208 protein-coding genes, 3 tRNA genes, 1 other RNA gene and 3 pseudogenes (2 of these 215 cut by a window edge) are annotated in these 227266 nt (G+C 60.9%); 123 read left to right on the top strand and 92 right to left on the bottom strand.

The features are described from left to right. Positions 1-451, bottom strand: the 5' portion of a protein-coding gene (locus AC0IW7_RS02060) for an Lrp/AsnC family transcriptional regulator (protein WP_471815518.1). The gene continues 29 nt to the left of window position 1, outside the view; 451 of the gene's 480 nt are visible here — the first part of the coding sequence; its start codon is at positions 449-451; its stop codon lies beyond the left edge, outside the window. Between the two features lie 593 nt (positions 452-1044). Here AC0IW7_RS02060 and AC0IW7_RS02055 point away from each other — a divergent pair. Next, entirely contained in the window at positions 1045-2136 is a 1092-nt protein-coding gene (locus AC0IW7_RS02055) for a DUF6515 family protein (RefSeq protein ID WP_471815517.1), read from the top strand. Between the two features lie 60 nt (positions 2137-2196). On the opposite strand, the gene AC0IW7_RS02050 is transcribed toward AC0IW7_RS02055, so the two are convergent. Both AC0IW7_RS02050 and AC0IW7_RS02045 read right to left on the bottom strand, forming a co-directional pair. Then, positions 2197-2529 carry a PilZ domain-containing protein gene (locus tag AC0IW7_RS02050; protein WP_122452344.1) on the bottom strand — a complete coding sequence of 111 codons (333 nt, stop codon included), beginning with the start codon at positions 2527-2529 and terminating at the stop codon, positions 2197-2199. Positions 2530-2538: 9 nt separating this feature from the next. Then, a complete protein-coding gene (locus tag AC0IW7_RS02045; RefSeq protein ID WP_471815516.1) occupies positions 2539-4908 on the bottom strand; it encodes a DUF1631 domain-containing protein in 2370 nt (789 codons plus the stop codon). 205 nt (positions 4909-5113) lie between these two features. Here AC0IW7_RS02045 and AC0IW7_RS02040 point away from each other — a divergent pair. The 3 genes from AC0IW7_RS02040 to AC0IW7_RS02030 all read left to right on the top strand — a co-directional run bounded on the left by AC0IW7_RS02040 (position 5114) and on the right by AC0IW7_RS02030 (position 5357). Further along, positions 5114-5189, top strand: a tRNA-Asn gene (locus AC0IW7_RS02040). 10 nt (positions 5190-5199) lie between these two features. Then, a tRNA-Pro gene (locus AC0IW7_RS02035) sits at positions 5200-5276 on the top strand. 5 nt (positions 5277-5281) lie between these two features. Then, positions 5282-5357, top strand: a tRNA-Lys gene (locus AC0IW7_RS02030). Between the two features lie 177 nt (positions 5358-5534). Here AC0IW7_RS02030 and AC0IW7_RS02025 read toward each other — a convergent pair. From AC0IW7_RS02025 to AC0IW7_RS02010, 4 genes are all read right to left on the bottom strand, one after another. Then, on the bottom strand, positions 5535-6833 hold the full coding sequence (locus AC0IW7_RS02025) for an NAD(P)/FAD-dependent oxidoreductase (protein ID WP_471815515.1): 1299 nt from the start codon (positions 6831-6833) through the stop codon (positions 5535-5537). Between the two features lie 63 nt (positions 6834-6896). Then, positions 6897-7070 (bottom strand): DUF3094 family protein, encoded by a 174-nt coding sequence (locus tag AC0IW7_RS02020; RefSeq protein ID WP_122494453.1) that lies wholly within the window; start codon positions 7068-7070, stop codon positions 6897-6899. Positions 7071-7111: 41 nt separating this feature from the next. Next, entirely contained in the window at positions 7112-7606 is a 495-nt protein-coding gene (locus AC0IW7_RS02015; protein WP_471815514.1) for an MOSC domain-containing protein, read from the bottom strand. Continuing rightward, positions 7603-8232, bottom strand: a complete 630-nt coding sequence (locus tag AC0IW7_RS02010; protein WP_463560295.1) for a DUF1780 domain-containing protein — start codon at positions 8230-8232, stop codon at positions 7603-7605. The genes AC0IW7_RS02015 and AC0IW7_RS02010 overlap by 4 nt, the downstream gene beginning before the upstream one ends. A 152-nt stretch (positions 8233-8384) precedes the next feature. Between AC0IW7_RS02010 and AC0IW7_RS02005 the strand changes: the two genes are divergently transcribed. Both AC0IW7_RS02005 and AC0IW7_RS02000 read left to right on the top strand, forming a co-directional pair. Continuing rightward, a complete protein-coding gene (locus AC0IW7_RS02005; protein ID WP_471815513.1) occupies positions 8385-9065 on the top strand; it encodes an energy-coupling factor ABC transporter permease in 681 nt (226 codons plus the stop codon). 109 nt (positions 9066-9174) lie between these two features. Continuing rightward, on the top strand, positions 9175-9390 hold the full coding sequence (locus AC0IW7_RS02000; protein ID WP_471815512.1) for a hypothetical protein: 216 nt from the start codon (positions 9175-9177) through the stop codon (positions 9388-9390). Positions 9391-9393: 3 nt separating this feature from the next. Here AC0IW7_RS02000 and yacG read toward each other — a convergent pair whose 3' ends face one another. The 6 genes from yacG to AC0IW7_RS01970 form a co-directional block, all read right to left on the bottom strand. Next, positions 9394-9600, bottom strand: coding sequence for a DNA gyrase inhibitor YacG (yacG, locus tag AC0IW7_RS01995; RefSeq protein WP_463550505.1), 207 nt, complete (start codon positions 9598-9600; stop codon positions 9394-9396). Continuing rightward, positions 9597-10208, bottom strand: a complete 612-nt coding sequence (gene coaE / locus AC0IW7_RS01990; protein ID WP_463383759.1) for a dephospho-CoA kinase — start codon at positions 10206-10208, stop codon at positions 9597-9599. Before coaE ends, yacG begins: the two co-directional genes overlap by 4 nt. Continuing rightward, the gene (locus tag AC0IW7_RS01985) at positions 10205-11077 is read right to left on the bottom strand and encodes a prepilin peptidase (RefSeq protein WP_471815511.1); all 873 of its coding nucleotides are present in this window, start codon (positions 11075-11077) and stop codon (positions 10205-10207) included. The genes coaE and AC0IW7_RS01985 overlap by 4 nt, the downstream gene beginning before the upstream one ends. A gap of 4 nt (positions 11078-11081) precedes the next feature. Next, positions 11082-12299, bottom strand: coding sequence for a type II secretion system F family protein (locus AC0IW7_RS01980; protein WP_471815510.1), 1218 nt, complete (start codon positions 12297-12299; stop codon positions 11082-11084). 3 nt (positions 12300-12302) lie between these two features. Then, positions 12303-13997, bottom strand: coding sequence for a type IV-A pilus assembly ATPase PilB (pilB, locus tag AC0IW7_RS01975; RefSeq protein ID WP_471815509.1), 1695 nt, complete (start codon positions 13995-13997; stop codon positions 12303-12305). 171 nt (positions 13998-14168) lie between these two features. Further along, positions 14169-14636 (bottom strand): pilin, encoded by a 468-nt coding sequence (locus AC0IW7_RS01970; RefSeq protein WP_471815508.1) that lies wholly within the window; start codon positions 14634-14636, stop codon positions 14169-14171. Between the two features lie 349 nt (positions 14637-14985). Between AC0IW7_RS01970 and tfpZ the strand changes: the two genes are divergently transcribed. Next, positions 14986-15720, top strand: a complete 735-nt coding sequence (tfpZ, locus tag AC0IW7_RS01965) for a TfpX/TfpZ family type IV pilin accessory protein (RefSeq protein WP_471815507.1) — start codon at positions 14986-14988, stop codon at positions 15718-15720. Positions 15721-15750: 30 nt separating this feature from the next. Here the strand turns inward: tfpZ and nadC are convergent, their stop codons facing one another. Then, positions 15751-16599 carry a carboxylating nicotinate-nucleotide diphosphorylase gene (nadC, locus tag AC0IW7_RS01960; protein WP_122494430.1) on the bottom strand — a complete coding sequence of 283 codons (849 nt, stop codon included), beginning with the start codon at positions 16597-16599 and terminating at the stop codon, positions 15751-15753. Positions 16600-16909: 310 nt separating this feature from the next. On the opposite strand from nadC, the gene AC0IW7_RS01955 reads away from it, so the two are divergent. The 5 genes and pseudogenes from AC0IW7_RS01955 to AC0IW7_RS01935 all read left to right on the top strand — a co-directional run bounded on the left by AC0IW7_RS01955 (position 16910) and on the right by AC0IW7_RS01935 (position 23123). After that, a complete protein-coding gene (locus AC0IW7_RS01955) occupies positions 16910-19207 on the top strand; it encodes a DUF1631 domain-containing protein (protein ID WP_471815506.1) in 2298 nt (765 codons plus the stop codon). Between the two features lie 134 nt (positions 19208-19341). Further along, complete coding sequence (gene ampD / locus AC0IW7_RS01950; protein ID WP_471815505.1) at positions 19342-19935, top strand: 1,6-anhydro-N-acetylmuramyl-L-alanine amidase AmpD; 594 nt, start codon at positions 19342-19344, stop codon at positions 19933-19935. Next, positions 19932-20768 (top strand): regulatory signaling modulator protein AmpE, encoded by an 837-nt coding sequence (gene ampE / locus AC0IW7_RS01945; RefSeq protein ID WP_122494424.1) that lies wholly within the window; start codon positions 19932-19934, stop codon positions 20766-20768. Before ampD ends, ampE begins: the two co-directional genes overlap by 4 nt. Positions 20769-21125: 357 nt before the next feature. Continuing rightward, positions 21126-22265, top strand: a pseudogene (locus AC0IW7_RS01940) (HAMP domain-containing protein); the annotation flags it as partial. Positions 22266-22409: 144 nt separating this feature from the next. Continuing rightward, complete coding sequence (locus AC0IW7_RS01935) at positions 22410-23123, top strand: methyl-accepting chemotaxis protein (protein ID WP_463384752.1); 714 nt, start codon at positions 22410-22412, stop codon at positions 23121-23123. A gap of 69 nt (positions 23124-23192) precedes the next feature. On the opposite strand, the gene AC0IW7_RS01930 is transcribed toward AC0IW7_RS01935, so the two are convergent. Continuing rightward, the gene (locus AC0IW7_RS01930) at positions 23193-23969 is read right to left on the bottom strand and encodes a TatD family hydrolase (RefSeq protein ID WP_471815504.1); all 777 of its coding nucleotides are present in this window, start codon (positions 23967-23969) and stop codon (positions 23193-23195) included. Between the two features lie 13 nt (positions 23970-23982). Here AC0IW7_RS01930 and AC0IW7_RS01925 point away from each other — a divergent pair, with 13 nt between their 5' ends. Then, the gene (locus AC0IW7_RS01925; RefSeq protein WP_471815503.1) at positions 23983-24372 is read left to right on the top strand and encodes an endonuclease domain-containing protein; all 390 of its coding nucleotides are present in this window, start codon (positions 23983-23985) and stop codon (positions 24370-24372) included. 90 nt (positions 24373-24462) lie between these two features. On the opposite strand, the gene AC0IW7_RS01920 is transcribed toward AC0IW7_RS01925, so the two are convergent. Next, entirely contained in the window at positions 24463-26046 is a 1584-nt protein-coding gene (locus AC0IW7_RS01920) for a peptide chain release factor 3 (protein ID WP_471815502.1), read from the bottom strand. Positions 26047-26553: 507 nt separating this feature from the next. On the opposite strand from AC0IW7_RS01920, the gene AC0IW7_RS01915 reads away from it, so the two are divergent. Continuing rightward, entirely contained in the window at positions 26554-27717 is a 1164-nt protein-coding gene (locus AC0IW7_RS01915) for a type III PLP-dependent enzyme (RefSeq protein WP_122494413.1), read from the top strand. A 201-nt stretch (positions 27718-27918) separates the two neighbouring features. On the opposite strand, the gene AC0IW7_RS01910 is transcribed toward AC0IW7_RS01915, so the two are convergent. Then, positions 27919-28704, bottom strand: a complete 786-nt coding sequence (locus tag AC0IW7_RS01910; RefSeq protein ID WP_471815501.1) for a tetratricopeptide repeat protein — start codon at positions 28702-28704, stop codon at positions 27919-27921. A 4-nt stretch (positions 28705-28708) separates the two neighbouring features. Continuing rightward, positions 28709-29389: a Fe2+-dependent dioxygenase gene (locus AC0IW7_RS01905; RefSeq protein WP_463550492.1), complete on the bottom strand. Its 681-nt coding sequence runs from the start codon at positions 29387-29389 to the stop codon at positions 28709-28711. Between the two features lie 217 nt (positions 29390-29606). On the opposite strand from AC0IW7_RS01905, the gene AC0IW7_RS01900 reads away from it, so the two are divergent. Beyond that, positions 29607-31856 (top strand): TonB-dependent receptor, encoded by a 2250-nt coding sequence (locus AC0IW7_RS01900; RefSeq protein ID WP_471815500.1) that lies wholly within the window; start codon positions 29607-29609, stop codon positions 31854-31856. Positions 31857-32226: 370 nt separating this feature from the next. Continuing rightward, positions 32227-34782 (top strand): PepSY domain-containing protein, encoded by a 2556-nt coding sequence (locus AC0IW7_RS01895; RefSeq protein ID WP_471815499.1) that lies wholly within the window; start codon positions 32227-32229, stop codon positions 34780-34782. Between the two features lie 111 nt (positions 34783-34893). On the opposite strand, the gene AC0IW7_RS01890 is transcribed toward AC0IW7_RS01895, so the two are convergent. The 7 genes from AC0IW7_RS01890 to AC0IW7_RS01860 form a co-directional block, all read right to left on the bottom strand. Beyond that, positions 34894-35868, bottom strand: a complete 975-nt coding sequence (locus AC0IW7_RS01890; RefSeq protein ID WP_463550489.1) for a peptide ABC transporter ATP-binding protein — start codon at positions 35866-35868, stop codon at positions 34894-34896. Further along, positions 35865-36866, bottom strand: coding sequence for an ABC transporter ATP-binding protein (locus tag AC0IW7_RS01885; protein WP_471815498.1), 1002 nt, complete (start codon positions 36864-36866; stop codon positions 35865-35867). Before AC0IW7_RS01885 ends, AC0IW7_RS01890 begins: the two co-directional genes overlap by 4 nt. A gap of 10 nt (positions 36867-36876) precedes the next feature. After that, positions 36877-37797 (bottom strand): ABC transporter permease subunit, encoded by a 921-nt coding sequence (locus AC0IW7_RS01880; protein ID WP_471815497.1) that lies wholly within the window; start codon positions 37795-37797, stop codon positions 36877-36879. 13 nt (positions 37798-37810) lie between these two features. Beyond that, on the bottom strand, positions 37811-38821 hold the full coding sequence (locus AC0IW7_RS01875; RefSeq protein WP_122494397.1) for an ABC transporter permease subunit: 1011 nt from the start codon (positions 38819-38821) through the stop codon (positions 37811-37813). Positions 38822-39359: 538 nt separating this feature from the next. Further along, a complete protein-coding gene (locus tag AC0IW7_RS01870; RefSeq protein WP_471815496.1) occupies positions 39360-40928 on the bottom strand; it encodes an ABC transporter substrate-binding protein in 1569 nt (522 codons plus the stop codon). A 114-nt stretch (positions 40929-41042) separates the two neighbouring features. Beyond that, positions 41043-42644, bottom strand: a complete 1602-nt coding sequence (locus tag AC0IW7_RS01865) for an ABC transporter substrate-binding protein (RefSeq protein ID WP_471815495.1) — start codon at positions 42642-42644, stop codon at positions 41043-41045. Positions 42645-42987: 343 nt separating this feature from the next. Beyond that, the gene (locus tag AC0IW7_RS01860; protein WP_122494393.1) at positions 42988-43695 is read right to left on the bottom strand and encodes an SIMPL domain-containing protein; all 708 of its coding nucleotides are present in this window, start codon (positions 43693-43695) and stop codon (positions 42988-42990) included. A 268-nt stretch (positions 43696-43963) separates the two neighbouring features. Between AC0IW7_RS01860 and AC0IW7_RS01855 the strand changes: the two genes are divergently transcribed. The 3 genes from AC0IW7_RS01855 to AC0IW7_RS01845 all read left to right on the top strand — a co-directional run bounded on the left by AC0IW7_RS01855 (position 43964) and on the right by AC0IW7_RS01845 (position 47632). Beyond that, on the top strand, positions 43964-45223 hold the full coding sequence (locus AC0IW7_RS01855; protein ID WP_122494391.1) for an ATP-binding protein: 1260 nt from the start codon (positions 43964-43966) through the stop codon (positions 45221-45223). Between the two features lie 13 nt (positions 45224-45236). Continuing rightward, a complete protein-coding gene (locus AC0IW7_RS01850) occupies positions 45237-45797 on the top strand; it encodes a response regulator transcription factor (RefSeq protein WP_471815494.1) in 561 nt (186 codons plus the stop codon). A gap of 116 nt (positions 45798-45913) precedes the next feature. After that, positions 45914-47632 carry an ABC transporter ATP-binding protein/permease gene (locus tag AC0IW7_RS01845; RefSeq protein ID WP_471815493.1) on the top strand — a complete coding sequence of 573 codons (1719 nt, stop codon included), beginning with the start codon at positions 45914-45916 and terminating at the stop codon, positions 47630-47632. A 45-nt stretch (positions 47633-47677) separates the two neighbouring features. On the opposite strand, the gene AC0IW7_RS01840 is transcribed toward AC0IW7_RS01845, so the two are convergent. The 5 genes from AC0IW7_RS01840 to gatC form a co-directional block, all read right to left on the bottom strand. Continuing rightward, complete coding sequence (locus AC0IW7_RS01840; protein ID WP_471815492.1) at positions 47678-48067, bottom strand: carboxymuconolactone decarboxylase family protein; 390 nt, start codon at positions 48065-48067, stop codon at positions 47678-47680. Between the two features lie 17 nt (positions 48068-48084). After that, complete coding sequence (locus AC0IW7_RS01835) at positions 48085-48489, bottom strand: septal ring lytic transglycosylase RlpA family protein (RefSeq protein WP_471815491.1); 405 nt, start codon at positions 48487-48489, stop codon at positions 48085-48087. Between the two features lie 147 nt (positions 48490-48636). Further along, positions 48637-50082 (bottom strand): Asp-tRNA(Asn)/Glu-tRNA(Gln) amidotransferase subunit GatB, encoded by a 1446-nt coding sequence (gene gatB / locus AC0IW7_RS01830; protein WP_471815490.1) that lies wholly within the window; start codon positions 50080-50082, stop codon positions 48637-48639. A gap of 11 nt (positions 50083-50093) precedes the next feature. Further along, positions 50094-51545, bottom strand: coding sequence for an Asp-tRNA(Asn)/Glu-tRNA(Gln) amidotransferase subunit GatA (gene gatA / locus AC0IW7_RS01825; RefSeq protein ID WP_471815489.1), 1452 nt, complete (start codon positions 51543-51545; stop codon positions 50094-50096). A gap of 28 nt (positions 51546-51573) precedes the next feature. Continuing rightward, positions 51574-51861, bottom strand: coding sequence for an Asp-tRNA(Asn)/Glu-tRNA(Gln) amidotransferase subunit GatC (gene gatC, locus AC0IW7_RS01820; protein WP_471815488.1), 288 nt, complete (start codon positions 51859-51861; stop codon positions 51574-51576). A gap of 225 nt (positions 51862-52086) precedes the next feature. On the opposite strand from gatC, the gene mreB reads away from it, so the two are divergent. The 9 genes from mreB (at position 52087) to AC0IW7_RS01775 (ending at position 63558) form a co-directional block, all read left to right on the top strand. Further along, positions 52087-53124, top strand: a complete 1038-nt coding sequence (gene mreB / locus AC0IW7_RS01815) for a rod shape-determining protein MreB (RefSeq protein ID WP_108096189.1) — start codon at positions 52087-52089, stop codon at positions 53122-53124. Positions 53125-53468: 344 nt separating this feature from the next. Further along, positions 53469-54503 (top strand): rod shape-determining protein MreC, encoded by a 1035-nt coding sequence (gene mreC, locus AC0IW7_RS01810; protein ID WP_471815605.1) that lies wholly within the window; start codon positions 53469-53471, stop codon positions 54501-54503. Further along, positions 54500-54988: a rod shape-determining protein MreD gene (gene mreD, locus AC0IW7_RS01805; RefSeq protein ID WP_122494374.1), complete on the top strand. Its 489-nt coding sequence runs from the start codon at positions 54500-54502 to the stop codon at positions 54986-54988. Before mreC ends, mreD begins: the two co-directional genes overlap by 4 nt. A gap of 52 nt (positions 54989-55040) precedes the next feature. Then, the gene (locus AC0IW7_RS01800; RefSeq protein WP_471815487.1) at positions 55041-55646 is read left to right on the top strand and encodes a Maf family protein; all 606 of its coding nucleotides are present in this window, start codon (positions 55041-55043) and stop codon (positions 55644-55646) included. Further along, positions 55639-57096, top strand: coding sequence for a ribonuclease G (gene rng, locus AC0IW7_RS01795; protein ID WP_122494371.1), 1458 nt, complete (start codon positions 55639-55641; stop codon positions 57094-57096). Before AC0IW7_RS01800 ends, rng begins: the two co-directional genes overlap by 8 nt. Before the next feature lie 88 nt (positions 57097-57184). Next, positions 57185-61030, top strand: coding sequence for a YhdP family protein (locus tag AC0IW7_RS01790; protein ID WP_471815486.1), 3846 nt, complete (start codon positions 57185-57187; stop codon positions 61028-61030). 16 nt (positions 61031-61046) lie between these two features. Further along, positions 61047-61886, top strand: a complete 840-nt coding sequence (locus AC0IW7_RS01785; RefSeq protein WP_122494366.1) for a carbon-nitrogen hydrolase family protein — start codon at positions 61047-61049, stop codon at positions 61884-61886. A gap of 29 nt (positions 61887-61915) precedes the next feature. Continuing rightward, a complete protein-coding gene (gene tldD, locus AC0IW7_RS01780) occupies positions 61916-63358 on the top strand; it encodes a metalloprotease TldD (RefSeq protein WP_471815485.1) in 1443 nt (480 codons plus the stop codon). Next, positions 63358-63558, top strand: a complete 201-nt coding sequence (locus AC0IW7_RS01775) for a hypothetical protein (protein ID WP_471815484.1) — start codon at positions 63358-63360, stop codon at positions 63556-63558. Before tldD ends, AC0IW7_RS01775 begins: the two co-directional genes overlap by 1 nt. Before the next feature lie 112 nt (positions 63559-63670). On the opposite strand, the gene yjgA is transcribed toward AC0IW7_RS01775, so the two are convergent. After that, complete coding sequence (yjgA, locus tag AC0IW7_RS01770) at positions 63671-64189, bottom strand: ribosome biogenesis factor YjgA (RefSeq protein WP_463539990.1); 519 nt, start codon at positions 64187-64189, stop codon at positions 63671-63673. Positions 64190-64286: 97 nt separating this feature from the next. Here yjgA and pmbA point away from each other — a divergent pair, with 97 nt between their 5' ends. Continuing rightward, positions 64287-65633 carry a metalloprotease PmbA gene (pmbA, locus tag AC0IW7_RS01765; protein WP_471815483.1) on the top strand — a complete coding sequence of 449 codons (1347 nt, stop codon included), beginning with the start codon at positions 64287-64289 and terminating at the stop codon, positions 65631-65633. Between the two features lie 51 nt (positions 65634-65684). On the opposite strand, the gene AC0IW7_RS01760 is transcribed toward pmbA, so the two are convergent. The 10 genes from AC0IW7_RS01760 to AC0IW7_RS01715 form a co-directional block, all read right to left on the bottom strand. Continuing rightward, a complete protein-coding gene (locus tag AC0IW7_RS01760) occupies positions 65685-65957 on the bottom strand; it encodes an HPr family phosphocarrier protein (protein WP_122494356.1) in 273 nt (90 codons plus the stop codon). Positions 65958-65991: 34 nt separating this feature from the next. Continuing rightward, a complete protein-coding gene (gene rapZ, locus AC0IW7_RS01755) occupies positions 65992-66846 on the bottom strand; it encodes an RNase adapter RapZ (protein ID WP_471815482.1) in 855 nt (284 codons plus the stop codon). An 18-nt stretch (positions 66847-66864) separates the two neighbouring features. Further along, a complete protein-coding gene (gene ptsN / locus AC0IW7_RS01750) occupies positions 66865-67329 on the bottom strand; it encodes a PTS IIA-like nitrogen regulatory protein PtsN (protein WP_122494352.1) in 465 nt (154 codons plus the stop codon). Positions 67330-67343: 14 nt separating this feature from the next. Then, on the bottom strand, positions 67344-67652 hold the full coding sequence (gene hpf, locus AC0IW7_RS01745) for a ribosome hibernation-promoting factor, HPF/YfiA family (RefSeq protein WP_108096173.1): 309 nt from the start codon (positions 67650-67652) through the stop codon (positions 67344-67346). A 125-nt stretch (positions 67653-67777) separates the two neighbouring features. Beyond that, entirely contained in the window at positions 67778-69289 is a 1512-nt protein-coding gene (locus AC0IW7_RS01740) for an RNA polymerase factor sigma-54 (protein ID WP_122494350.1), read from the bottom strand. Positions 69290-69448: 159 nt separating this feature from the next. Beyond that, on the bottom strand, positions 69449-70174 hold the full coding sequence (gene lptB, locus AC0IW7_RS01735; protein ID WP_471815481.1) for an LPS export ABC transporter ATP-binding protein: 726 nt from the start codon (positions 70172-70174) through the stop codon (positions 69449-69451). Further along, on the bottom strand, positions 70174-70746 hold the full coding sequence (lptA, locus tag AC0IW7_RS01730) for a lipopolysaccharide transport periplasmic protein LptA (RefSeq protein WP_471815480.1): 573 nt from the start codon (positions 70744-70746) through the stop codon (positions 70174-70176). The genes lptB and lptA overlap by 1 nt, the downstream gene beginning before the upstream one ends. Further along, positions 70733-71302, bottom strand: coding sequence for an LPS export ABC transporter periplasmic protein LptC (lptC, locus tag AC0IW7_RS01725; protein WP_122494344.1), 570 nt, complete (start codon positions 71300-71302; stop codon positions 70733-70735). The genes lptA and lptC overlap by 14 nt, the downstream gene beginning before the upstream one ends. 8 nt (positions 71303-71310) lie before the next feature. Continuing rightward, on the bottom strand, positions 71311-71835 hold the full coding sequence (locus tag AC0IW7_RS01720) for a KdsC family phosphatase (protein ID WP_471815479.1): 525 nt from the start codon (positions 71833-71835) through the stop codon (positions 71311-71313). Further along, the gene (locus tag AC0IW7_RS01715; RefSeq protein WP_471815478.1) at positions 71835-72809 is read right to left on the bottom strand and encodes a KpsF/GutQ family sugar-phosphate isomerase; all 975 of its coding nucleotides are present in this window, start codon (positions 72807-72809) and stop codon (positions 71835-71837) included. The genes AC0IW7_RS01720 and AC0IW7_RS01715 overlap by 1 nt, the downstream gene beginning before the upstream one ends. 266 nt (positions 72810-73075) lie before the next feature. Here AC0IW7_RS01715 and AC0IW7_RS01710 point away from each other — a divergent pair, with 266 nt between their 5' ends. The 10 genes from AC0IW7_RS01710 (at position 73076) to hisC (ending at position 81092) form a co-directional block, all read left to right on the top strand. Beyond that, a complete protein-coding gene (locus AC0IW7_RS01710; protein ID WP_471815477.1) occupies positions 73076-73885 on the top strand; it encodes an ATP-binding cassette domain-containing protein in 810 nt (269 codons plus the stop codon). Further along, the gene (gene mlaE, locus AC0IW7_RS01705; protein WP_122494335.1) at positions 73885-74685 is read left to right on the top strand and encodes a lipid asymmetry maintenance ABC transporter permease subunit MlaE; all 801 of its coding nucleotides are present in this window, start codon (positions 73885-73887) and stop codon (positions 74683-74685) included. Before AC0IW7_RS01710 ends, mlaE begins: the two co-directional genes overlap by 1 nt. After that, entirely contained in the window at positions 74685-75152 is a 468-nt protein-coding gene (gene mlaD, locus AC0IW7_RS01700; protein ID WP_122494334.1) for an outer membrane lipid asymmetry maintenance protein MlaD, read from the top strand. Before mlaE ends, mlaD begins: the two co-directional genes overlap by 1 nt. Before the next feature lie 11 nt (positions 75153-75163). Then, complete coding sequence (locus tag AC0IW7_RS01695) at positions 75164-75820, top strand: ABC transporter substrate-binding protein (protein ID WP_122494332.1); 657 nt, start codon at positions 75164-75166, stop codon at positions 75818-75820. Continuing rightward, complete coding sequence (locus AC0IW7_RS01690) at positions 75810-76121, top strand: STAS domain-containing protein (protein ID WP_471815476.1); 312 nt, start codon at positions 75810-75812, stop codon at positions 76119-76121. The genes AC0IW7_RS01695 and AC0IW7_RS01690 overlap by 11 nt, the downstream gene beginning before the upstream one ends. Positions 76122-76263: 142 nt before the next feature. Next, positions 76264-76503, top strand: coding sequence for a BolA family protein (locus AC0IW7_RS01685; RefSeq protein ID WP_122452416.1), 240 nt, complete (start codon positions 76264-76266; stop codon positions 76501-76503). A gap of 22 nt (positions 76504-76525) precedes the next feature. Next, positions 76526-77791, top strand: a complete 1266-nt coding sequence (murA, locus tag AC0IW7_RS01680) for a UDP-N-acetylglucosamine 1-carboxyvinyltransferase (RefSeq protein ID WP_122494328.1) — start codon at positions 76526-76528, stop codon at positions 77789-77791. 81 nt (positions 77792-77872) lie between these two features. Further along, positions 77873-78508: an ATP phosphoribosyltransferase gene (gene hisG, locus AC0IW7_RS01675; RefSeq protein ID WP_122494326.1), complete on the top strand. Its 636-nt coding sequence runs from the start codon at positions 77873-77875 to the stop codon at positions 78506-78508. A 164-nt stretch (positions 78509-78672) separates the two neighbouring features. Then, positions 78673-79983, top strand: a complete 1311-nt coding sequence (gene hisD / locus AC0IW7_RS01670) for a histidinol dehydrogenase (RefSeq protein ID WP_471815475.1) — start codon at positions 78673-78675, stop codon at positions 79981-79983. A 56-nt stretch (positions 79984-80039) separates the two neighbouring features. Further along, positions 80040-81092, top strand: coding sequence for a histidinol-phosphate transaminase (hisC, locus tag AC0IW7_RS01665; RefSeq protein WP_471815474.1), 1053 nt, complete (start codon positions 80040-80042; stop codon positions 81090-81092). A 545-nt stretch (positions 81093-81637) separates the two neighbouring features. Here the strand turns inward: hisC and AC0IW7_RS01660 are convergent. The 3 genes from AC0IW7_RS01660 to algW all read right to left on the bottom strand — a co-directional run bounded on the left by AC0IW7_RS01660 (position 81638) and on the right by algW (position 85767). Continuing rightward, the gene (locus tag AC0IW7_RS01660; protein ID WP_471815473.1) at positions 81638-82354 is read right to left on the bottom strand and encodes a DUF4198 domain-containing protein; all 717 of its coding nucleotides are present in this window, start codon (positions 82352-82354) and stop codon (positions 81638-81640) included. A gap of 24 nt (positions 82355-82378) precedes the next feature. Beyond that, complete coding sequence (locus tag AC0IW7_RS01655) at positions 82379-84472, bottom strand: TonB-dependent siderophore receptor (RefSeq protein ID WP_471815472.1); 2094 nt, start codon at positions 84470-84472, stop codon at positions 82379-82381. Between the two features lie 140 nt (positions 84473-84612). Beyond that, complete coding sequence (gene algW, locus AC0IW7_RS01650; protein WP_471815471.1) at positions 84613-85767, bottom strand: Do family serine endopeptidase AlgW; 1155 nt, start codon at positions 85765-85767, stop codon at positions 84613-84615. 111 nt (positions 85768-85878) lie between these two features. Here algW and AC0IW7_RS01645 point away from each other — a divergent pair, with 111 nt between their 5' ends. The 3 genes from AC0IW7_RS01645 to cysN all read left to right on the top strand — a co-directional run bounded on the left by AC0IW7_RS01645 (position 85879) and on the right by cysN (position 89589). Further along, positions 85879-86637, top strand: coding sequence for a Nif3-like dinuclear metal center hexameric protein (locus AC0IW7_RS01645; RefSeq protein ID WP_471815470.1), 759 nt, complete (start codon positions 85879-85881; stop codon positions 86635-86637). 134 nt (positions 86638-86771) lie between these two features. Beyond that, positions 86772-87689: a sulfate adenylyltransferase subunit CysD gene (cysD, locus tag AC0IW7_RS01640; RefSeq protein ID WP_463536758.1), complete on the top strand. Its 918-nt coding sequence runs from the start codon at positions 86772-86774 to the stop codon at positions 87687-87689. Position 87690: 1 nt separating this feature from the next. After that, on the top strand, positions 87691-89589 hold the full coding sequence (gene cysN / locus AC0IW7_RS01635) for a sulfate adenylyltransferase subunit CysN (protein WP_471815469.1): 1899 nt from the start codon (positions 87691-87693) through the stop codon (positions 89587-89589). Between the two features lie 89 nt (positions 89590-89678). On the opposite strand, the gene AC0IW7_RS01630 is transcribed toward cysN, so the two are convergent. After that, positions 89679-90137: a ZapG family protein gene (locus tag AC0IW7_RS01630; RefSeq protein WP_122494309.1), complete on the bottom strand. Its 459-nt coding sequence runs from the start codon at positions 90135-90137 to the stop codon at positions 89679-89681. A 186-nt stretch (positions 90138-90323) separates the two neighbouring features. Here AC0IW7_RS01630 and AC0IW7_RS01625 point away from each other — a divergent pair, with 186 nt between their 5' ends. The 3 genes from AC0IW7_RS01625 to zapE all read left to right on the top strand — a co-directional run bounded on the left by AC0IW7_RS01625 (position 90324) and on the right by zapE (position 93652). Further along, positions 90324-90959, top strand: a complete 636-nt coding sequence (locus AC0IW7_RS01625) for an alpha/beta hydrolase (protein WP_471815468.1) — start codon at positions 90324-90326, stop codon at positions 90957-90959. Between the two features lie 17 nt (positions 90960-90976). Next, the gene (locus AC0IW7_RS01620; RefSeq protein WP_471815467.1) at positions 90977-92326 is read left to right on the top strand and encodes a tryptophan--tRNA ligase; all 1350 of its coding nucleotides are present in this window, start codon (positions 90977-90979) and stop codon (positions 92324-92326) included. A 231-nt stretch (positions 92327-92557) separates the two neighbouring features. After that, a complete protein-coding gene (gene zapE / locus AC0IW7_RS01615; protein ID WP_122452430.1) occupies positions 92558-93652 on the top strand; it encodes a cell division protein ZapE in 1095 nt (364 codons plus the stop codon). A gap of 209 nt (positions 93653-93861) precedes the next feature. Here zapE and AC0IW7_RS01610 read toward each other — a convergent pair whose 3' ends face one another. Beyond that, positions 93862-94827: a hypothetical protein gene (locus AC0IW7_RS01610; protein ID WP_471815466.1), complete on the bottom strand. Its 966-nt coding sequence runs from the start codon at positions 94825-94827 to the stop codon at positions 93862-93864. Positions 94828-94900: 73 nt separating this feature from the next. Then, positions 94901-95806, bottom strand: a complete 906-nt coding sequence (locus tag AC0IW7_RS01605; protein ID WP_471815604.1) for a GlxA family transcriptional regulator — start codon at positions 95804-95806, stop codon at positions 94901-94903. Between the two features lie 250 nt (positions 95807-96056). Between AC0IW7_RS01605 and AC0IW7_RS01600 the strand changes: the two genes are divergently transcribed. Continuing rightward, complete coding sequence (locus AC0IW7_RS01600; protein WP_122494297.1) at positions 96057-97193, top strand: acyl-CoA dehydrogenase family protein; 1137 nt, start codon at positions 96057-96059, stop codon at positions 97191-97193. 60 nt (positions 97194-97253) lie between these two features. Here the strand turns inward: AC0IW7_RS01600 and AC0IW7_RS01595 are convergent, their stop codons facing one another. Beyond that, positions 97254-98291 (bottom strand): NADP(H)-dependent aldo-keto reductase, encoded by a 1038-nt coding sequence (locus AC0IW7_RS01595; RefSeq protein WP_471815465.1) that lies wholly within the window; start codon positions 98289-98291, stop codon positions 97254-97256. Positions 98292-98528: 237 nt separating this feature from the next. On the opposite strand from AC0IW7_RS01595, the gene rplM reads away from it, so the two are divergent. The 7 genes from rplM (at position 98529) to AC0IW7_RS01560 (ending at position 103344) form a co-directional block, all read left to right on the top strand. Continuing rightward, positions 98529-98957 (top strand): 50S ribosomal protein L13, encoded by a 429-nt coding sequence (gene rplM / locus AC0IW7_RS01590; protein ID WP_110616662.1) that lies wholly within the window; start codon positions 98529-98531, stop codon positions 98955-98957. 14 nt (positions 98958-98971) lie between these two features. Next, on the top strand, positions 98972-99364 hold the full coding sequence (rpsI, locus tag AC0IW7_RS01585) for a 30S ribosomal protein S9 (protein ID WP_122452435.1): 393 nt from the start codon (positions 98972-98974) through the stop codon (positions 99362-99364). Positions 99365-99616: 252 nt separating this feature from the next. Continuing rightward, positions 99617-100210 (top strand): ubiquinol-cytochrome c reductase iron-sulfur subunit, encoded by a 594-nt coding sequence (petA, locus tag AC0IW7_RS01580; protein WP_122494293.1) that lies wholly within the window; start codon positions 99617-99619, stop codon positions 100208-100210. Next, complete coding sequence (locus AC0IW7_RS01575) at positions 100210-101421, top strand: cytochrome b (RefSeq protein WP_122494291.1); 1212 nt, start codon at positions 100210-100212, stop codon at positions 101419-101421. The genes petA and AC0IW7_RS01575 overlap by 1 nt, the downstream gene beginning before the upstream one ends. Further along, a complete protein-coding gene (locus AC0IW7_RS01570) occupies positions 101421-102203 on the top strand; it encodes a cytochrome c1 (protein WP_122494290.1) in 783 nt (260 codons plus the stop codon). Before AC0IW7_RS01575 ends, AC0IW7_RS01570 begins: the two co-directional genes overlap by 1 nt. 92 nt (positions 102204-102295) lie before the next feature. Further along, positions 102296-102913: a glutathione S-transferase N-terminal domain-containing protein gene (locus AC0IW7_RS01565; protein ID WP_122452440.1), complete on the top strand. Its 618-nt coding sequence runs from the start codon at positions 102296-102298 to the stop codon at positions 102911-102913. A gap of 17 nt (positions 102914-102930) precedes the next feature. Beyond that, positions 102931-103344 carry a ClpXP protease specificity-enhancing factor gene (locus tag AC0IW7_RS01560; protein ID WP_122494287.1) on the top strand — a complete coding sequence of 138 codons (414 nt, stop codon included), beginning with the start codon at positions 102931-102933 and terminating at the stop codon, positions 103342-103344. Between the two features lie 87 nt (positions 103345-103431). On the opposite strand, the gene AC0IW7_RS01555 is transcribed toward AC0IW7_RS01560, so the two are convergent. From AC0IW7_RS01555 to AC0IW7_RS01540, 4 genes are all read right to left on the bottom strand, one after another. Beyond that, positions 103432-103962: a BON domain-containing protein gene (locus tag AC0IW7_RS01555; protein WP_122494286.1), complete on the bottom strand. Its 531-nt coding sequence runs from the start codon at positions 103960-103962 to the stop codon at positions 103432-103434. Next, complete coding sequence (locus AC0IW7_RS01550; protein WP_122452443.1) at positions 103959-104552, bottom strand: phosphoheptose isomerase; 594 nt, start codon at positions 104550-104552, stop codon at positions 103959-103961. The genes AC0IW7_RS01555 and AC0IW7_RS01550 overlap by 4 nt, the downstream gene beginning before the upstream one ends. Before the next feature lie 185 nt (positions 104553-104737). After that, entirely contained in the window at positions 104738-105109 is a 372-nt protein-coding gene (locus AC0IW7_RS01545) for a YraN family protein (protein WP_122494284.1), read from the bottom strand. Then, on the bottom strand, positions 105110-106921 hold the full coding sequence (locus AC0IW7_RS01540; protein ID WP_471815603.1) for a penicillin-binding protein activator: 1812 nt from the start codon (positions 106919-106921) through the stop codon (positions 105110-105112). It lies immediately after the preceding gene. A 134-nt stretch (positions 106922-107055) separates the two neighbouring features. Here AC0IW7_RS01540 and rsmI point away from each other — a divergent pair, with 134 nt between their 5' ends. From rsmI to lpxC, 18 genes are all read left to right on the top strand, one after another. Then, a complete protein-coding gene (gene rsmI, locus AC0IW7_RS01535; RefSeq protein WP_122494282.1) occupies positions 107056-107919 on the top strand; it encodes a 16S rRNA (cytidine(1402)-2'-O)-methyltransferase in 864 nt (287 codons plus the stop codon). 49 nt (positions 107920-107968) lie between these two features. Further along, positions 107969-108326, top strand: an RNA gene (rnpB, locus tag AC0IW7_RS01530) — RNase P RNA component class A. 313 nt (positions 108327-108639) lie between these two features. Next, complete coding sequence (mraZ, locus tag AC0IW7_RS01525) at positions 108640-109095, top strand: division/cell wall cluster transcriptional repressor MraZ (RefSeq protein ID WP_122452446.1); 456 nt, start codon at positions 108640-108642, stop codon at positions 109093-109095. After that, complete coding sequence (gene rsmH, locus AC0IW7_RS01520; RefSeq protein WP_471815464.1) at positions 109092-110045, top strand: 16S rRNA (cytosine(1402)-N(4))-methyltransferase RsmH; 954 nt, start codon at positions 109092-109094, stop codon at positions 110043-110045. The genes mraZ and rsmH overlap by 4 nt, the downstream gene beginning before the upstream one ends. Then, complete coding sequence (gene ftsL / locus AC0IW7_RS01515; protein WP_122494278.1) at positions 110042-110335, top strand: cell division protein FtsL; 294 nt, start codon at positions 110042-110044, stop codon at positions 110333-110335. The genes rsmH and ftsL overlap by 4 nt, the downstream gene beginning before the upstream one ends. Beyond that, complete coding sequence (locus tag AC0IW7_RS01510) at positions 110332-112068, top strand: peptidoglycan D,D-transpeptidase FtsI family protein (protein WP_463383705.1); 1737 nt, start codon at positions 110332-110334, stop codon at positions 112066-112068. Before ftsL ends, AC0IW7_RS01510 begins: the two co-directional genes overlap by 4 nt. Further along, on the top strand, positions 112068-113531 hold the full coding sequence (locus AC0IW7_RS01505) for a UDP-N-acetylmuramoyl-L-alanyl-D-glutamate--2,6-diaminopimelate ligase (protein ID WP_471815463.1): 1464 nt from the start codon (positions 112068-112070) through the stop codon (positions 113529-113531). Before AC0IW7_RS01510 ends, AC0IW7_RS01505 begins: the two co-directional genes overlap by 1 nt. Continuing rightward, entirely contained in the window at positions 113524-114891 is a 1368-nt protein-coding gene (locus AC0IW7_RS01500) for a UDP-N-acetylmuramoyl-tripeptide--D-alanyl-D-alanine ligase (RefSeq protein WP_471815462.1), read from the top strand. Before AC0IW7_RS01505 ends, AC0IW7_RS01500 begins: the two co-directional genes overlap by 8 nt. Continuing rightward, positions 114892-115974, top strand: coding sequence for a phospho-N-acetylmuramoyl-pentapeptide-transferase (gene mraY, locus AC0IW7_RS01495; protein WP_122494271.1), 1083 nt, complete (start codon positions 114892-114894; stop codon positions 115972-115974). It begins immediately after the preceding gene. A gap of 14 nt (positions 115975-115988) precedes the next feature. Then, the gene (gene murD, locus AC0IW7_RS01490; RefSeq protein WP_471815461.1) at positions 115989-117338 is read left to right on the top strand and encodes a UDP-N-acetylmuramoyl-L-alanine--D-glutamate ligase; all 1350 of its coding nucleotides are present in this window, start codon (positions 115989-115991) and stop codon (positions 117336-117338) included. Between the two features lie 11 nt (positions 117339-117349). Then, positions 117350-118588, top strand: a complete 1239-nt coding sequence (gene ftsW, locus AC0IW7_RS01485; protein WP_463542240.1) for a putative lipid II flippase FtsW — start codon at positions 117350-117352, stop codon at positions 118586-118588. After that, positions 118578-119648, top strand: a complete 1071-nt coding sequence (gene murG / locus AC0IW7_RS01480) for an undecaprenyldiphospho-muramoylpentapeptide beta-N-acetylglucosaminyltransferase (RefSeq protein WP_471815460.1) — start codon at positions 118578-118580, stop codon at positions 119646-119648. Before ftsW ends, murG begins: the two co-directional genes overlap by 11 nt. A gap of 28 nt (positions 119649-119676) precedes the next feature. Beyond that, complete coding sequence (murC, locus tag AC0IW7_RS01475) at positions 119677-121095, top strand: UDP-N-acetylmuramate--L-alanine ligase (protein ID WP_471815602.1); 1419 nt, start codon at positions 119677-119679, stop codon at positions 121093-121095. Next, entirely contained in the window at positions 121092-122039 is a 948-nt protein-coding gene (locus tag AC0IW7_RS01470; protein WP_471815459.1) for a D-alanine--D-alanine ligase, read from the top strand. Before murC ends, AC0IW7_RS01470 begins: the two co-directional genes overlap by 4 nt. Before the next feature lie 4 nt (positions 122040-122043). Then, entirely contained in the window at positions 122044-122922 is an 879-nt protein-coding gene (locus AC0IW7_RS01465; RefSeq protein WP_463550462.1) for a cell division protein FtsQ/DivIB, read from the top strand. 19 nt (positions 122923-122941) lie between these two features. Next, positions 122942-124189, top strand: coding sequence for a cell division protein FtsA (ftsA, locus tag AC0IW7_RS01460; RefSeq protein WP_122494257.1), 1248 nt, complete (start codon positions 122942-122944; stop codon positions 124187-124189). A gap of 56 nt (positions 124190-124245) precedes the next feature. Then, positions 124246-125430 (top strand): cell division protein FtsZ, encoded by a 1185-nt coding sequence (gene ftsZ / locus AC0IW7_RS01455; RefSeq protein WP_122452459.1) that lies wholly within the window; start codon positions 124246-124248, stop codon positions 125428-125430. Positions 125431-125541: 111 nt separating this feature from the next. Continuing rightward, positions 125542-126453 (top strand): UDP-3-O-acyl-N-acetylglucosamine deacetylase, encoded by a 912-nt coding sequence (lpxC, locus tag AC0IW7_RS01450; RefSeq protein WP_122452460.1) that lies wholly within the window; start codon positions 125542-125544, stop codon positions 126451-126453. A gap of 193 nt (positions 126454-126646) precedes the next feature. On the opposite strand, the gene AC0IW7_RS01445 is transcribed toward lpxC, so the two are convergent. Next, complete coding sequence (locus AC0IW7_RS01445; RefSeq protein WP_471815458.1) at positions 126647-127096, bottom strand: DUF721 domain-containing protein; 450 nt, start codon at positions 127094-127096, stop codon at positions 126647-126649. Positions 127097-127422: 326 nt separating this feature from the next. On the opposite strand from AC0IW7_RS01445, the gene secA reads away from it, so the two are divergent. The 4 genes from secA to AC0IW7_RS01425 all read left to right on the top strand — a co-directional run bounded on the left by secA (position 127423) and on the right by AC0IW7_RS01425 (position 133349). Beyond that, a complete protein-coding gene (secA, locus tag AC0IW7_RS01440) occupies positions 127423-130158 on the top strand; it encodes a preprotein translocase subunit SecA (protein WP_471815457.1) in 2736 nt (911 codons plus the stop codon). A gap of 259 nt (positions 130159-130417) precedes the next feature. Further along, a complete protein-coding gene (gene argJ / locus AC0IW7_RS01435; protein WP_122452463.1) occupies positions 130418-131635 on the top strand; it encodes a bifunctional glutamate N-acetyltransferase/amino-acid acetyltransferase ArgJ in 1218 nt (405 codons plus the stop codon). A gap of 134 nt (positions 131636-131769) precedes the next feature. Continuing rightward, a complete protein-coding gene (locus AC0IW7_RS01430; RefSeq protein WP_471815456.1) occupies positions 131770-132402 on the top strand; it encodes a glutathione S-transferase family protein in 633 nt (210 codons plus the stop codon). Beyond that, positions 132399-133349: a Nudix family hydrolase gene (locus AC0IW7_RS01425; RefSeq protein WP_471815455.1), complete on the top strand. Its 951-nt coding sequence runs from the start codon at positions 132399-132401 to the stop codon at positions 133347-133349. Before AC0IW7_RS01430 ends, AC0IW7_RS01425 begins: the two co-directional genes overlap by 4 nt. An 89-nt stretch (positions 133350-133438) precedes the next feature. On the opposite strand, the gene AC0IW7_RS01420 is transcribed toward AC0IW7_RS01425, so the two are convergent. The 4 genes and pseudogenes from AC0IW7_RS01420 to AC0IW7_RS01405 form a co-directional block, all read right to left on the bottom strand. After that, a complete protein-coding gene (locus AC0IW7_RS01420) occupies positions 133439-134017 on the bottom strand; it encodes a cob(I)yrinic acid a,c-diamide adenosyltransferase (protein ID WP_471815454.1) in 579 nt (192 codons plus the stop codon). A 3-nt stretch (positions 134018-134020) separates the two neighbouring features. Next, a complete protein-coding gene (locus AC0IW7_RS01415; protein ID WP_463550458.1) occupies positions 134021-136054 on the bottom strand; it encodes a sensor histidine kinase in 2034 nt (677 codons plus the stop codon). A 162-nt stretch (positions 136055-136216) separates the two neighbouring features. Further along, a complete protein-coding gene (locus AC0IW7_RS01410; RefSeq protein WP_471815453.1) occupies positions 136217-137128 on the bottom strand; it encodes a putative 2-dehydropantoate 2-reductase in 912 nt (303 codons plus the stop codon). Beyond that, a pseudogene (locus AC0IW7_RS01405) lies at positions 137129-138136 on the bottom strand (GGDEF domain-containing response regulator); the annotation flags it as partial. A 106-nt stretch (positions 138137-138242) separates the two neighbouring features. Between AC0IW7_RS01405 and AC0IW7_RS01400 the strand changes: the two are divergent. Then, complete coding sequence (locus AC0IW7_RS01400; protein ID WP_463539958.1) at positions 138243-138722, top strand: YajQ family cyclic di-GMP-binding protein; 480 nt, start codon at positions 138243-138245, stop codon at positions 138720-138722. A gap of 249 nt (positions 138723-138971) precedes the next feature. Then, positions 138972-139808: a mechanosensitive ion channel family protein gene (locus AC0IW7_RS01395; protein ID WP_463383694.1), complete on the top strand. Its 837-nt coding sequence runs from the start codon at positions 138972-138974 to the stop codon at positions 139806-139808. Positions 139809-139980: 172 nt separating this feature from the next. Here AC0IW7_RS01395 and AC0IW7_RS01390 read toward each other — a convergent pair whose 3' ends face one another. Both AC0IW7_RS01390 and AC0IW7_RS01385 read right to left on the bottom strand, forming a co-directional pair. Beyond that, positions 139981-141726: an AmpG family muropeptide MFS transporter gene (locus AC0IW7_RS01390; RefSeq protein WP_471815452.1), complete on the bottom strand. Its 1746-nt coding sequence runs from the start codon at positions 141724-141726 to the stop codon at positions 139981-139983. An 83-nt stretch (positions 141727-141809) separates the two neighbouring features. Further along, positions 141810-142187 (bottom strand): MGMT family protein, encoded by a 378-nt coding sequence (locus AC0IW7_RS01385; RefSeq protein ID WP_463383692.1) that lies wholly within the window; start codon positions 142185-142187, stop codon positions 141810-141812. A 254-nt stretch (positions 142188-142441) separates the two neighbouring features. Between AC0IW7_RS01385 and AC0IW7_RS01380 the strand changes: the two genes are divergently transcribed. After that, positions 142442-143464: a DUF481 domain-containing protein gene (locus tag AC0IW7_RS01380; RefSeq protein WP_463383691.1), complete on the top strand. Its 1023-nt coding sequence runs from the start codon at positions 142442-142444 to the stop codon at positions 143462-143464. Positions 143465-143765: 301 nt separating this feature from the next. On the opposite strand, the gene AC0IW7_RS01375 is transcribed toward AC0IW7_RS01380, so the two are convergent. Further along, the gene (locus tag AC0IW7_RS01375; RefSeq protein ID WP_122494230.1) at positions 143766-144524 is read right to left on the bottom strand and encodes an SDR family oxidoreductase; all 759 of its coding nucleotides are present in this window, start codon (positions 144522-144524) and stop codon (positions 143766-143768) included. 145 nt (positions 144525-144669) lie between these two features. Here AC0IW7_RS01375 and AC0IW7_RS01370 point away from each other — a divergent pair, with 145 nt between their 5' ends. From AC0IW7_RS01370 to groL, 4 genes are all read left to right on the top strand, one after another. Further along, entirely contained in the window at positions 144670-145401 is a 732-nt protein-coding gene (locus tag AC0IW7_RS01370) for a HugZ family pyridoxamine 5'-phosphate oxidase (protein ID WP_471815451.1), read from the top strand. Positions 145402-145495: 94 nt separating this feature from the next. Next, positions 145496-145951, top strand: a complete 456-nt coding sequence (locus AC0IW7_RS01365) for an FxsA family protein (RefSeq protein ID WP_122452476.1) — start codon at positions 145496-145498, stop codon at positions 145949-145951. A gap of 252 nt (positions 145952-146203) precedes the next feature. Further along, entirely contained in the window at positions 146204-146497 is a 294-nt protein-coding gene (locus AC0IW7_RS01360; RefSeq protein ID WP_108098537.1) for a co-chaperone GroES, read from the top strand. 57 nt (positions 146498-146554) lie between these two features. Next, positions 146555-148198: a chaperonin GroEL gene (gene groL, locus AC0IW7_RS01355; RefSeq protein ID WP_122452478.1), complete on the top strand. Its 1644-nt coding sequence runs from the start codon at positions 146555-146557 to the stop codon at positions 148196-148198. 280 nt (positions 148199-148478) lie between these two features. On the opposite strand, the gene AC0IW7_RS01350 is transcribed toward groL, so the two are convergent. Continuing rightward, entirely contained in the window at positions 148479-149216 is a 738-nt protein-coding gene (locus AC0IW7_RS01350; RefSeq protein ID WP_471815450.1) for a phosphatase PAP2 family protein, read from the bottom strand. Positions 149217-149380: 164 nt separating this feature from the next. Between AC0IW7_RS01350 and AC0IW7_RS01345 the strand changes: the two genes are divergently transcribed. From AC0IW7_RS01345 to AC0IW7_RS01295, 11 genes are all read left to right on the top strand, one after another. Further along, the gene (locus tag AC0IW7_RS01345; protein WP_122494224.1) at positions 149381-150064 is read left to right on the top strand and encodes a response regulator transcription factor; all 684 of its coding nucleotides are present in this window, start codon (positions 149381-149383) and stop codon (positions 150062-150064) included. Beyond that, the gene (locus tag AC0IW7_RS01340) at positions 150054-151334 is read left to right on the top strand and encodes a sensor histidine kinase (protein ID WP_471815449.1); all 1281 of its coding nucleotides are present in this window, start codon (positions 150054-150056) and stop codon (positions 151332-151334) included. The genes AC0IW7_RS01345 and AC0IW7_RS01340 overlap by 11 nt, the downstream gene beginning before the upstream one ends. Before the next feature lie 208 nt (positions 151335-151542). Continuing rightward, positions 151543-152244: a lipopolysaccharide kinase InaA family protein gene (locus AC0IW7_RS01335; protein ID WP_463550449.1), complete on the top strand. Its 702-nt coding sequence runs from the start codon at positions 151543-151545 to the stop codon at positions 152242-152244. A 1-nt stretch (position 152245) separates the two neighbouring features. Next, entirely contained in the window at positions 152246-152467 is a 222-nt protein-coding gene (locus AC0IW7_RS01330; protein ID WP_471815448.1) for a hypothetical protein, read from the top strand. Between the two features lie 184 nt (positions 152468-152651). Then, positions 152652-153593 carry an AEC family transporter gene (locus AC0IW7_RS01325; RefSeq protein ID WP_471815447.1) on the top strand — a complete coding sequence of 314 codons (942 nt, stop codon included), beginning with the start codon at positions 152652-152654 and terminating at the stop codon, positions 153591-153593. 120 nt (positions 153594-153713) lie between these two features. After that, on the top strand, positions 153714-154502 hold the full coding sequence (locus AC0IW7_RS01320; protein ID WP_122494214.1) for a DUF2135 domain-containing protein: 789 nt from the start codon (positions 153714-153716) through the stop codon (positions 154500-154502). A gap of 61 nt (positions 154503-154563) precedes the next feature. After that, a complete protein-coding gene (locus AC0IW7_RS01315) occupies positions 154564-156288 on the top strand; it encodes a DUF2138 domain-containing protein (RefSeq protein WP_471815446.1) in 1725 nt (574 codons plus the stop codon). A gap of 26 nt (positions 156289-156314) precedes the next feature. Beyond that, positions 156315-156935, top strand: coding sequence for a DUF1175 family protein (locus tag AC0IW7_RS01310; RefSeq protein ID WP_241000584.1), 621 nt, complete (start codon positions 156315-156317; stop codon positions 156933-156935). Next, positions 156932-161647: an alpha-2-macroglobulin family protein gene (locus AC0IW7_RS01305; RefSeq protein ID WP_471815445.1), complete on the top strand. Its 4716-nt coding sequence runs from the start codon at positions 156932-156934 to the stop codon at positions 161645-161647. Before AC0IW7_RS01310 ends, AC0IW7_RS01305 begins: the two co-directional genes overlap by 4 nt. Positions 161648-161650: 3 nt before the next feature. Further along, positions 161651-163285 carry a DUF2300 domain-containing protein gene (locus AC0IW7_RS01300; protein WP_471815444.1) on the top strand — a complete coding sequence of 545 codons (1635 nt, stop codon included), beginning with the start codon at positions 161651-161653 and terminating at the stop codon, positions 163283-163285. Positions 163286-163289: 4 nt separating this feature from the next. After that, positions 163290-164093, top strand: a complete 804-nt coding sequence (locus AC0IW7_RS01295; protein ID WP_471815443.1) for a YfaP family protein — start codon at positions 163290-163292, stop codon at positions 164091-164093. A 27-nt stretch (positions 164094-164120) separates the two neighbouring features. On the opposite strand, the gene AC0IW7_RS01290 is transcribed toward AC0IW7_RS01295, so the two are convergent. Then, the gene (locus AC0IW7_RS01290) at positions 164121-164924 is read right to left on the bottom strand and encodes a SirB1 family protein (RefSeq protein WP_471815442.1); all 804 of its coding nucleotides are present in this window, start codon (positions 164922-164924) and stop codon (positions 164121-164123) included. 166 nt (positions 164925-165090) lie between these two features. On the opposite strand from AC0IW7_RS01290, the gene AC0IW7_RS01285 reads away from it, so the two are divergent. Beyond that, entirely contained in the window at positions 165091-166116 is a 1026-nt protein-coding gene (locus AC0IW7_RS01285) for a Leu/Phe/Val dehydrogenase (RefSeq protein ID WP_471815441.1), read from the top strand. 153 nt (positions 166117-166269) lie between these two features. Continuing rightward, positions 166270-167526, top strand: a complete 1257-nt coding sequence (locus AC0IW7_RS01280; RefSeq protein ID WP_471815440.1) for a hypothetical protein — start codon at positions 166270-166272, stop codon at positions 167524-167526. Between the two features lie 53 nt (positions 167527-167579). On the opposite strand, the gene AC0IW7_RS01275 is transcribed toward AC0IW7_RS01280, so the two are convergent. Together AC0IW7_RS01275 and upp are read right to left on the bottom strand one after the other, a co-directional pair. Further along, a complete protein-coding gene (locus AC0IW7_RS01275) occupies positions 167580-168854 on the bottom strand; it encodes a uracil-xanthine permease family protein (protein WP_471815439.1) in 1275 nt (424 codons plus the stop codon). A 3-nt stretch (positions 168855-168857) separates the two neighbouring features. Then, complete coding sequence (upp, locus tag AC0IW7_RS01270) at positions 168858-169496, bottom strand: uracil phosphoribosyltransferase (RefSeq protein WP_122452495.1); 639 nt, start codon at positions 169494-169496, stop codon at positions 168858-168860. 262 nt (positions 169497-169758) lie between these two features. Here upp and AC0IW7_RS01265 point away from each other — a divergent pair, with 262 nt between their 5' ends. Further along, complete coding sequence (locus tag AC0IW7_RS01265) at positions 169759-170316, top strand: hypoxanthine-guanine phosphoribosyltransferase (RefSeq protein ID WP_463383680.1); 558 nt, start codon at positions 169759-169761, stop codon at positions 170314-170316. 251 nt (positions 170317-170567) lie between these two features. Here AC0IW7_RS01265 and AC0IW7_RS01260 read toward each other — a convergent pair whose 3' ends face one another. The 6 genes from AC0IW7_RS01260 to AC0IW7_RS01235 form a co-directional block, all read right to left on the bottom strand. Continuing rightward, positions 170568-171485: a dihydrodipicolinate synthase family protein gene (locus AC0IW7_RS01260; protein WP_471815438.1), complete on the bottom strand. Its 918-nt coding sequence runs from the start codon at positions 171483-171485 to the stop codon at positions 170568-170570. Positions 171486-171588: 103 nt separating this feature from the next. Further along, positions 171589-172335 (bottom strand): PAS domain-containing protein, encoded by a 747-nt coding sequence (locus tag AC0IW7_RS01255; RefSeq protein WP_471815437.1) that lies wholly within the window; start codon positions 172333-172335, stop codon positions 171589-171591. A 33-nt stretch (positions 172336-172368) separates the two neighbouring features. After that, positions 172369-173628 carry an FAD-dependent oxidoreductase gene (locus tag AC0IW7_RS01250; protein WP_471815436.1) on the bottom strand — a complete coding sequence of 420 codons (1260 nt, stop codon included), beginning with the start codon at positions 173626-173628 and terminating at the stop codon, positions 172369-172371. Continuing rightward, a complete protein-coding gene (locus AC0IW7_RS01245) occupies positions 173625-173870 on the bottom strand; it encodes a (2Fe-2S)-binding protein (protein ID WP_471815435.1) in 246 nt (81 codons plus the stop codon). Before AC0IW7_RS01245 ends, AC0IW7_RS01250 begins: the two co-directional genes overlap by 4 nt. Continuing rightward, positions 173867-174973: an NAD(P)/FAD-dependent oxidoreductase gene (locus AC0IW7_RS01240; protein ID WP_471815434.1), complete on the bottom strand. Its 1107-nt coding sequence runs from the start codon at positions 174971-174973 to the stop codon at positions 173867-173869. Before AC0IW7_RS01240 ends, AC0IW7_RS01245 begins: the two co-directional genes overlap by 4 nt. Continuing rightward, positions 174970-175914 (bottom strand): 4-hydroxyproline epimerase, encoded by a 945-nt coding sequence (locus AC0IW7_RS01235; RefSeq protein WP_471815433.1) that lies wholly within the window; start codon positions 175912-175914, stop codon positions 174970-174972. Before AC0IW7_RS01235 ends, AC0IW7_RS01240 begins: the two co-directional genes overlap by 4 nt. A gap of 170 nt (positions 175915-176084) precedes the next feature. Between AC0IW7_RS01235 and AC0IW7_RS01230 the strand changes: the two genes are divergently transcribed. Next, a complete protein-coding gene (locus tag AC0IW7_RS01230; RefSeq protein ID WP_471815601.1) occupies positions 176085-176555 on the top strand; it encodes a hypothetical protein in 471 nt (156 codons plus the stop codon). A 62-nt stretch (positions 176556-176617) separates the two neighbouring features. Then, positions 176618-176905, top strand: a complete 288-nt coding sequence (locus AC0IW7_RS01225) for a PA4642 family protein (RefSeq protein WP_122494189.1) — start codon at positions 176618-176620, stop codon at positions 176903-176905. Positions 176906-176958: 53 nt separating this feature from the next. Here the strand turns inward: AC0IW7_RS01225 and AC0IW7_RS01220 are convergent, their stop codons facing one another. Continuing rightward, positions 176959-178128, bottom strand: a complete 1170-nt coding sequence (locus tag AC0IW7_RS01220) for a glycosyltransferase family 4 protein (RefSeq protein ID WP_471815432.1) — start codon at positions 178126-178128, stop codon at positions 176959-176961. A 39-nt stretch (positions 178129-178167) separates the two neighbouring features. Beyond that, positions 178168-178923 (bottom strand): sulfate transporter CysZ, encoded by a 756-nt coding sequence (gene cysZ, locus AC0IW7_RS01215; RefSeq protein WP_471815431.1) that lies wholly within the window; start codon positions 178921-178923, stop codon positions 178168-178170. 270 nt (positions 178924-179193) lie between these two features. Between cysZ and trxB the strand changes: the two genes are divergently transcribed. Continuing rightward, positions 179194-180135, top strand: coding sequence for a thioredoxin-disulfide reductase (gene trxB / locus AC0IW7_RS01210; protein ID WP_471815430.1), 942 nt, complete (start codon positions 179194-179196; stop codon positions 180133-180135). Positions 180136-180282: 147 nt separating this feature from the next. Here trxB and AC0IW7_RS01205 read toward each other — a convergent pair whose 3' ends face one another. Continuing rightward, a complete protein-coding gene (locus tag AC0IW7_RS01205; RefSeq protein WP_122452509.1) occupies positions 180283-180540 on the bottom strand; it encodes a YebG family protein in 258 nt (85 codons plus the stop codon). Between the two features lie 94 nt (positions 180541-180634). Beyond that, positions 180635-181576 carry an MBL fold metallo-hydrolase gene (locus AC0IW7_RS01200; protein WP_471815600.1) on the bottom strand — a complete coding sequence of 314 codons (942 nt, stop codon included), beginning with the start codon at positions 181574-181576 and terminating at the stop codon, positions 180635-180637. Positions 181577-181838: 262 nt separating this feature from the next. Between AC0IW7_RS01200 and AC0IW7_RS01195 the strand changes: the two genes are divergently transcribed. Further along, a complete protein-coding gene (locus AC0IW7_RS01195; protein WP_122494179.1) occupies positions 181839-182336 on the top strand; it encodes a phosphate-starvation-inducible PsiE family protein in 498 nt (165 codons plus the stop codon). Positions 182337-182377: 41 nt separating this feature from the next. Here AC0IW7_RS01195 and AC0IW7_RS01190 read toward each other — a convergent pair. Then, positions 182378-182599 (bottom strand): annotated as a pseudogene (locus tag AC0IW7_RS01190) (DUF3509 domain-containing protein); the annotation flags it as partial. Between the two features lie 491 nt (positions 182600-183090). Between AC0IW7_RS01190 and AC0IW7_RS01185 the strand changes: the two are divergent. From AC0IW7_RS01185 to AC0IW7_RS01155, 7 genes are all read left to right on the top strand, one after another. Next, positions 183091-183363: a DUF3509 domain-containing protein gene (locus tag AC0IW7_RS01185; RefSeq protein ID WP_163016616.1), complete on the top strand. Its 273-nt coding sequence runs from the start codon at positions 183091-183093 to the stop codon at positions 183361-183363. Positions 183364-183440: 77 nt separating this feature from the next. Further along, complete coding sequence (locus AC0IW7_RS01180) at positions 183441-183947, top strand: sigma-70 family RNA polymerase sigma factor (protein WP_471815429.1); 507 nt, start codon at positions 183441-183443, stop codon at positions 183945-183947. Then, positions 183944-184894, top strand: coding sequence for a FecR domain-containing protein (locus tag AC0IW7_RS01175; protein WP_471815428.1), 951 nt, complete (start codon positions 183944-183946; stop codon positions 184892-184894). The genes AC0IW7_RS01180 and AC0IW7_RS01175 overlap by 4 nt, the downstream gene beginning before the upstream one ends. 163 nt (positions 184895-185057) lie before the next feature. Beyond that, entirely contained in the window at positions 185058-187490 is a 2433-nt protein-coding gene (locus AC0IW7_RS01170; protein ID WP_471815427.1) for a TonB-dependent siderophore receptor, read from the top strand. A gap of 76 nt (positions 187491-187566) precedes the next feature. Beyond that, the gene (locus tag AC0IW7_RS01165; protein WP_471815599.1) at positions 187567-187839 is read left to right on the top strand and encodes a DUF3649 domain-containing protein; all 273 of its coding nucleotides are present in this window, start codon (positions 187567-187569) and stop codon (positions 187837-187839) included. Next, a complete protein-coding gene (locus AC0IW7_RS01160) occupies positions 187836-189422 on the top strand; it encodes a PepSY-associated TM helix domain-containing protein (RefSeq protein WP_471815426.1) in 1587 nt (528 codons plus the stop codon). Before AC0IW7_RS01165 ends, AC0IW7_RS01160 begins: the two co-directional genes overlap by 4 nt. After that, entirely contained in the window at positions 189422-189745 is a 324-nt protein-coding gene (locus AC0IW7_RS01155; protein WP_471815425.1) for a DUF3325 domain-containing protein, read from the top strand. The genes AC0IW7_RS01160 and AC0IW7_RS01155 overlap by 1 nt, the downstream gene beginning before the upstream one ends. A gap of 125 nt (positions 189746-189870) precedes the next feature. Here AC0IW7_RS01155 and AC0IW7_RS01150 read toward each other — a convergent pair whose 3' ends face one another. Beyond that, positions 189871-190746 (bottom strand): helix-turn-helix domain-containing protein, encoded by an 876-nt coding sequence (locus tag AC0IW7_RS01150; RefSeq protein ID WP_471815424.1) that lies wholly within the window; start codon positions 190744-190746, stop codon positions 189871-189873. A 147-nt stretch (positions 190747-190893) separates the two neighbouring features. Between AC0IW7_RS01150 and AC0IW7_RS01145 the strand changes: the two genes are divergently transcribed. The 4 genes from AC0IW7_RS01145 (at position 190894) to moaE (ending at position 193130) form a co-directional block, all read left to right on the top strand. Beyond that, on the top strand, positions 190894-191790 hold the full coding sequence (locus AC0IW7_RS01145; RefSeq protein WP_471815423.1) for a DMT family transporter: 897 nt from the start codon (positions 190894-190896) through the stop codon (positions 191788-191790). Between the two features lie 161 nt (positions 191791-191951). Next, positions 191952-192428 (top strand): cyclic pyranopterin monophosphate synthase MoaC, encoded by a 477-nt coding sequence (gene moaC, locus AC0IW7_RS01140; protein WP_122452520.1) that lies wholly within the window; start codon positions 191952-191954, stop codon positions 192426-192428. After that, a complete protein-coding gene (locus AC0IW7_RS01135; RefSeq protein ID WP_471815422.1) occupies positions 192428-192676 on the top strand; it encodes a MoaD/ThiS family protein in 249 nt (82 codons plus the stop codon). The genes moaC and AC0IW7_RS01135 overlap by 1 nt, the downstream gene beginning before the upstream one ends. A gap of 1 nt (position 192677) precedes the next feature. Continuing rightward, positions 192678-193130: a molybdopterin synthase catalytic subunit MoaE gene (moaE, locus tag AC0IW7_RS01130; protein ID WP_471815421.1), complete on the top strand. Its 453-nt coding sequence runs from the start codon at positions 192678-192680 to the stop codon at positions 193128-193130. Positions 193131-193211: 81 nt separating this feature from the next. Here moaE and rhlB read toward each other — a convergent pair whose 3' ends face one another. Both rhlB and AC0IW7_RS01120 read right to left on the bottom strand, forming a co-directional pair. Beyond that, positions 193212-194666 (bottom strand): ATP-dependent RNA helicase RhlB, encoded by a 1455-nt coding sequence (rhlB, locus tag AC0IW7_RS01125; protein ID WP_471815420.1) that lies wholly within the window; start codon positions 194664-194666, stop codon positions 193212-193214. A 123-nt stretch (positions 194667-194789) separates the two neighbouring features. Then, a complete protein-coding gene (locus AC0IW7_RS01120; RefSeq protein WP_471815419.1) occupies positions 194790-195953 on the bottom strand; it encodes a dipeptidase in 1164 nt (387 codons plus the stop codon). A gap of 308 nt (positions 195954-196261) precedes the next feature. Here AC0IW7_RS01120 and AC0IW7_RS01115 point away from each other — a divergent pair, with 308 nt between their 5' ends. Next, positions 196262-196546 carry a hypothetical protein gene (locus tag AC0IW7_RS01115; protein ID WP_471815418.1) on the top strand — a complete coding sequence of 95 codons (285 nt, stop codon included), beginning with the start codon at positions 196262-196264 and terminating at the stop codon, positions 196544-196546. Positions 196547-196627: 81 nt separating this feature from the next. On the opposite strand, the gene AC0IW7_RS01110 is transcribed toward AC0IW7_RS01115, so the two are convergent. After that, positions 196628-197791 (bottom strand): 1-acyl-sn-glycerol-3-phosphate acyltransferase, encoded by a 1164-nt coding sequence (locus AC0IW7_RS01110; RefSeq protein WP_471815417.1) that lies wholly within the window; start codon positions 197789-197791, stop codon positions 196628-196630. A 162-nt stretch (positions 197792-197953) separates the two neighbouring features. Here AC0IW7_RS01110 and AC0IW7_RS01105 point away from each other — a divergent pair, with 162 nt between their 5' ends. From AC0IW7_RS01105 to AC0IW7_RS01095, 3 genes are read left to right on the top strand one after another with little or no spacing between them, the layout of a single operon-like run. Beyond that, on the top strand, positions 197954-198136 hold the full coding sequence (locus AC0IW7_RS01105; protein WP_122452527.1) for a CPXCG motif-containing cysteine-rich protein: 183 nt from the start codon (positions 197954-197956) through the stop codon (positions 198134-198136). Next, a complete protein-coding gene (locus AC0IW7_RS01100) occupies positions 198136-198399 on the top strand; it encodes a putative signal transducing protein (RefSeq protein ID WP_471815416.1) in 264 nt (87 codons plus the stop codon). The genes AC0IW7_RS01105 and AC0IW7_RS01100 overlap by 1 nt, the downstream gene beginning before the upstream one ends. A gap of 28 nt (positions 198400-198427) precedes the next feature. Then, positions 198428-199045, top strand: a complete 618-nt coding sequence (locus tag AC0IW7_RS01095; protein ID WP_471815415.1) for an SOS response-associated peptidase — start codon at positions 198428-198430, stop codon at positions 199043-199045. Here the strand turns inward: AC0IW7_RS01095 and AC0IW7_RS01090 are convergent. Continuing rightward, positions 199042-199956: a LysR family transcriptional regulator gene (locus AC0IW7_RS01090; protein WP_471815414.1), complete on the bottom strand. Its 915-nt coding sequence runs from the start codon at positions 199954-199956 to the stop codon at positions 199042-199044. The two genes, AC0IW7_RS01095 and AC0IW7_RS01090, sit on opposite strands and share 4 nt — an antisense overlap. 138 nt (positions 199957-200094) lie before the next feature. Here AC0IW7_RS01090 and AC0IW7_RS01085 point away from each other — a divergent pair, with 138 nt between their 5' ends. Further along, positions 200095-200838, top strand: coding sequence for an SDR family oxidoreductase (locus tag AC0IW7_RS01085; protein WP_471815413.1), 744 nt, complete (start codon positions 200095-200097; stop codon positions 200836-200838). A gap of 142 nt (positions 200839-200980) precedes the next feature. Here AC0IW7_RS01085 and yejK read toward each other — a convergent pair whose 3' ends face one another. Continuing rightward, positions 200981-201988 carry a nucleoid-associated protein YejK gene (gene yejK, locus AC0IW7_RS01080; RefSeq protein ID WP_471815412.1) on the bottom strand — a complete coding sequence of 336 codons (1008 nt, stop codon included), beginning with the start codon at positions 201986-201988 and terminating at the stop codon, positions 200981-200983. Positions 201989-202174: 186 nt separating this feature from the next. Here yejK and AC0IW7_RS01075 point away from each other — a divergent pair, with 186 nt between their 5' ends. Then, the gene (locus tag AC0IW7_RS01075) at positions 202175-207139 is read left to right on the top strand and encodes a tetratricopeptide repeat protein (RefSeq protein WP_471815411.1); all 4965 of its coding nucleotides are present in this window, start codon (positions 202175-202177) and stop codon (positions 207137-207139) included. Here AC0IW7_RS01075 and AC0IW7_RS01070 read toward each other — a convergent pair. Both AC0IW7_RS01070 and yjeH read right to left on the bottom strand, forming a co-directional pair. Continuing rightward, positions 207136-208485 carry a TAXI family TRAP transporter solute-binding subunit gene (locus tag AC0IW7_RS01070; protein WP_471815410.1) on the bottom strand — a complete coding sequence of 450 codons (1350 nt, stop codon included), beginning with the start codon at positions 208483-208485 and terminating at the stop codon, positions 207136-207138. The two genes, AC0IW7_RS01075 and AC0IW7_RS01070, sit on opposite strands and share 4 nt — an antisense overlap. 131 nt (positions 208486-208616) lie before the next feature. Next, the gene (yjeH, locus tag AC0IW7_RS01065) at positions 208617-209876 is read right to left on the bottom strand and encodes an L-methionine/branched-chain amino acid transporter (RefSeq protein ID WP_471815409.1); all 1260 of its coding nucleotides are present in this window, start codon (positions 209874-209876) and stop codon (positions 208617-208619) included. A gap of 130 nt (positions 209877-210006) precedes the next feature. On the opposite strand from yjeH, the gene AC0IW7_RS01060 reads away from it, so the two are divergent. Further along, positions 210007-210423: an Lrp/AsnC family transcriptional regulator gene (locus AC0IW7_RS01060; protein WP_122494141.1), complete on the top strand. Its 417-nt coding sequence runs from the start codon at positions 210007-210009 to the stop codon at positions 210421-210423. A gap of 69 nt (positions 210424-210492) precedes the next feature. Here AC0IW7_RS01060 and AC0IW7_RS01055 read toward each other — a convergent pair whose 3' ends face one another. Beyond that, positions 210493-211194 (bottom strand): HAD family hydrolase, encoded by a 702-nt coding sequence (locus AC0IW7_RS01055; RefSeq protein WP_471815408.1) that lies wholly within the window; start codon positions 211192-211194, stop codon positions 210493-210495. 105 nt (positions 211195-211299) lie between these two features. Between AC0IW7_RS01055 and sbcD the strand changes: the two genes are divergently transcribed. Next, entirely contained in the window at positions 211300-212520 is a 1221-nt protein-coding gene (gene sbcD / locus AC0IW7_RS01050) for an exonuclease subunit SbcD (RefSeq protein ID WP_471815598.1), read from the top strand. Continuing rightward, entirely contained in the window at positions 212517-215960 is a 3444-nt protein-coding gene (locus tag AC0IW7_RS01045) for an AAA family ATPase (protein WP_471815407.1), read from the top strand. The genes sbcD and AC0IW7_RS01045 overlap by 4 nt, the downstream gene beginning before the upstream one ends. Before the next feature lie 92 nt (positions 215961-216052). On the opposite strand, the gene AC0IW7_RS01040 is transcribed toward AC0IW7_RS01045, so the two are convergent. Beyond that, positions 216053-216877 carry a substrate-binding periplasmic protein gene (locus AC0IW7_RS01040; RefSeq protein WP_471815406.1) on the bottom strand — a complete coding sequence of 275 codons (825 nt, stop codon included), beginning with the start codon at positions 216875-216877 and terminating at the stop codon, positions 216053-216055. An 82-nt stretch (positions 216878-216959) separates the two neighbouring features. Then, the gene (locus AC0IW7_RS01035; RefSeq protein ID WP_471815405.1) at positions 216960-217868 is read right to left on the bottom strand and encodes a LysR family transcriptional regulator; all 909 of its coding nucleotides are present in this window, start codon (positions 217866-217868) and stop codon (positions 216960-216962) included. 88 nt (positions 217869-217956) lie between these two features. On the opposite strand from AC0IW7_RS01035, the gene AC0IW7_RS01030 reads away from it, so the two are divergent. Next, the gene (locus tag AC0IW7_RS01030; RefSeq protein WP_471815404.1) at positions 217957-218385 is read left to right on the top strand and encodes a PACE efflux transporter; all 429 of its coding nucleotides are present in this window, start codon (positions 217957-217959) and stop codon (positions 218383-218385) included. 128 nt (positions 218386-218513) lie between these two features. Here the strand turns inward: AC0IW7_RS01030 and rlmF are convergent, their stop codons facing one another. From rlmF to AC0IW7_RS01000, 6 genes are all read right to left on the bottom strand, one after another. Beyond that, positions 218514-219485, bottom strand: coding sequence for a 23S rRNA (adenine(1618)-N(6))-methyltransferase RlmF (gene rlmF / locus AC0IW7_RS01025; protein ID WP_471815403.1), 972 nt, complete (start codon positions 219483-219485; stop codon positions 218514-218516). Continuing rightward, a complete protein-coding gene (locus AC0IW7_RS01020) occupies positions 219485-219781 on the bottom strand; it encodes a winged helix-turn-helix domain-containing protein (protein WP_122494126.1) in 297 nt (98 codons plus the stop codon). The genes rlmF and AC0IW7_RS01020 overlap by 1 nt, the downstream gene beginning before the upstream one ends. Before the next feature lie 55 nt (positions 219782-219836). Next, complete coding sequence (locus AC0IW7_RS01015) at positions 219837-222668, bottom strand: valine--tRNA ligase (RefSeq protein ID WP_471815402.1); 2832 nt, start codon at positions 222666-222668, stop codon at positions 219837-219839. A 267-nt stretch (positions 222669-222935) separates the two neighbouring features. Beyond that, positions 222936-223523 (bottom strand): DNA polymerase III subunit chi, encoded by a 588-nt coding sequence (locus AC0IW7_RS01010; protein WP_471815401.1) that lies wholly within the window; start codon positions 223521-223523, stop codon positions 222936-222938. 7 nt (positions 223524-223530) lie between these two features. After that, on the bottom strand, positions 223531-223950 hold the full coding sequence (locus AC0IW7_RS01005) for a DNA polymerase III subunit chi (RefSeq protein WP_471815400.1): 420 nt from the start codon (positions 223948-223950) through the stop codon (positions 223531-223533). Positions 223951-224061: 111 nt separating this feature from the next. After that, a complete protein-coding gene (locus tag AC0IW7_RS01000) occupies positions 224062-225552 on the bottom strand; it encodes a leucyl aminopeptidase (protein WP_471815399.1) in 1491 nt (496 codons plus the stop codon). A 279-nt stretch (positions 225553-225831) separates the two neighbouring features. On the opposite strand from AC0IW7_RS01000, the gene lptF reads away from it, so the two are divergent. Next, positions 225832-226953 carry an LPS export ABC transporter permease LptF gene (gene lptF, locus AC0IW7_RS00995; protein WP_463383642.1) on the top strand — a complete coding sequence of 374 codons (1122 nt, stop codon included), beginning with the start codon at positions 225832-225834 and terminating at the stop codon, positions 226951-226953. Beyond that, positions 226946-227266, top strand: partial view of an LPS export ABC transporter permease LptG gene (gene lptG / locus AC0IW7_RS00990; RefSeq protein WP_463539893.1) — the start only. It continues 741 nt past the right edge of the window; 321 of the gene's 1062 nt are visible here — the first part of the coding sequence; the start codon lies at positions 226946-226948; its stop codon lies off the right edge, out of view. The genes lptF and lptG overlap by 8 nt, the downstream gene beginning before the upstream one ends.

Raw genomic sequence — 227266 nt, 5'->3', positions numbered from 1 at the left:
GGGTGCTGGAGATTACCTGGTTGAGCACGAAGCTCGAGCGCACGCTGGTCACGCCCTCGATGCGCGTGAGTTGGCCCAGCAGGAATTTCTGGTAATGGTCCATATCCGGCACCACGACCTTCAGTTGGTAGTCGGCGTCCATCCCGGTCACCAGGCAGCACTCCAGCACTTCCGGGCATTGGGTGATCACCGCTTCGAAGTGCTCGAAACGCTCGGGCGTGTGACGGTCCATGCCGATGTTCACGTACGCCGTCAGGCTTAGCCCCAGCTTCTTGCGATCCAGCAGCGCCACTTGGCGAAGAATGTAGCCGTCATCTTCCAATTGCTTGACCCGGCGCGAGCAGGGCGAGGGCGATAGGCCGATGCGTTCGGCCAGCTCCTGATTGGAGATGCGCGCGTCGCGCTGCAATTCGGCCAGTATGTTCAGGTCGTAGCGGTCGAGGTTGTTCAAGATGGCGCTCCAGTCGGTGCTAATTGCGCAACATGGTGCGTTATGAGCTAAAGATTGCGCAAGTGGCCTATCGATCAGCAATATTCGCAATCCTGTGTCGCGCGGCCAAGCCTACACTTTCCCTCAAGTTAAACGACCCGGACGCAAGTCCAACTGGCCCGCTCAATCAGGCGCGCCAGAGCCGCCGATCCTACCGGGTCGCCTCGGCAACCGGGTCCGCACTGCCCAACCAGGCGGTCGAGACAGGCGGCGACACAATCGCCAGCAGAGGACAAACGGGCCCCCCTAGTGGGCCCTTTTTTTTGGGTGTTAGAAAGCGATCGGCTGCGCGTCGGCCTGGCTGCGTTGGAAACCAATTTCCAATGCTCATGGGCTACAGCCCACTGCGCTTGTAAATTGATTTCCGCCTTGCCAGACCTAGCTCGCTCGATCTGGAGCGGCGGAGCGGCGGTTATTTTTTTGGTTGTGCTTTCTGTTCTGCAACTCCGCTAACGGCTGTTGTCGAAGTGGTTACCGATCGGCTACAAGTGCCCGCCGCTCGGCAATACGGGTGGGCAGGTGTGTCGCGGTCTTTCCTCTCTGGAGTAACAGTCATGAAGTCGCAGTTGTGGCGTCTGGCAGGTGTAGGCGTTCTTTCCCTGGCGATGGGCGCCAATGCGCTCGCCGATGACGGGCCGGATGTGCGTTCGGTGATAAGTGGCAGTTCGCAGCGTGATCAGGGGCGCGGCAACGGCGGCGGCAATCAGGGCGGGCAGCAGCAAGCGCGTCCGCAGCAACAACAAGGGCCGCAAGGCGCTGCCCGCACGTTGGGGGCCAGCAGCCCGTCGCAGCGTGATCGTGATGATCGCGGTGGCAATGGGCACAACGGCGGCTACAACGGCGGCGGCTATAACCAGGGTGGCCATAACCAAGGCGGCTACGGCAATCAAGGCGGTTACAACGGCGGCGGATACAACCAGGGCGCCGGCCAAAACCATAACGGCAATGGCTACAACGGTGGTTATAACGGCGGCCACACCGGTGGCGGGCGCGATGACGACCGCGACCGTCCGAGCAATAACGAGCAACGAGGTCCGCAGGGTCCGGCCCGGCAACTGGGCGCTAAATCACCGCCGCCGCCGGGCAATCAGTGGCATGGCGGGCGTCCGGGCGGCGGCTGGGGCTCTGGGCCGCGCTGGCAGCCGGGCTACCGGGTAAACACCATTCCATCAGGCCGTTGGCGCGTGCCGCACGGCGGTGTCGACTATTACTACGCCGACGGTTACTGGTATCGCCCGTACGGCCCGAGCTACATCGTCGTCACGCCGCCTTACGGCGTTCGGGTGCGCACGCTGCCCTCGTATGCCGAGCAGCTGTGGATTGGCAGCGCGCTGTATTTCATCGCTGCCGGCACCTATTACCTGTACCAGGCCGACCGCCAGGAATATGTGGTCACCAGTCCACCCGTTCAGGTGACGAGCAATAACGGCTGGCAGGGCAACGGCTACGACGTGGTGGCGTATCCGGCGCGCGGGCAGAGCGAGGCGCAGTTGGCGCAGGACCGCTACGACTGCCATCGCTGGGCGGTGAATCAAAGCGGCTTCGATCCCTCCCAAGCCACCTATGCGCCGGCGCAAAACGTGGCGGACATTTACCGCCGCTCGCTGGGTGCATGCATGGCTGGGCGCGGTTACAGCGTGAATTAAGACGTTCAGTGCGCACAAAAAAGCCCCGCAGTTGCCGGGGCTTTTTTATCGGCTGACCGTTTACAGGCGCTTGAGCAACCCTTCGAGCAGCACGGCTTGGTCTTCGGCCAAATCGATGATGTGAAAGCCCGACCAGCAATGCTGACCGTCGGCGCCCGGGCGGCTCCACAGGCAATCCGCACCCAGGCGAACTTCGGTCAGGCCTTCGACCGGCGGGTAGGAAACGAGGCGGCATTCCAGTAGCGCATCGGCTTCTTGGGGGCAGTCACCGAACAGCATGAAGCCCTCGGCGGAGAGATCCACTACGCGGCCCAAGTGGCGCTCGGTGTGCAAGTCGTACACTTCCAGATGCAGCTCTGCGGCGTGTCGGCTGTGCTGGCGACGATCGTCCATTACGGCTCCTTAACTGTTGTCGGCGCGACCGGTGAAGCGTTGCAACACCCGGTAGATGGCGGTCAGGGCGCGGTCCACCAGCGGGGCCTCGCGTTCGGTTTGGAGGATGCGAACCAGACCTTGTTCCATCTCATTGGCTAAAATCGTCAGCGGTTTAATCGCCACGCGCTGGCCGCTGTGGTCGACGAACATGTAGTTGTGCGTGGTCGGGCTGAACCATGACAGCTTGAGGTTACGTACCTGCGCGCCGTCGATAAATTCAAACCAAGTACCAAACTCGATACGGCCCAGTTCCTTGGCAATCAGCTGCGCCTGGTGCGACAGGCCCGAGGCTTGCGGGGCGGTCGTCGCTAACGCAGCGTCCTCGCCAAGCATGGCGCCGAGCGGGCTTTCTGGCAGCACCGGATTGAGCTTGGCGGCCACTTGCGGCTGCTTGGCCTGCACCGCGTGCTGGCAGGCGACGATGTCTTGAAGTAAGCGGCGGATGCCGTCTTCGTGATAGCCGCCGAGAATCTCCAGGCCTTTGCGCAGGTCTTCCAGCAGTTGCACACGAATCGACTGCAAGCGCTCCTGACCGGCTGCGTTCAGCGGCGTGCTACTCCATGCAAGCTGCTCGGCCACATCGCTGTAGCGTTGCCACTCGGGGCTGCGTTCGCCGTGGCGCAACAACACGAATACCAGCGCGTCGGTCCAGGTGAGTTCGAGAAAATTGCGAATCAGCGGCGGCGGCTGACGGTTGGCCAGCGCGCGGGCAATGATGTCCACCGCTTGCTGGCGCGCGCCGAGCAATTTGTCGCGACCTTTGGCGGCTTCCACCGCACGCCGCTCCCGCAGCGCCACCTTGTGTTGCAGGTTGGTGGTGAACTCGTTGAATTCTTCCAGCAGGCTATCGAACAGTTTCAGTTCGCCGTCGAAGCCCTGGATGACGCGTTCGACCACCCAGTGAATTTTCGCCAACAGGCCACGGTCGTCTTCTTCGCCGCCATACAGCACGCCGGCCTGGGCCATGGCGTTGAGCAAGCGTCGCGCCGGGTGATGGTATTGGGTGAACAGCGCCTTATCCAGCAGCGCCACTTTCAGGTAAGGCGTGTGCAGGTGGGAGAGGGCGGTTTTGCAATTGTCTGGCAGGTTTTCGTCATCAAGGATGAAGTCGAACAGCATGCCCACCAGGTCGATTACATCCGCTTCCTGGTCCGACAGTTTTTGCTGGCCGGGTTCGCTGCTGTGAGTTTCCAACTGCTGCTGCAGATCGACTTTGAAATCTTCGACTTGCTGCGGACGTTGCAAACGCTGTGAGAAATCCAGCGCCGACTGTTGCTGCAAACGGTTCAGTGCGTCGAGCAGGTCGCTGGCCGCGTAGGTGCGTGTCGCGCCGCTGGGGGCGAAACTGGCGATACTGCGCGTGCCGCCCAGAAGCGGCGCATCGACGTTGTAATGCCGGCGCTCGCCGAGCAAGGCAGCCAGGCTGCTGAACAATGCGGTTGGGTCGGTCGGCTCCGGGCCAGACGCGTCGTACGGCACACGCGCGGCTTCGGCGCTTGGTGCGGCGGCCGAGGCGGCGGGCGCTGTGCCGGCGGGTGCCGGTTGCGCATTTCGCACGGGCTCGTTGGTCGCTGCGGGCGCTGCACTGGCCGGCTCACGCGGCGCCGTTGGAGCGCGTCGGGCATCGGGGGTGCGTTGCGGCGCGTACTTGAGGTTGGGCAAAACCCCGGCATCAATCAGGCGCTGATTCATCGCTTCATACAGGCGGTCGAGGCTCTGCATGACGTGGCGATCAAACAACATATAGAGGATGGTTTTGATCTGCGGCGGAAACGGCGTGGGCGCCAGCGCTTCGCGAAACGCCTGGGCAATCGCGCGCGGCCCGAACGGGTTGTTGTCTTCGCCTAGCTTCTGACCGTTGTTCAACACCGCCAGCCGTTGCTCGAGTGCGAACAGCGGCTCGGCGCAGCGGGCTTTGACCCGGCTGACCATGTTGGTGACTTGCAGACTCTCTTCGTAATCTTCGTTTTGAATCAACGACAGATCTTCAGCGCGCAGCCCTGTCGCGTTCGCTTCGGGCTCGAGCGTGCCTTCAAGAAAATTAGAAAAATTTTGCGCCACGCGCTGGTGATAGCTGCGCTCGATTTGCGGTCGCTGCCGACGAATTTCGCGCATGTTGTCGAAAAACAACGACTGCACTTTATTGTTCTCGGCTTTCTCGGCGCATTCAAACAACGTGTCATCAACCTGCCCGAATACCCCGGTGAGGTGTTCGGCCAAACGATTCATCGCGAGCTTGCGGCAACCCTGCACCAGGTCCCCAAAACGCGGTTGAATTCCGCGGCTGGCAAGCGTCTGGTGGGTTCTCGATGGTGGGGGTACGTCCTGCGTGCTCATGGACTGTCCTGTTCAAGCCAAGCGGCTTATGCATCCTGCGGCGATCATATCTCACGCAAACATAGAGTGGCGATCACGTCGCTGCAAATCATTGTCTTAAAAGCTATTTAGGGGGTTGACAGGGTCGCGGATATCCTTAAAATGCAGCGCCTCGATACGGCAAATGGCTAACGCCAAATGACGTAAAGAGATGGAAGCAAGTAGTTCCGCGATAGCTCAGTCGGTAGAGCAAATGACTGTTAATCATTGGGTCCCAGGTTCGAGTCCTGGTCGCGGAGCCAATCTTTCAACCGGGGTATAGCGCAGTCCGGTAGCGCGCCTGCTTTGGGAGCAGGATGTCAGGAGTTCGAATCCCCTTACCCCGACCATTTTTGGGTCGTTAGCTCAGTTGGTAGAGCAGTTGGCTTTTAACCAATTGGTCGTAGGTTCGAGTCCCACACGACCCACCATTTTTGGCTCTTGATGTTTGAAGAGTTAAATCTTAGGTAAAGCGCTTAGCGGCGTGGAACCAACAAAAAAGGCGTCCTTCGGGACGCCTTTTTTGTTGGCGCTTTTTAAAGCCGCCGCACTCGACGGCGGCGCTTGGGAGGCGTGGGCTGAGCTTCGCCCACGCTTGCATCTCGTTGTCAGTGCAGCTTCAAACGCGGCTCCGTCCCACGCCCGATTCGGTCGCTGAGCATCAGCATCATGGTGCGAAACACGCCATACAGCGCCATCTGGTGCATACGGTAGAGCGACACGTAAAACATCCGTGCCAGCCAACCTTCCAGCATCACGCTGCCGGTGAGGTTACCCATCAGATTGCCCACCGCCGAAAAACTCGCCAGCGAAATCAGTGAGCCGTAGTCACGATAGCGGTAGACCGGCAGCGCTTTGGCCTCAATACGCAGCTTCAGCGATTTTGCCAACAGCGACGCCTGCTGATGCGCCGCCTGCGCGCGAGGCGGTACGTTGCGGCCGTCTTCACCTTGCGGGCACGCGGCGCAATCGCCGAAGGCAAAAATATTGTCGTCACGTGTGGTTTGCAGAGTAGGGCGCACTTGCAACTGGTTGATGCGATTGCTCTCCAGCCCATCAAGGTCTTTCAAGAATTCGGGGGCGCGAATCCCCGCCGCCCACACCTTCAAGCTGGCCGGAATCTCTTGGCCTTGCACGGTCTTCAAATTATCGCGCGTCACCTCGCTGACCGCTGCGTTGGTCAGCACCGTTACGCCGAGTTTTTCCAGGGTTCTATGCACCGGCTGGCCGATGCGCTCCGGTAGCGCGGGCAATACGCGCGGTCCTGCTTCGATCACGGTGATGCGCATGTTTTCCGGCTTGATTCTGTCCAGGCCGTACGCCGCCAACTCATGGGCGGCGTGGTGCAACTCGGCCGCCAGTTCAACGCCCGTGGCCCCGGCCCCGACGATGGCCACGCTGATTTGTCCTGTGCTGTCCGCCTGATTGGCGTGGGCGCGCATGTAGTGATTCAGCAATTGCCGGTGGAAGCGTTCGGCCTGCACGCGGGTGTCCAAGAACAGGCAATGTTCCGCTGCGCCTGGCGTGCCGAAGTCGTTGGTGGTGCTGCCGACCGCAATTACCAGCGTGTCGTAATCCAGCGTGCGCACCGGTACGAGCTCTTCGCCCTGTTCATCAACGGTGGCGGCCAATTGAATTTTTTTCGCCGCGCGGTCCAGCCCCTGCATCCGGCCTAGCTGAAACTCGAAGTGGTTCCACTTGGCTTGGGCGACATAGTTGAGCTCATCTTCGGACGAGTTCAACGAGCCGGCCGCGACTTCGTGCAGCAGCGGTTTCCAGATGTGGGTGAGGTTGGCGTCAACCAGGGTTACGCGCGCGATGTCGCGTTTACCCAAGGTTTTACCCAGGCGGGTGGCAAGCTCCAGGCCGCCGGCGCCGCCGCCGACAATAACAATGCGATGGGACATGGTGAGTTCTCACAAGGCTTTTAAGGATTCGGGGAAAAACCGGCGAGGCGAGCGCGAGGCAGCTCATAGCACTAACCGGCTGAGTAAACGGCTGAGAAGGCCCAGACCAATAACCGAGACCAACACGATTGAGAGCAAAAACCACGGACGGAACGGCCGGCGCTCGACTTGGTGATGCGGCGCGCTGAGGTGCTGGTCGACGCGTTGCTGGTCGTCTGGGCTGAGTCGGCTGGTCATGGCAGGCCTCGTTTGGGATAAATCCATTCTAGTCGTGGGATTTAATCTGGCTCAACGTAAAGCGTGTCCTGCAAACGAATAATCCCACCCTCCAGCACGCGGGCCGTAATTCCACCGTGTCCCCGCGCTGCCTGAAAGGTGCCTCGCCCCAAGCGTTGTTCGAGGCGGGCACAGGGCTGGCACCAACCGGTGGTTTCCAGCAGTGCCTGGCCCAAGCGGAAGCGCCGATTCTTCAGGCTGAACAGATTGATGCCGCTCACCGCGATATTGCGGCGCATATCAGCCGGCGTGATCGCTTGCTCGGCGGGCCGACCTAACAGCGCGCTGATTACCGCCAGGTGCTCCCATTGAATCAGCGTCACTTGCCGCGCATTGCGCGGTCCGGGCCGGCTGTGGTCGCCGGTCAAGCCGGCTTCTCGCCGTGCTTCCACAGCATCCAATTCGAGCATCGGCTCGCGCGAAACCGGTCGCACACCAATCCAGCGAACCTCGCCGTGTTGCGGTACGTCGGCGATCAGGTCCAACAGCTGACTCATAGGCTGATTCCAATATCCAGCAGCACCGTTCGGCCAAGGTTGATGCGCAGAAAATCTGGCGCGCCGGGATGGGCGAACAACACCCGGGCGAAGTTTGGTCCTAACACAGACAGCGACCGCCAGCCCTGGTGCAGAAATTCGGTGGGAGGCGGGAAGGCGCTGTTGAAGTTGGTGATTTCGCGCTTGAGGTTCACGTAGGCGAGCATGTCGAGAGTGCCCACGTCGATACCGCGCTCGCGGTAGCTGGCGGTCTTTTTGCGCAGCGTCGGCGCCAACCGATTATGCAGTTCGGCGGCGGTTATTTTTTTCGGCCGGGGCTCGTGCTCGACCAGTTGGCTGAGGGAATACGCGTTGCGACGTCGCTCCAACTCCTGCCGCCATTCATCGTTAAGGCGGCGGCCTTCATCGAGCACGAAAAACACCTCGAAATGGGCATCGTGAAACAACACATCTGGCGGGTCTTTTTCCGCGGCGCTGAATTCTTCCAAGCGATGCGGCACATTCAGCGCCTGCAAAAAACGCCGGCATACCCAGCGCTCCCGCTCCCATTTCTGGGCGTTGGAAAGCAGGGCGTTGGCCTGTTCGGCTTGGTCGGTCAGTAGACGCAGGTAGTCGGAGTCATCCATGCCCGCCAGTTTAGACGTCGGACGAGGCCGGTGTAGACTGCGATTTCGCCTAGGCAGGAGTCCTCTATGTCGATTCGCCCCGCGCTGCTCACTCGCCATACCGCATTACGCGGGCTGGGGAGCGTTCGCGAGCTCGCAGAGGACGCGCCGTCGTGATCGCCGCCGAGTTGCTATCCACCACCACGTTGACGGCCGGCTGGCTGATCTACCTTCCCGTGCTGGCGTGGGCCGTATTTCGTTCGCCCTGGCTGGAGCTATTCAGCGACACACGCCGCCAGCACTTGCTGTTCGGCACCGTGCTGGGCTTGTTTGTGCTGTGGTTGGTCAGGCGCGATTTCGACGTGGGCGTGTCATTCCATTTTATCGGCATGACAGTCGTGACCCTGTTGCTCGACTGGCCGCTGGCAATCGTCGGCGGCCTAGTCGCCCAGCTCGGTTTGCTCGCCATTGGCCGGCAAGACCTAGCGGCCATGGGCGTAAACGGTGTGTTGCTGGCGCTGGTGCCGGTATTGGTCACCGAGGTGTGCGCGCTGTGGGTAGAACGCCGGCAATCGCAGAATCTGTTCGTCTACATCTTCTGTTCCGGCTTTTTTCCGGCCGCGTTGGCCGCACTGCTTTGCGTGCTGTTGGGGCTGTGGGTGCTGTGGCTGGACGGGCGCTTTCCGATGCCGTTCTGGCTGGAAGACTTTATCGGCTACCTGTGGCTGGTGATGTTTCCGGAGGCCTTTATCAATGGCACGCTGATCACTGCCTTGGTGGTGTTTAAGCCCGAATGGCTCGAGACGTTCAACCGCGACCGTTACCTGCAAGCGCCGTGGAACGATGACGAGTGATTCGCCGTTTTTATAGCGCTGCGCTGCTTGATCTCGATCAGTTTTCGCGCCGAGCACGATTGCCACGCTGCAGCCCAGCCGCACCGGCATACACCGAGGAGATCGCGAGATGAGTGCATACGCATGGGCCACACAGCAGGTGCAGCGCAGCCTGGAAGACGCTGGCGCTCAAGGGCTTGAAACAAGCTTGGCGTTGAGAGCACTACTCAGCGCGGTGATCGAACAGAGCAAACATCACCGCAGCCCTGCGGACTTGGCGCAGGAGCTGCAGTTTCTCGCCGACAACCTGGACGACGACCGCGACTACAGCTTTATGCGGCCCTGAAACTCAGTGGCGCTGCGGCGGAACGTCGAAATCGCTGGAGAAGACGTCGTCCTCCACCGGGTCGCCCGGAATCGCATGTTCCCCGGACGCCCAGGCGCCTAGGTCAATCAGCTTGCAGCGTTCGCTGCAAAACGGGCGCGTGACATTCTTCGGCGTCCACTCGACGGGGGCTCCGCAGGTAGGGCATTTAACGATGGGAGCAGGGCTCATGGCTGGCCTCCATGAAGAGTGAGATAGAAGCGGTGCAAGCGTTCAACTTCGGCTTGCAGCCAGGGTAAGTCGCGGTCATTGAGCAATACGTCATCCGCATGTTTCAAACGGTCCTCGCGCAAGGCCTGGGCCTTGAGAATCGCATGGACCTGCTCCTGCGAGGCGCTATCGCGCAGCATCGTGCGCTCCAGTTGCAGGCTTTCCGGGGCGTCGACCACCAGCACTCGTTGCGTCAGCTTGTACTGACCCGACTCGATCAACAGCGGCGAAACCAGGATGGCGTACGGCGATGTGGCGCTCGCCAAACTGGCCATGATTTCTTCGCCAATCAGCGGATGCAACAGCGTTTCGAGCCAGCGGCGTTCTTCCGGCGCTTGAAAGATAAGGCCGCGTAACGCCGTGCGGTCGAGCTCTCCACTGGCCTGCAAGACCTGCGGGCCGAAGTGCTCGACGATGGCAGCCAAGGCCGGTTTGCCCGGCTCAACCACCCAGCGCGCGGCGTGGTCGGCATCGACGCAGTGGACGCCTAAATCGATGAAGTGCTGCGCAACCGCGCTTTTGCCACTGCCGATGCCGCCAGTGAGCCCAAGAATCCAGGGTGTAGTCATTTAAATCCGGCGATTTGCAGATAGGTGCCGGTTATTTGATCACCCCAGAGCAGCGCAATCCAGCCGGCAATTGCCAGGTAAGGGCCAAACGGAATCGGCGTGCTGGTCTCAGCGTTGCGCAAACGCAGCATGATCACCCCCAACACCGCGCCCACCAGCGAGGACAGCAGAATCGTCAGCGGCAACACCTGCCACCCACCCCACGCCCCGAGCATGGCCAGCAACTTGAAGTCGCCATAGCCCATGCCTTCCTTGCCCGTCACCAGCTTGAACAGCCAATACACCGACCACAAACTCAGGTAGCCGGCGACTACGCCGAACAATGCGTCCTGCGCAGTGGCGAACAAGCCAAACTGATTAACGATCAAGCCGACCCACAACAGCGGCAACACCAATGCATCCGGCAGCAACTGGTGATCGGCATCAATCAGGCTCATCGCCAACAAACCCCACGTCAGCAACAACATCGCGCCGGCTTGCCAAGTGAAACCGAAATGCCAAGCGACATACGCCGAGAGCAGGCCGCAGGTGAGCTCGACCAATGGGTAGCGTTTGCTGATCGGGGCTTTGCAGGAAGAGCATTTGCCGCGCAGGGCTAGCCAACTGACGACCGGAATGTTTTCCCAGGCTTTGATTTCGTGGTTGCAGTGCGGGCAGCTGGAGTTGGGAAGTATCAGATTAAACGTCTTTCCCTTCGGCTCTGGCGGCAGCTCCAGAATTTCCCGCGCCTGGTTCTGCCAATCGCGCTTCATCATTACCGGCAGGCGGTAGACCACCACGTTGAGGAAGCTGCCGACCAGCAGGCCGAGGATTAGGGCGCAAAAAACAAAGGCCAGCGAATCGCTGGCCAAGAGTTGGAATAGAGACATGTTTTTAAACTACGGCACCCAACTGGAAGATAGGGAGATACATCGCAACGACCAAGCCGCCAACCAAGACGCCGAGAATCGACATGATCAGGGGCTCCATCAGCGCGGTCAGACCGTCCACCGCATTGTCCACTTCCGCTTCGTAATACAGCGCGACTTTGTCGAGCATCATGTCAAGGGAACCGGACTCTTCGCCGATGGCGGTCATCTGGATGGCCATGGATGGGAAGACACCCGTGGACTTCATCGAGAAGTTGAGCTGCATGCCCGAGGTGACGTCCTGCTTGACCTTGTTGACCGCGTTTTTGAAAACAATGTTGCCGGTGGCGCCGGCGACTGAGTCAAGGGCTTCAACAAGCGGGACACCGGCGGCGAACGTGGTTGCCAAAGTGCGGGCATAACGGGCTACTGAGGATTTGTAGATGATGTCGCCGACGATGGGTGCTTTAAGAAGTGCTCGGTCCAGTCCGTTGCGAAATTTTTCCGAACGCTTGTTTATCTGAATGAAGCCGAAAACAACGGCGACGATACCAACCAAGAAAAAATACCAAGACTCTGAAAGCCCTCGCGACAAGTTCACCACCATCTGAGTAAACGCTGGGAGTTCTGCACCGAAGTTCTTGAATACCGACTCAAACTGCGGCACCACTTTGAGCAGCAGAATCGCAGTCACGATCACCGCAACGCAAACCACCGCGATCGGGTAGTTCATAGCCTTCTTGATTTTGGCCTTAAGCGCCTCGGTTTTTTCTTTGTAAGTAGCCACTCGATCAAGCAGGTTTTCCAAGGCGCCAGCCTGCTCGCCTGCGTCTACAAGGTTACAGAACAAGTCATCGAAATACATTGGACGAGTGCGCAGCGCGGCCGCAAAGCTATTACCAGCAGCCACGTGCTGTTTGATTTCATCAACAAGCTTGCGCATGTTTGGGTTGTCGAGTCCTTCGCTGATGATGTCGAAGGACTGCAGCAACGGTACGCCCGCCTTCATCATCGTGGCCATTTGCCGGGCGAAAAGGGCAATGTCCATGGGCTTGATCTTTTTGCCCGCGCTCAGCAACGACATGGACTTCTTGCGCACTTTGGTAGGGTTGATGCCCTGTTTGCGCAGTTGCGCTTTTACCAAAGCAGGATTCTGGCCGCTTGTTTCGCCCTTCAGCTTGGAGCCTTTACGATCAGTGCCTTCCCAGGTGAAGGTGCTGGTTTTTAATGCTTTAGCGGCCATGACTTAATCCTTAGTGACGCGGTTCACTTCTTCGAGGCTGGTGACTCCCTGCATGGCCTTCAGCAGTGCCGAGGTGCGTAGGTCGTTAAAGCCATCTTTGCGCATCTGCACCGAAATATCGATGGAGTTGCCTTCCTCCATGATAATGCGTTGCAGCGCTGGCGTGTTTTTAACCACTTCATATATTCCGACTCGGCCTTTGTAACCGCCGTTGCAGTTATCGCAGCCAACCGGGCCGTAAATCTTGAAGGTGCCGACTTTGTCAGCTGGGAATCCTTCTTCGATTAGCGTCTCTGGCGGAATCGGCACTTCTTTTTTACACACGCTGCAAAGCTTGCGTGCCAGGCGCTGGGCAATGATCAGGTTGACCGATGTAGCGATGTTAAAAGAGGGAACACCCATGTTGCGCAAACGGGTGAGCGTTTCCGCAGCGCTGTTGGTGTGCAGCGTCGACATCACCATGTGGCCCGTCTGCGCGGCCTTAATTGCAATGGATGCGGTATCCAGGTCCCGGATCTCGCCGACCATGATGATATCCGGATCCTGACGCAGGAAAGATTTCAACGCAGCGGTGAAGTCCATCCCCTGTTTCGGGTTGACGTTGACCTGGTTAATACCTTCCAGGTTGATTTCCACCGGGTCTTCTGCGGTGGAAATATTCACGTCCACGGTGTTGAGAATATTCAGGCCGGTGTACAGCGAAACGGTTTTGCCGGAGCCAGTCGGGCCGGTTACCAGAATCATCCCCTGCGGCTGCTTGAGCGCCGACATGTAGAGGTCTTTCTGCGATTCCTCGTAGCCGAGGGCGTCGATGCCCATCTGCGCGCTGGAGGAGTCGAGAATCCGCATCACGATCTTCTCGCCCCAGAGGGTTGGGCAGGTGCTTACGCGAAAGTCGATGGATTTGGTTTTCGAAATTCGCATCTTGATGCGGCCGTCTTGCGGCTTGCGGCGCTCGGAAATATCCAGGCTGGCCATCACCTTCAAACGGGCGGAAATTCGGGGTGCCAACTGGATTGGCGGACGGGCGATTTCGTGAAGAATGCCGTCGGTACGGAAGCGGACGCGGTAGCTCTTCTCATAGGGTTCAAAGTGCAGGTCGGACGAACCCATTTTGATAGCGTCGAGCAGCATTTTGTTTACGAAGCGTACAACCGGGGCGTCGTCGGCCTCCTGGTTTTCTTCTTTGCCTGGGCCGTTTTCATCCACCGTCTCGATATCGAGGTCGAGGTCGCCGAGGTCGTCCATGGCGGTATTGGCGCTGTCGAAAAATTTATCGATAGCATCGCCCAGTTTGTCGTCTTCAACCAGAATGGCTTCGGTGTTGAGGCCGGTGCTGAACTGAACGTCGGTAATGGCTTGGTGGTTGGTTGGATCAGATATACCAAGGAAAAGCTTGTTGCCTCGGCGCCATAATGGAAGCACTCGATGTTGACGCACCAGCTTTTCTGCGATGAGATCTTTGGGCTGGCTTTCCTTGTCTAGACTGCTTAGATCTAAAAATGCTACTCCAAACTGATCCGCCGCCAACTCAGCCAGTTGGCGGCTTTTGACTAGTTTGTTCTGTACGAGATAGGTAACAAGCGACGTTTTATTGCGCTGAGCTTGAGCGTAGGCCTGCTTTGCCAGCTTCTCATCCAGAAGTTCTGCTAGGACTAATTGTTTGGCTAAACCAGTCAGATTCACGATGTCGTTCATAGTGATAACTCAAGAGGATTTCTACGTCTGCAGTCTAGCCTTCGGGACTCTTGATAAACAGCGAGTATTTGGAACGCCGGATTGAATCGTCTCCCAGTCCATTATAACGGCGGCTATTTCTTCAGACAAAAAAGAGGCCGCATTAGCGGCCCCTCTTTTGCAACATCTGTATTAACGGACTTTGCGGCAGTTAGCTGGGAGGAACTTGTCAACGATAGTGGTAGTAGCCTCGAAGCATCTCCACTCGATGCTGCCGGTAGCGTTGGCGTTGCTAATTGCAGCGTTATTGATGTACGGCACGAACGACAGTACGTTGTTTCCGGCTAGCTGAGGGATGCCGCCGAGAGTCAATGCGATTGCGCCAGCGTTAGAAATGTTTACAGCAGTGATGATCGGTGTAAGTACCGCTGGGTCGGCGTTAACCACGCCAGCATAGTTCGTCACGCCGGCGATGCCGCGGTCAGCAAACGCATCAGTAACACCAACTTTCAGGCCGCTACCAGCGATCATGCCTTCCGAAACCTTGGCACGAACGGTGTAGTCCTGGTAAGCCGGCAGAGCTACTGCGGCCAAGATACCGATGATCGCAACTACGATCATCAATTCGATAAGGGTAAAGCCTTTCTGCATAGTCTTCATGTAATGCTCTCCGGGGTTGTAAGTAGCAACGTCTTAGTTGCGTTGCAGGAGATATTGCAGCTTGCGTGCCAGGTTTTGGGCGTCCCTTATTTGGCGCTTCTTTTGGGCTTTTTGCGTTGGATCTGGGTGCCTGTGGTTTCACGCGGTGGCGGTAACTGACAAAAAGCGTCATCTGACATTGCCGTGGGATGTCGCCTACGGCTATTGGCCACCATTGCAAGCTGCCAACCCCCGATTTACTACGATTCGTCTCGCTTGCGTGATCGGGTAACCATTGCGCTTACGGTCTTTGAATGCCGCCTGATTTCCCTGCTAGATTGCCGACCACATCTGTTTACAGGAGGTTGCTGTGCCCATTCGCATCAAGGCTTTCGCGCTGCATCTGTTGATTTCTGCGGCTATTGGCGTGCTGTCGCTGTTGCTGATTTTCATGGTTTGGTATCCCGCGCCGCTTTATACGGCGTTGGGCGTGACCCACGTGTTTTTGATGTTGTTGGCGATCGACGTGTGCCTGGGTCCGGCGCTTACGTTGCTTATCTATAAGGAAGGTAAGAAGAGCCTCAAATTCGATCTGGCGGTAATTGCCGCGCTTCAGCTGTCGGCGTTGGTTTACGGGCTCTGGTCTGTGGCGGAAGGGCGGCCAGCTTGGCTGGTGTTCAACGCTGACCGATTCGATGCGGTGCGGGTGTTGGATATTGATACTCGGGACATCGGCAATGCCCCAGCGGCTTATCAGTCGGCGCCGCTGTTTGGTCCCAAATGGGTAGGCGCAGAAAACCCAGCCGACGTGCAAGAGCGCAACAACATTACCTTTGAAGCGACCGCAGGCGGCCCCGACCTGGCCCAGCGACCAAAGCTCTATAAGCCCTTGGAGGACATGGCCGCAGCGGTACGTCTGCAAGCCAAGCCCCTCGATGAGCTGAAGCGCTTCAATAAGGAAGACTCGGTCGCCGCCGCGTTGAGCGAGTACCCGGAGGCAGACGGTTGGCTGCCGCTTATGGCTAGCGTCAAACCTATGGTGGTCCTGGTTGACCGTAAAGCGGGCCAGGTCGTGGCTATTGTCGATCTGAATCCCTGGAACTGACGCAAGCGGCCTGCCTGTGGTGCGGTTGAGTCAAATGCTCAACCGCATCGACAAATCCACCGCCTTAACATCCTTAGTCAACGTGCCAATCGACACGTAATCCACGCCAGTCTCAGCAATCACCCGCAGCGTCGTCTCATTAATCCCACCCGACGCTTCTAGTTTCGCCTTGCTCGCGGTCATCGCCACCGCCGTGCGCATTTCATCAAGGCTCAGTTCGTCGAGCATGATGATGTCGGCGCCGGCATCCAGCGCTTCCTTTAGTTCTGCCAAGCTCTCTACTTCAACCTCGACCGGCTTGCCGGGCGCAATGCCGTGGGCGGCTTTAATGGCTTGGGCGATCCCGCCGCACGCGGCGATGTGGTTTTCTTTTATCAAGAAAGCGTCGTACAGGCCGATGCGGTGGTTATGGCAACCGCCTTGGGTGACGGCGTATTTCTGTGCCAGGCGCAGGCCGGGCAGGGTTTTGCGGGTGTCGAGCAGTTTCACCCCGGTGCCTTCGACGAGGTCGGCGTAGTGGCGGCAGCGGGTGGCAACGGCGGAGAGGGTTTGCAGGAAGTTGAGGGCGCTGCGCTCGCCCGTGAGCAGGGCGCGGGCGGGGCCTTCGAGGTGAAACAAAGGTTGGTTAGGCTGCACGCGATCGCCGTCCTGAACTTGCCAATGAACAGCGACGCGCGGATCTATTTGGGCGAATACGTTGTCAACCCAAGCGCTGCCGGCTATGACGGCAGCGTCGCGGGTGATGATGGTGGCGTGAGCAAGGCGTTCGGCGGGGATCAGTTGGGCGGTGATGTCGCCGCTGCCGACGTCTTCACGAAGAGCACGGCGTACGTTGGCTTGAATTTCTGCGCCAAGGTCGGCGAGGGCAAGGTTCGGCATTGGGAGCTCCCGTTTCGGATGGGGGCAATTATAAGGAGGCGAAGGTCTCTGTGCAGCGCCATTTATTTAGGCGGATCTGTGCGGAGTTTCGCGCGTTGGTCGTCCGTTAGTAGCCGTTTGGAATCAGATGCGGTACATGTGTGATGTAGGTCATATCTGGGCAAGAAGTAGGGTTTCATCTTGCTCCGGCTCTCTATAATCGCTTTTACTGCTTATTATTGACGCCATGCCCTTGACGTAAAACGGATGACGCTCAGTTGATCGTTATGCAGATGTGAGAGCCAGATGGCCGGTCTGCGGGAGAGTTGCAATGACTGATGCGAAAGTGGTGCACCTTAACAAGGTTGCCCCCGAGCACTCGCCAACATCACCGGCGGGGAGGCTGCCCGTGGCACTCATTCACGTGCGCGACAAAGCTGCTCAGCAGCTGAAACAAGCCTTGCAGGCGTTGTTCGACAACGCGGACGACACCCTCTTTGAGATGGCCGACCGCGCGACCAGTAACGCCGAGCAGAACGCCTTTTTCGAGGCCATGCGTGACCTGCGTCTGAAGCGCAAGGGCATTGAGCGCGGCTTCCTGCAGAAAGTCTTCGAAACCTTCGCCAACCTCAACCAGTACGAAATTGGCCGCGCGCCGCAGTTGGACGCCGTGTCGTTCGACACCCTGGCGTTGGTGCAAAACGATGAACTGGAAGAGACCGTAGCGCTGGATTCCATGGTCGCCAAGGTGATGAGCCGTGATTCGGTTGCCCTCGGCCACCTGACCACGCGCATCAACGCGATGGTCAGCAAGAAAATCGACGACAAAACCAACCCGCTCGGTCCGACCGTTCTCTGTGAATTTTTCCTGGAGGCCTGCAGCCGTCTGGGCGTTGAGATCAAGGTCAAGCTGATCATTCTCAAGCTGTTTGAGAAATATGTACTGGCTGATCTCGACCAACTCTATTCCGACACCAACGAACAGCTGATTCAGGCCGGCGTATTGCCAGAGCTGAAGACGGCGCCGGTGCGTCGTAAAGCCGGCCCGGCCAGCAGTGGTATGCGCAGTTCTTCAACCGCCGCTGCGCCTGGCGAAGTCAGCCACGGTGGTGGTTACGCCGATGAAGGCGTGCAGGAAGTGTTTGGCGTGCTGCAAGAGCTATTGTCGCAGGTGCGTGGCAGCGGTTTGCCGCGTCGCGAAATGCCCGCCGACGCCTTGCCGATTTCCAGTAATGACTTGATGCGCCTGCTCTCCCATATGCAGCAGCGCCCGGCGTTCACTACCGCCGTGCAAGACGACTTCGACCTGCGCAACCAGCTGGAACAACTGCTGGTGCGCGCTAGCGCCAAGAGCGGCAAGTCGCGCGTGGTTGGGGAGGTTGATGAAGACGTCATCAACCTGGTGTCGATGTTGTTCGAGTTCATCCTCGACGACCGCACCCTGTCCGACTCGCTGAAAGCGCTGATTGGCCGTCTGCAAATTCCGATGTTGAAGGTCGCGGTTCTGGATAAAACCTTCTTCAGCCGTGGCAGCCATCCGGCGCGTCGTCTGCTCAACGAAATTGCTGCCGCCGCCTTGGGCTGGGCAGAGCAGGACGACGCCCAGCGCGACAGCCTGTATCAGAAGATCGAAAGCATCGTGCAGCGCCTGCTTAACGATTTCGTTGACGATCCGGCGATTTTCTCCGAGCTGTTGGCCGATTTCCTCGCCTTTACCGGCGATGAGCGTCGCCGCAGCGAGTTGCTCGAACAACGTACCCGTGATGCCGAAGAGGGCAGCGCCAAGGCCGAACTGGCCCGTCGCGAAGTCGAACATGCGTTGAATGAACGTCTGCTCGGTAAAACGCTGCCCGAAGTGGTGGTGCGCTTGCTTCAGGAAGCCTGGAGCAAGGTGATGATGCTCACCTGCCTCAAACACGGCGTGAATTCGCCGGAGTGGGACGCGGCCCTGAGCACCATGGACGATTTGGTCTGGAGCGTGGCCCCGCATGAAGATCCGGAAGCGCGTCTGCGTTTGCTGGAACTGGTGCCCGGCCTGCTGAAAGCCCTGCGCGAAGGCATGGCCAGCGCGGCGTTCGACCCGTTCTCCACCAGCGAATTTTTCAGTCAGCTGGAAAACCTGCATGTACAGGCGTTCCAGCGCTTCAAGCGGCCAATGCCTGAAACGGTTGAGCCTGGCACCGATGCCTCCGCTGTAGAGGGCGACGCACCACTGCTGGAGCTGCCGCCTGAAGACGAAGTCGAGGCGATTGCCGTGCCGGCGATGGTCGAGGTCGTTGAAGAAATCGTGCTGCTGGCGCCGGGTGAAAACCGCCTGCCGGAACCAGAAATGGTGCTGCCGGATGACGACGAAGGCCTGGCCCGTGTCGACAGCCTTGTGGTCGGTAGCTGGGTCGAGTTTCAGGAAGACGAAGAGCACAAAGTGCGTTGCAAGTTGGCGGCGATCATCAAGCCGACTGGCAAGTACATCTTCGTTAACCGCACGGGCATGAAGGTGCTGGAGAAAACCCGCATGGGGCTCGCGGTGGAGTTCCGCCGCAACGCGATTCGTCTGCTTGACGATGCGCTGTTGTTTGACCGTGCGCTGGAGTCGGTAATCGGCAACTTGCGCCGGTTGAAAAACGCCTAATCGCAGCCTGCTTTTACAACGACGCCCGGCCTTTGCCGGGCGTTGTCGTTTTCAGGGTTGGCCGCAGCGGTGGGCTGCTCTAGAGTGGTCGGCAGTTTGCGGGCCGGTTGCAGCGGGCCTGCCAAGGAGAATGTATGCAGTTGGACCCCACCACCGGCTGGTGCGACGGTATCCGCCATTGCCCGTCGCCAAATTTCAACGAGCGGCCCAATGGGGAAATTTCGCTGCTGGTAATTCACAACATCAGCCTCCCGCCGGGGCAATTCGGTACGGGAAAGGTGGTTGAGCTGTTTCAGAATTGCCTGTGTGCTGACGAGCATCCGTACTTTGCCGGCATCGCCGAGCTGCGTGTCTCGGCGCATTTTTTAATTCAGCGCGACGGCAGCGTCATCCAGTTCGTGTCTTGCCTGGACCGTGCCTGGCACGCCGGGCTGTCGTTGTTTGAAGGACGCGACAACTGCAATGATTTTTCTATAGGCATTGAGCTGGAAGGCACCGACGACCAGCCGTTTACCGCTATTCAATATGCCGTGCTCGCGCAACTCAGCGCGCAGTTGTGCGCGGCATACCCTGCTATCAGTCCTGAGCGGATCTGTGGCCACAGCGATATCGCGCCGGGCCGTAAGACCGATCCGGGTGCATGTTTCGAGTGGCCGCGTTTTTTTTCCGGCCTGGCAGATCAAGGAAAGGCGGGCGAACGCCCGTCGTCAGAGGGAGGCGTGTCATGAGTTTTCTAGTGCTGCTCTTGGTGTTGTGGGTCGAGAAATTCTCGTCCTGGCGCGCCAGAATCCAGCAAGACGGTGCCTGGTTGCGCCTGTTGGCGTGGGCCGAGCGGCAAGCCGCGTTTCGTCATAATCCATGGCTGCAACTGGCGATGTTAGTGCTGGTGCCCGTCGCGGCGCTGGCCGTATTGCTCGCAGTGCTCGGCGTGCCGCTGCACGGTTGGCTGACGCTGCCGGTGCATTTGTGGGTGCTGGTTTACAGCCTGGGGCGCGGCGATCCACTGGTGGCGCTGGGGCCGTTTCGCGACGCCTGGCGCCGGGAAGATGTGGAAGGGGCGTACCTAGTGGCGCAACGTGATCTGAACGTCGAAGCGCCCGACCCCGACAGCCTGTTGCAGCAAGCGCAGGGTTTTCTTCTGTGGCAGGGCTATCAAAGCTTTTTCGCGGTGATCTTTTGGTACGCGTTGCTGGGGCCGTTGGCGGCGATTGCCTATCGGCTGTTGGCGTTGACCGTTGAACACGCTGAAGACCCCGCCTTGCGCGCCCGTGCGGGGCAATGGCGACATGCGTTCGACTGGTTGCCGGTGCGCCTGCTGGCCGGGAGCTTTGCGCTGGTCGGCAGCTTTGTGGCGGTGAGCCGCGTGCTGCTCAACGAGTTGCTGAACTGGAATATTTCGGCCGCTCAATTAATCGCCAACAGCGGTCGGGCGGCTGAAGATTTTGGCGCGCCGACCTTGGGCGAAAGCGGCGTATCGAGCCTCGACGGCTTGTGGCAACTGCTGGTGCGCGCCGGGGTGTTTTGGTACGCCGGTTTTGCCGTCTGGACATTATTGTTTTAGCCCCGTCACGGCACCGCCGGTCGGGCTGAAACGCCCGGACTGGCTAGCGTCCCGCCGTCATTGGGTGTGAAGTGCCATCACTCAGATCAATGGCCCTTCCTGGCGATGGACGCTCACTTAACCTTAAGTTACAAAGGTGCGTGCCGATATCGGGTATACAGAATGCCGCGCCCGGCAGTTTGTGACTCGTGTCACGCTCGACTGCACGGTGAACGCGCACTGCGACGCGCATGGGTCGACAGAGACGAAAGCGATTGACCTCCGCTGCGTCCCCGCTCTGCCCTGTGACGATCCAATAACAATAATGTGATCAGGAGACGTCTTGTGAAGACCGTGCTGTATCCGGCCATCGCGCTGATGAATCGCCTCAGTTTTGGTATGAAATTCAGCTTGATCAGCGTCCTGTTCTTTCTGCCGATGCTGGTTACCAACTTCTATCTCGTGCAGGACTCGTACAACGAGTTCATCGGCACGCGCGCCGAGCTGCAAAGCCTCGACTTGATGAGCGCCAGCCTCAAGTTGCGCGGCGACCTGGAAAACCTCAACGACATGGTCGAGATCAACGCTGCCGTCGGCCAATCCGGCAAGGCGGGCGATCTCGAAGTGCGCATTGGCGCGCTGAGCAAACGCATCGAAGCCGATCTGCTCAAGCTTGAACCGGTGGTTACCGATCCCGACCAGATCGAGCTGTTCGTCACCAAGCGTGACGAAATGGAGAAAGCCCTGCAGGCCGCTGACGCGGAAACGTCGTTGCAGAGCAAAGCGCCAATGATCGAGAAGCTGCAGGGCAACATGCAGGTGCTGATCAAGATCATCGCCAACCAGGCCGGCCTCAGCCAAGACAACCAGACCACCGTGCGCCAGATGATCGAGCTGGTCACCAACGGCACCACGTCGGTCACTTCCGCGCTGAGCACCGGTCGCTCGCTGGGTGCCGCCTCCCTGGCGCAAGGCTTCCTCAACTCCTCCGCCAGCGGCAAGTTCGATGAATTGCTGTTGCTGCTGGAAAAACTCCACGCCGAATACGGCCTGACCATCAACGACGCGCTCGATGGCAGCCCGGCTGCGCAAGACGCTTTGAAAAGCCTGGCCGAAGCCAGCCGCGCCACCCTGAAAGAAAGCAGCACGTTCTTCGAAGACCAAGTGGTGATGGCCGACTCCCTGGACGAGCCGTGGCAGGGCTTCTACGACAAAGTGTCGGCGTCCATGGAAAAAACCTACCAACTGAACGACGCCGCCTTGGTGTTCCTCAAGCAACAACTGCAAAAACGTCTGGAGCGTAAACAAACCCAGATGGTGCTGTTGGTGGTGGCGCTGTTGGTGGTGTTCATCCTCATCGGCTATCTCTACGGCGCGTTTTATGTGTCCACCCGCACCACGCTGAAAAGCCTCGGCAAGGTGATGGACCAAGTCGCGGCTGGCGACATGACAGTCAGCTTCCGCGCCCAGAGTCGTGACGAACTGGGCGAATTGGGTGAAGTGTTCAACGGCACCGTGCAGAAGATTCACCACCTCATTGAGCGCGTCGGCCACACGGTTAGCGCCGTAGGCGTGCAGGCCGATCGGGTGGAAGACGTGTCCGCGCAGAGCAACCAGGCCGTCGCTGGACAGCGTAGCCAGATCGAACAAGTGGCCACGGCGATGAACCAGATGTCCGCCACCGCGCAGGAAGTTGCCCGTAGCGCCGCCGCCGCCGTAGACAGCGCGCAGAGCGTTAACCACGAAACCGTCAGCGGTCGCGCGCTGGTGGAGTTGCAGGTTGGCAGCATCCAACGGCTGGCCGATGAGATTGACCAGTCGGTAACCGTCATTAATCAACTGGCCAGCGACAGCGCCTCGATCAGCCAAGTGCTCGACGTGATCAAAGGCATCGCTGAACAAACCAACCTCTTGGCCCTAAACGCGGCCATCGAGGCAGCACGTGCTGGCGAGCAGGGTCGTGGGTTTGCCGTGGTGGCCGACGAGGTCCGCAACCTGGCCAAGCGCACCCAGCAGTCCACTGAAGAAATCGAAAAGATGATTGCCAAGCTGCAAGGCGGCGTCGGTGCAGCGGTCAAAACCATGCACAGCAGTCACAGCATGGCCGACAACACCGTGGCCGAGTCCGGCAAGGTTCAGGTGGCGCTGGAAAATATTCTTGGTGCGGTGGGCATGATCGTCGACCAAAACCAGCAGATCGCGGCGGCAGCTGAGCAGCAAACAGCTGTGGCGCACGACATCGACCAGAACATCGTCGAAATCAACCTGGCCGGCGAGCGTACGGCTGAAGGCGCAAGCCAGACCGAGCAGGCGAGCCGTGAACTGTCGGGCGAAGTGGCTCATCTCAAGCAACTGATCAGCGCGTTCCGCGTCTGATCGGAGCTGTTGAATGACAAAGCCGCCTTATTGGCGGCTTTGTTGTTTCTGCGCCGCGTTGGAAGGGGCTTACCAGCCGAATACAGCCCTGGCGTTATCGGTGGTGACGCGTGCGAAATCTTCCGTTGTCTCGCCGCGTATTTCGGCCAGGGCTGCACAGATGTCCGGCAGATACGCGGGGCTGTTGCGTTGTTCGGGATGCATGGCAGGCGCCATGTCCGGGGCGTCGGTTTCCAGCACCACGGCCTCGGCGGGTAATTGCGCCACCACTTTGCGCAGGCGCAACGCCTGCGGCCAAGTGGGCGCGCCGCCCAGCCCTAATTTAAAGCCCAAGTTGATGTACTCCCGCGCCTCCTCATAGCTGCCAGCGAATGCATGAATAATGCCCGGACGTTTCAGCTTGAAACGCTTGAGCGTGGCGATCACCTGCGCATGGCTGCGGCGCACGTGCAGCAGCGGCGGCAGTTCGAACTCGGCGGCCAGCGTCAGTTGCGCTTCGAACAAGGCTTGTTGGCGCTCGCGGTCCAGCTCCGGCAGGTAATAGTCCAAACCGAACTCGCCCACGGCGCAGAGCTTTTTGTCGCCGGCCAAGCGTTCCAGCCAGGTGCGCAATTCGTTTAGGTGGTCGGGGTGGTGCTGCTCCAGGTAAACGGGATGCAGGCCAAGGGCCGCATAGAGGCCGTCGTTTTCCTGGGCCAAGTCCCATACGCGCTGCCAGTTGCTCTGATAGACGCCGAGCACTACTAAACGCTCCACTCCTTTGTCTCGGGCATTCGCCAAGAGCTGGCTGCGATCGGCATCGAAGTCGGGGAAGTCGAGGTGGGTGTGGGTGTCTATAAGGTGCATGGGGGTAGGGTAAATGGATTTGCGCCGGCGTGCCAAAGGGTTGCGAGGAGCGGCGACGGAGGCGGAGCGGGTGATGTGGTTTAGGTTGAGGGCGAAGCTATTTGTGGGCTTGAAATTCAAGCGGCAGGTGCCGCTGGGCAATTTCATCGTTGATTTCGTTTGTATGGAGCTCGGCTTGATCGTTGAGCTGGATGGAGGGCAGCACGGCGAACAGCTGAATTACGACCGGCAACGAACGGGTTGGCTTGAAATGCAGGGATTTACTGTGTTGCGGTATTGGAATAATCAGGTGATGGCTGAATTGGAAGCGGTTCTCGAGAATTTGCGACTTTGGGTCGAAGCGCAAGAGCTGGCCCTCTCCCCCAGCCCCTCTCCCGCAAGCGGGCGAGGGGAGACAAGCTGATCGCGGTTGCGGGGGAGAGGCAATTGGAACCCCTCTCCCGCACGCGGGAGAGGGGCAGGGGAGAGGGGCCGTTATGGCGCCGACGCTAAATCAATGATGCTCCCGCGTAGCCCTGAACTTCACCTCAGGCCAGCGCTCTTCCATCAAGCTCAAATTCACCCGCGTCGGGGCCAGGTAGGTCAGGTGGCCGCCGCCGTCGATGGCCAGGTTTTCCACAGCCTTGACCTTGAATTCTTCAAGCTTCTTCTTATCACTGCTGTCGATCCAACGGGCCGACCACACGGTGATCGGCTCGTACTGACACTCGACCTTGTATTCCTCTTTCAACCGGCTGGCGACCACGTCGAACTGCAGCACGCCCACGGCGCCGAGGATGATGTCGTTGCTGCGTTCGGGAAAGAACACCTGCGTAGCGCCTTCTTCGGCCAGCTCTTGCAAGCCTTGGCGCAGTTGCTTGGATTTCAGCGGGTCCTTCAGGCGCACGCGGCGGAACAGTTCCGGGGCGAAGTGCGGGATGCCGGTGAACCCGAGGTTTTCGCCTTCGGTAAAGGTGTCGCCGATCTGGATGGTGCCGTGGTTGTGCAAGCCGATGATGTCGCCGGCAAACGCTTCTTCCAATTGCTCACGTTCGGAGGAGAAGAAGGTCAGGGCGTCGCCGATGCGCACCTCTTTGCCCAGGCGTACGTGGCGCATTTTCATGCCTTTATCGTATTTGCCGGAGCAGATGCGCATAAAGGCAATGCGGTCGCGGTGTTTGGGGTCCATGTTCGCTTGAATCTTGAACACGAAGCCGCTGAATTTCTCTTCTTCTGGCTCTACCGTGCGCTCGTTGGCGACGCGGGCCAGCGGCTGCGGTGCCCAATCGACCACGGCGTCGAGTACGTGGTCGACGCCGAAGTTGCCCAGCGCCGTACCGAAAAATACCGGGGTCAGTTTGCCGTCGAGAAATTCCTGCCGGTTGAATTCATGGCAGGCGCCCTGGACCAGTTCCAGCTGTTCGATAAAGCGCTCGTACTCGTCGCCCAGGTGCGCGCGGGCTTCGTCGGAGTCGAGTTTTTCGATGATTTTGGTTTCGGTGCGTTCGTGGCCGTGGCCCGGGGTGTAGACGATGATGTAGTCGTCAGCCAGGTGGTACACGCCTTTGAAGTCGCGGTAGCAGCCAATCGGCCAGGTCACCGGCGCTGCTTTAATTTTCAGAACGGCTTCGATCTCGTCGAGCAGTTCGATGGGGTCGCGAATGTCGCGGTCCAGTTTGTTGATAAAGCTGACGATGGGCGTGTCGCGCAGGCGGCACACGTCCATCAGGGCGATGGTGCGCGGCTCAACGCCTTTACCGCCGTCGAGCACCATCAGGGCCGAGTCCACCGCCGTCAGGGTGCGGTAGGTGTCTTCCGAGAAGTCTTCGTGGCCGGGGGTGTCGAGCAGGTTGATCATGTGCTCGCGGTAGGGGAACTGCATGACCGACGTGGTGATGGAGATGCCGCGCTGCTTCTCCATTTCCATCCAGTCAGACGTCGCATGGCGGTCGGATTTACGCGATTTCACCGTACCCGCCACGGCAATGGCTTTACCCATAAGCAGAAGCTTCTCGGTAATGGTGGTTTTACCGGCGTCGGGGTGGGAGATGATGGCGAACGTACGGCGTTTCGCGACTTCGGCGGCCTGAATGGACATGCGAGAACCTGGTCGTGGAGCTGGAAATTGGGCGCGAAGTATACAGGATGCCCCGCCTGGATTGTTGGCCGCGGGGCCGGGTGACGGTCGCTCCGTTGGGTCGATCCAAATGAACCCTGCCGGCGATACCCGGTCTGTCAAAAACGGACTGGATACTTCCCCTCGGCACCTGCGCTGGAAGCCAAGCCCCGCAACGGTTTGTGCAGCATTTCGGACGTTTTGTTTGGAATCCAAAACGGTCAATCGGTAAGGCGACAATCAGGTGCAAAACAGCGGCATTTTTTGATTGATCTTGCCCCCACATGCTCCTAAAGTTCGCGCCCGAACGTCCATGCTGGAAACGATCCATGCGGCTCAAGTACTGACGACGAGAGATCGGTTTCGATACTCGGCGACAAGCCTTGGGAAGTAGGCGAACCAAAGTGGGGAAACGGATTAGACGTTCGCGGCTTTGTCACAAAGCCACCCCTTACTACCTTTGTTTGTTTTGCCCATGGAGTCCCCCGCATGTCGATTAAGGTCGAAGACTACTACCCGCGCGAAACCTTCCAGAAAATGAAGGCGTTCGCCGACCAGCAAGAAACCCCGTTCGTGGTGATCGACACCAATATCATCAGCCAGGCTTACGATGATCTGCGCGCCGGTTTCGAGTTCGCCAAGGTCTATTACGCCGTCAAGGCCAACCCCGCTATCGAAATCATCGAGCTGCTGCGCGACAAGGGCTCGAACTTCGACATCGCCTCGATCTATGAGCTGGACAAAGTCATGTCCGCCGGTGTCGGCCCGGAGCGCATCAGCTACGGCAACACCATCAAGAAGTCTCGCGACATCCGTTACTTCTATGACAAAGGCGTGCGCCTCTACGCCACCGACTCCGAAGCCGACCTGCGCAACATCGCCAAGGCCGCGCCGGGTTCGAAAGTGTATGTGCGCATCCTCACCGAAGGCTCGACCACCGCTGACTGGCCGCTGTCGCGCAAGTTCGGCTGCCAGACCGACATGGCCATGGACCTGCTGATTCTGGCTCGAGACCTGGGCCTGGTGCCTTACGGCCTGTCGTTCCACGTCGGTTCGCAGCAGCGCGACATCTCGGTGTGGGACGCGGCAATCGCCAAGGTGAAAGTGATTTTCGAGCGCCTGAAAGAAGAAGACGGCATCGAGCTGAAACTGATCAACATGGGTGGCGGCTTCCCGGCCAACTACATCACCCGCACCAACAGCCTGGAAACCTACGCTGAAGAGATCATTCGCTTCCTTAAGGAAGACTTCGGTGACGACCTGCCGGAAATCATTCTGGAGCCGGGCCGTTCGCTGATCGCCAACGCTGGCATCCTGGTCAGCGAAGTCGTGTTGGTGGCGCGTAAGTCGCGTACAGCGGTCGAGCGTTGGGTGTATGTGGACGTGGGCAAGTTCTCTGGTCTGATCGAAACCATGGACGAGTCCATCAAGTTCCCGATCTGGACCGAGAAGAAAGGCGAGATGGAAGAAGTGGTCATCGCCGGCCCGACCTGCGACAGCGCCGACATCATGTACGAGAACTACAAGTACGGCCTGCCGCTGAACCTGTCGATTGGTGATCGCCTGTACTGGCTGTCCACCGGTGCCTACACCACCAGCTACAGCGCAGTGGAATTCAACGGCTTCCCGCCGCTGAAAGCGTTCTACCTGTAAGCGTTAGCTGAACGGAAAAGCCCCGCCTGGTGCGGGGCTTTTTATTGCGCTGACTTAGCCAACAACCCGCGCCCAATTTGCCGACAACGCCCGTCGTTCCCGCGCAGGCGGGAACCCAGAATCGTTCGTCGAACGAGGTTTCCTGAACCACTCTGGATTCCTGCCTGCGCAGGAATGACGTAGACGGGGCGCTGGCGTGAGTTAGCAAAACGCAGCGTACGCCTGTCGATCGCTCTCATCCCCCAACTCGGCCGCACGGCGAAAGTAATCCGCCGCCAACGCGCGAATTCCCGGCTGCTCGGCCTCTTGCAGCGAATGCCTCGCCACCCGCAGAAAATTCAGATTGCCGTGCTCCAGCGCCAACTCCAGCCAAGCCGCCGCCGCGCGCACATCGCCTTTTTCCGCCAGCACGGCGGCGTAGCTGAATTGACCCCGGAAATCGCCGGCCTCGGCGGAGCGGCGGTACCAGTCGTGGGCCAGCGCGACGTCGCGCATCACCACCTGGCCTTCCTCGAAATAACGCCCCACCAGGTTCATAGACTTGGCGTGCCCTTGCACGGCCGCACGCTTGTACAGGGCGAACGCCTGCGGCGGGTCGCGCAGCACGCCTCGGCCGGTGGCGAGCAGGTTGGCGAGGTTGTATTGGCCCCAGTCCAGCCCGGCGTCTGCCGCGCGGCGGTAGTGTTCGGCGGCTTCGGTGAGATTCGCCTGTGTGCCCCAGCCATGCTCCAAACAGCGGCCGAGCATGTTGTCAGCCATGGCGTGGCCGTTGCGCGCAGCGATGCGGAACCAAGTGACGGCCAGCGCCGGGTCGCGCTGAATGCCTCGGCCTTCCAGCAACAGTTGGCCGAGCATGGTTTGCGCATCCAGCGAGCCCTGCCTGGCGGCGGTTAATACGGCATTGGCGGCGCGGCCGGGATCACTCGCCAGCAGTGCCGCCAAGTCGTCGGTGTCGAGGTGTTCTTCGCGGCGCAGGAGGGCGGTCAACGGTTTACACCTCGGCCCAGCGGCGCAGCAGGTTGTGGTAGTTGCCGGTCAGTTGCAGCAGGGCAGGGTGGTCGGGCACGGCCTGGGTCAGTTGTTGAATGGCTTGGTCCATTTCAAACAGCAAGGCGCGCTGGCTGTCTTCGCGTACCAGGCTTTGCGTCCAGAAGAACGAGGCGAAGCGCGCCCCCCGGGTTACGGCTTCGACCTTATGCAAGCTGGTGCCGGGGTACAGCACCATGTCGCCGGCCGGCAACTTGACGCGCTGGTTGCCGTAGGTGTCCTGGATGATCAGCTCGCCGCCGTCGTAGTCGTCCGGGTCGCTGAAAAAAACCGTGGCGGAAAGGTCGGTGCGTACCCGCTCCACGCTGTTTTTTACCTGGCGAATGGCGTTGTCGATGTGGAAGTCGAACGAGCCGCCGCCGGTGTAGCAGTTGAACAGCGGCGGGAAGACTTTGTGCGGCAACGCGGCGGACATGAACAACGGGTTTTGCCACAACCGGGTGAGCATTTCGCTGCTGATTTCGCGGACCAACGGATGGTCGTCGGGCAGTTGCAAATTATGTTTGGCCTTGGCCGATTGGAAGCCTGCCGTCACCTTGCCATCGGCCCATTCGGCCTGTTCCAACGCGCTGCGAATCTGCCGGACTTCATCGCTGCTGAAAACGCCGGGAATGTGCAAAAGCATGGCGGAACCGTTTGTATTTGAAAGTAAGTCGCAAATGATAATTCGCCGCCTGGCTCGCTGGCAACTGGATTAAACCCACGCGCCATGCGGCCTTCAGCGTATTTTAAAAGTGTAAACATTATGTAAAGATTGTTACATGCGAATTATTACCAATTGCTAACCTTTAACTGTTGCTCTACATTCCGCGGCCTTTGCCATTCCTGGGGAGGGAAACCGCATGTCCGCCACGTCCACAGAATCGACTGTATTTTCGCCACGTTTGCTCGCCACCGCTGTTGGCATGGCGATGTCCGCTTCGCCCCTCGCGCATGCTGCCGAGCCGGTTGCATTGGAAGCCACCAGCGTGGTCGGTGAGCAAGATCAGGCCGAGAACTACAAGGTCGACGAATCGGCTTCGAAGAAGTACACCGCGCCGCTGCGTGAAACGCCGAAAAGCATCACCGTTATCAGCGAGCAAGTGATCAAGGACACCGGTTCCCTCTCCCTGGCCGACGCGCTGCGCACCACCTCCGGCATCACCTTTGGTGCCGGCGAGGGCGGCAACCCGGCGGGCGACCGCCCGATCATTCGCGGCTTCAACGCCGAGAGCGACATGTTTATCGACGGCCTGCGGGATGTTGCGTCGCAAACCCGCGAAGTGTTCAACATCGAGCAAGTGGAAGTGAGCAAGGGCCCAGGCTCGGCCTTCACCGGCGCCGGTTCCACCGGTGGCAGCCTCAACCTGATCAGCAAGACTGCCAAGCAGCAGGACTTTGCCGACGCCGGTTTCACCTTCGGCTCCGACCAGACCCGCCGCTATACCCTCGACGTTAACCGCGTGCTCAACGAGAACATCGCCGCGCGCATCAACCTGATGCAGCACGACGCCAATGTCGCCGGCCGCGCCGGTGTCGACGTCAGCCGCTGGGGCGTGGCACCGACCGTTACGTTTGGCCTGAACACGCCGACCCGCGCCACCGTGTCGTACTACCACGTCGAAGGCGAAGACACGCCCGACCTCGGCAACCCGCTGCAAAGCACCGTTGGTGCCGACGGCGTGCGCACCCCCACCGGCAACAAAGACAAGTTCTACGGCTTCGCCTCGCGCGACTACCGCGACAGCACCACTGACACCGGCACCATCAAGCTCGAGCACGACCTGAACGAAAACGTCACCGTGTCGAACACCTCGCGCATCGTGCGCACGACTCTCGACTACATCGCCACCAACCCGGATGACTCGCGCAACAACGTCGCCAACGGTTACGTGTCGCGTTCGGCAAAAAGCCGTAATTCAACTTCCGAAGGCTTGGTCAACCAGACCGACCTGAGCGCGCGTTTCAACACCGGGTTTATCGAACACTCGGTGAACACCGGCGTCGAGTTCAGCAAGGAAGGCGTGCATAACCGCGCGTATTTCATCGCAACGCCAGGCAGCGGCAACACGTGCAATGCGGCGGCGATCGCCTCGAACAACTGCACCACCTTGGCCAACCCGAACTACAACGACACCTTCCACGGCACTATCACCGACAGCAACGCCTACACCGACACCGACAGCGAAACCCTCTCGGCGTATGTGTTCGACACCTTGAAGTTCAACGATCAATGGTCGATTAACGCCGGCCTGCGTTACGACGATTACGAGACCAAGGTCCAAGGTCCGAGCGTGACGCGTGGCACCAACACCATCAGCGGCGCCACCGACCTGGAAAACAAGGCGCACTTCTGGAACTACCAGCTCGGCGTTGTCTTTAACCCATTGCCCAACGGCAGCATTTACGCGGCCTGGTCCACCTCCAGCAACCCGGTGGGCGAAACCAGTGGCGAAGGCGCCGATGGCCTGGCAGCGGCGAACCAGGAGCTTGAGCCGGAACGCAACCGCAACTACGAAGTGGGCACCAAGTGGGACTTCTTCGACGAGCGTCTGGGCCTGAACGCTGCCGTGTTCCGCACCGAGAAAACCAACGCCCGCACCCTCGATGAGTTCGGCTTCACGCAAAACATCGGGGAAACCCGTGTCGACGGCTTCGAGCTGGGCGCCAGCGGCAAAATCACCAGCAAGTGGCAAGTGTTCGCCAACTACACCTACCTGGACGGCGAGCTGACCAAGGGCGGTGCGGTGAACGTCGGCACCACGGCGGCGCCGCGTTATGTCGAAGGTGCTTACGACGGCAACGACATCCCGAGCACCCCGCAAAACAGCGCCAGCTTCTGGACCACCTACCAACTGCTGCCAAAGCTGTCCCTGGGTGCCGGCGCTTACTACGTGGATTCGCGCTTCGGTAACACCGCCAACACCGTGCAGGTGCCGGACTACTGGCGCTACGACGCCATGGCCAAGTACGTGGTGAACAAGAATTTGGACCTGCAACTTAACGTGCAGAACCTGACCGACGAGCGTTATTACGATCAGGTTTACTCGACGCACATGGCCCACGTGGCGGCGGGCCGGACCGCTTTAATCTCCACTAATTTCCACTTCTAACGGTCGGCGGGCGGGCTGAGGGTGGCGCCCCTGCACGGCGCCCCGCAGCCTTCCAGCGCTGCGTGCTGGAGTACGCAAGTACCCAAACCTGCGTCACCCTCGCGCACGCGGGGGGCCAGAGTTTCGGATTGGACGATTAGCTGTGCAGGTCCAAAGATTCCGGACTCCTGGTCGTCGCACCGCCGCCTTCGCAGGGGCGACGACCCTCAGCCCGGCGCCAAACAAAACCCTGAGCGATCCATCGCTCGGGGTTTTTGTTTGCTAGGTAAACGATCAGTAAAGGTTGCGCGGTTGCTATAAATTCTCAAATAGAATTCGCCGCTATTAACGGTTGGTCGCGCTGAGAAGCGCCGGTTCAGGTGAGGTTGTCGTGTTCAAGAACGTGTTGTTCCAGTTGCATTGGCTGTTCGGCATCACGGCCGGTTTGGTGCTTGCCCTCATGGGCATCACCGGGGCGCTGTATTCCTTTCAGGAGGAAATCTCCACGGCATTGAATCCGGACGTGCTGCAGATTCAGGTGCGCGAAAGTGGTGTGTTGCCGCCCGGCCAGTTGGTGGAAAAACTGGAAAGCGCGGCCGGCATGAGAATCGCCGGCATGCGCGTGCACACGCTGGAGAACAAAGCGTCGCAAGTGTTCTTTGCGCCCAAGCCGGGCGAGCGTCGCGGGCCGATGCGTTATTTCGACCCCTACACCGGCGAGCTGCGCGGTGAGCCTGCCGGCAAGGCGTTTTTCGACCTGATGTTCCAACTGCATCGCTTCCTGGCCATGGGCGAATTCGGCAAGCAAATCACCGGTGCCTGTACGTTGATGCTGCTGTTTTTTTGCCTGTCTGGGCTGTACCTGCGTTGGCCGCGCAATGCGCTGAGCTGGCGCACATGGCTGACGTTTGATTGGGCGAAAAAAGGCCGCGCCTTCAATTGGGATTTGCACGCCGTAGCCGGCACCTGGTGCCTGGTGTTCTATTTGCTCGCGGCGGTTACCGGGCTCACTTGGTCGTACCAGTGGTTCAACAACGGCGCCACGGCGTTGCTTGGCGGCGCGCCGGCGGGTCAGCAGGGCGGCAAGCCGGGCGGTGGCCGGGGTGAGCGCAGGGGCCCGTCTCCGCAGGCTGCCGAACCGGTGCCGGTGAACTATGACGCACTGTGGTCGACCGTCACGAGCATCGCCGGCCCACAGCTGGCGACCTACAACCTGCGTCTGCCGCAAGCGTCCAAGCAGCCGGTCACCGTGCTGTACCTGCTCGACGATTCTCCGCACGAGCGGGCAATGAACGAAATTCAGCTCGATGCCTCCACCGGCGCGGTGCGCAGCCAGAAACGCTATGCCGATCAGCGTCTAGGCCAGCAATTGCTGACCAGCATTTACAGCCTGCACGTGGGCAGTTATTTCGGCCTGACCGGCCGCATTCTGATGACCGCCGCCAGCGTGACCATGCCGCTGTTCTTTATCACGGGCTGGCTGCTCTACCTCGACCGTCGGCGCAAGAAACGCCAGGTAATCGCGGCTCGGAGCGGCGTCGGTACGGGCGCCGGCGACGGCGACAACTGGCTGATCGGCTTCGCCAGCCAGAGCGGTTTTGCCGAGCAACTGGCCTGGCAAAGCGCCGGGCAACTGCAAGCCGCCGGCCATGCCGTCAACGTGCAACCGCTGGCCAGCCTGAGTTCAAATCACCTGCGCGAGGCGCGCCATGCGCTGTTCGTGGTTAGCACGTTTGGCGACGGCGAAGCGCCGGACAGCGCCCGCGGCTTCGAGCGCAAACTGCTTGGGCAGAATCTGGGGCTGGGTGAGCTGAAATACGCGGTGTTGGCCCTGGGTGATCGCCAATACGCGCACTTCTGCGGTTTCGCCCATCGGTTGCAGCAGTGGCTCAGCCACGAAGGTGGTGAGCAGCAATTCCCCACGGTCGAGGTCGACAACGGCGATGCCGCCGCGCTGCATCAGTGGCAACAGCAGCTTGCACAGTTGTCGGGCGGTTCGCTCGCCGCACCGTGGCAGTCGCCGACCTACGGCAACTGGACCCTCAGCGCCCGCGAATTGCTCAACCCCGGCAGTGCGGGCGCGCCGACTTACCTGCTGAGCCTGACGCCGCCCGATAGCCAGTTGGTGTGGCAAGCCGGCGACTTGGTCGAAGTCATGCCGCGCAATAGCGCCGCCGCTGTCGAGGCCTTCATCGCCGGGCTGGGCATTGCCGCGACCACGCCTGTGCAGGTTGGCGGTTTGCAGGAAACGCTGGCCCAGGCGCTGGCCAATCGGCAACTGCCGGCAAGCCGTGGGCATCTCGTTGGTTTGCATGCCCAAGCACTGGTGGACGCCCTGGTGCCGATCACCGCGCGGGAATACTCCATTGCCTCGGTGGTTGAAGACGGCGTGCTGCAATTGCTGGTGCGGGTTGAAACCCATGTCGACGGCACCGTCGGCCTTGGCTCGGGCTGGCTGTGCGTGCATGCCCAAGTGGGCGACGGCATCAACCTGCGCCTGCGCCGCAACAGTGGTTTCCACCTGCCGAGCGAGCCGCGTCCGCTCATTTTGCTGGGCAACGGCACCGGTCTGGCCGGGCTGCGCAGCCTGTTGAGAGCGCGCGTGGCCGAAGGTTTGACGCGCAATTGGCTGCTTTTTGGTGAGCGCAATGAGGCTCACGACTTCTTCTGCCGCGACGAATTGCAGGGCTGGCTGGCGACGGGCGAGCTGGCGCGGTTGGACTTGGCGTTTTCGCGGGACCAGGCAGAGAAAATCTACGTGCAGCATCGCTTGCTGGAAGCTGCCGACGAGCTTGAAACGTGGCTCGAAGACGGCGCCGCGATATACGTGTGCGGCAGTTTGCTGGGCATGGCCGAAGGCGTGGACCAGGCGTTGCGCCAGGTACTCGGCGATGAGCGGGTTGTGCAACTGACCGAAGAAGGGCGTTACCGGCGCGACGTTTATTGATCGGCTAAAAAAGCATCGCGGCTAAAGCGGATCGCCGCCCGGCCGTTCCCACAGGTCTGCACCGTCCTGTGGGAGCGGCTTTAGCCTCGATGGGCTAGGCCGCGCTTCACCTCACAACCCGTTAATCACCTCGGCGTGGTGACACGCCACTTGCCGCGCATCGAGCAGGCGCAGTTGCGGCTCTTCGTTGATGCAACGTTCGGTGGCGTGTGGGCAGCGTTTGTGGAAGGCGCAGCCGCTCGGCGGGTTCAGCGGGTTGGGCAGTTCGCCGACGATTTTGATTTTCGGCTTGTCCGGATCCGGGTGAATGGTCGGGGTCGCCGACAGCAGCGCCTGGGTGTAGGGGTGCAGAGGCTTGGCGTAAATCTTCTCTTTCGGGCCCATTTCCGCCGGCCGGCCGAGGTACATCACCAGCACGTCATCGGCCACGTGCTGAACCACGGCAAGGTTGTGCGAGATGAACACATACGCGGTGTTGAACTCGGCTTGCAGGTCCATAAACAGGTTGAGCACCTGCGCCTGAATCGACACGTCCAGCGCCGAGGTCGGTTCATCGGCCACCAGCACTTTCGGGTTGAGCATCATGGCGCGGGCCAGGGCAATGCGTTGGCGCTGGCCGCCAGAAAACATGTGCGGGTAACGCTGGTAATGCTCAGGACGTAAACCGACCTGCTGCATCATGGCCTGCACTTTTTCGCGGCGTTCGCTGCGCGACAGATTGGTGTTGATCAACAGCGGCTCGGCCAACTGATCACCAATTTTTTGCCGCGGATTAAGCGAGGCGTAGGGGCTTTGGAAAACCATCTGCACGTCGCGGCGCAGTTGTTTGCGTTCGGCCTTGCTGGCGCCGTTCACTTCTTGTCCGCCGATTTGCAGCGAGCCGGAAGACGGCTCTTCGATCAGCGTCAGGGCGCGGGCCAGGGTCGATTTACCGCACCCGGATTCGCCGACCACGGCCAAGGTTTTGCCCGCTTCCAGTTCGAACGACACCCCGTTCAAGGCGCGCACGGTGGCGTGCGGTTGGAACAACCCACGGGAGACGTCGTAGTGGCGAGTAAGGTCGCGAGCCGTCAGTACTACGCTCATCGTGCGGGCTCCTGATTCTCTGGGTGGCTGGGTGCGGTGTTCTGGTTACGCGGGAAAAAGCAGCGCACTTCGCCAAGCTCGCTGGGGTCCAGCGCGGGGCGCAGGTCGCGGCATTTCTGTTGTACATACGGGCAGCGCGGGGACAGCAGGCAGCCCACCGGCCGGTCGTAACGGCCCGGCACGATGCCGGGCAGTGTGGCCAGGCGTTTGGCGCCCTGGCTGTGTTCCGGAATCGCGGCCAGCAGCGCTTCGGTGTAAGGGTGTGCCGGCGCGTCGAACAAGGCGGGCACTTGGCCGACCTCCACCGCTTGCCCGGCGTACATCACGCACACGCGGTTGGCGGTTTCTGCCACCACGGCCAGGTCGTGGGTAATCAGCACCAGTGCCATGTCTTTGTCCCGTTGCAGGTCGAGCAACAGGTCCATGATTTGCGCCTGAATGGTCACGTCCAGCGCGGTAGTCGGTTCATCGGCGATCAGCAGTTTCGGCTCGCCAGCAATCGCCATGGCAATCGCCACGCGCTGGCTCATGCCGCCCGAAAGTTGGTGCGGGTAAGCATTCAGGCGGCTGGCGGCGCCCGGAATTTCCACCCGTTCGAGCAGTTCCAGGGCGCGTTGGCGTGCGGCTTTGCCAGACAGGCCCAGGTGCTGACGAACCACTTCTTCAATCTGAAAGCCCACGGTGTAGCTGGGGTTCAGGGCAGTCATGGGGTCCTGGAAGACCATGGCCAGGTCTTTGCCGATGATCTTGCGGCGCTGGCGGCCTTTGAGCTTGAGCATGTCGTTGCCATCGAAGCTCAGGGCGTCGGCCTTGATGATGCCGGGGGCGTCGATCAGCCCCATCAGGGCCATCATGGTCACGGATTTACCGGAACCCGACTCGCCGACAATCGCCAGCACTTCGCCTTTTTCCACGCTCAGGTCGAGGCCGTCGACCACCGGTACCGCGTTGGCGTCGCCGAAGCGCACGCTCAGGTTTTTGATATTCAGCAGGCTCATTACGGGCTCCTCAAATGGCGTTCTTGAGTTTCGGGTCGAGCGCATCGCGCAACCCATCGCCCATCAAGTTGATTGCCAGCACGCTGAGCAAAATGGTCAGGCCCGGCAGGCTCACCACCCACCACGCGCGTTCGATGTAGTCGCGCGCCGAGGCCAGCATGGTGCCCCACTCAGGCGTCGGCGGTTGCACGCCCAAGCCGAGGAAGCCCAAGGCGGCGGCGTCGAGAATTGCCGACGAGAAACTCAGGGTCGCCTGCACAATCAGCGGCGCCATGCAGTTGGGCAGGACGGTGACAAACATCAGGCGGAACAGCCCGGCACCAGCCAGGCGCGCGGCCGTCACATAGTCACGGTTCAGCTCGCCCATCACCGCCGCGCGGGTCAGGCGCACATAGGAGGGCAGCGACACCACGGCAATGGCGATCACGGTGTTGATCAGGCCAGGGCCGAGAATGGCGACAATCGCCACGGCCAACAGCAGCGAGGGCAGGGCGAGCATCACGTCCATCACACGCATGATGGTCGGGCCGAGAATGCGCGGGAAGAAACCGCCCACCAGGCCGAGGAAAATGCCCGGAATCAGCGACATCAGTACCGAGGCCAAGCCGATCAGCAGCGACAGGCGGGCGCCGTGAATCAACCGCGACAGCAGATCGCGCCCCAGTTCATCGGTGCCCAGCAGGAATTGGCTATGGCCTTCGGCCACCCAGGCCGGCGGCGTGAGCAGGAAGTCACGGTATTGCTCACTCGGGTCGTGGGGCGCCACCCACGGCGCAAACAGCGCGCAAAACACAATCAGCAGCATAAACAGCAGGCCCGCCACGGCGCCTTTGTTGCGGGCGAAGTGCTGCCAGAATTCTTTCATTGGCGAGGGGTACAGGGTGCTCGGGTCGGCCAGTGCCGGCGCATTAGACGGTGCATTGGTAGTCATGGTCAGGCCTCCCTTAACGTTGATGGCGAATGCGTGGGTTGGCCAAGCCGTAGAGGATGTCCACTACGAAGTTGACCAAAATCACCAGGCAGGCGATCAGCAAAATGCCGTTCTGCACCACCGGGTAGTCACGCGCGCCAATCGACTCGATCAGCCACTTGCCGATGCCCGGCCAGGAGAAAATGGTTTCGGTCAGCACAGCGCCGGCCAACAGCGCGCCGATTTGCAGGCCGAATACGGTGAGTACCGGAATCAAGGCATTGCGCAGGCCATGGACAAAAATCACTCGGGTCGGCGACAAGCCTTTGGCCCGCGCGGTGCGCACGTAGTCTTCGCGCAGCACTTCGAGCATGGCCGAGCGGGTCATGCGCGCAATCACTGCCAGGGGAATGGTGCCCAGCACAATGGCGGGCAGAATCAGGTGGCGCAGGGCGTCGACAAACGCGCCTTCTTCATCGCTGAGCAGGGTGTCGATCAGCATGAAGCCGGTGACGGGTTCGATGTCGTACAGCAGGTCGATACGCCCCGACACGGGCGTCCAGCCCAGCCACACGGAGAAGAACATGATCAGCAGCAGGCCCCACCAGAAAATCGGCATGGAATAACCCGCCAGCGAAATGCCCATCACCCCATGGTCAAACAGCGAGCCGCGCTTGAGCGCCGCGATAACGCCAGCCAGCAAGCCCAAGGTGCCGGCGAACAGCAAGGCCGCCAGCGACAACTCCAACGTGGCCGGGAACAGGGTGAGGAATTCGTGCCACACGCTTTCACGCGTGCGCAACGACTCGCCCAGATTGCCTTGCGCCAGGTCGCCGATGTAATTCAGGTATTGCTCGTACAGCGGCTTGTTCAGGCCCAGACGCTCCAAGGCTTCGGCGTGCATCTGTGGGTCTACGCGGCGTTCACCCATCATCACTTCCACGGGGTCGCCGGGAATCAGGCGAATCAGGGAGAATGTCAGCAAGGTGATGCCAAAGAACGTGGGGATCAGTAACCCCAATCGTCGGGCAATGAAAGTGAACATCGCGGGGCGGTACTCCTGGTCTGGTGCAACTCATCAGCCGGTTAGGCATACCTGGCAGCGCAATGGGTCAGCGGCGCCGGGCGTTTTTTATGGCTTCGCGTGGGTGTGCGCGAGGCTGTTATGGGTCAGCGGGTGGGTAGTGGTGCCCGTGACGGTGGTGTTCGTTTTTACTCGTTTCGTTTTCGCTCCCCGCTAATGCTTGCGGGAGAAGTTTAGGTAGAGGGCAGGAAATCGCCGTTCACGCTGTGCACTGGGCTGATATCCAGCCCCCTCTCCCCAGCCCTCTCCCCGCTGGGGCGAGGGGGTTAACTGCGTTGCTACGTCTTCCTCGTTCGGTCCCCTCGCCCGCCTGCGGGAGAGGGTTAGGGAGAGGGCAGGCGTCTCGCGAACTATTGAGCCCAGCCTCGTACGCAGGTTCAGTCTCTGCGCGAGCCCTGGCGAAAAGGGCGCGTATTTTTCTCGCATTCGCCAACCCGTGCAACACAGCATAGGCACTGGCTGACGGCCGGCCTCGACGGCGGCGCGCAGGCTTGTAGGCTCATTCGGCAGAAGCACGGCGCTGCACCTTGGCGAAGTTGTTCGAGCCCATGGGGCTTAGCACAAAGCCCTGCACGTCACGGCGGATTACGCTGAATTGCTTCGGATGGGCCAGCGAAATCCACGGCGCCTGCTGATGAAAAATCCCAAGCGCCTGACGGTACAGTTCGGCACGCTGCGCCTGGTCACTGTTGAGTCGAGCCTGGGTAATCAGCGCGTCGAATTCGGCGTTGCACCAACCGGCCTGGTTCTCGCCAGAACGGGCGGCGGCGCAGGAGAGGTTGGGCGTCAGGAAGTTGTCCGGGTCGCCGTTGTCGCCGGCCCAGCCCATGAAAATCAGGTCGTGCTCGCCATTCTTGGCGCGCTTGAGCAGCTCGCCCCATTCGTACACGCGAATGGTGGCCTTGATGCCGAGTTGCGCCAGGTCGTTTTGCAGTAACTGAGCGCCGATACCGGGGTTGGGGTTGGTCGGGCCGCCGCCAGGACGGGTCCAGATCGTCAGTGCAAAACCGTCGCCATGCCCGGCTTCTTTCAATAGCTGCTTGGCTCGCTGCACGTCGTGCGGCCAGTCTTTGATAGTCGGGTCGCTGCCCCACAGCGTCGGCGGATAGGGCGCTACAGCCGGGGAGGCGCCGCCTTCGCCGAATTGCGCGCGCACATAGACGGCTTTGTCGAACGCCAGGTTGATGGCTTGGCGCACACGCACATCATCCAGCGGCGGGTGTCGGGTGTTGATACCGACATAGGCGGTGAGCAGCGAATCAAGCTCCAGCACCTTCAGGTCGGGTTCGGCACGCAGGGCGGGAATGTCGGTAGGGCGTGGATACACCGCCACCTGGCAATCATTGGCCTTCAGCCGTTGCAGGCGCACGTTCGGGTCGGGAGTGATGGCGAAAATCAGCCGCGTCAGCGTCGGGGCTCCATCCCAATAGTCGGGGTTGCTGCGAAAGCGGATCTGCGCGTCTTTGCTGTAGCGCTCGAACACAAACGGGCCGGTGCCGATGGGCTGTTGGTTCAGCTGTTCCGTGTTGCCGCTGGCCAGCAATTGCCCGGCGTATTCAGCGCTGTAAATGGACGCGAAACCCATGGCCAGGTTTGCCAAAAAGGGCGCTTGGGGGTGGTTGAGGGTAAACACTACCGTGCGCGCATCCGGTGCTTCGATGCGCGCGATCAGCGCGGCCATGCCCATGGCTTCGGCATAGGGAAAGCCGCGGGTGGCCAGCTTGTGCCACGGGTGCGTCGGGTCCAGCTGACGCTGAAAGCTCCAGAGCACATCCTCGGCATTAAATTCTCGGGTCGGCGTGAACGCCTTGTTGCGATGAAACTTCACCCCGGCCCGCAGGTGAAAGGTGTAGGTCAAACCGTCTTGGGAAATCTCCCAGCTTTCTGCCAGACCGGGGACGAGTTCAGTGCTGCCCGGTTTGAAATTGACCAAGCGATTGAACACCGTTTCTGACGATGCATCGGCCGTGGTCGCGGCGGTGTACTGCACGATGTCGAACCCTTCCGGGCTGGCTTCGGTGCAAACCACCAACGATTGTTCAGGCGCGGCAAAAACCGCAGGTGCCAAAAGACCGGCCGCTAGCAGCAGCGCCCTGAAAAAATGGGTATTTTTCGGAGTCTTCAAACAAGCGCCTCTGCAATCGAGACCGTCCGGCGAGATGCCGGACGGTCGACGCGATAGCTATTTCTCTACGCTGACGCCGTAGAAGGAGTTAAGCGCGAACGGGCTGATCTTGAAGTCCTTCACGCTTTTGCGCATCGGCTGGTAAACCGTGGAGTGGGCGATGGGAGTGATCGGCACCTGTGCTTTCAGCACCTGCTGAGCTTGCTTGTACAGCTCGGTGCGTTTGGCTTGGTCGGTGGTGCGTTTGGCGGCTACAACCAGCTTGTCGTAGTCCTGGTCACACCATTTGGAGAAGTTGTTGCCTTCTACCGCGTCGCAGCTGTAGAGGGTGCCCATCCAGTTATCGGGGTCACCGTTGTCGCCGCTCCAGCCGATCAACATGATGTCGTGCTCGCCGCCTTTGGCGCGCTTCATGTACTCGCCCCATTCGTAGCTGACGATCTTGGCCTTGATGCCAATTTTGGCCCAGTCAGCCTGCAGCATTTCAGCCATCAGCTTGGCGTTGGGGTTGTACGGACGCTGCACCGGCATGGCCCACAGGGTGAACTCGGTGCCCTCGGCAACGCCGGCTTCTTTAAGCAGCGCCTTGGCTTTTTCCGGATCGAAGGCCGGGTCTTTGATGCTGTTGTCGTAAGACCATTGGGTCGGCGGCATGCCGTTGGTGGCGAGCTGGCCGGCGCTTTGGTACACGGCGTCGATGATGCCTTTCTTGTTCACCGCCATGTCCAGCGCCTGACGCACTTTCAATTGCTCGAACGGTTTGTGCGTGACGTTATAAGCGATGTAGCCGAGGTTAAAGCCCGCTTGTTCTGGCAGCACCAGGTTGGGGTCTTTCTTCAACGATTCGAGGTCAGCCGGACGCGGGTTCAGGGTGATCTGGCACTCGTTGGCCTTGAGCTTTTGCATACGCACCGAGGCGTCGGTGACGATGGAGAAGATCAGGTTGTCGATCTTCACGTCTTCCGGCTTCCAGTAATCCTTGTTGGCCGTGTAACGAATCTGCGCGTCTTTCTGATAACGCTTGAACACGAACGGACCGGTGCCTACAGGCTTCTGGTTGATGTCCGAGGCTTTGCCGTCTTTGAGCAACTTGTCGGCGTATTCGGCCGAGAGGATGTCGGCGAAGCTCATGGCCAGGTTTTGAATGAACGCTGCATCGACCGCCGCGAGGGTGAACTTCACGGTTTTGGCGTCGATTTTCTCGACTTTGGTGATGTTGGTGTCCATGCCCATATCGGTGAAATACGGGAACTCGGTTGGGTAGGCCTTACGGAATGGATGTTCCTTGTTGAGCATGCGCTCGAAGGTGAACAGCACGTCGTCGGCGTTGAATTCGCGGGTCGGTTTGAAGTACTCGGTGGTGTGGAACTTCACGCCGTCGCGCAGGTGAAAGGTGTACGTGAGGCCGTCCGGAGACACTTCCCAACTGGTAGCCAGGCCTGGCTCAACAGCGGTGCCGCCGCGCTCGAACTGCGTCAGACGGTTGAACATGGTTTCGGCCGCCGCATCGAATTCGGTGCCGGTGGTGTACTGCGCGGCATCGAAGCCAGCGGGGCTGCCTTCAGAACAAAACACCAGGGTGCTGGCGGCGTGGGCGAAAGGAGCGCTGGTCAGCAATCCGCTTGCAAGTAACAAAGGAAGGGCAACTTTCTTTTGCATGGTGGCCTCAGGTTGTTGTCGTTTTTTGCGAGTTCGGCCTTCAGATCGTGAGCGACCGAGTGGCTGGAAAGTATGCAGGGCACATGCCCACTGCAAGCTGCATAGGTCAAAGAGTGTAGAACCTGTGGCGGGATCGTCTGAGGATGTCGCGTTTTTATAAGTGTTAGGAAGGTGACCGAGCGGTCGGGGGAGGGGGCGGCATCTGCCGGCGCGGCGAGTGCTTCGAAAAGGAGCACGGGGGTGTGGCGAAGAGCATCGCGGCTAAAGCCGCTCCTACACCTGTAAGAGCGGGCGGGCGGCGATCCGCATTAGCCGCGATTGGATCGTTCAGGCAACGCCGAACTTACTGCATCTGCACTTCAATCACGCCATCAGCCGCCACCGTCACTTCACTGGTGCCCGCTTCAATTTCCTGCGGCGCCGCTGATTTGCTCATGCTGGACATGGCCTCCATGCGCATCGGGCGGATCGGTTGGAAGCCGGCGCTGTTGAGGTTCAGGCTCACCAGTTTGTAGCTCTTGCCGCCCACGGCTGCGGTGGCGATGTCGGCGCGTGCTTTGAAGGCGGCAACGGCTTCTTTGAGCAGTTCGTCTTCGCTCTTTTTGCGGGTGGCGTTGGAGATAGCGAAGTCCATGCTGGCGACTTTCAGGTCTTTCAGCAGGTCGGCGGTGAGGGTGGACAGGGCGGCGAAGTCGCTGCTTTCCAGGCGAATTTCGCCGCGCTCGCGCCAGCCGGTGATTTTCTGGCCGTCGTTATCGTAGATCGGGTAGCTGTTGCGGCTGCCGAGTTTCACCGTCACGCCTTTGGCTTGGCGGGCGCGTTCCACGGCGATGTTGAGGGTTTCACTGGTGGCAGCGGCGAGCTTGGCCGGGTCACTGTTTTGCGCTTCGGTGTAGAGCGTGACGTTCATCAGGTCGTGCGGCACGTCCTGATTGACTTCGGCGCGCAGGGAAACCTGGTTGTAACGCGCCTCATCGGCATGGCTGGGCAGCGCCGTGAGGGTGGCGGCACTGAGGGCGATGGCAGCGGTAAGGCGGCTGAGCGAAGACATGCAAACTCCTTATGGGCACAGGGCAGGGTTACGCGGTTCAGACTGTAGCGGCAGGGGCGGGTTCCGTCACGGTGCCGCTCGCGCAGGAGCGACCTCTGTCGCGAATTCTGCGTGCAACGCTGGAAATCACGTTTGCAGGGTTCGCCAGCAAGCTGGCTCCTACGGGGGCTGTATTGAATGGCGTTGCGACGGGTTGCCGCACTTGGCGCGGTTTGTCGCACTGCTGGTTATACTCGCCCGTCGTTTGTGGCTCTCATCAGGAGCGCTCATGCTCGCCCCCGTGTTGTTGCTTTCCGCCAGCCGCCAGAATCTATGGCGCTTGAGCCTGATCCGCGTGCTGGTGCTGGCCGCGCAGGCCACCTCGGTGGGCGTCGCCTACCTGCTCGACCTCTTGCCACTGCCGTGGCTGCCGCTGTGTTTGACCCTCGTCTGTTCAGCCGTGCTGTGTTGCCTCACCGCCTTACGGTTGCGTGGGCCATGGCCGGTGACCGAGCTGGAATATGCCGGGCAACTGGCGTGCGACCTGCTGATTCACAGCGTATTGCTGTACTACTCCGGCGGCTCGACCAACCCCTTCGTTTCCTATTACCTGGTGCCGCTGACCATCGCCGCCGCTACCTTGCCGTGGCTGTATTCCATGGTGCTCAGCGGCCTGGCATTGAGCGGCTACACCGCGTTGCTGATTTGGTATCACCCGCTGCACCTGCATGGCGTGCAGCACGAGGCGATGTTGATCAGCCTGCACCTGTTTGGCATGTGGCTGAACTTCGCGCTGTCGGCGGCGTTCATTACCTTCTTCGTGGTGAAAATGGCCGGCGCGGTGCGGCGTCAGGTGCAGTTGCAGGCCGAGCGTCGTGAGGAAAGCATGCGCGACCAACAACTGCTCGCGGTGGCCACGCAAGCAGCCGGCGCCGCGCACGAGCTGGGCACGCCGCTGGCGACCATGAGTGTGTTGATCAAAGAGCTGCGCCGCGAGCATCCTGATCCGCTGCTGCAAGAAGACCTGGCCGTGCTGCAAGAACAGGTGAGCCTGTGCAAAGACACCTTGCAGCAACTGGTGCGCGCCGCCGAGGCCGACCGCCGCCTGACCGTGGAAGAACAGTCGGTGGCCAGTTGGCTGGAAACCACGCTTAACCGCTGGCACCTGATGCGCCCCGAAGCCACCTACCGTTATCAAATTCTCGGCATCGGCGCGGTACCGCGTTTGGCGCCGCCGCCAGACCTCACCCAAGCCCTGCTCAACTTGCTGAACAACGCCGCCGACGCCTGCGCCGACAAGCTCGACATTCGCGTGGATTGGAACGTGCTGGAAATGTGCATCAGCATTCGCGACCACGGCGCCGGCGTGCCGCTGGCCATTGCCGAGCAACTCGGCAAACCCTTTATCACCACCAAAGGCAAAGGCTTTGGCCTGGGTCTGTTCTTGAGCCAGGCCAGCGTCACGCGGGCTGGCGGTTCGGTGAAACTCTACAATCATGAAGACGGCGGCACGCTTACCGAGCTGCGCCTGCCTCGTCAGCCAAGCTGAACCGGAGAAGCCAATGAGCGAAGAAACCCCCATCGAAGGCGAAGAGCAACCGCACCTGCTGCTGGTCGATGACGACGAAACCTTCACCCGCGTAATGGCCCGCGCCATGAGTCGCCGCGGCTTGCGCGTGTCGATTGCCGGCTCCGCCGAAGCTGGCCTGGCGTTGGCCGAGCAGGATATTCCCGATTACGCCGTGCTCGATCTGAAAATGGAAGGCGACTCCGGGCTGGTGCTGCTGCCGAAATTGCTCGCATTAGATGCAGAAATGCGCGTGGTGATTCTCACCGGTTATTCCAGCATCGCCACCGCCGTGGAGGCGATCAAGCGCGGCGCCTGCAACTACCTGTGCAAGCCCGCCGACGCCGATGACGTGCTGACGGCGCTGGTGTCTGAACATGCCGACCTTTCCACTCTGGTGCCGGAAAACCCGATGTCGGTGGACCGCCTGCAGTGGGAGCACATCCAGCGCGTATTGGGCGAACACGACGGCAATATCTCGGCCACCGCGCGTGCGTTGGGCATGCACCGTCGGACGCTACAGCGCAAATTGCAGAAGCGTCCGGTACGGCGCTGAACTGGCCGCGAGACATGCTATCCAAGGGGGCTGGAAACTGTCTTAATCAGCGCCCCCCTATGCAGTAAAGCGCCTGGTTAGGCGCTTTTTTTTCATCCCTGTCTTGAGTGCCATCCATGAGTAAGAACGCCGAATATTCAGCGGTCAATGATGCGCTGCCCAGCCACTTTTTCTCCCGCGTCTGGCACCTCGCCAGCGCCTACTGGCGCAGCGAAGAAAAAGGCATGGCCTGGTTGTTGTTGATTGCAGTGATCGCCATGTCGCTGGTGGGCGTGGCGATTTCGGTGTGGTTCAACAGTTGGTACCGCGACTTCTACAACGCCCTGCAGAACAAAGACCTTGAAGCTTTTACCCGGCTGATTCTGTACTTCTGCGGCATTGCGGCGGTGGCGATTCTGATCGCGGTGTACAAGCTGTACCTCACGCAGATGCTGACCATCCGCTGGCGTCGCTGGCTCACGGAAAAACACTTTGCCGCCTGGTTGGCGCACAAGAACTACTACCGCCTCGAGCAAGCTGGCTACACCGATAACCCGGACCAACGTCTGGCTGAAGACCTCAACAGCTTTACCGACAGCACGCTGAGCCTTGGCCTGGGGCTGATTCGCAACGTGGTCAGTCTGGTGTCGTTCTCGGTGATTCTGTGGGGCGTGTCCGGCAGCATGGAAATCTTTGGCATCGACGTGCCGGGCTATATGTTCTGGGCGGCGCTGCTGTATGCGCTGGTCGGCAGTTGGCTGGTGCACTTGGTGGCGCGGCGTTTGATCGTGCTCAACAACAACCAGCAACGCTACGAAGCCGACCTGCGTTTTGGCCTGGTGCGTATTCGCGAAAACGCTGAAAGCATTGCCCTGTACAACGGCGAGCAAAACGAACAGCAGCGGCTGATGGGGCGTTTCACCAAAGTGTGGAGCAACTTTTGGGAGCTGATGAAGGTGCAGAAGCGCCTGACATTCTTCAGTTCGGGCTATGGCCAGATCGCCATTATCTTTCCCATGATCGTCGCAGCCCCGCGCTATTTCGCCGGCAAGATTCAGCTTGGCGACCTTATGCAAATCAATTCGGCGTTCAGCAACGTGCAGGAAAGCATGAGTTGGTTTATCGACGCCTACGCCAGCCTCGCGGCATGGCGCGCCACCTGCGACCGGATTCTGAGCTTCCGTCAGGCGCTGGCCGAGGGCGAGCATCTGGACGCCAATCCGGCGATTACCCGCAGTCGCAACGTCGAGCAACTGAGCCTGAACCAAGTGCAGCTGAGCCTCGCCGATGGCCGCGTATTGCTGAACCCCACGTCGCTGAATATTGCACCGGGCGAACACGTGTTAATCAGCGGCGCCTCCGGCAGCGGCAAGAGCACCTTGCTGCGTGCGCTTAGCGGCTTGTGGCCATTCGGCAAGGGCGCCTTGAACGTGCCGGACAGCAGCCTGTTTTTGCCGCAAAAACCGTATCTGCCGATTGGCAGCCTGCGCGCGGCGCTGAGTTATCCGCAGGCCGAAAACACCTATTCCACTGAACGCCTGCACGAGGTGTTGCAAGCCTGCAACCTGGCGCACCTCACTGGTCGCCTAGAAGAAGAAAATCACTGGGAGCGCGTGCTCTCGCCGGGCGAACAACAGCGCGTCGCCATTGCCCGTGCGTTGCTGGTGGAGCCGCGTTGGTTGTTCCTCGACGAAGCCACGTCGGCCATGGACGAGGCCAATGAGACGGCGGTGTACCGCCTGCTGACTGACAAGTTGCCCGGCAGCAGCCTGATCAGCATTGGCCACCGGGGCAGCCTCAAGCAATTCCATGGGCGCCAGTTGCGTCTGGAAGAGCAGGGGCTTGTGGAGGCTTAGTGGTTTGGTCGTGAGTGTTGGGCTTCGCCTTTGGCTGAGCCCAACCTACGGTTTTGGTGGGGCCGGTTCGTAGCTTTCGATAACTTCCTGCGCGGCACGGAAGGCGTCGATGGTGGCCGGCACGCCGGCGTAGACGGCGCAGTGCAGCAGCGCTTCGCGAATTTCTTCGACCGTGCAGCCATTGTTCAGCGCGCCGCGCACATGGCCCTTCAGCTCTTGCGGGCATTTCAGGGCGGTAAGGGCGGCGAGGGTAATCAGACTGCGGGTTTTTAGCGGCAAGCCTTCACGGCTCCAGACTGAACCCCAGGCGTGCTCGTTGACGAAGTCTTGCAGCGGCTGGGTGAAGTCGGTGGCGTTGTTCAAGGCGCGGTCGACGAAGGCATCGCCCATCACCTGGCGGCGCATCTGCTCGCCGCTTTTAGGTTGTTCGCTCATAGCGTTTCCTCACGAAATCAGTCGAGACTCTGCACACGCACCGTGGCTACGCCGCTGCGCACCATGCCCAGTTGTTCGGCGGCGGCATGGGATACGTCGATCAAGCGTTTGCGGCTGTAAGGGCCGCGGTCGTTGACGCGCAGAATTACGGATTTGTTGTTGTCCAGATTGGTCACCCGAACCTGCGTGCCGAAGGGCAGGGTGCGGTGGGCGGCGGTCAGTTGCGTCTGATCGAAGCGCTCGCCGCTGGCGGTTTTCTTGCCGTGGTGACGGGCGCCGTAATACGAGGCTTCGCCGCGTTCATCGTAATGACCGCTATAAGCCGGGGTGTTATCGCTGGGGCTCGGGCTGCCGCGAAAGGAGGGGGTGGTACAGGCGCTCAACAGCGCGAGAAAGCTTCCTGCTACTAGAACGCGCCACATACCTGTGTCTCCGTGTTGGGGTGGGAACAAAGCCTAAAACCCTCTCCCCCGACCCCTCTCCCGCGAGCGGGCAGAGGGGAGCTACGGCAACTCGGTCTGGTTCCCTCCGCCCGCTTGCGGGAGAGTGCTAGGGAGAGGGTTTTGCCGTTAACCTTCCAGCTTCTGCTTCAACAGCTCATTAACCTGCTGCGGGTTGGCCTTGCCTTTAGAAGCTTTCATCGCCTGGCCCACAAAGAAGCCGAACATCTTGCCGCGCTTGGCTTCATCGGCGGCGCGGTACTGTTCAACCTGCTCGGCGTTGGCCGCCAGCATTTCATCGAGCACGGCGGAAATGGCGCCGCTGTCGGTGACTTGCTTGAGACCCTTGGCTTCGATGATTTGATCTGCACTGCCTTCGCCATTGGCCATGGCTTCAAAGACCATCTTGGCGATCTTGCCGGAGATGGTGTTGTCTTTGATGCGCAGCAACATGCCGCCCAGTTGCTCGGCGCTCACCGGCGAGGCGTCGATTTCCACGCCTTGTTTGTTGAGCAGGCTGCCCAGCTCCACCATCACCCAGTTGGCCGCCAGCTTGGCGTCACCGCTGATGCTGACCACTTGCTCGAAGTAATCGGCTTGCTCGCGGCTGGAAGCCAGCACGCTGGCGTCGTAGGCCGACAAACCGAACTGCGCCTGGAAGCGCTCGCGTTTTTGCGGCGGCAGCTCCGGCAGGGTGGCGCGGGTGGTGTCGAGGAAGGCGTTGTCGATGATCACCGGCAGCAAGTCAGGGTCGGGGAAGTAACGGTAGTCGTTGGCTTCTTCCTTGCTGCGCATGGCGCGGGTTTCGTCTTTGTTCGGGTCGTACAGACGGGTTTGCTGAATGACCTTGCCGCCGTCTTCGATCAGCTCGATCTGGCGCTGCACTTCGCTGTTGATCGCCTTCTCGATAAAGCGGAACGAGTTGACGTTCTTGATCTCGCAACGCGTGCCGAATTCGACCTGGCCTTTGGGGCGAACCGACACGTTGCAGTCGCAACGCAGCGAACCTTCGGCCATGTTGCCGTCGCAAATGGCCAGATAACGCACCAGCGCGTGAATGGCTTTCACATAGGCCACCGCCTCTTTGGCGCTGCGCATGTCTGGCTCGGAAACAATCTCCAGCAGCGGCGTGCCCGCGCGGTTGAGGTCGATGCCGCTCATGCCGCTGAAGTCTTCGTGCAGGCTTTTACCGGCGTCTTCTTCCAGGTGCGCGCGGGTGATGCCGACGCGTTTGACGGTGCCGTCTTCCAGGGTGATATCCAGGTGGCCCTTGCCGACGATGGGCAATTCCATCTGGCTGATCTGGTAGCCCTTGGGCAGGTCAGGGTAGAAGTAGTTTTTGCGGGCAAACACGTTGTGTTGGCCGATCTCGGCATCAATGGCCAGACCGAATTTCACGGCCATGCGCACGGCTTCTTCGTTGAGCACCGGCAGCACGCCGGGCATGCCCAGGTCGATCAGGCTGGCCTGGGTGTTCGGCGCTTGACCAAAGGTGGTGGCGCTGCCGGAAAAAATCTTCGATTGGGTGGCGAGCTGGGTGTGAATCTCCAGCCCGATAACAACTTCCCATTGCATGGTGTTTCTCCTCAGAAGCCTGTCGGTGTGCGCGTGTGCCAGTCAGTGTTGAGCTGATACTGGTGAGCGACGTTGAGCAGGCGACCTTCCTGGAAGTAGGGCGCGAGCAGTTGTACGCCAACCGGCAAACCGTCGACGAAACCCGCCGGCATGGAAATGCCCGGCAAGCCCGCAAGGTTGGCGGTGATGGTGTAGACGTCTTCGAGGTAGGCGGCGACCGGGTCGTTGTTCTTCGCGCCGATTTTCCAGGCCGGGTTGGGCGTGGTTGGGCCGAGGATCACGTCCACATCCTGGAACGCGGCCATAAAGTCGTTCTTGATCAGGCGACGAATTTTCTGCGCTTGCAGGTAATAGGCGTCGTAGTACCCGGCAGACAATGCGTACGCGCCGACCATGATGCGCCGCTGCACTTCGGCACCGAAGCCTTCGGCGCGCGAGCGCTTGTAGAGGTCGGTGAGGTCTTTGGGGTCTTCGCAGCGGTAGCCGAAACGCACGCCGTCAAAACGCGAAAGGTTGGAAGACGCTTCTGCCGGAGCGATGACGTAGTACGCCGGAATCGCGTGCTGCATGTTTGGCAGGCTGATTTCCTTAACCACGGCACCAAGTGCTTCCAGTTGTTTGACGCTGGCGTGAATCAGCTCGGCAATGCGCGGATCCAGGCCTTCGCCGAAGTATTCCTTGGGCAGACCGATGCGCAGGCCTTTGAGCGAGTCGTTGAGGGTGGCGGCGTAATCCGGCACGGGCTCGTCGACGCTGGTGGAATCTTTCGCGTCGAAACCGGCCATGCCTTGCAGCAGCAGGGCGCAGTCTTCAGCGGTGCGGGCCAATGGGCCGCCTTGGTCGAGGCTCGATGCGTAGGCAATCATGCCCCAGCGCGAAACACGGCCGTAGGTGGGCTTGAGGCCGGTGAGGTTGGTCAGTGCGGCGGGCTGGCGGATCGAGCCGCCGGTGTCGGTGCCGGTTGCGGCTGGCAGCAGGCGCGCGGCGACGGCAGCCGCCGAACCACCGGACGAGCCGCCCGGTACGTGCTCAAGATTCCACGGGTTTTTCACCGCGCCGTAATGGCTCGACTCGTTGGCCGAGCCCATGGCGAATTCGTCCATGTTGGTTTTGCCCAGGCTCACGGCGCCGGCGGCGGCGAGCTTGGCGACCACGGTGGCATCGTACGGGGCAGTGAAGTTGTCGAGCATTTTCGAGCCGCAGCTGGTGCGAATGCCCTGGGTGCAGAACAAATCTTTATGCGCCAGGGGCGCGCCGAGCAGGGCGCCGGTTTCGCCGCCGGCACGACGGGCGTCAGCGGCTTTGGCCTGCTGCAACGCGCTGTCTTGGGTCACGGTAATAAAGCTGTTGAGCTGTGGGTCGAGTGCGGCGATACGCGCCAGCAAACTGCGGGTCAGCTCTTCGGAAGAGAATTTCTTGGCTTCGAGGCCACGGGCAATCTCGGCCAGGGTCAGTTGGTGCATGTCCACGTCCTTACTCACTCGATAACCCTCACTCGATTACTTTCGGAACCAGATACAGGCCGTCTTGCACGGCCGGGGCGATGGCTTGGTAAGCGTCGCGCTGATTCTGTTCGGTGACGGTGTCTTCACGCAGGGGCTGGGTTGCTTCCAGCGGGTGGGCCAGCGGCTCGATGCCGGTGGTATCGACCGCTTGCATGCGGTCGATGAGGCCCAGAATGTTATTCAGTGTTTCGGTGGTGCGAGGGATATCGGCTTCGTTCAGACCCAGTCGGGCCAGATGAGCGATTTTCTCCACCTCGGAGCGTTCGAGCGCCATCGGGTGTTCTCCAATTAAATAGAACGGCCTGCGAGAGGCGAGTAGAAGTCCGTAGGGAATGTCGTACGGAACGGATAAGATCAGCGCGCGGTCATAAGCCGCTAACTGGGCGCTAATGCCGGGAAAAGGCGGCAATTTAACATATTGGCGCCTTGCCCAAAATCCCCGTCGTTGTTAGAGTTTGCCGCACTTTTTTACCCACGCGTTGCCTAGGGTCCCTATCCCATGTTTAAGAAACTGCGTGGCATGTTTTCCAGTGATCTTTCGATCGACCTGGGCACTGCCAATACCCTGATTTATGTTCGCGAACGCGGCATCGTGCTGAACGAGCCATCCGTGGTCGCCATCCGTACCCACGGCAACCAGAAGAGTGTCGTGGCAGTCGGAACCGAGGCCAAGCGCATGCTCGGCCGTACCCCCGGCAACATCGCAGCCATTCGCCCCATGAAAGACGGCGTGATCGCCGACTTCAGCGTCTGCGAAAAAATGCTGCAGTACTTCATCAATAAAGTGCACGAAAACAGCTTCCTGCAGCCCAGCCCTCGCGTGCTGATCTGCGTACCGTGCAAATCCACCCAAGTTGAACGTCGCGCCATTCGCGAATCGGCCCTCGGTGCCGGTGCCCGTGAAGTGTTTCTGATTGAAGAGCCGATGGCCGCTGCCATTGGTGCCGGCCTGCCGGTAGAAGAAGCACGCGGTTCCATGGTGGTCGACATCGGTGGTGGTACCACTGAAATCGCCCTCATCTCCCTCAACGGTGTGGTGTATGCCGAATCCGTGCGTGTGGGCGGCGACCGTTTCGACGAAGCGATCATCACCTACGTGCGCCGTAACTACGGCAGCCTCATCGGTGAATCCACCGCTGAGCGCATCAAGCAGGAAATCGGTACCGCCTACGCTGGCGGCGAATTGCGCGAAGTTGACGTACGTGGCCGCAACCTGGCCGAAGGCGTACCGCGCAGCTTCACCCTGAACTCCAACGAAGTGCTCGAAGCGTTGCAAGAGTCGCTGGCCACCATCGTGCAAGCGGTGAAAAGCGCCCTCGAACAATCGCCGCCGGAACTGGCTTCCGACATCGCCGAGCGCGGTCTGGTGCTGACCGGTGGTGGCGCCTTGCTGCGTGACCTCGACAAACTGCTGGCTCAGGAAACTGGCCTGCCGGTGATCGTTGCTGAAGACCCGCTGACGTGCGTAGCACGCGGTGGCGGCAAGGCCCTCGAGATGATGGATCGTCATACGATGGATCTGCTTTCCAGCGAATGAGTCCCAGGCCTTGAGAAAACTACTGCGCTCGGTTACGCCGCGTTAAAAACAGTTTCACAATGCTCATTGGCTACAGCCAACTCCGCTTGTTCATCTGTTTTCGCCTCGCGTACCCTTCGCTCGCTACGTTTTCACAAGACCTGAACATTAAAAAAGCATGGCTGTTGGGCCCACTCCGGTGGGCTCATTGCATTTAAGTCGGTCACTGCCGTTACACTTCGCGCTTCAGAATCCACGCCCACCAGCCAGCGATGCGGACCGTATGAATATTCACTTCAGCGTCGGAGCAATCAGCCATTAAGCCGCTCTTTGCCAAAGGACCGTCATTGGGTGTGCGCCTGCTGGTGCTGGTTGTGCTGTCGGCCACGCTGATGGTGGTCGACGCCCGTTTCGAATCCCTCAAGCCCATGCGCAGCCAGCTCGGTCTGGTGCTGACGCCGTTCTATTGGCTGGCGGATTTCCCCGTGCGTATGTGGGATGGCGCCACCGCGCAATTCACCAGCCGTAGCGAGTTGCTCGGCGAAAACGAAAAACTCAAAGCCGAAGCGCTGTTGATGCAGCGTCGCCTGCAAAAGCTGGCCGCGCTCACCGAACAGAACGTGCGCCTGCGCGAATTGCTCAATTCGTCGTCCCTGGTGGATGAGAAAGTTTTGGTGGGCGAGCTGATTGGCGTCGACCCCCACCCCTTCACCCATCGCATCTTGATTGATAAAGGCGGCAAAGATGGCGTGTTCCTCGGCCAGCCGGTGCTCGATGCGCGGGGCCTGATGGGCCAGGTGGTTGAAGTGATGCCGTACACCTCCCGCGTGTTGCTGCTCACCGACATCACCCACAGCATTCCCGTGCAGGTGAACCGCAATGGCCTGCGCGCCATTGCCAGTGGCACCGGCAACCCGGAACGCCTGGAGCTGCGCCATGTCGCCGACACGGCAGACATTAAGGAAGGCGATCTGCTGGTGAGTTCCGGTCTGGGCCAGCGCTTCCCAGCCGGCTACCCAGTGGCCGTGGTCAAAGAAGTGGTGCACGACTCTGGCCAGCCCTTCGCCATCGTTCGTGCTGTTCCCACTGCCGCGCTGAACCGCAGCCGTTATGTGCTGCTGGTGTTTACCGACACCCGCACGCCGGAACAGCGCGCGACGGATTCGGCCGAAGCGCAAGAAAAGGTTGATCGCCAGGCTGAACAGAAAGCCGCTGAGGCCCTGCAAAATGAAGGCGCCGGCTCCCCGCCAGCGCCGTCACCCGCGCCCGCTGCCACGCCTGCCCCCGCTGGCGCAGCTGCTCCAAGCCCGGCGCCGACGGCGCCTGCCAAGCCGGCGACTACGCCGGCCAAACCTGCCGCCACACCGGCCAAACCCGCCACTCAGGGAGAGCGTCGATGATTGGTCTGCGTCCACGTAATGGCTGGGTGATCTGGTTTAGCCTCGGTCTGGCGCTGCTGCTCAGCGTCGCGCCATTGCCAGATTTTATGGAAGTGGGCCGTCCGCTGTGGCCCGCCTTGATCCTCACGTATTGGGTGTTGGCCCTGCCGCACCGCGTGGGCATGACCACCGCTTGGTTGCTCGGGCTAGGCGTCGACGTGTTGTATGGCACATTGCTCGGCCAGAACGCGCTGATCCTCACCCTAGTGACCTTCCTTGTGCTCAACCTGCATCAGCGCCTGCGCATGTTCCCCATGTGGCAACAAAGCCTGGTGCTGCTGGTGGTGTTTGGCTTGGCCCAACTGGTGCAGTTGTGGCTCAATGCGTTGACTGGCAACCGGCCGCCCACCTTGGCTTTTGTGCTGCCCGCGCTGGTCAGCGCGCTGCTCTGGCCGTGGGTGTCGGTGGCCTTGCGCGGTGTGCATCAGCGTTTGAACGTCAACTAAGCGGGGCAAGGCCTAGGCCTGCCTCTGTACTGCTCGACAGGGAGAGGTCTGCATGGCCACGCTTTACCTGGCCTCCGGGTCTCCACGCCGGCGCGAACTGCTGACGCAGATCGGCGTAGGCTTTTCCATTCTTGCTGCCCCCATCGACGAAAGCGTCCAGCCTGGCGAGTCGGCCGAGCACTATGTGCAGCGTCTGGCGCTGGCCAAGGCGGCTTCCGGCTTGGCGACATTGCCCGCCACCTCCGAGGCCGTCGTGCTCGGTGCCGACACCGCTGTCGTCGTCGATGGCCACATTCTCGGCAAGCCTGCCGACCAGGCCGACGCCTTGGCCATGCTGCAATTGCTGTCCGGTCGCGAACATCAGGTGATGACCGCCGTCGCCCTGGCGAATGGCCAGCGCAGCGAAGTGCGGTTGGTCAGCAGCGACGTCAGTTTCCGTTCCATTTCCACCGCTGAAGCAACCACCTATTGGGCCAGCGGCGAGCCGCAGGACAAAGCGGGCGGCTACGCTATTCAAGGCCTGGCCGCCGTGTTTGTCAGCGGCATGCGTGGCAGCTATTCGGCCGTGGTCGGCCTGCCACTGTGTGAAACCGCCGCCTTACTCGCCGAATTCGGTATTCCCTGTTGGCAGGCCATGAGCGAGAGCCGTCATGAGTGAAGAAATTCTGATCAACATCACGCCCATGGAATCCCGTGTGGCGGTGGTGGAAAACGGTGTGTTGCAGGAAGTGCATGTCGAGCGCACCCAGCGCCGTGGCATCGTCGGCAACATCTATAAAGGCAAAGTGGTGCGCGTGTTGCCGGGCATGCAGGCGGCGTTTGTCGACATCGGCCTGGAGCGCGCGGCGTTTATTCACGCCTCGGAAATCTCCACCCGCGAAGGTGCGGCCGTGGAAAGCATCAGTGCCTTGGTACATGAAGGCCAGAGCCTCACCGTGCAGGTGACCAAAGACCCCATCGGCAGCAAAGGCGCGCGCCTGACCACGCAGCTGTCGATTCCTTCGCGCTACCTGGTGTACATGCCGCGCACCAGCCATGTCGGCATTTCGCTGCGTATCGAAGATGAAGTGGAGCGCGAACGCCTGAAGAAAGTCGTGGCCGACTGCATCGCCGCCGAGGGCATCGAAGAGGCTGGCGGCTTCATCTTGCGCACCGCCGCCGACGGCGCGGGGGCTGATGAAATCGTTGCCGACATCCGCTACCTGCGCCGCCTCTGGAGCCAGATCGCCACACAAATGAAAACCGCGCCTACGCCTTCGGTGATTTACGAAGACCTCAGCCTGGCGCTGCGCACCCTGCGCGACTTGGTCAGTTTGCGTACCGAGAAATTGCGCGTCGATTCGCGAGAAACCTTCCAGAAAGTTACCCAGTTCGTTGACGAACTGATGCCCGAAGTGGCCGACCGCATCGAGCATTACCCCGGCGAGCGGCCGATCTTCGACTTGTACGGCGTCGAAGACGAAATTCAGAAAGCGCTGGAGCGCAAAGTGCCGTTGAAGTCCGGCGGCTACCTGATCATCGACCCCGCCGAGGCGATGAGCACTATCGACGTCAACACCGGTGCCTTTGTTGGCCATCGCACGCTGGAAGAGACCATCTTCAAAACCAACCTGGAAGCGGCCACCGCCATCGCCCGGCAACTGCGGCTGCGCAACCTGGGCGGCATCATCATCATCGACTTCATCGACATGGAAGACGAAGAACACCAGCGCCAGGTACTGCGCACGCTAGAAAAGCAGCTGGAACGCGACCACGCGAAAACCAACATCATCGGCATCACCGAGCTGGGCCTGGTGCAGATGACCCGCAAGCGCACCCGTGAAAGCCTCGAACAGATTTTGTGCGAGCCGTGCGTCAGCTGTCAGGGGCGCGGCAAACTGAAAACGCCGGAAACCATCTGCTACGAGATCTTCCGCGAGATTCTGCGTGAAGCGCGCGCCTACCAGGCCGAAAGCTATCGCGTGCTGGCCAACCAGAAAGTGGTCGACCGCCTGTTGGACGAGGAATCGGGTAATGTGGCCGACCTCGAGAGCTTTATCGGCCGCACCATCAAATTTCAGGTCGAGAGCATGTATTCGCAGGAACAATACGACGTGGTTCTACTCTGACACCTCTCCCGACCTTAACCGGCGCCGCGTTTAGCCACGCGCCGGCAGCGTCGACCCGGCCTAACAATAAAAGGAAAGCCGCCTGATCATGCAGCGCCTCGCCCGCCTGATTGCCACCCTGACGCGCTGGGGCCTGTACCTCTGCGCCACGGGCCTGATCGTGGCAGCGCTGTATGTGAGCATCGGCCGCATGCTGGTGCCGATGGTTGCCGACTACCGCCTGCAAGCCGAAGACCGGCTGCGCGAAGCCGTCGGCCTGCCGGTCACCATTGGCAGCCTGGAAGGCAGTTGGCGCGGTTTGGCGCCGCTGCTGGTGGCGCATGACGTGCAGGTGGGCGAGGGCGCCAGCGCGCTGCGCCTCGATCAGGTTCGTGTGGTGCCCGCGCTGTGGGCCAGCGTTCAGGCTCAGCAGGTGCGCGTCGGCAGTCTGGAAGTCGATGGCTTGCAACTCAGTGCCGTGCAGGATGCCGACGGCAAATGGACGATGGAAGGGCTGCCCAAGCGCGAGAACGATCCGCCATTGGACCCTGAACAACTGCTGCGCAACCTCAAACGGGTGCAACAGTTTTCCCTCTTCAATAGCCAGCTCGCGCTGGAACCGCACGACAGCACGCCGCTGACCTTTACCTACATCAACCTCGACCTGATCACCGGCGCCAGCCGCCAGCGCCTCGATGGCCGCGTTACGTTGCCCGACGGCCAGCCGCTGAGCCTGAGCATCGATGCCCGCGTGAAGCCGAAAACCTGGCGCGAGGCGCAGGCGCAGGTTTACTTGAGCTTGCCGCAGAGCGATTGGGCGCGTTGGCTGCCGGCCGGCGTAACGCGCGACTGGCAGGTGGAGCGCTTTCAGGCGGGTGGCGAGTTCTGGCTGTCCTGGGCCGACGGTGCGGTGCAACGCGCCGTGGCCCGCCTGAATGCCCCAGAGCTGCGCGCCGCCTATGCCGAACGCAAGGCCGTGCAGATCAATGACTTGGCGGTTATGGCCTACATGAACCGCACCGAGCAGGGCTACAACGTGCTGCTCAACTCACTGGCCGCCACACTCGGCGAAACCCGCTGGGGCGAAGTGCAGGTGGGTTTGGTCTATCAAAGCGCCGCTGAAAACCGGCCGCAGCGCTGGCAGGTCAGCGCCGACCGGCTCGACCTGGCGCCGTTGACGCCCACCATCGAAGCCCTGGCGCCGCTGCCGGCAAAAGCCGCCGAGGTGCTGCACGGCCTGAAGCCGCAAGGTGCGTTGCGCAACCTGCAGTTGAGCATTACGCCCGAGGCGCCCAACCGCGACCAGCGCGTTGAGTTCGCCGCCAACCTTCAGCAAATCACCTTCAGTGCTTACGGCGGCGCGCCGGCCGCAGAGAACGTCACCGGCAGCATCAGCGGTGACCTCGGCCATGGCGAGCTGCGCATGGACACCGAGAATTTCGCCCTGCACCTGGATCACCTGTTTCCCAAACCCTGGCGTTACCAGAAAGCCAACGCGCGCCTGACCTGGACGCTCAACGCCGACGCCTTCACCCTGATTGCCCCGTACATGAAGCTGGTCGGCGACGAAGGCAAGTTGGCGGGCGACTTCCTGATTCGCCTGACCCTGGCGCCCGACACCGAAGACTACATGGACCTGCGCGTCGGGCTGCAGGAAGGCAACGCCCAATACGTCGAGAAATACCTGCCGACTCTGGTGCCCAGTTTCAGCCAGGACCTGGCCAAGTGGCTGACCACGGCCATCCACCGTGGCGCCATTGATGAAGGTTATTTCCAGTACCAGGGCTCGCTTAACAAAGGCGCCGACCCGACAGCCACCAGCATCAGTCTGTTCTTTAAGGTGCATGACACCGAACTGGCGTTTCAACCGGGTTGGCCCGTACTGCAAAATATCACCGGCGATGTGCTGATCGAAGACACCGGCGTTCGCGTTCGCGCGCCCAGCGGACAGATGCTCAACAGCACGGTTAGCAATGTGAACGTCGACGTGCCGCACGTTGCCAAGGGCCAGCCGTCGCGCTTGCTGGTCACGGGTGATGTCGCCAGCAGCATGACCGACGCGCTGAAAATTCTTCAGGAAGCGCCCATCGGCACGGCTTCGATATTTGCAGGCTGGGGCGGTGAAGGCGATTTAAAAGCCAAGCTCAACCTCGATATTCCGCTGGGCCAGGGCCCGACCACGCGCGCGATTGTCGACTTCAGTGCCGACGGCGCCACGCTGAATATGGCAACGCCGAAGCTGGCGCTGAGTCAGGTGAAAGGCGATTTCCGCTACGACACGGCCACCGGCCTGAGCGCACCGGACATTCGCGCCCAGGTGTTCGGTCGGCCGGTTCGCGGCAAGGCCGTGGCGAGCAAAACAGTCGGCAAACCGTCGAGCCGCATCGAAGTGGCCGGGCAGGTGCCGGTGAAAACCCTCACCGATTGGTCGGGCATCACCCGGCCGCTGCCGGTCTCCGGCGAATTGCCGTTGCAGCTGGCGGTGGTGTTGGACGGCGACAACAGCTTATTGCAGGTGAACTCGACGCTTAAAGGCGTGGCCATTGATTTGCCGGCGCCCTTGGGCAAAGCGGCGACGGATGAACGCCCGAGCCAATGGCGCATGAGCTTGCAGGGTGCCGAGCGCGGCTATGCGCTGACGTACGCCAACCTCGCCAGTCTCGCTGCCAGCGCACCGGCCAGCGGCTTCAGCGACGGTCGCGCCGAGTTGCGCCTGGGCAGCGAGCCGGCTCGTGTGCCCAACGCCAAAGGTTTGCAGGTTAACGGCGAGATCAGCGAACTGGACGCCACCGCCTGGCAAGACGTCGCCAAGCGCTACGCCGGTGACCAGGCCGCCAGCGCCAAGCAATTCTTCAGCAGTGCCGACCTGCACATCGGCGCCTTTCATGGCCTGGGCGCAGACATCGACAACCTCAACGTCAAGATGACCCGTATCGCCAGTGGCTGGAACGTGGGCTTGAGCAGCGACCGCGTCAGTGGCGTGGTGGGCTTGCCCGACGCCGACGGTGCGCCTATCGATATACAGCTCAAGCACCTGCGCTTCCCCGCGGCGCAACCGCCGCAGCCCGCCGACCCAGCCGCGCCCGAGGTGGAAGAACCGGACGCGCTGGCTGACGTCGACCCTCGGCAGATTCCGGCACTGAACTTGAACATCGAGCGCGTTTATCAAGGCGATGCGCTGCTCGGCGCGTGGTCGCTGAAAGCACGGCCGAATGCCAACGGCGTGGTGTTCAGCGACGTCAACATGGGCCTTAAAGGCTTGCAGCTGGAAGGCGACGTGGGCTGGGAAGGCGCGCCGGGCGCGACCAGCAGTTGGTTCAAAGGCCGAATTGGCGGCGGCAACCTGTCGGATGTGCTGTTGGCCTGGAACTTCGCACCTACCGCCACCAGCCAGGATTTCCACATGGACATCGACGGCCGCTGGCCGGGATCGCCCGCCTGGATCAGCCTCAAACGATTTAGCGGCACGCTCGACCCCACGCTGCGCAAAGGCCAGTTCGTCGAAGCCCAAGGTTCGACGGCGGCGCTGCGGGTGTTTGGTCTGCTTAACTTCAACTCCATTGGCCGCCGCCTGCGCCTGGATTTCTCCGACCTGCTGGACAAAGGCCTGAGCTACGACCGGGTGAAAGGCTTGCTGGTCGCTACTAACGGCGTGTACGTGACCAAAGAGCCGATCACCCTCACCGGGCCGTCGAGCAACCTGGAAATGAATGGCACGCTGGACATGGCCAGCAACCAGGTGGATGCCAAACTGTTGGTGACCTTGCCGCTGACCAACAACCTGCCGCTGGCCGCGCTGATTGTCGGTGCGCCGGCCATTGGTGGTGCGCTGTTCGTGGCCGACAAGCTGCTGGGCAAACAAGTCGCCCGCTTCGCCAGCGTGCAGTACAGCGTGAAGGGCTCTTGGCAGGATCCGAAAATTGCCTTCGACAAGCCCTTCGAAAAACCTCGCTAACCTTAAGGGAGCGCCTATGTCCCTCGCGGTGATTCAAATGGTCAGCCAGGACGACGTGCTGGCCAACCTCGCCCAAGCCCGCCTGCTCTTGCAACAAGCCGCCGAGCAGGGCGCGCAACTGGCGGTGCTGCCGGAAAACTTTGCCGCCATGGGCCGCAGCGACCTCGCCACACTGGGGCGCGCTGAAGCCCTTGGCGACGGGCCGATACTGCCGTGGTTGAAACAGACCGCTCGCGACCTCAAGTTATGGATAGTGGCGGGCACCATGCCTTTGCCGCCGCAGGATCAGCCGGACGCCAAGTCCCACGCGTGCTCGTTGTTGATCAATGCGCACGGCGAGCAAGTCGCGCGATACGACAAGCTGCACCTGTTCGATGTGGACGTGGCTGACAGCCGTGGTCGTTACCGCGAGTCGGATGACTACGCGTTTGGCGGCAATGTGGTGGTCGCCGATACGCCCGTAGGACGCTTGGGCCTGACGGTCTGTTACGACCTGCGCTTCCCCGAGTTGTATGGCGCCTTGCGTGAAGCGGGTGCCGAGCTGATTACCGCGCCAGCCGCGTTCACGGCAGTAACTGGCGCGGCGCATTGGCAAGTGCTGCTCAGGGCGCGGGCGATTGAAACGCAGTGCTACATCCTGGCCGCCGCGCAGGGCGGTCTGCACCCGAAGGGGCGCGAGACATTCGGCCATGCGGCAATCATCGACCCCTGGGGTCGGGTGCTTGCCGAGCAGGCCCAAGGTGCGGCTGTGTTGCTGGCCGACCGCGATGCGGTTGAGCAGGCAGACATCCGTCAACGTATGCCGGTGCACACGCACCGCCGTTTTGCAGTGTCGTCGCTAAAGGCGCCGACCTAGAGGCTCACCAGAGCCTATGGAGTAACTAAATGAGCGACATGTTGCTGTCCGTGAGCGAGCATCTGCTGGGCCCTGGCGGTTTGAGCATTGAGCAGCTGCCGGGCGTGCTCGGCGAGCTGGCTGGGCCGGGTATCGATGCGGCTGACCTGTACTTTCACGGTCAGGTTTCGGAAACCTGGGTGCTGGAAGACGGCATCGTCAAAGAAGGCAGTTTCAACCTCGACCAGGGCGTGGGCGTGCGCGCCCAATCCGGCGAGAAAACCGGCTTCGCCTACAGCAACGCCATCACGCCCGTCGCATTGAGCGAAGCGGCCCGCGCGGCCCGTTCAATTGCCCGGGCTGGCCAGAATGGTCGAGTGCAGGCGTTTGTCAGTCCCGAAGTGGCGCGTTTGTATGCGCCGGAAAACCCGCTGGAAGTGCTGACCCGTGCGGAAAAGGTCGAGCTGCTCAAGCGCGTCGACGTCGCCACGCGTGCGCTTGATCCGCGCATCAAACAAGTGACCGTCAGCCTTGCCGGCGTGTGGGAACGCATTCTGGTCGCTGCCGCCGATGGCAGCCTGGGCGCCGATATTCGTCCGCTGGTGCGCTTCAACGTCAGCGTTATCGTCGAGCAGAACGGCCGTCGCGAGCGCGGTGGACAGGGCGGTGGTGGCCGCTCCGACTACTTGTATTTCCTCACCGAGGACCGCGCCATGGGCTATGCACGCGAAGCGCTGCGCCAGGCACTGGTGAACCTCGAAGCCATTCCCGCGCCGGCCGGCTCCATGCCAGTGGTGATGGGCGCGGGCTGGTCTGGCGTGCTGCTGCACGAAGCGGTTGGCCATGGCCTGGAAGGCGACTTCAACCGCAAAGGCAGCTCGGCCTACAGCGGCCGCATCGGTGAAAAAGTGGCGTCCAGCCTGTGCACCATCGTTGACGACGGCACCCTGTTCGGCCGCCGTGGTTCGTTGAGCATGGACGACGAAGGCACACCGACCCAATGCACCACCCTGATCGAAAACGGCGTGTTGAAGGGCTATATGCAAGACAAGCTCAACGCCCGCCTGATGGGCGTGGCCGCCACCGGTAACGGCCGCCGCGAAAGCTACGCGCACCTGCCGATGCCGCGCATGACCAACACCTACATGCTGGCCGGCGAAAGCGACCCGGAAGAAATTATTCGCTCGGTGAAGAAGGGCATCTACTGCGCCAACCTCGGCGGCGGCCAGGTCGACATCACCAGCGGCAAGTTCGTGTTCTCCACCAGCGAGGCCTACCTGATCGAAGACGGCAAAATCACCGCCCCGGTCAAAGGCGCGACGCTAATCGGCAACGGCCCGGAAGCCATGAGCAAGGTGTCGATGGTCGGCAACGACCTGGCACTGGACAGCGGCGTGGGCACCTGCGGTAAAGACGGGCAGTCGGTGCCGGTCGGCGTGGGGCAGCCGACGTTGAAGATTGATTTGATTACGGTGGGCGGGACTGGGAGCTGATGCTCGACGGAGTTCTCAGCGTTATTGTCGACTTGCTGGCGTACCAGTTGGGGCGCGGTTTGCTGCTTCTACTGACCTGGGGCCGCTACGACGCTACCAAACGCAATGCCAATATCTGGCTGGTGGGTGGGTTTGGTGTGATGGTGTGTTTGGTTGTGGTGGTGGGCGTAGCCGGTTGGATAAATAACGGCTGGTCGTAAGCAAATCGAGATCCTTGTGGGAGAGGCTTCAGCCTCGATGCTTTCAAGATCAAAAGATCGAGGCTGAAGCCTCTCCCACAAAAGTTCATCACCCGAGAAAACGGGGTAGGGACTAGCGCAATCCGCGTTTGGTTTCGTCCAGGTCGCGGATGTATTTGAAGATTTTGCGCGTGGCGGCCGGGGCTTTGTTTTGTGCCGCTTCGTGTTGGGCCTGGCGGATCAGCTGACGCAGATGGGTGCGGTCGGCGTCCGGGTACTCGGCGACGAAGGCTTCGAGCACATCGTCGGTGCCGGTGGCCAAGCGATCACGCCAGCGTTCCAGGTTGTGGAAGCGTTCGTTGTACTGCCGGGTCGAGGCATCGAGCTGGTCCAGCAGTACCAGAATTTCATCGACGTTCTGATCACGCATCAGCTTGCCGATGAATTGGATATGCCGTTTACGAGCGATGTTCGCCGTGTGTTTCGGCGCATCGGCCAGGGCGCGACGCAGGGCGTCGGTCAGTGGCAGTTTTTCGATAAGGGCGGGTTTGAGCGTGGTCAGGCGCTCGCCAAGGTCAACCAGCGCGTGCAGCTCGCGCTTTACTTGGCTTTTGCTCTTCTCTTCGGAGAAGTCGTCGGAATAGTCAGACATGGGGTCGATCCAGTTGGAAACGCCGCCATGATAACGAGTCGAAGGCCGCTTGTCCGGCCTGGCCAGGTGACTGGTCTCTGAACTGGAGTTGTAGGTTATGAGTGCAGCAGACGTAGTTGGGCCACAGGCCCTGCCGCAATTGCAGGAGCAAGTGGCGCGAATTATCGCCGAGGCCAAAGCCCAGGGCGCCAGCGCCTGCGAAGTGGCCGTTTCGGTGGAGCAGGGCTTGTCGACTTCGGTGCGCCAGGGCGAGGTGGAAACCGTTGAGTTCAACCGCGACCAGGGCTTTGGCATCACCCTTTATCTAGGTCAGCGCAAAGGCTCGGCCAGCACCTCGGCCAGCGGCGACGCCGCCATTCGCGAAACCGTGGCGGCGGCGCTGGCCATCGCCAAACATGCCTCCGAAGATGACTGCTCCGGACTGGCCGATGCTGAGCTGATGGCGCGCGACTTGCCGGACCTCGACCTGTTTCATGCCTGGGACATTACCCCGGAACAAGCCATCGAGCGCGCCCTGGAATGTGAAGCGGCGGCGTTCGCCACCGATGCACGGATCAAAAACGCTGACGGCACCAGTTTGAACACCCACCGTGGCTGCCGCGTCTACGGCAACAGCCACGGCTTTGTTGGCGGCTATGCCAGCACGCGGCAGAGCCTGAGTTGCGTGATGATCGCCGAGGCCGATGGCCTGATGCAGCGCGATTATTGGTATGACGTGAGCCGGCGCGGCGAAGACTTGGCCGACGCAGCCAGCATTGGCCGTCGTGCCGCCGAGCGTGCGGTCAGCCGTCTGGGCGCCCGTCCGGTGCCGACGTGCGAAGTGCCGGTGCTGTTCGCGGCGGAGCTGGCCACCGGGTTATTCGGGCATTTTCTGTCGGCCGTGTCCGGCGGCAATCTTTACCGCAAGTCCTCGTTTCTTGAAGGCAGCCTGGGGCAGGTGCTGTTTCCAAAATGGTTGAGTCTTGAAGAGCGCCCGCATATTCGTGGCGCGTTGGGCAGCGCCTCGTTTGATGGTGACGGGCTGGCGACCTACGCGAAGTCGTTCGTCGAAAACGGTGAGTTGCGTTCCTACATTCTCGGCACGTACTCAGGGCGCAAATTGGGCATGCCGAGCACGGCCAACTCCGGCGGCGTGCATAACCTGTTTGTCAGCCATGGCGATGAAAACCAGCAGGCGCTGATCAAGCGTATGGGACGCGGCTTGTTGGTCACCGAACTCATGGGCCAAGGGCTGAACATGGTGACCGGCGATTATTCGCGCGGCGCCGGTGGCTACTGGGTGGAGAACGGGGAAATTCAGTTCCCGGTGCAGGAGGTGACCATCGCGGGCAACCTGCGCGACATGTTCAAGCAGATCGTCGCGGTGGGTAACGATCTGGAGCTGCGCAGCAATGTGCGAACCGGTTCGGTATTGATCGAGAAAATGACGGTAGCCGGTAGCTGATTCCGGCAGGCGCACGTTTGACGTGCGCCGCGCTTGCTCTAGCGCTTGGCGTTATTCGCCTTCGTCGAAGCGGTTGTTGATCAGCTCCACCAAGGCCGCTAAGGCTTCATCGCCTTGCTCACCGTCGGTGCTCAGGTGAATGTCGGTGCCTTTGCCGGCGGCCAGCATCATGACGGCCATGATGCTCTTGCCGTCCACACAGCTTTCCGGGCTGCGACCAATGCGAATCTGGCAGGGGAAACGTCCCGCCACGCCGACGAATTTGGCAGCGGCGCGTGCATGCAGGCCGAGCTTGTTGATGATGGTGATTTCACAGGCAGGCATCGCTGCTTAAGTCCTTCTATAGAGTCCCGCGGTTCTAGAGATCGCGGTGACGAACCTGGATGTTTTTCAGGGTTTTCTTCAGTTCTTTCCCCAGCCGGTCCGCCAGGTATACCGAGCGATGATGACCGCCTGTGCAGCCAATGGCCACGGTGACGTACGAGCGGTTGCTGGCGGCAATGCGCGGCAGCCATTTATGCAAGTACGCGTAAATGTCGTCGTACATTTCCTGTACGTCCGGTTGTTCCTGCAAATAGTCCGACACCACCGAATCCAGGCCCGAATGCTCACGCAGTTCGGGTTTCCAGTACGGGTTGGGCAGGCAGCGCACGTCGAATACCAGGTCGGCATCGACCGGCATGCCACGCTTGAAGCCAAACGACTCGACCAAAAACGCAGTACCCGGCTCCGGCTTGTTCAGCAGGCGCAGCTTGAGGGTGTCACGAAGTTGGTAAAGGTTGAGGTGCGTAGTGTCGACCTTGAGGTCGGCCAGGTCGGTGATCGGGCTCAGCAGTATGCTTTCATCGCGAATCGCTTCGGCCAGCGAACGCTCGTCGGTGGTCAACGGGTGGCGGCGGCGGGTTTCGGAGAAGCGCTTGAGCAGGGTTTCGTCGTCGGCGTCCAGGTACAGCACATCGCACTGAATGTGACGGGCGCGCACTTCGGCAAGCAGTTCGGGGAAGCGTTTAAGCTGGCTGGGCAGGTTGCGCGCGTCGATGGACACGGCCACCAGCGGTTGAACCAATTCGGTGTGCAGCAGGGAGCGTTCGGCCAGCTCGGGCAAGAGCCCGGCGGGCAGGTTATCGATGCAGTAGAAACCGTTGTCTTCAAGCACATCCAGCGCTGTGCTCTTACCTGAACCGGACCGGCCACTGACGATGATCAAACGCATGCACAGTCACCTGTTCGTCTAGCGGCCGTTTTGTACGTCGACGACGACCTGGTAAAGACTTTCGCTGGTTGAGGCGTGGCGCAACTGGTCACGAACCTCGCTGCGATCAAGCATGCTGGCGATCTGGCGAAGCAATTCCAAGTGCTCATCGGTCGCCGCTTCCGGCACCAGCAGCACAAACAGCAAGTCGACCGGCGCGCCATCAATGGCGTCGAAATCGACCGCGGAATCGAGACGCAGCAGGGCGCTAATGGGAGCGGTACAGCCGGGCAGGCGGCAATGGGGAATGGCGATGCCATTGCCGAAGCCGGTGGAGCCGAGCTTTTCACGCGCCACCAGGCTTTCGAATATGTCTTGGCCATCGAGGTCGGGCAACTCGCGGGCGACCAGGTTGGCGATTTGTTCGAGTACGCGCTTTTTGCTGCCGCCCGGCACGCCCACGAGGGAGCGGCCGGGGGTCAGGATATTTTCAAGTCGAATCATGGGTTGGGATGGTGTCAGCGAGCTGTGGCGCCTTGCAGGCGACCCAGTTGCTTTTCCTTATGTTTGATAAGTTGGCGGTCGAGTTTGTCGGTGAGTAGATCGATGGCTGCGTACATGTCGTCATGTTCGGCGTTGGCGACCACTTCGCCCCCGGCGATGTGCAAAGTCGCTTCGATTTTCTGCTTGAGCTTCTCGACCTCCATGGTCACTTGCACGTTGGTGATCTTGTCGAAGTGGCGTTCCAATCGACTGAGCTTCTCGTCGATGTAGTCGCGTAGGGCGTCGGTCACATCCAGCTGATGTCCACTGATGTTGACTTGCATACCGCTTTCTCCTTATTGCCGTGTGTAAGAGACAAGCTAACGGGCTTGTCGCCGGAACACTTTGGCCTTGGATCAGTGTAGCCGTCTTGCCAGAGCGAGGTTCGCAGGCGAACCGGGTCAGGCGTTTACATCAGTCGCTTACGTTCACTGGAAGGCGCTATCCCGAGGGATTCGCGGTATTTGGCGACTGTGCGACGGGCTACCTGAATGCCCTGTGCCTCCAGTAAACCAGCGATCTTGCTGTCACTCAACGGCTTTTTCGCATTTTCCGCAGCAACCAGTTTTTTGATGATTGCGCGTATCGCCGTTGACGAGCATTCGCCGCCTTCGGAGGTGCTGACGTGGCTGGAGAAGAAGTACTTCAGCTCATAAATGCCACGCGGGGTGTGCATGAATTTTTGCGTGGTAACGCGCGAGATCGTTGATTCGTGCATGCCCACTGCTTCGGCGATGTCATGCAGAACCAGCGGCTTCATGGCCTCGTCGCCGTAGTCGAGGAAGCCGCGTTGGTGCTCGACGATCTGGCTGGCCACTTTCATCAGTGTTTCGTTGCGGCTTTGCAGACTTTTGATAAACCAACGCGCCTCTTGCAGCTGATTGCGCATAAAGGTGTTGTCGGCGCTGGAGTCGGCGCGGCGAACGAAGCCGGCGTATTGCGGATTAACCCGCAGCTTGGGCATCGCTTCCTGATTCAGCTCCACCAGCCAGCGGTCGTTGTGCTTGCGCACGATCACGTCGGGCACCACGTATTCCGGCTCGCTCGCTTCAATCTGCGAACCCGGGCGCGGGTTAAGGCTTTGAATCAGTTCGATGACCTGACGCAGCTCGTCTTCCTTGAGCTTCATGCGGCGCATCAGTTGGCTGTAATCGCGGTTGCCGAGCAGGTCGAGGTAATCGCCGGCCAGGCGCTGCGCTTCGGGCAGCCACGGCGTTTTCGCTGGCAGCTGACGCAGTTGCAGCAACAGGCACTCACGCAGGTCGCGCGCGCCGATGCCTGAGGGTTCGAATTGCTGGATGCGGTGCAGCACGGCTTCGACTTCGTCGAGCTCGATATCCAACTCGGGATCGAACGCCTCCAGCACTTCTTCGAGGGTTTCTTCCAGGTAGCCTTGGTCGTTAATGCAGTCGATCAGGGTGACCGCAATCAGGCGGTCCTTGTCGGACATCGGCGCCAGGTTGAGCTGCCAGAGCATATGGCTTTGCAAGCTTTCGCCAGCCGAGGTGCGGGTGGTGAAATCCCACTCGTCATCGTCGTTGGATGGCAGGCTGCTGGCACTGGTTTGGTAGATGTCTTCCCACGCCGTGTCGACGGGAAGCTCATTGGGAATGCGTTCGCCCCATTCGCCGTCTTCCAGATTGTCGACGGTAGGTGCCGAGGTTTCCTGGTAGCTGGTGTCTTGGTAGGACTCTTCGTTGTTCGGCGCGGGCGGCGCGCTTTCGGCGCCATCGGCCAGCGGATCGCTGTTATCGAAGTCCTCGCCTTCTTCTTGGCGTTCGAGCATGGGATTGGACTCCAGCGCCTCCTGAATCTCTTGTTGAAGATCCAGTGTGGACAGTTGGAGTAAGCGGATGGCTTGTTGCAGCTGCGGTGTCATCGTCAGCTGCTGGCCCATTTTTAGGACGAGCGATGGTTTCATGGAGGGGGCTTAAGACCTTATTCGCCGGCGCATACGCGCTTCCACAACGAGGGCGCCGAAGCGCCACCAGGAAGCAAATTATATGCCTAAGTCTGAGGCGTTTGCCTAGTCCTCAATCGAAGTCTGTAGTGCGCATCTGATTGCGGCTACAGAACGCTCTTAGAGGCGGAATTCGTGACCCAGGTAAACCTCTTTCACCAACTGGTTGGCGAGGATGGTTTCAGCGTCGCCTTCGGCAATCAATTGGCCGTCGTTGACGATGTACGCGGTCTCGCAGATATCGAGGGTTTCACGCACGTTGTGGTCCGTAATCAGCACGCCAATGCCTTTGGCTTTGAGGTGATGAATGATCTGCTTGATGTCGCCAACCGAGATGGGGTCCACGCCTGCGAAGGGTTCATCGAGCAGGATGAACTTCGGTGCAGTGGCCAGCGCACGGGCGATTTCCACACGGCGGCGTTCACCACCGGACAAGCTCATGCCGAGGCTGTCGCGAATGTGGGTGATGTGGAATTCCTGCAACAGGCTTTCCAGCTCTTTGCGGCGGCTAGCGCTGTCGAGCTCTTTGCGAGTTTCCAGAATGGCCATGATGTTATCGGCCACCGACAGCTTGCGGAAAATCGACGCTTCCTGCGGCAGGTAGCCGATGCCGGCACGTGCGCGGCCGTGCATGGGCAGGCTGGTGACGTCGTCCTGGTCGATCAGTACGCGCCCCTGATCGGCATTGACCAGGCCTACGATCATGTAGAAGCACGTGGTTTTGCCGGCGCCGTTAGGACCCAGCAAGCCAACGATCTGGCCGCTTTCGATCGACAGGCTGACATCACGAACCACCTGGCGGCCTTTGTAGGCTTTGGCCAGGTGTTGGGCTTTGAGAGTCGCCATTACTGCGCCTGTTTGTCGGCTGGTTGAGCGCCAGCGGGTTTGTTCTTGGGCTGAATGACCATGTCGATGCGTGGGCGCGGGGTGGTCACGTTGGTGCCATTGGCGCGGCCGGCGTTGACGATTTGGCGCTGGGTGTCATAGACGATTTTCTCGCCTTCGAAGGTGTTGCCTTCCTGAATCACCTTGGCCTGGTCGATCAGCACGATGCGGTCTTTAGCAGCGAAGTACTGGATGGTCAGGCCGTAGGCCTTGACGATTTGCTTATCTACCGCTGGCTTCTGCTCGTAGTAGGCGGGGGTGCCCACGGCGGTGAACACTTCGATGTCGCCGCTGGCGTTTTGCGTGATAGTCACCGTGTGGCCGGTGATTTTCATGCTGCCTTGGGTGATCACTACGTCGCCGCGGTATACGGCTACGCCTTGTTTGTCGTCGAGTTCAGCACTGTCGGCCTGCACACGAATGGGTTGCTCGCGGTCCGTTGGCAACGCCCAGGCGCTGGAGCTGGCAATCGCCGCACCCAGACTCATGAGCAAGGACAGGGTGTGAAGGGAGAATTTATTAACGAACCTCATGCTGGCCTCTTACGTTGGACAGCAGGAGCACCCGGCTGTCTTTCAAATACGCTTTCATTCCGTTAGCCGTGGTCACTCCATTGGCGGCCTCGATTCTAACGGCTTGCTGGGTCTGCGCAAATTCCTTGTCCGGGAACACGGTCATGCGACTGCTGGTAATGATGGTGGGGCGATTTTTTTCGTCGGTGCGGGCGATGCGCACATTGTCGATCAGCTCGACCTCGGTGCCGCCTGGCGCCACTTCGCCACGCTCGCTTTGAACGTGCCACGGCTCGGCGGCGCCGCGATACAGCAGCAGGTCCGGCTTGGTCACCAGGCTCTTGTCGCTGTCTTTCAAGTGCTCGACTTTATCGCTGGTCATTTCGTAGTGCAGCTTGCCGTCGGCTTGGAATTCGACGCTTTTGGCGTTGATCACATAGAAGTCCACGGCATTGTCGGTGCTGGCCTGTGGTTTCTGCTCCAGCAAACTTTCCGGGTTCAGATTCCAATAGCCGAGCGCCGCTACCAACAGCGCCGCGAGGCCAAACGATAAGGTAAGAAGCAGTTTGCGCAACATGGTCGGCTCTATAGATAGGCGGCTTGCGCCGCTTCAAGGTTGTCCTGCGCCTGCAGGATGAGCTCGCAGAATTCCCGCGCAGCGCCTTCACCACCGCGGGCTTGGGTGACACCGTGGGCATGTTGGCGAACAAAGTCATTGGCATTGGCGACGGCCATGCCCAAACCAACGCGGCGAATGACCGGCAGGTCTGGCAGGTCATCGCCAAGGTAGGCAACTTGCTCGTAACTCAGGCCCAGTTCGCCTAGAAGCTCATCGAGCACGACCATTTTGTCTTCGCGGCCCTGGTACAGATGCTGAATGCCCAGCCCCTGCGCGCGACGCTCAACCACCGGGGTTTTCCGGCCGCTGATAATAGCGGTGCGCACACCGGAATTGATCAGCATCTTGATGCCTTGACCGTCCAGCGTATTGAAGGTTTTGAATTCGCTGCCGTCGACCAGGAAGTACAGCTTGCCGTCAGTCAGCACGCCGTCGACGTCGAAGACGGCGAGTTTGATGGCCTTGCCGCGTTGCAATAAATCAGCACTCATCACATCACTCCAGCGCGTAGCAGGTCGCCCAGGTTGAAGGCCCCAATCGGGTGGTCCTGGTCATCGACGACAATCAGTGCGCCGATTTTGTGGTCTTCCATGATCTTCAAGGCTTCGGCAGCTAGCATCTCTGGCCGTGCTGTTTTGCCGTGTGCGGTCATCACGTCGTCGATGGTGGCCTGGCGGATATCCAAGTCGCGATCCAGCGTGCGGCGCAAATCGCCATCGGTGAAAATTCCGGCCAGTGTGCCGTCGGCCTCGAGCACGGCAGTCATGCCCAGTCCCTTGCGGGTCATTTCCATCAACGCGTCGCGCAACAACGTGCCGCGTTGCACTTTCGGCAATTGCTCGCCGGTGTGCATGACATTTTCTACTTTCAGCAGAAGACGTCGGCCAAGCGCGCCGCCTGGGTGGGAAAAGGCGAAATCTTCGGCGGTAAACCCGCGTGCTTCCAGCAAGGCAATAGCCAGGGCATCGCCCAGTACCAACGATGCGGTGGTGGAGGAAGTGGGCGCCAAATTCAGTGGGCAGGCTTCTTGTGCCACGCGTGCATCCAGGTTGACCTCGGCGGCTTTGGCCAGCGGCGAGTCTGGGTTGCCGGTCATGCTGATCAGGGTGATGCCCAGGCGCTTGATCAACGGGAGCAGGGTCACGATCTCGGCGGTTGAGCCGGAATTGGACAGGGCCAGCACCACGTCGTCACGGGTAATCATGCCCATGTCGCCATGGCTGGCTTCGGCCGGGTGTACGAAAAATGAGGTGGTGCCGGTGCTCGCGAGGGTCGCGGCGATCTTGTTGCCGATGTGGCCAGACTTGCCCATGCCGACCACAACTACGCGGCCTTTACTGGCCAGAATCAGTTCGCAGGCCTTGACGAAAGCCGCGTCAATACGGGGGAGCAGGCCTTCCACCGCTTCGATTTCAAGGCGCACGGTGCGCAGTGCCGATTGGATCAGGTCGTGGGTCTGGTTCATATCGTAAAGACAATGGCCGCGGGAAAAGGCCGGGATTATAACGATAAAACCCCGTTCGGCTCATCCTCGAATGTGCTCGCATTGATGCAGCGATCACTGCGTCGCACTTCGCCGGTCACGCGCCGGGTTTGCCGCTGGCGGGTTTTCCACCTTGGGCGCGGCTGGATGCCGGTGATATAGTTGCCGCCCTATCCGGCATGTTCACTCCCGTGGTGTCCCCACCGTGAGACATGGCGTCCGATAGGCGGCTGCACCAAGGAGTTCAGATGAGTGCCGATCACGCCTACGCGGTCGAGCTGAAGGGCGTGTCCTTCATGCGCGGTTCGCGCAGCATTTTCAAGAATGTCGATATTTCCATTCCGCGCGGCAAGGTCACCGGCATCATGGGGCCTTCCGGGAGTGGTAAAACTACCTTGCTCCGTTTAATGGGCGCCCAGCTGCGGCCCAGTAGCGGCCAAGTGTTGGTCAACGGCCAGAACTTGCCGGACCTGTCGCGCAGCGACCTCTTCGACATGCGCAAACAAATGGGTGTGCTGTTTCAAAGCGGCGCGTTGTTTACCGATCTCGATGTGTTCGAGAACGTGGCCTTTCCCCTGCGCGTGCACACCGAATTACCCGAAGACATGATTCGCGACATCGTCTTGATGAAGCTGCAAGCCGTTGGCCTGCGCGGTGCCATTGAGCTGATGCCGGACGAGCTGTCGGGCGGCATGAAGCGCCGCGTCGCCCTGGCCCGCGCCATCGCGCTGGACCCGCAAATTCTCATGTACGACGAACCTTTCGTTGGCCAGGACCCGGTTGCCATGGGCATTCTGGTGCGCCTGATCCGCCTGCTCAACGATGCGCTGGGGATCACCAGCATCGTGGTGTCCCACGACCTTGCCGAAACCGCCAGCATCGCCGACTACCTTTATGTGGTGGGCGATACTCAGGTACTCGGCCACGGCACGCCGAAAGAATTGATGGCCTCGGATAACCCGCGCATCCGTCAATTCATGCAAGGCGTTGCCGATGGTCCGGTGCCGTTCCATTTCCCGGCTGCGGACTACCGCGACGACCTGTTGGGGACGCGTTGATGCGCAGAAAATCCATTGGCGAACGTATTCGCCTGCTTGGCCGTGCCGGCATCGACGTGGTCGGTTCGCTCGGCAGCTCCACTCTGTTTCTGCTGCGCGCGCTGTTCGGTCGAGGCAACGTCGGCAATGGCTTTGGTCATTTATTGATCAAGCAATTGTTCTCGGTTGGCGTGATGTCGCTGGTGATCATCGTCGTGTCGGGCTTGTTTATCGGCATGGTGCTGGCGCTGCAGGGCTTCAATATTTTGTCCAGCTATGGGTCCGAGCAGGCGGTGGGGCAGATGGTAGCGCTCACGCTGCTGCGCGAGCTCGGGCCGGTGGTGACCGCCTTGCTGTTCGCCGGTCGTGCAGGTTCGGCGCTGACCGCTGAAATCGGCAACATGAAATCCACCGAGCAGCTGTCGAGCCTGGAAATGATTGGCGTCGACCCGCTCAAGTACATCATCGCGCCGCGCCTGTGGGCCGGGTTTATCTCGCTGCCGCTGCTGACCATGATTTTCTGCGTGGTCGGCATCTGGGGCGGCGCCATGGTTGCCGTGGACTGGCTGGGCGTGTTCGAAGGTTCTTTCTGGGCCAATATGCAAAACAGCGTGTCGTTCGAGAAGGATGTGCTCAACGGCCTGATCAAAAGTATCGTGTTTGCCTTTGTAGTGACCTGGATCGCCGTGTTCCAGGGTTATGACTGTGAACCCACGTCTGAAGGGATCAGTCGCGCTACCACCAAAACAGTGGTTTATGCCTCGCTTGCCGTGCTGGGCCTGGACTTCATCTTGACCGCCTTGATGTTTGGAGACTTCTGATGCAAAACCGCACCCTGGAAATCGGTGTCGGCCTGTTCCTCTTGGCCGGTCTGTTGGCCTTGCTGCTCCTGGCATTGCGCGTGAGCGGCCTGACCGTCGGCGCAGGACAAGACACCTACAAGCTGTACGCCAACTTTGAAAACCTGGCCGGGCTCACCGTGCGCGCTAAGGTGACGATGGCCGGCGTCGGCATCGGCAAAGTCACCGCCATTGACCTGGACCGCGACACCTTCACCGGGCGCGTGACCATGGAATTGGAAAAGCGTGTGGATAACCTGCCGGAAGACTCCACTGCGTCTATCCTCACCGCCGGTTTGCTGGGCGAGAAGTACATCGGCATCAGCGTGGGCGGCGACGAAGCGCTGCTCAAGGATGGCGGAACCATTCACGACACCCAGTCGTCGTTAGTACTGGAAGACTTGATCGGTAAGTTCTTGATCAACTCGGTTAATAAAGAATCCAAGTGAGGAATACAGGCATGGTTAGCGCTCTGCGTCGCGGTTTGCTGGTGCTGTTGGCAATGGTTCCATTGGTTGCCATGGCCGGCCCAGCCCCTCAGGAAATCGTACAGAACACCACAAACGAGCTGTTGAACGACCTCAAGGCCAACAAAGACCAATACAAGGCTAACCCGCAGAAGTTTTATGACTCGCTGAACCGCATCATTGGCCCGGTTGTGGATGCCGACGGCATTTCACGCAGCATCATGACGGTCAAGTATTCCCGTAACGCCACCCCGGCGCAGATGAAGCGATTCCAGGAAAACTTCAAACGCAGCCTGATGGAGTTCTACGGCAACGCCTTGCTCGAATACAACAATCAGGACATCCGCGTACTGCCCAGCAGCGCCAAGCAGTCCGACCCGGATCGCACTAGCGTGAACATGGAAGTGCGCGACACCAAGGGCACCGTGTACCCGGTCAACTACACCATGACCAAAGTGAACGGCGAGTGGATGCTGCGTAACGTGACCATCAACGGCATCAACATCGGCAAGCTGTTCCGCGATCAATTTGCCGACGCCATGCAGAAAAACGGCAACGACCTGGACAAAACCATCGACGGTTGGGCGCAAGTTGTAGCCAACGCCAAGAACACCGAAGAAGGGCAGAAGGCTGCGGGTCATGACGACTGATAGCGTTATTCGCCAGCAAGCGGACGGCGTGTTGCAACTGGTCGGCGTGCTCGATTTCCGTACCGGGGCGACGCTACGAAGCGAAGGCGAAAAGCTGATTCGTGCGACGCCGACTGCCACCGTGGTGGTCGACTGCGCGCAGGTCGAGCATTCGAGCAGCGTGGGCTTGTCGCTGCTGCTCGCGTACATGCGGGTCGCGCAGCAGGCAGGCAAGCAGCTGTCAGTGCGTGGCTTGCCGAACGACATGAAAAAAATTGCCGAGGTTTCCGGCCTGCTCGACATTTTGCCGTTGCAGGCATAACGCCGTTGCGTTGCGCATTGCTGCGCCAGGTAGCAAAAAACCAAAGCCCTCCGTCAGTGTTCCGTTTTCCGGGGTTCGCAGGCGGGGGGCTTTTTTGTATCATGGCCGACCCGCGCGCGTAGGGCGCCGATCGAGGTTTAGCATGCAGGCCATAGAAGTAAAAAGCCTCCTTGAGGAAAAGCTGTCCGACACCGAGGTCAACGTGGAAGGCGAAGGCTGTAATTTCCAGTTGAATGTGATCAGTGATGAATTGGCGGGCATGAGCCCGGTCAAACGTCAGCAGCAAATCTATGCCCACCTCAACCCGTGGATCGCCGATGGCCGAATTCACGCGGTTACCATGAAATTCTTCAGCCGCGCCGCTTGGGCCGAGCGTTCCTAAGCCCACGGGCGACGAGACTCCTATGGATAAATTGATTATTACCGGCGGCGTTTGCCTGAATGGCGAAATCCGCATCTCCGGCGCGAAGAACTCCGCCTTGCCGATTCTGGCTGCCACCTTGCTGGCCGATGCGCCGGTCACCGTGTGCAACCTGCCGCACCTGCACGACATCACCACCATGATCGAGCTGTTCGGTCGCATGGGCATCGAGCCTGTGATCGACGAAAAGCTCAGCGTCGAAGTAGACGCCCGCGCCATTAAAACGCTGGTTGCGCCGTACGAATTGGTGAAAACCATGCGTGCGTCGATTCTGGTACTCGGCCCGATGGTCGCGCGCTTCGGTGAAGCCGAAGTGGCCTTGCCTGGCGGCTGCGCCATCGGCTCGCGTCCGGTTGACCTGCACATCCGTGGCCTTGAAGCCATGGGCGCGATCATCGACGTTGAAGGCGGCTACATCAAAGCCAAGGCGCCTGAAGGCGGTTTGCGGGGCGCGCATTTCTTCTTCGACACCGTCAGCGTAACCGGCACCGAAAACATCATGATGGCCGCCACCCTGGCCAAAGGCCGCAGCGTGCTGGAAAACGCCGCACGCGAACCGGAAGTGGTCGACCTGGCCAACTGCCTGATCGCCATGGGCGCGAAAATTACCGGTGCTGGCACCGACACCATCACCATCGATGGCGTTGAGCGTCTCGGCGGCGCGCGTTACAGCGTGATGCCTGACCGTATCGAAACCGGCACCTACCTGGTCGCCGCAGCGGCCACCGGCGGCAAGGTCAAACTTAAAGACACCGACCCAACCATCCTCGAAGCGGTTCTGCTGAAGCTTCAGGAAGCGGGCGCCGAAATCACCACCGGCCCGGATTGGATCGAGCTGGACATGAAAGGCAAACGTCCGAAGGCCGTGAACCTGCGCACCGCGCCGTACCCGGCATTCCCCACCGACATGCAGGCGCAGTTCATCGCCCTGAACGCCATTGCCGAAGGCACTGGCGCGGTGATCGAGACCGTGTTCGAAAACCGCTTTATGCACGTGTATGAAATGACTCGCATGGGCGCGCAAATTCAGGTTGAAGGCAACACCGCCATCGTCACCGGCACCCAAACGCTGAAAGGCGCGCCGGTAATGGCCACCGACCTGCGTGCATCCGCCAGCCTGGTGATTTCGGCCCTGGTGGCCGACGGCGACACCCTGATCGATCGCATCTACCACATTGACCGTGGTTACGAGTGCATCGAAGAGAAGCTGCAGTTGCTGGGCGCGAAAATCCGTCGCGTGCCGGGCTAGTCGAGCCAAGGCCCTGTTCGGCAGCAAGCCGGGCGGGGCTGGGCAACCGCTTGTAATCAGGTTTTAAGGACATTGCGCACCATGTTGACCATCGCCTTATCCAAAGGCCGCATTCTTGACGACACCCTGCCCTTGCTCGCCAAGGCGGGGATCGTGCCGACTGAAAACCCGGACAAGAGTCGCAAGCTGATTATTCCCACCACCCAGGATGACGTGCGTTTGCTGATCGTGCGCGCCACCGACGTGCCGACCTATGTCGAGCATGGTGCGGCGGACCTCGGCGTAGCCGGCAAAGACGTGTTGCTGGAATACGGCGGCCAGGGTTTGTACGAGCCGCTGGACCTGAAAATTGCCCGCTGCAAATTGATGACTGCTGGCGCCGTTGGCGTCCCGGAACCCAAAGGCCGTCTGCGCGTGGCCACCAAGTTCGTCAACGTGGCCAAGCGTTACTACGCCGAGCAGGGCCGTCAGGTTGAAGTGATCAAACTCTACGGCTCCATGGAGCTGGCGCCGCTGGTGGGCTTGGCCGACAAGATCATCGACGTGGTCGACACGGGCAATACCCTCAAAGCGAACGGTCTGGAAGCTCAGGAACTGATCGCTCACATCAGCTCGCGCCTGATCGTCAACAAAGCCTCCATGAAGATGCAGCACGCGCGCATCCAGCAACTCATCGATACCCTGCGCGACGCGGTTGAAGCCAACCACCGAAGCTAATACCTCTACGCGCGGCTATCGGTCGCGCGCTGCTGCCCTGTCTTAGCCATCTTTCTCGGGCGTCCACGGGGCCAGCTTGGTAGCCTAGCGACGCTCGAGAACCGGTTGATGTGGCATCCGTCATTCAACCGCTCTAAACGTCCATGTCTATCACGAGGTCCGTCATGACTGCTCCCATTGCTCTTCGTCGACTCAACGCCGCTGACCAGGACTTTTCCAAGCATCTGGATCATCTGCTGAGCTGGGAAAGCGTGTCGGATGACGGCGTTAACGAGCGCGTACTCGACATCATCAAAACCGTGCGCGAGCGTGGCGACGCCGCGCTGGTGGAGTACACCCAGCGCTTCGACGGCCTTAGCGTCAACAGCATGGCCGACCTGATCTTGCCGCGTGAGCGTCTGGAACTGGCGCTGACCCGCATCACGCCAGCACAGCGTGAAGCCCTGGAAGTCGCAGCCGAGCGCGTGCGCAGCTACCACGAAAAACAGAAACAGGATTCCTGGACCTACACCGAGGCCGACGGCACCGTGCTGGGCCAGAAGGTTACGCCACTGGATCGCGCCGGCCTGTATGTGCCAGGCGGCAAAGCCTCGTACCCGTCTTCGGTGTTGATGAATGCCATTCCCGCCAAGGTCGCCGGTGTGCCGGAAGTGGTGATGGTGGTGCCGACGCCGCGTGGCGAAATCAATGAAATCGTACTGGCCGCCGCGTGCATCGCCGGCGTTGATCGCGTGTTCACCATTGGCGGCGCTCAAGCGGTCGCGGCGCTGGCGTACGGCACTGAAAGCGTTCCGCCGGTGGATAAAATTGTCGGCCCGGGCAACATCTATGTCGCCACCGCCAAGCGCCATGTGTTCGGTAAAGTCGGCATCGACATGATCGCCGGCCCTTCGGAAATTCTCGTGGTGTGCGACGGCCAGACCGATCCGGACTGGATCGCCATGGACTTGTTCTCCCAGGCCGAGCACGACGAAGACGCCCAGTCGATTCTGCTCAGCCCCGACGCCGAGTTCCTCGACAAGGTCGCCGCCAGCATCGCCAAGCTGCTGCCGACCATGGAGCGCGAGGCGATTATTCGCACCTCACTGGAAACCCGCGGCGCGCTGATTCAAGTGGCAGACATGCAGCAAGCGATCGACGTCGCCAACCGCATTGCGCCGGAGCACTTGGAGTTGTCGGTGGCCGACCCGGACGCCTGGCTGCCGCAGATTCGCCACGCCGGCGCGATCTTTATGGGCCGCTACACCGCAGAAGCGCTGGGCGATTACTGCGCAGGTCCCAACCACGTGCTGCCTACTTCCGGCACCGCGCGCTTCTCCTCGCCGTTGGGCGTTTACGACTTCCAGAAACGTTCGTCGATCATTCACTGCTCGGCAGACGGCGCCTCGGAACTTGGCAAAAGCGCCTCTGTGCTGGCCCGTGGCGAGTCGCTGACCGCCCACGCCCGCAGCGCCGAATATCGCATCAAGAACTAATGGTGCGGGCGTTTCGGCGCCCGCTTAGACCTGTCGCATTCGAGGAGAGAAGGGCAATGAGCAAATTCTGGAGCCCCTTCGTCAAAGACCTGGTGCCGTACGTGCCCGGCGAGCAGCCGAAGCTGAACAACCTGGTCAAGCTCAACACCAACGAAAACCCCTATGGCCCGTCGCCGAAAGCGATTGCGGCGATGCAAGCGGTGCTTAACGACGACCTGCGCTTGTACCCGGACCCTAACGGTGAGCGCTTAAAGAACGCGGTGGCCGAGTACTACGGCGTGCAGCCGGCGCAGGTGTTTGTCGGCAACGGTTCGGATGAAGTGTTGGCCCACGCGTTCCACGGCCTGTTCCAACACGGCAAACCGTTGCTGTTCCCCGACATCAGCTACAGCTTCTACCCGGTTTACTGCGGTCTGTATGGCATCGAATTCGACGCGGTGCCGCTGGACGAGCAGTTCCAGATTCGCCCGCAGGATTACGCCAAAGCCAACGGCGGCATCATCTTCCCCAACCCGAACGCGCCCACCGGCTGCGTGTTGGCGCTGGATGCGATTGAGCACATTGTGCGAAGCAATCCGGACAGCGTGGTGCTGGTGGACGAAGCCTATATCGACTTCGGCGGCGAAACTGCCATCGCCCTGGTGGACCGTTACCCGAACCTGCTGGTGTCGCAGACCTTGTCCAAATCCCGCTCGCTGGCTGGCCTGCGTGTGGGCTTCGCGGTCGGACATCCGGACCTGATTGAAGCGTTAGAGCGGATTAAAAACAGCTTCAACTCGTACCCGTTGGATCGCATGGCGATTGCCGGTGCGGCGGCTGCGTTCAAAGACAAAGCCTACTTCCGGCAAACCTGTCAGGCCGTAATCGACAGCCGCGACAAGCTGGTGGGCGAAATGACGGCGCTGGGCTTTGACGTGCTGCCCTCGGGCGCCAACTTCATTTTTGCTCGTCACCCCGACAAAGACGCGGCCGTGCTGGCAGCCGGCTTGCGGGAGCAGAGCGTTATCGTTCGGCACTTCAACAAGCCGCGTATCGACCAGTTCCTGCGTATTACCATCGGTAATCCGCAGCAGAATCAGGCGCTGGTGGAGGCGTTGAAGCAGTTGTGATAGCCGCTTGAAAGGAAAAGCCCGGTCATGTGCCGGGCTTTTTGTTGCCTCCACGTTCCGCTTGACCCGCGCCCCGACCCAACCTGGGTTCTGGCTCGGGCTTCTCCAACAAGCTCAACATTCTGGATTCCCGCCTACGCGGGAATGACGGAGATGCACCCACCACCACCGTCATCCCCGCGCAGGCGGGGATCCAGTATTTCGGATCACTCCTCCTGCTCGACGCTGACCAGCTCAGAGAATGTGGGTTGGGTCTGGTTGCGTTCAGTGAGAGCAGCGAAGCCCAACGTTTGCATGCCTACTCGCTGTGCGCGCTGCCAATAAAACTCAACAATGTAAACAACCCACGCTCGTCGATATCCGCATCCTGGATTCCCGCCTACGCGGGAATGACGAAGATATGACGTTGGATCACCGTCATCCCCGCGTAGGCGGGGATCCAGAATCTCGGATCACTCCTCCTGCTCAATGCTCGACAAGCTCAGAGAATGTGGGTTGGGTCTGGTTGCGTTCAGTGAGCGCAGCGAAGCCAAACGTTTACATGCCTACTCGCTGTGCGCGCTGCCAATAAAACTCAACGAAGTAAACAACCCACGCTCGTCGATATCGGCATCACCGCTGACCGGCACGCTGGTTTCGGCGGCGATGATATTCAAGCCCTCGTTGCGTACAACCACCTGCGCTTCACCGTTCTTGTCGGTGGTTGCGCTGGTGGTCGAGGGTGCGCTGCGGTAGTCGCCGATCAGCGCAATTCCTGCGACCGGCTTGCCGTCCAGCAGCACTTGCACCCGCAGTGGTTTGCCAGGCCCAACGCTGAGCGGATCTTGCAAGGGTTTGATCACCAGCTTGAGCGCGCTCAGGTCTGGCAACACCGCGCCTTCCTTATAAATCGCCAGGCTGTACTTCCAGGTGTGCAGCGCATGGACCGCGTTAGGTACTTTCGAGCGTCCCTCGTTGATCCATTTGTTGTCTGGCGTTTGCGACCAGGCGCCGTTGTCCAGCGCCACGGCCAGGCTGGCCGGTGCGCTGGTTGGGTGGAGGCGGGCATGGTCGTCGAGGCGTTCGATATTGACGTTGATGGGCTTACCACTGAGGTCGTAGGCCCAGGCGTCAGAGATTTTTCGGGCCTTGAAGGCGTCGTCTTCGGCGCCATGACCGTAGACCACTTCAATGTTGCCGCGCCGTTGCTCGGTCCATAGCCCGTGGGCTTGAACTTCCATTGTGAACAGGGCTGCGATCAATAGCAGATGAAGTTTTGGCATTGGGCTTCCTTGGCAGTGCGTGAGTTAGAGGGAGAGGGTCAGGCTGACGCTGACATTGCGCGGCTCGCCCGGCAGCACCCAAGTGCTGTTGTACGAGCGCTCGTAGTACGTGCGGTTGAATAAGTTGTTCAGGTTGAGGCCGACGGTGAGGTCTTCGCTGGCCTTGTAATGGGCCAGCAGGTCGACGGTGCTGTAGGCCGGCAACTCGAATTGCGTGCCGGTCTGGCCTGAGCGATCACCGACGTAATTGCCGGCAATGCCAAGGTCTGAGCCGCGCAGTTCGCCGTCTTGGAATTCGTAGACGGCCATCACGCTCGCGCTGTTGCGGGCGATGCCCAGCAGGTCGCTGCCTTCGGCAATGACGTTGTCTTGGGTGACCTCGGCATCGATATAGGCGTAGGCGCCAATGACCCGCACCGCGTCGGTCAGTTGCCCGCTGAACTGCAGGTCCAGCCCTTGGCTCCGGGCTTTACCGGCGGCAATGCTGTCGCCATTGCCATCGGTGGTCAGCACGTTTTCCTTGTCGATATGGAACAGCGCCACGGTCGCGCCAAGGCGGCCGTCGAGCAGGTCCAGTTTGAGCCCGGTTTCGTAGCCGAGGCCCTTTTCCGGTTTGTAGACCTGGCCCTGAGTGCCGATGCTGTTGGGTTTGAACGAGGTCGAGGCGTTGGCGAACACGCCGACTTGCGGGGTGAGTTGGTAGAGCGCGCCGATGCGCGGGGTGGCGACGTCTTTCTCCTGCACGTTATCGACGCCGGTGCTGCGGTTAAGCGCGTGCTGCTCAATGCGCTCCAGGCGCACGCCCAGCAGACCGCGCCAGTGTTCGGAGAACACGATCTGGTCTTGCAGGTTCAGGGCGTAACTTTCGGTGTGTTCGAAGAAGTCGTTTTTGTTCGCCAGCGCGGGCTTGGGCTGACCGTACACCGGGTTGAACACGTCCAGGCCGTAGCCGAGCGACGTCAGGCTTTGCGGGTATTTTTGGCTGTTGCGGTAGTTTTCATACTCCAGCCCCGTGAGCGTCTGGTGCTCCCAGCCAGCCAATTCGAATGTGCCGTGCAGCTCGGCCTGGGTGATGCTGTCGTTCCATTCGAAGTCGCGCTGGCGGTAGAACCGCGAAACCTGGCTGCCGACCAGACGCTGCGGTTCCGAACTGTCGCCTTGCAACGTGCCTTGGCTGTAATGAGTGGCCAGGCGGGTTTTCCAGTTGTCGTTGAGGAAATGTTCGAGGCTGATTTGCAGCAACTGGTTGTCATTGCGCACGTCGCCATCGTTGGGCTCGCCCAGAAACGTGGTGCGCGACACCGCGCCCATCTCGCCGTTGACGGCTGGAATGCCACGGTCGAACACCGATTCGGTGCGGCTGAATTCGCTTTCAATCGTCAGGAAAGTGTCGGGGCTGAGCTGCCATGAAAGCGTTGGGCTGACGAGCTTGCGCTGGCTGGTGACGTGGTCGCGAAAGCTGTGGTTGTCTTCCACTGCAAGGTTGACGCGAGACAGCACGGTGCCTTCGTCGTTGAGTGGCGTGTTGACGTCCAGGCTGCTGCGGTAGCGATTCCATGTACCGGCGCTGAGCTGGAGTGAACTGAACGCGTCGGCCTGCGGCTTTTTGCTGACGATATTGACCAGGCCGCCGGGGTCGCCACGCCCGTACAAACTGGCGGCGGGGCCTTTGAGCACTTCGATGCGTTCGATGGTGGCGGTGTCTGGCGCGCTGTTGCTGCCCCGGTTGTAGGCGAATCCGTTGCGGTACAGCTCGCCGGTGGTGAAGCCGCGCACGCTGTAGTTGAGGAAGGTCAGGCCACCGAAATTGTTCTGCCGCGACACACCGCCGGCGAAATCCAGCGCACGGTCGATTCGTGTGCTGTTGAGGTCGGTGAGCACTTGGACTGGAACCACGTTGATGCTTTGCGGGGTGTCGCGGATATCGGTATCGGTGCGGGTGGCGGTGGCCGAACGCGTGGCGCGATAACCCCGAACGGGGCCCTCGGCGCGCTCGTCGGCGTGCTCGGCCGAGATGCTGGTTTCTTCCAAATCCAGCGGTTCAGTCGCGGTAACGATGGGCGCGTTGAGCAGGCCGGCGGTGAGCAAAGCAAGGGGTGTGAGCGTGGGGGACTTCATGTCAGGCTTCCGTGTAAAACATGTAATAACATAACATTTTAAGCACGGAAAAACGGTCGCGTCATCTATGGCAATCGGTGTGAGGCCAAATCGCAGGCATAAAAAAGGCGCCTACGCGGCGCCTTTTCAGGGTGAAACCTTTATTCCGAGGCGTCGCTGGTGGCCGGTGGTGGGCGCAAACCAATCTCCGCTTTCAGCTCTATCGGTTTGCCATTACGCATGATTTCGATGCTGGTCGTCTCGCCCGGCTTGGCGCGCGCCACCTGGTTCATCGAACGGCGGCCGTCGCTGGCTGGCTCGCCATCGATGCTCAAAATAAGATCGCCCGGTTGTAAGCCCGCCTTTTGCGCCGGACCGTCTCGGTAAATGCCTGCCACGATAATGCCGGGGCGGCCTTCCAAGCCGAACGACTCCGCCAACTCCGGCGTCAGCGGCTGCACTTCAATGCCCAGCCAGCCGCGGATCACCTGGCCGTGCTCGATGATGTTTTTCATCACGTCCAACGCCAGCTTGGTGGGAATGGCAAAGCCGATGCCTTGCGAGCCGTTAGACTTGGACAAAATCGCCGTGTTGATGCCGACCAGATTGCCGTGCGCGTCCACCAACGCACCGCCCGAGTTGCCCGGGTTGATCGCGGCGTCGGTCTGAATGAAATCTTCGTAGGTGTTCAAGCCGAGTTGATTACGGCCTGTGGCGCTGATGATGCCCATGGTCACGGTTTGGCCAACACCAAACGGGTTGCCAATGGCCAGCGCGACGTCGCCGATGGCGATGTTGTCGGAGCGGCCGAGGGTGATCGAGGGCAAATCCTTGAGGTCGATCTTGAGCACGGCGAGGTCCGTTTCCGGGTCGCTGCCGATCACGCGTGCCAAGGTTTCGCGACCGTCTTTGAGCGCCACGACAATCTGGTCGGCGCCGGCGGTCACGTGGTTATTGGTGAGCAGATACCCTTCGGGGCTCATGATCACTGCCGAGCCGAGGCTCGATTCCATGCGCCGCTGTTTGGGCAGGTTGTTGCCGAAGAAACGGCGGAACTGCGGATCTTCAAACAGCGAGTTGGCCGGTTTGCTGACAATTTTAGTGGTGTACAGGTTGGCGACGGCGGGGGCGGCGATGGTTACCGCGTCGGCATACGACACCGGTCCCTGTTGCGCCACGCCGTACTGCGGAGCTTGCCGCATATGCACATCCTGGCGCGGCAGACCTACCCATTGCGGGTAGTACTGAATAATCAGCAACGCGAGCAACACACCGACCACCAGCGGCCAGCCAAGATAACGCAGAGCCTTGAACATCGATAAATCCTGAGGGTTGCGAGGGCCATGGCAGGCCCTTAAGGTGGCGCCATTATAGAGGCCGTCGCGGCAATAAAAAGCAGCTTACATTTGTACGGGAGAGTAAATGTTATGGCGATTGCGCTGACCACCTTGCTGGAAGAAGCCGAGCGTTTCCTCGCTGCTGCGCGCATTGCCGACTACTGCCCCAATGGCTTGCAGGTCGAAGGGCGGCCGCAGGTGCGCCGTATCGTCAGCGGCGTTACGGCGAGTCAGGCGTTGCTTGATGCCGCTGTCGAAGCCGACGCCGATGTGGTGTTGGTGCATCACGGGTATTTCTGGAAAGGCGAAAACCCCTGCGTGGTCGGTATGAAACAGCGGCGCCTGAAAACCCTGCTCAGCCATGACATCAGCCTGCTCGCCTATCACCTGCCGCTCGACCTGCATCCCCAGGTCGGCAACAACGTGCAGCTGGCTCAGCAACTCGACATCACCGTCGAAGGCCCGCTGGATCCTGATAACTCGAAAGTGGTCGGCCTGGTCGGCTCGCTCGACGAACCGATGAGCGCCCGAGACTTCGCCCGCCGCGTGCAGGATGTGCTCGGCCGTGAGCCTCTATTAATAGAAGGTTCGCAGATGATTCGTCGCATTGGCTGGTGCACCGGAGGCGGTCAGGGGTATATCGACCAGGCCATTGCCGCCGGCGTCGACCTCTACCTGACCGGTGAAGCCTCAGAGCAAACCGTGCACAGCGCGCGGGAAAACGACATCAGCTTTATTGCCGCAGGTCATCACGCCACGGAACGCTACGGCGTGCAGGCGCTCGGCGAATACCTGGCCAAACGCTTCGCCCTGGAACACCTGTTTATCGACTGCCCGAACCCCGTTTAGCGGGCATATGACTAGATCGTTTAGGTCTAAGTAGCTGCCTGATTAGAATAGACCGCTGTGCTAAAGTGCCGCCCTCGTCCACGGCCCGCAGGCCGTCCAATAACGCTCTCTTCGTGAGAAAGCCGTGAGTAGCCATGCTCGATAAATTGACGCATCTGAAGCAGTTGGAGGCGGAAAGCATCCACATCATCCGCGAGGTCGCCGCCGAGTTCGATAACCCGGTGATGCTGTACTCCATCGGTAAAGATTCCGCGGTCATGTTGCACCTCGCCCGCAAAGCGTTTTTCCCAGGCAAGTTGCCGTTCCCGGTCATGCACGTGGATACACGCTGGAAATTCCAGGAGATGTATTCGTTCCGCGACAAGATGGTGGCCGATCTGGGTCTGGACCTGATCACCCACATCAACCCGGACGGCGTGGCGCAGAACATCAACCCGTTCACCCACGGCAGCGCCAAGCACACCGACATCATGAAAACCGAGGGCCTTAAGCAGGCGCTCGACAAGCACGGCTTTGACGCCGCCTTCGGTGGCGCGCGCCGCGACGAAGAAAAATCGCGCGCCAAAGAGCGCGTGTATTCCTTCCGCGACAGCAAGCACCGCTGGGATCCCAAGAACCAGCGCCCTGAGCTGTGGAACGTGTACAACGGCAAGGTCAACAAAGGCGAGTCGATCCGCGTGTTCCCGCTCTCCAACTGGACCGAGCTGGACATCTGGCAGTACATCTACCTCGAAGGCATTCCGATTGTTCCGTTGTACTTCGCGGCCGAACGCGACGTGATCGAAATGAACGGCACGCTGATCATGATCGACGACGACCGCATCCTCGAGCACCTGTCGCCTGAACAGAAAGCCAGCATTCACAAGAAGATGGTGCGGTTCCGCACCCTCGGCTGCTACCCACTGACTGGCGCGGTGGAGTCCACCGCTACCAGCTTGACCGACATCATTCAGGAAATGCTCCTGACCAGAACCTCCGAGCGCCAGGGTCGTGTCATCGACCATGACCAGGCCGGTTCGATGGAAGACAAGAAACGTCAGGGGTACTTTTAATATGTCGCACCAATCCGATTTGATCAGCGAGGACATCCTCGCCTACCTGGCGCAGCACGAGCGCAAGGAAATGCTGCGCTTCCTCACCTGCGGCAACGTCGATGACGGCAAAAGCACCCTGATCGGGCGCCTGCTGCACGACTCGAAAATGATTTACGAAGACCACCTCGAAGCCATCACCCGCGACTCGAAAAAAGTCGGCACCACCGGTGAAGACATCGACCTGGCGCTGCTGGTAGACGGCCTGCAAGCCGAGCGCGAGCAAGGCATCACCATCGACGTGGCGTACCGCTATTTCTCCACCGCCAAGCGCAAATTCATCATCGCCGACACCCCCGGCCATGAGCAGTACACCCGCAACATGGCCACCGGGGCGTCCACCTGTGATCTGGCGATTATCCTGGTTGACGCCCGTTACGGCGTGCAGACGCAAACCCGTCGCCACAGCTATATCGCCTCACTGCTGGGTATCAAGCACATCGTCGTGGCCATCAACAAGATGGACCTCAAAGGGTTCGACGAAGGCGTGTTCGAATCGATCAAAGCCGACTACCTCGACTTCGCTGCCAAGGTATCGCTGAAACCGACGTCGATTCACTTCGTGCCGATGTCCGCCTTGAAGGGCGACAACGTGGTCAACCACAGCGATCGCTCGCCTTGGTACAGCGGCCAGACGCTGATGGAAATTCTCGAAACCGTCGAAATTTCCGCCGACCGCAACTTCACCGACATGCGTTTCCCGGTGCAGTACGTTAACCGTCCAAACCTGAACTTCCGTGGCTTCGCCGGCACTCTGGCCAGCGGCATCGTGCACAAAGGCGACGAAGTCGTGGTGCTGCCGTCGGGCAAAAGCAGCCGCGTGAAATCCATCGTCACCTTTGAAGGTGAACTGGAAAGCGCCGGCCCAGGCCAAGCCATCACGTTGACCATGGAAGATGAAATCGACATCTCCCGTGGCGATCTGCTGGTGCATGCCGACAGCAAGCCGCAAGTGACCGACAGCTTCGAAGCCATGCTGGTGTGGATGGCCGAAGAGCCCATGCTGCCGGGCAAGAAATACGACATCAAACGCGCCACCAGCTATGTGCCAGGCTCGATTGCCAGCATCGTTCACAAGGTTGACGTGAACACGCTGGAAGAGGGCGCCGCGAGCGCGCTGCAGCTGAACGAGATCGCCAAGGTCAAAGTCAGCCTCGACGCCTCCATTGCCCTCGACGGCTATGACCGCAACCGCACCACCGGCTCGTTTATCGTGGTCGATCGCCTCACCAACGGCACCGTTGGCGCCGGCATGATCGTCGCCGCACCGGTGGGTGGTCAGGCCGGCGGCGTGCACGGCAAGCTCGCTCACGTGGCTACTGAAGAGCGCGCCGCGCGCTTCGGCCAGCAGCCGGCCACCGTGCTGTTCAGCGGCCTGTCGGGCGCGGGCAAAAGCACACTGGCCTACGCCGTGGAGCGCAAGCTGTTCGATATGGGCCGTGCGGTTTACGTGCTCGACGGTCAGAACCTGCGTCACGACCTGAACAAAGGCCTGCCGCAAGACCGTGCCGGGCGTACCGAGAACTGGCGTCGTGCCGCGCACGTGGCGCGTCAGTTCAACGAAGCTGGCTTGATCACCCTGGCTGCGTTCGTGGCGCCGGATGCCGAAGGTCGTGAACAGGCCAAGGCCCTGATCGGCAATCAGCGTTTGCTCACCGTGTACGTTCAGGCGTCGCCACAAGTGTGTGCCGAGCGCGACCCGCAAGGGCTGTACGCAGCAGGCGGCGACAACATTCCGGGCGAATCCTTCCCATACGACATTCCGCTGAATGCCGACCTGGTGGTCGACACCCAGAGCGTGTCGGTGGAAGAGGGCGTGAAGCTGGTGCTGGATCTGCTGCGTAGTCGCGGCGCGATCTAAAAAGCATCGCGGCTGAAGCCTCGAGGTTTTGATCTTCCAAGCCTCAAACAAAAAGCCCCGCATCGGCGGGGCTTTTTGTTGCTCGCGAATTAACGCGGCGAGGTGTCGCTCACAGGCGGCTTTTTCAGGCCAAAGGTCGCGTCCAGCATACCCGGCGCGTCGGCACTTTTCGGTGCGTAGTCGCGGGGCACTTCGGAATCACGCGGCGGGGTCAAACGCTCGCGACTGCCCGGTTTTTCATCGTGCAAGGCGGCCAGCAAACGCTGACGGGTGAGTTCGTCCAAGGCCAGGCGATTAGCGCCTTCAGACAAGTGCTCCTGCACTTCCTGGTAGCTCTGAGTGAGCTTTTTCACCAGGCTGGCGGTGGTGTTGAAATGGGTGACCACTTCGCTCTGGTAGCTATCGAAGCGCTCTTGAATTTCGTCCAGTTGCCGTTGGGTACGGCTCGGTGCGGCGCTGGGAACCAGGCGGGCCACCAGAAAACCGATGGTCACACCTGCGAGCAGGGCGAGTGCCGGGAGTAACCAGGCCAATAGGGTCTGTTCCACGAGTCCTTCCTCTATAAACGGCTTTGCTTTACGTTAACGGCTCACACCGGCGCTGTATAGCGCGGCGCGGTCCTGAAGGGGCGGGCGTCGCTTGCAAGCGTCCGCAGGTTGCTAATCACAGGATCTTATCCAACGAGATCTTTCCCAAGACGTGTCGACCCTATCTCGGGTCACGGAGTTCCGCCGTTGTCAGTTCGCGAAGTCTCTCTGTTTATTGAAGGGCCCACCGGGCAACTTGAAGCGCTTTACCTCGACCTGCCCGAAGCCCGTGGCCTGGCGCTGATCTGCCACCCCAATCCGGTGCAGGGCGGCACCATGCTTAACAAAGTGGTGTCGACTTTACAGCGCACCGCCCGCGACGCCGGCTTTGCCACATTGCGTTTCAACTATCGCGGCGTGGGTGCCAGCGAAGGCGTAAGCGAGATGGTCAGCGGCGAAGTGGACGACGCCGAAGCCGTGGCCAACTGGCTGCTCGCCGAACAACCGGACTTGCCACTCAACCTGTTCGGCTTCTCGTTCGGCGGCTTCGTCGCTGCCAGCTTGAGTGGCCGCCTGGAAGCACGCGGCGTGGACATCGAGCGCCTCTTTATGGTCGCCCCCGCCGTCAGCCGTCTGAACGAGCACACGCCGATCGCCCAGCGCGGCGCGCTGACGCTGATTCAGCCGGAGCAAGATGAAGTCATCGCGCCGGAAACGGTTTTCACCTGGTCGGCCCACCTTCAGCGTCCCCACGAGCTGCTGAAAGTGGCAGAATGCGGGCACTTTTTTCACGGCAAACTCACGGATCTCAAAGACCTGCTGCTGCCGCGCCTGTCGAACTGACTGAATAAGCGATCGCCATGACCACTCGTATCCTCACCGGTATCACCACCACCGGCACGCCGCACCTGGGCAACTACGCCGGCGCCATTCGCCCGGCCATTGTCGCCAGTCGCGCCGCCGACGCCGACTCGTTCTATTTCCTGGCCGACTACCACGCCCTGATCAAATGCGATGACCCGGTGCGCATTCAGCGCTCGCGGCTGGAAATTGCCGCCACCTGGCTGGCTGCTGGTCTGGATACCGACCGCGTGACCTTCTATCGCCAGTCCGACATCCCGGAAATCACCGAACTCACTTGGCTGCTGACCTGTGTAGCGGGTAAAGGTCTGCTCAACCGTGCCCACGCCTACAAAGCCTCGGTGGACAAAAACCTGGAGCAAGGCGAAGACCCGGATGCCGGCGTCACCATGGGGCTGTTTAGCTACCCGGTGCTGATGGCGGCGGACATTCTGATGTTCAACGCGCACCAGGTTCCGGTGGGGCGCGATCAGATTCAGCACGTGGAAATGGCCCGTGATATCGGCCAACGCTTCAACCATTTATTTGGCAAAGGCCGTGAGTTCTTCGTCATGCCACAGGCGCTCATCGAAGAAAGCGTCGCCACCTTGCCCGGCCTCGATGGCCGCAAAATGTCGAAGAGCTACGACAACACCATTCCGCTGTTCAGCAGCCCTAAACAGTTGAAGGCGGCGGTGTCCTCCATCGTCACCGACTCCCGTGCGCCGGGCGAAGCCAAGGATCCGGACAACTCGCACCTGTTCACCCTCTACCAGGCCTTCTCTACTGCGCAGCAGCAAGAAGAATTCCGCAGCGACCTGCTCGGCGGTCTGGCCTGGGGCGAAGCCAAGCAGCGCCTGTTCGAGCTACTCGACAGCGAACTGGGCGAAGCGCGGGAGCGTTACAACACGCTGATCGAGCGGCCTGCCGACTTGGAAGACATCTTGCTGGCCGGCGCTGCCAAGGCTCGCAAAATTGCCACCCCGTTCCTCGGCGAGCTGCGCGAAGCGGTGGGGCTGCGTTCGTTCCGCAGCGACATGCAGAGCGCTCAAACCAGCAAGAAGAAAGCCACGAAAGGCGCGCGCTTTGTCAGCTTCCGCGAAGACGACGGCAGCTTCCGCTTCCGCCTGTTGGCCGCTGATGGGGAGCAATTGCTGCTGTCCAAACACTTCGCCGACGGTAAGACCGCCGGCCAGGTGAGCAAGCGTCTTCAGGACGGCAGCCCGCTGGACGTGCGCGTGGACGGCAACAGCTTTGCCGTCTGGCTGGACGACGAAGCCGTCGGTGAAAGCCCGCAATTCGCCGATGCCGCTGCCTGTGAACAGGCCGTTGCCCAATTGCGTGAAGCATTGGCGCCACAGCCGGAATAACGCGCGAAGGCCAGCGTGCATGGCTGGCTGATTGCCAAGCAACGGGGTCGCCGCTAAAGTGACGACCCCGTTTTTGCGGTCTCGGGCGTTTCGACCCACCACGCGCGCCACAGCGCGTCGGCAAAACGCAGACCCTGGGTACTGTTTACTCGTTACCTGCCCATCACCTGCCTCGCGCTGCCCACCACTCGGCCCGGTCGCGAGCTAGTAAATAGTTGAGAGCATTACGCGATGACGCCCCTCGAGCGATACCAGGCGGACCTCAAACGTCCCGACTTCTTCCATGACGCCGCGCAAGAAACTGCGGTGCGCCATCTGCAACGCCTCTACGATGACCTGATCGCCGCCGGTGACAACAAGCCCGGTTTGTTCGGCAAACTGTTGGGCAAAAAGAACCACGATCCGGTCAAGGGTTTGTACTTCTGGGGCGGCGTCGGCCGCGGCAAAACCTACCTGGTCGACACCTTCTTCGAAGCGCTGCCGTTCAAAGAAAAAACCCGTACGCACTTCCACCGTTTCATGAAGCGCGTGCACGAAGACCTGACCTCATTGAGCGGTGAAAAAAACCCGCTGCAAGCCATCGCCAAGCGTTACGCCGCCGAGACGCGCGTTATTTGTTTCGACGAATTCTTCGTCTCGGACATTACCGACGCGATGATCCTGGCGACGCTGCTCGAAGAACTGTTCAAAAACGGCGTCAGCCTGGTCGCCACTTCTAACATCGTGCCGGACGGTTTGTACAAAGACGGCCTGCAACGCGCGCGCTTCTTGCCGGCCATTGCGCTGCTGAAAGAACACACGGTCATCGTTAACGTCGACAGCGGCGTCGACTACCGTCTGCGCGCCCTTGAGCAGGCCGAACTGTATTACTGGCCGCTCAACGAAGGCGCGGAAACCAGCCTGAACAAAAGCTTTGTCAGCCTGGTGCCCGACTGCGTGAAGGCGCAGGAAAACGAAGTGCTGATGATCGAAAACCGTGGCATCACGGCGCGTAAAGTCTGCGACGACGTGGCCTGGTTCGAATTCCGCGAATTGTGCGACGGCCCGCGTAGCCAGAACGACTACATCGAACTGGCAAAAATCTTCCACGCGATTCTGATCTCCAACGTGGAGCAGATGGGCGTCAACGAAGACGACCTGGCGCGCCGCTTCATCAACCTGGTGGACGAGTTCTACGACCGCAACGTTAAGCTGATCATCTCGGCCGCCGTCGAATTGAAAGACCTTTACACCGGCGGCCGCTTGAACTTCGAATTCCAGCGTACCCTGAGCCGGTTGCTGGAAATGCAATCCCACGAATTCCTGTCGCGGGCGCATAAGCCGTAAGGGATTCGAGCGTAAAAAAGGCTGCCCAAGGGCAGCCTTTTTTGTGGGCTTTTCGTAGGAGCGCCCAGAGGATAGATGCATGTCTTACCTTTCACTCCGTCATTCCCGCGCAGGCGGGAATCCAGAATCTCGGATTCGCCAACGATTGATGTCTGACAAATAACTCTGGATTCCCGCCTGAATGACGGCGGCTGGACACATTGCCCGCATCAGTTCTGCGCCACCTTCTGCTCATGCTCTTTCAGCAACTCTTTGGCATGTGCCACTTCCAGCGCTTCCATGGCATTGATGGGCTTGAGCGCCACCGCTTGCTTCAAGTGCTGAACTGCCTTGGCCTCTTCGTCATCGCCATACACGTAGGTAAGCGCGTTGGCATATTCGTAATGGCCGATGGGCAGATTGTCAGCCTGCTTAAACGATTGCGCGAAGTAGGTTTCCATTTTGTCGGCGCTGACGCCGTAGGTCATTTTCCCCACCATTTTCCCAACCTTGCGGATCACGCCGGCTTCATAGCCGCCGTACAGCGCCAGGGCGAAGGGTTGGTCAGGTTGCTTGGCCAGCAGCGCATCAAGCTCTTTCGGAATTTGGCTGGTGTAACCGCGCTTGAGCACGACCGGTACGGACAGCTCTTCACCCAGTCGCGCCTTCGCGTACACACGGCCGAATTGCGCGACGAGGTCGGCTTGCACCAACTCGCCGGCCTTGTCGGTGTAGTCGATGACTTCTTCAAGTAAGCGATGCTTTTCTTCCTGATTCGGTACCAAGAACATCGCGTAGACCACTTGGGCAAACATCGCCGGCACCTGCCCGCCAACGCCCAAGGCCAGACCTTCTTTTTTGGCCTGGGCGAAGTCGCCTTTGAACACCAGCCGCCAAACGTTTTGCAATTTTTGCGCGTATGCCTCGGCGTCTTCAGGCTTGCCAGTAAAGCCGGTGTTGCCGGCTACGGTCATTTCCAACGCTTTTGGATACGTGGTGGCCATCTTCATGACCCATTGCGCGTCGGGGAACGGATAGTTGTCGCCAAAGCCGCGGGTTAGCTGCGGCCAGGCCTGCCGCAGCTTGTCGCCCGAATAGTCGAAGCTGCTCTGATCGTAGGGAAAGGGTTTCCATTGTTCGTCTGCCACAGCCACCAGGCTGCACAGCGTAAGCAGGGCAAAGATAAACGAGCGCATGACAAGTACCTGTTTTTGTTAGAGGTTCACAGGCCCGATCATAGGTCGCAGGGCAGGGCGACCAACCCCCATCCTAGGAATGGCTGTCCTTCTGCTGGAACTGGCGGCGGTATTGGTTAGGCGACAATTCTGTGTGCTGACGGAACAACCGCGCGAAGAAGCTCGCATCGTCGTAGCCCACTTCGTAGCTGATGGTCTTGATGCTTTTGCGGGTGGCGCTGAGCAAACCCTTGGCTGTTTCGATCCGTAACCGTTGCAGGTAGTGCAGCGGCTTGTCGCCGGTTGCCGTCTGGAAGCGGCGCATAAAGTTGCGAATGCTCATGCCGTGCTGGCGCGCCACGTCTTCAAAGCGAAATTTCTCGGCGAAGTTTTCTTCCAGCCATTGCTGAATTTGCAGAATGGTCACGTCCTGATGCAGCTTTTGACCACCGAAGCCGATACGGCCTGGCGTGTAGTTGCGCTGCACCTCGTAAAGGATGTCGCGGGCGACGGCCTGAGCAACGCTGGCGCCGCAGAAGTGTTCAATTAGATACAGGTACAGATCGCAGGCCGAGGTGGTGCCACTGGCGCAGTACAAGTTGTCGCCGTCGGAAAGATGCTTCTCCTGATTCAGCAGCACCTTGGGAAAGCGTTCGCTGAACTCACGGAAAAAGCGCCAGTAAGTCGTAGCTTCTTTGCCGTCCAGTAGGCCGGACTGCGCCATCCAAAACACGCCCATGGCTTCGCCGCAGATCATGCTGCCGGCGGCGTGTTGCTTGCGCAGCCAGGTGAGAATTTGCGGATAGCGGTGGCACAGCGTGTCGAAGTCGCCCCAGTACGCCGGCAGGATGATGATGTCGGCCGGCTCCAGGCCACCTTCGACCGGCAGCACCACGTCGCTGAAGCTGCGCGCGGGTTGGCCGTCTGGACTTACCAGGTGAATTTCGAATGCGGGCGTAAGACCCAGGCCGAGTTGCCGGCCGTAGCGAAGGCTGGCCATGTGGAAGAAGTCTTTGGCTTGCATGAGCGTGGAGGCGAACACGCCTTCGATGGCCAGAATGGCGACGCGTTTGAGTGCGCTGGACTGAGCGGTTGGCATGGTTGCTTATTCTTATTAGGGGATAGTGGTCAGTGGCTGGCTGGATCGTCTTATTTTTTGTCGCATGTGTCCAGTGCGTCTGAACGTTTGACTGTCCTACAGTCGGCGCCATGCCAATCCCGGCTCTAGACGTATCCAGTGGGTAAAAACAATGATTCCAAGAACCCTGTTCAGCTCGGACCATGAGCTGTTTCGCGACAGCGTGCGCAAGTTCCTCGAACAGGAAGCCGTGCCATTCCACCATCAGTGGGAAAAAGACGGCCATATCGACCGCGCGCTCTGGAACAAGGCGGGCGAGGCCGGCATGCTCTGCTCCCATCTGCCGGAAGAATATGGCGGTATGGCGGCCGATTTCCTCTACAGCACTGTGGTCATCGAAGAAATCAGCCGACTCGGCTTGAGCGGCATCGGCTTCTCGCTGCACTCGGACATCGTCGCGCCGTACATCCTGCATTACGGCTCTGAGCATCTGAAGCTGAAGTACTTGCCCAAGCTGGTATCGGGCGAAATGGTCACCGCCATTGCCATGACCGAGCCGGGTGCCGGGTCCGATCTGCAAGGCGTGAAAACCACCGCTGTGTTGGATGGCGATGAGTACGTGCTCAATGGCTCGAAGACCTTCATCACCAACGGCTTTCTCGCCGATCTGGTAATCGTCGTGGCCAAAACCGATCCTAAAGCTGGCGCCAAGGGCACCAGTCTTTTCCTCGTTGAAGCGGGCACGCCGGGCTTTTCCAAGGGCAAGCGCTTGGAGAAGGTCGGCATGAAGGCGCAGGACACGTCCGAATTGTTCTTCCAGGACGTACGCATTCCGAAGGAAAACCTGCTCGGCCAAGCCGGGATGGGCTTCGCTTATCTGATGCAGGAGCTGCCACAAGAGCGCCTGACCGTGGCGCTGGGCGCATTGGCCAATGCCGAAGCCGCACTAAAATGGACGCTGGATTACACCCGCGAGCGCAAGGCGTTCGGCAAAGCGATCAGCGACTTTCAGAACACGCGCTTCAAGCTGGCGGAAATTGCCACAGAGGTGCAGGTGGGGCGTGTATTCGTTGACCGCTGCCTGGAGCAGCATTTGGAAGGCAAATTGGACGTGCCGACTGCGGCGATGTGCAAATACTGGACGACCGACCTGCAGTGCAAAGTGCTGGATGAGTGCGTGCAGTTGCACGGCGGTTACGGATACATGTGGGAATACCCGGTGGCACGCTCGTGGGCGGACGCGCGGGTACAGCGCATTTACGCCGGCACCAACGAGATCATGAAGGAGATTATTTCGCGGTCGTTGTGAGTGCTTGGTGTAACTGAAAAGCCCGGCTGAGTGCCGGGCTTTTTCGTTTTGCGCGCGTTGTTAAGGCGCCGGGTTGGGCTGGCTTTTATGGATGGCGTCGATCTTCTCCAGCAACTCGGTGCTGAGCGTGAGTTCAGCGCTGCCCAGGTTGCTGCGCAGCTGTTCATTGCTGGTCGCGCCGATGATATTGCTGGTAACGAAGGGGCGAGCTGTCACGAATGCCAGCGCCATCTGCGCAGGATCCAAGCCGTTTTCACGCGCCAGCGCGACGTAGCGCGAGCACGCCGCTTCTGCCTGGGGGTTGGTGTACCGCGTGAAGCGGCTGAACAAACTGATGCGCGCGTTGGCCGGTCGGGCGCCGCCTTCGTATTTGCCGGAGAGCATGCCGAAGGCTAGAGGCGAGTAGGCCAACAGCCCGCATTGCTCTCTGATTGCCACTTCAGCCAGGCCGACTTCGAACGTGCGGTTCAGCAGGTTGTACGGGTTCTGAATCGACACCGCACGCGGCAGGCCCAATTGCTCGGCGAGCTGCAGAAACTTCATGGTGCCCCACGGGGTTTCGTTGGAAAGACCGACGTGACGGATCTTGCCGGCCTTCACTTGCTCATCCAGCGCCTCAAGGATTTCGGCGATGGGCGTGAAGTCTTCATCTTTATGTTGATAGCCGAGCTGGCCGAAAAAGTTAGTGCTGCGCTCAGGCCAGTGCAGTTGGTAGAGGTCGATGTAGTCGGTTTGCAGACGCTTCAAGCTGGCGTCAACAGCGGCCACGATGTGCGCACGGTTGTGTTTCAGCTGGCCGTCACGGATGTGAGAAATACCATTGCCGGGGCCGGCGATCTTGCTGGCGAGAATCCAGTCGCCACGCTTGCCGCGGGCTTTGAAGTAGTTGCCGATGATTTGTTCGGTGCGGCTGTACGTCTCTGCGCGTGGCGGGACGGGGTACATTTCCGCGGTGTCGATGAAGTTCACGCCAGCGGCGCGGGCGATATCGATCTGCTCGAAAGCGTGCTCCTGGGTGTTCTGCTCGCCCCAGGTCATGGTGCCTAGACAGATAGCGCTGACGTTCAAATCGGTGCGGCCGAGCTTACGAAACTGCATGAATTTCTCCTCGTGCAAAAGTCACCATCAAATCAGGTTGATATTTTTCCTGCAATCGGCATAATTCCGCAGCTGTTTTCAGCAGGGGATGCCTAGCCTGCTTGAATCCGCCGTACGGACGTGATGACCCGAGCCCCCGATAGCGTCCGTCTCTGGCTGCCTTTGCTTGTCAAAGTGCGCACTATTCAGTAAGATCCGCCGTCTTATTTTCAGGGCGGCCCCTGAGGCTATTAAAGAATGAAAACTTTTACTGCTAAACCGGAAACTGTTAAGCGCGACTGGTTTGTCGTCGACGCTGCAGGTCAGACTCTGGGTCGTCTGGCCACAGAAATCGCTAGCCGTCTTCGTGGCAAGCACAAAGCCGAATACACCCCGCACGTTGACACTGGCGACTACATCGTCGTTATCAACGCTGAGCAAGTGCGTGTAACCGGAGCTAAGACCACTGACAAAATGTACTACTCTCACTCCGGTTTCCCGGGTGGCATCAAATCGATCAACTTCGAAAAGCTGATCGCCAAGGCGCCTGAGCGTGTGATCGAGACCGCGGTTAAAGGCATGCTGCCGAAGAACCCGCTGGGTCGCGACATGTACCGTAAGCTGAAAGTGTACAAGGGTGCTGTTCACCCACACACTGCTCAGCAGCCCCAAGAACTGAAGATTTAACGGAATAGTTCATTATGTCGGCGACTCAAAATTACGGCACTGGCCGTCGCAAGACTGCAACCGCTCGCGTTTTCCTGCGTGCAGGCACTGGCAAGATCTCCATCAACAACCGCACCCTGGAAAACTTCTTCGGTCGCGAAACTGCCCGCATGGTAGTTCGCCAGCCGCTGGAGCTGACTGAGACTGTTGAAAAATTCGACATCTACGTCACCGTTCTGGGTGGTGGTGTAAGCGGCCAGGCTGGCGCGATCCGTCACGGCATCACTCGTGCTCTGATGGACTATGATGAAGCTCTGCGTCCTGCTCTGCGCAAAGCTGGTTTCGTCACTCGTGACGCTCGTGAAGTTGAACGTAAGAAAGTCGGTCTGCGTAAAGCGCGTAAGCGTCCGCAGTACTCGAAGCGTTAATTCGCACTTCGTTCAAAGACGCCCAGTTTCCCAAAGGAACTGGGCGTTTTTTATGGGCGAGAGTATTAATTGCGACAACTTGCCGCACCGGTAAATGCCACGTGCGGCAAGGCTTTCAGCCATTTTGTATCCAGTAATTGCCTTGTCAGAAATGGGGCTTTTCTTTACCATTTGGCAAATTTTTTGCGCGGCTTGAATTTTACTTAGTAGATGCCTGAATAACAGGCCACAAAGCTGATGGGAGACGACTGAATGAGCAATGACGGCGTGAATGCAGGCCGGCGTCGCTTCCTTGTAGCAGCCACTTCGGTGGTCGGTGCTGCAGGAGCGGTGGGTGCTGCGGTCCCGTTCGTGGGGTCATGGTTCCCGAGTGCCAAGGCCAAGGCCGCTGGTGCTGCGGTGAAGGTGAATGTCAGCAAAGTCGAGCCAGGTCAGCAGATGATTGCTGAGTGGCGCGGCCAGCCGGTATTCATCGTTCGCCGTACAGATGAAATTCTGGGCAACCTGACCAAGATCCACGATCGGATGTCTGACCCGGAGTCGAAAGCTTCCGTGCAGCCCACCTATGTCGACCCGACTGTGCGTTCGATCCGCCCGGAGATTCTGGTGCTGGTCGGTATTTGCACCCACCTGGGTTGCTCGCCATCGTTCCGTCCTGAAGTGGCTCCGGCTGACCTCGGCGCTGAATGGGTCGGTGGCTACTTTTGCCCATGCCACGGTTCGCGCTACGACCTCGCAGGTCGTGTCTATAAATCGCAACCAGCCCCGTTGAATCTGCCAGTGCCGCCTCACTCTTACGAGTCTGACGACGTCATTGTCATCGGTGTGGACCAGGAGAAAGCCTGATGAGCAAATTCATGGAGTGGGTAGATGCGCGCTTTCCCGCCACAAAAATGTGGGAAGACCATCTCAGCAAGTATTACGCACCGAAGAACTTCAACTTCTTCTACTTCTTTGGCTCGCTGGCTCTGCTGGTTCTGGTTAACCAGATCCTGACCGGTGTCTGGCTGACCATGAGCTACACCCCGTCCGCCGAAGAGGCTTTTGCCTCCGTTGAATACATCATGCGTGATGTGGAATACGGCTGGATCATTCGTCTGATGCACTCCACCGGCGCTTCGGCGTTCTTCATCGTGGTTTATCTGCATATGTTCCGTGGCTTGCTTTACGGTTCGTATCAGAAGCCGCGTGAACTGGTTTGGGTGTTCGGTATGTTGATCTACCTGGCGCTGATGGCTGAAGCGTTCATGGGCTATCTCCTGCCGTGGGGTCAGATGTCGTACTGGGGCGCCCAGGTAATCATCTCGCTGTTCGGTGCGATTCCGGTGATCGGCGATGACCTGACTCAGTGGATCCGTGGTGACTACCTCATCTCTGGCATCACCCTGAACCGCTTCTTTGCGCTACACGTTATTGCCTTGCCGATCGTGATTCTGGGCCTGGTCGTGCTGCACATTCTGGCACTGCACGAAGTCGGTTCGAACAACCCGCAAGGCGTGGATATCAAGAAGTTCAAAGACGAAAACGGCGTACCGTTGGACGGCATCGCCTTCCACCCGTACTACACCGTGAAAGATATCGTCGGCGTGGTGGTGTTCCTGTTCATCTTCTGTTCGATCATCTTCTTCTTCCCGGAAATGGGCGGATATTTCCTTGAGAAGCCGAACTTCGAAGTAGCGAACTCGTTCAAGACGCCAGAACACATTGCTCCGGTTTGGTACTTCACACCGTTCTACGCAATTCTGCGTGCGGTACCGGATAAGTTGCTCGGCGTAATCGCCATGGGTGCTGCAATTGCTGTTCTGTTCGTACTCCCATGGCTTGACCGTAGCCCGGTTAAGTCGATGAAGTACAAAGGCTGGATGAGCAAAATCTGGCTGGCGGTGTTCTGCGTTTCCTTCGTGATTCTGGGCGTGTTGGGCGTATTGGCCCCGACCGACGAGCGCACGTTGCTGTCGCGTATCTGCACCTTCTTGTACTTCGCATACTTCATCCTCATGCCGTTCTACACCAAGCTTGAGAAGACCAAACCGGTTCCGGAAAGGGTGACTGGCTGATGAAAAAGCTATTTGCTGCACTAGTTTTCGCTGTTCTGCCGGCCATCGCGTTCGCCAACACTGGCCATGGCCCTGAGTTGGATTCGGTTGATATTGACCTGACCGACAAAGCCGCCATGCAAGACGGCGCGCGTACCTTCGCCAACTACTGCATGGGCTGCCACAGCGCCAAGTTTCAGCGTTACGAGCGCGTTGCCGATGACCTCGGCATCCCGCATGACCTGATGCTTAGCAACCTAGTTTTCACCGGTGCAAAAATCGGCGACCTGATGAAAAACAGTATGTCGCCGGTTGATGCCAAGAAGTGGTTCGGTGCGGCTCCGCCCGACCTGACCCTGGTGGCTCGTGTTCGTGGCAACGATTGGCTCTACAGCTATCTGCGCAACTTCTACGAAGACCCAGCGCGCCCTTGGGGTGTGAACAACAAGGTATTCCCGAACGTGGGCATGCCTAACGTGTTGGTCGGTCTGCAAGGTCGTCAGGTTGTAGGCTGCAAGCAAGTACAAGTGGTTGAGGACGGTAAAAAGCAGTACGACCCACTCACCGGTACTCCGCTGACCCACGAAGCCTGTGACCAGCTCACCATCGTGCCGAAGACCGGCAAGTTGAACGAAGCTGAGTTCGACGAGAAGATCAAAAATCTTGTGACCTTCCTCGCCTACTCGGCAAATCCAGTGAAGCTTAAAAGCGAGCGCATCGGTACTTACGTGCTGCTGTACTTGGCCTTCTTCTTTGTGTTCGCGTATCTGCTGAAGCGTGAATACTGGAAGGATGTGCACTAAGTAACTGGTATTCTCCGCTGTCGACTTGCGCGCCCAATTGGGCGCGCACGTTTTTCTGCTTCAGATAACTTTAACAAGCGAGGAGGATCGCCATGGGCGTGACCAACCGGTTGGCCTGCTACTCCGACCCCGCCGATCACTATTCCCATCGCGTACGTATCGTGCTCGCCGAGAAAGGTGTTAGCGCGGAAATCATCAACGTCGAACCCGGGCGTACACCGCCCAAGCTGGTTGAGGTCAATCCTTACGCCAGTCTGCCGACCTTGGTGGACCGTGATTTGGCGTTGTACGAGTCAACGGTCGTGATGGAATATCTTGACGAGCGTTACCCACATCCACCGCTCCTGCCGGTTTACCCGGTGGCTCGCGCCAATAGCCGTTTGCTGATGCACCGTATTCAGCGCGACTGGTGCGTATTGGTGGACCAGATACTTGATCCGCGCAGCAAAGAGCCGGCGCGCGTTCAGGCCCGCAAAGAACTGCGCGAGAGCCTGACCGGCGTATCGCCATTGTTTGCCGACAAGGCTTATTTCCTCAGTGACGAGTTGAGTTTGGTAGATTGTTGCCTCTTGCCGATCCTGTGGCGGTTGCCGATATTAGGCATCGAACTGCCCAAACCGGCGAAACCGCTGCTCGATTACATGGAGCGCCAGTTCGCCCGTGAGGCCTTCCAAATCAGCCTGTCGGGTGTAGAGCGCGATATGCGCTGAAGCTGAAGGAGCTTTTGATGAACTCCAGTCGTCCGTATCTGATTCGCGCTTTATACGAGTGGATCGTCGATAACGATTGCACACCGCATCTGTTGGTAAACGCGGAATACCCGAACGTGCAAGTACCGCAAGGTTTTGCCAATGACGGTCAGATTGTCTTGAATGTATCGCCTAGCGCCGTTCGCCATTTGCACATGGATAACGAGGCGGTGAGCTTCGAAGGGCGTTTCGGTGGCATCGCGCATACCTTGTTCATTCCGGCCTCCGCCGTGTTGGCCATTTACGCGCGGGAAAACGGCCAGGGCATGGTTTTCGATCTGGAGTCGCCGGTGGCTGACGAAGAGCCAGACGATGATCCGGATGACGACGGCCCATCAGGTTCCGAGCCACCGCGTCCAAGCGGCCGGCCGAGCTTGAAGGTGGTCAAGTAAAGCGTCGGCGGGTTTCGCGCAACATGAAACCCGACCCAATAAAAAAGGCGATCCGAAGATCGCCTTTTTTATTGCCTGCGAATCGACTTAGTCGACGTACTCGAACAGCTTCACGATCTTCTGAACGCCCGATACGCCTTGGACCAGGTTGGTCGCCAGTTGCGCTTGCTGACGGCTTACCACGCCAAGCATGTAGACGATGCCGTTCTCGGTGATCACCTTGATCTGCGAACTCGACACGCTGCTGTCGGCGAGCATTTCGGTTTTGATTTTGGTGGTTAGTAGCGCGTCATTGCTGCGCGCCAGCGCCGAGGAGGGCGCGGTCACTTGCAGTTCGTTGTAAACCTTGCGCACGCCCTGTACGGAGCGAGCAGCTTGCTCGGCAGAGGCTTTCAAGTCCGCACGTGGTGTTTGCCCTGCCAGCAGCACGATGCCGTTGTAGCTGGTAACAATGATGTGCGAGCCGTTGGCCAAATCAGGGCTGGCCTGTTTGATTTTCTGCTCGACGTTCGACGGGATGAATTGGTCATCGATCTTGTTGCCGAACGAACGGCTGCCACACCCGGAAAGCACCAGGGTGATGGCAAGAGCGGCAAGGATTAATGGCGAACGGGTCATTCTTCACTCCCAAACAGTTGGCTATCAATCAGGTCGCACAGGCAGTGGATGGCCAGCAAATGGACTTCCTGAATGCGTGCGGTAACTTTCGATGGAACACGGATTTCCACGTCTTCTGGCAGCAGCAGCGAGGCCATGCCGCCGCCGTCGCGGCCGGTGAGGGCGACGACGATCATCTCGCGGTCGTGAGCGGCCTGGATGGCCTGGATGACGTTGGCGGAGTTGCCGCTGGTGGAGATGGCCAGCAGTACGTCGCCAGGCTGGCCTAGGGCGCGGATCTGCTTGGAAAACACTTCGTTGTAGCTGTAATCGTTGGCGATCGAAGTAATGGTCGAGCTGTCAGTAGTCAGCGCGATGGCTGGCAAGCTTGGACGTTCACGTTCGAAGCGGTTGAGCAGTTCGGAGGAAAAGTGCTGCGCATCGCCGGCAGAGCCGCCGTTGCCGCAGGTGAGAATTTTGCCTTCGTTGAGCAGGGCTTGAACCATGACCAGACTGCCGTGCTCGATGTAAGGAATCAGCACCTCCATGGCTTGCTGTTTGGTTTCGATACTGGCTTGAAACAGCTGGCGGATACGGGCTTGCATGTCCATCGGAATGACCTTCAGTGTGGCTGCTGATCAGGTGGGCCAGGGTAATGCTGGCGCCTGCCTGTTACAGGTAAAAATCGCTCGGCGCCGCAGTCGCTGCTGGCTGTGCCGAAACCAGGTTCGGTCTTGCACTAACTTGCTGCCGCACAGCGTACTGCCGGCAATCGATTGTGTTGGTTCAGGCTGATTCAGGTGTCAAACGCGTTGCGAATCCAATTCAGGCGGCTCGCCTGGGTGTCGGCCGTATTGATGGCTACGACATCGAAACGGCACGGATGTTTGGCCCAGCGAGGTTGCTGCTGAAGAAAGCTGCTGGCGGCGATTATCAGCTTCTGCTGCTTGCGGCCATCAACGCTCTCAACGGCGCCACCCCAGGCGCTATGCCGGCGGGCGCGAACTTCGACGAATACTACTGTATCGCCGTCCAGCATGACCAGATCGAGCTCGCCGCCCTTACAGCGCCAGTTCTTGCTTAGCAGCTTCAAGCCGTGCCGGCGCAGGTGCTCGAACGCCTCTGCTTCGCCTTCACGGCCTGCTGTTTGCGTGCTGGCAGCGATCAATCAGAAGCCGCTATCGGGCAGGCGCTGTACGGTGCCGTCGCGGAACTCGGCCCATGGCAACTGGCGCTCAACGCGCTGGCTGGCGGTGAGGCTCAGGCTGCCGGACAAGCCGTCGACGCGGCTTTGCGGCAATGCCTTGAGCTCGGCTAGGCGCGGTGCCAGGCGATACGCGTCCACGCCCATGGCGTACAGGCGGCCGAGGCTGCCCGCGGCCTGGGGCCATTGGCCGCTGACTTGCTGGCGCAGTGGGTCATTGGCGTTGAGCAGCCACGGCGTTTCGCAGAAGCGGATGCCGTTCAAATCCTGATACTGCGCCGGATTGCTGCCGCCGGTGAAGAGGTGAGAGGTGGCGTACACCGGCACATCGCCAGCGTACTGGAAGGCCAGCGTCGGCTTGATCTGTTGGGCTTGCTGGGGCGTTGCGGCGAGGAAGATGAAGTCGATGTCCTGGCGGCGTGCAGGTTGTGCGGCCACTTGGGTGCCCAGCACGCTCTGCAGACGCTTGGCGCGGGCTTCACTCTGGCGCAGTTGGAACAGGTCGGCAATTTGCTGAGCCAGTTCCACCGGTTGGTCCACGTGCTCGGCAGCGATCAGACTGCCACCCTTGGCTTGCCAGCTTTGACGGAAGGCGTCCAGTACGCGGTCGCCCCATTCACCGCGAGGCACCAGAGCTACGGCGCGACGCATGCCGTCATCCCAGGCGCGGCGGGACACTTCGCGCGCTTCGTCTTCAGCCGCCAGGCCGAACTGGAACAACTGCGGCGGGCCTTCGCGGCCGACGTCGCTGTAGTTAAGGGCCAGGGTGGTGATCGGCAACTGCTCGCGATCGCTCAATTGCTTAACCAGGTTCTTTTCCAGCGGGCCGACTACAAGCTGCACGCCCGCTCCCTGCGCCTGGCGGTAGAACTCGTCCATCGAGGCCAGACGCGAGCTGTCGTACAGCTCAATGCTCGGCGGATTCTGGCCTGCTTGCTGGGCCTGGAAATGTGCGGCCATAAAACCGTCGCGCAGGGCGCGGGCCACCGAGGCCAACTGGCCGTCTTGCGGCAACAGCAGAGCGATTTTGGTCAGCGGCTGGCTGGCCAATTCTTTGAGTTTGGTCAGCGGAGCGGGCAACTGTTCGGCGGCTGGATGCTGCGGATTTTGTTGGCGCCACGCATCGATTGCCGCTTGTTGCTGCTGCAGCGTGCCGGCGGTTTTGACCGCATTTGCCAGTTGCAGCCAGCCGGCGAGATCGGCATCGCCGCCGCCTTGCAGTTGATCAGCAGGCAACGAAGACACCAGCGCCCAGATGCGCTCGTGGTTTTCGACGGCTGGGTTGCCGCTCAACAGCGGCGCGATAAAAACACGCTCGCGGGCGGCAGCGAGGGGTTGACCATCAGCTTCCAGCGCTTGCGCGCGCACGAGTTGAGTACGCACTTGCTGTTCAACGGGCAGTTCGGCCAAGCGTTGCATGCCGGGCTGATCAAGCGCTGCCAGGGCGTTTTTCGGTTTGCCGCGGGCCAGGGCGAGTTCGGCGCTCAGCGTGGCGGCAAACACTTGCTGGGCAGGTTTGAGCGTTGCGATGGGAACCTGATCGAGAATTTGCGCGGCACGGCCAACATCCTTCTGTTGATAGGCCTGATCGGCGGCGGCCAATCGCAGCGACGCCGCTTCTTCCGGCTTGGCTTCGGCAGCCTGCTGCAGCAATTGCTCAATGCTGGCCTGTGGCGTGCGTGGCAATTCGCCAAGGGTGGAGGACGGCGAGCTTGAGCAAGCGGCCAAGAGAGCGGCAAGGCTGATAGCGAGGAGCGGGCGCAGGCCGGCGGTCAGGCGGTTGATCATGTAGACGTTCCTGGTACTTGATCGAAGAGGGCGGATTGTACCCAAGGGGCACCCCAGGCGCGATGTCGATGCTGTGAATCGGGCTACAATGCGCGCTTTCCGAGATTTAAGAGGTGTGCGTTGTGACCACTCAGGGTGCTTTGAATTCCACCGCCGGTACCCTCTATGTGGTCGCCACACCCATCGGCAACCTAGACGATATCAGCGCTCGGGCGCTGAAGATTCTGCGCGACGTTGCGCTGATTGCCGCTGAAGACACGCGTCATTCCATGCGCCTGATGCAACATTTCGGCATTCCTACACCGCTGGCGGCCTGCCATGAGCACAACGAGCGTGATGAAGGCAGTCGTTTTCTGTCGCGCCTGCAGGCGGGTGATGACGTAGCGCTGATTTCTGACGCGGGTACGCCGCTGATTTCCGATCCCGGCTACCACCTGGTGCGACAAGTGCGCGCCGCTGGCATAAAAGTGGTGCCGGTGCCGGGGCCTTGCGCGCTGATCGCTGCGCTGTCGGCTGCCGGTTTGCCGTCTGATCGATTTATCTTCGAGGGCTTCTTGCCCGCGAAAGCGGTCGGCCGCCGCGCGCGGTTGGAAGCTGTAAAAGAAGAGCCGCGCACGCTGATTTTTTACGAGGCGCCGCACCGTATTCTCGAATGCCTGGAAGACATGGAGCTGGTGTTCGGCGGCGAGCGCGTGGCCTTGTTGGCGCGTGAGCTGACCAAGACATTTGAGACATTGAATGGCCTGCCGCTTGCTGAGTTGCGCGCCTGGGTGGCGGGCGACAGCAACCAGCAGCGCGGTGAATGCGTGGTGTTGGTGGCCGGCTGGCAGGCGCCGGAAGGCGAGGAAGCGGTGAGCGCCGACACCCTGCGCGTGCTCGATTTATTGCTCAAGGAAATGCCGCTCAAACGCGCGGCTGCCGTGGCGGCTGAGATCACTGGGGTGCGCAAGAACCTGCTCTATCAGGTGGCCCTGGAGCGGCAATAAAGGATTTCGGCTTGTTCTAACAGGAGGCTGCCGCTACCCTAGGCGGCGGAGAGTCGATTGGACAGTCGCTGCCTCGTTTCGTTCACGCGAGCGGGGGGGAGGAAAGTCCGGGCTCCATAGGGCGGAGTGCCAGGTAACACCTGGGAGGCGCGAGCCTACGGAAAGTGCCACAGAAAATAACCGCCTAAGCACTTCGGTGCCGGTAAGGGTGAAAAGGTGCGGTAAGAGCGCACCGCGCGTCTGGTAACAGTTCGTGGCTAGGCAAACCCCACTCGGAGCAAGACCAAATAGGGTTCCATGGCGTGGCCCGCGTCGGAACCGGGTAGGTTGCTAAAGGCGTCCAGTGATGGCCGTCGTAGAGGAATGACTGTCCTCGACAGAACCCGGCTTACAGATCGACTCTCCACCTCCTTCCGCTGTTTCGTTTTACCTCCCGTCGCTGCATTTCTAAATCCGAAAAAATCTAACTCTTAAGAAGTTACTTTAACTTCGAAGCGCAGCTCGTTGAGTGTGCTCGCGTACATCCTCCAAAACACCCCTAAAACCGCCTTTCATCGCCCTCAAAAGCTCGCTAAATCACCGTCCCATAAGGATTTTTCCCTTCAAGCGCGCCTTGACGGTGGGGTAGCTGCGTTCCTATAGTGTGCCGAAGTGGTACAAAGTGGTACGAAGTGGGTTTTTTAGGCATGGAAAGCTAGTAAAAAAAGGGGAAGCGCTGTCGTGTTTCGCGGAGCTAACGCAATCAGTCTCGACGCCAAAGGGCGCCTCGCGATGCCAAGTCGGTATCGGGACGAGATCGTGTCGCGTTCGGCTGGCCAGCTCATCGTTACCATCGACGCCATTGACCCCTGCCTCTGTGTCTACCCGCTGCCTGAGTGGGAAATCATCGAAACCAAACTCCGTGAGCTGCCATCGCTGCGTGAAGAAAGCCGTCGCCTGCAGCGTTTGCTGATCGGTAACGCGGTGGATATCGAGCTCGACAGCGCCGGCCGCTTCCTGGTGCCGCCGCGTTTGCGCGAGTACGCCAAGCTCGACAAGCACGCGATGCTGGTGGGGCAACTGAACAAATTCCAACTGTGGGACGAAAACGCCTGGAACGCGCTTGCTGATGCGGACCTGGCAGCCATTAAACAGCCGGGCGGTCTGCCGGACGAATTGCGTGATCTGATCCTGTGACAACCCCAACTAGCAGCGGCTTTCGCCACATCACCGTATTGCTCGACGAAGCCGTAGAGGCTCTCGCCGTGCGCGCGGACGGCTGCTATGTGGACGGCACGTTTGGCCGGGGCGGGCACAGTCGGCTGATCTTGCAAAAGCTCGGGCCAGGCGGTCGGCTCCTCGGATTTGATAAAGACCCTCTGGCGATTGCGACCGGAGAAGCGCTGGCGGCCGAAGACGGCCGCTTTGTCGTTGTGCAGCGCAGTTTTGCCGAGCTCGGCGAAGCGGTTGCCGAGCGGGGCGATGCGGGCAAAGTGTCCGGCATTCTGCTCGATCTCGGTGTGTCGTCGCCGCAGCTGGATGACGCCGAGCGTGGCTTCAGCTTTATGAACGACGGCCCGCTCGACATGCGCATGGACCCTACCCGTGGCATCAGCGCCGCGCAGTTTATTGCCACTGCGGCCGAAGAAGAAATTGCCCGCGTCTTTAAAGAGTATGGCGAAGAGCGTTTCGCCAAGCGCATGGCGCGCGCCGTGGTCCAGCGCCGCGAGGTGCAGCCGTTTGAGCGCACCGGCGATCTGGCCGAAGTATTAAAAGTAGCGAACCCAGCGTGGGAGAAGGGCAAGAACCCGGCAACTCGTGCCTTCCAGGGTTTGCGCATCCACGTGAACAACGAGCTGGGCGATCTGGAACGTGGCCTGCAAGCGGCCATGGACGTGCTCGAAGTGGGCGGTCGTCTGGTAGTGATCAGCTTCCACTCGCTGGAAGACCGCATCGTCAAACTGTTTATGCGCCGTCTGGAAAAAGGCGAGGCGGACAAACTCCCGCGCAACCTGCCCGTGCGCGTCGAGCGTTTCGAGCCGAAAATTCGCACCATCGGCAAGGCTCAGTTCCCCTCCGACGCTGAGCAATCGGCCAACCCGCGCTCGCGCAGTGCGGTGATGCGTGTTGCGGAGAAGTTGCGTTGAGCCGCTCCTTCGCCAAGCCGCTCCCGGCCGGCAGCACTGTGCTGCTGCTTCTCTTTATAGCCGTGTTGGTCTCGGCAATCGCCGTGGCCTATAGCGCGCACTGGAACCGCCAGTTGCTCAACTCGCTGTATGGCGAACTCAGCGTGCGCGACAAAGCGCAGGCCGAATGGGGTCGCCTGATTCTCGAACAAAGCACTTGGACCGCCCACAGCCGCATCGAAACCCTCGCCAGTGAACAGCTGAAAATGCGCATTCCTGAGCCAGCTGAAGTTCGGATGGTGGCGAAATGATGAAGCTCGAAGGCGCCCTCTATCCGTGGCGGTTCCGCGTGGTTCTGGGCCTGCTCGGAATCATGGTCGCGGCCATCTGCTGGCGCATCATCGATCTGCAAGTGCTCGACCACGCTTTCCTGCAAGGCCAGGGCGATGCCCGTAGCGTGCGTCACGTACCGATTCCTGCGCACCGTGGCCTGATTACCGACCGTAACGGCGAGCCGTTGGCCGTGAGTACACCGGTCACTACCCTGTGGGCCAACGGTAAAGAACTGCAAGCCGGCAAAGACCGCTGGCCAGCGTTGGCTGCCGCGCTGGGGCAAGAGCCAAAAGCCTTTGCCGCCCGGCTGGAGGACAACGCCGGGCGCGAATTTATGTACCTGGTGCGGGGCCTGACCCCGGAGCAGGGCCAGTCCGTGCTCGACCTCAAAGTGCCAGGCGTCTACTCCATCGAGGAGTTTCGTCGTTTCTACCCGGCCGGCGAAGTGACCGCGCACGTGGTGGGCTTTACCGACATCGACGACCACGGCCGCGAAGGCGTGGAGCTTGCGTTCGACCAATGGCTGTCGGGCGTACCCGGCAAGCGCGAAGTGTTGAAAGACCGTCGCGGTCGCCTGATCAAAGACGTGCAAGTGACCCGCAACGCCAAGGCTGGTAAGGCGCTGGCGCTGTCCATCGACCTGCGTCTGCAGTACCTGGCCCACCGCGAACTGCGCAATGTGGTTACCGAGTTCGGCGCCAAGGGTGCGAGCCTGGTAATGCTCGACGTGAAAACCGGCGAAGTGCTGGCCATGGTCAACCAGCCGACATACAACCCCAACAACCGCCGCAACCTGCAGCCGGCGATGATGCGCAACCGCGCGATGATCGACGTGTTTGAGCCAGGTTCCACCGTTAAGCCGTTCTCCATGAGTGCTGCGCTGGAAAGCGGGCGCTGGAAGCCGACCGATACGGTTGACGTGTACCCCGGCACCCTGCAGATCGGCAAATACACCATCCGCGACGTTTCCAAAAACGAAGGCGTGCTCGACCTCACCGGCATCCTCATCAAGTCCAGTAACGTCGGCATCAGCAAGATCGCTTTCGATATCGGCGCCGAGCCGATTTACAACGTCATGCAGCAAGTCGGCCTCGGTCAGGACACTGGCTTGGGCTTCCCCGGCGAGCGCGTCGGCAACCTGCCCAACCACCGCATCTGGCCGAAAGCTGAAACCGCGACCCTGGCCTACGGCTACGGCCTGTCGGTGACGGCCGTTCAACTCGCCCATGCCTATGCGGTGCTCGCCAACAATGGCCGCAGCATTCCCATGACCATGACCCGCGTCGATGGCCGTACTCAGGACGGCGTGCAGGTCATTCCGGAAGACACCGCGAAAACCATCCAGGGCATGCTCCAGCAAGTGGTCGAAGCGCCAAGTGGCGTGTTCCGCGCCAAGGTGCCGGCGTATCACGTGGGCGGCAAGTCGGGTACCGCGCGTAAAGCCACCGTCGGCACCAAGGGCTACACCCAGAACGCCTACCGCTCGCTGTTCGCCGGCTTCGCGCCGATCAGCAACCCGCGCATCGCCATGGTGGTAGTCGTGGACGAGCCAAGCACCGGCGCCTACTTCGGCGGCCTGATCTCGGCGCCGGTATTCGGCAAGGTCATGGCCGGCGCCCTGCGCCTGATGAACATTGCCCCAGACAACCTGACCCCGGCTGACGTTGCGCCCGCCGTGGCGCTCTCTATTCCTCGGGAGTTAGCGCGCTAATGCCAATGCCACTGAACCAATTGCTGCCACAAGCCGAGAGCTCGGTGCTGATCCGCGAACTGACGCTGGACAGCCGCAAAGTGCGCCCCGGCGACTTGTTCCTGGCCGTGCCCGGCGGTCAGCAAGATGGCCGCGTGCACATCAGCGATGCGATTGCCCGTGGCGCTGCCGCCGTTGCCTATGAAGCCGAAGGCGCGCCTGTTATCGACGCCCAGGGCGCAGAGCTGGTGGCGTTGAAGAATCTGGCCGGTCAGTTGTCCGCCATCGCCGGCCGCTTCTACGGCGAGCCGAGCCGTGGCCTGCACCTGGTCGGCGTTACCGGCACCAACGGCAAAACCAGCATCAGCCAATTGGTGGCCCAGGCCCTGGATCACTTCGGTGAGCGCTGCGGCATCGTCGGTACCCTGGGCACCGGTTTCCACAATGAACTGGAGCAAGGCCGCCACACCACGCCAGACCCCATCGGCGTGCAAGCGGTGTTGGCCAACCTGAAACAAGCCGGCGCTCGCGCAGTGGCTATGGAAGTGTCGTCGCACGGTCTGGACCAAGGCCGCGTCGCGGCACTGGCATTCGACGTGGCGGTGTTCACCAACCTGTCGCGCGACCATCTGGACTACCACGGTTCCATGCAGGCCTACGGCGAAGCCAAAGCCAAACTGTTCCGCTGGCCGAGCCTGCGTTGCCGCGTGCTGAATATTGATGACGAGTTTGGCCGCCAACTGGCCGCCGAGCACCACGACTCGCGCCTGATTACTTACAGCCTCGAAGACCGCAACGCCTACCTGTACTGCAGCGAAGCGCTGTTCGACGACCACGGCGTGCGCGCCAAGCTCGTCACGCCCAAAGGCGAGGGCAGCCTGCGTTCGTCGTTGCTGGGCCGCTTCAACCTGAGCAACCTGCTCGGCGTGGTCGGCGCGCTGCTGGGGCTGGATTACCCGCTGGACGAAATTCTGAAAGTGCTGCCGAAACTGGAAGGCCCGGCTGGCCGTATGCAGCGCCTGGGCGGCGGCACCCAGCCGCTGGTGGTGGTCGACTACGCCCACACGCCAGACGCGCTGGATAAAGTACTGACCGCCCTGCGCCCACACGCCACCGGCAAACTGCTGTGCCTGTTCGGCTGTGGCGGTGACCGTGATCGCGGCAAACGTCCGCTGATGGCCGAAGTGGTTGAGCGCCTTGCCGATGGCGTGATGGTGACCGACGACAACCCGCGCACCGAATCGCCCGAGCAGATTTTCGCCGACATCCGCGCCGGTCTCACCGCGCCGGAGAAAGCCCAGTTTGTATACGGTCGCGGCCAGGCCATCGCGCAACTGATCGCCAGTGCCGATGCCGCCGATGTGATCGTGCTGGCCGGAAAAGGCCACGAGGATTACCAGGAAATCAACGGCGAGCGCCAACCGTTCTCCGACCTGCACCAAGCCACCACGGCCCTGGCCGCCTGGGAGGCCGCTCATGCTTAAAGCCTTGCGGTTGAGCGAAGTGGTCAACGCCCTCAATGGTTGCTTGGTCGGCGCCGACGCCACGTTTAGCGCGGTGAGCACTGACAGCCGTGCGATCAAGCCGGGGCAGCTGTTTGTCGCCCTGACTGGCCCACGTTTCGACGGCCACAGCTATTTGCAGGAGGTCACGCAGAAAGGCGCGGTCGCTGCGCTGGTCGAGCGTGAAACCGTTGGCGTCAGCATTCCGCAATTGGTAGTAGCCGACACTCGCCACGCGCTGGGCCAACTCGCCGCGCTCAATCGTCAGGCCTACACCGGCCCCCTGGCTGCCATCACCGGCTCCAGCGGCAAAACGACGGTCAAGGAAATGCTCGCCAGCATTCTGCGCGCCGGCATCGACGGCGCCGTGCTGGCGACCCGTGGCAACCTGAATAACGACCTCGGTGTGCCGTTGACCCTGCTTGAGCTGGGCGCAGAACACAAAGGCGCCGTTATCGAACTGGGCGCCAATCGCGTCGGCGAAATCGCTTACACCGTGGCGTTGGCCAAGCCGCACGTAGCCGTGCTGAACAACGCCGGCACCGCCCACATCGGCGAGTTCGGCGGCGCCGACAAAATTGTCGAAGCCAAAGGCGAAATCATCGACGGCCTGAGCGCCAGCGGCACCGCTGTGCTCAACCTCGACGACAAAGCCTTTAGCATCTGGAAAGCCCGTGCCGGCGAGCGCAAGGTGCTGACCTTCGCCCTGAACAACAGCGCCGCCGACTTCTACGCCAGCGACCTCGGCCGCGATGCCCGTGGTTGCCCGTTCTTCACCCTGAATAGCGCGCAAGGCAGTGCCAAGGTGCAGATCAATCTGCTTGGCACCCATAACATCGCCAATGCGTTGGCGTCAGCTGCAGCCGCCGCTGCGCTTGGCCTGCCGTTGGTCAGTATCGTTGCCGGGCTGGAAAATGTGCAGCCGGTCAAAGGCCGCGCGGTAGCGCAGTTGGCGACTAATGGCGCGCGCGTGATCGACGACACCTACAACGCCAACCCGACTTCCATGTGTGCCGCCGTTGATATACTCGCGGCCTTTTCCGGCCGGACGGTTCTGGTTTTGGGCGATATCGGCGAGCTGGGCGAGTGGGCTGAACAAGGCCACCGCGATGTCGGCGCTTACGCCGCCGGGAAAGTCGATGCTCTTTATGCCGTCGGCCCGAACATGGCCCACGCCGTGGCCGCTTTCGGCGCCAATGGCCGGCACTTTGCCGATCAGGCCAGCCTGATCGCCGCCGTCAGTGCCGAGCCAGGCAACACCACCATTCTAATTAAAGGATCGCGCAGCGCAGCGATGGAAAACGTCGTTGCGGCTTTGTGCGGCACCCAGGGGAGTCATTAAATGCTGCTGCTGTTGGCCGAGTATCTGCAACAGTTCTACAAGGGCTTCGCGGTCTTTCAATACCTGACCCTGCGCGGGATTCTGGGTGTGTTGACCGCGTTGTCGCTGTCGCTGTGGCTGGGCCCCTGGATGATCCGCACCCTGCAGATTCGTCAAATCGGTCAGGCCGTGCGCAACGATGGTCCGCAATCGCACCTGTCCAAATCCGGTACGCCGACCATGGGTGGCGCGCTGATTCTGTCGGCCATCGCCATCAGCACCTTGCTCTGGGCTGATCTGACCAACCGCTACGTGTGGGTGGTGCTGATCGTGACCCTGCTGTTCGGCGGCATCGGCTGGGTGGACGACTACCGCAAAGTCATCGAGAAAAACTCGAAAGGCCTGCCGAGCCGCTGGAAGTATTTCTGGCAATCGGTGTTTGGCCTGGGCGCCGCCGTGTTCCTTTATATGACTGCGCCGAGCGCGGTTGAAACCACGCTGATCGTGCCGATGCTCAAAGACGTCAGCATCGCCCTCGGTGTGGGCTTCGTGGTGCTGACCTACTTCGTGATCGTCGGCTCTAGCAACGCAGTGAACCTGACTGACGGCCTCGACGGTCTGGCGATCATGCCCACCGTAATGGTCGGCGGCGCGCTGGGCATTTTTTGCTACCTGTCGGGCAACATCAAATTCGCTGACTACCTGCTGATTCCTTACGTACCGGGCGCGGGCGAGCTGATCGTGTTTTGTTCGGCGCTGGTGGGGGCGGGCCTGGGTTTCCTCTGGTTCAACACCTACCCGGCCCAAGTATTCATGGGCGACGTCGGCGCGCTGGCGCTCGGCGCTGCGCTGGGCACCATCGCCGTGATCGTGCGCCAGGAAATCGTGCTGTTCATCATGGGCGGCGTGTTCGTGATGGAAACCCTGTCGGTGGTGATTCAGGTGGCTTCGTTCAAGCTCACCGGCAAGCGCGTGTTCCGCATGGCGCCGATCCATCACCACTTTGAACTCAAAGGCTGGCCTGAGCCGCGCGTGATCGTGCGCTTCTGGATCATCACCGTAATTCTGGTGCTGGTCGGCCTCGCCACTCTGAAACTGCGTTAAGGACAAGGAACCCAATGAGCCTCATCGCTACTGACCACTTCCGCATCGTTGTCGGCCTCGGCAAGAGCGGCATGTCCCTGGTGCGCTTCCTCGCGCGCCAGGGCATCCGCTTTGCCGTGGCTGACACCCGTGCGAACCCACCGGAGCTGGCCGCCATCCGCGCCCAGTACCCGGAGGTGGAAGTGCGTTGTGGCGAACTGGACGTTGAATTCCTCTGCCGCGCCGACGAGCTGTACGTGAGCCCAGGTCTGGCCTTGGCCACTCCAGCGCTGCAAGCAGCCGCCGCCCGTGGCGTAAAACTGCTGGGCGACATCGAGTTGTTCGCCCGCCACGCCAAGGCGCCGATTGTGGCGATCACCGGTTCCAACGCGAAAAGCACCGTCACCACCTTGGTAGGCGAGATGGCCGTGGCGGCCGGCAAGCGTGTGGCGGTCGGCGGCAATCTCGGCACGCCGGCGCTGGATCTGCTCAGCGATGACGTCGAGTTGTACGTGGTCGAACTGTCGAGTTTCCAACTGGAAACCACTGACCAGCTAAATGCTGAAGTCGCCACCGTGCTGAACATCAGCGAAGACCACATGGACCGCTACAGTGGCCTGCCGGCGTATCACCTGGCCAAGCACCGGATCTTCCGTGGCGCGCGGCAAGTGGTGGTCAACCGTCAGGACGGTTTGTCCCGTCCGTTGATTGGCGAAAACACGCCGTGCTGGACCTTTGGCTTGAACAAGCCCGACTTCAAAGGCTTCGGTCTGGTGGAAGAGCAGGGCGAGAAGCACCTGGCCTTCCAGTTTGAAACCCTGATGCCGGCGCGCGAATTGAAAGTGCGCGGCGCTCACAACCAAGCCAACGCCCTGGCGGCGCTGGCCCTGGGCCATGCCGCGGGCCTGCCGTTCGAGCCGATGCTGCAAGCGCTGCGCGAATTCACTGGCCTGGCGCACCGTTGCCAGTGGCTGCGTGAGCGGGACGGCGTGAGCTATTACGACGACTCGAAAGCCACTAACGTGGGCGCCGCGCTGGCGGCCATCGAAGGGTTGGGTGCGGACATCGCCGGCAAGCTGGTGCTGGTCGCCGGCGGTGATGGCAAAGGCGCGGATTTCTCCGCCCTGCGTGCGCCGGTCGCCGCCCATTGCCGCGCTGTGATTCTGCTGGGCCGCGACGCGCCGCTGTTGGCCGACGTGCTGGCTGATACCGGCGTGCCGCTGATTCGTGTCAGCACGCTGGATGAGTCGGTCACCAAGGCCGCCGAGCTGGCCCAGAGCGGTGATGCCGTGCTGCTCTCGCCGGCGTGCGCAAGCCTGGACATGTTCAAGAATTTCGAAGAACGCGGGCGCCTGTTCGCCCAGGCAGTCGGGGGGCTCAACTGATGCTCGCTCGCTTGCTCAGCATTCTTCGCCCGTACCCGTCGCCGCTGTTCAGCCGTCGCGGTATTGACCTCGACTTCCCGCTGCTGGCCGGTTGCTTCGCGCTGCTGGGACTTGGCCTGGTGATGATTACCTCGGCCTCCACCGAAGTGGCCGCCGTGCAGACCGGCAACCCGTTCTATCACATGATCCGCCACGTCATTTACATGGCCATCGGCCTCGGCGCTGCCGGACTGATGCTGGTGATTCCGATGTCCACCTGGCAGCGCATGGGCGGCACCCTGCTGGTGGTGGCGTTCGGGTTGCTGGTGCTGGTGTTGGTGCCAGGCATTGGCCGCGAAGTGAACGGTTCGATGCGCTGGATCGGCTTCGGCGCATTCAACGTGCAGCCTTCGGAAATCGCCAAAGTGTTCGCGGTTATCTACCTCGCCGGCTATCTGGTGCGCCGCCAGGAAGAAGTGCGTGAAAGCTGGATGGGCTTTTTCAAGCCTTTCATCGTGCTGTTGCCCATGGCTGGCTTGCTGCTGATGGAACCGGACTTCGGCGCCACCGTTGTGTTGATGGGCGCTGCCGCCGCCATGCTGTTCCTCGGCGGCGTCGGCCTGTTCCGTTTCTCGCTGATGGTCGCCTTGGCAGTCGGCGCGGTGTTTGTGCTGGTGCAGGCGCAGCCGTATCGCATGGCGCGTCTGGTGACCTTCACCGACCCATGGGCCGACCAGTTCGGCTCGGGCTATCAATTGACTCAGGCGCTAATCGCCTTCGGCCGTGGCCAATGGCTGGGCGTCGGCCTGGGCAACAGCGTGCAGAAGCAGTTCTACCTGCCGGAAGCACACACCGACTTCGTGTACTCCGTACTGGCCGAAGAACTTGGCTTGTTCGGTTCGCTGGCCACCGTGGCGCTGTTTGTGTTCGTCAGCGTGCGCGCCTTGTACATCGGCCTTTGGGCTGAAAAGGCCAAGCAGTTCTTCTCCGCCTACGTGGCCTTCGGCCTGGCCTTCCTGTGGATCGGCCAGTTCCTGATCAACATCGGCGTGAACGTCGGCCTGCTGCCAACCAAAGGGCTGACCCTGCCGTTCCTCAGCTACGGCGGCAGCTCGTTGGTGATTTGCTGCGCCTGCCTGGGGTTGCTGCTGCGTATCGAGTGGGAGCGCCGCACCATTCTTGGCAGCGAAGACGTCGATTTCGTCGAGAGCGATTTCGCCGAAGAACCGGCTGCCAGCAAAGCGTCCAAGGAGGTGGTGCATGGCCGCTAATGTTCTGATCATGGCCGGCGGCACCGGCGGCCACGTGTTCCCGGCGCTGGCCTGTGCTCGCGAGTTTCAGGCGCGCGGTTACACCGTGCACTGGCTCGGCACGCCGCGCGGCATTGAAAACCAACTGGTGCCGGAAGCCGGTCTGGACCTGCACCTGATCAACGTCGCCGGCCTGCGTGGCAAAGGCTTCGTCAACCTGCTCAAGGCGCCGTTCAGCTTGCTGCGCTCGCTGTTTCAGGCGCGCCGCATCGTGCGCAAATTGAAACCGGTGTGCGTGTTGGGCATGGGTGGTTATGTCACCGGCCCAGGTGGCCTGGCGGCGAAAATGGCCGGCGTGCCGCTGATTATTCACGAACAGAACGCCGTGGCCGGCACCGCCAATCGCAGCCTGGTGCGTTTCGCCACGCGCGTGTGCGAAGCCTTCCCGAATACCTTCAGACAGTCGGCCAAGCGCCGCACCACCGGCAATCCGGTGCGTGAAGAGCTGTTCCTGGAAACACCACGCGACACGCTGCAAGGCCGTCGTCCGCGTTTGCTGATTCTGGGCGGCAGCCTGGGCGCCGAGCCGTTGAACAAATTGCTGCCGGAAGCCTTGCGCGAAGTGGCGGTCGAGATCCGTCCGGAAGTGGTGCACCAATCCGGCAAGAATCACGATGAAATCACCAAGGACCGTTACGACGCGGCCGGTGTCCAAGCGCACGTCGCGCCTTTCATTAAAGACATGGCCGGCGCGTATGCCTGGGCCGACCTGGTGGTGTGCCGCGCAGGCGCGCTGACCATCAGTGAACTGGCTGCTGCCGGTCTGCCGTCGATGCTGGTGCCGTTGCCGCACGCCATCGACGACCACCAGACTCGCAACGCCGATTATCTGGCTCGTGAAGGCGCTGCCTTCCTGCTGCCACAAGCGACTACTGGCGCCGCCGAATTGGCGGAGCGCCTGACCGAGGTTTTGATGCATCCCGAACGCCTTATCTACATGGCCAGCACCGCGCGCCGCCTGTCCAAGCCCGACGCGACCCGCACCGTCGTCGACATCTGCCTGGAGGTGGCCCGTGGTTGAGAGCCAGAAAGCGTTTCCGCAGCCAGAAATGCGCCGTATCCGCCGCATCCACTTCGTCGGCATCGGCGGCGCGGGCATGTGCGGTATTGCCGAAGTGTTGCTGAACCTGGGCTACGACGTGTCCGGTTCCGACATCAAGGGCTCGGCCGTTACCGAGCGCCTGCAGAACTTTGGCGCCCAGGTGTTTATCGGCCACCGCGCCGAGAACGCTCAGCACGCCGACGTGCTGGTGGTGTCCAGCGCCATCAACACCGCGAACCCGGAAGTGGCCAACGCCCTTGAGCGCCGCATTCCCATCGTGCCGCGCGCCGAAATGCTCGCCGAGCTGATGCGCTATCGCCACGGCATTGCCGTTGCCGGCACCCATGGCAAAACCACGACCACCAGCTTGATTGCTTCGGTGTTTGCTGCCGCAGGCCTGGACCCGACGTTTGTAATCGGCGGCCGCCTGAATGCTGCCGGCACCAACGCCCAGCTCGGCACTAGCCGCTACCTGGTCGCCGAAGCGGACGAAAGCGACGCCAGCTTCCTGCACCTGCAACCGATGGTGGCCGTGGTCACCAATATCGACATGGACCACATGAGCACCTACGAAGGCGACTTCAACAAGTTGAAGAAAACCTTCGTCGAGTTCCTCCACAACCTGCCGTTCTACGGGCTGGCGGTGGTGTGCGTGGACGACCCGGTGGTGCGCGAAATTCTGCCCCAGGTTAAACGCCCGACCATGACCTATGGCCTGAGCGAAGACGCCGATGTGCGCGCCATCAATCTGCGTCAGAACGGCATGCAAACCTACTTCACCGTGCTGCGCGCTGGCCGTGAGCCGTTGGATGTGTCGGTGAACATGCCGGGCAACCACAACGTATTGAACGCGCTGGCGACCATCGCCATCGCCACCGACGAAGGCCTCTCAGACGAGGCCATCGTTCACGGCCTGTCGAAATTCCAGGGCGTGGGTCGCCGCTTTCAGGTGTACGGCGAGCTGCCCGTCGATGGCGGCAGCGTGATGCTGGTCGACGATTACGGCCACCACCCGCGTGAAGTGGCGGCGGTGATCAAGGCCGTACGCGGTGGCTGGCCGGAGCGTCGCCTGGTGATGGTGTACCAACCGCACCGCTACAGCCGCACCCGCGATCTGTACGACGACTTCGTGCAGGTGCTGGCCGACTCGAACGTATTGCTGCTGATGGAAGTGTACCCAGCGGGCGAGGAGCCGATTCCTGGCGCCGATAGCCGTCAGCTGTGCCACAGCATTCGTCAGCGCGGCCAGTTGGATCCTATCTATATCGAGCGCGGCACTGAGCTGGCGCCGATTGTTAAACCGTTGCTGCGCGCTGGCGACATCCTCCTGTGCCAAGGCGCCGGGGATATCGGTGGCCTGGCGCCGCAGTTGTTGCAGAGCCCGTTGTTTGCCGGCGCCGTTGTCGCCGGTGGGAGTAAGAAATGAGTGGCCTGTTAGATCGCAACCTGACCCCGGACGCGTTCGGCCGTGTGGCCGTGCTGTTCGGTGGCAAGAGCGCTGAGCGACCGGTGTCGCTGAAGTCCGGCGCTGCCGTACTGGAAGCGCTGCAAGCGGCGGGTGTCGACGCCTTCGGTATCGATGTGGGCGACGACTTCTTGCAGCGTCTGGTCAGCGAAAAAATCGATCGCGCCTTTATTGTGCTGCACGGTCGTGGCGGCGAAGACGGCAGCATGCAGGGCCTGTTGGAGTGCGTCGGCATTCCGTACACCGGCAGCCGCGTGCTCGCCTCGGCGCTCGCGATGGACAAGCTGCGCACTAAACAAGTGTGGCAGAGCCTCGGTTTGTCTACCCCGCGCCACGCGGTGTTGGCCAACGTCGATGACTGCCGGTCGGCAGCCATGGAACTGGGGTTCCCCCTCATCGTCAAACCGGCGCATGAAGGTTCCAGTATCGGTATGGCCAAAGTGAGCAGCGTCGACGAGTTGATCAGCGCCTGGCGCGATGCCAGCGGCTACGACTCGCAGGTGTTGGTTGAACAATGGATCAGCGGTCCGGAATTCACCGTCGCCGTATTGCGCGGCGAAGTGCTGCCACCGATTGGCCTGGGCACCCCGCACAGCTTCTACGACTACGACGCCAAGTACCTGGCCAATGACACCCAGTACCGCATTCCATGTGGGCTGGACGCCGCCAAAGAACAGGAACTCAAAGACCTCACCGCCCGCGCCTGCGATGCCGTTGGCATTCAGGGCTGGGCGCGTGCGGATGTGATGCAGGACAAAGACGGCAAATTCTGGCTGCTGGAAGTCAACACCGTTCCCGGTATGACCGACCACAGCCTGGTGCCAATGGCCGCTCGCGCAGCAGGGCTGGATTTCCAGCAGCTGGTCGTGGCGATTCTTTCCGACAGCGTTGAGGCACGAGGTTAAGACCATGCACGGCGCAACCCTCCGTCATCAGCAACCTGTTCCCGGCCGTGGCGCTTTGCCCCGCAAGCCGGCGCAGCGGGGTGCCAGTCGGATGGTGGCCAAGGAGCCGTTGTCGGTTCGCGTACCGAAGCCCAGCTTCTCGGCGATCAAGCGTGTGCTCTGGCCGGTGATGTTGCTGGTGTTGGGCTTTGGCACCTACGAAGCGGCGCAGCGGTTGCTGCCTTACGCCGACCGCCCGATTGCCAAGATCAGCGTGCAGGGCGAGCTCAGCTACATCAGCCAGCAAGCGGTGCAGCAACGTATCGCGCCGTTTGTGGCAGCGAGCTTCTTCACCGTCGACCTGGCCGGCATGCGCGCCGAACTGGAACAGATGCCGTGGATTGCCCACGCCGAAGTGCGCCGCGTTTGGCCCGACACCGTGAGCATTTCGCTGGAAGAACAACTGCCGGTGGCCCGTTGGGGCGACGAGGCGTTGCTGAACAATCAGGGTCAGGCGTTCACCCCGCGTGAACTGGCCAATTACGAAAACCTGCCGCAACTGGTCGGCCCGCAGCGCGCCCAGGAAGACGTGATGCAGCGCTACCAGATGCTCAGCCAGATGCTGCGCCCGCTAGGGTTTTCGGTGGCGCGTCTGGAACTGCGTGAACGCGGCAGCTGGTTTATCACCACCGGGGTGAATAACACCGGACAAAGCATTGAGTTGTTGTTAGGTCGGGATCACTTGGTCGAGAAAATGCGCCGCTTCGTGTCCATCTACGACAAGAGTTTGAAAGACCAGATCGCCAATATTTCGCGCATCGACCTGCGTTACTCCAACGGCCTGGCCGTTGCGTGGCGTGAACCGATTGCGCCGGCGACGGACAAAACCGTCGCGCAGAAGTGAATTAGGAGAAGGCAGCAACATGGCAAACGTGCAGAGCGGCAAGATGATCGTCGGCCTCGATATCGGCACCTCCAAGGTGGTGGCGCTGGTAGGCGAAGTCACGGCTGATGGCCAGCTGGAAATCGTCGGGATCGGCACGCACCCATCGCGCGGCTTGAAAAAGGGCGTGGTGGTGAATATCGAATCCACCGTGCAATCGATTCAGCGCGCCATCGAAGAAGCGCAAATGATGGCCGGCTGCCGTATCCACTCGGCATTCGTCGGCGTGGCGGGCAACCACATCCGCAGCCTGAACTCCCACGGCATCGTCGCCATTCGCGACCGCGAAGTGAGCCAGGCCGACCTTGAGCGTGTACTTGATGCCGCACAGGCCGTGGCCATTCCGGCTGACCAGCGCGTGCTGCACACCTTGCCGCAGGATTACGTGATCGATAACCAGGAAGGCGTTCGTGAGCCGCTGGGCATGTCGGGCGTGCGCCTGGAAGCCAAAGTGCACGTGGTGACCTGCGCGGTGAACGCGGCACAGAACATCGAAAAGTGCGTGCGTCGCTGCGGCCTGGAAGTAGACGACATTATTCTTGAGCAGTTGGCTTCGGCCTACGCCGTGCTGACCGACGACGAGAAAGAATTAGGCGTGTGCCTGGTGGACATCGGCGGTGGCACCACCGATATCGCCATCTTCACCGAAGGCGCAATTCGCCACACGGCCGTGATCCCAATTGCGGGTGATCAGGTCACCAACGACATCGCCATGGCCCTGCGTACACCGACGCAGTACGCCGAAGAAATCAAGATTCGCTACGCCTGCGCCTTGGCCAAACTGGCCGGCGCTGGCGAAACCATCAAAGTACCGAGCGTGGGTGATCGTCCGCCGCGTGATTTGTCGCGACAGTCGCTGGCCGAAGTGGTCGAACCGCGTTACGACGAACTGTTCACCCTGGTTCAGGCTGAACTGCGCCGCAGCGGTTACGAAGACCTGATTCCAGCCGGCATCGTGCTGACCGGCGGCACCTCGAAGATGGAAGGCGCGGTCGAACTGGCCGAAGAAATTTTCCACATGCCGGTTCGCCTGGGCATGCCGCAAGGCATCAAGGGCCTGGGCGACGTGGTGCACAACCCGATTTATTCGACCGGCGTGGGCTTGCTCATGTACGGGCTGCAAAAGCAGAACGACGGCATCTCGCTGTCCGGTGGCAGCAGCTACAACGACGAACCAAAGACACCTGTACTGGAGCGGCTGAAACGCTGGGTCCAGGGCAATTTTTGATGTTAAACCGCGTGTGCTGTAGGCGTTACAACTAGAAAAGCAAAGGAGAGGGGACCATGTTCGAGCTCGTAGACAATATCCCGCAAAGCGCTGTTATCAAGGTAATCGGCGTAGGTGGTGGCGGCGGCAACGCTGTTAACCACATGGCGAAAAACAACATCGAAGGCGTTGAGTTCATCTGCGCCAACACTGACGCTCAGGCATTGAAAAATGTCGGCGCGCGTACCGTGCTGCAACTCGGTACCGGTGTGACCAAGGGCCTGGGCGCTGGCGCCAACCCGGAAGTCGGCCGTCAGGCTGCAATGGAAGACCGCGAGCGTATCGCCGAAGTGCTGCAAGGCACCGACATGGTCTTCATCACCACTGGCATGGGCGGCGGTACCGGTACCGGTGCGGCACCGATCATTGCTGAAGTGGCTAAAGAGATGGGCATTCTCACCGTTGCGGTGGTGACCCGTCCGTTCCCGTTCGAAGGTCGCAAGCGCATGCTGATCGCCGAAGAGGGCATTCGTGCTCTGCAGGCCAGCGTCGACTCGCTGATCACCATTCCGAACGAAAAATTGCTGACCATCCTCGGTAAAGACGCGAGCCTGCTGTCGGCTTTCGCCAAGGCTGACGATGTATTGGCCGGTGCCGTTCGCGGTATCTCCGACATCATCAAGCGTCCGGGCATGATCAACGTCGACTTTGCCGACGTGAAAACCGTGATGAGCGAAATGGGCATGGCGATGATGGGCACTGGCTGCGCCAGCGGTCCAAACCGTGCACGTGAAGCCACCGAAGCGGCCATCCGCAACCCGTTGCTCGAAGACGTGAACCTGCAAGGCGCGCGCGGCATTCTGGTGAACATCACCGCCGGTCCTGACCTGTCTCTGGGTGAGTACTCCGACGTGGGTAACATCATCGAGCAGTTCGCTTCCGAGCACGCCACCGTTAAGGTCGGCACCGTAATCGACCCGGACATGCGCGACGAATTGCACGTGACTGTTGTGGCCACCGGCCTGGGCGCGAAAATCGAGAAGCCGGTCAAGGTTATCGACAACACCGTGCAAGCTGCTGCCGTTCCATCGGCCGCCGCACCGCGCAACGAGCAGCCTTCGGTTAACTACCGCGACCTGGATCGTCCAACCGTAATGCGCAACCAAGCCCACGCTGGCGCGGCTGCTGCAGCCAAGTTGAACGCTCAGGACGACCTGGATTACCTGGATATTCCAGCGTTCCTGCGTCGTCAGGCTGATTGATGAAATTTATCAGGAGTATTGGGGTGATTGGTGTTCAGCACGGGTCGGGTCTGGTATTATCCCCGGCCATTGTTGAAAACAATTCGCAACTAGTGTTATAGCGGCCAAGCCATGATCAGACAACGCACCCTGAAGAACATCATTCGCGCCACTGGCGTCGGCCTGCATTCCGGGGAAAAGGTTTACCTGACCCTCAAGCCGGCACCGGTCGATACCGGTATCGTGTTTCGCCGTACCGACTTGGACCCCGTCGTGGAAATTCGCGCCCGGGCCGAGAATGTCGGTGAAACCACCATGTCGACCACGTTGGTCAATGGTGATGTGAAAGTGGACACCGTGGAGCACCTGCTTTCGGCCATGGCTGGCCTGGGCATCGATAACGCCTACGTCGAGCTCTCCGCGTCCGAAGTGCCGATCATGGATGGCAGTGCTGGTCCCTTCGTATTCCTGATTCAATCCGCAGGCCTGCAAGAGCAGGAATCGGCGAAGAAATTCATCCGCATCACCCGCGAAGTAACGGTTACAGAGGGCGACAAGCGCGCCACCTTCGTTCCTTTCGATGGTTTCAAGGTGAGTTTCGAGATCGACTTCGATCACCCGGTTTTCCGCAATCGCACCCAAAGCGCGAGCGTGGACTTCTCTAGCACCTCCTTCGTAAAAGAAGTGAGCCGTGCGCGCACCTTCGGCTTTATGAGTGATATCGAGTTCCTGCGTTCGCAGAACCTGGCACTCGGCGGCAGCGTAGAAAACGCCATCGTGGTTGACGAGTTTCGCGTACTGAACGAAGACGGCCTGCGTTACGAGGACGAATTCGTTAAGCACAAAATCCTCGACGCCATCGGCGACCTCTACCTGCTGGGTAACAGCCTGATTGGCGAGTTCCGCGGCTTCAAGTCGGGACATGCGCTGAACAACCGTCTGTTGCGCACCTTGATTGAGCAACGTGACGCTTGGGAAGTGGTGACTTTCGACGACGTGAAGAGCGCGCCGATTTCGTACATGCGACCAGTTGCGGCTGGTTGAGTAAACCCTCCTTAGTTTTTGCTGTTTTTAAAGCCACCTTCGGGTGGCTTTTTTTATGGGCGTCTGAAAAGGCCAGGGTGCTCCGAAGACCCTAGGAGCCAGCTTGCTGGCGAACCCTGCAAACGTACTAGCTGGGGCATAGACCGCTTCGCGACCAAGGTCGCTCCTACAGGGTTAGCCGCCGAAAGTGACGTCAGCCCTTGCCATGCCGCGCGAGTCGTTCCAAGGCCGCACGCAACCCCGGATCGCTAATCCCTTCCGCCACTTCCTGAATGCCTTCCGCCGTTTCCGTGGAAAGCTGCATGGTGTGACCGCGAAGCTTTGCGACGCCCACGCGCGGCTGCACTTTGAAGAGAATACGGTTGAGGTTGCTGAACGGTTCCAGCGCTTGCAGTTGGCGTTCCAGGCGGCGCTGTTGGTAGCGCAGGCGGGTGGCCCAATGACCATCGGTGACGATCAATAACAGACAACCTTCGCGCCACGAGGCGACGTGACAGTGTTCGCGCGCAGCGGGTTGTAATTGGCTTTCCACCAGGCGCTGCAGATGATCCAGGCGGTGCGCCTGATTGATCAGCGCCTGCAAAGGTTTGGCGTCGCGCAGGAGCGCGGTGTGACCTTTTGCGGGTAGGGGACGAAATGCCATGGCGAAGTGCCTGAAATAACCGGGGGCCAATGGTAGCAGAGCGACGATTTGTCAGCAGAACCATAGGGGTTGATTGGCGGGCGTTTGCCCCCATATAAGGGCTTCGAGGAAAGCAATGGTGCCGCTTACCGATTCGTCACACTCGTTGTGCAAGCGGACCGTATAGTCATTTCCGCAAGCTGCCGAGCGTGCTGGCACCGTGCAACAACGCTACTTTCCTCGCTAACGATTCCGGGTAGAATGCCCGCTTCGCAAGCAGCCATGAAGGCTGCGCGGGCGACTCACGGGGCCGCCCTCCATCCCTATGTGTGGAAGATCCTGCCGATATGTTTGCGCCTTTGTTAAAGAAACTCTTTGGAAGCAAGAACGAGCGCGAAGTTAAGCGCATGCAAAAGACGGTGGTAGCCGTCAATTCGTTCGAAGAGCAAATGCTGGCTCTGTCCGACGAGCAACTGCGCGGCAAAACCGAAGAGTTCAAGGCCCGTCTGGCCAAAGGCGAAACCCTCGACCAACTGTTGCCGGAAGCCTTCGCTGTAGCCCGTGAAGCGGGCAAACGCGTAATGGGCATGCGTCACTTCGACGTGCAGCTCATTGGTGGCGCCACCTTGCACGAAGGCAAGATCGCCGAGATGCGTACCGGTGAAGGTAAAACCCTCGTGGGTACCTTGGCTGTGTACCTCAATGCGTTGTCCGGCAAAGGCGTGCACGTGGTCACCGTGAACGACTACCTGGCTCGTCGCGACGCCAACTGGATGCGTCCGCTTTATGAGTTCCTCGGTCTGTCGGTCGGCATCGTCAGCCCGTTCCAGCCGCCGGAAGAAAAGCGTGCTGCTTACGCCGCCGACATCACCTACGGCACCAACAACGAATTCGGCTTTGATTACCTGCGCGACAACATGGCGTTCAGCGTGGAAGAGAAATTCCAGCGCGAACTCAACTTTGCCGTAATCGACGAAGTCGACTCGATCCTCATCGACGAAGCCCGTACCCCGCTCATCATTTCGGGCCAAGCCGAAGACAGCTCCAAGCTGTACATGCAGATCAACCTGCTGATTCCACGCCTCAAGCAACATATCGAAGAAGTGGAAGGCGTCGTTACCCAGGAAGGCCACTTCACCGTTGACGAGAAGACTCGTCAGGTCGAGCTCAACGAAGCCGGTCACCAGTTCATCGAAGACATGCTCACCCACGCCGGCCTGCTGGCTGAGGGCGAGAGCCTGTACTCGGCGCACAACCTGGGTCTGCTGACCCACGTGTACGCCGGCCTGCGCGCCCATAAGCTGTTCCATCGCAACGTCGAATACATCGTGCAGAACGATCAGGTGTTGCTGGTCGACGAACACACCGGTCGTACCATGCCGGGTCGTCGTTTATCCGAGGGCTTGCACCAGGCCATCGAAGCGAAGGAAGGCTTGCCGATTCAGGCTGAGAGCCAGACCCTGGCCTCGACCACGTTCCAGAACTACTTCCGTCTCTACAACAAGCTGTCCGGCATGACCGGTACGGCTGACACCGAAGCGTTCGAGTTCCATCAGATCTACGGTCTGCCGGTGGTTGTGATTCCGCCGAACAAACCGTTGGCACGTAAGGATTACAACGACCTGGTCTACCTGACCCAGGAAGAAAAGTACGCCGCTATCGTTGCCGACATCAAAGAAAGCCAGGCCGTGGGCCGCCCGATTCTGGTGGGTACCGCGTCCATCGACAGCTCGGAATACGTGTCCCAGCTGCTGACCAAAGAAGGCATCGAGCACAAAGTGCTCAACGCCAAGTTCCACGAAAAAGAAGCCGAAATCATTGCTCAGGCTGGTCGCCCCGGCGCGCTGACCATCGCCACCAACATGGCCGGTCGTGGTACCGACATTCTGTTGGGCGGTAACTGGGAAGTTGAAGTCGCTGCCCTGGAAAACCCGACCGAAGAGCAGATCGCGCAAATCAAGGCCGACTGGCACAAGCGTCACCAACTGGTGATCGAGTCCGGTGGTCTGCACGTAATCGCTTCCGAGCGTCACGAATCGCGCCGTATCGACAACCAGTTGCGCGGCCGTTCGGGCCGTCAGGGTGACCCGGGTTCCAGCCGTTTCTACCTGTCGCTGGAAGACAACCTGATGCGCATCTTCGCCTCTGATCGGGTGAAGAATTTCATGAAGGCGCTGGGCATGCAGTCCGGCGAAGCCATCGAACACCGCATGGTCAGCAATGCCATCGAGAAGGCTCAGCGCAAGGTTGAAGGCCGCAACTTCGACATGCGTAAGCAACTGCTCGAGTTCGACGACGTAGCCAACGAGCAGCGCAAAGTGATCTACCACATGCGCAACAGCTTGCTGGCTGCCAGCGATGTGGGCGACACCATCGCCGAGTTCCGTCAGGAGGTGTTGGATAGCACCATCAACTCGCACATCCCGCCGCAATCGCTGCCAGAGCAGTGGGACATCGCCGGCTTAGAAGCGGCGCTGCTCAACGATTTCAGCATCAAGTTGCCGATTCAGCAGTGGCTCGACGAAGACGCTCAGCTTTACGAAGAGCCGCTGCGCGCGAAAATTCTGGAAGCGCTGTTGGCTGCTTACAACGAGAAAGAAGACCAAGCCAGTGCCGAAGCGCTGCGCACCTTCGAGAAGCAGATTCTGCTGCGCGTGTTGGACGATCTGTGGAAAGACCACCTGTCCACCATGGACCACCTGCGTCACGGTATTCACCTGCGCGGTTACGCCCAGAAGAACCCGAAGCAGGAATACAAGCGCGAGTCCTTCACGCTGTTCCAGGAACTGTTGGATTCGATCAAGCGCGACACCATTCGCGTGCTGTCCCACGTTCAGGTTCGTCGCGAAGACCCGGTCGAGGAAGAGGCGCGTCTGCGCCAGGAAGCCGAGGCGCTGGCCGCCCGTATGCAGTTCGAACACGCCGAAGCATCGGCGCTGGACGAGCCCGAGCTGGAGCCAGTGGGCGAGGTTGCAGTGCCGACGTATTCGCCGGCGCGTAATGATCAGAAGATTGGTCGTAACGAGCTGTGCTACTGCGGCAGTGGCAAGAAGTACAAACACTGCCACGGCCAAATTTCTTAGGCGGCCGATCTCCTGGTCGTCGGCCATACTGCGTTGAAACCGCGCTTTAAATGCTCACGTACTACAGTACGCTGCGCTTTAAACCGCGGTTTCGCCTTGTCTGGCCTTAGCCCAGTAGATCTCGAATGCGACGTCGGAAGCCGTGTTTGCTCTAATATTTCCACGCCGTGACCGGTTTACCGTTCGCGGCGTTTTTGCCTGAATCGATGCTGCGCCGTGGTGGCGTGGTTTAACGTTTTTCTGCCAAGGAGCTCGCCCCATGCCTGTTGGTCTCGGTCCTCTGCCTACGCTGCATCCGGTTGCCGGTTTTGAATTGGGTATTTCGTCTGCCGGTATCAAGCGCGAGGGTCGCAAGGATGTGGTGGTGATGCGCTGTGCCGAAGGCTCCAGCGTGGCGGGCGTGTTTACGCTGAATGCGTTTTGCGCGGCGCCGGTGATTCTGGCGAAGAAGAATGTGGTCGGCCCGGTTCGTTATCTGCTGACCAACACCGGCAACGCCAACGCCGGCACTGGCGAGCCGGGACTGCAAGCCGCTGCTCGCACCTGCGCGAAGTTGGCCGAGCTGACCGGAGTGCCGGAAACCGCAGTGCTGCCGTTTTCCACTGGCGTGATCGGCGAGCCGCTGCCGGTCGAGAAAATTGAAGGCGCGCTGGCCGCTGCCCTGGCTGATCTTTCAGTCGATAACTGGGCCGCTGCGGCTGCCGGCATTATGACCACCGACACCCAGCCCAAAGGCGCCAGCCGCCAGTTTGTGCATGACGGCGTCACCGTGACCGTCACCGGCATCAGCAAAGGCGCCGGCATGATCAAACCGAACATGGCGACCATGCTCGGCTACATCGCCACCGACGCCAAAGTCTCCCAGGGTCTGCTGCAAGACCTGCTGCGCGACGCCGCCAACAAGTCTTTCAACCGTATCACCATCGACGGCGACACCTCGACCAACGACTGCTGCATCCTCGTGGCGACCGGTCAGGCGGCATTGCCTGAGGTCACGCAAGCCAGCGGCGCCTTGTTCGCCGAGCTCAAGCAAGCGGTGCTGGATGTGTCGATGGAATTGGCGCAGGCCATCGTCCGTGACGGCGAAGGCGCCACCAAGTTTGTCACCGTGCAAGCCAATGGCGGCGCGACCCACCAGGAATGCCTGGACGTTGCCTACGCCGTTGCGCATTCACCGCTGATCAAAACCGCCTTGTTCGCCTCTGACCCGAACTGGGGCCGGATCCTGGCCGCCGTTGGCCGCGCCGGTGTCGCGCAACTGGACGTCAGCAAAATCGACGTGTTCCTTGGCGACGTCTGCATCGCCAGTCGTGGCTGCCGCGCGGCCAGCTACACCGAAGAGCAGGGCGCTGCGGTGATGGCCCAGGAAGAAATCGGCATTCGTATCGAGCTTGGCCGCGGTACATGCAGTGAAACGATCTGGACCACCGACCTGTCCCACGAATACGTGCGCATCAACGCCGAATACCGCTCCTGATCGCACCAGGCCGCCGCGTTCAGCGGCGGCCATTCCTGCGGCTTATCCGCACATGAACAATCGGAATTTGCCCTCGGCCGACGCGCTGCCTATTGTCGCAGTTCGATAAATGGACGCTTAAACGGGTGACTCAAATGGCTTTGAATCTGGTAATCGGCGACAAGACTTACTCGTCCTGGTCGTTGCGCGCGGCCCTGGCGCTGGAGCTTAGCGGCGCGCCTTACACTGAGCAGATGGTTCGCCTGAATCAGCCCGACAGCCGCGAGCGCATTCTTGAACATTCGCCCACCGGCAAAGTGCCGTTGCTGAAAACTGACGAGGGTTCCATCTGGGATTCCCTGGCCATCAGCGAATACCTCGCCGAAACCTACCCTGAAGCGCATCTGTGGCCGCGCGGCGCGTTTGCCCGTGCGATCGCCCGCAGCGTCTGCGCGGAGATGCATAGCGGCTTTGTGCCACTGCGTGTGGCCATGCCCATGGATCTGTCGCGCGACGAAGCGTTGCCCAGTGTGCCGGCCGACGTGCTCGCCGACATCGAACGTATCAGCGCCATCTGGGCGCATTGCCGCAGCGAGTTCGGGCAGGACGGGCCGTTTCTGTTTGGTCGCGTCAGCCTCGCCGATGCGTTTTTCGCCCCGGTGGCCGTGCGTTTTCGCGGCTACCGCGTGGCACTTTCGGCCCAGGCGCTGGCCTATGTTGAAACCATTTACCAGTGGCCAGCCTTCCAGCGCTGGCAACAGGCAGCACGAGAGGAACAGCAGGCGTGAAACGAGTGCATGTGGCAGCAGCGGTTATCCGAGGCGAGGACGGGCGCATTTTGCTGGCCCGTCGCGCAGACGATAAACACCAGGGTGGCCTGTGGGAATTTCCCGGCGGCAAGGTCGAGGAGGGCGAGTCGGTACGTGCCGCGCTCGACCGCGAGCTAGCCGAAGAATTGGGCATTCAGGTGACGGCGGCGCGCCCGCTGATTCAGGTGCGCCACGACTACGCCGACAAGCACGTGTTGCTGGACGTGTGGGAAGTCAGCGCGTTTACCGGCGAGGCCCACGGTGCCGAAGGGCAGCCGTTGGCGTGGGTGAGCAATCGGGAACTCAGCGACTACGAATTCCCGGCCGCCAACCGCCCCATCGTCGCTGCCGCACGCTTACCTGAGCACTACCTGATCACGCCCGACAATCTTGAGCCGAAGGCGCTGCTGCTCGGCCTCAAAGCGGCGTTGGAAAGTGGTATTCGATTGGTGCAATTGCGCGCACCGAATATGTACGACCCGCAATACCGCGACCTCGCCGTAGACGCCGTCGGTCTGTGCGCCGGCCGGGCGCAATTGATGCTCAAAGGCCCGCTGGAATGGCTCGGTGATTTCCCAGCGGCCGGTTGGCATTTGACCTCCACGCAGCTGCGCAAGTTGGTCACTGGCGGGCGCCCGTTCCCCACAAACCGGTGGTTAGCGGCGTCTTGTCACAACGCAGAAGAGTTGGCGCTGGCGGCGGAAATGGGCGTGGATTTCGTCACGCTGTCACCGGTCCAAGCCACGCAAACTCACCCTGACGCGCAGCCGCTTGGCTGGGACGCGGCGCAGGAAATGATTGCAGGCTTCAACCAGCCGGTGTTTCTGCTCGGTGGCGTTGGGGCTGGGGATACCGAGAAGGCGTGGCAGGTGGGCGCGCAAGGTGTGGCGGGGATCAGAGCGTTCTGGCCTCAGCCTGCTGACTGACGAGATTTTTGTAGGAGCGGCTTTAGCCGCGATGCTTTTGTTTGTTAAAAGCTCGCGGCTAAAGCCGCTCCTACAGACTGCGACATAACTCACTCCGGCTTCGCCGCCGCCTCCCACAGCACTTCATTAATCTGCATCCGCCGCCCAATCAATCGCGCGGCCACAAACAGCAAGTCCGACAGCCGATTCACATACGCCAAGCCCACCCCAGCCAACGGTTCCAACGCATTCAATTGCTGGCACCGCCGCTCCGCGCTGCGTGCCTGCGCCCGGCATACGTGAGCTTGAGCCACTAGCAACGAACCGCCCGGCAAGATGAAGTTTTCGAGCGGCCCCAGCTCTTCATTCCACAGGTCGATGGCCGCTTCGAGCCGTTCCACTTCGGCCTGGTTCAAGGCTTGGTACTGGGGCATTGCCAGCTCGCCACCGAGGTCGAACAAGCGGTGCTGACAAGGGCTGAGCACGTCAATTACTTCGCTCAATCCCGGCCACATCACTTCATGCTCGGCCAACCCGGCCAGCAACAAACCGAGCTGGCTGTTCAGGCTGTCCAGCTCGCCCATGGCTTCCACGCGCGGGTGGTCTTTGGGTACGCGGCGGCCGTCGGCCAGGCCAGTCTCGCCGGCGTCGCCGGTGCGGGTGTAGATCTTTGACAGGCGAAAGCCCATGACTCAGCTCACTTCAGGGTTGTCGGAAGGCGTTGCCAGGGGCAAGCGCAGGGTGAAGCAGGTGCCTTGGTCCAGCGCGGACTGCACCTCCATCTGCCCTTTGTGGTTGTTGGTGATGATGAAGTACGAAACCGACAGGCCCAAACCCGTGCCTTGGCCGACTTCTTTGGTGGTGAAGAACGGCTCGAAGATGCGCTTGCGCACTAGCTCCGGCATACCGATGCCGTTGTCTTCCACTTGAATTTCCGCCCACGGCTCGACCAGTCGCGTACGCAATATGATGCGGCCCGGTTCCAACAATGAACCGGGTTTGGCTTCGCGCTGGTGGATGGCTTGTGCGGCGTTCTTCAGCAAGTTCAGCAGCACCTGTTCTAGCTCGTTGGCGATGCCGGGCACCAGGCCCACGTTCGGGTCGAAGTCGCGTTCGATGTTCAGGCCTTTGAAGTCGAAGCCTTCGGTCAGGTCGAAGTCATTGCCGGCAATTTCTATCGCCTGGTCCAGCAATGCCGGCAGCTGGCACGGCGCCAATTGGCGGTTGCTCATGCGGCTGAAGCTGAGCATGTGCGAGACAATTTTCGCCGCGCGCGAGCCGGCTTGTTGAATGCCGTCGAGCAGTTGCGGCACTTCTCGTCCGTGCAGGTAGCGATTGACCGTTTCCAGCGGCACGCCGACAGCCTCTGCCACTTCCTGGTTGCGAGGTAATTCGCTGGAAAGTCGGCGGCGAATGTTCTGCACGTTGTGCAAAATCGCGCCCAGCGGGTTGTTGATTTCATGGGCCATGCCGGCCGCCAAGCCGCCTACTGAAAGCATCTTTTCCGACTGCACCATCATTTCTTCCAGCGACAAGCGCTGGCTGATGTCATCGATACGGATCACCACGCCTCGGCCCGCGCCGCCCATTAACGGGTAGAACGTGAGGGCGTAATGGCATTTGGTGTCGCCCCGCGTCCATGTCACCCGCTCGATTTTTTCCACCGTGTGGCGCTCGGCGGTGCGCTTGAGTTGTTGCAGGTAAGGCTTGAGCGGCGGAAAGGCGAGAAACACCGGCTGGTTCAGCGCTTCGTCCAGACGTGTGCCGGAAAGTACGCTGGCTTCCTGGTTCCATTGGCTGACATACAGCTGCTCATCCAGGGCGATCAGCGCGGATGGCATGGAGTCGATGATGCTGTTGAGGTAGTTCTGAAAGCCGGTGAGTTTCTTCTCGATCTTGCTGCGAACCTGAACCTCCAGTTCCAACTTGCGGTTGGAGTGGCGGGTTTCTTCGGCCAGGCGCTGGGCTTGGTCGAAAGCCATTTGCGCGTCGTCGCGGGCGCGCTTGAGCTGCTGCTCGCGGGCTTCGATGCGCGACAACATGGTGTTGAAGGCTTCGGCCAGGCTGCCGATTTCGTCCTGATTACCACGGGCGGCGCGCAGGGCGTAGTTCTCCTCGCGCGTTACTTGCCGGGAGAGTTCTTCCAGACGCCGAATCGGCCGCGTGACCAGGCGCCGTATCTGCCGCGCCACCAGCGACCACAGCAGCACGCTGCAGGCCAGAATCACGAGGCTGGCGGTTAACGTGCCGGTGTAGAAAGCGCCGGGCAATTCGCTGGAGGCCACCAACAACAGATGGCCGGGCGGCTTGCCTTCTTGCGGCAATTCGAACAATTGGTTGGTGCGGAATTCGCCGTAGCGCCAAGTCGACAGCTGCTCGATGCGGCGCGGCAGATGCAGTTTGTCGCCATGTTCCAACTGCGCCAGGCGACGCCCGTCGCTGCCATACAGCGCGGCTGCGCGCAGCGGGCTGTAGCTGTCCAGGCGCTGCAGCAGGTCTTCGGCGGTGGCGCGTGAGCTCAACGCTTCGTTGCTCAGGGCGGGGGTGGACAGCAGGCGGCCCAACGTCTGCAACGCCTGCGGCGCCATGTTTTCCTGGGAGATCCAATACGCCGCACTGATAAACGCGAGGTTGGCGACCAGCAGCACCGTGGTCAGCAACGCCAATAACGCCGCCAATAATTTGCGGCCGACCGAGAGGTTTTCCAGGCGCTTGCGCAGGGTCATAAGCCAAGGGTGCCTTCAGAAAGAGAGGTACGCAGGGTAGCGCCTGGCCGGTGACGGCTCAACGACTTCGACGGCTTGCCTTGGCGGCAGGGGGGTTAGTCGCGAGTCAGTAGGCACGCGGCGTAGCCATCGCGGCTAAAGCCGCTCCCACAAGAGGCCGGGTTAATCGATGGGTAGGCCTTTGTTCTGCAGTTCGTTCTGCAGACGCTCAAGCAACATGTGCAGATGCGGCGCCGGGCAGTTGTGGCGCTGCGCCACGGCGCACACATGGCCAAGCAGGTAACTGATTTCCGTGCGGCGCTGCTGGGCGACGTCCTGGTGCATAGAGGAATAATTGGCCGCAGTGGCTGTGATCACGCGCTGCACTTCTTCGGCGAGATTTTCCGCCGCAGCCGGTTGGCCGCACAGATCGAGCAACTGGCTGAGTTCCGCGCAGAGCGTTGCCACTTCGGCAGGGTGTTCCAGCAAACCGCCGTTGCGGCAGTCGTGGAGCACGGTCAGCGGGTTGATGGCGCAGTTCAGCGCCAGCTTGCGCCACACGCGACTAAGGATGTCGGGCGTCCATTCATGGGAAATTTCAGCGCTTTGCACATCGGCCAACCAGCTCGGCGGCGTGGGATTGAGCGGGTCGCCCAGCCCGGTGTGACCATGGCCGGCAAATACCACCCGGAAATCTGCGTCGCGAAAGGCGCCCTCGGTGCTCGACGCCACGATGCAGCGCGCCCTCGGCAGGCGAGCCGCCACGGCGTCTTGGCTGCCCATACCGTTTTGCAGCAGCACCACGTCGGCGTCGGCGGTCAAACGATGCGCCACGCTGGCGACAGCGGCTTCGGCGTCATAGGCCTTGCAGGCGAGCAACAAGAGGCGGATCGGGCTGGTGTCGTCGACGCTCTGCGCCGGCACCGGGTACAGGCTGCTGAGCCCTTGTTCAACCAGCGTCAAGCCGCCCAGCTGGCGGTAACTGGCCAGGCGTTGGCGATTGCGCAGCAGCAGGGTGACCGGCACGTTGGCCCGGGCGAGGCGGGCGGCCCACAAGGTGCCCAGGCTGCCTGCGCCGAGAACGTGCCAGTGCATTTATTTGTACAGCGGCAAACGTAGCGCCGCGACACGGCCGCTGCCGTAGGCTTCGGGAAGCAAGCCGGCGGCACGGTCGATGAGTTCTTGTGGCTGGATGGGCAATGCTTTGGCGTCCATGCCGACCAGGCTGATGCCGGCCTTGAGCGTGATAAACCCTTCGCTGGTCTTGAACGCTTTGAGGTTCAGCCCCTCGTGCAGGCGCTTGAAGCTGCTTGGCGAGCATTCCTGCAAATCTTCCAGCAGGGTCAGCAGGCCAAAGTGGTGGTCGTCCAGGCGCACCAGCACATCCAGCGGCCGCACCAGTTGTTGCAGGCGACGGGCGACGCCGTGCAGCAACTCGTTGTAGAAGGCTTCGCCGTACTGCTGGCGCAGATTGGGCGCGTCTTGCAGGCCGATCAGCAAGTAACACACGGCGCCGCCGCGCGACTCCACCTGACGGATGCTGTCCACCAGCATTTGTTGCAGGTAGCGCGGGTTGCCCAACCCAGTCAGCGGGTCGACCAGGTTGCGTTCTTCAAGGCTGGAAATGTTCTGCGTGAGCATGCGGTTTTCCTGCAACAGACGCTGCAGGGTGTTGCACAAACGGTCGGCGGCATACACGCGCGGCACCAATTGTTCGCTCATGGCCGACTTGCTGACGAAGTCGTCGACGCCCCGGTCGAAGGCCTCGCTCAATACGTTTTCGCCTTCTTTGCCGGTGAGCAGCATCACGTAGGTGTAGTGATCAGCCATTTCGTCGAGCTGGCGTACGCGGCCGGTGAGTTCAAGGCCGTCAATTTCCGGCATCAGCCAATCGGCAAGCAGCACGCTGGCGGGACGTTCTTCCAACAGCGTCAAGGCCTCGAGCGCGCTGCTGGCGAAGCGCACATCGAGGTAACCGGCTTGGCTCAGGGCACGGCCGATCATGGCGCTGGAGAACTTGGCGTCGTCCACCACCAGGATGCTGAGATGGGGGTTGGGCATTGGCGAACTCGAGAGAAATAATAGAGGTGCCGGCTCATCGCCGGGCGGTGTTTGTATCGGCAGATATATAATGATCCGGCATTTTAACCGTCAAGCTTGGCGTGCACTGTCTGTAAGACTTATCGCGCCGTCTATCTGGAGATTTCCCATGCCCTCGTTCGACGTGGTGTCCGAACTGGACAAACACGAAGTAACCAACGCTGTCGACAACGCCATGAAAGAGCTGGAGCGTCGCTATGACTTGCGTGGCAAAGGCACCTTTGAATTCAAAGAACTGACCATCAACATCACCGCTGACGCCGAGTTTCAGCTGGAGCAGATGGTCGAGATTCTCAGACTCAGCCTAGTCAAGCGCAAGATCGATGTGCAGTGTCTCGAGCTGAAAGACGCTTACCCGTCGGGCAAGAGTGTGAAGCAGGAAGCGGTTCTGCGCGAGGGCATCGATAAAGAGCTGGCGAAGAAAATTGTCGCCCACATCAAAGAAGCCAAACTCAAAGTGCAGGCCGCCATCCAGGGCGAGCAAGTGCGCGTGACCGGCAAAAAGCGTGATGACCTGCAAGAGGCCATCGCGGCGCTGCGGGCTAAAGAGTTCGGGATGCCGCTGCAATTCAACAACTTTAGAGATTAGTGCTCCAGACCCTGTGAAAACTACTGCGCTCGGCTAGGCCGCGTTGAGAACAGACTCAAAATGCTCATTGGCTACAGCCAACTCCGCTTTTTCGCCTGTTCTCGCCTTGCCTAGCCTTCGCTCGCTACGTTTTCACAGCGTCTGACCGGGGTTGTTATGGAACCATCGCGCCCCCTGCGGCGTCGCAAAAGACGCAGCCGCTGTTTTTTATGACTGGCATCTGGGCGGTCAGGCAGCGAAGGAGGCGCTATGGATTTCGATGCACAACTGGATCACTTGGTCGATGCCTCGCAGGCATGGCTACCTATCATCATGGCCTACAGCGGCCGCGTGCTGCTGGCGTTGGTGGTTTTGGCGATTGGCTGGTGGCTGATCAATCGGGTCACCGGCAACCTCAGCGCGCTGATCGGCAAGCGCCTCGGCGACCCGGCCTTGCAGAGCTTCATTGGCACCCTGGCCAATATCATTCTCAAAGTGCTGCTGGTGATCAGCGCCGCGTCGATGATCGGCGTGGAGACCACCTCGTTTATTGCCGCCATCGGTGCCGCCGGCCTGGCGATTGGCTTGGCGCTGCAAGGCAGCCTGGCCAACTTCGCCGGCGGTGTGCTGATTCTGCTGTTTCGCCCGTTCCGCATCGGTGACTGGATTGAAGCGCAGGGCGTAGCGGGCACGGTGGATAACATTCAAATCTTTCACACCGTACTGCGCACCGGCGATAACAAGACCGTCATCGTGCCCAACGGCAGCCTGTCCAACGGCATCATCACCAACTACAACCGCCAGGCCACGCGCCAAATTATTTATGACATCGGCATCAACTACGACGCTGACCTGCAAGCTGCCAAGCGCGTGCTGACCGAGATGGCCGAAGACGAACGCGTGCTTAAAGATCCGGCGCCTGCGGTGGTGGTTGCGGGGTTGGGTGACAGCGCGATCAAGATGTCATTGCGCGTGTGGGTGAAAACCGCCGACTACTGGAGCCTGACGTTTAAATACAACGAAGAGATTCGTGATCGGTTGCAGGCGGCCGGTATCGAGATTCCGTTCCCGCAGCGGGTGATTCGCATGGTTCAAGAGAACGCTTAGCGTTCGGCAACGATTTCCGGGTCGTCGTCCATGCTGCGTTGCGTCCTCGCTTTTAATGCTCACGTACTGCAGTACGCTGCGCTTAAAAGCTCCGGGGCGCCTTGCCTGGCCTTAGCCCCGAAAATCTTAATCTGCGGAAAAGAAAAAGCCGGCAATTGCCGGCTTTTCTGGGCTAAACCTGTTCCGGTCTGGCCTTGTCCTCTGCGGTCGGCGGTGCTTCTTCCACTTCCGGCACTTTCTGGCTCGCCATGCGCTGCCACTGCCAGCAAATCAAAATCAACGTCGGAATGCCGAGCAGGGCGGTGATGAGGAAGAACTTGTGGTAGCCAACGTTCTCGACCATCACGCCCGAGTAGCCGCCGATCAAGCGCGGCAGCAGCAGCATGATCGAGCTGAGCAGGGCGTATTGGGTGGCGGAGAATTTGAGGTTGGTCAGACTCGACAGGTAGGCCACGAACGCTGAAGTGGCCAGGCCGGCGCTGAAGTTGTCGGCGGAAATGGTCAGGATCAGCATGTCCAGATTCGCGCCCATGTCGCTTAGCAGCATGAACAGCAAGTTGGTGCTGGCTGACAGCACGCCGCCAATCAGCAGAATCGGCATGATGCCGAACCGCACGATCAACAACCCTCCGGCGCCGGCGCCCAGCAGCGTCATCACCAGGCCGAACAGCTTGCTGACGCTGGCGATCTGCTCCTTGCTAAACCCTTGGTCGATGTAGAACACGTTGGCCATCACACCCATCACCGTGTCGGACATCCGGTACGTCGCGATCAGCCCGAGCAACAGCAACGCTTGCCAGCGATAGCGCTGCACGAATTCACTGATCGGCGTGACCACCGGCGCCATCAACAGGCGGCCCGGCGCCGACAAGCAGGCCATGGCGATCAGCACATACATCGTGCCGCGCGGCCAGGCGCCGCTGTTGAACGCTTTGGCAGCGGCGGCGGCGGTGACCAGGATGATGATCAGCACAATCATCGACACGGCCTGGTGGACGAAGTCGAAGTTGGGAATCACCTTGCCGCGCGCCGCCACGATCAGCTGTTTACGCTGCTGGCTAAGCAGATCGCGCACGGGCGCAATCAAACGGCGGCCGGCGGGCATCAGGCAAATGCCGAGGAAGATGGCGTACAGCGCGGCGCGGGGCCAGGCGCGGTCGAGCAGGCCCGTAATCATGGCCGGTAGCGAGATCAGCATCACCAGCAAAATCAGGACGGAGTAGAGCTGGTCTTTGAGCTTGAAGCGCGAGGTGGTGGTTTGCACCGGCACGTCCACATGGGGTTCGCGCATCCATAGAGAGGTGAGCAATCCCGGCACCATCAGCATGGCGAACAAGAGATAGGTGCTGGCCCAGGCGCCAAATTCGTAGGCGGTGGTGGTGGAGCCGAACCATTCGGCGAAATACAGCGCGCCGGCGGTGGCGAGCAGGGCGGCGACGCGGTAGCCGAGCATATAGCTGGCGGCCAGGGCGGCCTGACGGGTGTCGTCGGCAATTTCCAGGCGGTAGGCGTCAACGGCGATATCTTGAGTGGCGGAGGCAAACGCCACCAGCACGGCGATGGCGACCAACCAGGTGAGGTTGGTGCGCGGGTCGCACAGCGCCATGCCGATCAGGCCCATGGCGATGACAATTTGCGAGAGCACCAGCCACGAACGTCGTCGGCCCAGGCGGCCGAGCAAGGGCAGCCGCCACTGGTCGAGCAGCGGCGACCAGATCCATTTGAAGGCGTAAGCGAGGCCGATCAGGCTGGCGAAACCGATGGTTTCACGCGACACGCCGGCTTCGCGCATCCACACCGACAAGGTGGAGAACACCAGCATGTACGGCAGGCCTGCGGCGAAACCGAGAAGCAAGAGGGCCAGACTGGCCGGCGAAGCGTAGGCGGCGAGTGCCGCGCGCCAGGTTTTACGGGGCATTGGGCTGTGATCTGCCTGGGTTTAGCAAAACGTGGAGTGCCCAGTTGGCCAGGCCAAACTGGATGGCAAAAACAGGGCGCACTCTAACCGCTGTGCTCCATCGGGCGCCACCCATGGCGCTTTATATCCACGCGCTGATTGACCATCCGCACCCCTTCGGCGCGCAACCGCGCTCGTTGCTCCTCGCCCGATACGGTGCCGGCTGCCAGGCTCAGTCGGCCACCGGCGGCGACCACGCGGTGCCAGGGCAGGGCGCTGCCTTCCGGCAACTGGCTCAAGGTGCGACCCACCCACCGCGCCGCACGGCCCAGGCCCGCCAGCTCAGCCAGTTGGCCATAACTGACCACATAGCCCGCGGGCACTTGCGCCAACGTCAGGTACAGCGCGGCGCGCCGAGCTTCAGCGTTTTCGCCTGCCACATCGGCGGCGGCTGTCTTAGTGCTGTCTTCTTTCGCTGGCATGTTTTGACCTTACACAGAGCGGTGCATGGCGGGCAGCTTAACTGAGCGTTTTCGCGCTTCAAGCGTTCATGCCATTACGGTGCCCGTCTGGCCGTAGAACGTGCGCGCCGGCGTGCGCTGGCGTGAGCCTTGCTTTAGATTGCGCGGAACTTGCAGGACAGCCACCGGTCACTCCTTGCAGTGTTTTTTGGGCCAGCGGCTTTTTATCTTGGATAATGCCCGCCCTTCACATTTACGGAGCGGTAAATCTCCCCATGCGGTTATCCAACAAGCTGTCTTACGCCCTGTCCTGCGCCGCGCTCACGCTGGCTGCAACCCCTGCAATGGCCGACACCGTATGGTTGAAAAACGGCGACCGCCTCACCGGTACCATCAAAGTGTTCGACGGCGGCAAGCTGGTGGTCGAAACCAGCTATGGCGGCACCATTCCAGTGGATTGGAAACAGGTCAAAACCCTGGAAAGCGACCGTGAGCTGATGGTTAAGCAAGACGAATTCACTGGCGAGCGCGCCAAGTCGCTGCAAGCCGCCGAAGACGGCAAGGTCACGTTGATCAATGGCGAGGCGCCAAAGACCGTCGAGCTGGCCAGCATCGAGCAGATCATCAAGCCCAAGCCGATCCTCGAAGACTTGGTGTGGAAAGGCAACGTCGACCTCGGGCTGGACTACAAACGCGCCGAAACCGACACCGACGACTACGACGTCGACTTCAAAACCACCGCCCGCCATGGCGCCTGGCGCCACAACGCCGAAGGTGGCTACAACCGCGAGTCGCAAGACGACGTCACCACCACCAACAACTGGAACGCCGAATACGCCCTCGACCGTTTCCTGGATGAACATTGGTTCTGGCAGGGCCGCTTGAGCTACAAGCGCGACCACATCGAAGACGTTTCCAGCCAGCGCACCATCGGTACCGGTCCTGGCTACCAGTTCTGGGACGACGAACTCGGCGCGTTCTCGCTGGCGACCTTGGTCAACCAGAATGACTACGAATACAGAGACGGCGGCAGCGACAACTTCTACTCGCTGGGCCTGAAGTGGGACTACAACCGCTACCTGGTCGGCAAGACCTTCGAGATGTTCAGCAACGGCGAACTGGGCAAGCCCATTGGCGGCGACAGCGAGTACGAACTCGATGCAGAAGCAGGCCTGCGCTACAAAGTCACCGACTGGGCTTCGCTTAACGTGAAGGCTGAGAAAAACATCGTAAGCGGCGCCAAAGATGGCGAAGTGGACGAGACCCGGTACAGCGTCGGGTTCGGTGTCGGCTGGTAAAAAAACCGCTCCGGGCCTGCTGCGCTTGGTCATGCGGCGTTGAGCTCAGGGTCGGGATGCTCATTGGCTGCAGCCAACTCCGCTCCCTCGTCCTGAGCTCGCCTTGCTTGACCTGCGCTCGCACGGCCGGGAGTCGGTTTTTGCGATCTTTGAAAAAGAGCAATAAAAAGCCCCGCACTCGCGGGGCTTTTTGTTAGGTCGCAATCCTTTTGATCTTCGAACTCAGCCGCCCCTCAATCAAGATTGAGCATTCCGGGCGCCTGATGCACGCCGCATGGCCGACGCGCATCCAACCGACTGATTACAACCGCATGCCGCCGTCGAGCTCCAGAATCCGTCCGGTGTAGTACTCGTTTTCCAGGATGTAGGCCACCGAGTGCGCGATCTCTTTCGGCTGGCCCAGACGCTTGAGCGGAATGCCTGACGTCATTCTTTCCAACGCTTCGGGTTTCATGCTGGCGACCATTTCGGTCTCGATGAAACCCGGTGCCACGCCTGCGACACGAATGCCGTAACGCGCCAGCTCTTTGGCCCACACCACGGTGTCTGCCGCCACACCGGCTTTGGCGGCCGAGTAGTTGGCCTGCCCCATGTTGCCGGCGCGAGAAATGGAGGAGATGTTGACGATCGCGCCCTGGTTTTTCAGCTCGATCATTTTTGCCGCCACTTCGCGGGTGCACAGGAACACGCCGGTCAGGTTGACGTCGATAACCGACTGCCATTGCGCCAGGCTCATCTTCGACAGCTCGCCGTCTTTCACTTTGATAGTCAGGCCATCGCGCAGAATGCCGGCGTTGTTAACCAAGCCGTTGATGGCGCCGAAGTCGTCGGCGATCTGGCCCACGGTGTGGATCACTTGTTCTTCATTGGCCACGTTGCAGATATAGGCGCGGGCATCGCCACCGGCTGCTTTGCAGGCGGCAACGGCTTCATCGAGGCGTTCCTGATTGAGGTCTACCAGCGCCAGCTTGGCGCCGCGCGCGGCCAGGTACTCGCCCATGGCGCGGCCAAGGCCTTGACCGCCGCCGGTAATCACGATGACTTTGTCTTTCAGTTCCATAACCACATCCCCAAAAAGTAGGTGAGTGCGCACGCCTTTATAAGCGCCGCTACCAACCGGATACGTTGTTCCCCGCTGGTGCGCGCAACCGTTAAGCTGGGCACCTGTCCGTCTTCAATACGAATTCTCGACGAGGAGTCATAAGGTGAGCGTGAAAGTCGGCAAGCATGCCCGAGAATTGCTACTCAAGGAATACCGTGGGGCGCTCTCCACGTTGTCCAAAGCCATGCCCGGCTACCCGTTCGGATCGGTGGTGCCGTACTGCCTGGATGCCAACGGCCATCCGCTGATTCTGATCAGCCGCATCGCTCAGCACACCCACAATTTGCAGGTGGAACCCAAGTGTTCGTTGCTGGTGGGCGAGCGCGGCGCCGAAGATATTCAAGCCGTCGGCCGTTTAACGGTGCTGGCGCAGGCGCGCAAAATTACCGATGAGGCGGCCACCGTCGCCGCGGCCGCACGTTACTACCGTTACTTCCCGGAATCCGAGGGCTATCACCAGGCCCACGACTTCGATTTCTGGGTGCTGGAGCCGGTGCGTTCGCGCTATATCGGCGGTTTTGGCGCTATCCACTGGCTCGATGAAGTCACGCTGGCCAACCCCTTCGCCGGTGACATTGAACTGAGCATGGTCGAGCACATGAACAGCGACCATGCCAGCGCCATTGCGCATTACGTGGAGCTGGCCGGTCTGCCCAATCATGTGCCCGCCGAGTTGGCCGGTATCGACAGCGAAGGGTTTCACCTGCGCATTGGCCAGGGCCTGCATTGGCTGGCGTTTCCAACATCCTGTAACACTGCGCCGGAAGTGCGCCAGGCCTTGGTAGCGCTGGCGCGGGCTGAAACCTGGCCGGCTGCCGGGCAAGAATCTGCTTGAATTAAAAGCCACGCAGCACCACCTAAATCTTTCCGGTGATAAAACGCGCGGGTCAAGCGAATCGCCGCCCGGCCGTCCTACAGGAACCCCATTGATGCGTGCTTTTCTGTTTTTGTTTTTGCTGTTCCCGATTATCGAACTGGCGGTGCTGATCAAAGTCGGCAGCGCCATTGGCGTACTGCCGACGCTGCTGTTGGTCATCGGCAGTGCGGTGCTGGGCAGCGTGTTGCTGCGCGTGGCCGGTGTGGCCACCGCATGGCGGGCCCGTGAGCGTCTGGCGCGCGGTGAATTGCCGGAACAGGAAATGCTCGAAGGTTTGCTGATTGCCGTCGGCGGTGGCCTGCTGCTGTTGCCGGGGTTTATCAGCGATATTTTCGGTTTGCTGTGTCTTATTCCGTTCACGCGCCGGCTGATGGTCGGCAAGCTTCGCCAGCGTGCGGCAGAGCAGGCGTTGCGTCAGCGTGCCTTCGCCGATGACCTCGCTGCGCGTTCCGGCCAGGCTCGCCCGAACGTCATTGAAGGCGAGTTCGAGCACCGCGATCCGAAGTGAAAGCCGCGCGAGTGAGCGCTGCCCGCAGCGCTCATTGTCTGGCGCAAACCGTGTAAAAAATTTTCACCCCCGCCCTTGTAATCCCTTTCCCCGCCCCTATGTAGTGGTCACCGCAAGGTCTCTGTCGGTTTTACGACAGTCAGTCTTCCGCGTGGCCGCGTTGCGGCTCGCGACCGGCCACGCCGGATAGCAAACAACCAGCCGGTGGATAAACCGGCGGCTTTAAACCACCTTACTTGGGAGAGATCGACAATGAAGCTTCGTCCTCTGCATGACCGCGTCGTCATCCGTCGCAGCGAAGAAGAAACCAAAACCGCTGGTGGCATCGTTCTGCCGGGCTCGGCTGCGGAAAAACCGAACCGTGGCGAGATCCTGGCTGTCGGCGCCGGCCGTGTGCTGGACAACGGCGAAGTGCGCCCACTGGCCGTTAAAGTCGGCGACAAAGTGGTGTTTGGCCCGTACTCGGGCAGCAACACCATCAAGGTTGATGGCGAAGACCTGCTGGTCATGAGCGAGAACGAAATCCTGGCTGTTGTTGAAGGCTGATTTCCCGCTCCGTTGCTACCACTTGCGTTAACGAAACGAATTTGAGGAATAACGATCATGGCTGCAAAAGAAGTTAAGTTTGGCGACTCCGCTCGTAAAAAAATGCTGGCTGGCGTTAACGTCCTGGCCGACGCGGTAAAAGCCACCCTCGGCCCGAAAGGCCGTAACGTGATCATCGAGAAGAGCTACGGCGCTCCGACCATCACCAAAGATGGTGTGTCGGTTGCCAAAGAAATCGAGCTGAAAGACCGTTTCGAAAACATGGGCGCGCAGCTGGTTAAAGACGTTGCCTCCCGTGCCAACGACGACGCCGGTGACGGCACCACCACCGCCACCGTTCTGGCTCAGTCGATCGTCAACGAAGGCCTGAAAGCCGTCGCTGCCGGCATGAACCCGATGGACCTCAAGCGCGGCATCGACAAGGCGACCATCGCCATCGTTGCTCAGCTGAAATCGCAGTCCAAGCCATGCGCTGACACCAAAGCCATCGCTCAGGTCGGCACCATCTCCGCCAACTCCGATAGCTCCATCGGCGACATCATTGCTCAGGCAATGGAGAAAGTTGGTAAAGAAGGCGTGATCACCGTTGAAGAAGGCTCGGGCCTGGAAAACGAACTGTCGGTTGTAGAAGGCATGCAGTTCGACCGTGGCTACCTGTCGCCGTACTTCATCAACAAGCCAGACACCATGGTTGCCGAGCTCGACAGCCCGCTGATCCTGCTGGTCGACAAGAAAATCTCCAACATCCGCGAAATGCTGCCGGTGCTGGAAGCTGTTGCCAAAGCAGGCCGTCCGCTGCTGATCGTGGCTGAAGACGTTGAAGGCGAAGCCCTGGCGACTCTGGTTGTGAACAACATGCGCGGCATCGTTAAAGTTGCTGCTGTTAAAGCACCAGGCTTCGGCGACCGCCGCAAAGCCATGCTGCAAGACATCGCTGTTCTGACTGGCGGTACCGTTATCTCCGAAGAGATCGGCCTGAGCCTGGAAAGCGCTACCCTGGAACACCTGGGTAATGCCAAACGCGTCATCCTCAGCAAAGAGAACACCACCGTTATCGACGGTGCTGGCGTTCAAGCTGACATCGAAGCGCGCGTTGCTCAGATCCGCAAACAAGTTGAAGACACCTCGTCCGACTACGACCGTGAAAAACTGCAAGAGCGTCTGGCCAAACTGGCTGGCGGTGTTGCCGTGATCAAGGTTGGCGCCGGTTCCGAAGTGGAAATGAAAGAGAAGAAAGCCCGCGTTGAAGACGCCCTGCACGCAACCCGCGCAGCCGTTGAAGAAGGCGTGGTACCTGGCGGTGGCGTGGCACTGGTTCGCGCTCTGCAAGCAATCTCCGACCTGAAAGGCGACAACGCCGATCAGAACGTGGGTATCGCGCTGCTGCGTCGCGCTGTTGAAGCGCCGCTGCGTCAGATCGTTTCCAACTCCGGCGACGAGCCGAGCGTTGTGGTCGACAAGGTCAAGCAGGGTTCCGGTAACTTCGGTTACAACGCTGCCACCGGCGAATACGGCGACATGATCGAAATGGGTATCCTCGACCCGGCCAAAGTGACCCGTTCTGCTCTGCAGGCCGCGGCCTCGATCGCCAGCTTGATGATCACCACTGAAGCGATGATTGCTGAAATCGTGGAAGACAAGCCAGCTGCCGGCGGTATGCCGGATATGGGTGGCATGGGTGGTATGGGCGGCATGATGTAATTGCTGTTGCCATAAAAAACCCCGCCTTGTGCGGGGTTTTTTTATGGCTGGTCGATCGGCTGCGCGTCGGCATTGCGGCGTTGAAATGTTTTTTTGAATGCTCATTGGCTACAGCCAACTGCGCTTCAAAAAACCATTTCGCCTTGCACTGCTCTAGCTCGCTCGATCTCGAGAGGCGGCGCGGTTTGTATCGCAACGGCAACGGCCAAGGCTTTCCCCACAGGTGCCGGGTTGTTGTGGGAGAGGCTTTAGCCTCGAGTTTTTGATCTTATGGCGGGGCTTATACGGCTGCCGTGGAGGCGGGTTTCGCCACCATGCTCTTGGCCGGCCTATACAGCACCGCCCAATACGACCCCAAACAAATCAACCAACAAAACACTGCCGTCCACAGGTTGTGAGAGAAGAAGTGCGCACCTTGCAGCATGCGGCTCACGGAGAACACGGTGCCGAGTGCAAGGGCAAAGACGAAACCGGCGCGTGCCAGCCGTGGGCGGCGGTCGCGCCAGACGAAGTAAAGCGCGAATAACGTAAAGCCCGCTGCGGCGTGACCGCCTGGCCAGCAGCGGCCGGGTTTGTCGGTGGCGGGGCGGTGGCGGAGCAGGGCGCTGTAGGTTTCCTGGCCGCCAAATTGGCTCAGGCTCCACGGACACTGCACGGCGGTGACCGCTTTCATGGGCGTGACGAAACTGGTGGACAGGCCCATGGCCAGTACCAGGTAACCGAGCTCCCGGCGCATTGGTTTCAGGCGATTGATAAAGAAGCTGCCGACGAAGCCAAGAATGGCCAGCACGGCGAAGGCGATCACGGCCTGTTTCGCGCGGTCGTGCAGGATGTCTTCGAGAAATGCGCTGTGTTTTCCCACGAACCCCACGCCCGGCGTGTACATCAGGTTGGCCAGGGCGAAGTCCAGTTTGGTGGGTTCGATCAATAGCAGTAACGCGGCGATGGCCAGCGGAATGCCGAGGGCCAGGCGCAGGTTCAGGCGGTGTGAAAAAGTAGTGAGTGGAGTCGACGACATGCTGAGTCCAGGCGTAGCGGAAGTAGCGTGCAGGCTGCCCTTGGGGCTGTCAGCATGGCGTTAAGTTGTCGTGAAAAAATCGTGAAAGCCGCTTCAATCATTAAATGTTGAGGTAATGTCGCGCCCCGTGACGTGCCTGCAACACCCCGCCTGAAGGAACCGCCATGCGCATTCTGATCGTTGAAGACAACCGCGACATTCTCGCCAACCTTGCCGATTATCTGGGCATGAAGGGCTACAGCGTCGACTGCGCGCAAGACGGCTTGTCGGGTCTGCACCTGGCCGCAACCGAGCACTACGACTTGATCGTGCTCGACATCATGATGCCCGGCATGGACGGCTACACCTTGTGCAAACGCCTGCGTGAAGACGCGCGTCGCGACACGCCGGTGATCATGCTCACCGCACGCGACCAACTCGACGACCGCCTGCAAGGCTTCCGCTCCGGCGCCGACGATTACCTGCTCAAACCTTTCGCCCTGTCCGAATTGGCCGCCCGCATTGAAGCCGTGCTGCGCCGCAGTCAAGGTGGCGGTCGGCGCATTTTGCAAGTTGCCGACCTGGTGTATGACCTCGACACCTTGCAAGTCAGCCGCGCCAGCAAAGCCCTGAAGCTCAACCCCATCGGCCTAAAATTGCTCGCCGCGCTGATGCAGAAAAGCCCTCACGTTTTGCGCCGCGAAGTGTTGGAGGAAGCGCTGTGGGGCGACGACTGCCCAGACAGCGACAGCCTGCGCAGCCATATTCACCAGCTGCGCCAGGTGATCGACAAACCGTTCGAATTGCCGCTGCTGCAAACCGTGCACGGCGTGGGCTATCGCTTGGCGGAAGTCACCGATGGAGTTTAAGCAAAGCCTGTCACGCCGCATCGTTATCGCCTTTGTACTGATGACCACGCTGGTCGCCGCGGCCTTCGCCACCGGCATTTACATGGCCGTGCACATGCTTGAGGAAAAGCTGATTTCCGGCGTCCTCAGCGGCGACCTCGACCGCCTGTTGCACATGGACAACATGGATGAGTGGCGCACCCGTCCTGAGCCCGACCAATTGTTTTACTTCTCCGGCGGCCACGGCGATTTCGCTCTGCCGGATTACCTCACGGGTATGACGCCAGGCTTCCACGAAATCTTCCGCGACGACTCGTCCTATCACGCGTTTGTCCGCGTGGTGGCGGGGCAGGAATATGTATTGCTGCAAGACCAGAGCGAGTTCGAGGAGCGCGAGCGAACGCTGTACACCACGGTGTGGATTGGCTTTGTGCTGTGCGTGGCGCTGGCGGTGTTGCTCGGGCAATTTCTCGCGCGCAAGGTGATCGAGCCGGTGTCGCGGCTCTCGCGGCAGGTGCGCCACCCCGATCAGCTGCTGTCGATGGCGCCGCCATTGGCGCCCAATTACGCGGCTGATGAGGTGGGTCAGTTGGCGGCCTCGTTCGACACGACGCTGGGGCTGCTACGTCACGCCCTGACGCGTGAGCGCTTGTTCACCAGCGATGTCAGCCACGAGCTGCGAACACCGCTGATGGTGCTTGCCAGCTCGTGCGAATTGCTTTTGGAAAACCCCAACCTCGACGACCGCGCCCGCGCTCAAGTGCAGCGCATATTTCGCGCCTGTGAAGATATGCGCGCCTTGGTGCAAACCTTCTTCCTGCTGGCGCGGGCGCAGAACACCGACGTCAGCCAGATTCCTACCATCAGCGTAGAAAGCGCGGCCTGTGAGTTGCTCGAACAGTGGCGTCAGCCCATTGAAAGCAAGGGGCTGACGTTGAACTACCGCGCCGAGCAGGTGCTGGAGGGCGAGTTTAACGCCACCCATTTGCGCACAGTAATGAGCAACCTGTTGCGCAACGCCCTGCATTACACCGACAGCGGGCACATCAGCCTGACCTTGGTGGCCGACGGATTTGAAGTAGAAGACAGCGGCGTCGGTATTCCCGAGGCTCAACGTGAGGCCGTGTTCCAGCCCTTTGTGCGCGGCGACAGTCAGCGCGGCGATGGTTTGGGGCTTGGCCTGTCGTTGGTGCAACGTATCTGTGCAAGCCAGGGTTGGGATGTCAGCCTCATTGCAGCGCAACCTCGAGGATGTTGTTTCAAGGTGGTGTTGGTGCCTCGGCGCAGTTGAACGGGTTGCCGGTGGATAGTCGTTATTTAGCCGATATTCGGTAGGAATTTTCGGAACTTGGCCTCCATTGTGCACACAAAGGCTGTTACATTCGTCGTCGGTCAGGGCTTACAAAAACTCACCCGACCACGCCAGCGCCTTCCCAGGCCTCAAGGATATGGTCGCCCCACGGACGACAGCTTTCTATCTTCTGTACAGGACATCACGCATGACACTAGCGCTGCACTCGCCGACTCCCGGTCTGTTCGAACAATGGTGGCAACAGCAGGGCGAGTGGGTTGAAGAGCCCAACAGCAGGCGCGGCGGCACCAGCGGTGTTCAGCGAATTCACGACCGAGACGGCAGCCTGTTGTATGCCAAGCGCCAAGTCGGCCACATCTACCACAGCTTCTTCCATCCGTTCGGCCGCCCTACGGTGTTGCGCGAAGTAAAAGCGCTGACCTCGTTTGCGCGCTTGGGCATCAACGTGCCGAAAGTGGTGTATTGCGGCGCCGAGCGCGGTGTCGATAACGCCTGGCGCGCCCTACTGATCACGGCCGACATGAAAGGCTTCATTGAAATAAACCAGTGGCACGCTGGTGGCGGGCGCGAACGTCACGGCGAAGCGTTTCATGGGCGGGTCATGCAAGCGGTGGGCGCCATGATTGCGCGCATGAACAACGCGCGCTGGCAGCACAACTGCCTGTACTCCAAGCACGTGTTCATTCGCGTGGAAGGCGAGGGCGAGCACGCCACGTTCGAAGTGGGCATGCTGGATTTGGAAAAGTCGCGCCGTCGCCTGACCCGGCAGCAAGCCGCTCGTCACGATCTGCGTCAATTGCGCCGCCATTCGTCGTGGAGTTCAGCAGACTGGCAACAGGTTATCTATGGTCATTCCACGGCGTTTGGCAGCGCTATCAAAGGGTTGTGACATGAAGCTAGATATTGCACGAGGTATTTTCCTCATCGGCGCGTTGGGTGTGGCTTCTTTGGCGGCGGCGGCCTGGCATGAACCGGGCCCGGAAGTTCTGCACTCGGCATCGGCAGCGAAGCAGTGTTCGATGCCGATGAAACTGAAGTCTGCCGCGGCCGTTCGGCCCGATCAGGATCTGCTGTTACTGATGTTCGGCCTCGCGCAAGGCGGCACGCGCTAACCGCTCCCGCTTTCTGTAGGAGCGGCTTTAGCCGCGATTGCTGGCACGAGCAGCGCGGCTAGAGGCCCCTTACCCAGTCGCTCCCACAAGGTTTGACTGGACCGGGCCTCGCCCCGCAGGTCGCGCTCCCAGGCGTGGTGGCTTATCATTAGCCACCTAACGACACCCGCCCGGTCTGCTTCCCATGTTCGCGATCATCGCCGCCACCTTCGGCATCACCATGCCGGTGTTTGCCATGCTGTTTCTCGGCGTTTTCCTCAAACGCCTGGCCCTGATCGACAGCCATTTCATCAATACCGCCTCGGCGCTGGTGTTCAACGTCACCATGCCGGTCATGCTGTTTCTCGCCATTATTCACGCCGACCTCAGCACCGCGATGCAGCCTGCCGTGCTGGGTTATTTCGTGCTGGCGACCGTGGTGGGCTTTCTGGTGGCGTGGGGTTGGGCGATCTGGCGGGTGCCGGTGGCCGATCGCGGGGTGTATACCCAAGGCGCCTTTCGCGGCAACAACGGCATCATCGGCCTGGCCCTGGCAACCAGCCTTTATGGCGACTACGGCCTGTCGCTCGGCGGCATTCTGGCCGGCGTGGTAATCCTCTCGTACAACAGCCTTTCGGCAATCGTGCTGGCTATCTATAGCCCCAGCGCCAAGTCGGACGTGTGGAGCATCAGCAAAAGCATCATCTGCAACCCGTTGATCATCGGCGTGCTGTCGGCCATCCCGTTCGCGTACTGGAAAATTCAATTACCGGTCTGGCTGACGACTTCCGGCGAATACCTGGCGCAACTGACGTTGCCGCTTGCGCTGATCTGCATCGGCGGCACCTTGTCGCTGGCGTCGTTGCGTAAGAGCGGGGCGCTGGCTGTCAGCGCCAGCCTGATGAAAATGGTCTGGCTGCCCATTATCTCCACCGCCGGGGCGTTCGCTTTCGGCTTTCGTGGCGCGGACTTGGGTGTGCTGTTTCTGTACTTCGCCAGCCCGACGGCAGCGGCCAGTTTTGTCATGGCCAAGGCGGCCAATGGCAACCATGAACTGGCAGCGGCAATCATCGTTATCACCACACTGGTGGCGGCGGTTACGACGAACATCGGCATTGTTTTCCTGCAATGGGGCGGCTGGATGTAAGCCGCTGACCCTGGGCGGTGTGAGCCATTCGGTAACTCTTACAAAATGTGTCGCAAGGTCATTGTCAGGCTCGTGAGCTAGCGATACCTTTGCCGCCTTTCGCACGCTAAAGGATTACGCATGCGCTCCCTGCTGTTGTTCTGCCTGGCCGCTTTCTGCGCCTGTGTCGTGGCTGAACCTTCTGCTGACTTGCAAAACCCGGTCGCCGGCTGGCGATACTCCGGGCTGCTTGAGCGCGCCGACGATGCGCGCGTGGCATACCCGACGCCGCCGATTGACCGTGGCGCCCAGCGCGGTCGCACCCTTATTCAAGGCACCCTGAAAAACCTGCAAGGCAGCCGCCAGCCCCACCGCCTGGTCGTCAATGGCAATCCGCTGCCGTTGTACACCGACGACCAAGGCCGCTTCGTGCGCCCTTACAACATGGGCGCCGGTTCCAACAGCGTGGAAGTGGTGAGCGGTGACGGCCAGTCGCTCAAGCGTGTGCAGTTTTACGAAGCCAATCACAGCAAAACCCCCGCCCAGGTGCGTATCGCGCTGGGCTGGGACGACCCCAAAGCCGAACTCGACCTGCATGTGGTCACCCCCGACGGTCAGCACGCCTTCTGGGCCGACCCGGTAATGAGTAATGGCGGCGGGTTGGACACCGACAGCGTCGACGGCCCCGGCCCCGAGATGTTCACCATGACCGCGCCGCTGCACGGCCGCTATCTGGTGTTCGTCAACTACTGGGGCAACCTCAACAATCAGGGTTACAACTTCGACGAAGGCAGTAATCAGAACGAAGTGATCACCGCGCAAATAAACCTGGTGTTCAACGAAAACACGCCGAACGAAAAACGCGAGACCTTTATCGTGCCGTTGCGCGGTATTGGTGATCTGCAACTGATCAAGTCATTCAACTATTGAGCTAGCGCCCGCACGCGGCGCCTGGCTACCAGCGACGCACGGACGAATTGGGGTTTCTTACATGAGCGATAACACCACCCAGAACGGGGAAACCGGTTCCACGGAAGGCAAAGCCGGGCGCAAGCGTCGCGTGCTCATCGCCCTGGCGGTTGCCGTGCCGCTGGTCGCGGGTGCCGGTGTGCTTGGCTGGTTGCAGCAGCACATGGCACCGCCGCGCACGCTGGCCGACGCCAGTGAATTGCAGCTCGACCTGCAACATCCGCAGGTTCTGATCGAAAGCGAATCGCTGAGCCGTCTGCCCAAAGACCTGCTGGCCGTGCCGCTGCTGCGCGACACCCTCACCGAAGACCTGGTGTTCTATTACGAAGCCAACCCCGATCGTCTCGGCCTCACCGGCAGCCTGCGTCGCATCATCTATGAGCACGACCTGCAGTTGCAGGACACCCTGCTCGAACAGTTGCTCGACCAGCCGGCCCAAGTCGCCCTCTGGCGCGGCGCCGACGGCAAGCTGAAAAACTTCGTGGTGCTGATGGAACGCGGCGGTCTGGCGCGTTTGCTCGAGCCGCTGGCCCACGTGGCCACCGACGACACCCAACTGCGCAAAGTGGCCGAGCTGCAAGTGGATGGCGACGCCGTGCCGCTTTACCGCCTGCGCTACAACGGCGAGCGCGCGCTGCTGTTCGCCAGCTACGGCGACAAGCTGGTCATGCTGTCCAACCCGAGCATGTTGCTCGAAGGCGATTACGACGGCGCCAACCTCGGCAAGGGCGCCACCGAAGCCGTGGAAGCCATGCTCAATGGCGACACCGTGTTCACCGAGGCCTTCGGCCTGAAAGAGCGCGGCGAGCTCAAGCAGCGTATTTCCCTGGGCAGCGACTACGTTGCCATGGGTTACCAGCGCTTTATTCCGAGCTTCGCCGGGCTGCGTTTTGAAATGGACGGTGCTGGCTGGCACAGCTTCCTGGCGCTGAACGACAGCGGCGAAAAAACCAACCTCGACTTCAACCCCATCTGGCGCGCCATGCCCATGGGCGCCAGCGCCTGCGTGGCGTTGCCCGTAGCGCCGACCGTGCATGAAAAAATGCTCGCCAAGGTCGGCGCCCAGCCAGACGTGGCCAAGCAACTGGCCGAGCACATGACCGGCGCCGCCGGCCTGTGCTGGTACCCGAACTCGCGTCTGCACAGCCCCTTGCTGGTCGGCCAACTCGACGACAAAGCCGGCACCAGCCTGGATGAAAACCTCGGCAAGCTGTTCGGCTCGGTAATCGGTGCCTGGGAAGCCAACGTAGAAGGCGGCATCTTCCCGCTGAGCGACGAAACCCGTGCAGACGGCACCCATGTCTGGCAGCGCGAAGTCAGCTCCAACTTCGGCCAATACCCTGTCAGCGAAGCCGAAGTGCCCGACGCCATGGCCGCCAGCGGCTTCTTCCGCGTGAGCATGGCGCGCCAAGGCTCCACGCTGCTGTTCTCCCTGGACGACAGCATCGTCAACAAAGGCCTGGACGCGCTGAACAAACGCTTCCCGCCGTTGGCCGACGTATTGCCCAAGGACGCCGTAGTGCCGGCCTACCTGGCGCCGTCCACGCTCTCGGCCTTGTTCGAGCAGGAAACCCTCGACGCGCTGCCCAGCGACATCGAGCCGGTGTTCCGCAACGCCGCGCAAACCCTGTTGCTGCCCAAGCTGAAAGCCTTGGCCGGGCACAACAACTACGCCCTGACCCTGCCGGCCGACGCCGCGCCGGACTCCAACTGGCAGTGGCTGCCACTGGAGTGGCGTTCGCTGTGAAATCGCGCGCTGCCATCACGCTGGTGCTGCTGGGAAGCCTCTTGCTGCCCACGCTCGCCTGCGCGACTGCATCGGCCATAACGCCGCTGGATGCCGAGCAGTCGCAGATTTTCCGCGCCTGGTTTGTGCGCATCGCACAAGAGCAACTGCGCCAGGGCCCGAGCCCGCGCTGGCATCAGCAAGACTGTGCCGGCCTGGTGCGCTTTGCCGCCAACGAAGCGCTGAAAGTGCACGACGCCAAGTGGCTGCGCGCCAACGGCCTGAGCAACCGCTACCTGCCGCCAGAACTGCAGGTGCAAAACGAACAACGCAGCCTGGCCCAGCAATGGCAGCAGGGCGGCGGCAAGGTTGGTCCGTACGTCAACGCGATCAAATTGATTCAGTACAACAGCCAATTTCTGGGCCGCGACCTTAACCAGGCGCGCCCGGGCGATCTGATTTTTTTCGACCAGGGCGATGAGCAACATCTGATGATTTGGATGGGCCGCGAAATCGCATACCACACAGGCACCACCACGCCGACCGATAACGGCATGCGTTCGGTCAGCGTGCAACAACTCATGAAATGGAAGGACACCCGATGGATACCCGACGATTCCAATCCGAACTTTATCGGCATCTATCGCCTGCAATTCCTCGCTCGATGAAACTGGCCCTAGCCCTGGTCGCCAGCGTGCTCCTGCCCCTGAGCAGCCTGCACGCCGAAGACACGGTAAACCCCAGCGGCTATTCGCCCGTGGGCGGGGAGTCGTTCTTCCTGCTGGCTGATGCCAGCTTCGCCACCGACGAAGTGGCCCAGGTGCGCCTCGAAGCGCCCGGTCGCGATTACCGTCGCTACACCATGGAACCTTACGGCGGTGTGGACATGCGCGTGTACCGCATCGACCAGCCGCTGGAATTCCTCAAGCGCCAGAAGAACCTGCACCGCGTCGTCGCGGAAGGGCAGTTCAAGGGTGAAGGGCTGTCCAACACGCTCTCGTACCTGTGGGATAACTGGTACCGCAAATCCCGCCGGGTGATGCAGCGCGCGTTCTCTTATGAGTCGCGCAAGAACGTCACCGAAGAAGCGCCGGAACTGAAAATGGGCACGGCCATCGCCACGCCTACCCAATACGAAAACACGCCGCAATTTGCGCCGATGAAAGGCCTGCCGCTGGTGGCGCAATTCCGCTATCCGCTGTGGGATGCCAAAGCCATCCAACCGCCTAAAGGCGTGGAGTTGGCCGGTTCGTCCAGCGACTTCGTCAGCGTTAACCCCGGCAATGTGTATGTGCCGTTGGGCAAACTGAAACCCGGCTTGTACCTGGTCGAAGCGCTGGTGGGTAAATACCGCGCCACCACCATGGTGTTCGTTTCCAACACCGTGGCGGTGAGCAAAATTGCCGGCGACCAATTGCTGGTGTGGACCGCGCGCAAACACGAAGGCAGCGTGGTGCCCAGAGCCAAGGTGCTGTGGAGTGACGGCCTGGGCGTGATGAGCAGTGGTGAAACCGATGAGCAAGGCCTGCTGCGCCTGAAACACGCCAGCCCCGAGCGCTCTTATGTGCTGGGCGAAGACAGCGAAGGCGGCGTGTTCGTCTCGGAAAACTTCTACTACGACAGTGAAATCTACGACACCAAGCTCTACGCCTTTACCGACCGCCCGTTGTACCGTCCGGGCGATTGGGTGGAAGTGAAAATTCTCGGCCGCGAATTCAAAAACGCCCGTGATTCGGTAGCGCCCACCAGCGCGCCGGTGAAGCTCACCGTGCTAGACGCCAACGGCACCGCCCTGCAAACCCTCGACCTGAACATGGACAGCAAAGCCGGCAGCCAAGGCCGCTTCCAGTTGCCAAGCAACGCCGTGGCCGGTGGTTACGAACTGCGTTTCGGCTACCGCGACCAGCAATACAGCAGCGCCTTCCGCGTGGCGGACTACATCAAACCGCACTTCGAAATCGCCCTCGACCTGGCCAAGCCAGACTTCCGTACCGGCGAAGAAGTGAAAGGCAATCTGGTGCTCGTCTACCCCGACGGCAAGCCGGTAAAAGACGCCAAAGTGCAACTGACCTTGCGCGCCCAGCAACTGTCGATGATCGACAACGAATTGCAGTACCTCGGCCAATTCCCGGTTGAACTGGCGACCACCGAAGTCACCACCGACAGCCAGGGCCGCGCCGAGCTGAAACTGCCCGCCGCCGACAAACCCAGCCGTTACCTGCTGACCGTGTTCGCCAGCGACGGCGCGGCGTACCGCGTGAAAACCAGCAAGGAAATCCTCATCGAACGTGGCGCCGCCCGTTACCGCCTCAGCGCCCCACAGCGCTTCAGTGCGGCCAAGGAAAAAGTGCGCTTTAGCTACCGCAGTGAAACCGCTGCCGGGCAGAAAAAAGAGACGCACAAACCGGCGCACTACGAATGGGTTCGCCTGGAAGACCAGAGCAAAGACGACGGCAGCCTGGCCGCCGACGCCGATGGTTTCGACCTGAGCTTCGAACGCCCTGGCAGCTACAGCATCACCATCAAAGACAAAGACGGCCTGATCCTCGGCGCCACCGGCCATTCGGTCAGCGGCGAAGGCGTGAAAGCGGTCGCTGGCACCATTGAAATCGTGCTGGATAAAACCGAATACAAAGCCGGCGAAGAAGCCCTGGCCTTGATCACCTTCCCGGAACCGGTAGGCGATGCCCTGCTGACCCTGGAGCGTGATTCGGTAGAAGCCACCGCCTTGCTGAGCAAAGGCGCCGACTGGCTGAAGCTGGAGAAACTCAGCGACACGCAATACCGCGCGCGCATTCCGGTTACCGAGCAGTTCTCGCCGAACCTGACGTTCTCTGCCCTTTACACCAAAGGCGGCGACTACAGCTTCCAGAACGCCGGCATCAAAGTGGCCGCGCCGCAAATCGACATCGCCATCGCCGCCGATAAAGAGCAGTACCAACCGGGCGACTTGGTCACCATCGACCTCACCACCCAGTTCGCCGGCAAGCCGGCCGGTACGCGTCTGACCGTTAGCGTGGTGGACGAAATGATCTACGCGCTGCAACCGGAAATCGCGCCGAGCATTGACCAGTTCTTCTACCACCCGCGTCGCAACAACGTGCGCACCAGCGCCAGCCTGTCGTTTATCAGCTACGACGTGGCGCTGCCGGGTTCGCCCACCGCGCCGGGCAAAGCCAACCGCAGTGACCGCAGCGTGAAAGTGCTGGAGCGGCCGCGTCGTGAAGAAGTCGACACCGCCGCCTGGCAGCCTGACCTGGTCACCGACGAAAACGGCCACGCCAAACTGACCTTCCGTATGCCCGACTCCCTGACCCGCTGGCGCATCACCGCGCGCGCCGTGAGTGACGCCGGCACCGTGGGCCAGAAGAAACAGTTCATCCGTTCGGAAAAACCGCTGTACCTGAAATGGAGCGGGCCGACCCAGTTCCGCGCGGACGACCAACCGGCCATGGGCGTGTTTGTGTTCAACCAGGGCGAACAGGCGACCAAAGCTGAACTGGTCAGCCACTTCAACGGCCAGGAAAAACGCACACCGATTGACCTGGAAAAAGGCATCAACTACCTGCCGCTGCCAAAAGTGCCGGTCGCGGCGGGCGAGTGGAAAGCCGAGCTGTTGCTCGACGGCAAGCCGGTGGACGCGCTGAGCGTCACCCTGCGTACCGTTGGCAAAGGCTGGCAAGACCTGCAAACCCAGCGCGTGGCCGCCAACGCCGGCGCCAATGCCCTGCAACTGCCCAGCGATGCCCGTGACATCAGCGTGCGCCTGGACGACAGCGCCAAAGCGTTGTTCAACAGCAACCTCGACGACCTGCTGGAATACCCGTACGGCTGCGTGGAGCAAACCGCCAGCCGCTTGCTGCCGTTGAGCCTCGCCTATCCGTTACTGAGCAAGGCCGAGCAAGGCAATGCTGAAGGCGGGCGCATTGAAAAACGCGTCACCGACCGCTTGCGTCTGATCATGCAGAACAGCCGCCTGCGACTGGTGCAAATGGCCGGGCCGGAAGCGTTGTTCACCTGGTGGGGTGAAGGCGCCGAGCCGGATGCCTTCCTCACTGCTTACGCCTACTACGCCGACTGGTACGCCAGCAAAGCGCTGGAGCTGAGCCTGCCTGCCGATCACTGGCAGCGAGTGATGGACATCTACGCCAAGCAGGCCGCGACCACGCCGCTGCTGCAACGCGCGCTGATCCTGGCCTTTGCCAAAGACATGAACCTGCCCATCAATACCCTGGTGGAAGGCTTGATGACCGACCTGGCCAACCACGACGCGCAGGCCAAGGCCGACGCCGAAGTGGCGGCGAAAGTCGATGCCGCGACCCAACCTAGCAACGAGAACGAGGGTGAAGCCGAAGTAGCGGCTGACGCACCGCGCACCGACGTGGCCAGCGTGCAACCGGCCGACGCCGAGCCGACTCCGAGCGACGACGGCCTGACCAGTCTGGTTCTGGCTGCGCCTAACTCCAAGCTCGGTCTGGCCGTTGCCCGTGTGCTCACCGCCGAGCTTGCCAAGCAGAGCAAAGTGACCGCGCCTGCTGCGTTCAGCGCGCAGCTGCCGGCCGCGCAAGAGGTGGTGTACGCCAGCGAGCATCCGTTCGTGGCCAGCCTCAAAGCCAAGCTGGCCGGCGTCGATCAAGGGCAGGCCAAGGCCTTGCTGCAACGTCTGGCGCCTGAGCAGTCGACCCTGGAGCGCGCCCTGGCGCTGACCTGGCTGCAAGCGGCCAGCCAGCAAAAAGCCGCGGCCAGTGAACTGAAACCGGGCGAAGGCTGGCAGGCGCAACAGCGCGCCAGTGGCGAAACCCAGTGGGTGTGGGTCGGCAATGGCGTGCCGAGCAACCTGGAACTGCCCGCCTCGGTGACCGAGCCGGTTAACGTCGCCGTCAGCTACCGCAGCGCGCAGAGCAAACCGGGCGTGTTGCCGGTGACGCTCAGCCGCCGTCTGCTGCGTCTGGTGCCGGGCGATGCCGCGTTCGAATTCAGCGTGAAGGAAGTCGGCGAAGGCGAAGCCATCTCCGGCGACGACCTGTACCTGGACGAAGTCAGCCTCAGCAGTGAAGACGCTCGCGCCCTGCGCTACGGCTTGCTGGAAGTGCCGCTGCCGCCAGGCGCCGACGTGGAACGCACCACCTGGGGCATTCAAGTCAGCGGTCTGGATTCCGAAGAAGCCGCGCCGCTGGAAAAAGCCCGCTACGAAGACGGTCAACTGCTGTACGCGGTGCCGGTCGACAGCCTGCAAGGTGGCCTGACCGTGCGGCACTTGGTGCGCTTCTCGCAGAAAGGCGAATTCTCGCTGCCGCCAGCGCGCTACGTGCGCATGTACGCGCCGCAAGATCAGGCACTGGAAAGCGAACCGAGCTACGGCAGCCTGAAGGTCGAATAAGTCGTGCGCCTTGGCTGGTTGTGCATTGTGTTGTTTCCCCTGCTCGCCAGAGCCGGGGACGCACCGCTGCAACTGGCCATTGGCGCCGCGCCGGGCACGCAACTGCTGCACCTCAATCAGCAAGGAGTGACGAGTCGCGGCCCGTTGCCGGCCGACCTCAGCGCGCCACTGGGCAGCCTGTGGAAATTGTTCGTGTATGCCTATCTGGTCGACACGCACAAACCCGAAGTGGGCTACACCTGCAAAGGTCAGGACCGCGACGAGGTGTATTGCTGCAAAGCCGGTGAACGCATCGAACGGGATCAGGCGCTGACGCAAAGTTGCGGTCTGTATTTTTCCCCCGCCAACCTCAAACTCGATGCCGCCGATTGGCGCGCCTACTGGCAGCAACGCCAGGCGCCGTTGTGGCTGAGCGACATGGCGCAGTTGCAACCGCAACAGCGCGTAGCGGTGGGTGAATTGCTGCAACAACTTGCTAGCTTGCCGGCGCAGGAGCAGGCGCGGCGGGTATTGCTCGACGTGATGCTGCATGCCCCCGACGGCGCCACCCTCGGCGCGCTCGGCAGTCGCTTACGGGTGAAAACCTGGAGCTGGCTGGCCGACCACGATGCCCAGGCGCGCCAAGGTGGTTTTGCCGGCTGGTTGGTGGATGGCACTCCGGTTTGGGCGGGCGGCGTGGGCACCAGTCAGCGCATTCTCAAAGACTATGCGCAGGCCGTGGGCAGTGCGCTGCCAACACCGTCACCCCTCGACCAGGGCCGCTGCGTGCAGGTGCAGTTGTTCGCCCGTTACCCGGTTCGCCAGGTGCGCAGCAAAGCCAGCGGGCAACTGGTCGGCGCCGGTGCCTTGCGCGGCGATTACGACGTGCAGTTCGCCAACGGCAACCGCTTGCCCATCAGCAGCGAAGGCGAATTGTTTGTCGGCGCCGATGGCCAGCTCACCGCGCGTCTTAGCCGCGAAGACTACGTCGCCCGTGTGCTCGACCGCGAAGCCTCGGCGCAGCCGGCCGAAGCGGCGAAAGCGCTGGCCGTGACCATTCGCACCTACTTGCTGCAAACCGCCACCCGCAACGGCGAATGCCTGAGCATCAGCGACAGCAGCGCCAGCCAGCGCGTGGCGCCGCGCCCGGCCAGCGAAGGGGCCCGGCAGATTGCCGCCTGGACCACCGACCTGGTGTTAGCCGGCAGCCCGGTGAACTACCACAGCGACAAAGCGGGACCGGATCGTCTGTCCTGGCAACACGCCGTGGAACAAGCCGGGCAGGGCCTGCGCTACGACGCCATTCTCGCCCGTGCTTTTCCCCGCGCCAGCCTCAGCCGGTGGGACCAACCCACCGCCGCCTGCCAGGCGCTCGGCAACGGTGAAGAGTGGCTGAAGAAACAACAACGCGGCTGGCGCGAGCGCCTGCAACGCGAGCCCGGTTATGTGGAAACCAGCGACTTCGCCGTGTGCCAACTGAGCGGCGGCAAACCCCATGTCGACCGCGAGCGCCAACGCATTTTTGTTCGAGGCTTCTACTCCCTGCAGGACCGCCTCGACCTGACCCACGAATACTTGCACCTGGCCTTTGCCGCACACCCCAACGGCCAGGACGAAACCTACATCGAAGGCCTCGCCCGCCACCTACTTCTGGAATAGCCCCATGCGTGTACGCCTGACTGAAATCGCCCTGTTCCTCGCCTGCTTGCCGCTGGCGGCGCTCGCCACCGACGGCGTGCAAATCGACACGCCGGTCGGCGGCTGGCGCAAAGGCTCCGACGAGGGCGCGCACTTTATGCAGGAAGTGAATTACCCGGCTTCCTCAGTGAACAGCGCGGCCGACCAAGCCAACACCGCGCGCATTGCCGGGCAAATCACGGCCACGCCCAAAGACGCGAGCAAGCCGGCGCGCTTGATCGTCAACGGCATCAGCATGCCGCTCAAAGTGCAGGAAGACGGCAGCTTCGACCGCCCGTTCGTGTTCCCCTCCGGCAGCAACAGCGTGGAAGTACGCAACGCCGAAGGCACCGCCAAGCATCGCGTGCAGTTCTACAACCGCGGCAGCGGCGAAACCGCCGCCAAGCTGCGCGTGGTGCTGTCGTGGGACAGCGACAACACCGACCTCGACCTGCACGTGGTCACGCCGGATGGCGGGCACATTTGGTACGGCGATCGCTCGGCTGCCAATGGCGGAGCGCTGGACGTGGACGTGACCACCGGCTTCGGCCCGGAAATGTTCGCCTCGCCGACGCCGCTGAGCGGTGAATACCTGGTGTACGTGAACTACTTCGGCGGCGGCTCCAGCAGCGACGAAGAAGGCGTGGAAGCCCTCGAGCAAATTCTCACCACCGCGCAGGTCACCGTCATCACCCAGGAAGGCACCGCCAACGAAAAGCAGGAATCGTTCATCGTGCCCATGCGCGCCACTGGCGAGCTGACCATGGTGAAGCGCTTCAGCTACCCGTGATGAATTTGCCGCCGCGCCAGCAACGGCTCAATGCAATTCCGGCGTGGCCCGCAGCTGCCGCAAGCGTTCGCTGAGCAGCAAGCGCTGGGCCGTGTCCTCGCTCAGCAACAGCGCGTGTTCCACGTCGTAACGCTCGGCCTGCGGGCAGTCGAGCTGGCGGTAAATGTCGGCACGCGCCAAGTGGTCGACCAGATTCGGCGAGCCGAGCAACAACACCCGTTCCGCATCCTTTAACGCCGCCAGCGGCTCCTGCGCCTGCGTATGCAAACTGCGCAGGTTGCGCGACAGGCGCTGCAGCATCTGCCGCGCATTGCAGCTTTGCAGGTGCGTGGCGTGCAGCTCCGCTTTCGGGCCAAGGGTGCGCAGCAGCAAGTCGCGGCAGTCGCGGGTATACAGACGGCGCCCGCTGCTGGGATCCAGCAGATGGTCGGCACCGGGCACACGCAGCAAAAAATGGCCGGGGAAGTTAACGCCTTGCAGAGGAATGTGCAGGCGCTCGGCCAGCTCCAATGCGATTAGCGCCAACGACAATGGTTGCCCACGTTTGCGCAGCAGCACCTGATCGAGCAGGGCGGAGCGGGGCAGTAGAGGGCTGCTGTCGTCTTCGTGGAAATCGATTTCGCCCAGGCGCCGCAATAACGGTTGCGCCAGTTCATGGGCGGGCAGGTTGGGCAGACCGCTGCTGACCTGATGAACCAACCCGGTGAACTCACGCAGCACCTGTTGCGGCACCAGGCTGTCGTCGTGCTCAGCCGCAATCCATAGCGCGGCTTCAAACAGCGCAGGCGGTTCACGGTCCAGACAGGCAAGGCAGGCTTGGCGTGGGGTCATGGGCTTCTCCGGGTCGCCCTAGGGTTGTAGCGCTTAGCTAACACTTCGTCCAGCGCGGCGTTATGCCTGGCGTTGCGCAACGCGGCCTTGCTTATGCTCGCCTGGTCAGTTGGGTCGTATGCGGCCACCTATACTGCTCGGAACCACAACAATAAGGAGTCATCACATGTTCGCTTTAATGGAAGCGGCACGTGTCGAGGCCCTGCACTGTTTCAACGATGCGGCTACCGGGCTTCGGGCCGTTATCGTCATTCACAACAGCCGACTCGGCCCAGCGCTGGGCGGTTGCCGCTACCTCAGTTACCCCGACGAAAAAAGCGCCATCGACGACGCCGTGCGCCTGGCCCAGGGCATGAGCTACAAAGCCGCGCTGGCAGGCCTAAGCCAGGGCGGCGGCAAGGCGGTGATCTTGCGGCCGCCCGGCGTCGACAACCGCGCCGCCTTGTTCGAAGCCTTCGGCCGCGCCATCGACAGCCTTGGCGGCCGCTACATCACCGCCATCGACAGCGGCACCCTCAGCGCCGACATGGACTGCGTGGCGCAATTCACCCGCCACGTGACGAGCACCACCAGCGCCGGCGACCCCTCGCCCCACACCGCCATGGGCGTGTTCGCTGGCATCCGCGCCACTGCCCAGGCGCGCTTAGGCAGCGACGACCTGGAAGGCTTGCGCGTGGCCATTCAAGGCTTGGGCAACGTCGGCTTTGCCCTCGCCGAACAGCTGCACGCAGCGGGCGCCGAACTGTTGGTCAGCGACCTTGATCCCGGCCGCGTGCAACTGGCCGTCGAGCAACTCAACGCCCGGCCGGTGGCCAACGAAGCGCTGCTTTGCACACCGTGCGACATCCTTGCGCCGTGCGGCCTGGGCGGCGTTTTGAATTCGGCCAGCGTGGCCAAGCTGCGCTGCTCGGCAGTGGCAGGCGCGGCCAATAACCAACTGCTCAGCGCCAACGCGGCGGATGAACTGGAAGCGCGCGGCATCCTCTACGCGCCGGATTACGTCATCAATTCCGGCGGGCTGATTTATGTCGCCCTCAAACATCGTGGTGAAGAGTTGCCAGCCATTACCGCGCACCTCACCCAGATTGATCGGCGCTTAACGGAAATTTATGGCCACGCGCAGGCAGACAAACGCTCGCCCGCGCGGGTGGCGGATGCGTTGGCGGAGAAGATTTTATATGGAGCTTTTTAAGTTTTAGTTGGTTTAGGGCTAATTAAAAGATTGTTAACTTTGAAACACAGAGCAATCTTACCGTAGTTACGGTTGCGTCGATCTGAACTCAATAGACCGGGATGGTTAGGCTTCACCTGCACGTTTCTTCTTATTACGTGTTGGAGCTTAAGCATGAACAAATCAGCATTGTTATTAGTACTTTCCCTGTCACCGATATTTGCGGATGCCGCGACTCCCTGGAAGCCTTGGTGGGGCGCTTATGTCCGTCTTGATGACGACGGGAATATAGCGTGCGCAGTAATTGGGAACTCAAATGAATGCGGTTGGAACAGCAAAGCAGTTCCTTCGGCTAATGCCCGTTCATTAAGCTGCGGTACGCAGCACTTGAAAGCCCATGGCGTGACCGGTTATGACCAAGCTAACCATTGGTGCAATAAAGCGTATGCGGATCTATATGCGAATTGGGCGCCCGGAAATTACTCGGGATTTGACGTATACCTCGCCGAGAACCCGGCGGGTGATTTGATGTGCGACTCCGCCGATGGCAAGGGTTGCTACTGGAACCAGACCGCCAACTCTGCCGGACCGATCCGGCCTATCGACCCGCTGTTGTGTGGACCTATTCACAAAGCGATATACGGCGAAAACGCCGATGGCCCCGACCATTGGTGTCATCAGGCCCGGGTGTTGGTGGACTACCGTGACTTTTCCGAGAGGGATTGGGCCAACGCGAGCTTCGACTATGACCGGGGCTGGGCCGGAATAGGCTTCGGCCTGACCGGCACGCAGCGCGGCGCACCGGAGTCGATGAGGATTACCAGCAAAGATGGCTATCGTGGGCTCGGAATAAAGTCCCTGGTTCGAGATGCCCAATGGTTCAAGCAACATCCTACCGGGCCCTACAGCAAGGCGGACGGTGAGGCGCAGGACGATCTTTTTATGTACGGGAAGAAAGTGTGGCAGGCGGACGACGAGCCCATCGTCGTCATGCACATCTATCGACCCAAAGGCACTACGGTGTCGCTGCGCATGCCGTCGATATACAACAATCGCGGAGCTCAAGATAAGGGCACGCCTGGCATATGGCTAAAGCCTGAGGTCATCAGATTACGAACGGTGCAGGGTGATTTTTACCTGGAGGACCCGGCGCTCGAGAATACAGCGGGGCGTTGGTGGACGCTGGGAATGAAAATTACCAAAGAGGGCGACATCGAATATTACGCTGCATCGGATTGGCGCGATTCGCCGTTCGATCCTTCACTTCTGCGGGGAAAACAAAGCGCGCTGCTTGGCTCGTCGGCCTACAACGTTATTCGCCAGGCTGATGCTGTTGTGATGATTTCCAATGTATTGCCCAATAATGCCGAAGCGATAATTAGCGACATCCGTTATGGCATAAAAACGAAGAATCAGAAGAAGGCACCTTAGTCGGTGCCCAGCGGGGCGAATAGTCTTGTAAAGATTATTCGCCCCCCAATAATTCACACATCGATTTCGCCGTTGGCCTTGCGCTTCCAGCTGTCGTTACCCGGCAGCAGCAAATTCAAGGCGATGGCGACGATGGCGCACAGGGCAATGCCTTTGAGGCCGACATCGTCCGGGCCGGTGCCGGTGCCGACCAGCACGCCGCCGATACCGAACACCAGGGTCACCGACACAATCACCAGATTGCGCGCTTCGCTGAGGTCGACTTTATGGCGAATCAGCGTGTTCATGCCCACCGCCGCAATCGAGCCGAACAGCAGGCACAAAATGCCGCCCATGACCGGCACCGGAATGCTTTGCAGCAACGCGCCGAACTTGCCGATGAAGGCCAGCACGATGGCGAAGATGGCCGCCCAGGTCATGATTTTCGGGTTGTAGTTTTTCGTCAGCATCACCGCGCCGGTCACTTCGGCGTAGGTGGTGTTGGGCGGACCACCAAACAGACCGGCTACCGATGTAGCGATGCCGTCGCCCAGCAGGGTGCGGTGTAAGCCAGGTTTTTTCAGGTAGTCGCGGCCGGTCACGCTGCCAACTGCAATCACCCCGCCGATGTGTTCAATAGCCGGCGCCAGAGCCACCGGCACAATGAACAGAATCGCCTGCCAGTTGAACTCCGGCGCGGTGAATTTCGGCAGTTCCAGCCAAGGTGCAGCGGCGATTTTGGCGGTGTCGACCACGCCGAAATAAAACGCCAGGGCAAAGCCCACCAGTACGCCGGAAATGATCGGCACCAAACGGAAGATGCCTTTGCCAAATACCGCGACGATCAGCGTCGTCAGCAATGCCGGCATGGAGATCAGCATGGCGGTTTTGTACGGGATCAACTCGGCGCCATCGCCGGATTTGCCCATGGCCATGTTGGCGGCGATTGGCGCCATGGCCAGGCCGATGGAAATCACCACTGGGCCGATCACCACGGGCGGCAACAGACGGTCGATAAACCCGGTGCCTTTGATTTTCACGGCCAAGCCGAGAAAGGTGTAAACGAAGCCTGCCGCGACAATACCGCCCATGGTGGCTGCAAGGCCGAACTGGCCCTTAGCAAGGATGATCGGCGTGATAAAGGCAAAGCTAGACGCGAGGAAAACCGGCACCTGCCGGCCCGTCACGATCTGGAACAGGATGGTGCCCAGGCCAGCGGTGAACAACGCCACGTTGGGATCGAGCCCGGTAATCAGCGGCATCAGCACCAAGGCGCCAAACGCCACGAACAGCATCTGTGCGCCGGACAGCACCGTGCGCCAGAGTGGATCGTTGAAGTCGTCTTGCATCGCTTAGGCGTCCTTTTGCTTGGTGCCGAAAATCTTGTCGCCGGCATCGCCCAGCCCGGGAATGATGTAGCCGTGTTCGTTGAGTTTTTCATCAATGGAGGCGGTGAAAATCATCACCTCGGGATGGGCGTCTTGCACCGCCTTGATGCCTTCCGGCGCGGCCACCAGCACCATGGCGCGAATGTCCTTGCAGCCGGCTTTTTTCAGCAGGTCGATGGTCGCGACCATCGAGCCGCCTGTGGCGAGCATCGGGTCGATGATCAGCGCCAGGCGTTCATCGATTTCCGGCACCAGCTTCTCCAGATACGTGTGCGCTTGCAGCGTTTCTTCATTACGCGCCACGCCCACGGCGCTGACCTTGGCGCCTGGAATCAGGCTGAGCACGCCTTCGAGCATGCCAATGCCGGCACGCAGAATCGGCACGATGGTGATTTTCTTGCCGGCAATTTTTTCCACATGAACCGTGCCGCACCAGCCGTCGATGGCGTAGTTTTCCAGGGGTAGATCCTGGGTGGCTTCGTAGGTGAGCAGAGCGCCCACTTCCTGGGCCAGTTCGCGAAAGTTTTTCGTGCTGATATCGGCGCGACGCATCAGACCTAGCTTGTGGCGGATCAGTGGGTGGCGGATTTCGCGGATGGGCATGGGGTGGGCTCCGAACGTGCTGGCAAAAAATTGTGCCAAGAGTAAAGCATTCGATATGCCAAGTGGCGCCGTGACTGGGTGGTCGCCTACATTTCCTGTACCTGCGGACAGGAAATGTCGCCAACAGATACGCCGCGCATCATTGGCGACACGTGACCGATGGGGCTTGCCCCATGCCAAGGGGATGCGTACCTTTGCCGACTTTTATTTTGACGCCTTGATCAGGTTTTGATCAGCACCTAGACCCCGTGAGGAATAGCCCATGTCCGTCGATATCGCCCACATCCAGCAAGTGATGGCCGAGGCCGATTGCCTGTACAGCAACGCCGAGGTCGAAGTGGCCATCGACACCATGGCAGCTGCCATCAACAGCGAAATGGCCGAGAGCAATCCGGTGGTGTTTTGCGTCATGAACGGCGGCCTGATTTTCTCCGGCAAGCTGCTGCCCAAACTGAACTTCCCGCTCGAACTTTCGTACCTGCACGCCACGCGTTACCGCAACGAAACCAGCGGTGGCGAGCTGTTCTGGAAAGCCAAACCCGAGATTTCCTTCATTGATCGCGAAGTGCTGATCATCGACGACATCCTCGACGAAGGTCACACCCTGGGCGCCATCATCGACTTCTGCCGCCACGCTGGCGCCAAGCACGTGCGCATCGCCGTGCTGGTCGACAAAACCCACGACCGTAAGGCGCGGCCGGATTTGAAAGCGAATTACGTGGGCATGCCGTGTGTGGATCGGTATGTGTTTGGTTATGGCATGGATTACAAGGGCTATTGGCGCAATGCCCCCGGGATCTATGCCGTCAAAGGCATGTAATGGGTACGTAACCGATCGGCTGCGCGTCGGCCCTCCGGCGTTAAAAAGCCCTGCTGAAATGCTCATTGGCTACAGCCAACTCCGCTTTCAGCAGGGCTTTTTGCCTTGTAGGGCTCTAGCTCGCTCGATCTCGATTTTTGCTGGGTTTGGGATTTTTTTAAGGTCAAGGGCATCGCGGCTGAAGCCGCTCCTACAGACCGTGTAGAACTGTGGGAGCGGCTGGGCGGCATCCCGATTAGCCGCGATGCTTTTTACAACCCTACGTCCAACAACACCGGCCGCTTGGCCAGCGCTTTTTCCATCACGCTTTCTACAAACTGCCGGTCACTGTCGGGCAACGCCAGGCGCGGTGGGCGGGTGAGGGCGGTGCCGCGTTGCATGATCTGCTCGCAGAGTTTGATGCATTGCACCAGGTCCGGACGAGCGTCCAGGTGCAGCAACGGCATAAACCATTCGTACAGTGGCATTGCCTCGGCGAACCGCCCGGCTTTGGCAAGGCGGAACAACGTTTCGCCTTCTTTGGGAAATGCGTTGGACATGCCCGATACCCAGCCCACGGCGCCCACGGCAATGCTTTCGAGCACCACGTCATCAAGCCCGGCGAACAGCACGAAGCGATCGCCCACTTCGTTGCGCACGTCGATGAAGCGGCGGGTGTCGCCGGAGGAGTCTTTGAAGCAGACGATGTTGTCGCAGTCGGCCAGGGAAATCAGGATGTCGGGCGTCACGTCGTTTTTGTAGATCGGCGGGTTGTTGTAGACCATCACCGGCAGGTCGATGCTGGCGGCCACGCTGCGAAAGTGCGCGGCGGTTTCGAAGGGTTTGGAGGAGTACACCAACGCGGGCATCAGCATGATGCCGTCGGCACCTACGCGTTGGACTTCTTTGGCGACCTTGCTGGCGTTCAGGCTGGTGAATTCCGCCACGCCGGAAATCACCGGCACGCGCCCGGCCGAGGCGTCTTTGGCCACTTCCACCAGGCTGATTTTTTCCTCGACGCTCAGCGAGGTGTTTTCCCCCACCGTGCCGCAGATCACCAGACCCGATACGCCATCGCGCACCAGCCCGCTGATCACCGCATGGGTGGCGTCCAGGTCGACGGAAAAGTCAGCGCGAAATTGTGTGGTGACGGCGGGAAACACTCCGCTCCAGTTAGGCTTGTTGCTCATGTGCGACTCCTGGGATGGCTGTAGGTAACGGACGGGAAAAGACAAAACAAACGCCCACGCGCCGACGCGGAAACGTTTCCGGGCGGCATGCGATCAAGGGCAGTTAGTGGGCGAGGCTCTCGCGGTAGCGCGTCGGCGACAAACCGGTGAGGGCTTTGAATTGGCGGCTGAAAGCGCTGTGGTCGGTGTAGCCGCAGAGCAGCGCGATTTCGGTGATCGGCAAGTCGCCGGCCAGTAGCTGCGAGGCAGCGCCCAGGCGCGCTTTGTGAATCATCTGCCGGGGCGTGAGCTGGAAGATGCGCTTGCAGTGGCGCTCCAGTTGCGCCACCGACAAGCCCGCCAGTTGCGTGAGGTCGCGCAGGCTGATGGGCTGGGCGTAGTGCTGGCGAATATGGGCGTCGACGCTGGCCAGTTTCTGGTACGCCGGATGGCTGGACTGCGGCGCCAGCAGGTCGTAGGAAATGCCCGCCATGCCGATGATCGCGCCGTGCACATCGCGCAATGCCAGCTTGTGCGTCAGGCACCAACCGGGCTCGCGACCGGGATACAGGTGCAGCTCCAACTGGTCGCTCAGCGGATTGCCGGCGCTCATCACGTGCAGGTCTTGCTCGGTATACAGCGAGCCAAACCGTGTGGGAAATACCTCGGCCGCCGTCTTGCCCAGCAGCTCGCTCTTGTCGCACAAGCCGCAGCGCTGCGCCAGTGTCTGGTTGGCCAGCACGTAGCGCGCCTGCATGTCTTTGATGAAGAACACCACGCCGGGCATGGCATCGAGCAGCGGCGCAATTTGCGTCAGGCTGCCGAGCAGGTCGGGCAAGTCCCGTGGGGTGGGCAGCGCGGTGGGAAACATGGGCGGCGATGGCTCCGGTCATGGTGGCGGCCCTTACTCTACGGCCGGCTGCGCGGCGCTGGGAAGCAGGCTTTCAACCCGCGCCGGCACGAACGGGGCGCGCAAGCCGGGCGCCGGCCAGCCGAGTAGAAATTCAGCCGCGCTGCCACACACGCGGCCCTGACACGCGCCCATGCCGCAGCGGCTGTGCAGCTTGGCCTGGCGCCAATCGTCGAACCCGGCCACGGCGCCATAGGGCACGTCTTCGCAGCGGCAGAGCAGGGTCTCGGCCTGGGGCAGATTCTTTAAGGCCGGGTCGAGGACGAAGCAACGCTTGAGCTGATCGGCGAAGCCTTGCCAATGCTGGCGCTGGGCTGCCAGCGCCTGGACCCGATCGAGCAAGCCGGCTGCCGCATAGCCGGCAATAGCCCCTTCGACGCGTGCCAGTTCGTTGCCGCCGATGCCGGTGCATTCACCCGCTGCAAAATGCCCCGCGCGGCTGGTGCGCTGCTGCCCATCGACGACGATGGCTTGCTCGTTTACCTCGCAGCCCAGGGCGCTGGCCAATTCGGTATTAGCGCGCAAGCCAAAGCCACAGGCCAGGCGCGTGCAGGCAATTTCCCGCACATGGTGGCCTTGGCGAATGCGCACCGCTTCCAGACGTTCATCGCCCAGCGCTTCGAGCACCTGGCTATTCATTCGAAAACGCCAGTCGGCCAACTGCACGGCCTGGCGTAGCTTGCTCGGCCAGCGTGGCAGCTGCGCCGCAAAGGCAGCGACTCGGCGCGCGGGTGCCTGTTCGGCGATGGCAGCAACCTGCGCACCCGCCGCTTTTGCACTGGCCGCGCTGGCCAACAACAACGGCCCGCTGCCGGCAATGACCACACGTTCACCGCGAACCGGAACGCCGCCCTTGATCAGCGCCTGCAACGCCCCCGCGCCGGTGACGCCGGGCAGCGTCCAGCCGGGGAAGGGCAGCAGAATTTCTCGCGCGCCGGTGCAGAAAATTAGCTGCCCATAGTTCACCTGCCAACTGTGCAGCGCGTTCTCCAGAAGCAATTGCTGGGCGCCGGTTTGGGCGATAACGCGGGTGCCGGTGAACAGCTCAATGTTGGGGGCCGCGGCCAATTGCGCGCGCAGGGTTTGCGCAGGGTTAGCGGCCGGGGCATGAATATCGGCGCGCCAGATTTGCCCGCCGGTCGCGGGGTTGTCGTCGAGCAGGGCGATGCGTTGTCCGCTGCTGCTGGCGGCCACGGCGGCAGCCATGCCGGCCGGGCCGGCGCCGATAATCAGCAGGTCGAATTCGCGCGTCATGGCTGCGTCTCCACCTGCATGCCATCGGCACACACGGTTTGGCAGGCCAGGCGGCGCTGGCCGTTGATGCTCACGCGGCACTCCTGGCATACGCCCATGCCGCAGAACGGCGCGCGACGTTTGCCGTCGAGCGCGGTGCGGCTGGTTCCGTCGCCGGCCAGGTACAGCGCGGCGGCAACGCTGGTGCCAACGGCTACGCGCACGGCGCGGCCATCCACCTGCAGTTCGACGGCGGCGCTCATGCCGGTTGCTCCGCCCTGGCAAAGCGCAAGGGCGAGTAGGGCGCAGAGTCGATGGCGCTGGGTTGCTTGAGCACCTGGTTGACCAGCAACTGCGCGCTGCCCGGCGCCGTGGTCACGCCCAGGCCTTCATGGCCCAGCGCCAACCACAAACCGGCTTGGCTCGGGTGCGGGCCGAGCAGCGGCAAGCTATCGGGTGTGGCGGCGCGAAAGCCGGTCCAGCTGCGGATGGCGTTCATGCTCGCCAGCTCCGGCAAGTAATCGAGGGCACGGGCCAACATGCGCGCCAGCACGTCGTGGTCCACGGCGGGGTCGAGGCTGTCGAACTGGCGCGACGAGCCGATCAGAATTTGCCCGGTGGGGCGCGGTTGGGCATTGAACGCCACCGACGTGCCGCTGCTGCTGTGGGCGCTGCTGACGTAGCCCAATTCCACCAATTGATGACGAATGCGCGCGGGGTAACGGTCGGTGATCAACAGGTGGCCTTTTTTTGGCCGAATGGGCAACTCCGGGCACAGGTCGCGCGCACTGCCCGAGGCCAGCACCACCGCCGAGGCGCTTAGCCATTCGCCGCTGTCCAGGCGCACGCGGTTGCCGCTCACTTCGCTGACCGTGGCCTGGCGCTGGCGAATACGTTCGGGTTGTTGCGTGAGTAACCAGCGCACCACGTTGGGCGCATAAACAATGCCGTCGCCGCTGACATGCAGCCCACCCACAAGGCCCGGACGCAGCATCGGTTCCGCCTCACGAACGGCTTCGGCGCCGAGCATGCGGCAGCCCAAGCCTTCGGCTTCCAGCAGCGCTCGTTTGTGTTCGGCCACGGCCAGTTCTTCAGCGTTGGCTGCCAGCCACAACGTGCCGCAATTTCGGTAGGCGCAGCCCTCATCCAGCGCGGGCGCCCAGCGCCGCCACAGGCCCAGCGAGTATTGGCTGAGCGCCAGTTCGGCGGGGTTGTCGTCCATCACCACCAAGTGGCCCATGCCGGCAGCCGTGGCGCCGCCGCGCAGGTCGTCGAGCAGCAGCACATCGAGGCCGTGCTGGGCGAAGGCATGGGCGCAGGCGGCGCCGACGATACCGGCGCCGACGATGATGACGTCCGCATTCACAACACGATGCCCCAGGCGAACGGGTCGTCGTCTTGCAGCAGTAGCGTGGCTTCGGCGCTTAAATGCGCCCGGCCGCGGATGGTGGGAATCACCCGGCTGGGCTCGCCGTCATTGAGCCAGGTGTAACTGCCTTCAAACTGACTGCCGATGACGCTGGCCTGGCGCCACACGTCGCCGGGCTTGAGTTTGCCGTCCGCCGCCAGGCAGGCCAGCTTGGCGCTGGTGCCGGTGCCGCAGGGCGAGCGGTCGTAGGCTTTGCCTGGGCACAGCACAAAGTTGCGGCTGTCGGCCTGGTCGTCGTCGGCGAACAGCTCGATGTGATCGATCACGCCGCCGTCGTCACCATAAATGCCGTTGGCTTGCAGCGCCGCGCTGACGGCCACGGTGTAGGCGGTGAGGGCGTCGAGGTTGCTGCCGTCGATGCGTTGGTCGTGTTCGCCGATGAGGAAAAACCAATTGCCGCCCCAGGCGATGTCGCCGGTCACGGCGCCGTAACCCGGCACCTCCACCTGCACTGCGGAGCGATAACGGTACGCCGGCACGTTGCGCACGCTCACCGAATGGTCGTCGTGCAACGTGGCCTCCACGGTGCCCACCGGCGTTTCGATGCGGTGCGTACCTGGCCCGATGCGGCCCAGGTGCGCCAGGGAAATCACCAGGCCGATGGTGCCGTGGCCGCACATGCCGAGGTAGCCGCTGTTGTTGAAGAAAATCACCCCGGCGCAGGCCGATGGATCGACCGGCGCACAGAGCAGGGCGCCGACCAACACGTCGCTGCCGCGTGGCTCCAGCACCGTGGCGGCGCGGTAGGCGTCGTAGCGGTCCGCCAACAGTGCGCGACGCTCGGCCATGCTGCCGGTGCCCAAGTTGGGAAAACCGTCGATCACCAGCCGGGTCGGCTCGCCGCCGGTGTGGCTGTCGATAATCTGGATGCGGCGCATGGGGCGTCTCCGAAACCGTAGAAGGTTCTGCAAGACTGAGCGTTCAGGCGTCAATCGGCTTGAGGGTTTTGCGCCGCGCGGATGACGAAATCGGCACAGAACGCTGCCACTTGGCTGTAGGAAAACGCGTGCTAAGGTGGCGCGCTGATTTATCCGAGGAGCTGACCGTGCTGCGTGTTTCTTTAATTGCCTTGTTTCTCTGTGCCGCACCGCTGGCCAACGCCGCGTTGCCCCACGAACAGTACCTGCCGCCAGACGACCAGAACCTGCGCCATGAAGCGCCAGAACAGCAGCAAGTGCTGCAAGTGACCGAATACTCGGTGGTGGTTGGCAGCCAGCGCGAGTCAAACCAGCAACCCATTCCCATCACCTCACCGGCCTGGCTGCTGCTCAAGACTAAAGCCGTGAGCAAGGGCGCCACTGTTACGCAAGTGCTGGTGCGCTTCGAGACGGAAGGCAAAAGCCTCAAGCGCCCGAGCCTGGACGAAGCCGGCAAAACCCTCAGCCTTAATTACCCGCTCGCGCAGTACCCCATGCTGCTCGACCTGCTGCGCAGCGGCGGCGTGTATGTACAATTTTTGAGCTACCCCAACGGCCACGTCTGGGCTGATCTGCACAGCGCTGCCCAGCGTGTGCGTTGAGCCAGCGCCCCGGCGCAGAGTAAACTGCCGGCCCGGCGTTCCCCCGTTAAGAGAAAAGACCCATGCGTAAAGACAAGAAACAGGTGATTGGCGAAGAGATTGGTGACGAGCCGATCAAGCTGTTCCTCGCGGTGGAACCGGCCGATGACACGCCGCCGTCGCTGCACAAATTGGTCAAGGCCTACCGTGGTTTGCGCATCGATGACTTCGAGCGCTTTCTGACCTTCTTCGTAGAAGCCGGCTACGACCTCAACGCCAAAGATGCCAAGGGCAATGATTTCGTCGCCCTGATTCAGGATCAGCGCTTGGCTGAGCCGTACATCGAGGCGATCAAAGCGGCTCGCGGTTGAGTGGGTTGGCAATGCTGAAAAGCCCGTCCAGGTGACGGGCTTTTTTGTGGGCGTTACGGCGTGACGGGCAGGGCGCTGGTGCTGCGGCAGGTGTCGACCAAATAGGTTTCGAACTGCTGAACAATCGCCGGCCAGCCCTGGCGGCTGGCATGTTGCCGGGCATTCAGGCGTACGCGGCGCAGGGTTTCCGGGTCTTCGAGCAGCCAGCAGGCGCTGTCGATAAACGCCTCTTCATCACCGGGCATCGCCAGCGCGCCGTTGTGGCCGTGGCGAATATGCTGCGCCGCTGCCGCCTGGTCATACGCGACCACCGCCAGCCCCGACGCGAGCGCTTCGAGCAGCACATTGCCGAAGGTTTCCGACAGGCTGGGAAACAGGAACAAATCGCCGCTGGCGTAGTGCGCGGCGAGCGCTTGGTCGCGCTGCACGCCGCAGAACACGGCGTCGGGCAATTCCTTTTGCAGGCCTGAGCGCTGTGGTCCGTCGCCGACCATGATCAACTTCAGGCGCTGCTCGGGGTAACGCGATTGCAGCGCGCGAAAACTGCGCACCAACAGCGCCAGGTTCTTCTCGGCGGCAATGCGTCCGACATGGATGACCGCCAGCTCGCCGTCCTCCACACCCCACGCACGGCGCAGTTCGGCATTGCGTTTGGCCGGGTGAAACAGCTGACTGTCGACGCCACGGGCAAGCAAATGCACACGCTCAAAACTGCGCCGCTGCAACTCCAGGCTCTGACTGGCGCTGGGCACTAACGTGAGCTGCGAGCGGTTGTGAAACCAGCGCAAATAATTGGTCAGCACGCGAGTCAGCATGCCCAGCCCGTAGTGGCTGCTGTATTGCTGAAAATTGGTGTGAAAGCCGCTGATCACCGGAATGCGCAAGCGCCTGGCCGCGCGCAACGCCGAAAGCCCGAGCGGCCCTTCCGTGGCGATGTACAGCACGTCCGGCCGCCGCCGTTTCCAGCGCCGCAGCAGCTTGTGCATCGACGCCTGCCCCCACTGCAAACCCGGATAGCCCGGCAGCGGCCAGCCGCGCGTGAGCAACAACTCGTCGGTACTTTTCTGCCCGTCATCCCCGCTTTGCCGTGGGCGCACCAACTGCAACTGATGGCCGCGCTCACGCAGCCCCGCACACAGGCGCCCGAGCGTATTGGCAACGCCGTTTATTTCCGGGGGAAAGGTTTCGCTGATCAGCGCGATGTGGAGGGAAGATTGGGTCATGACGCCAGTCTCGGCTGGCGTCGTTTAAGCCGTGTGACGTTAGCGTTGCACGGTTGTGACAGCCGCTGCCGAGCGCTCACGCACCCAAAACAACGTAGCGCCAGCCACGGCGGCCGGCATCATCACCACGTTGACGCCGGGAATCAGCAATGCCAGGTACACCGAGCCGCCAAAACCCAAACTCTGCCAGCGCTTTTCGCGCAGCCAGGCGAGCATTTCGTTCCAGCCGAGTTTGTTGTTGTCGGCGGGGTAGTCGATGTACTGCACGCACATCATCCAGATGCCGAACAGCACCCACAGCGGCGCGGCGATGATGTTCAGGCCGGGAATGAAGGAGAGGATAAACAGGCCGATGGCGCGCGGCAGAAAGTAGCCCAGCTTGCGGGCTTCGCGGCCCAGGGTGCGCGGCACCATGGCGACCAGTTCGGCCCAGCGAAAGGGCGGGAAGTTATCTTCGCCGCGCACTACCACTTCCACTTTTTCCGAGAGAAAGCCGTTGAACGGCGCGGCGATGATGTTGGCCAGGGTGGTGAAGGTGAAGAACACCATCAGCAGAATCAGCACGAAGAATATGGGCCAAAGAATAAAGCTCAGAAAGCTCAGCCAGCCGTCCGGGTTGGGCATCAACGCATGGAGCCAGCCGTTGAATTGCTGGGTGGCGAAGACGATCAGGCCGACAAATAAAACCAGGTTGATGGCCAGCGGCAGCAACACGAACAGGCGCAAGCCGGGGCTGAGCACCAGCTTCAGGCCTTCGCGAAGGTATTGCGGGCCGGAGAGGACGGGAGCGGGCATGGTGGTTTCCTTGAATAAGACCGGCCGACCTTAGCGCCTTCGCCGGATGATCGGAAGCGGTCGGCTGTAACGGTGTGTCTGAAGCGGGATAGCGTTCGGCTATGGCGTACATAAGTATTCGACATTTCCTAGATAACAATCCGCTCCGTAACCTTGCCGCCATTGTCGTCCGCTAGCGGACACGGTTTACGGGACTGCCCCTCTTCAAAGCCTTCCCCAAGTGCTCGGGTGGTCTCTTTTTATTTCCGGCGATGCCGGAGGAGGCGGTCCATGGCTGTTCGTCACGCTCGTGTGATTATTCTCGGCTCCGGCCCTGCCGGTTATTCGGCGGCGGTGTATGCCGCGCGCGCCAACCTCAAACCGCTGCTGATCACCGGCATGCAGGCCGGCGGCCAACTGACCACGACCACCGAAGTGGATAACTGGCCTGGCGATGTGCATGGCCTGACTGGCCCCGCGCTGATGCAGCGTATGCAGGAACATGCCGAGCGTTTTGAGACCGAGATCGTCTTCGACCACATCAATGCGGTCGACTTGGCCGGCAAGCCCTTCACGCTGACCGGCGACAGCGCCACCTACACCTGCGATGCCTTGATTATCGCCACTGGCGCCAGCGCCCGTTACCTGGGCTTGCCGTCGGAGCAGACGTTTATGGGCCAAGGCGTTTCGGCCTGTGCCACCTGCGATGGCTTCTTCTACCGCAACCGCGAAGTGGCGGTGGTCGGTGGCGGCAACACGGCCGTGGAGGAAGCGCTGTACCTGGCCAACATCGCCAGCAAAGTGACGTTGGTGCACCGCCGCGAGACCTTCCGGGCAGAGAAAATTCTGATCGACAAACTGTATGCGCGGGTCGCGGAAGGGAAAATCGAGCTGAAGCTCAATGCGTCGGTAAACGAGGTGCTCGGCGACGACAAAGGCGTAACCGGCGTGCGCTTGCAGCACAACGATGGCGGCACATCGGACCTGAAAGTGGACGGGGTGTTTATCGCCATTGGCCATACGCCGAACACCGCGTTGTTCGAAGGGCAACTGGCGTTGAAAGACGGTTATCTGGTGGTTAATGGCGGGCGCGAAGGCAATGCGACGGCGACCAGCATTCCCGGTGTGTTTGCGGCAGGCGATGTGGCTGACCACGTTTATCGCCAGGCCATTACCTCTGCCGGGGCGGGTTGCATGGCCGCGCTCGATGTAGAAAAGTATTTAGAGGCCTAGTCGGCTTCCGGAGCTTCGACCATGCAGCGTTGCGTCCTCGCTTTTAATGCTCACGTACTTGAGTACGCTGCGCTTAAAAGCTCCGGGGCGCCTTGCCTGGCCTTCGCTCCGAAACCCTCTACTGCATGATGGCGACCATTTCCGAACTCAGGCTTCTTCGGTGCTATTTAGCTCGTTCAAAGCCTCAGGGTTTTTGAAAGCCTTGGCGAAAACATCTCTGTTTTTGGCCATATAAATCCCGATTTCCTCAACCTGCTGTTCGCTCAGCGACGGCACGGCTTTTTGCAGCACCACGGCCAGCGATTCGGCCAGTTCCAGCATTTTGTCGTAACGATCGGCTTCGGCTTTATCCATGAACAAGCGCTCCGGATCGCGACTGCTGCGGTACACCACTTCGACGGCCATTCATCACCTCACCTTCTAGCAACGATTACTGTGTATTTATACAGGTAGGCGAGCATAAAGGACTCGCGCCTGGTTGAACAGTGGCACCACGCAATCAGGGTTTGGGCAACGGCGAAAACTCGATTGGCACCCACGCAAAGCCCGTGCCCTTTTTGCGCACGTGGCCGATGCCAGGGAAGGGCAGGTGTGCGCCGGCGACCAGGAATTTCTCGGCCGTGGCTTCGGCGAAGATGTGTTTGCGCGTGGCGATGGCTTGTTTGGCGTCGCTGTCGAAGTCGATGGCCACTTGCGGATGGGCGAATTGAATGGAGTGGCTGTGCACCACATCGCCCCACACCAGCAATTTGTGCCCTTTGGAGGTGAACATGAAACCGCTGTGGCCAGGGGTGTGGCCGAACAGCGCCACGTCTTTCACGCCCGGCACCAGCTCGCTGCCATCGGTGAACAGCTTCAACTTGCCGGCAGCTTTATAAGGCGCGGCGCTGGCGGCGATCATTTTCAGCCGTGCTTGTTTGTCGGCAGGTGCTTTGGCCAGCAATTCCGGGTTCAGCCAGTAGTCGGCTTCGGCTTTGTTGAGCATCAGCGTGGCGTTGGGGAACGCGCGTTCGCCTTTGGCGTCGAGCACGCCGCAGGCATGGTCGGGGTGCAAGTGGGTAAGTAGCAGGGTGTCGACTTGTTCCAGCGTGTAGCCGGCCGCTTCAATGTCGCGTTGCACGTTGCCGAGGTTGTCGGTCAGGCACTTGCCGGCGCCGCTGTCGACCAGCACCAGGTGCTCGCCGGTGTTGATCAGGAACGCGTTCACGGCGGTTTGCACGCCGTTGCTGGCGTCGAGGAACTGCCGCGCTTGCGCGCTCTGGATGGTGTCGGCGCTAGCGCCCTTGAGCAGTTTGTTGTTGATCAGGTTGAAGCCGTCATACAGCGCGGTAACTTCAAAATCGCCCAGCGCCAGCCGGTAATAGCCGGGCACTTGGCTGTTCTGTTTGGCCACCGGGGCGGCAATGGCGAGGCCGGGGTGCACGAGGCTGAACGCGCACATCAACACCAGCACAATCAGCAGCAGCGCCTGGTGCGTGCAGCACACTGGATTTTTCATCTTCAAGCTCCCTTGCGAAGTGGTCTCAACCACCATAGACGGACGTGGGCCGGACGCAGGTTATCGCTGGGAAATAACCGCCGTGTCCAGCCCCCTGCGCTGTCACAGACTGTTTCAATGCGCCCGCCATGGCCTTTAACGTGCATATGAGCTTGTCATCTGCTGGCCATACCCTTGGCTGCACAGTTCCTCAAGGAAGCGCGTGTTGAAAATCAAATGGGCGGAACACCTCAAACAGTCCATGCATGGTCTGGCCGAGTCGCTGGGCGATTTGCTGGTGGAGAGTTTTCACTACCTGGCGCTGTTCGGCATCGGTGGCATAACGGCGTGGGCGGCGGTCACGGCGTTTTTGCAGATGATCGAAAAAGGCCACATCACGGTCGACGACATTCTGCTGTTGTTCATTTACTTGGAGCTGGGTGCCATGGTTGGCATCTACTTCAAGACCAACCACATGCCGGTGCGCTTTCTGATTTACGTGGCGATTACGGCGCTCACGCGGTTGCTGATTTCCGATGTGTCACATCATCAGAGACCGGATATGGGCGTGGTGTATGTGTCGGGCGCGATCTTGCTGCTGGCCCTGGCGGTGTTGGTGGTGCGCTATGCGTCGTCGAACTTTCCGTCGGTGACGGCGAAGGGGGAAAGCAGAAGCGCCTCGTCCTCGCGTTCGACTGAAGCCGAAGCCGCGGATACCGACTAGGCGCTGTGCTCTAACAGGCAGGTTGAGAAGTACCGGCGTTAAACCGCGGCGTGTTCGAGCTCGATGCGTTGTTGCAGCGAGCGGATCACGTTGCGCAGGCGCTTCTCGTCGTTACGTTGGTCCGGGCTGATCAGACGCTTGGCTACCACGGTCTGGTCTTCGGACAAGGTCAACATGATGCTGCCATCGAGCCGCTCGATGCTCAGGTTGACGCGGTATTGCGGGTGGAACGCTTCGGTCAGTAACTGAAAGGGATTGTGCATGGTCCATTACCTGTTTGCTAAATAGGACTGAATACAACTTGGCAGGGGCAGGTAGTTAAAACAGCCTGGTTTGCACACCAGTTAGGCAAGTCTTGTTATTCAAGTCTTGGTTGTTGACCGGTCACGCTCGTACAAAGTTCTAGTCTTCGGACAAGATGTTTTTAGCGCGCCGTGTTTGAGCGTAGACGGCCTTTGGCAAAGCTCAAACATTCCCTTCGCAATTATTTTAATAGCACTTACTGGCCCAGTAGTGGCATCCGATGCTGACTGCCCGGTTAAGGGGCAAGTGGTTGTTTGCGGTGCACTTTTCGCTTAAACGGCCGTGTGAATTCGGGGGTGGAAAACGGCCTTCGGCGTGCGCAGAACTGCCAAGTCGAATAAATAACGACCTAAAGCCTTTCATTCCCGACCGCCTGTCGCGTTGCTGGCGAAGTTGGCCCCCGACTTGCGAAGGGGTTAAGCAAGTAATGAACAAACCGAGGTATGAGGCCATGGTTAATCCCTTTAAATACGTCAGCGACTCTTTTAAGGATGAGTTCCTGGTGCGTTTCAGCATTGGCGGCCCGGATGGCAGCGCAATGCTTTCGCTCTCCAACGATCAAGGTCGCGTGGCGCAGCGGATGTTGAGCAGCGATCAGTTGGCCGATATCGAAAAACTGGAGCAAGTCATCACCAGCATCCGCTTTGGCCTGGCCATCGATCAGGGGCGCGGGTTGTCGTGCCTCGGCAAGTTGAGCCCGGCGGCGAACGAAACCTTGGTCTGAGCCGTGACGTGCGTGACACTGTGTCTTAATTGAAATATATTCGCATTTAAGAACGTGTCGCTCATTCAGGTGCTGCTGTGCCGGCTCACTCCGCCTTTTCCTCTTTTCTGACCGCGCTCTACCACGACCATCATCGATGGCTGAACGGCTGGCTGCGTCAACGTACGGATTGCCCGCACAACGCCGCCGACCTGGCGCAAGACACCTTCGTGCGTGTGCTGCTGCAACGCGAAAGCAAAGAGTTGCGTGAGCCCCGTGCTTTTCTTGCCACCATCGCCCGTGGCTTGCTGGTGGATCATTACCGCCGCGCGAGTCTGGAGCGCGCGTACCTCGACGCACTCGCCGTGCTGCCCGAGCCAGAAGTGCCCTCGCCGGAATCACGCGCGCTGGTACTCGAAACCCTGATTGAAATCGACCGCCTGCTCGACGGGCTGAAACCGCGCGTGCGCGAAGCGTTTCTGCTGTCGCAGCTCGATGGCCTGACCTATGGGCAAATCGCCGAGCGCATGGGCCTGTCGCTCAGCTCCATTCAGCAATACATGACCCTCGCGTTCAGCCACTGCTACAAGGCGCTGTATTCATGAGCGCGCCGCTGAACATGGCCGTGGTGGAACAGGCCATTGCCTGGCGCGTGCGCTTAGCGTCGGGCGCGTGCGCGGCTGATGAACTCAGCGCCTGCCAGCATTGGCGTGCGCAACACCCGGACAACGAATTGGCCTGGCAGCGCTTGGACGCCTTGAGCGGACGCTTCGCGGCTGTCGGGCCAGGTGTCGGCCGTGCCACCTTGGACGGCGCCCGTCATGACCCGCAGCGGCGCCGCGCCCTTAAAGCGCTGGCAATTCTCGTTGCAGCCGGCGGCGCCGGGGTGATCGCACAGCGCAATGATGCCATCCAGCCGTGGCTGGCCGACGTGCGCACCGGTATCGGCGAGCGGCGCAATATTGTTCTGCCTGACGGCGGCCGTCTGCACCTGAACGCCGGCACTGCCGTGGACATCCAGTACACCAGCGAGCAGCGGCTGATCCGTCTGTACCAAGGCGAAATCTTCGTCGAAACCGCCGCCGACCCGCAGCGCCGCCTGTTTTGGGTGAATACCGCCCAGGGTCGCCTGCGTGCGCTCGGTACGCGCTTTCTGCTGCGTGAACGCGGCGAGCTGTGCGAGGTGGCGGTGTATGAGGGCGCGGTGGAAGTGCATCCCGACGATGGCAGCAATGCCAGCGTCATCAATCAAGGCTGGCAAACGCGCTTCAGCAATCACGCCGTGCAAACGCCGCAAGCGGTAGAAAGCGAGCGCAGCAGTTGGATGGACGGCGTGCTGGTGGCGCGGCACATGCGCCTGGCCGATTTCACCGCCGAGTTCAGTCGCCAGCGGCGCGGCGTGTTGCGCTGCGATCCGGCTGTGGCCGAGCTGCGTATTTCCGGCGTGTTCCCCTTGGATGACAGCGAGCGTGCGCTGCAAGCCGTGGCGCGAACCCTGCCGGTTCAGGTGCTGTATCGCACCCGTTGGTGGGTGACGTTGGCGGCCGTTTAGAACCGTCCATGTACACACCTTGTTAAAGACAGACTGCCATTCAGGCACGCGTCGATTGCAATTTCTTCGCCGATGTAAATAATTCCCAAAAAGTTTTGCAGGTTTTTCGGAGTTGCTCGGCCTCCCTTCCGCTAACCACTTTTTCTAGCCGAAGGATTCGTTCATGGCCGTTATTTGCACTCCGCATCTCCTGGCTCGCGCGGTGCGCGTGGCACTGCTTAGCGTCAGCCTGCCTCTGGCGGCGCTGCCGATGGTCGTCAGCGCTGCGCCCGCCAACCAGAACTATCAGATTCCGGCGGGTTCGCTGGACAACGCCTTGAACGCGTTCGCCCGGCGTGCCGGTGTGCTGCTCAGCTTTGACCCGCAATTAACCGCCGGGCGCAGCAGCGCTGGGTTGAACGGCCAGTTCCCGGTGCAGCAAGGGTTCGCCCAACTGCTCGCCGGCTCAGGCTTGCGAGCGGTGCAGGCCAGCGATGGCAGTTTTCGTATTGAACAGGCGCCGGCCCTAAAGGAGGGACAGGTGGAATTGGGTGACGTCAACATCAACAGCAGCAGCCAGGTCGACTCTCCCGTCGGCCCGGTGGGCGGTTATGTGGCCAAACGCACCCGAGTCGGCACCAAAACCGACGCCTCGATTCTGGAAACCCCACAGTCCATTTCCGTGGTCAGCCGCGAACAAATGGAGGCCCGTGGCGTAACCACCGTCGAACAAGCGTTGCGCTACACCCCAAGCGTCAGCGTGCCCTACGGCTACGACCCGCGTTACGACTGGATGAGCCTGCGCGGCTTCGACTCGAAAAGCTCCACCTTCGTCAACGGCCTGCCATTGTCGCGCGGCACCTACGGCATGATGCGCCCCGACACCTATTTGCTGGAGCGCGTTGAAGTGCTGCGCGGCCCGGCCTCGGTGCTGTACGGCCAAAGCGAGCCGGGTGGGGTGATCAACTTGGTGAGCAAACGCGCCCCCGATACGCCGTTGCACCAAGTCAGCGTTCGCGCCGGCAGTGATGAGCTGGGCGAACTCGCCGCCGACTTCGGTGGCCCGCTGGACGACCAAGGCACCTTGGCCTATCGCGTGACCATGCTCGGCAACGACATGAACGGCCAAGTCGACAAAACCGACAACCAGCGGCAGGCTTTTGCTCCAACCCTGACGTGGAAGCCGAACGACGACACCGAGCTGACCCTGCTGGCCACCTATCAGAAAGACGACGGCAACTTTGCCTTCAGTCGCGCCTTCGCCCCGGAGCTGATGCAGGCCTTCCGCCTGAAAGACAACCGCGACCCCGATTTCTACGAAGGCGACCCAAACTTCAACAAGTTCGAGCGCACCCATGCCTCGCTCGGCTACGAGCTGTCGCATCGCCTTAACGACGTGTGGTCGCTGCGCCAGAACGTGCGCTACGAAAACATGAATTACGACTACCGCTACCTGAACAACATTGGTGTGCGCTTCGACGGCCGCACGTTGACCCGCAGCGCGAACGTGAAAGACGAGCAGTTCAGCGCCTGGTCGATGGACAACCAGGCCGAAGCGAATTTCGACACCGGCCCCGTGAGCCACGACCTGTTGCTGGGCGTGGACTGGCGCCGGCTCGACAACCACGAAATCAGCCGCCTGGGCACCGGCCCGACGCTGGACTTGTACAACCCCCAATACGGCCTCGACGTGCCGCTGCCGGCCAAAGATTCCGACAACGACATCATGCGTCGGCAGACCGGTTTTTATGCCCAAGACCAGATCAAGTTCGACGAACACTGGAACCTGTTGCTTGGCGGGCGTTACGACATCGCCAAAGGCGACACCACCAGCAACCTCAACGGCAGCCGCGTGAGCCGCGATGACGAAGCCTTCACCGGCCGCATCGGCCTGGTCTATGTCGCTGACAACGGCCTGGCGCCTTACGTCAGCTACAGCGAGTCGTTCAACCCGACCACCGCCACCGACCCGGTCACCAACCAGCCGTTCGAGCCGGAAACCGGCAAGCAATACGAAGCGGGCATCAAGTTTCAGCCAGAAGGTTCGCGCAGCTTTGTGAGCCTGGCGTTTTTCGACATCACCAAGCAAAACGTGGTCAGCACAAACCCCAACAACATCACTGAAGTGCGTCAGGTGGGCGAGGTGCGCAGCAAAGGGTTTGAGATCGAAGCGTTGGCCAGCCTGGCCGAAGGCCTGGACCTGACCGCCAATTACAGCCGCACCGACGCCCGCGTGCAAAAGAGCGTCAACGCCTGGGAAGAAGACACGCGCATGCCATACGTGCCGCGTGAATCGGCCGGCGCCTGGCTGGATTACACCCAACCGAGCGGTCCGCTGGCCGGTCTTGGTGCAGGCTTTGGTGCGCGCTACACCGGCGAAACCTCTTACACCGGCCGCAACGCCCTGTATGGCTTGTACGGCCCGCGCATCATCAACGTGGAAACCGGCGGCTACACCCTGTTCGACGCCAGCCTGCACTACAAAATCGACGGCCTGAAACTGGCAGTGAATGCCAGCAACCTGGACGACAAGGAATATTACAGTTCGTGCACCGAGCAAGCCTGCTACTACGGCTACGGGCGCACAGTGACCGCGAGCGCGACCTATGACTGGTAACGCTTGGCTATGAAGGAGTCCCGTGAGTAACGCTATTTCGAGCAAAAGCGCCGCCGGCAACTGGAGAACTTCTCCGGTGCTGGCGACTACGTCGCGCATCATCGCGGCCATCTTCGCCGGCTATGGCCTGGCCTATGCCAGCACCATGTTCCTGACGGTGTACCTGCCGTTGGTGCGCAGCGACCGCGTGGTGTTCGCCAGCCTGGCGAGTTTTATCGTCTACGTGGCGGCCATTGTGTATGCCTTCGCCGCCCGGTCCGCCTCGCGGGCCTGGTTGGTGTTGGTGGGGCTGAGTCTGGTGTTAGCGGCAGCGGCGTTGGTCGCGGGTGATTTCGGAGCACGGCGATGAGTTCGGCAGAGAGCACGGTAAAAAACAAAAGTTTGCGTCAGGCCATGGCCGGCCTGCACACCTGGGGCGGGTTGCTGCCGTCCTGGTTGCTGTTCGTCATCTTGTTCGGCGGCAGCATTGCCTGCTTCGACAAAGAACTGGAAGTGTGGATGCGCCCGACATTGCACCCGGTCGGCGAAACGTCGCTGACGCTGGATCAGGTCAGCGCCTGGGTGCAGAAACAAGCACCCAAACCGCCGCACGCCATCTGGATGCGTCCGCCCGACGAGCGCCAACCATACTGGTACGCCGGCTACGAGCCGCAAAACGAGCTGGAGCCGTTTGTTAGCTTCACCCTCGATCCGCAAACCGGCGAGGTGCTGCCCAAAACCCTGGGCGGCAACTTCTGGTTCACCCTGCATTACAACCTCTTCGGCGGCATGCTCGGCATGTACATCGTCGCCATTGCCGGCATGTTTATGCTGGTGGCGCTGGTCAGCGGCATCATCATTCACCGGCGCATTTTCAAAGATTTCTTCACCCTGCGTCCCGACGCCAACGGCCAGCGCGCCTGGCTCGACGCACACAACCTGTTCGGCGTGGTCGGCCTGCCGTTCCACCTGCTGATCGCCTACACCGGCCTGGCAATCTTCGTCACCTTCTATATGCCGGCAGGCTTGAAGGTGGGCTACAAAGGCGACATCGAAAAGATGTTCTCCGAAGTGCAGGGCCAGTTCGGCCGCGAAGAACTCAAACGTAAAACCGACCACGCCGCGTCCATCGACAAGCTGGTGCTGGACGCCAAGCGTCGCTGGGCCGCGAGTGGCGAAGGCGGTACCGAAACCGGTTGGATCAGCGTGCACCACCCCGGCGACAAAGCCGCTGTGGTGGACATTCGCCGCTACGACCGCTCTCGAGTAGTCGACTTCCAGTGGATCATGTCGTACGACGCCACTACCGGCGCCTTCTTGCACGAACAGAAACCCTACAAACCCGGCTACACCGCTTACGCCTGGCTGACCAACGTGCACATGGCGCAATTCGGCGGCGCCATTGTTCGCTGGCTGTACCTGGGGCTGGGCCTGATGGGCTGCGCCATGGTGGCCGGCGGGTTACAGGTGTGGCTGCGCAAGCGCGAAGCCAAAGGCGGCTGGGGCGTGGGCTTCGTGCGGGCCATGAACGGCGCGGTGCTCGGCGGCTTGCCGATTGCCAGCCTCGGTCTGCTGTATGGCAACCGGCTGATTCCGAACACCGTCAACCTGCGCGACCACTGGGAGGCATACACCTTTATTGGCGTGTGGATCGCAGTCGCCCTATGGGCCATCGCGCGCCGCAACAGTGGCCGGGTAGGGCGCGACCTGTTTGCCGTGGGCGCGGTGTTGGCCGTGGGGCTGCCGGCGCTGGACGTACTCACCGGCCAGCCGGGCGCCCTGAGCGCCGCCATCGCGCGCGGTGACTGGCGCGTGCCCGGCATCGACCTGGCGATTTTTGCCGTTGGCCTGCTGTGCGCGAAATTGGCGTGGTGGCCGCGCGTGGCCAAAGAAGCGCCGGTGAAGGTCCGCGCGAAACGGGAACGCCGTGAGCTGGCAGAGGAGAGCGTCTGATGTTGTTTTTTGCTTTCGGCCTTAACTATCTGGGCATGACAGCTCTGTGCCTGGCCATGTCGCGCCACCACAAAGCGCTGCTCAACAGCGCGCCGTCCACCGCCCGCACCTACGGTTTACGCGCGGTCGGCGCGTTGTTGCTGGCGCTGGGCATGGCCTTGAACATCATCGAACTGACCGCCGACATGGGCATCATCACCGGGCTGTTGCAGCTGATGCTGGCCGGGCTGAGCGTCGGCTTGCTGATGGCGTGGCGCAGCGGCTGGGTGCTGCCGCTGAGTGGGATTTTGCCGCTGAGCGGGTTGATCGCGTTGTTGGCCTGAACAGCGGCTTTAAACCAACCCACCGTCATCCTGGCGAACGCGGGGATCCAGGCTTTGCCGGCCACCGAAGATACCTGCAGCACTCTGGATTCCCGCCTGCGCGGGAATGACAGTTTTTTGTTCGGTTACGCTTTCAACGCCGCCCGATACTCCCCAGGCGTTGCCCCCAAGGCACTGCGAAACCGATTACTAAAATGACTGGCACTGGCAAACCCACACGCCAGCGCCACATCCCCCAGCGGCAGAGCAGTGTCTTTCAACAACTGCTGAGCCCGCACCAGACGCCGCGCCAATAGATAACGGTGCGGCGGCACGCCAAAGCTTTCCCGGAACATGCGCGCAAAGTGGTATTCCGACAGCGCCGCCAGCGTGGCCAGTTGGCCCAGACTAATGGGTTCGCTCAGGTGCGCTTCGATGTACTCGCCCAGCACGCGGCGCAACGCCGGCGCCAGTCCGCCCTTAAGCCGCAGGTTTTGCCGCTGGCCCACCTGGTTGAGTAGGGCATGGCTGATCATTTCGTGCGCCAGGCTGCTGGTCAGCAAACGCTCGCCGGGCTCATTCCAGTTCAGCGACGTGAGTTGGTGGAAGCGTTGGGCTTGCAGCGGGTCGTCGACAAAGGTGCCTTCGCGCAATTCCACTTCCCGTGGCTCGCGGTCCAGCAGGCTGATGGCGCTCAGGGCGAAGCGTTCGGGGCTGATATACAGGTGCGCCAGGCGGATGTCGCCGTTTATGACCCAGGAAGAATCGTGGCCCACCGGCATGATGCACAACTTGCCCGGCGCGCCTTTTTCGCCCGGTTTTTCGCGGCGAAACGTACCGGTGCCGCCGGCCAGGTAGCACGACAAGGTGTGGTGACTCGGGCCTTCGTACTCGCGGGCGTCGTGGTGGTTGCTCCACATGGCGGCGCTCAAGCCGTCGCCCAATTCGGCGCAATGCTCCAGCTGCGCATTGGGCGAGCTGTTGAGCGCTTGGAACACCTGAATGTGAGAAAGCTGCGACATGGCACGGGGCGCTGACGGGTGGCGATGACGGCTATGGTAACGCCCGCGCACGTGGCTGCCAGCCGCCGCCGGTAAATAAGCGCAAGTTTGTGCAAGCGCGCAAAACCTGGGCTGAGCAGACTGCCGGCATTGCTCAGGAGCTTTGCCATGAACCTCTCGTTGTACCTGCTTACCGTGCTGATCTGGGGCACCACCTGGATCGCCATCAAGCTGCAAGTCGGCAGCGTTGCCATCCCACTGTCTATCGCCTATCGCTTCGGCTTGGCGGCGCTGGTGCTGTTTGCCGTGCTGCTGCTCAGCCGTCGCCTGCAACCGCTCAACCGCCGCGCGCAATGGCTGTGTCTGGCCCAAGGCTTGTGCCTGTTCTGCGTGAACTTCATGTGCTTCTACACCGCCAGCCAGTGGATTCCGAGCGGGCTGATCGCCGTGGTGTTTTCCACCGCCACGCTGTGGAACGCCATTAATGCGCGGGTGTTTTTCGGCCAACGCATCGCCCTCAACGTCATGACCGGCGGCGCGCTGGGGCTGGCCGGGCTGGCGTTGCTGTTCTGGCCTGAGCTGGCCGGCCATGAAGCCAGCCGCGAAACCCTGATCGGCCTGGCGTTGGCGCTGTTCGGCACGCTGTGTTTTTCCGCCGGCAACATGCTCTCCAGCCTGCAACAAAAAGCCGGCTTCAAACCGCTGACCACCAATGCCTGGGGCATGCTTTATGGCGCGCTGATTCTGAGCGGCTATTGCCTGGTAACCGGAACGCCGCTGAGTTTTGACGCGAGCGCGCAGTACGTGTGGTCGCTGCTGTACCTGGCGATTCCGGGTTCGGTGATTGGCTTCACCGCGTACCTGACCCTGGTCGGGCGCATGGGGCCGGACCGGGCGGCGTACTGCACGGTGCTGTTTCCAGTGGTGGCGCTGAACATCTCGGCGTTTGTTGAGGGTTACCAATGGAGCGCACCGGCATTGATGGGGCTGGTGTTGGTGATGGTGGGGAATGTGTTGGTGTTCAGGAAGGCGAAGCCGGTTGTGGGGGTGGCGTTGGCGCGGTGAAGGGCCTCTAGACGGTGTAAATCGGCAACTCGCGATTGGATTCCCCTCGCCCGCTTGCGGGAGAGGGGCTAGGGGAGAGGGGCCGTTGATCTTGTTCGACCGGCCATTGACCCAATTCTGACCCACGGGTTTAATTCCCGCTCTTCCAACGGAGCACGCCTGTGTTAACCCATCTCGACTCCCAAGGCCGCGCCAATATGGTCGACGTCACCGACAAAGCGGTGACCTTCCGTGAAGCCGTGGCCGAAGCTTACGTGCGCATGCAGCCGCAAACGCTGCAACTGATCCAGTCTGGCGGCCACCCAAAAGGCGACGTGTTTGCCGTCGCGCGCATTGCCGGTATTCAAGCGGCGAAGAAAACCAGCGACCTCATTCCCCTGTGCCATCCGCTGATGCTCACCGGCGTCAAAGTCGAGCTGAACGCCGAGGGCGAAGACCGCGTGCATATTCAGGCGCGGTGCAAACTGTCCGGCCAGACTGGCGTGGAAATGGAAGCCCTGACCGCCGCCAGCGTTGCCGCGCTGACGCTGTATGACATGTGCAAGGCCGTGGATCGCGGCATGGTGATCGAGTCGGTGCGCCTGCTGGAAAAACTCGGCGGCAAGAGCGGCCATTTCAAGGCCGACGAGGTGCAGTGATGATCCGCGTGCAGTATTTCGCCCGTTACCGCGAGGCCGTCGGCATCGACGGCGAGCAAATCAACAACACAAGCGCGTTCGCTACCCTCGACGCCTTGCGCCTGCACCTGCTGGCCCGTGGCGGCGTATGGCAGGTGCTCGGCGAGCAGAACCTGATGTGCGCCCGCAACCAGGAACTGTGCAGCCTCGACGAGCCACTGGCAGACGGCGATGAAGTGGCGTTTTTCCCCACCGTGACCGGAGGCTGACATGGCCATTCGCGTACAAGCTGCCGCCTTCGACCCGGGCCTGGAACTCAACGCCATGCACGCCGCCAATGCGGGCGTGGGGGCGGTGGTGAGTTTTGTTGGCTACGTACGCGACTTCAACGATGGCCGTGAGGTGTCCGGCATGTTCCTCGAACATTTTCCCGGCATGACCGAAAAAGCCCTCGGCAAAATCGCCGACGAAGCGGGCCAGCGCTGGCCGCTTTTAAAGGTTGAAGTGCTGCACCGCATTGGCCGACTGGAACCGGGCGAGCCCATCGTATTCGTCGCCACCAGCAGCGCCCATCGCCAGGCCGCGTTCGAGGCCTGCGCTTTCATCATGGACTACCTGAAAACCCGCGCCCCGTTCTGGAAACAGGAAGACACCCCCGAAGGGCCGCGTTGGGTTGAAGGCAAGTGCAGCGATAAGGATGCGGCGCAGCGGTGGGAGAAGTGACGGAGGTTTTGTTGGAAGATTTCCGTCAATCATAAAAAAGCCCGTCACAGAGACGGGCTTTTTCGTGAAACCACCAGCGCTTCAGTGCTTACGCGGCACCGGCACCAACAACTCGGTCGGCGGTGTCTCGCAGTTGATCTTGCGACCCAGCAATTCTTCAATCGCCGGCAACTGATACGAGTCGTCTTCCCCGGCAAAGCTGATCGACACGCCACTGGCGCCCGCGCGGCCGGTGCGGCCGATGCGGTGTACGTAGTCATCCGGCATTTCCGGCAGGGTGAAGTTGATGACGTGGCTGATGCCGTCGATGTGAATGCCGCGACCGGCCACATCGGTGGCGACCATCACGCGAATCTTGCCTTCGCGGAAGCCTTCCAGGGTTTTGATGCGTTTGTGCTGCGGCACGTCGCCAGACATTTGCGCGGCGCTCACGCCATCGCGAATCAGGCGTTCTTCAATGCGCCGTACTTCATCCTTACGGTTGGCGAACACCATCACCCGTTCCCAGTTGTTTTGGGTGATGAGGTTATACAGCAGCTTGTATTTGTCGCTGCCGGCGACGGCGTAGATGTGTTGCTCCACGGTGTCGCTGGCGACGTTTTCCGGCTCGATTTCAACAATGGCCGGGGTGGTGGTCCATTGCTTGGCGAGGTTCATTACGTCTTCGGTGAAGGTCGCGGAGAACAGCAGCGTCTGACGCTCGTTCTTCGGCGGCGTCTGGCGAATGATCTGGCGAACCTGCGGAATAAAGCCCATGTCGAGCATGCGGTCGGCTTCGTCGAGCACCATCACTTCGACCATATCCAGGTGCACTTCACCGCGCTGAGCGAAGTCGAGCAAGCGACCCGGTGTGGCCACCAGAATGTCGCAGTAACGCGATTCGAGTTGCTTGAGCTGCTTGTCGAAATCCATGCCACCGACAAACGACATCACGTTGAGGCCGGTGTACTTGGTCAGCGCCACGGCGTCTTTGGCGATTTGCACCACCAGTTCACGCGTCGGGGCGATGATCAGCGCACGCGGCTCGCCCATGTAGCGCTCTTTCGGCGCCGGCGTTTGCTGCAGCTGGGTGATGATCGAAATCAGAAACGCGGCGGTTTTGCCGGTGCCGGTTTGCGCGCGGCCGATGGCGTCCTGGCCTTTGAGCGTGTAACCGAGCACTTCGGCCTGAATCGGCGTGCAGTACGGGAAGCCCAGGTCATGGATGGCGTGCATCAGCTCGGGCGACAGGGCGAAGTCGTGGAAGCGGGTTTTGCCGGCTTGCGGCTCGACGGCGAAGTCTTCCAGGGTCCAGGTGCTGACCACCGGCGCAGGACGGGCGCGGCGTGGTTTTTCAGTTGGCGTGGCGGGCGCGCTAGGCGCTGGAGCGGCATCGGTGCGCTCGGTTTTCGCTGCGCGTGGCGGCCGCGGCTGGCTGGTGTTGGCCTGGCGGGGGCCGTCTACGGCAGGAGAGGGCGCGGAAGAGGGGGCGGCAGGAACAGACGTCGGCTGCTCGCCTTCGCCTTTGCCAAACATTTTCTTGAGTGCTTTGAGCACGGGAATCTCTTCAATTGGTTAAGGAATGAACGCCCGCCAGTGTAAAGCAATAAGCCGGTGCGGCGAAATGTTGCACGCAACCGGCTAAATACCTGCTAGCGACAGACGCTCAGGCCATTCACCTCACGCTTCTGGCAGGGTTTTCAGCAATAGACGCTGCACGTTGCCGCCCATGATTGCGGCCACGTCGTCGGCGCTGAAGCCAGCCTTGAGCAGGCCCTCGGTCAGTTGTGCCAGGCCGGTGCTGTCGAACGGCGCGTGAATCGTGCCGTTGAAGTCCGAGCCCAAGGCCACGTGCTCCACGCCGACTTTGTCTGCGGTGTAGCGAATGGCTTTGACGATGGCCGGCACGCTGGTTTCGCACACCGCCGTTTCCCAGAAACCGATGCCGATCACACCGCCCGTGGCGGCAATTTTCTGAATATGGGCGTCGCTGAGGTTGCGCGTGCCGGGGCAAGTGCCTTCAACGCCAGTGTGGGAGACCAGTACCGGGCGAGTGGCCATGGCGAGTACGTCATCAATCAATGGCCGCGAGGCGTGGGCCAGGTCGATGAGCATGCCTTTCTGCTCTAAACGCGTAATCACCTGACGGCCCAGCGGGGTGAGGCCGCCTTTGTCCCAGCCGTGGGCCGAGCCGCCCACTTCATTGTCGAAAAAGTGCGTGAGGCCGGCGATGCGGAAGTCGGCGTCGTACAGGCGGTCGACGTTTTCCAGCTTGCCTTCGATCACCTGCAAGCCCTCGGTGGCCATGATGCCGGCGACGCGGTGCGGGTCTTTTTTCCAGGCTTCTATAAAGGAAGCCAGGCCGCTGCGGGTGCGAATGACCACCAGCTTGCCTTCGCTGCCCGCCGCCGCTTCGTTGAGCTTCTGGCTTTGGTACAGCGCGCGTTGCAACAGGCTTTTCCAAGTCGAGGTCGGCCAGCGCTGGGCCATGACCAGCAAGGTGATGTCGTCGCTGTCGCTGCCGTTCTTTTCGTAATTGAGGTTGTGCGGGGTTTTGGTAACGGTGGAGAACACCTGCAAGGCCACGCCGCCTTCGATCAGACGCGGCAGGTCGGAATGTCCGTAGCTCACGCGCTTGAGCAGGTCGTGCTGCCAGAGCAGCTCGTCGTTGTGCAGGTCGGCGATAAACAGGGTTTTGTGCAGGGTTTCGGCTTGTTCGTTGGCGGGGTAGGGCGCCGGGTTTTCCACGCTGTTGAGCGTGCGGTCCAGGTACGTTGGCAGGCTGAAGAAAACCCCAAAACCAATGACCAGCAGAACCAGTACCACAATCGATAATTTGCGCATGGGGTGCTTCCGAGCTTTGTAATTGTGGGCGCGACTCTAGCAAATCGCGAACAAGGGATGGGGTTGGCCCCTGTCCCCTAAACGCAGCGGCGATTAACAAATTTAGCCGCGTGTCGGTGCTCAAGCTCCCTCTCCCGCCAGCGGGAGAGGGCTGGGGTGAGGGCCAGCCGTTACGCCATCTCGGCATTCGTCGGAAACCCAAGCAGCGTCATAAGCCTGGAGTAGAATCCGCCGCCGTAGCGCCCCGAATCCGGTCGGCGCACGGTTAGCCAGGGCCTTTCGAAGTGGCCCTGAAGGTGAGGTTGTTGATGTCGCTGCAAACGCTGTTTTCCCTCGCGTTGTCCCACCCCGCTCAATCGATTAACGCGCTGGCCCTGTTCTTCGCCGTCGCCGGTAGTTGGCTGTTGATCGCCACCCATATTCGTCAGCGCCGTGCGGTGAGTGGTCTGGTGGCCGATGCAGACATTGCCGAGAGCGCCGAATTGGCCGCGCTCGATATTTCCACCCAACAGCTCAATCGTTTTTTCACCGGTTTTGGTTATGCGTGTCTGGGTATCGCGTTGGCGGTGTCTTGGTTTAGTACGCAGGTTTGATTGATTCAAATACCGGCCACAAACACAAAAAAGGCGGCACCCGAATAACCGGGGCCGCCTTTTTTATTGCTTGCCTGAACCCTACAACGGCAACCCAGCCTTGATGCGGTACTGATTGCGCACCGGCGTGGCGTATTGCACCACCAGGTAAGGCCGCTGCTCGGCAGGGCAGCTGTCCAGGCGCTTTTGCCATTCGGTTTGCGCCGCCGCCAGTTCCTCGGCAGGAAACAACTCGGTGGCATCCGGCACCTGCAACGTCGGGTCGCGATCAGCCCATTGCGCATACGCCAGGTAGTGCGCTGGGAACAGGCGGTAGCCGCTGAGAATCTGCCGGTCCATTTCCATTGCCAACTGCTTGGCGTCCTCGAAGCCTTCGGTTACCGGCGGTGCGAAGTTCAAATGCACGCGGCCTTTGTAGCCGGTGATGCCCTGGCCGATGCTCTTGTCATCTTCCCCGGCCGCCTTTTCGTAGCTGCCAGTGCTGGCGCGGATGTACAGCTCGCGCGCTTTGGCCTGGTCGCATGGGTCGTACTCGTAGCTGATGGACACCGGCACCAGATTCAGCCCAGCAATCACCTCGGCGAACGGCTCGTCTTTGCGGCTCATGTGGAACATCTTGAGGATGGCCGAATCGGTACGGTCGTCGCCGTCTTTGGCACGGCCTTCGGCCTGGGCGATCCAGATGGACTCACCGTCGTTACGAATCGAATGGTTGATGTACGCCGACAACAACTGAAACGCCGCCAGCTTCTCGCGGCGGCCGGTGATTGAACGGTGCACGATAAAGCTCTTGTTCAAACGCATCAGGTCGCTGACAAACGGCTTTTGCAGCAGGTTGTCGCCGATGGCAATGCGCGGCGTCGGCAGGCCGGCGTGGTAGACAGCGTAATTGACGAAGGCTGGGTCCATCACGATGTCGCGGTGGTTGGCCAAAAACAGGTAGGCGTTGCCAGCTTTCAAGTGCTCCAGGCCGCTGTACGTCACGCCATCGGTGGCGTGCTCAATGCTGCGGTCGACGTACACCTCAACCTTGTCCTGCAACGCGGCTACCGAATTGATCGAGGCAAACTGCGAGCGCAGGCGGTGGGCGATCAGTGGCTTGAGCAGCCAAGAAAAGTGGCGAGATAAACGCGGAAAACGGAAGTGGGTAATGATCTGCAAAAACGCAGGGTCTGCCAGCAGGCGCGCCAAAACGGCAGGGACCTCGGCGTCAGCGTACGGTCGGATGGCATCGAATTCGCCCATCATGCTCTCTTGTTCTGGGAGTGGAATGGCACTGTGGGTGCGTGGTCAGCAATAGACCGGCGATTATACAGACAAGTCACAGCCCGACTTGCGCCTTATATTGAGCGAAACGGCAGCGCCCGCAGTCTGACTGTTAACACCTCAACGTAAGAGGCTTTGCCCATGCTCGAAACCCAGTTCTACGACTGCCCATACTGCGGCGAGCCCGCTGAGGCCGTGCTCGACCTGTCTGGCGGCGATCAGCAGTACATTGAAGATTGCCCGGTGTGCTGCCGGCCCATTGTGTTTGATTTGCGTACCGATGGGGACGGCTGGGAGTTGGATGTTCGCGCGGAGAACGACTGATGCAACGCATATACGAGCCGCAAGATTTGCTGGAGGCCGAAGTGCTTACGCGCATGTTGGCCAGCGAGGGCGTTGAAGCCCACGTCACCGGCGGCCACCTGCTCGGCGCCGCCGGTGAGCTGCCGGCGTTGGGTTTGCTCGGTCTGATGGTGGCCAATCAGCAGGCCGAGCACGCGCGCAGCCTGATCGCCGCGTACAATGCCGCGCTGCCGTTGCCGGGTGAAGAACCGCCTGAAGACCCGCACGGCGTGCTGCTCTGTTGATTCCTTCTTTTTGTGAGCCCGTTGCCTGATGTGTGGACGCTACGCCCTGTTTCGTTGGACGCCCGCGCTGGCGGCAATTCCTGGCTTTCCCGCCGCGCAACAGCCGGGCTGGAACATCGCCCCGGCCAGCCAGGTGCTGATGCTGCGTCAGGTAGAAGGTGAACGGCACGCCGCCCTGGCGCGCTGGGGCCTGACGCCGCCGTGGCTCACTGACCTGTCGAAAACCCCCGCCCACGCCCGCGCCGAAACCCTGGCCGAACAGCCGATGTTTCGCGATGCCTTTCGCCTGCGGCGCGCCCTGCTGCCGGCCAATGGTTTTTACGAATGGCGCGGCACGGTGCGCAAGCGGCCGTACTGGATTACCCGCGAAGAATCGCCGCTTTATTTCGCGGCGGTGTGGGAGGCGTTTCCGGTGGAAGGGCACACGTACCTGAGCGTGGCGGTAGTGACGCAGCCGGCCAATGGCCTGCGCCGACCGCTGATTCTCGATGCCCGAGGCCAGGACGTCTGGCTGGCCGAGGATGCGCCACTGCCGGCGCTGCAGGAATTGTTGTGCCAGCCCAACCCGGTGTTGCGCGAGCGGGCGCTGGCGCACTTTGTGAACGACCCGAAACTCAATGCGCCGGAGTGCCTGACGCCGGCTTAAGGTTGCTCGGGGAACAGGTTTTTATCGCTGAACTGCGCGAGCAAATGGTCGAACACCAGCCGCACCCGAGGCGACACCGGCCCTCGCTGCGGCCGGTAGATAAACAAATCCCAAGGGCTCGGCGCCAGCGCATCCAGCACGCTGACCAGCGCCCCGCTGCGCAGATGCGGCACAGCTAAATAGCTGGGTATTTGTGCATAGGCCAGGCCGGCCAACACCACTTCCAACTCCGCCTCCGGGTCGTCGCTGATAAACGCGGCGGGCTCGGGGAAAAGCTGCTCGTTATCGGCAAACATCCACGGCCAGGGTCTGCCGCTGCGGCGGTCGATCAGCGCGCTCAGCGGTTGTTGTTGCAACTGCTCAAGGGTCAGCGGTTCGCCGCTAATGGCCAGCAGCGCTGGGCTGGCGACCACATGCAGCGGCACTTTGGCCATTGGCCGGGCGATGTAACGACGGTCGCGGATCATGCCGACGCGAATGCCGATATCGATTTGCCCGGCCACGGCGTCGGTCATTTCGTCCTCCAGGCGCAATTCCACCTGCAACCCAGGATGCTCGCGCAGCAACGGCACCAAGAGTTGCACCAGAAAACGTCGGCCGATGGCGTGGGGCGCGGTAATGCCAACCCGGCCGCTAAGGGCGACCGCCTGGCTGCGGGTGTTGCGTTGAAACAACTCGTCCACGCTTTCCAGTGTTTGCTGCGCCTGCGCGGCCACCCGCTGGCCGAACGCGGTGATCTGCACCTGGCGCGTACTGCGATGAAACAGGATTTCGCCGAACTGCTGCTCCAACTCCTGGATCGCCCGCGTCACGCTTTGCGGCGAAATACTCAGGCGCGTGGCCGCCTCGCGAAAGCTTCCGGCTTCGGCGGCGGCGCACAGTATTTTCAGCAGTTCCATGCGGTTGAGCATTGGCGGGCGCCTTGTCTGATTGTTCCATAATTAGGAATAGCTAAATCCTAACTGTTCCATTTTCAGTTGCAAGCCTGCTCTCCATACTCGCCTTCAACCGGAGCCAACTACCTGGCCCGACACCTTGAGGATTGCAGCATGAGCACGAACATTTCTGGAAAAGTAGTGGTGATCACCGGCGCCAGCAGCGGTTTGGGTGAAGCGACAGCCCGTCATCTGTCGGCCCTCGGCGCCTCGGTGGTGCTCGGCGCGCGCCGCAAAGACCGGCTCGACACACTGGTCAGCGAGCTGACCGCTGCCGGCGGCAAGGCCGTGGCCTACACCACCGATGTCACCAACCGCGCCGAAGTCGAAGCGCTGCTGCAAGGCGCCGTCGACACCTTTGGCCGGGTAGACGTGCTGATCAACAACGCCGGTTTGATGTCCATCGCGCCGATGAGCGAAGTGAAAGTGGACGAGTGGGACCGCATGATCGACATCAACATCAAAGGTCTGCTCTACGGCATCGCCGCCGCCTTGCCGCGCTTCCAGGAGCAGAACAGCGGCCACTTCATCAATGTCGCTTCGATCGCCGGGCACAAAGTGTTCAGCCCGGGCGGCACCGTTTACAGCGGCACCAAGTTCGCCGTGCGCGCCATCAGCGACGGCTTGCGCCATGAAGTGGGCGGGGCGATTCGCACCACCGTTATTTCGCCGGGCGCAGTGGACACCGAGCTGAAACACGGCAGCTCGCACAAGGCCAGCAGCGACACCGTCAATGAGTTCTACAAAATGGCCATTCCGGCGGACTCGGTCGCGCGGGCGATTGCCTTCGCCATTGAACAGCCGGCGGATGTGGATGTGAGCGATATCTTGCTGCGCCCCACCGTGCAGGACTTCTGAGGTCGATCGGCTGCGCGTCGGCCGGGCGGCGTTGAAACGAGGTTTTCAATGCTCATGGGCACCAGCCCACTGCGCTTGAAAACCCCGTTTCGCCTTGCCCGGCTCTAGCTCGCTCGATCTCCTGCAAACGATGAACGTCCGGTCAGTCCTTGCGCCGCTTGAGCTGATCCATCAATTGCGTAGGCAAGTTGCGGATGGTCAGGGTGCCTTGTTCTTCGTTGTAGTCGATGTTCGAGCCGAGCAAGTGCGCTTCAAAGCTGATCGACAACCCCTCGGCCCGGCCGGTGAAACGGCGGAATTGGCTGAGGGTGCGTTTGTCGGCGGGAATCTCCGGCGACAGGCCGTAGTCTTTGTTGCGGATATGGTCGTAGAAGGCTTTTGGCCGTTCTTCGTCCAGCAGGCCCGACAATTCCTGCAGCGTCATCGGCTCGCCGATTTTGGCTTGGCTGGTGGCGTAGTCCACCAGGGTGTCGGTCTTGGCGCGGGCCTGCTCTTCGGGCAGGTCTTCGCTTTCCACGAAGTCACTGAAGGCTTTGAGCAGGGTGCGCGTTTCGCTCGGCGAGTCGACGCCTTCCTGGCAGCCGATAAAGTCGCGGAAGTATTCCGACACCTTCTTGCCGTTCTTGCCTTTGATAAACGAGATGTACTGCTTGGACTGCTTGTTGTTCTGCCATTCCGACAGGTTGATGCGCGCCGCCAGGTGCAGTTGACCGAGGTCCAGGTGCTTGGCCGGGGTCACGTCCAGCGCGGCGTTTACCGCCACGCCTTCACTGTGGTGAAGCAGGGCGATGGCCAGGTAATCGGTCATGCCTTGCTGGTAGTGAGCAAACAACACGTGCCCGCCGGTGGAGAGGTTCGACTCTTCCATCAGCTTTTGCAGGTGCTCCACGGCCTGACGGCTGAAGGCGGTGAAATCCTGATTGCCGGCGTGGTACTCCTGCAACCAGCCACTGAACGGAAACGCCCCTGACTCCGCCTGGAAAAAGCCCCACGCTTTGCCCTGCTTGGCGTTATAGCTTTCGTTGAGGTCGGCCAACATGTTTTCGATGGCTTGCGACTCGGCCAGCTCGCTGTCGCGGGCATGCAGCACGGCTGGGGTGCCGTCGGGTTTCTTTTCGATCAGGTGGACGATGCAGTGGCGGATGGGCATGGGATTACCTTTGAAGCGAATTCGGGTAGCAGCGCAGAAGCCGCCAGAATTGCTCTGGCCAGACCCGCGTGCACGTGGCGCGAAGTGTACCTGAGCTAGTGCGCCGAAGGGCACGGCGGCGAGCTTGTGGACGGTCATCCTGACTGGCTAAAGTAGCGGCTTTATTGCTGGCCACGGACGGTGTCGATGCACTCTTCAAGCACTTTTGCGCCCCAGATGGAGAGCGCTGCAACCGCGCAAAACCTTGCTCACATCGAAGCGATGGTGGAGCGAGGCCTGTTTGCTCAGGCTCACAGCCTGGCGCAATCGCTGGGGGACTACCGCCAATGGCGCGGCCCGGTTGCCATGGCGCTGGCGTCGCGGTTGGTCAACCAACTGGGCGTACCGCGTCTGGCCGATGTGCTGGCCTACCTTGGCTACAAACGCTATCCGCTGGCACCTGAGTCGCGGCTGCGCTATGCCTATTTTCTGCTGGCGCGGCGAGGGCCGTATCGGGCCTGGCAGTTTATGCGCCAGCTCGCCGAGTGGTGGCCCGAACACGCCACGCACCGTGCCGAGTGGCTGGCGTTTCAATCACGGGTCTACGCCCAGCTTCGCGACTTCTCCCGCAGCGCCGAGTTGCACGCCCAGGTGCAAGCCTGTGCGGTGGACGATCCGTGGCTGGACGTACAGCGCAGCTACAGCCTCGAGCGCGAAGATCGTTTTCACGAAGCGCTGGAACTCTGCGAAGCGGCGTTGTTGCGCCATCCCGACCATCACCATGCGCTGTTGCAGGCGGCCGATTTGCAATTTCAGCTAAACCAGGACGAACAGGCCCTGGCTCGCCTGCGGGCGGCTGCAGCGCGCATGGAAAGTTCGGCGATGTGCGGGCAACTGGCCGAACAGTTGCTGGAGCGTCAGCACCTGGATGAAGCGTGGGAGTGGTTTGACCGCTCCCAGCAATGGGCGCTGTTGGCCGATAAAAACGGGGGGCACTGGTACGCCGGTCGGCGCTGCGACATCGCCTGTCTTCGCGGCGACTACGAAGCGGCTGCGGGCTACGCCGAAGCGGCCGGCGGCGGCTTCTATCAGGCGATACGCGAACGCCTGGCCGCGCCGCAGGGGCAGCGCAAGGTGCTGCCGGTCACGTTTATTCGTCAACACCACATGACCTGCGCCCCGGCCACGTTGACCGCGCTGTCGGGCTACTGGGGCCGCGCCGTGTCGCACCTCGACGTTGCAGAGGCTATCTGCTACGACGGCACCAGCCATTTAGCTGAGCGCACCTGGGCGCAGAACAACCAGTGGCTGACCGTGGAATTCACCGTCGACTGGCCGACCAGCGTGGCGCTAATTGACCGCGGCGTGCCCTTCACGCTCACCGTTCAGTACACCGGCAGCGGGCACCTTCAGGCCGTGGTGGGCTACGACGAACCGCGCGGCTCGCTGCTGATTCGTGATCCGGCGCAGTCACAATTTGCCGAGTACCTGGCCGAGCCGCTGTTTATCAATCAGGCGGTGGCGGGGCCGCGCGGCATGTTGATGCTGCCGATGGACGAAGCGGCGCGAATCGACGGCGTGCACCTGCCCGACCGCGAGCTATGGGACATCTATTACCGGTTCAACGCCGCCTTGCAAAACCACCAGCGTGCCGACGCCGTGGCGTGTGTCGACGAGCTGCTGGCCTTTGCCCCGGACCATCGCTTGACCTTGCAGGCCCAGCGCGCGCTGTACGGCTACGACGGTCGCGAGCAGCAAACCCTGGAGGCGGTGGAAAAGCTGCTGGAGCGTTTCCCCGCCGACTCCAACCTGATTTTGTCGAAAACGTCGTCCCTGGCAGTGCTGCAGCCGCGCGATGTACAACTGGCGTGGTTGCAATCACACGGCCAGGAACGCTGGAGCGATCCGCTGATTACCCTGCGCTACGCCGACTTGCTGAGCGCGGACGAGCGCATGAACGCGCAGGTGCAACTGCTGGTGGAGCGCGCGTTGCGCCAATCGCCTTTCGAGCCGCACGGCTGGCGAATACTGGCCGGTCAACGTTGGAGCGAAGGGCTGCGCGAGCAAGCGTGCGAGTTGTACCGCATTGCCAGTTGCCTGAACGGCACCCTGGAAAGCTTCGCCGGCGAATACTTCCGTGCCATGCGCTGCGTCGGGCGGGTGGATGAAGGCCTGCTATTTCTACGTCAGCGTCAGGCGCGGCTGGGGCGACTGGACGCAGGCCCGAGCCTGACCCTCAGCGAGTTCCTCGAAGAACTGGAAATGAACCACGAAGCCCGCGCCGCCCTGGAGCAGGCGCAGCAATGGCGACCGCAAGACGTCGATGTGCTGCTGAGTCTGGCGAGCTTTTGCAGCCGCCACGGCGACCATGAGCAGGCGCTGGCCTGGCTGCAGCAGGCCGAACCCTACAGCCGCCGCAGCAGTTGGTTGCGCGCCTCGGTACTGTGCAGCCAGCGCAGCAATGGTGATCTCAACCAGGCACTGGTCTGGTGTCAGGAAGCGGCTGCACTGGAACCGCTGAATATGGTGTCGCACCGCATGCTGGTGCGCCTGTTGGTGCTTACGGAAGGCGATGAAGCGGCGGACGCTTATGTTCAAGGGCTGATAGCCGAGCACCCACACCATTACGGCATCGCCGAATTACATGTGCAGCGCGCTCAGCGTATTTCCCTTTCCCACGCTGAGGCAGCGTTGCGGCGCTTGCTTGAGCACCACCCGCAAGACGCGTGGGCATTGCGCGAACTGGCTGTTGTGCTAACCCGCCAGGGCCGACCTGACGAGGCATTGACCCTGTGCGAACTTGCGAAGCGCTTCAACTCCAACACGCCCGCGCTCTACCAAACCCTGGCCTATGTGTTGCTGCAACATGGCCAGCGTGAGCAAGCGCGCGACGCACTGCGCACCGCTCTGCGTCTGAGCGTCGACAGCGACTACGCCATCGGTGTGCTGCTCGACACCCGCGACAGCCGAGAAGAAGCCCAGCAAGACCTGGCGTTTATTCACAGTGAACTGGCGCGCCAGATTACCTTCGGTGCCGGCTGGATGGCTTACGCCGAGCAGGCGCAAGGCCTGATTGAGCCGGAACAACTGCTCGAACAATTGAGCGACGCGTTGCATCACCGCTCCGATCTCTGGCAGCTGTGGGTGGTGTTGGCGCGCCAACATGGACGCATGGGCCAGCCGGAAAAAGCCGGCAGCGTGTTGCAAAGTGCCATCGAGCGCTTCCCGTTCCTGCCCCGTTTGTCACTGGAAAAAGCCGACCTGCAAAAACAACAGGGTCAGCTCGAAGACAGCCTCGTCACCTTGCGTGAAAGTTTCCGCATCAGTCCCCATTGGACGGCCACCGTCAGCCTCTACGTGGATTGCCTGCTGGAGCTGGGCGGGCGGTTGCCGGAGGCCGAAACCCTGCTGCGCGATGTGCTCAAACGCGAGCCTGACGACAGCGAGCTGCGCGCCTACCTGGCCTATGTGCTGGGCGAGCAGGAAATTTATGTGTACGCCGCCGATGAGGCCGAACGCGTGTTACGCGACGAGCCCGGCAACGGCTGGGCCTGGAACCAATTGCGCCGTTACTGCGAAGCGCTGAAAGAACCCCAGCGGCCACTGCAACTGGCGCAGGAATTGGTTCAGCGGCGCAGTGCCGATGTTGACGCCTGGCTAGCCCTGGCGATTCTTGAAGCAGACGCTGAAGCCAAAGAGCGGGCGCTGCGTGAAGCGCTGCGCTACTCGCCGCGTCATCGCCAAGGCAACGAACGCCTGCTCAACCTGCTGCTGCAAGCCAAACGCTATGACGAGCTGCATGCGCTGCTCGCCGCACCGGTTTGGGGTGGTTCTGTGCCGGTGGAGTTGGCGGTTTTCGGCCCGCGCGCGCTGTATGAAGCGGAGCAGGTAGACACGGCAATTGCCGGTATGCGCCAGCTCGTCGAGCTGCACCCAACGTACCGCGACGGCTGGGAAGAGTTAGCCAAGTGGTACGACGCTCAGGAGCGTTATGCCGACTACCTCACCGCGGCTCAGCAGTTAGTGCGCATCGAACCCAAGTCGGCTGTCAGCTACGGTTACCTCGGGCACGCATTGTTGGTTAGCGGGCGTGACGAAGAGGCGCTGCCCATGTTTGAAAAGGCCTTCGCGCTGGACCCCGAGTACGCATTCGCCGGCTACCGCGAAGTCGACCTGAAATTGAAATTGCGCTCGCCGGTCGAAGCGCTGGAAACGGTGCAGCGCTTGCTACAGTCCTGCCCGTCGCCGGAGGCGTGGACGCTGGGCCTGAAAGTGGCGCGGGCCGCCAACGATTTGCCGTTGAAGGAACGTGCGCTGCTGGCGCTGGCTACGGAGGGTGAGGCGCAAAACGCCTGGAAACAGGCGATGAGCGATTATCCCTGGAAAGACAAAGTGCTCGCCCGCCAGCTCGAAGTGGGCGTCGAACAGGGCACCTTGCACGAGGCGGCGTACGATACCTGGTTCCGGGCGCAGGAACGTAAATGGGGGCTTGAACCGCTGGTCAAGGCGTTCAAAAAAGCCCTGCGCAACGACCCGAACCATGCGGCGAAAGCCGCCATGCTCACGCTGCTGGCAGACCGGCAGAACTGCAACCGCCAACTGAGCCTGGCGCTGGACGCGGCGCGTCCGGCCATTGCTACGGATGGTGCGCTGTGGGGCACGCTGACCTATGCGCTGATGCGCCACGGTCGCTACGAAACCATGTTCGCCTGGCTAAGCGATTGGCAGCGCGACGACGTGCCGGTGTGGGGCATCGACAACGTGGCCACGGCACTGCGAATTCGCGGTCGCCACAAGAGCGCCCATGCCGTGTCGTTGCGTTCACACGAACGTGAACCGGACGGCGTAGACGCCATGGTCTGGCTGGCATTCGATGCGGCAGTGGCAGCAGAGCATGATGCGCTGGCCCATTGGCTACAGAGCATCGGCGACGCCACGCTGCGCCCGTACTTCAGCGCGGTGTGGCACCTGCTTAAAGGCTATGCCAAGGCCGTGGAGGGCAACGATAGCCAGTTGGCCGTCTGGTATTTTCGGGCCGGCAAGGCCCTGGCCAAGCGCGAGCGTCATCCGCCGTTCAAACACCTATTGCGGCTGCTGAGCAAACGCCTGGTCAATGGCGCGATGACGCCTTCCTGGCGGCGTCCGGCGCGCTATCTGCAGCTGCGCTTTTAAACGCCGTTCGCCGGCGCGTGTTCGGCAACGAGCGCGCGTCGCCGCTGCAAGGCCTGAAGGCGCTCAATCATGTAGCGCAAATGCATGTGCAGCTCATACAGCTCGTTGGAGTAAGACAGCGGCACCTCGACGCGCGCCAGTTCGTCTTCCAGTTGCTCGAGCCGGGCGATCTCGGCGCTGAGGTCGCTGGGCAGTTTGCCTTTGTAAAGCAACTGGTCGATTTCGCGCAGGTGTTTGTACCAGCGGTAAATGCGCGCGCGAATGCGCCATTGGTAAATCGGGCCGATGGCTTTGAATAACGGGAACAGCAACACCAGCAGCGGAATCGCCAGAATGATGTAGCGGTCGGCCAGGGACGCGATGCGAAACGGCAAGTAGCGCTGCAGAATCGGCAGGCCTTTTTTGTAGTAATAGTCGGCCTCGTCCAACGTGCGCAGCGACAACGGCGGCGGTGCCGGATAGCTGCCGGCCGGGTCGAGCAGGCTGCCGTTTTTCAACACGGTTTTCGCCGCTTCAAGAATCAGCGCAGTGAGCGAGGGGTGGAAGTTTTCGCCGCTCACCAGCGTGGCCATGGGACCGAGGGTGACGATGTCGTGATCGGGCGTGTTCTGCGCCATGTCGAGCATGCCTTCGCCGACTTGCAGCTCGGTGAGGTACGGCAGCCGCGCGAGGTAAGCGGCCGTGCGACGCAGGCTTACCAGTTGCAACGTAGGGTCGGCTGCCAGGCGCTGGATCAACGCGTTCTCTGCCGGACCGACGAAAAACGCGGCGTCCAGTTCACCGGCGATCAACGCATCCGCCGCCTTGCCGCCGCCCAGCGCTTGCCAGGTGCTGGGGTATTGCGCGGGTTCGATACGGTTGGCGGCAAACAGCGCGCCCGTTACCGCTTGGGTGCCGCTGTCTTGCGCACCGATGGCCACGCGTAGGGTCATCAAGTCGGCGAGGCGGTCGAAGCGGGCATTTTTGCCGAGGAACAGCCACAGCGGCTCGCGGTACATGACACCCAGGCCGCTGAGCTTGTTTCGCTCGTCTGTGGCAATGCTGACTTCCTGGCCGCTTTGCACCAACGCCAGCTCAACCTCGCCTTTGGCGAGCTTGTTGAGGTTGTCTTGCGAGCCTTGGCTTTGCACCAGCTCCAAGGTGAAGCCTTGCTTCTCCAGCTCGGCTTTGAGTTTTTCCGCGAAGGCGTGATAACCGCCGCCCACGGCGCCAGTGGCCATGCGCGCGTGCATCGGCGGGGGCGGGGCGACGAAATAGAAGAGGGCGCCAACCAGCGCTGCCACCACCGGCACAATCCACAGGTTGGTGAGCAGCATGATCTTGAGGTCTCGCAACATCCTACGCATTGCACATCCTTAGCGGCGCTCGACAATGCATAGAGCGTAACCGCGAAGAGCTGTTTTTGCTTGCCGGGATCCGCACATCAAGACCTTCTGGCATCGCTACGTAGGAGCGAGCTCGCTCGCGAAGCTTCGTCCTAATGTGCGATAGAAGTGGTGCGCCGAAAACGCACCAGGTCCATCGCCGCCAACACCAGCAACAGGCCCACCGCGTACCAGGCGTCATTGCCCAAGGCGACCATCACCAACGTGCAGAGCAATGCGCTGAACGCTGCTACCCAGCGCCAAACGCCTTTGAGCAGCACCCACCCCGCCGCCATGCTGAACAGATAAATCAGCACGAAGTTACCGTTGGCGTAGCGAATCAGTTGGTCCACCGACACATCCAGCAGCGCCGTCAAGCTGGCGCACACCGCGCAACTGATCACTACCAGTAACAGCGCGCGGGCCGGCACGCCGTGTTGGTTGCGTTGCGCCAGTGGACGCGGCAGCTTGCCCTCATCGGCCAGGCTCCAGATCAACCGCGCGAAGCCCTGCACATACACATTCATTGAGGCGAAACAGGCCAGGTAGCCGATCAATGCGCTCAGCCAGCGCGCCTTGGCGCCGAACAGTTGGTCCAACATGCGCGGCAAGGAGGCGGCGTCGGTGGTGACGTCGCCGTACGCATGGAAGCTCAGCACCGCCAGCGAACAGGCCCAATACACCAGGCCCGCGAGCAGCACGCCCAGCAGCAAGGCGAGGGGGAAATCGCGGTGCGGGTGTTTAAATTCCTCGCCCATGTGAGTGAACGCTTCGATGCCCACGAAGCACCAGAACATCACGCCCAACGCGGCCGGCATCAGGTGCCACGAACCGTTCAACTCAGGCAGCAGCGGTTGATTGGCGTGGGGCAAATCGCCGGCCCACCAAATCAGTGCGACCGTGGCGATAATCGCCAGCGCGATCACGCCTTGCACCATGCCCGAGGCTTTCGCCGGGCGTTGTCCGAGCAGCAGCATGGCGCCCAGCGTTGCCAACTGAATCGCCAGCGCCTGGCCACGGCCCATATCGAACAGCGCCTGGAAAAACCCGGTGGAAATGTTCAGCGCTGCGGGCAAGCCGACCGGCAGCGCCGCGAGAAACAACAACGCACTGACGCGCTCGGATCGCGGCCCGAAGGCGCGACCGATCAAATGCGGTGCGCCGCCCGCGTGGGGAAAGTTTCGCCCTAATTGCGCAAAGGTAAACGCCACCGGCAACACCAAGGCAATCAGCAGCACCCACGCCCATAGCGAGGCGCCGCCTGCCGCAGTGGCGGCCAACGCCGGCACCACGAAAATGCCCGTGCCGAGCAGTGAAGTACTCAGCAGGCCGATGCCCTGCAACAGGCTTAGTTCTTGGTTCAAGCGACTCATGGGGTATGCTCTGCGGTCCGTCGTTGCCCATGGTAAGCCGCGCGTTATTTAAGCGGTTTAGACAGACTGTCGGCATTGCCCGGCAAACTGGCGGAAGTCACCGTCAACCTGCTTTTAGCGCGAGATTCCCGTGGACAAATTCGATCAACAGATCGTCGCCCTGCTACGTGCCGACGCCCGCCTGGCCGTGAGCCAGATCGCCCGCGAAGTAAACCTGTCGCGCTCCGCCGTGAGCGAGCGGGTGCGCCACCTCGAACAAACCGGCGTCATCCAGGGCTACCACGCCCGCATCGGCGAACCGCAGAGCGCGATCAAAGCGTTTCTGGAACTGTTCTACGAAGGCGGCCCGTGCGAAAGCTACGTTGAACGCCTGCGCGCATTCAGCGAAGTGCGACGTTGCAACGGCATCAGCGGCGAGACCGACATGCTGGTCTACATCGAAGCGCCGTCCATGCAACGGCTGGCAGAAGTGCGCGGGGAAATTGAAAAATTTCCCGGCATGCGCAAGGTGAAAACCCATGTGGTGGTTAAGGCGTGGGAGTTTTAACCCCGTACCATCGCTTGTAAGGGCAACCCTGAAGTGGCCGCCGGCTAGCTTCCGGATTCGCAACTGGCTCTACACCAACACCCTTTTCGGCGGCTCGCGGCGCAGGCGTTCGACCAGTGCCGGCAGTTCATCCATGTGTTTTATCAGGTGCTCTACGCCCAATTCGCGCAGGGTTTCGCCGTGTTCGGGGGGAATGTGGCTGGCGCCGAGAAAGCCGATCACGCGCATGCCGGCGGTCAGCGCGGCGGTAACGCCGGTGCTGCTGTCTTCCACGACCAGGCAGCGCTCGGGCGGCACGCCGTTGGTTTTCGCGGCGAACAGGTAAACGTCTGGCGCCGGTTTGGGGCGGGGCACTTGTTCGGCGGCGAAGATGCCGCTGTCGACGCGTTCGGTCAGTTCGCAGCGGTGCAGGGAGCGGACGATGCCGTCGAGGTTGCTGTTGGACGCCACGGCCAACGGCAGATCGATGCTCATGTAGGCGTCGCGCGCGCCCGGAATAGGCTGTGCCAGTTCGTGTATGCGCGAGGCGGTGCCGTGTTGCAGGTCGCGGATAAAGCTGGCGGGCAATTCGATGCCGAAGTGCGCTTGCACCCGCGCCAAAATATCGCGCCCTTGCAGGCCGAATGTGCCATGCAGCACCACATCCAGTTCGTGGCGTGGAACCAACGTGGCCAAGGCGTCACGCAGGATGCGTTCGGCGACGATTTCGCTGTCGATCAGTACGCCATCGCAATCGCTGATCAACAAGTCGATGTAGCTGGCTGTCGTCATGGGAATCAAGCTCCAGAGCGCTGCGACCACAGCGCGGTGTGATTTGCCAAGGGGGGCGCTTTGATTCAAGGTTGGCGCCTTGAAAACCGCGAGAATAAAACCGGGATGCGCATTCTGCACAGCTCTGACTGGCACCTTGGCCAGCATTTTATGGGCAAGACCCGCCAAGCCGAGCACCAGGCTTTTACCACATGGTTGATTGAACAATGTGCGGTGCACGCCGTGGACGCGCTGATTATTGCCGGCGATATCTTCGACACCGGCGCTCCGCCCAGTTACGCCCGCGAGTTGTATAACGAATTTATCGTCGCCTTGCGCGCCACCGGCACGCAGTTGGTGGTGCTGGGCGGCAACCATGATTCGGTGGCCATGCTCGGCGAAAGCAAAAGCCTGCTGGCGCACCTGAATACCCGCGTTATTCCTGCCGTGTGCAATCCGCTAAGCGAGCAGGTGCTGGTGCTCAACGACCGCGCCGGTAACCCCGCCGCGTTGCTGTGCGGCATTCCTTTTATTCGTCCTCGCGACGTATTGCTCAGCCAGGCTGGGCAGAGCGCGCAAGACAAACAGCTGTCGCTGCAAGAAGCCATTCACGAGCATTACCAGCAGCTGTTTGCCCTGGCTGAAACTCGCCGTGATGAGCTGGGCGGTGCGCTGCCGATTATTGCCACGGGCCACCTCACCACCGTCGGCGCCAGCGCCAGCGAGTCGGTGCGCGAGATTTACGTCGGTGCCCTTGAAGCCTTCCCCACCAGTGCGTTTCCGCCGGCCGCGTATATCGCGCTGGGGCATATTCATCGGCCGCAGAAGGTCGGGGGGCTGGAGCATATTCGCTACTGCGGGTCGCCCATTCCGTTGAGCTTTGACGAAGCCAAACAGAGCAAAGAAGTGTTGTTGGTGGAGTTTGCCGGGCGCGAGTTGGCCAACATCCAGGCGCTGACGGTGCCGCGCTCGCAGGCGCTGGTGTCGGTGCGCGGTTCGCTGGTGGAGTTGCAGCAGGCGATCACCGAATCGGCGCAGCAGGGCACGGCCGAGCGGCCGGTGTGGCTGGAAGTGTGCGTGAGTGGCGACGACTACCTGAGCGATCTGCAAGCCCGCATTCAGGCGATGACTGAAGGGCTACCGGTGGAGGTGCTGCGAATTCGTCGTGAGCGCGGTAATGCCAGCGCCAGCCTGCAAGCCAACGCCAAGGAAACGCTGGATGAGTTGAGCACCGACGATGTGTTCGCCCAGCGCCTCGCCAGCGAAAGCGTGGAGCCCGAACTGCATCAGCGCTTGCATGGCTTATACCGGCAAGTGGTCAGCGAATTGCGTGAGGAGGACGTATGAAAATCCTCAGCCTGCGCCTCAAGAATCTCAACTCCCTGAAGGGCGAATGGAAGGTCGACTTCGCCGCCGAGCCGTTCAAAGACAACGGTCTGTTCGCCATCACCGGGCCGACGGGCGCCGGCAAAACTACATTGCTCGACGCCATCTGCCTGGCGCTTTACCACCGCACGCCGCGCATGAGTACGTTGTCGGCCAGTGCCAACGAATTAATGACCCGCCATACCGCCGATTGCCTGGCTGAGGTGGAGTTTGAGGTGAAGGGCCAGCGCTATCGGGCCTTCTGGAGCCAACGCCGCGCGCGGGACAAAAGCGACGGCGCATTGCAGGCGCCCAAGGTCGAGCTGGCCAAGGTCGATGCCAACACCGGCGAGGGCGAAATTCTCAGCGACAAGATCAACGAAAAGTACCGGCTGACCGAAAGCCTGACGGGGCTCGATTTCGAGCGGTTCACCAAGTCCATGTTGCTGGCGCAAGGCGGCTTTGCGGCGTTTCTCGAAGCCAACGCCAATCAGCGCGCCGAGCTGTTGGAAGAGCTGACCGGCACCGACATTTATGGGCAGATTTCCCAGCGCGTATTCGAGCGCACCCGCGAGGTGCGTGACGAGCTGGGCCACCTGCGCGCCCGCGCCGAGGGCGTCGAGTTGCTCACCGATGAGCAGCGTCAGGTGCTGGAAGAGGAGGGCGCGCAGCTGGGCGCCAGCGAGGCCGTATTGCTTGCCGAACAGCAGCAGCTTCAGCAGCAGCGGCAGTGGCGCGAAGACCTCGCAAAAGCCGAGCGTCAGGCGCAGTTGGCCGCGACTCAGGCGCAACACGCTAGCGCCCAACTGGCCGAGGCAGAGCCGCACTTGCAGCGCCTAGCCGCCAGCGCCCCGGCGCTGAAATTGCAGCCCAGCCATAGCGCCTGGCAACGGGCGTTGCAGTGCGTGGCGCAACGCACTCAGGAACTGGAAAGCACCGAGCAGGCCCAGCGCCAAGCCAGCCAACAGGTGCAGCGCGACCTCTGGCAGGCGTGTCAGCTGAGTCAACACATCGCCGCCGCTCGCCACACGCGGGCTGCGCAACTGTCTGACCAGTTGCAGACGTTGAGTCAGCAGCTCGCCGAGCAACCGCACCACGCTCAATGGGGCGAAAAACTTGGCGTATGGCGCGAACAGTTCGCCGCCGACGCCGAACTGGCCGCCGCCATTGCGCAACTGCAACAGCGTCACCAAGCGCTCGCGCAATCCGCCACCAGCGTCGCGCAGCAACTGAACACGGTGACGGCGCAAGTGGCCGAGGCGCAGGAGCAACTACAGCGCACCGAGGCCGCCGAACAGGCGCAGCACCAACAGCTGCAAACTCTGTTGGCCGGCCAGGCCGACGCTCAACTGCGCGACCTTGGCCAACGTCTGGTTGCTCAGGGGCATGGCCTGGAGCGCTTGCAGCAGATTGGCCTGCAACGCCAACAACTGGCGCAACAGGCCCAGCAATTGGCAACGGCGTTAGCGGAGTTAGCACTGGAAAAAGACGCCAAGGAGCAAAGCCTTATCGCGCTGCGCGAGCAGTACAAAGACGTGCAGCAACAGGTGCGTGACAAGGAAAAATTGCTGGAGCAAGAGCAGCGCATTCAGGCGCTGGATGCCTACCGGGCGCAGTTGCAAGCGCATGAGCCGTGCCCGTTGTGCGGCGCCTTGGAGCATCCGGCCGTCAGTGCTTATCAACAGCTCGACAGCTCGGCGACGCAACGGGAACTGCTGGCGAAAAAAACGCAGTTGGATACGCTGCGGGCCCAGGGCGAAGCCGTCAGCGCCGAGCTGGCCGCGCTGGTAGAGCGCGCCCAGCAACAGACCCAGCAACAGCAAAACGTGGAGCGTGAGCGAGTGCAGCAGGCCCAGCAATGGACCGAGCAGTGCTCCACATTGAACGTGGACCTGGAAGACAACGCTGAACTCAAGGCGGAGCAGGCGCGCCATCAACTCGCACTCGAAGACCTGCAGCAGCGCCTCGCGGCGGTGGACGTGCTCAAGGCCGCTATCGATTCGGCGCGCACCGCCAGTCAAGCGGCGCAGCTGCACCATCGCGACCGCCTCCAACAGCTCGCGCTACTGCACAAAGACCAGCACGCCACGGCGCAGCAGCAGGCAGAACTCGACGAGCAATTGGCTCGTGTAATCGAACAGCGCGGCGACCAGCAAACACGCCTGGCCGCCGCGTTGACTGAACTGGGCTACGCCCTGCCTGAAGACGGCGCCCAGTGGATAGCGGAACGTGAACAGGAATGGAGCCGCTACCAAGCGCGCCAGCGCGCGCTGCTTGATGTGCAAGGGCAACTGATCGACGCCCAACATGCGTTGAATACCGCCACCGAAGTCAGCGCCCAGTGGCAGCAACGTTGGCAAGCCCAAGGCCAGGAAGCACTGGCGCCGGTACCTGAGGACGACGATGCACTGTCTCGCTTGGCAGCGGTTGAGCAGGACTACAACGCTGCGTTGCAACATGTCAGCGCCTTGCTCGGCAAACACCAGACCCTCAGCGAACTGCTGGAAGCGGATCAACGCACCCTGCAATCGGCGCAGCAGGTCTGGCACGAGGCGCTGGCGCAGAGCCCGTTTGCCGACGAGGCGGCGTACCAGGCAGCACTATTGAGCGAGGCGCAACAGGCGCAGTTGCAGGCGCTGAAAACCTCACTGGAAAAAGCCCTGACCGAAGCCCAGGCCCTGCATGCCGCCAGCAGCGAAGCGCTCGCGCGCTTACAAGCCACGCCGCTTACCGAACTGGCGAGCGAGCAGCTGGATGCCCAGACGCAACAGGTTAGCGAGCAGCTCAAACAGCTCAGCCAACGCCAGGGTGAAATCCGCGCGCAACTGCACAGCGACACCACTCGCCGTGCCAGTCAGCAAGCGTTGTTTGCGGCGATCACAGACAAGGGCGCCGAGCATGACCTGTGGCAGCACCTCAACGGATTGATCGGCTCAGCGGACGGCGCCAAGTACCGCAAGTTCGCCCAAGGCCTGACACTCGATCATCTGGTCTATCTCGCCAATCAGCAGCTACAGCGCCTGCACGGCCGCTACCAACTAGCGCGGCGCGGCAGCGGCGAACTGGAACTTGAAGTGCTGGACACTTGGCAAGGCGACGTCGCCCGCGATTGCAAAACGCTGTCGGGCGGCGAGAGTTTTCTCGTCAGCCTGGCGTTGGCATTGGCTCTGTCCGACCTGGTCAGCCACAAAACCAGCATCGACTCGCTGTTCCTCGACGAAGGCTTCGGCACGCTCGACGGCGAGACGCTGGAGGTGGCGCTCGACGCTCTCGACGCGCTGAACGCCAGCGGCAAAATGATCGGCATCATCAGCCACGTCGAAGCCCTGAAAGAGCGGATACCGGTGCAACTGAAAGTGCACAAAAGTGTGGGGTTGGGCTACAGCGCACTGGATCGGCGATATGCGGTGACGCCGGGGTAATGCACGTACCTGTAGGAGCGGCTTCAGCCGCGAGCTTTTGCAGGCCCGACCCATCGCGGCTAAAGCCGCTCCTACAGGGGTGGTGTGGAGACTTATTCCACCGAACTCACCGCTGTGATCTGCTCTTCTGAATAGGTGCCGCGATAAAACGTGGCCAGGGTGCCGTCGCGTTTCATCTCATCGAGTGCGGTTTGCCAGCGCTGCACCGTGCTGTCGGGAGTGGCGAGGGAGAAAGCGATGTACAACTCGCGCATTTCCAGTTTAAGCACGCGGGTGATGGTGGTGGGCGGCAGACTGAGGCTGGCCAGGAAGGCGTCTTTTTCGACATCACTGGTGGCCCACATGGCGACGCGTTTGTGCAGCAACATGCTTAGGCATTGTTCCGGCAAGGTCGGCAGGGCCAGGTTAGCGAAGCCCTGCTGCACCAGCAGGTCGGCGCTGCTGTCGCCGTTGTAGGCGCAAATGCCGGAGCTGGCGCGGGCATCTTCCAGGCGTTCCAGCGGCTGGGCATTCTCTTCGAGGGCATACAGCCCCCGAGAGATGCGCTTGATCGGTCCCACCCACTTGAATAGGTTTTCGCGTTCGCGGGTGCGGGCCGTTTCGAACAGCGCGACGGGCTGGTCGCTCAAGGCGTAGTCGTAACCGCGCTTCCACGGGTGCAATTCTATTTCGGCGCTTTCGCCGGCACGCCGCATCAACTCGCGCACCATCTCGGCGGTGGGCCCGGTCACGCGACCGGACGCTTCCTGGTATTCGCCGGGTGGCGAATGTTCGGTGAGTACGCGCAGCTTGCCGCCGGTGTTATTCGGTTCGGCTGAAGCCATCACGGGAAGGGTAAACAGCGCGGCCAGCAACAGTCGGCAAACGACAGGAACACGACGGGCATACACGGCCATGCGGTCGGTCTCCTCAGTCATGTTTCACCTGCTCTGGCCAGTCGAAGAAACCGGAAGGCTATCAGAACTCTGCGGCTTCGACAGGGCAATTTAATGCCCCGAATCAGTGCGGTTTAGAGCGCTTGGTGGCCTGTTGGCGCTGGTCGCGCACTAGCTCAATAAAGTGCTGCGCACCGAGGCCCAGTGGCCTGCTGTTGGACCACACCAAGTCGACCCACAAAGAGAGCTGGGAAATGTTGCTCAGCTGCAATTCCACCAAGCTGCCGGCCTGCAATGTTGGGCGCACCAACGACTCCGGCAAATAGCCCCAGCCGAGCCCGGCCTGCATCATGCGCAGGGCGGCGGTGTGGCTGTCGGTGCGCCAGTGGTGATGGGCTTGCAGAAAACGCGGTTGCAGCGGCTCCGGGTCACGCCCGGCCACGACGATTTGCCGGTGCTCGGCCAGTTCATCGATGCGCAGTTGGCGGCCGCTGGCGATGGCGGGATGGTGCGGAGCAATGACTGCCAACAGCGTTTCCTGGGTGGTTTCCTGGCAGCACTCGCGGCTGTCGAAGTTGGGGTTTTCAAACACCAGCGCCAACTGCACACGGCCTTCATGCAGCAGGCGAATGGCATCGGCTTCGGGCGCGGCCAGCACTTCTACATCCAAGGTCGGGTAGCGCTCAGCCAGCTTGGCCAGTGGCGTGGCCCAATCGGAGGCGAGCAGTTCCGGGGCGATGGCCAGGCTCAGGCAGCTCTCCAATCCAGTCGACAACGCCAAGGCTTGCGCTTCCCACAGCTCGAACTGCTGCAACATGAAACGTGCCTTGGCTTGCAGGGCAAGCGCCGCGGCGGTGGGTTGCGGCTCACGGCCGGAACGGTCGAACAGCTCCAGATTCAGGTCGGCTTCCAGATTGCTGATGGTCATGCTCACTGCCGAAGGAACCCGCCCAATGCTGCGCGCCGCCGCCGAGAACGAGCCCTTGTCGAGCACGGCGAGGAACACTTGCACGGCGTCTTTGCTGAGGCTCATCTATCAGATTTCCTGAAACAAGCTGACTGAAGGTTTCAGTGCATTAGAAATACAGTGGCCGCACATTGGCAAGCGTGAGTACGCGGTGATGCAAGGCAAAAAACGTAAAGTGGTGCAAGCCATCAGTTACGAAGCGGTGGCACTGGTGCTGATTACGCCTGCGCTGGCTTGGGTGTTCGACGGCGGACTGGCCGCTACGGGCGCCTTGGCAGCGGCGCTGTGCCTGGTGGCGCTGGTGTGGAATATGGTGTTCAACAGCCTGTTCGAGGGCTGGGAAAAGCGTCAGCGCAAACCTCAGCGCACGTTGGCGCGACGGGTTCTACATGCGGTCACGTTCGAGTTGGGGTTGTTGCTGATGACGGTGCCGATGTTGGTTTGGGGGTTGAGCATCGACTGGTGGCAAGCGCTGGTGGCCGATTTTTCCCTGATGCTGTTTTTTCTTCTGTACGCGTTTGTATTTCAGTGGGGTTTCGATCTGCTGTTCGGAGTGCCGAGTGCAACGTTGGGCCACTCCTGACTTAACCCATCGTCATTCCCGCGCACGCGCAATCCAGGGTGTTGCGTCGGTCTCGATAGAGGGGAACGCTCAGCGATTCCGGATTCCCGCTTTTACGCGGACGACGGGGAATTGCCTACCGTTTTGAACTAACCCCAACGCGCTTTGCGCCACGCGCGGCGCTGGTTCTTGTCGAGGAACGTCCAGGCCACGAAACGGCTCTGCTTTTGCCCTTGGGCCATATCCACCACTCGAATATCGCCGGCCCCGAGGGTTTGCAGCCGCGCTTGCAGCAAGGCGACGTTGCTGACTTTCGACACCAGAGTGCTGAAGCAAAACACCTGCTCGCCAACGGCCACGCTTTCTTCGGCCATGCGGCTGACAAACGCCAACTCGCCCCCTTCACAATGGAGTTCGTTGCTTTGCCCGCCAAAGTTAAGTTCGGGCAGCGTGCGGTTGGGGTCGAGCTTGCCGAGGTTTTTCCACTTGCGCTGGCTGCCGCTGCGGGCTTCGTCCAGCGAGGCGTGGAAGGGTGGATTGCAGAGGGTGAAATCGAAGCGTTCTTCGCTGCCGATCAGGCCGTTGAAGATATGCGTGGCGTCTGTTTGCTGACGTAATTCGATCGCCGCAGCAGCCTGCGGGTTGGCGCTAAGAATGGCAGCGGCCGAGGCCAGCGACTGCGCATCGATGTCGGCGCCGACAAAGCTCCAGCCGTACTCATGCTGACCAATCAGCGGATAGATGCAGTTGGCGCCCACGCCGATGTCCAGACCGCGCACGCCCGCACCGCGCGGGATGACCCCGTCATGGCTGGCGCCGAGCAGGTCAGCTAGGTAGTGCAAATAGTCGGCACGGCCCGGCACGGGTGGGCACAGGTAAGCCGGCGGAATGTCCCAGCCGCGAACGCCGTAGAACTGCTGAAGCAGCGCGCGGTTGAAGGCTTTTACTGCCGCAGGATTGGCGAAGTCGATGCTTTGCTTGCCGTAGGGGTTGATGATCAGAAAGGCGCCCAGCTCGGGGCTGGCTTTGATCATCTGGGCAAAGTCGTAACGGCCTTGATGGCGGTTACGCGGGTGCAGCACGGCCTTCTTCTCAGCCTGTGCCGGTTTTTTTGCGGACATTACGGATAACCCAGAACGCGCTTTATTTGTGGCAGGTTGGCGCCGATCCACTGTTTGTCGATGGCGCCCCAACTGCGAATTTCGTAGTGCCCGGCGTTGTTGCGCTCGCCGGCTTGCTGGGCGAAGTGACAGTCGATATCCAGGTCGGCCAGGGCCAGCAAGGTGTCTTGAGCGGTACGCCGAGGCATGCCGGTGACACCCACCAACGCCGGCACATTGGTGGCGCCGCCGCTGTCGATCAACCACGCCACGTACAGGCGGCGGTAGTAGCTGCTTTTGGTTTTGCTGACATCCATGGCGGCGACCTCGATAAGAAACGGCCCTGAAAATCAGGGCCGTGGAGTAGAGAGCTTAGAGGCTGGCGATGCGGGCGCGCTGTTCATTGAACTTGGCCACGGCCTGTTCGGCCTCGGCCAGTTTGGCGCGCTCTTTGGCGATGACGTCGGCGGGTGCCTTGTCGACAAACGCGGCGTTGCCAAGTTTGCCGCCAACACGCTGCACTTCCTGGCTGAGACGTTGAATCTCTTTGTCCAGGCGCGCCAGTTCGGCGTCCTTGTCGATCAGCCCGGCCATGGGCACCAGCACCTGCATGTCGCCCACCAAGGCGGTGGCAGACATGGGGGCTTCAGCGCCGGCCGCCAGCACGGTGACGTTATCGAGCTTGGCCAGTTTGTTCAGCAGCGGCGCGTTGTCGTTGAGGCGACGCTGGTCTTCACTGCTGACGTTTTGCAGGAACACGTCGATGCGTTTGGCCATGGAGATGTTCATCTCGCCACGGATCTGGCGCAGGCCCAACATCAGCGCTTTTACCCACTCGATATCGCCTTCGGCAGCGGCATCGATGCGTGTTTCGTTAGCCACGGGCCAGGCTTGCAGCATGATGGTTTCACCGCTGACGCCGGCCTGCGCTTTGATGCGCTGCCAGATTTCTTCGGTGATAAACGGCATAAACGGATGCGCCAGGCGCAGGATGACTTCGAGCACGCGCACCAGCGTGCGACGGGTACCGCGCTGGCGCTCGATGGGCGCGTTCTCGTCCCACAGAACCGGTTTGACCAGTTCCAGGTACCAGGCGCAGTACTCGTCCCACACGAATTCGTAGAGGCTTTGTGCGGCCAGGTCGAAGCGGAAATTGTCGAGTTGACGGGTTACTTCGGCTTCGGTGCGTTGCAGCTGGGAGATGATCCAGCGGTCCACCGAGGACAAGTCGACTTCTTCTCCGTTAACGCCGGTGTCCTGGCCGTCGGTGTTTTCAATCACAAAGTTGGCGGCGTTCCACAGCTTGTTGCAGAAGTTGCGGTAGCCCTCGACGCGGCCCATGTCGAACTTGATGTCGCGGCCGGTGGAGGCCAGCGAGCAGAAGGTGAAGCGCAGGGCGTCGGTGCCGTAGCTGGCGATGCCTTCGGGGAATTCCGCCTTGGTTTGCTTGGCGATTTTCTCGGCCATTTTCGGCTGCATCAGGCCGCTGGTGCGTTTTTCCAGCAGCGTGTCGAGGTCGATGCCGTCGACGATGTCCAACGGGTCGAGCACGTTGCCCTTGGACTTGGACATTTTCTGGCCTTGGCCGTCGCGCACCAGACCGTGCACATACACGGTCTTGAACGGAATCTGCCCGGTCAGGTGGGTGGACAGCATGATCATCCGGGCGACCCAGAAGAAAATGATGTCGAAACCGGTCACCAGCACGTCGGTGGGGTGGAAGGTTTTCAGCGCTTCGGTCTGGTTGGGCCAGCCGAGGGTGGAGAACGTCCACAGGCCGGAGCTGAACCAGGTGTCGAGCACGTCTTCGTCCTGGCGCAGGGCGATGTCGCCGAGGTTGTGCTTGGCGCGCACCTCTGCTTCGTCACGGCCTACATAAACCTGGCCGGCTTCGTCGTACCAGGCCGGAATGCGGTGGCCCCACCAGAGTTGGCGGCTGATGCACCAGTCCTGGATGTCGCGCATCCAGCTGAAGTACATGTTTTCGTACTGCTTGGGCACGAACTGAATTTCGCCGCTCTCAACAACAGCGATGGCTTTTTCGGCCAGCGGCTTGGTGGACACGTACCACTGATCCGTCAGCCACGGCTCGATCACGGTGCCCGAGCGGTCGCCCTTAGGCACTTTCAAGGCGTGGTCATCGACTTTTTCAAGCAAGCCCTGGGCGTCGAGGTCGGCAACCATTTGCTTGCGCGCGACGAAGCGGTCCATGCCGGCGTATTGCTGCGGCAAGCTGGCGTCGAACTCGGCGTTGACGCTGCCGTCGATGTTGAACACCTGGGCGCGGCCGAGCAGGGCGGCGTTTTTGTCCAGCACGTTGATCAGCGGCAGGTTGTGGCGCTTGCCTACTTCGTAGTCGTTGAAGTCGTGCGCCGGGGTGATTTTCACGCAGCCGGTGCCGAATTCGGGGTCGCAGTACTCGTCGGCAACAATAGGAATGCGGCGGCCAACCAGTGGCAGTTCAACGAACTTGCCGATCAGCGCTTGATAACGCTCATCGCTCGGGTGCACAGCGACGGCGCTGTCACCCAGCAGGGTTTCCGGGCGGGTGGTGGCGACGATCAGATAGCCCAGGCCATCGGCGGTTTTGGCGCCGTCGGCCAACGGGTAACGCAGGTTCCAGAGGAAACCTTTCTCGTCGTGGTTTTCCACTTCCAAGTCGGAAATGGCGGTGTGCAGCTTGGTGTCCCAGTTCACCAGACGCTTGCCGCGATAGATCAGGCCGTCCTCATGCAAGCGCACGAACGCTTCCTGCACGGCTTCTGACAGGTCGGGGTCCATGGTGAATTTTTCGCGGCTCCAGTCAACGGAGGAGCCGAGGCGGCGAATTTGCCGGCTGATATTGCCGCCGGACTGGCCTTTCCATTCCCAGACTTTTTCCAGGAATTTTTCACGCCCCAGGTCGTGGCGGCTTAGGCCTTGGGCGCCGATTTGACGCTCTACCAACATTTGCGTGGCGATGCCGGCGTGGTCGGTGCCGGGCTGCCACAGGGTGTTGCGACCTTGCATCCGACGAAAGCGAATCAGCGCATCCATGATCGCGTTGTTGAAGCCGTGGCCCATGTGCAGGCTGCCGGTGACGTTCGGCGGCGGGATCATGATGGTGTAGGAGTCGCCGCTACCTTGCGGGGCGAAATAGTTCTTCGACTCCCAGGTTTCGTACCAGGAGGTTTCAATGGCGTGGGGCTGGTACGTCTTGTCCATGCGGATCGGGACCCTGTTTTGGCAGCTAATCGGAAAGCCGGGAAGTATAACGGGGATGGCTGCGATCGGGGAACGCGAGTGATGCGGGGTTGGGGTGGAGCACCGGTTTGTCGGGGTTTTCAATGGTCCCACGGGGAAATGGTTGCGGCTGCTTTGAAATCGCATCCCTCTGCGCGAGCCTGGACCCCCGCGTTCGCGGGGATGACGGTCGTTTGGGACGGATTATGGCGTGACTCGCCGGTAAGGCGGGCAAGCCATTGCGTTAGCTCAACCCTTACGCGGCGGCAACAGTCGGGTCAGGCGCGCTTCGAGGCGGCGTTTGAGTTCGGCTTCAATTTGCGGCACGAAGTCGTCGATGACGTCTTGCAGAATCAACTGCGCGGCGGCGCGCAGTTCTGCGTCCAGGCGCAGCAGGTCGCTGGTGGTGTTGCTGGTCATTACGCTGCGCTGCACCGTTTGGGCGGTGTTCGCTGGCGCCGGCGCGGGCGCTGAGGCAGATGGCGGTGGCGGCGTTAGCGCAGCCGGCGATGGGTCGGGGCGGGCGACCGCAGGCGGCGGCACATGGGCGGGCGCGGCGGGAATGCTCGGGCGCGGCTGCGGCTCAGGCTGCGGTGGCGGCGCTGAATGAAGCAGGGGCTGCGCGGTGACAGGAGCTGGCGCCGTGGGGCCGGGCGCGACGATGTCGGAGAGCAGCGGAATCTGGCCCATTTCCACCGAGTCGGTGAGCAGCGGCAAATCGGCAAAATCGTCGGTAACGCCTGGGCCGGTGGGTTCCTTGTGGCTCAGAAACTCACGAATCGACTCCAGGTCGTCGAGCAGGTGGTGGGGCTTTTGCGGCGGTTTTGGTGTGTCCATGGGCAGGCTACAGTTCAACTCGCTTGGGGTCATAACCCTGCTGGCGGTAGGTGCGGAAGTTTTCCCGCGAGCTCGCCAATTGTTCGGGTTGCTGGTTAACGATTTCGATCACCCGGCTGAAACGTTGCACATGGGGTGACAGGCTGCTGTTGAGGTTGATGAGCAAGCCTTGGCTGGCCGCCGGCTCGTCGTCCAGGCCAATCACCACCGGCGCATTCGGTGCGTCGCGGTGCAGGCTGTGGGGTACGAAGGTTTCGGCCTTGAAACGCCACAAAAGTTCGTCCACTTCGCTGCATTGCGCTTCATCGCTTGCGCGCATGAACACGGGCATGCCGTGGCGCCAGGCCTTCATCGCCAACTGACACGCCGCGCGCAAACGGTCGGCGGGGACGGTGGAGGAGAGGACGTAGAATTCGATGCGGGGCATGGTGGAGTGGGTTCTCAGAATGCGTAAAACGCTCTTTGTAGGAGCGGCTTTAGCCGCGATGCTCCTGAAAAACATCGCGGCTAAAGCCGCTCCCACAGGAACAGCGCCGTTTTAAACCTTGATGCGATCTAACAGATATTGCGTCAGCAATGGCACCGGGCGGCCGGTGGCGCCCTTGTCTTTGCCGCCGCTGATCCACGCCGTGCCGGCAATGTCCAGGTGCGCCCAGTTGAGGTTTTTGGTGAAGCGCGACAGGAAGCAGGCGGCGGTGATGGTGCCGGCTTTCGGCCCGCCAATGTTGGCGATGTCGGCGAACGGGCTGTCGAGCTGCTCCTGGTATTCGTCGAACAGCGGCAACTGCCAGGCACGGTCGTCAGCGGTTTGGCCAGCGGCGAGCAGCTGTTGCACCAGTTCGTCGTTATTGCCGAGCAGACCGGAGGTGTGGCTGCCCAGCGCGACGATGCAGGCGCCGGTCAGGGTGGCGATGTCGATGACCGCTTGTGGCTTGAAACGCTCGGTGTAGGTCAGGGCGTCGCACAGCACCAGACGGCCTTCGGCGTCGGTGTTGAGAATTTCGACGGTCTGGCCGCTCATGGTGGTGACGATGTCGCCCGGGCGCGTGGCGCTGCCGCTGGGCATGTTTTCGGCGCAGGCCATAACGCCCACCAGGTTGATCGGCAGCTGCATTTCGAGCACGGCTTTAAAGGTGCCGAAGACACTGGCGGCGCCGCCCATGTCGTACTTCATTTCGTCCATGCCGGCGGCGGGCTTGATGCTGATGCCGCCGGTGTCGAAGGTGATGCCTTTACCCACCAGCGCAAACGGCTGCTCGCCTTTCTTGCCGCCGTTGTATTGCAGCACGATCAGGCGCGGCGGTTGCACGCTGCCCTGGGCCACGGCCAGGAACGAGCCCATGCCGAGGTCTTTGAGTTTTTTCTCATCCAGCACCTCGACCTTGAGCGCCTTGTAGGCTTTGCCCAGGGCTTTGGCCTGCTCGCCCAGGTAAGTGGGGTGGCAAATGTTCGGTGGCAGGTTGCCGAGGTCGCGGGTAAAGGCCATGCCGGCAGCGATGGCTTGCGCTTGAACGCTGGCGCGCTCGACGTCGGCGAGGCTGGCTTTCTCAGTCAGTAATGTGATTTTGCCGAGAGGGCGGGGTTTGCTCTTCTGGCTTTTGAATTGCTCGAAGCTGTATTGGTTGTCGGCCAGGGTTTCCACCACCAGACGGGTTTTGCTGTAGGTGTCGCGACCTTTTACCTGCAAATCATCGAGGGCCAGAACCGCGTCTTTGCCGCCCAGGCTTTTCAAGGAAGTGTGCGCGGCGGTGACTACTTTGCGCAGTTGACGGTCAGAGAGTTCGCTCTCTTTACCAACGCCGACCAGCAACACGCGCTCGGCTTTGAGATTGGGCAGGCTTTGCAGCAGAAGGGTTTGGCCGACTTTGCCGGTCAGGTCGCCGCGCTTGAGTACGCTGCTGAGTGCGCCGTTGCTGGCGACATCGAGAATCTGGGCGGCGCCGCTGAGTGCGCGGTCTTCGCCGACGGCGACTACCAGGGTGGCGGTTTTCAGTGCGTCTGGACGTGCGTTCTTAACAACAAATTCCATGGCGAGGAGTCCCCAAGACAACCGGTAGGTATTACAGGATAATGCCGCGCTCGATCGGTGTTGAACCGCGCGGCCAGAAAAGGCCTTTTGCAAAAACGGGCTCGGACTGCGCAGCTGGCTCTAGTAAACTCCGCGTCCTTGTCGTTGTTCGGCAGGCGTGAACCGCGTTGGTTTCGTATCCACACCTGCAAATTTTTCGGTCGTCGGCCTTATAGGGCCGGCAACAGGCAGCTAGTTTGAGCTTAGCCGCCTGAGCCTGACAACCCTGGAGTGTCTGGTTTGATTGTCTTCCGTTATCTGTCCCGTGAAGTGCTGCTGACCCTCAGCGCGGTGAGTGCCGTGTTGCTGGTGATCATCATGAGTGGTCGCTTCATCAAGTACCTGGCGCAGGCTGCGCAGGGTGCGCTCGATCCCGGCGTGCTGTTTTTGATCATGGGCTTTCGCCTGCCAGGTTTCCTTGAGCTGATTCTGCCGCTGGGATTGTTCCTCGGTATTTTGCTGGCGTACGGGCGTTTGTACCTGGACAGCGAAATGACCGTGCTGGCCGCCACCGGCATGAGCCAACAGCGCCTGCTGGCCTACACCTTGGCGCCGGCCACGCTGGTGGCATTGATTGTGGCGTGGCTGAGCATGGGCTTGGCGCCACAAGGCGTGGCCCAGGTGGCGAAAATTCTCAATGAGCAAGACGCCCTCACCGAATTCGACACGCTGGTTCCCGGCCGTTTCCAGGCCATGCGCAGCGGCACGCGCGTGACCTACACGCAGGAAATGTCGGATGACCGCAGCCAATTGGGCGGCATCTTCATCTCGGAAAAACGCCTGTCGAAAGAGGGCGATAAAGAGCGCGGTATCACCGTGCTGGTGGCCGATAAAGGCCGCCAGGAAATTCAGCCCGACGGCAGCCGCTACCTGATTCTGGAAAACGGCTACCGCTACGACGGCAACCCCGGCGCTGCCGACTACCGCGCCATCAAGTACGACACCTACGGCGTGTTGCTGGTGAAACCGGAAGTCAGCAGCGATATCAGTGAGCGTGAAGCGTTGACTACCCGCGAGCTGATCGGCAGCGACGAGCCACGCCATCAGGCCGAACTGCAATGGCGCATATCCATTCCCCTGCTGGTGTTTGTGGTCACATTGCTGGCGGTGCCGCTGTCGCGGGTGAACCCACGTCAGGGTCGCTTCCTCAAGTTGCTGCCGGCCATCCTTCTTTATATGGCGTACCTGTCGTTGCTGATCGCCGCTCGCGGCGCATTGGACAAGGGCAAGATTCCCATGAGCCTTGGCTTGTGGTGGGTACACGGGTTGTTTTTGCTGATTGGTCTGACGCTGCAGTTCTGGGAGCCGATGCGCCTGAAGTTGGCGGGTCGCCGCATGGCGCGGGAGTTGGCGCATGGTTAAGTTGGATCGTTACATCGGCAAAGCCGTGTTTTTGGCGATTTTGTCGGTGCTGGGCATCATCGTTGGCTTGGCGTTGTTGTTCGCCTTTATCGATGAACTGGGCGACGTGCAGGGCAGCTACGGCCTGGACGACGCGGCGTGGTACGTGTTCCTGACCTCGCCCCGGCGGGTCTATGAAATGCTGCCGATGGCCGCGTTGATCGGTTGCCTGATTGGCCTGGGTAGCCTGGCCAGCAGCAGCGAGCTGACGATTATGCGAGCGGCCGGTGTGTCGGTTGGCCGTATTGTTTGGGCGGTGATGAAACCGATGCTG

This window comes from Pseudomonas sp. AC229, assembly GCF_979254655.1.
This window is presented reverse-complemented; position numbering and strand designations above follow the sequence as displayed.

Coding starts and splice junctions, on each gene's coding strand:
- AC0IW7_RS02055 (WP_471815517.1), top strand. CDS start 1,045: ATGAAGTCGCAGTTGTGGCGTCTGGCAGGTGTAGGCGTTCTTTCCCTG.
- AC0IW7_RS02050 (WP_122452344.1), bottom strand. CDS start 2,529: ATGGACGATCGTCGCCAGCACAGCCGACACGCCGCAGAGCTGCATCTG.
- AC0IW7_RS02045 (WP_471815516.1), bottom strand. CDS start 4,908: ATGAGCACGCAGGACGTACCCCCACCATCGAGAACCCACCAGACGCTT.
- AC0IW7_RS02025 (WP_471815515.1), bottom strand. CDS start 6,833: ATGTCCCATCGCATTGTTATTGTCGGCGGCGGCGCCGGCGGCCTGGAG.
- AC0IW7_RS02020 (WP_122494453.1), bottom strand. CDS start 7,070: ATGACCAGCCGACTCAGCCCAGACGACCAGCAACGCGTCGACCAGCAC.
- AC0IW7_RS02015 (WP_471815514.1), bottom strand. CDS start 7,606: ATGAGTCAGCTGTTGGACCTGATCGCCGACGTACCGCAACACGGCGAG.
- AC0IW7_RS02010 (WP_463560295.1), bottom strand. CDS start 8,232: ATGGATGACTCCGACTACCTGCGTCTACTGACCGACCAAGCCGAACAG.
- AC0IW7_RS02000 (WP_471815512.1), top strand. CDS start 9,175: ATGAGTGCATACGCATGGGCCACACAGCAGGTGCAGCGCAGCCTGGAA.
- yacG (WP_463550505.1), bottom strand. CDS start 9,600: ATGAGCCCTGCTCCCATCGTTAAATGCCCTACCTGCGGAGCCCCCGTC.
- coaE (WP_463383759.1), bottom strand. CDS start 10,208: ATGACTACACCCTGGATTCTTGGGCTCACTGGCGGCATCGGCAGTGGC.
- AC0IW7_RS01985 (WP_471815511.1), bottom strand. CDS start 11,077: ATGTCTCTATTCCAACTCTTGGCCAGCGATTCGCTGGCCTTTGTTTTT.
- AC0IW7_RS01980 (WP_471815510.1), bottom strand. CDS start 12,299: ATGGCCGCTAAAGCATTAAAAACCAGCACCTTCACCTGGGAAGGCACT.
- pilB (WP_471815509.1), bottom strand. CDS start 13,997: ATGAACGACATCGTGAATCTGACTGGTTTAGCCAAACAATTAGTCCTA.
- AC0IW7_RS01970 (WP_471815508.1), bottom strand. CDS start 14,636: ATGAAGACTATGCAGAAAGGCTTTACCCTTATCGAATTGATGATCGTA.
- nadC (WP_122494430.1), bottom strand. CDS start 16,599: ATGCCGAACCTTGCCCTCGCCGACCTTGGCGCAGAAATTCAAGCCAAC.
- AC0IW7_RS01955 (WP_471815506.1), top strand. CDS start 16,910: ATGACTGATGCGAAAGTGGTGCACCTTAACAAGGTTGCCCCCGAGCAC.
- ampD (WP_471815505.1), top strand. CDS start 19,342: ATGCAGTTGGACCCCACCACCGGCTGGTGCGACGGTATCCGCCATTGC.
- ampE (WP_122494424.1), top strand. CDS start 19,932: ATGAGTTTTCTAGTGCTGCTCTTGGTGTTGTGGGTCGAGAAATTCTCG.
- AC0IW7_RS01935 (WP_463384752.1), top strand. CDS start 22,410: ATGAACCAGATGTCCGCCACCGCGCAGGAAGTTGCCCGTAGCGCCGCC.
- AC0IW7_RS01930 (WP_471815504.1), bottom strand. CDS start 23,969: ATGCACCTTATAGACACCCACACCCACCTCGACTTCCCCGACTTCGAT.
- AC0IW7_RS01925 (WP_471815503.1), top strand. CDS start 23,983: ATGGATTTGCGCCGGCGTGCCAAAGGGTTGCGAGGAGCGGCGACGGAG.
- AC0IW7_RS01920 (WP_471815502.1), bottom strand. CDS start 26,046: ATGTCCATTCAGGCCGCCGAAGTCGCGAAACGCCGTACGTTCGCCATC.
- AC0IW7_RS01915 (WP_122494413.1), top strand. CDS start 26,554: ATGTCGATTAAGGTCGAAGACTACTACCCGCGCGAAACCTTCCAGAAA.
- AC0IW7_RS01905 (WP_463550492.1), bottom strand. CDS start 29,389: ATGCTTTTGCACATTCCCGGCGTTTTCAGCAGCGATGAAGTCCGGCAG.
- AC0IW7_RS01900 (WP_471815500.1), top strand. CDS start 29,607: ATGTCCGCCACGTCCACAGAATCGACTGTATTTTCGCCACGTTTGCTC.
- AC0IW7_RS01890 (WP_463550489.1), bottom strand. CDS start 35,868: ATGAGCGTAGTACTGACGGCTCGCGACCTTACTCGCCACTACGACGTC.
- AC0IW7_RS01885 (WP_471815498.1), bottom strand. CDS start 36,866: ATGAGCCTGCTGAATATCAAAAACCTGAGCGTGCGCTTCGGCGACGCC.
- AC0IW7_RS01880 (WP_471815497.1), bottom strand. CDS start 37,797: ATGACTACCAATGCACCGTCTAATGCGCCGGCACTGGCCGACCCGAGC.
- AC0IW7_RS01875 (WP_122494397.1), bottom strand. CDS start 38,821: ATGTTCACTTTCATTGCCCGACGATTGGGGTTACTGATCCCCACGTTC.
- AC0IW7_RS01865 (WP_471815495.1), bottom strand. CDS start 42,644: ATGCAAAAGAAAGTTGCCCTTCCTTTGTTACTTGCAAGCGGATTGCTG.
- AC0IW7_RS01860 (WP_122494393.1), bottom strand. CDS start 43,695: ATGTCTTCGCTCAGCCGCCTTACCGCTGCCATCGCCCTCAGTGCCGCC.
- AC0IW7_RS01855 (WP_122494391.1), top strand. CDS start 43,964: ATGCTCGCCCCCGTGTTGTTGCTTTCCGCCAGCCGCCAGAATCTATGG.
- AC0IW7_RS01850 (WP_471815494.1), top strand. CDS start 45,237: ATGAGCGAAGAAACCCCCATCGAAGGCGAAGAGCAACCGCACCTGCTG.
- AC0IW7_RS01845 (WP_471815493.1), top strand. CDS start 45,914: ATGAGTAAGAACGCCGAATATTCAGCGGTCAATGATGCGCTGCCCAGC.
- AC0IW7_RS01840 (WP_471815492.1), bottom strand. CDS start 48,067: ATGAGCGAACAACCTAAAAGCGGCGAGCAGATGCGCCGCCAGGTGATG.
- AC0IW7_RS01835 (WP_471815491.1), bottom strand. CDS start 48,489: ATGTGGCGCGTTCTAGTAGCAGGAAGCTTTCTCGCGCTGTTGAGCGCC.
- gatB (WP_471815490.1), bottom strand. CDS start 50,082: ATGCAATGGGAAGTTGTTATCGGGCTGGAGATTCACACCCAGCTCGCC.
- gatA (WP_471815489.1), bottom strand. CDS start 51,545: ATGCACCAACTGACCCTGGCCGAGATTGCCCGTGGCCTCGAAGCCAAG.
- gatC (WP_471815488.1), bottom strand. CDS start 51,861: ATGGCGCTCGAACGCTCCGAGGTGGAGAAAATCGCTCATCTGGCCCGA.
- mreB (WP_108096189.1), top strand. CDS start 52,087: ATGTTTAAGAAACTGCGTGGCATGTTTTCCAGTGATCTTTCGATCGAC.
- mreD (WP_122494374.1), top strand. CDS start 54,500: ATGATTGGTCTGCGTCCACGTAATGGCTGGGTGATCTGGTTTAGCCTC.
- AC0IW7_RS01800 (WP_471815487.1), top strand. CDS start 55,041: ATGGCCACGCTTTACCTGGCCTCCGGGTCTCCACGCCGGCGCGAACTG.
- rng (WP_122494371.1), top strand. CDS start 55,639: ATGAGTGAAGAAATTCTGATCAACATCACGCCCATGGAATCCCGTGTG.
- AC0IW7_RS01790 (WP_471815486.1), top strand. CDS start 57,185: ATGCAGCGCCTCGCCCGCCTGATTGCCACCCTGACGCGCTGGGGCCTG.
- AC0IW7_RS01785 (WP_122494366.1), top strand. CDS start 61,047: ATGTCCCTCGCGGTGATTCAAATGGTCAGCCAGGACGACGTGCTGGCC.
- tldD (WP_471815485.1), top strand. CDS start 61,916: ATGAGCGACATGTTGCTGTCCGTGAGCGAGCATCTGCTGGGCCCTGGC.
- AC0IW7_RS01775 (WP_471815484.1), top strand. CDS start 63,358: ATGCTCGACGGAGTTCTCAGCGTTATTGTCGACTTGCTGGCGTACCAG.
- yjgA (WP_463539990.1), bottom strand. CDS start 64,189: ATGTCTGACTATTCCGACGACTTCTCCGAAGAGAAGAGCAAAAGCCAA.
- pmbA (WP_471815483.1), top strand. CDS start 64,287: ATGAGTGCAGCAGACGTAGTTGGGCCACAGGCCCTGCCGCAATTGCAG.
- AC0IW7_RS01760 (WP_122494356.1), bottom strand. CDS start 65,957: ATGCCTGCCTGTGAAATCACCATCATCAACAAGCTCGGCCTGCATGCA.
- rapZ (WP_471815482.1), bottom strand. CDS start 66,846: ATGCGTTTGATCATCGTCAGTGGCCGGTCCGGTTCAGGTAAGAGCACA.
- ptsN (WP_122494352.1), bottom strand. CDS start 67,329: ATGATTCGACTTGAAAATATCCTGACCCCCGGCCGCTCCCTCGTGGGC.
- hpf (WP_108096173.1), bottom strand. CDS start 67,652: ATGCAAGTCAACATCAGTGGACATCAGCTGGATGTGACCGACGCCCTA.
- AC0IW7_RS01740 (WP_122494350.1), bottom strand. CDS start 69,289: ATGAAACCATCGCTCGTCCTAAAAATGGGCCAGCAGCTGACGATGACA.
- lptB (WP_471815481.1), bottom strand. CDS start 70,174: ATGGCGACTCTCAAAGCCCAACACCTGGCCAAAGCCTACAAAGGCCGC.
- lptA (WP_471815480.1), bottom strand. CDS start 70,746: ATGAGGTTCGTTAATAAATTCTCCCTTCACACCCTGTCCTTGCTCATG.
- lptC (WP_122494344.1), bottom strand. CDS start 71,302: ATGTTGCGCAAACTGCTTCTTACCTTATCGTTTGGCCTCGCGGCGCTG.
- AC0IW7_RS01720 (WP_471815479.1), bottom strand. CDS start 71,835: ATGAGTGCTGATTTATTGCAACGCGGCAAGGCCATCAAACTCGCCGTC.
- AC0IW7_RS01715 (WP_471815478.1), bottom strand. CDS start 72,809: ATGAACCAGACCCACGACCTGATCCAATCGGCACTGCGCACCGTGCGC.
- AC0IW7_RS01710 (WP_471815477.1), top strand. CDS start 73,076: ATGAGTGCCGATCACGCCTACGCGGTCGAGCTGAAGGGCGTGTCCTTC.
- mlaE (WP_122494335.1), top strand. CDS start 73,885: ATGCGCAGAAAATCCATTGGCGAACGTATTCGCCTGCTTGGCCGTGCC.
- mlaD (WP_122494334.1), top strand. CDS start 74,685: ATGCAAAACCGCACCCTGGAAATCGGTGTCGGCCTGTTCCTCTTGGCC.
- AC0IW7_RS01695 (WP_122494332.1), top strand. CDS start 75,164: ATGGTTAGCGCTCTGCGTCGCGGTTTGCTGGTGCTGTTGGCAATGGTT.
- AC0IW7_RS01690 (WP_471815476.1), top strand. CDS start 75,810: ATGACGACTGATAGCGTTATTCGCCAGCAAGCGGACGGCGTGTTGCAA.
- AC0IW7_RS01685 (WP_122452416.1), top strand. CDS start 76,264: ATGCAGGCCATAGAAGTAAAAAGCCTCCTTGAGGAAAAGCTGTCCGAC.
- murA (WP_122494328.1), top strand. CDS start 76,526: ATGGATAAATTGATTATTACCGGCGGCGTTTGCCTGAATGGCGAAATC.
- hisG (WP_122494326.1), top strand. CDS start 77,873: ATGTTGACCATCGCCTTATCCAAAGGCCGCATTCTTGACGACACCCTG.
- hisD (WP_471815475.1), top strand. CDS start 78,673: ATGACTGCTCCCATTGCTCTTCGTCGACTCAACGCCGCTGACCAGGAC.
- hisC (WP_471815474.1), top strand. CDS start 80,040: ATGAGCAAATTCTGGAGCCCCTTCGTCAAAGACCTGGTGCCGTACGTG.
- AC0IW7_RS01660 (WP_471815473.1), bottom strand. CDS start 82,354: ATGCCAAAACTTCATCTGCTATTGATCGCAGCCCTGTTCACAATGGAA.
- AC0IW7_RS01655 (WP_471815472.1), bottom strand. CDS start 84,472: ATGAAGTCCCCCACGCTCACACCCCTTGCTTTGCTCACCGCCGGCCTG.
- algW (WP_471815471.1), bottom strand. CDS start 85,767: ATGTTCAAGGCTCTGCGTTATCTTGGCTGGCCGCTGGTGGTCGGTGTG.
- AC0IW7_RS01645 (WP_471815470.1), top strand. CDS start 85,879: ATGGCGATTGCGCTGACCACCTTGCTGGAAGAAGCCGAGCGTTTCCTC.
- cysD (WP_463536758.1), top strand. CDS start 86,772: ATGCTCGATAAATTGACGCATCTGAAGCAGTTGGAGGCGGAAAGCATC.
- cysN (WP_471815469.1), top strand. CDS start 87,691: ATGTCGCACCAATCCGATTTGATCAGCGAGGACATCCTCGCCTACCTG.
- AC0IW7_RS01620 (WP_471815467.1), top strand. CDS start 90,977: ATGACCACTCGTATCCTCACCGGTATCACCACCACCGGCACGCCGCAC.
- zapE (WP_122452430.1), top strand. CDS start 92,558: ATGACGCCCCTCGAGCGATACCAGGCGGACCTCAAACGTCCCGACTTC.
- AC0IW7_RS01610 (WP_471815466.1), bottom strand. CDS start 94,827: ATGCGCTCGTTTATCTTTGCCCTGCTTACGCTGTGCAGCCTGGTGGCT.
- AC0IW7_RS01605 (WP_471815604.1), bottom strand. CDS start 95,806: ATGGCCAGCCTTCGCTACGGCCGGCAACTCGGCCTGGGTCTTACGCCC.
- AC0IW7_RS01600 (WP_122494297.1), top strand. CDS start 96,057: ATGATTCCAAGAACCCTGTTCAGCTCGGACCATGAGCTGTTTCGCGAC.
- AC0IW7_RS01595 (WP_471815465.1), bottom strand. CDS start 98,291: ATGCAGTTTCGTAAGCTCGGCCGCACCGATTTGAACGTCAGCGCTATC.
- rplM (WP_110616662.1), top strand. CDS start 98,529: ATGAAAACTTTTACTGCTAAACCGGAAACTGTTAAGCGCGACTGGTTT.
- rpsI (WP_122452435.1), top strand. CDS start 98,972: ATGTCGGCGACTCAAAATTACGGCACTGGCCGTCGCAAGACTGCAACC.
- petA (WP_122494293.1), top strand. CDS start 99,617: ATGAGCAATGACGGCGTGAATGCAGGCCGGCGTCGCTTCCTTGTAGCA.
- AC0IW7_RS01575 (WP_122494291.1), top strand. CDS start 100,210: ATGAGCAAATTCATGGAGTGGGTAGATGCGCGCTTTCCCGCCACAAAA.
- AC0IW7_RS01570 (WP_122494290.1), top strand. CDS start 101,421: ATGAAAAAGCTATTTGCTGCACTAGTTTTCGCTGTTCTGCCGGCCATC.
- AC0IW7_RS01565 (WP_122452440.1), top strand. CDS start 102,296: ATGGGCGTGACCAACCGGTTGGCCTGCTACTCCGACCCCGCCGATCAC.
- AC0IW7_RS01560 (WP_122494287.1), top strand. CDS start 102,931: ATGAACTCCAGTCGTCCGTATCTGATTCGCGCTTTATACGAGTGGATC.
- AC0IW7_RS01555 (WP_122494286.1), bottom strand. CDS start 103,962: ATGACCCGTTCGCCATTAATCCTTGCCGCTCTTGCCATCACCCTGGTG.
- AC0IW7_RS01550 (WP_122452443.1), bottom strand. CDS start 104,552: ATGGACATGCAAGCCCGTATCCGCCAGCTGTTTCAAGCCAGTATCGAA.
- AC0IW7_RS01510 (WP_463383705.1), top strand. CDS start 110,332: ATGATGAAGCTCGAAGGCGCCCTCTATCCGTGGCGGTTCCGCGTGGTT.
- AC0IW7_RS01505 (WP_471815463.1), top strand. CDS start 112,068: ATGCCAATGCCACTGAACCAATTGCTGCCACAAGCCGAGAGCTCGGTG.
- AC0IW7_RS01500 (WP_471815462.1), top strand. CDS start 113,524: ATGCTTAAAGCCTTGCGGTTGAGCGAAGTGGTCAACGCCCTCAATGGT.
- mraY (WP_122494271.1), top strand. CDS start 114,892: ATGCTGCTGCTGTTGGCCGAGTATCTGCAACAGTTCTACAAGGGCTTC.
- murD (WP_471815461.1), top strand. CDS start 115,989: ATGAGCCTCATCGCTACTGACCACTTCCGCATCGTTGTCGGCCTCGGC.
- murG (WP_471815460.1), top strand. CDS start 118,578: ATGGCCGCTAATGTTCTGATCATGGCCGGCGGCACCGGCGGCCACGTG.
- murC (WP_471815602.1), top strand. CDS start 119,677: ATGCGCCGTATCCGCCGCATCCACTTCGTCGGCATCGGCGGCGCGGGC.
- AC0IW7_RS01470 (WP_471815459.1), top strand. CDS start 121,092: ATGAGTGGCCTGTTAGATCGCAACCTGACCCCGGACGCGTTCGGCCGT.
- AC0IW7_RS01465 (WP_463550462.1), top strand. CDS start 122,044: ATGCACGGCGCAACCCTCCGTCATCAGCAACCTGTTCCCGGCCGTGGC.
- ftsA (WP_122494257.1), top strand. CDS start 122,942: ATGGCAAACGTGCAGAGCGGCAAGATGATCGTCGGCCTCGATATCGGC.
- ftsZ (WP_122452459.1), top strand. CDS start 124,246: ATGTTCGAGCTCGTAGACAATATCCCGCAAAGCGCTGTTATCAAGGTA.
- lpxC (WP_122452460.1), top strand. CDS start 125,542: ATGATCAGACAACGCACCCTGAAGAACATCATTCGCGCCACTGGCGTC.
- AC0IW7_RS01445 (WP_471815458.1), bottom strand. CDS start 127,096: ATGGCATTTCGTCCCCTACCCGCAAAAGGTCACACCGCGCTCCTGCGC.
- secA (WP_471815457.1), top strand. CDS start 127,423: ATGTTTGCGCCTTTGTTAAAGAAACTCTTTGGAAGCAAGAACGAGCGC.
- argJ (WP_122452463.1), top strand. CDS start 130,418: ATGCCTGTTGGTCTCGGTCCTCTGCCTACGCTGCATCCGGTTGCCGGT.
- AC0IW7_RS01430 (WP_471815456.1), top strand. CDS start 131,770: ATGGCTTTGAATCTGGTAATCGGCGACAAGACTTACTCGTCCTGGTCG.
- AC0IW7_RS01420 (WP_471815454.1), bottom strand. CDS start 134,017: ATGGGCTTTCGCCTGTCAAAGATCTACACCCGCACCGGCGACGCCGGC.
- AC0IW7_RS01415 (WP_463550458.1), bottom strand. CDS start 136,054: ATGACCCTGCGCAAGCGCCTGGAAAACCTCTCGGTCGGCCGCAAATTA.
- AC0IW7_RS01410 (WP_471815453.1), bottom strand. CDS start 137,128: ATGCACTGGCACGTTCTCGGCGCAGGCAGCCTGGGCACCTTGTGGGCC.
- AC0IW7_RS01400 (WP_463539958.1), top strand. CDS start 138,243: ATGCCCTCGTTCGACGTGGTGTCCGAACTGGACAAACACGAAGTAACC.
- AC0IW7_RS01395 (WP_463383694.1), top strand. CDS start 138,972: ATGGATTTCGATGCACAACTGGATCACTTGGTCGATGCCTCGCAGGCA.
- AC0IW7_RS01390 (WP_471815452.1), bottom strand. CDS start 141,726: ATGCCCCGTAAAACCTGGCGCGCGGCACTCGCCGCCTACGCTTCGCCG.
- AC0IW7_RS01385 (WP_463383692.1), bottom strand. CDS start 142,187: ATGCCAGCGAAAGAAGACAGCACTAAGACAGCCGCCGCCGATGTGGCA.
- AC0IW7_RS01380 (WP_463383691.1), top strand. CDS start 142,442: ATGCGGTTATCCAACAAGCTGTCTTACGCCCTGTCCTGCGCCGCGCTC.
- AC0IW7_RS01375 (WP_122494230.1), bottom strand. CDS start 144,524: ATGGAACTGAAAGACAAAGTCATCGTGATTACCGGCGGCGGTCAAGGC.
- AC0IW7_RS01365 (WP_122452476.1), top strand. CDS start 145,496: ATGCGTGCTTTTCTGTTTTTGTTTTTGCTGTTCCCGATTATCGAACTG.
- AC0IW7_RS01360 (WP_108098537.1), top strand. CDS start 146,204: ATGAAGCTTCGTCCTCTGCATGACCGCGTCGTCATCCGTCGCAGCGAA.
- groL (WP_122452478.1), top strand. CDS start 146,555: ATGGCTGCAAAAGAAGTTAAGTTTGGCGACTCCGCTCGTAAAAAAATG.
- AC0IW7_RS01350 (WP_471815450.1), bottom strand. CDS start 149,216: ATGTCGTCGACTCCACTCACTACTTTTTCACACCGCCTGAACCTGCGC.
- AC0IW7_RS01345 (WP_122494224.1), top strand. CDS start 149,381: ATGCGCATTCTGATCGTTGAAGACAACCGCGACATTCTCGCCAACCTT.
- AC0IW7_RS01340 (WP_471815449.1), top strand. CDS start 150,054: ATGGAGTTTAAGCAAAGCCTGTCACGCCGCATCGTTATCGCCTTTGTA.
- AC0IW7_RS01335 (WP_463550449.1), top strand. CDS start 151,543: ATGACACTAGCGCTGCACTCGCCGACTCCCGGTCTGTTCGAACAATGG.
- AC0IW7_RS01330 (WP_471815448.1), top strand. CDS start 152,246: ATGAAGCTAGATATTGCACGAGGTATTTTCCTCATCGGCGCGTTGGGT.
- AC0IW7_RS01325 (WP_471815447.1), top strand. CDS start 152,652: ATGTTCGCGATCATCGCCGCCACCTTCGGCATCACCATGCCGGTGTTT.
- AC0IW7_RS01320 (WP_122494214.1), top strand. CDS start 153,714: ATGCGCTCCCTGCTGTTGTTCTGCCTGGCCGCTTTCTGCGCCTGTGTC.
- AC0IW7_RS01315 (WP_471815446.1), top strand. CDS start 154,564: ATGAGCGATAACACCACCCAGAACGGGGAAACCGGTTCCACGGAAGGC.
- AC0IW7_RS01305 (WP_471815445.1), top strand. CDS start 156,932: ATGAAACTGGCCCTAGCCCTGGTCGCCAGCGTGCTCCTGCCCCTGAGC.
- AC0IW7_RS01295 (WP_471815443.1), top strand. CDS start 163,290: ATGCGTGTACGCCTGACTGAAATCGCCCTGTTCCTCGCCTGCTTGCCG.
- AC0IW7_RS01290 (WP_471815442.1), bottom strand. CDS start 164,924: ATGACCCCACGCCAAGCCTGCCTTGCCTGTCTGGACCGTGAACCGCCT.
- AC0IW7_RS01285 (WP_471815441.1), top strand. CDS start 165,091: ATGTTCGCTTTAATGGAAGCGGCACGTGTCGAGGCCCTGCACTGTTTC.
- AC0IW7_RS01280 (WP_471815440.1), top strand. CDS start 166,270: ATGAACAAATCAGCATTGTTATTAGTACTTTCCCTGTCACCGATATTT.
- AC0IW7_RS01275 (WP_471815439.1), bottom strand. CDS start 168,854: ATGCAAGACGACTTCAACGATCCACTCTGGCGCACGGTGCTGTCCGGC.
- upp (WP_122452495.1), bottom strand. CDS start 169,496: ATGCCCATCCGCGAAATCCGCCACCCACTGATCCGCCACAAGCTAGGT.
- AC0IW7_RS01265 (WP_463383680.1), top strand. CDS start 169,759: ATGTCCGTCGATATCGCCCACATCCAGCAAGTGATGGCCGAGGCCGAT.
- AC0IW7_RS01260 (WP_471815438.1), bottom strand. CDS start 171,485: ATGAGCAACAAGCCTAACTGGAGCGGAGTGTTTCCCGCCGTCACCACA.
- AC0IW7_RS01255 (WP_471815437.1), bottom strand. CDS start 172,335: ATGTTTCCCACCGCGCTGCCCACCCCACGGGACTTGCCCGACCTGCTC.
- AC0IW7_RS01250 (WP_471815436.1), bottom strand. CDS start 173,628: ATGACGCGCGAATTCGACCTGCTGATTATCGGCGCCGGCCCGGCCGGC.
- AC0IW7_RS01245 (WP_471815435.1), bottom strand. CDS start 173,870: ATGAGCGCCGCCGTCGAACTGCAGGTGGATGGCCGCGCCGTGCGCGTA.
- AC0IW7_RS01235 (WP_471815433.1), bottom strand. CDS start 175,914: ATGCGCCGCATCCAGATTATCGACAGCCACACCGGCGGCGAGCCGACC.
- AC0IW7_RS01225 (WP_122494189.1), top strand. CDS start 176,618: ATGCGTAAAGACAAGAAACAGGTGATTGGCGAAGAGATTGGTGACGAG.
- AC0IW7_RS01220 (WP_471815432.1), bottom strand. CDS start 178,128: ATGACCCAATCTTCCCTCCACATCGCGCTGATCAGCGAAACCTTTCCC.
- cysZ (WP_471815431.1), bottom strand. CDS start 178,923: ATGCCCGCTCCCGTCCTCTCCGGCCCGCAATACCTTCGCGAAGGCCTG.
- trxB (WP_471815430.1), top strand. CDS start 179,194: ATGGCTGTTCGTCACGCTCGTGTGATTATTCTCGGCTCCGGCCCTGCC.
- AC0IW7_RS01205 (WP_122452509.1), bottom strand. CDS start 180,540: ATGGCCGTCGAAGTGGTGTACCGCAGCAGTCGCGATCCGGAGCGCTTG.
- AC0IW7_RS01200 (WP_471815600.1), bottom strand. CDS start 181,576: ATGTGCGCGTTCAGCCTCGTGCACCCCGGCCTCGCCATTGCCGCCCCG.
- AC0IW7_RS01185 (WP_163016616.1), top strand. CDS start 183,091: ATGGTTAATCCCTTTAAATACGTCAGCGACTCTTTTAAGGATGAGTTC.
- AC0IW7_RS01175 (WP_471815428.1), top strand. CDS start 183,944: ATGAGCGCGCCGCTGAACATGGCCGTGGTGGAACAGGCCATTGCCTGG.
- AC0IW7_RS01170 (WP_471815427.1), top strand. CDS start 185,058: ATGGCCGTTATTTGCACTCCGCATCTCCTGGCTCGCGCGGTGCGCGTG.
- AC0IW7_RS01160 (WP_471815426.1), top strand. CDS start 187,836: ATGAGTTCGGCAGAGAGCACGGTAAAAAACAAAAGTTTGCGTCAGGCC.
- AC0IW7_RS01155 (WP_471815425.1), top strand. CDS start 189,422: ATGTTGTTTTTTGCTTTCGGCCTTAACTATCTGGGCATGACAGCTCTG.
- AC0IW7_RS01150 (WP_471815424.1), bottom strand. CDS start 190,746: ATGTCGCAGCTTTCTCACATTCAGGTGTTCCAAGCGCTCAACAGCTCG.
- AC0IW7_RS01145 (WP_471815423.1), top strand. CDS start 190,894: ATGAACCTCTCGTTGTACCTGCTTACCGTGCTGATCTGGGGCACCACC.
- AC0IW7_RS01135 (WP_471815422.1), top strand. CDS start 192,428: ATGATCCGCGTGCAGTATTTCGCCCGTTACCGCGAGGCCGTCGGCATC.
- moaE (WP_471815421.1), top strand. CDS start 192,678: ATGGCCATTCGCGTACAAGCTGCCGCCTTCGACCCGGGCCTGGAACTC.
- AC0IW7_RS01120 (WP_471815419.1), bottom strand. CDS start 195,953: ATGCGCAAATTATCGATTGTGGTACTGGTTCTGCTGGTCATTGGTTTT.
- AC0IW7_RS01115 (WP_471815418.1), top strand. CDS start 196,262: ATGTCGCTGCAAACGCTGTTTTCCCTCGCGTTGTCCCACCCCGCTCAA.
- AC0IW7_RS01110 (WP_471815417.1), bottom strand. CDS start 197,791: ATGGGCGAATTCGATGCCATCCGACCGTACGCTGACGCCGAGGTCCCT.
- AC0IW7_RS01105 (WP_122452527.1), top strand. CDS start 197,954: ATGCTCGAAACCCAGTTCTACGACTGCCCATACTGCGGCGAGCCCGCT.
- AC0IW7_RS01100 (WP_471815416.1), top strand. CDS start 198,136: ATGCAACGCATATACGAGCCGCAAGATTTGCTGGAGGCCGAAGTGCTT.
- AC0IW7_RS01095 (WP_471815415.1), top strand. CDS start 198,428: ATGTGTGGACGCTACGCCCTGTTTCGTTGGACGCCCGCGCTGGCGGCA.
- AC0IW7_RS01090 (WP_471815414.1), bottom strand. CDS start 199,956: ATGCTCAACCGCATGGAACTGCTGAAAATACTGTGCGCCGCCGCCGAA.
- AC0IW7_RS01085 (WP_471815413.1), top strand. CDS start 200,095: ATGAGCACGAACATTTCTGGAAAAGTAGTGGTGATCACCGGCGCCAGC.
- yejK (WP_471815412.1), bottom strand. CDS start 201,988: ATGCCCATCCGCCACTGCATCGTCCACCTGATCGAAAAGAAACCCGAC.
- AC0IW7_RS01075 (WP_471815411.1), top strand. CDS start 202,175: ATGCACTCTTCAAGCACTTTTGCGCCCCAGATGGAGAGCGCTGCAACC.
- AC0IW7_RS01070 (WP_471815410.1), bottom strand. CDS start 208,485: ATGCGTAGGATGTTGCGAGACCTCAAGATCATGCTGCTCACCAACCTG.
- yjeH (WP_471815409.1), bottom strand. CDS start 209,876: ATGAGTCGCTTGAACCAAGAACTAAGCCTGTTGCAGGGCATCGGCCTG.
- AC0IW7_RS01055 (WP_471815408.1), bottom strand. CDS start 211,194: ATGACGACAGCCAGCTACATCGACTTGTTGATCAGCGATTGCGATGGC.
- sbcD (WP_471815598.1), top strand. CDS start 211,300: ATGCGCATTCTGCACAGCTCTGACTGGCACCTTGGCCAGCATTTTATG.
- AC0IW7_RS01045 (WP_471815407.1), top strand. CDS start 212,517: ATGAAAATCCTCAGCCTGCGCCTCAAGAATCTCAACTCCCTGAAGGGC.
- AC0IW7_RS01040 (WP_471815406.1), bottom strand. CDS start 216,877: ATGACTGAGGAGACCGACCGCATGGCCGTGTATGCCCGTCGTGTTCCT.
- AC0IW7_RS01035 (WP_471815405.1), bottom strand. CDS start 217,868: ATGAGCCTCAGCAAAGACGCCGTGCAAGTGTTCCTCGCCGTGCTCGAC.
- AC0IW7_RS01030 (WP_471815404.1), top strand. CDS start 217,957: ATGCAAGGCAAAAAACGTAAAGTGGTGCAAGCCATCAGTTACGAAGCG.
- rlmF (WP_471815403.1), bottom strand. CDS start 219,485: ATGTCCGCAAAAAAACCGGCACAGGCTGAGAAGAAGGCCGTGCTGCAC.
- AC0IW7_RS01020 (WP_122494126.1), bottom strand. CDS start 219,781: ATGGATGTCAGCAAAACCAAAAGCAGCTACTACCGCCGCCTGTACGTG.
- AC0IW7_RS01015 (WP_471815402.1), bottom strand. CDS start 222,668: ATGGACAAGACGTACCAGCCCCACGCCATTGAAACCTCCTGGTACGAA.
- AC0IW7_RS01010 (WP_471815401.1), bottom strand. CDS start 223,523: ATGGACACACCAAAACCGCCGCAAAAGCCCCACCACCTGCTCGACGAC.
- AC0IW7_RS01005 (WP_471815400.1), bottom strand. CDS start 223,950: ATGCCCCGCATCGAATTCTACGTCCTCTCCTCCACCGTCCCCGCCGAC.
- AC0IW7_RS01000 (WP_471815399.1), bottom strand. CDS start 225,552: ATGGAATTTGTTGTTAAGAACGCACGTCCAGACGCACTGAAAACCGCC.